At 36.3% G+C, this 230,686-nt stretch carries 220 protein-coding genes, 20 tRNA genes, 3 rRNA genes, 4 pseudogenes and 6 riboswitches (2 of these 253 cut by a window edge); of the genes and pseudogenes, 78 read left to right on the top strand and 169 right to left on the bottom strand.

All coding sequences use genetic code 11. The annotated features are described in order from the left end of the window. Positions 1–230 carry the 5' portion of a putative polysaccharide biosynthesis protein gene (locus tag MHH59_RS04500; protein ID WP_002125543.1) on the bottom strand. 1,291 nt of this gene lie to the left of the window's left edge, so only the first 230 of its 1,521 coding nucleotides appear in the window; it begins with the start codon at positions 228–230; the stop codon falls past the left edge of the window. Between the two features lie 269 nt (positions 231–499). Here MHH59_RS04500 and secA2 point away from each other — a divergent pair, with 269 nt between their 5' ends. Together secA2 and MHH59_RS04490 are read left to right on the top strand one after the other, a co-directional pair. After that, positions 500–2,869, top strand: a complete 2,370-nt coding sequence (gene secA2 / locus MHH59_RS04495) for an accessory Sec system translocase SecA2 (RefSeq protein WP_002125541.1) — start codon at positions 500–502, stop codon at positions 2,867–2,869. Between the two features lie 11 nt (positions 2,870–2,880). Continuing rightward, the gene (locus tag MHH59_RS04490) at positions 2,881–3,762 is read left to right on the top strand and encodes an accessory Sec system S-layer assembly protein (RefSeq protein WP_002030040.1); all 882 of its coding nucleotides are present in this window, start codon (positions 2,881–2,883) and stop codon (positions 3,760–3,762) included. A gap of 70 nt (positions 3,763–3,832) precedes the next feature. On the opposite strand, the gene MHH59_RS04485 is transcribed toward MHH59_RS04490, so the two are convergent. Continuing rightward, positions 3,833–4,204: a hypothetical protein gene (locus tag MHH59_RS04485; protein WP_002125538.1), complete on the bottom strand. Its 372-nt coding sequence runs from the start codon at positions 4,202–4,204 to the stop codon at positions 3,833–3,835. A gap of 234 nt (positions 4,205–4,438) precedes the next feature. Beyond that, positions 4,439–5,917, bottom strand: coding sequence for a SulP family inorganic anion transporter (locus MHH59_RS04480; RefSeq protein WP_002125536.1), 1,479 nt, complete (start codon positions 5,915–5,917; stop codon positions 4,439–4,441). Positions 5,918–6,150: 233 nt separating this feature from the next. Here MHH59_RS04480 and MHH59_RS04475 point away from each other — a divergent pair, with 233 nt between their 5' ends. Continuing rightward, positions 6,151–6,621: a hypothetical protein gene (locus MHH59_RS04475; RefSeq protein ID WP_002010927.1), complete on the top strand. Its 471-nt coding sequence runs from the start codon at positions 6,151–6,153 to the stop codon at positions 6,619–6,621. Between the two features lie 38 nt (positions 6,622–6,659). On the opposite strand, the gene MHH59_RS04470 is transcribed toward MHH59_RS04475, so the two are convergent. From MHH59_RS04470 to MHH59_RS04445, 4 genes and pseudogenes are all read right to left on the bottom strand, one after another. After that, complete coding sequence (locus tag MHH59_RS04470) at positions 6,660–8,216, bottom strand: fatty acid--CoA ligase (RefSeq protein ID WP_033730860.1); 1,557 nt, start codon at positions 8,214–8,216, stop codon at positions 6,660–6,662. 271 nt (positions 8,217–8,487) lie between these two features. Beyond that, complete coding sequence (locus tag MHH59_RS04465) at positions 8,488–9,978, bottom strand: coproporphyrinogen III oxidase (protein WP_002010930.1); 1,491 nt, start codon at positions 9,976–9,978, stop codon at positions 8,488–8,490. Positions 9,979–10,119: 141 nt separating this feature from the next. Next, positions 10,120–14,080: pseudogene (locus MHH59_RS04450) on the bottom strand (SpaA isopeptide-forming pilin-related protein). A gap of 421 nt (positions 14,081–14,501) precedes the next feature. Beyond that, positions 14,502–15,374, bottom strand: a complete 873-nt coding sequence (locus MHH59_RS04445) for a Cof-type HAD-IIB family hydrolase (RefSeq protein WP_000640394.1) — start codon at positions 15,372–15,374, stop codon at positions 14,502–14,504. A gap of 134 nt (positions 15,375–15,508) precedes the next feature. On the opposite strand from MHH59_RS04445, the gene MHH59_RS04440 reads away from it, so the two are divergent. Then, positions 15,509–16,123: a DNA-3-methyladenine glycosylase gene (locus tag MHH59_RS04440; protein WP_033729802.1), complete on the top strand. Its 615-nt coding sequence runs from the start codon at positions 15,509–15,511 to the stop codon at positions 16,121–16,123. Between the two features lie 179 nt (positions 16,124–16,302). Here the strand turns inward: MHH59_RS04440 and MHH59_RS04435 are convergent, their stop codons facing one another. The 4 genes from MHH59_RS04435 to alsS all read right to left on the bottom strand — a co-directional run bounded on the left by MHH59_RS04435 (position 16,303) and on the right by alsS (position 21,224). Beyond that, entirely contained in the window at positions 16,303–17,412 is a 1,110-nt protein-coding gene (locus MHH59_RS04435) for a glycosyltransferase (RefSeq protein ID WP_087996581.1), read from the bottom strand. 50 nt (positions 17,413–17,462) lie between these two features. Beyond that, positions 17,463–18,542, bottom strand: coding sequence for a glycosyltransferase (locus MHH59_RS04430; protein ID WP_002125520.1), 1,080 nt, complete (start codon positions 18,540–18,542; stop codon positions 17,463–17,465). A 218-nt stretch (positions 18,543–18,760) separates the two neighbouring features. Continuing rightward, positions 18,761–19,519 carry an alpha-acetolactate decarboxylase gene (gene alsD / locus MHH59_RS04425; RefSeq protein WP_002125519.1) on the bottom strand — a complete coding sequence of 253 codons (759 nt, stop codon included), beginning with the start codon at positions 19,517–19,519 and terminating at the stop codon, positions 18,761–18,763. A gap of 16 nt (positions 19,520–19,535) precedes the next feature. Further along, positions 19,536–21,224: an acetolactate synthase AlsS gene (gene alsS / locus MHH59_RS04420; protein WP_002166310.1), complete on the bottom strand. Its 1,689-nt coding sequence runs from the start codon at positions 21,222–21,224 to the stop codon at positions 19,536–19,538. 399 nt (positions 21,225–21,623) lie between these two features. Between alsS and MHH59_RS04415 the strand changes: the two genes are divergently transcribed. Together MHH59_RS04415 and MHH59_RS04410 are read left to right on the top strand one after the other, a co-directional pair. Beyond that, positions 21,624–22,184, top strand: a complete 561-nt coding sequence (locus MHH59_RS04415; RefSeq protein WP_050000859.1) for an HAAS signaling domain-containing protein — start codon at positions 21,624–21,626, stop codon at positions 22,182–22,184. A gap of 21 nt (positions 22,185–22,205) precedes the next feature. After that, a complete protein-coding gene (locus MHH59_RS04410) occupies positions 22,206–22,802 on the top strand; it encodes an NDxxF motif lipoprotein (protein ID WP_340850868.1) in 597 nt (198 codons plus the stop codon). Between the two features lie 153 nt (positions 22,803–22,955). On the opposite strand, the gene MHH59_RS04405 is transcribed toward MHH59_RS04410, so the two are convergent. After that, positions 22,956–23,309, bottom strand: coding sequence for a YlbF/YmcA family competence regulator (locus MHH59_RS04405; protein ID WP_002125511.1), 354 nt, complete (start codon positions 23,307–23,309; stop codon positions 22,956–22,958). A 143-nt stretch (positions 23,310–23,452) separates the two neighbouring features. Further along, positions 23,453–24,598, bottom strand: a complete 1,146-nt coding sequence (locus MHH59_RS04400) for a DUF445 domain-containing protein (protein WP_002125510.1) — start codon at positions 24,596–24,598, stop codon at positions 23,453–23,455. A gap of 125 nt (positions 24,599–24,723) precedes the next feature. Here MHH59_RS04400 and MHH59_RS04395 point away from each other — a divergent pair, with 125 nt between their 5' ends. Next, positions 24,724–25,776: a YheC/YheD family protein gene (locus MHH59_RS04395; RefSeq protein ID WP_002010850.1), complete on the top strand. Its 1,053-nt coding sequence runs from the start codon at positions 24,724–24,726 to the stop codon at positions 25,774–25,776. A gap of 19 nt (positions 25,777–25,795) precedes the next feature. Then, a complete protein-coding gene (locus MHH59_RS04390; RefSeq protein WP_340850867.1) occupies positions 25,796–27,256 on the top strand; it encodes a YheC/YheD family endospore coat-associated protein in 1,461 nt (486 codons plus the stop codon). A 16-nt stretch (positions 27,257–27,272) separates the two neighbouring features. On the opposite strand, the gene MHH59_RS04385 is transcribed toward MHH59_RS04390, so the two are convergent. Beyond that, positions 27,273–27,518 (bottom strand): hypothetical protein, encoded by a 246-nt coding sequence (locus tag MHH59_RS04385; RefSeq protein ID WP_002186650.1) that lies wholly within the window; start codon positions 27,516–27,518, stop codon positions 27,273–27,275. 653 nt (positions 27,519–28,171) lie between these two features. On the opposite strand from MHH59_RS04385, the gene sasP reads away from it, so the two are divergent. Beyond that, positions 28,172–28,375 (top strand): small acid-soluble spore protein, SasP family, encoded by a 204-nt coding sequence (gene sasP / locus MHH59_RS04380; RefSeq protein ID WP_000013349.1) that lies wholly within the window; start codon positions 28,172–28,174, stop codon positions 28,373–28,375. Between the two features lie 51 nt (positions 28,376–28,426). Here sasP and MHH59_RS04375 read toward each other — a convergent pair whose 3' ends face one another. The 5 genes from MHH59_RS04375 to MHH59_RS04355 form a co-directional block, all read right to left on the bottom strand. Then, positions 28,427–29,161, bottom strand: coding sequence for an amino acid ABC transporter ATP-binding protein (locus MHH59_RS04375; RefSeq protein ID WP_002010843.1), 735 nt, complete (start codon positions 29,159–29,161; stop codon positions 28,427–28,429). A gap of 28 nt (positions 29,162–29,189) precedes the next feature. Next, positions 29,190–29,888 (bottom strand): amino acid ABC transporter permease, encoded by a 699-nt coding sequence (locus tag MHH59_RS04370; protein WP_033706449.1) that lies wholly within the window; start codon positions 29,886–29,888, stop codon positions 29,190–29,192. Further along, positions 29,875–30,672, bottom strand: a complete 798-nt coding sequence (locus tag MHH59_RS04365; protein WP_002010840.1) for an amino acid ABC transporter substrate-binding protein — start codon at positions 30,670–30,672, stop codon at positions 29,875–29,877. Before MHH59_RS04365 ends, MHH59_RS04370 begins: the two co-directional genes overlap by 14 nt. 303 nt (positions 30,673–30,975) lie before the next feature. Further along, positions 30,976–32,976: an ABC transporter ATP-binding protein gene (locus MHH59_RS04360; RefSeq protein WP_002140515.1), complete on the bottom strand. Its 2,001-nt coding sequence runs from the start codon at positions 32,974–32,976 to the stop codon at positions 30,976–30,978. After that, a complete protein-coding gene (locus tag MHH59_RS04355; RefSeq protein WP_002169080.1) occupies positions 32,973–34,733 on the bottom strand; it encodes an ABC transporter ATP-binding protein in 1,761 nt (586 codons plus the stop codon). The genes MHH59_RS04360 and MHH59_RS04355 overlap by 4 nt, the downstream gene beginning before the upstream one ends. 628 nt (positions 34,734–35,361) lie before the next feature. Between MHH59_RS04355 and gapN the strand changes: the two genes are divergently transcribed. From gapN to MHH59_RS04330, 5 genes are all read left to right on the top strand, one after another. Then, positions 35,362–36,801: an NADP-dependent glyceraldehyde-3-phosphate dehydrogenase gene (gapN, locus tag MHH59_RS04350; protein ID WP_002125495.1), complete on the top strand. Its 1,440-nt coding sequence runs from the start codon at positions 35,362–35,364 to the stop codon at positions 36,799–36,801. A gap of 177 nt (positions 36,802–36,978) precedes the next feature. Then, a riboswitch (Lysine riboswitch) is annotated at positions 36,979–37,160 on the top strand. Between the two features lie 146 nt (positions 37,161–37,306). Beyond that, complete coding sequence (locus MHH59_RS04345) at positions 37,307–38,731, top strand: amino acid permease (protein WP_002125494.1); 1,425 nt, start codon at positions 37,307–37,309, stop codon at positions 38,729–38,731. Positions 38,732–38,791: 60 nt separating this feature from the next. Then, positions 38,792–39,991: an ABC transporter permease gene (locus tag MHH59_RS04340; protein ID WP_063226087.1), complete on the top strand. Its 1,200-nt coding sequence runs from the start codon at positions 38,792–38,794 to the stop codon at positions 39,989–39,991. 282 nt (positions 39,992–40,273) lie between these two features. Then, a complete protein-coding gene (locus tag MHH59_RS04335; protein ID WP_002169082.1) occupies positions 40,274–40,789 on the top strand; it encodes a type 1 glutamine amidotransferase domain-containing protein in 516 nt (171 codons plus the stop codon). Between the two features lie 221 nt (positions 40,790–41,010). Then, the gene (locus tag MHH59_RS04330; RefSeq protein ID WP_002010828.1) at positions 41,011–41,214 is read left to right on the top strand and encodes a hypothetical protein; all 204 of its coding nucleotides are present in this window, start codon (positions 41,011–41,013) and stop codon (positions 41,212–41,214) included. 51 nt (positions 41,215–41,265) lie between these two features. Here the strand turns inward: MHH59_RS04330 and MHH59_RS04325 are convergent, their stop codons facing one another. Further along, complete coding sequence (locus tag MHH59_RS04325; protein ID WP_016119656.1) at positions 41,266–42,528, bottom strand: MDR family MFS transporter; 1,263 nt, start codon at positions 42,526–42,528, stop codon at positions 41,266–41,268. 154 nt (positions 42,529–42,682) lie between these two features. On the opposite strand from MHH59_RS04325, the gene MHH59_RS04320 reads away from it, so the two are divergent. Beyond that, entirely contained in the window at positions 42,683–44,422 is a 1,740-nt protein-coding gene (locus tag MHH59_RS04320) for an SgrR family transcriptional regulator (protein ID WP_340850866.1), read from the top strand. Between the two features lie 30 nt (positions 44,423–44,452). After that, a complete protein-coding gene (locus tag MHH59_RS04315; RefSeq protein WP_002186656.1) occupies positions 44,453–44,971 on the top strand; it encodes a hypothetical protein in 519 nt (172 codons plus the stop codon). 54 nt (positions 44,972–45,025) lie between these two features. Here MHH59_RS04315 and MHH59_RS04310 read toward each other — a convergent pair whose 3' ends face one another. Continuing rightward, a complete protein-coding gene (locus tag MHH59_RS04310) occupies positions 45,026–45,574 on the bottom strand; it encodes an NAD(P)H-dependent oxidoreductase (RefSeq protein WP_088038590.1) in 549 nt (182 codons plus the stop codon). Positions 45,575–45,593: 19 nt separating this feature from the next. Next, positions 45,594–46,133, bottom strand: coding sequence for an ester cyclase (locus MHH59_RS04305; protein ID WP_340850865.1), 540 nt, complete (start codon positions 46,131–46,133; stop codon positions 45,594–45,596). Between the two features lie 169 nt (positions 46,134–46,302). On the opposite strand from MHH59_RS04305, the gene MHH59_RS04300 reads away from it, so the two are divergent. Next, complete coding sequence (locus tag MHH59_RS04300; RefSeq protein ID WP_002087382.1) at positions 46,303–46,641, top strand: winged helix-turn-helix transcriptional regulator; 339 nt, start codon at positions 46,303–46,305, stop codon at positions 46,639–46,641. 53 nt (positions 46,642–46,694) lie between these two features. Here MHH59_RS04300 and MHH59_RS04295 read toward each other — a convergent pair whose 3' ends face one another. The 5 genes from MHH59_RS04295 to MHH59_RS04275 all read right to left on the bottom strand — a co-directional run bounded on the left by MHH59_RS04295 (position 46,695) and on the right by MHH59_RS04275 (position 50,351). Then, on the bottom strand, positions 46,695–47,897 hold the full coding sequence (locus MHH59_RS04295; protein WP_002125479.1) for an MFS transporter: 1,203 nt from the start codon (positions 47,895–47,897) through the stop codon (positions 46,695–46,697). A gap of 210 nt (positions 47,898–48,107) precedes the next feature. Beyond that, complete coding sequence (locus tag MHH59_RS04290; protein WP_002063960.1) at positions 48,108–48,686, bottom strand: TetR family transcriptional regulator; 579 nt, start codon at positions 48,684–48,686, stop codon at positions 48,108–48,110. A 138-nt stretch (positions 48,687–48,824) separates the two neighbouring features. Further along, positions 48,825–49,139: a DMT family transporter gene (locus MHH59_RS04285; protein ID WP_002063959.1), complete on the bottom strand. Its 315-nt coding sequence runs from the start codon at positions 49,137–49,139 to the stop codon at positions 48,825–48,827. Positions 49,140–49,141: 2 nt separating this feature from the next. Beyond that, positions 49,142–49,498: a DMT family transporter gene (locus MHH59_RS04280; protein ID WP_002125474.1), complete on the bottom strand. Its 357-nt coding sequence runs from the start codon at positions 49,496–49,498 to the stop codon at positions 49,142–49,144. A gap of 493 nt (positions 49,499–49,991) precedes the next feature. Beyond that, positions 49,992–50,351 carry a MerR family transcriptional regulator gene (locus tag MHH59_RS04275; RefSeq protein ID WP_002169085.1) on the bottom strand — a complete coding sequence of 120 codons (360 nt, stop codon included), beginning with the start codon at positions 50,349–50,351 and terminating at the stop codon, positions 49,992–49,994. Between the two features lie 140 nt (positions 50,352–50,491). Here MHH59_RS04275 and MHH59_RS04270 point away from each other — a divergent pair, with 140 nt between their 5' ends. Beyond that, on the top strand, positions 50,492–51,262 hold the full coding sequence (locus MHH59_RS04270; protein ID WP_002186662.1) for an SDR family NAD(P)-dependent oxidoreductase: 771 nt from the start codon (positions 50,492–50,494) through the stop codon (positions 51,260–51,262). Positions 51,263–51,340: 78 nt separating this feature from the next. Here the strand turns inward: MHH59_RS04270 and MHH59_RS04265 are convergent, their stop codons facing one another. Next, complete coding sequence (locus tag MHH59_RS04265) at positions 51,341–51,796, bottom strand: N-acetyltransferase (RefSeq protein WP_002166324.1); 456 nt, start codon at positions 51,794–51,796, stop codon at positions 51,341–51,343. Positions 51,797–51,934: 138 nt separating this feature from the next. After that, on the bottom strand, positions 51,935–52,429 hold the full coding sequence (locus MHH59_RS04260; RefSeq protein WP_012260375.1) for an Lrp/AsnC family transcriptional regulator: 495 nt from the start codon (positions 52,427–52,429) through the stop codon (positions 51,935–51,937). A gap of 205 nt (positions 52,430–52,634) precedes the next feature. Here MHH59_RS04260 and MHH59_RS04255 point away from each other — a divergent pair, with 205 nt between their 5' ends. Next, positions 52,635–53,546, top strand: coding sequence for a DMT family transporter (locus MHH59_RS04255; RefSeq protein WP_002186665.1), 912 nt, complete (start codon positions 52,635–52,637; stop codon positions 53,544–53,546). Positions 53,547–53,578: 32 nt separating this feature from the next. On the opposite strand, the gene MHH59_RS04250 is transcribed toward MHH59_RS04255, so the two are convergent. From MHH59_RS04250 to MHH59_RS04205, 10 genes are all read right to left on the bottom strand, one after another. Beyond that, positions 53,579–54,061 carry a PRK06770 family protein gene (locus tag MHH59_RS04250; protein WP_061674983.1) on the bottom strand — a complete coding sequence of 161 codons (483 nt, stop codon included), beginning with the start codon at positions 54,059–54,061 and terminating at the stop codon, positions 53,579–53,581. A gap of 87 nt (positions 54,062–54,148) precedes the next feature. After that, positions 54,149–54,553, bottom strand: coding sequence for a nuclear transport factor 2 family protein (locus MHH59_RS04245; protein WP_340850860.1), 405 nt, complete (start codon positions 54,551–54,553; stop codon positions 54,149–54,151). Beyond that, positions 54,553–55,353, bottom strand: coding sequence for an MBL fold metallo-hydrolase (locus MHH59_RS04240; RefSeq protein WP_002125460.1), 801 nt, complete (start codon positions 55,351–55,353; stop codon positions 54,553–54,555). Before MHH59_RS04240 ends, MHH59_RS04245 begins: the two co-directional genes overlap by 1 nt. 182 nt (positions 55,354–55,535) lie before the next feature. Next, complete coding sequence (locus MHH59_RS04235) at positions 55,536–55,940, bottom strand: DoxX family protein (protein ID WP_001077751.1); 405 nt, start codon at positions 55,938–55,940, stop codon at positions 55,536–55,538. A 168-nt stretch (positions 55,941–56,108) separates the two neighbouring features. Continuing rightward, complete coding sequence (locus MHH59_RS04230) at positions 56,109–57,167, bottom strand: DUF871 domain-containing protein (RefSeq protein ID WP_078178212.1); 1,059 nt, start codon at positions 57,165–57,167, stop codon at positions 56,109–56,111. A 51-nt stretch (positions 57,168–57,218) separates the two neighbouring features. Beyond that, positions 57,219–58,583, bottom strand: coding sequence for a PTS transporter subunit EIIC (locus MHH59_RS04225; RefSeq protein WP_002125455.1), 1,365 nt, complete (start codon positions 58,581–58,583; stop codon positions 57,219–57,221). Between the two features lie 23 nt (positions 58,584–58,606). Beyond that, positions 58,607–59,491 (bottom strand): N-acetylmuramic acid 6-phosphate etherase, encoded by an 885-nt coding sequence (murQ, locus tag MHH59_RS04220; RefSeq protein WP_340850859.1) that lies wholly within the window; start codon positions 59,489–59,491, stop codon positions 58,607–58,609. A 155-nt stretch (positions 59,492–59,646) separates the two neighbouring features. Then, positions 59,647–60,510 (bottom strand): MurR/RpiR family transcriptional regulator, encoded by an 864-nt coding sequence (locus MHH59_RS04215; RefSeq protein ID WP_340850857.1) that lies wholly within the window; start codon positions 60,508–60,510, stop codon positions 59,647–59,649. A 17-nt stretch (positions 60,511–60,527) separates the two neighbouring features. Beyond that, positions 60,528–60,857, bottom strand: coding sequence for an outer surface protein (locus MHH59_RS04210; protein WP_078178214.1), 330 nt, complete (start codon positions 60,855–60,857; stop codon positions 60,528–60,530). A 124-nt stretch (positions 60,858–60,981) separates the two neighbouring features. Next, positions 60,982–62,109 (bottom strand): cation:proton antiporter, encoded by a 1,128-nt coding sequence (locus MHH59_RS04205; RefSeq protein WP_000899801.1) that lies wholly within the window; start codon positions 62,107–62,109, stop codon positions 60,982–60,984. Between the two features lie 289 nt (positions 62,110–62,398). Between MHH59_RS04205 and MHH59_RS04200 the strand changes: the two genes are divergently transcribed. Beyond that, positions 62,399–63,802: an amino acid permease gene (locus tag MHH59_RS04200; protein WP_002029953.1), complete on the top strand. Its 1,404-nt coding sequence runs from the start codon at positions 62,399–62,401 to the stop codon at positions 63,800–63,802. Positions 63,803–63,946: 144 nt separating this feature from the next. Here the strand turns inward: MHH59_RS04200 and MHH59_RS04195 are convergent, their stop codons facing one another. Together MHH59_RS04195 and MHH59_RS04190 are read right to left on the bottom strand one after the other, a co-directional pair. Continuing rightward, entirely contained in the window at positions 63,947–64,150 is a 204-nt protein-coding gene (locus MHH59_RS04195) for a hypothetical protein (protein WP_000391506.1), read from the bottom strand. Positions 64,151–64,230: 80 nt separating this feature from the next. Beyond that, positions 64,231–66,693 carry an FN3 and LamG domain-containing metallophosphoesterase family protein gene (locus MHH59_RS04190; RefSeq protein ID WP_340850855.1) on the bottom strand — a complete coding sequence of 821 codons (2,463 nt, stop codon included), beginning with the start codon at positions 66,691–66,693 and terminating at the stop codon, positions 64,231–64,233. Between the two features lie 353 nt (positions 66,694–67,046). Here MHH59_RS04190 and MHH59_RS04185 point away from each other — a divergent pair, with 353 nt between their 5' ends. Further along, positions 67,047–67,472, top strand: a complete 426-nt coding sequence (locus MHH59_RS04185; protein ID WP_340850854.1) for an S-Ena type endospore appendage — start codon at positions 67,047–67,049, stop codon at positions 67,470–67,472. Between the two features lie 59 nt (positions 67,473–67,531). Here the strand turns inward: MHH59_RS04185 and MHH59_RS04180 are convergent, their stop codons facing one another. From MHH59_RS04180 to MHH59_RS04155, 6 genes are all read right to left on the bottom strand, one after another. Further along, a complete protein-coding gene (locus MHH59_RS04180; RefSeq protein WP_002125443.1) occupies positions 67,532–67,876 on the bottom strand; it encodes a DUF3992 domain-containing protein in 345 nt (114 codons plus the stop codon). A 20-nt stretch (positions 67,877–67,896) separates the two neighbouring features. Next, positions 67,897–68,265 carry a DUF3992 domain-containing protein gene (locus MHH59_RS04175; protein ID WP_078178217.1) on the bottom strand — a complete coding sequence of 123 codons (369 nt, stop codon included), beginning with the start codon at positions 68,263–68,265 and terminating at the stop codon, positions 67,897–67,899. A gap of 185 nt (positions 68,266–68,450) precedes the next feature. Further along, positions 68,451–69,056, bottom strand: coding sequence for a DedA family protein (locus MHH59_RS04170; RefSeq protein ID WP_000435001.1), 606 nt, complete (start codon positions 69,054–69,056; stop codon positions 68,451–68,453). A gap of 11 nt (positions 69,057–69,067) precedes the next feature. Further along, positions 69,068–69,349, bottom strand: coding sequence for a YkvA family protein (locus MHH59_RS04165; RefSeq protein ID WP_340850853.1), 282 nt, complete (start codon positions 69,347–69,349; stop codon positions 69,068–69,070). Between the two features lie 313 nt (positions 69,350–69,662). Beyond that, positions 69,663–70,442, bottom strand: a complete 780-nt coding sequence (locus MHH59_RS04160; protein WP_340850852.1) for a DUF2935 domain-containing protein — start codon at positions 70,440–70,442, stop codon at positions 69,663–69,665. A gap of 20 nt (positions 70,443–70,462) precedes the next feature. Continuing rightward, on the bottom strand, positions 70,463–70,828 hold the full coding sequence (locus tag MHH59_RS04155) for a VOC family protein (protein ID WP_000398543.1): 366 nt from the start codon (positions 70,826–70,828) through the stop codon (positions 70,463–70,465). A 109-nt stretch (positions 70,829–70,937) separates the two neighbouring features. Here MHH59_RS04155 and MHH59_RS04150 point away from each other — a divergent pair, with 109 nt between their 5' ends. From MHH59_RS04150 to brnQ2, 4 genes are all read left to right on the top strand, one after another. After that, complete coding sequence (locus MHH59_RS04150; protein ID WP_000357172.1) at positions 70,938–71,153, top strand: spore coat associated protein CotJA; 216 nt, start codon at positions 70,938–70,940, stop codon at positions 71,151–71,153. An 8-nt stretch (positions 71,154–71,161) separates the two neighbouring features. Further along, positions 71,162–71,425: a spore coat protein CotJB gene (locus tag MHH59_RS04145; protein ID WP_000194952.1), complete on the top strand. Its 264-nt coding sequence runs from the start codon at positions 71,162–71,164 to the stop codon at positions 71,423–71,425. 12 nt (positions 71,426–71,437) lie between these two features. After that, complete coding sequence (cotJC, locus tag MHH59_RS04140) at positions 71,438–72,007, top strand: spore coat protein CotJC (protein ID WP_002010774.1); 570 nt, start codon at positions 71,438–71,440, stop codon at positions 72,005–72,007. Positions 72,008–72,227: 220 nt separating this feature from the next. After that, on the top strand, positions 72,228–73,544 hold the full coding sequence (gene brnQ2 / locus MHH59_RS04135) for a branched-chain amino acid transport system II carrier protein BrnQ2 (protein WP_340850851.1): 1,317 nt from the start codon (positions 72,228–72,230) through the stop codon (positions 73,542–73,544). Positions 73,545–73,587: 43 nt separating this feature from the next. Here the strand turns inward: brnQ2 and MHH59_RS04130 are convergent, their stop codons facing one another. From MHH59_RS04130 to MHH59_RS04120, 3 genes are all read right to left on the bottom strand, one after another. After that, on the bottom strand, positions 73,588–74,592 hold the full coding sequence (locus MHH59_RS04130; protein ID WP_050000849.1) for an ABC transporter permease: 1,005 nt from the start codon (positions 74,590–74,592) through the stop codon (positions 73,588–73,590). 1 nt (position 74,593) lies between these two features. Beyond that, on the bottom strand, positions 74,594–75,460 hold the full coding sequence (locus tag MHH59_RS04125; RefSeq protein WP_340850849.1) for an ABC transporter permease subunit: 867 nt from the start codon (positions 75,458–75,460) through the stop codon (positions 74,594–74,596). 91 nt (positions 75,461–75,551) lie between these two features. Then, positions 75,552–76,286 carry a YwaF family protein gene (locus MHH59_RS04120; RefSeq protein WP_002186681.1) on the bottom strand — a complete coding sequence of 245 codons (735 nt, stop codon included), beginning with the start codon at positions 76,284–76,286 and terminating at the stop codon, positions 75,552–75,554. A gap of 211 nt (positions 76,287–76,497) precedes the next feature. Between MHH59_RS04120 and MHH59_RS04115 the strand changes: the two genes are divergently transcribed. From MHH59_RS04115 to entC, 4 genes are all read left to right on the top strand, one after another. Then, positions 76,498–77,601, top strand: coding sequence for an efflux RND transporter periplasmic adaptor subunit (locus tag MHH59_RS04115; RefSeq protein ID WP_002186682.1), 1,104 nt, complete (start codon positions 76,498–76,500; stop codon positions 77,599–77,601). After that, on the top strand, positions 77,598–78,272 hold the full coding sequence (locus MHH59_RS04110) for an ABC transporter ATP-binding protein (protein WP_002087431.1): 675 nt from the start codon (positions 77,598–77,600) through the stop codon (positions 78,270–78,272). The genes MHH59_RS04115 and MHH59_RS04110 overlap by 4 nt, the downstream gene beginning before the upstream one ends. Before the next feature lie 26 nt (positions 78,273–78,298). Beyond that, entirely contained in the window at positions 78,299–79,450 is a 1,152-nt protein-coding gene (locus MHH59_RS04105; protein ID WP_002029935.1) for an ABC transporter permease, read from the top strand. Between the two features lie 718 nt (positions 79,451–80,168). Then, positions 80,169–81,617, top strand: coding sequence for a cell wall-binding protein EntC (entC, locus tag MHH59_RS04100; RefSeq protein WP_340850847.1), 1,449 nt, complete (start codon positions 80,169–80,171; stop codon positions 81,615–81,617). 54 nt (positions 81,618–81,671) lie between these two features. On the opposite strand, the gene MHH59_RS04095 is transcribed toward entC, so the two are convergent. From MHH59_RS04095 to MHH59_RS04060, 8 genes are all read right to left on the bottom strand, one after another. Further along, complete coding sequence (locus MHH59_RS04095; protein ID WP_215560906.1) at positions 81,672–82,595, bottom strand: HEAT repeat domain-containing protein; 924 nt, start codon at positions 82,593–82,595, stop codon at positions 81,672–81,674. A 107-nt stretch (positions 82,596–82,702) separates the two neighbouring features. Next, on the bottom strand, positions 82,703–83,788 hold the full coding sequence (locus MHH59_RS04090) for a DUF871 domain-containing protein (protein ID WP_050001263.1): 1,086 nt from the start codon (positions 83,786–83,788) through the stop codon (positions 82,703–82,705). Further along, positions 83,778–84,056, bottom strand: a complete 279-nt coding sequence (locus tag MHH59_RS04085; protein WP_002087437.1) for a hypothetical protein — start codon at positions 84,054–84,056, stop codon at positions 83,778–83,780. The genes MHH59_RS04090 and MHH59_RS04085 overlap by 11 nt, the downstream gene beginning before the upstream one ends. Continuing rightward, positions 84,032–85,342 carry a PTS sugar transporter subunit IIC gene (locus MHH59_RS04080; RefSeq protein WP_001013048.1) on the bottom strand — a complete coding sequence of 437 codons (1,311 nt, stop codon included), beginning with the start codon at positions 85,340–85,342 and terminating at the stop codon, positions 84,032–84,034. The genes MHH59_RS04085 and MHH59_RS04080 overlap by 25 nt, the downstream gene beginning before the upstream one ends. A 76-nt stretch (positions 85,343–85,418) precedes the next feature. Next, on the bottom strand, positions 85,419–85,724 hold the full coding sequence (locus tag MHH59_RS04075; protein ID WP_002087440.1) for a PTS sugar transporter subunit IIB: 306 nt from the start codon (positions 85,722–85,724) through the stop codon (positions 85,419–85,421). A gap of 1 nt (position 85,725) precedes the next feature. After that, complete coding sequence (locus MHH59_RS04070; protein ID WP_002125414.1) at positions 85,726–86,046, bottom strand: PTS lactose/cellobiose transporter subunit IIA; 321 nt, start codon at positions 86,044–86,046, stop codon at positions 85,726–85,728. Between the two features lie 110 nt (positions 86,047–86,156). Beyond that, positions 86,157–88,097: a BglG family transcription antiterminator gene (locus MHH59_RS04065; protein ID WP_002125412.1), complete on the bottom strand. Its 1,941-nt coding sequence runs from the start codon at positions 88,095–88,097 to the stop codon at positions 86,157–86,159. A 78-nt stretch (positions 88,098–88,175) separates the two neighbouring features. After that, positions 88,176–89,264 carry a DUF871 domain-containing protein gene (locus MHH59_RS04060; RefSeq protein ID WP_002169106.1) on the bottom strand — a complete coding sequence of 363 codons (1,089 nt, stop codon included), beginning with the start codon at positions 89,262–89,264 and terminating at the stop codon, positions 88,176–88,178. Positions 89,265–89,740: 476 nt separating this feature from the next. Here MHH59_RS04060 and MHH59_RS04055 point away from each other — a divergent pair, with 476 nt between their 5' ends. The 3 genes from MHH59_RS04055 (at position 89,741) to MHH59_RS04045 (ending at position 94,283) form a co-directional block, all read left to right on the top strand. Beyond that, positions 89,741–90,943 carry an MFS transporter gene (locus MHH59_RS04055; RefSeq protein ID WP_002169107.1) on the top strand — a complete coding sequence of 401 codons (1,203 nt, stop codon included), beginning with the start codon at positions 89,741–89,743 and terminating at the stop codon, positions 90,941–90,943. A 185-nt stretch (positions 90,944–91,128) separates the two neighbouring features. Further along, complete coding sequence (locus MHH59_RS04050) at positions 91,129–92,118, top strand: NAD(P)-dependent alcohol dehydrogenase (protein WP_098632414.1); 990 nt, start codon at positions 91,129–91,131, stop codon at positions 92,116–92,118. A gap of 509 nt (positions 92,119–92,627) precedes the next feature. Beyond that, positions 92,628–94,283, top strand: coding sequence for a Na/Pi cotransporter family protein (locus MHH59_RS04045; protein WP_098632415.1), 1,656 nt, complete (start codon positions 92,628–92,630; stop codon positions 94,281–94,283). A 34-nt stretch (positions 94,284–94,317) separates the two neighbouring features. On the opposite strand, the gene MHH59_RS04040 is transcribed toward MHH59_RS04045, so the two are convergent. Beyond that, complete coding sequence (locus MHH59_RS04040) at positions 94,318–95,316, bottom strand: YhdH/YhfP family quinone oxidoreductase (protein ID WP_098632416.1); 999 nt, start codon at positions 95,314–95,316, stop codon at positions 94,318–94,320. Between the two features lie 278 nt (positions 95,317–95,594). On the opposite strand from MHH59_RS04040, the gene MHH59_RS04035 reads away from it, so the two are divergent. Continuing rightward, a complete protein-coding gene (locus MHH59_RS04035) occupies positions 95,595–96,839 on the top strand; it encodes an LCP family protein (RefSeq protein WP_098632417.1) in 1,245 nt (414 codons plus the stop codon). Positions 96,840–96,988: 149 nt separating this feature from the next. Then, complete coding sequence (locus tag MHH59_RS04030) at positions 96,989–97,429, top strand: hypothetical protein (RefSeq protein WP_002029912.1); 441 nt, start codon at positions 96,989–96,991, stop codon at positions 97,427–97,429. 33 nt (positions 97,430–97,462) lie between these two features. On the opposite strand, the gene MHH59_RS04025 is transcribed toward MHH59_RS04030, so the two are convergent. The 9 genes from MHH59_RS04025 to MHH59_RS03985 all read right to left on the bottom strand — a co-directional run bounded on the left by MHH59_RS04025 (position 97,463) and on the right by MHH59_RS03985 (position 103,122). Next, on the bottom strand, positions 97,463–98,236 hold the full coding sequence (locus MHH59_RS04025) for a sulfite exporter TauE/SafE family protein (RefSeq protein WP_002169110.1): 774 nt from the start codon (positions 98,234–98,236) through the stop codon (positions 97,463–97,465). Positions 98,237–98,269: 33 nt separating this feature from the next. Then, the gene (locus tag MHH59_RS04020; protein WP_002029908.1) at positions 98,270–98,749 is read right to left on the bottom strand and encodes a DsrE/DsrF/DrsH-like family protein; all 480 of its coding nucleotides are present in this window, start codon (positions 98,747–98,749) and stop codon (positions 98,270–98,272) included. Positions 98,750–98,837: 88 nt separating this feature from the next. Then, positions 98,838–99,197 (bottom strand): rhodanese-like domain-containing protein, encoded by a 360-nt coding sequence (locus MHH59_RS04015; RefSeq protein WP_002169111.1) that lies wholly within the window; start codon positions 99,195–99,197, stop codon positions 98,838–98,840. Positions 99,198–99,235: 38 nt separating this feature from the next. After that, positions 99,236–99,466: a sulfurtransferase TusA family protein gene (locus MHH59_RS04010; protein WP_002125390.1), complete on the bottom strand. Its 231-nt coding sequence runs from the start codon at positions 99,464–99,466 to the stop codon at positions 99,236–99,238. A gap of 21 nt (positions 99,467–99,487) precedes the next feature. Next, the gene (locus tag MHH59_RS04005) at positions 99,488–100,624 is read right to left on the bottom strand and encodes an MBL fold metallo-hydrolase (RefSeq protein WP_002188384.1); all 1,137 of its coding nucleotides are present in this window, start codon (positions 100,622–100,624) and stop codon (positions 99,488–99,490) included. A gap of 38 nt (positions 100,625–100,662) precedes the next feature. After that, a complete protein-coding gene (locus tag MHH59_RS04000; RefSeq protein WP_340850844.1) occupies positions 100,663–101,223 on the bottom strand; it encodes a sulfurtransferase TusA family protein in 561 nt (186 codons plus the stop codon). Between the two features lie 88 nt (positions 101,224–101,311). Beyond that, positions 101,312–101,575 carry a metal-sensitive transcriptional regulator gene (locus tag MHH59_RS03995; protein WP_000456201.1) on the bottom strand — a complete coding sequence of 88 codons (264 nt, stop codon included), beginning with the start codon at positions 101,573–101,575 and terminating at the stop codon, positions 101,312–101,314. A 241-nt stretch (positions 101,576–101,816) separates the two neighbouring features. Continuing rightward, positions 101,817–102,401 carry a DUF3238 domain-containing protein gene (locus MHH59_RS03990; protein WP_002169114.1) on the bottom strand — a complete coding sequence of 195 codons (585 nt, stop codon included), beginning with the start codon at positions 102,399–102,401 and terminating at the stop codon, positions 101,817–101,819. 136 nt (positions 102,402–102,537) lie between these two features. Next, complete coding sequence (locus MHH59_RS03985; protein ID WP_002186729.1) at positions 102,538–103,122, bottom strand: DUF3238 domain-containing protein; 585 nt, start codon at positions 103,120–103,122, stop codon at positions 102,538–102,540. Positions 103,123–103,274: 152 nt separating this feature from the next. Between MHH59_RS03985 and MHH59_RS03980 the strand changes: the two genes are divergently transcribed. Beyond that, complete coding sequence (locus tag MHH59_RS03980; RefSeq protein WP_002186730.1) at positions 103,275–103,748, top strand: MarR family winged helix-turn-helix transcriptional regulator; 474 nt, start codon at positions 103,275–103,277, stop codon at positions 103,746–103,748. Between the two features lie 126 nt (positions 103,749–103,874). On the opposite strand, the gene MHH59_RS03975 is transcribed toward MHH59_RS03980, so the two are convergent. The 3 genes from MHH59_RS03975 to MHH59_RS03965 all read right to left on the bottom strand — a co-directional run bounded on the left by MHH59_RS03975 (position 103,875) and on the right by MHH59_RS03965 (position 107,337). After that, the gene (locus MHH59_RS03975) at positions 103,875–105,137 is read right to left on the bottom strand and encodes a neutral/alkaline non-lysosomal ceramidase N-terminal domain-containing protein (RefSeq protein ID WP_002169116.1); all 1,263 of its coding nucleotides are present in this window, start codon (positions 105,135–105,137) and stop codon (positions 103,875–103,877) included. 106 nt (positions 105,138–105,243) lie between these two features. Next, positions 105,244–106,659, bottom strand: a complete 1,416-nt coding sequence (spoVR, locus tag MHH59_RS03970; RefSeq protein ID WP_016101765.1) for a stage V sporulation protein SpoVR — start codon at positions 106,657–106,659, stop codon at positions 105,244–105,246. A 117-nt stretch (positions 106,660–106,776) separates the two neighbouring features. Continuing rightward, complete coding sequence (locus tag MHH59_RS03965; RefSeq protein ID WP_002125380.1) at positions 106,777–107,337, bottom strand: nitroreductase family protein; 561 nt, start codon at positions 107,335–107,337, stop codon at positions 106,777–106,779. Positions 107,338–107,568: 231 nt separating this feature from the next. On the opposite strand from MHH59_RS03965, the gene MHH59_RS03960 reads away from it, so the two are divergent. The 13 genes from MHH59_RS03960 to MHH59_RS03900 all read left to right on the top strand — a co-directional run bounded on the left by MHH59_RS03960 (position 107,569) and on the right by MHH59_RS03900 (position 119,418). After that, positions 107,569–108,153, top strand: a complete 585-nt coding sequence (locus tag MHH59_RS03960) for a hypothetical protein (RefSeq protein WP_078178476.1) — start codon at positions 107,569–107,571, stop codon at positions 108,151–108,153. Positions 108,154–108,399: 246 nt separating this feature from the next. Beyond that, on the top strand, positions 108,400–109,905 hold the full coding sequence (locus tag MHH59_RS03955) for a spore germination protein (RefSeq protein WP_078178475.1): 1,506 nt from the start codon (positions 108,400–108,402) through the stop codon (positions 109,903–109,905). Then, a complete protein-coding gene (gene gerYC / locus MHH59_RS03950) occupies positions 109,902–110,984 on the top strand; it encodes a spore germination protein GerYC (RefSeq protein ID WP_000799216.1) in 1,083 nt (360 codons plus the stop codon). Before MHH59_RS03955 ends, gerYC begins: the two co-directional genes overlap by 4 nt. A gap of 12 nt (positions 110,985–110,996) precedes the next feature. Beyond that, the gene (locus MHH59_RS03945) at positions 110,997–112,106 is read left to right on the top strand and encodes a GerAB/ArcD/ProY family transporter (protein WP_000840531.1); all 1,110 of its coding nucleotides are present in this window, start codon (positions 110,997–110,999) and stop codon (positions 112,104–112,106) included. 45 nt (positions 112,107–112,151) lie between these two features. Next, positions 112,152–112,661: a PCYCGC motif-containing (lipo)protein gene (locus MHH59_RS03940; RefSeq protein WP_002203372.1), complete on the top strand. Its 510-nt coding sequence runs from the start codon at positions 112,152–112,154 to the stop codon at positions 112,659–112,661. 121 nt (positions 112,662–112,782) lie between these two features. Then, positions 112,783–113,031: a YhdB family protein gene (locus MHH59_RS03935; protein WP_001195459.1), complete on the top strand. Its 249-nt coding sequence runs from the start codon at positions 112,783–112,785 to the stop codon at positions 113,029–113,031. A gap of 166 nt (positions 113,032–113,197) precedes the next feature. Further along, the gene (locus MHH59_RS03930) at positions 113,198–113,617 is read left to right on the top strand and encodes a disulfide formation protein C (protein WP_098632422.1); all 420 of its coding nucleotides are present in this window, start codon (positions 113,198–113,200) and stop codon (positions 113,615–113,617) included. A gap of 12 nt (positions 113,618–113,629) precedes the next feature. Further along, a complete protein-coding gene (locus MHH59_RS03925; protein WP_098632423.1) occupies positions 113,630–114,082 on the top strand; it encodes a thioredoxin family protein in 453 nt (150 codons plus the stop codon). A gap of 72 nt (positions 114,083–114,154) precedes the next feature. Next, positions 114,155–114,370 (top strand): DUF1540 domain-containing protein, encoded by a 216-nt coding sequence (locus tag MHH59_RS03920; RefSeq protein ID WP_340850842.1) that lies wholly within the window; start codon positions 114,155–114,157, stop codon positions 114,368–114,370. Positions 114,371–114,488: 118 nt separating this feature from the next. Continuing rightward, on the top strand, positions 114,489–115,475 hold the full coding sequence (locus MHH59_RS03915) for a LacI family DNA-binding transcriptional regulator (RefSeq protein ID WP_098632425.1): 987 nt from the start codon (positions 114,489–114,491) through the stop codon (positions 115,473–115,475). 135 nt (positions 115,476–115,610) lie between these two features. Beyond that, a complete protein-coding gene (locus tag MHH59_RS03910; RefSeq protein ID WP_340850841.1) occupies positions 115,611–116,987 on the top strand; it encodes a sucrose-specific PTS transporter subunit IIBC in 1,377 nt (458 codons plus the stop codon). A gap of 17 nt (positions 116,988–117,004) precedes the next feature. Further along, complete coding sequence (locus MHH59_RS03905; protein ID WP_063226061.1) at positions 117,005–118,480, top strand: glycoside hydrolase family 32 protein; 1,476 nt, start codon at positions 117,005–117,007, stop codon at positions 118,478–118,480. Beyond that, on the top strand, positions 118,477–119,418 hold the full coding sequence (locus MHH59_RS03900) for a carbohydrate kinase family protein (protein ID WP_340850840.1): 942 nt from the start codon (positions 118,477–118,479) through the stop codon (positions 119,416–119,418). The genes MHH59_RS03905 and MHH59_RS03900 overlap by 4 nt, the downstream gene beginning before the upstream one ends. 12 nt (positions 119,419–119,430) lie before the next feature. Here the strand turns inward: MHH59_RS03900 and MHH59_RS03895 are convergent, their stop codons facing one another. The 3 genes from MHH59_RS03895 to MHH59_RS03885 form a co-directional block, all read right to left on the bottom strand. Then, entirely contained in the window at positions 119,431–119,682 is a 252-nt protein-coding gene (locus tag MHH59_RS03895; protein WP_002029881.1) for a hypothetical protein, read from the bottom strand. Between the two features lie 163 nt (positions 119,683–119,845). Next, on the bottom strand, positions 119,846–120,607 hold the full coding sequence (locus MHH59_RS03890; protein WP_002029880.1) for a L,D-transpeptidase: 762 nt from the start codon (positions 120,605–120,607) through the stop codon (positions 119,846–119,848). Positions 120,608–120,828: 221 nt separating this feature from the next. Further along, a complete protein-coding gene (locus MHH59_RS03885) occupies positions 120,829–121,695 on the bottom strand; it encodes an SDR family oxidoreductase (protein WP_002087502.1) in 867 nt (288 codons plus the stop codon). A 224-nt stretch (positions 121,696–121,919) separates the two neighbouring features. On the opposite strand from MHH59_RS03885, the gene MHH59_RS03880 reads away from it, so the two are divergent. The 4 genes from MHH59_RS03880 to MHH59_RS03865 all read left to right on the top strand — a co-directional run bounded on the left by MHH59_RS03880 (position 121,920) and on the right by MHH59_RS03865 (position 127,082). Further along, the gene (locus tag MHH59_RS03880; RefSeq protein WP_002029878.1) at positions 121,920–123,221 is read left to right on the top strand and encodes an NCS2 family permease; all 1,302 of its coding nucleotides are present in this window, start codon (positions 121,920–121,922) and stop codon (positions 123,219–123,221) included. 92 nt (positions 123,222–123,313) lie between these two features. Further along, positions 123,314–123,419: riboswitch (SAM riboswitch) on the top strand. A gap of 87 nt (positions 123,420–123,506) precedes the next feature. Next, positions 123,507–124,619 carry a sugar ABC transporter substrate-binding protein gene (locus MHH59_RS03875; protein ID WP_340850839.1) on the top strand — a complete coding sequence of 371 codons (1,113 nt, stop codon included), beginning with the start codon at positions 123,507–123,509 and terminating at the stop codon, positions 124,617–124,619. Next, positions 124,616–126,103, top strand: a complete 1,488-nt coding sequence (locus MHH59_RS03870; protein WP_340850838.1) for a sugar ABC transporter ATP-binding protein — start codon at positions 124,616–124,618, stop codon at positions 126,101–126,103. Before MHH59_RS03875 ends, MHH59_RS03870 begins: the two co-directional genes overlap by 4 nt. Continuing rightward, on the top strand, positions 126,087–127,082 hold the full coding sequence (locus MHH59_RS03865; protein WP_001054974.1) for an ABC transporter permease: 996 nt from the start codon (positions 126,087–126,089) through the stop codon (positions 127,080–127,082). The genes MHH59_RS03870 and MHH59_RS03865 overlap by 17 nt, the downstream gene beginning before the upstream one ends. 27 nt (positions 127,083–127,109) lie before the next feature. Here MHH59_RS03865 and MHH59_RS03860 read toward each other — a convergent pair whose 3' ends face one another. The 4 genes from MHH59_RS03860 to MHH59_RS03845 all read right to left on the bottom strand — a co-directional run bounded on the left by MHH59_RS03860 (position 127,110) and on the right by MHH59_RS03845 (position 129,208). Continuing rightward, the gene (locus tag MHH59_RS03860; RefSeq protein ID WP_000143386.1) at positions 127,110–127,382 is read right to left on the bottom strand and encodes a hypothetical protein; all 273 of its coding nucleotides are present in this window, start codon (positions 127,380–127,382) and stop codon (positions 127,110–127,112) included. Between the two features lie 48 nt (positions 127,383–127,430). Continuing rightward, positions 127,431–127,634, bottom strand: coding sequence for a hypothetical protein (locus MHH59_RS03855; RefSeq protein WP_000432819.1), 204 nt, complete (start codon positions 127,632–127,634; stop codon positions 127,431–127,433). 127 nt (positions 127,635–127,761) lie between these two features. Then, positions 127,762–128,616 carry a patatin-like phospholipase family protein gene (locus tag MHH59_RS03850; protein WP_002140445.1) on the bottom strand — a complete coding sequence of 285 codons (855 nt, stop codon included), beginning with the start codon at positions 128,614–128,616 and terminating at the stop codon, positions 127,762–127,764. 130 nt (positions 128,617–128,746) lie between these two features. Further along, positions 128,747–129,208, bottom strand: coding sequence for a MarR family transcriptional regulator (locus MHH59_RS03845; RefSeq protein WP_078178472.1), 462 nt, complete (start codon positions 129,206–129,208; stop codon positions 128,747–128,749). Between the two features lie 140 nt (positions 129,209–129,348). On the opposite strand from MHH59_RS03845, the gene MHH59_RS03840 reads away from it, so the two are divergent. Continuing rightward, positions 129,349–130,527, top strand: coding sequence for an MFS transporter (locus MHH59_RS03840; protein WP_201055553.1), 1,179 nt, complete (start codon positions 129,349–129,351; stop codon positions 130,525–130,527). A gap of 19 nt (positions 130,528–130,546) precedes the next feature. Here MHH59_RS03840 and kdpDN read toward each other — a convergent pair whose 3' ends face one another. The 18 genes from kdpDN to tenA form a co-directional block, all read right to left on the bottom strand. After that, positions 130,547–131,701 carry a KdpD-like non-kinase potassium sensor gene (gene kdpDN, locus MHH59_RS03835; RefSeq protein WP_087946251.1) on the bottom strand — a complete coding sequence of 385 codons (1,155 nt, stop codon included), beginning with the start codon at positions 131,699–131,701 and terminating at the stop codon, positions 130,547–130,549. Positions 131,702–131,757: 56 nt separating this feature from the next. Continuing rightward, entirely contained in the window at positions 131,758–132,339 is a 582-nt protein-coding gene (gene kdpC, locus MHH59_RS03830) for a K(+)-transporting ATPase subunit C (RefSeq protein WP_340850837.1), read from the bottom strand. A gap of 17 nt (positions 132,340–132,356) precedes the next feature. Continuing rightward, complete coding sequence (kdpB, locus tag MHH59_RS03825) at positions 132,357–134,447, bottom strand: potassium-transporting ATPase subunit KdpB (RefSeq protein WP_002125344.1); 2,091 nt, start codon at positions 134,445–134,447, stop codon at positions 132,357–132,359. Between the two features lie 13 nt (positions 134,448–134,460). Continuing rightward, positions 134,461–136,128 (bottom strand): potassium-transporting ATPase subunit KdpA, encoded by a 1,668-nt coding sequence (kdpA, locus tag MHH59_RS03820; RefSeq protein ID WP_002125340.1) that lies wholly within the window; start codon positions 136,126–136,128, stop codon positions 134,461–134,463. A gap of 19 nt (positions 136,129–136,147) precedes the next feature. Beyond that, positions 136,148–136,228 (bottom strand): K(+)-transporting ATPase subunit F, encoded by an 81-nt coding sequence (gene kdpF, locus MHH59_RS03815; RefSeq protein WP_000972378.1) that lies wholly within the window; start codon positions 136,226–136,228, stop codon positions 136,148–136,150. Next, entirely contained in the window at positions 136,225–136,329 is a 105-nt protein-coding gene (locus MHH59_RS03810) for a SipW-dependent-type signal peptide-containing protein (protein WP_000887888.1), read from the bottom strand. Before MHH59_RS03810 ends, kdpF begins: the two co-directional genes overlap by 4 nt. 94 nt (positions 136,330–136,423) lie before the next feature. Then, a riboswitch (cyclic di-AMP (ydaO/yuaA leader) is annotated at positions 136,424–136,569 on the bottom strand. Between the two features lie 262 nt (positions 136,570–136,831). Continuing rightward, positions 136,832–137,062 carry a hypothetical protein gene (locus tag MHH59_RS03805; protein ID WP_016101779.1) on the bottom strand — a complete coding sequence of 77 codons (231 nt, stop codon included), beginning with the start codon at positions 137,060–137,062 and terminating at the stop codon, positions 136,832–136,834. Positions 137,063–137,078: 16 nt separating this feature from the next. After that, the gene (locus MHH59_RS03800) at positions 137,079–137,465 is read right to left on the bottom strand and encodes a hypothetical protein (protein ID WP_002010661.1); all 387 of its coding nucleotides are present in this window, start codon (positions 137,463–137,465) and stop codon (positions 137,079–137,081) included. A 93-nt stretch (positions 137,466–137,558) separates the two neighbouring features. Beyond that, positions 137,559–137,706, bottom strand: a riboswitch (cyclic di-AMP (ydaO/yuaA leader). 85 nt (positions 137,707–137,791) lie between these two features. Next, positions 137,792–138,604, bottom strand: coding sequence for a bifunctional hydroxymethylpyrimidine kinase/phosphomethylpyrimidine kinase (gene thiD / locus MHH59_RS03795; RefSeq protein ID WP_002125335.1), 813 nt, complete (start codon positions 138,602–138,604; stop codon positions 137,792–137,794). 15 nt (positions 138,605–138,619) lie between these two features. Beyond that, positions 138,620–139,639 carry a thiazole biosynthesis adenylyltransferase ThiF gene (locus MHH59_RS03790; RefSeq protein ID WP_002125334.1) on the bottom strand — a complete coding sequence of 340 codons (1,020 nt, stop codon included), beginning with the start codon at positions 139,637–139,639 and terminating at the stop codon, positions 138,620–138,622. Then, complete coding sequence (gene thiG / locus MHH59_RS03785) at positions 139,632–140,402, bottom strand: thiazole synthase (RefSeq protein WP_002125333.1); 771 nt, start codon at positions 140,400–140,402, stop codon at positions 139,632–139,634. Before thiG ends, MHH59_RS03790 begins: the two co-directional genes overlap by 8 nt. A gap of 2 nt (positions 140,403–140,404) precedes the next feature. Next, positions 140,405–140,608, bottom strand: coding sequence for a sulfur carrier protein ThiS (thiS, locus tag MHH59_RS03780; RefSeq protein ID WP_001049509.1), 204 nt, complete (start codon positions 140,606–140,608; stop codon positions 140,405–140,407). A gap of 15 nt (positions 140,609–140,623) precedes the next feature. Continuing rightward, entirely contained in the window at positions 140,624–141,733 is a 1,110-nt protein-coding gene (thiO, locus tag MHH59_RS03775) for a glycine oxidase ThiO (protein WP_002186756.1), read from the bottom strand. Next, on the bottom strand, positions 141,726–142,346 hold the full coding sequence (gene tenI, locus MHH59_RS03770) for a thiazole tautomerase TenI (protein WP_016101785.1): 621 nt from the start codon (positions 142,344–142,346) through the stop codon (positions 141,726–141,728). The genes thiO and tenI overlap by 8 nt, the downstream gene beginning before the upstream one ends. A gap of 10 nt (positions 142,347–142,356) precedes the next feature. Beyond that, positions 142,357–143,358: an ABC transporter substrate-binding protein gene (locus MHH59_RS03765; RefSeq protein ID WP_002125329.1), complete on the bottom strand. Its 1,002-nt coding sequence runs from the start codon at positions 143,356–143,358 to the stop codon at positions 142,357–142,359. Continuing rightward, positions 143,355–144,107: an ABC transporter permease gene (locus MHH59_RS03760; protein WP_340852900.1), complete on the bottom strand. Its 753-nt coding sequence runs from the start codon at positions 144,105–144,107 to the stop codon at positions 143,355–143,357. The genes MHH59_RS03765 and MHH59_RS03760 overlap by 4 nt, the downstream gene beginning before the upstream one ends. Beyond that, positions 144,107–144,856 carry an ABC transporter ATP-binding protein gene (locus MHH59_RS03755; RefSeq protein ID WP_078178468.1) on the bottom strand — a complete coding sequence of 250 codons (750 nt, stop codon included), beginning with the start codon at positions 144,854–144,856 and terminating at the stop codon, positions 144,107–144,109. The genes MHH59_RS03760 and MHH59_RS03755 overlap by 1 nt, the downstream gene beginning before the upstream one ends. Then, on the bottom strand, positions 144,825–145,520 hold the full coding sequence (tenA, locus tag MHH59_RS03750; protein WP_002125324.1) for a thiaminase II: 696 nt from the start codon (positions 145,518–145,520) through the stop codon (positions 144,825–144,827). The genes MHH59_RS03755 and tenA overlap by 32 nt, the downstream gene beginning before the upstream one ends. A gap of 89 nt (positions 145,521–145,609) precedes the next feature. Next, positions 145,610–145,713: riboswitch (TPP riboswitch) on the bottom strand. Between the two features lie 60 nt (positions 145,714–145,773). After that, positions 145,774–145,886: riboswitch (TPP riboswitch) on the bottom strand. 259 nt (positions 145,887–146,145) lie between these two features. Between tenA and MHH59_RS03745 the strand changes: the two genes are divergently transcribed. Continuing rightward, positions 146,146–147,300: an SH3 domain-containing protein gene (locus tag MHH59_RS03745; protein WP_078178467.1), complete on the top strand. Its 1,155-nt coding sequence runs from the start codon at positions 146,146–146,148 to the stop codon at positions 147,298–147,300. A 5-nt stretch (positions 147,301–147,305) separates the two neighbouring features. Continuing rightward, positions 147,306–147,638, top strand: coding sequence for a hypothetical protein (locus tag MHH59_RS03740; protein ID WP_078178466.1), 333 nt, complete (start codon positions 147,306–147,308; stop codon positions 147,636–147,638). A gap of 241 nt (positions 147,639–147,879) precedes the next feature. Here MHH59_RS03740 and MHH59_RS03735 read toward each other — a convergent pair whose 3' ends face one another. The 25 genes from MHH59_RS03735 to MHH59_RS03615 all read right to left on the bottom strand — a co-directional run bounded on the left by MHH59_RS03735 (position 147,880) and on the right by MHH59_RS03615 (position 156,674). Continuing rightward, positions 147,880–149,031: a DUF3965 domain-containing protein gene (locus MHH59_RS03735; RefSeq protein WP_002125318.1), complete on the bottom strand. Its 1,152-nt coding sequence runs from the start codon at positions 149,029–149,031 to the stop codon at positions 147,880–147,882. Between the two features lie 423 nt (positions 149,032–149,454). Beyond that, positions 149,455–149,874 (bottom strand): CBS domain-containing protein, encoded by a 420-nt coding sequence (locus tag MHH59_RS03730; protein ID WP_002125317.1) that lies wholly within the window; start codon positions 149,872–149,874, stop codon positions 149,455–149,457. Between the two features lie 131 nt (positions 149,875–150,005). Further along, positions 150,006–150,077 (bottom strand) — tRNA-Glu (locus MHH59_RS03725). 1 nt (position 150,078) lies between these two features. Next, positions 150,079–150,153: transfer RNA gene (locus tag MHH59_RS03720), tRNA-Asn, on the bottom strand. A gap of 7 nt (positions 150,154–150,160) precedes the next feature. Next, a tRNA-Ile gene (locus tag MHH59_RS03715) sits at positions 150,161–150,237 on the bottom strand. An 8-nt stretch (positions 150,238–150,245) separates the two neighbouring features. Continuing rightward, a tRNA-Trp gene (locus tag MHH59_RS03710) sits at positions 150,246–150,316 on the bottom strand. 6 nt (positions 150,317–150,322) lie between these two features. Next, positions 150,323–150,395, bottom strand: a tRNA-Thr gene (locus tag MHH59_RS03705). A 19-nt stretch (positions 150,396–150,414) separates the two neighbouring features. Then, a tRNA-Phe gene (locus MHH59_RS03700) sits at positions 150,415–150,490 on the bottom strand. A 9-nt stretch (positions 150,491–150,499) separates the two neighbouring features. Continuing rightward, positions 150,500–150,575, bottom strand: a tRNA-Asp gene (locus MHH59_RS03695). 2 nt (positions 150,576–150,577) lie between these two features. Then, positions 150,578–150,654 (bottom strand) — tRNA-Met (locus MHH59_RS03690). 24 nt (positions 150,655–150,678) lie between these two features. Next, a tRNA-Ser gene (locus MHH59_RS03685) sits at positions 150,679–150,771 on the bottom strand. A 61-nt stretch (positions 150,772–150,832) separates the two neighbouring features. Further along, positions 150,833–150,925, bottom strand: a tRNA-Ser gene (locus tag MHH59_RS03680). 18 nt (positions 150,926–150,943) lie between these two features. Then, positions 150,944–151,016 (bottom strand) — tRNA-Ala (locus MHH59_RS03675). A 15-nt stretch (positions 151,017–151,031) separates the two neighbouring features. Beyond that, positions 151,032–151,105 (bottom strand) — tRNA-Pro (locus MHH59_RS03670). 10 nt (positions 151,106–151,115) lie between these two features. Continuing rightward, positions 151,116–151,189: transfer RNA gene (locus MHH59_RS03665), tRNA-Arg, on the bottom strand. A gap of 3 nt (positions 151,190–151,192) precedes the next feature. Next, positions 151,193–151,281: transfer RNA gene (locus MHH59_RS03660), tRNA-Leu, on the bottom strand. A 16-nt stretch (positions 151,282–151,297) separates the two neighbouring features. After that, positions 151,298–151,372: transfer RNA gene (locus tag MHH59_RS03655), tRNA-Gly, on the bottom strand. Between the two features lie 29 nt (positions 151,373–151,401). Next, positions 151,402–151,482, bottom strand: a tRNA-Leu gene (locus MHH59_RS03650). A 16-nt stretch (positions 151,483–151,498) separates the two neighbouring features. Beyond that, positions 151,499–151,574: transfer RNA gene (locus MHH59_RS03645), tRNA-Lys, on the bottom strand. A gap of 4 nt (positions 151,575–151,578) precedes the next feature. Continuing rightward, positions 151,579–151,653: transfer RNA gene (locus MHH59_RS03640), tRNA-Gln, on the bottom strand. A gap of 12 nt (positions 151,654–151,665) precedes the next feature. Next, positions 151,666–151,749, bottom strand: a tRNA-Tyr gene (locus MHH59_RS03635). An 8-nt stretch (positions 151,750–151,757) separates the two neighbouring features. Next, positions 151,758–151,833: transfer RNA gene (locus MHH59_RS03630), tRNA-Val, on the bottom strand. Between the two features lie 5 nt (positions 151,834–151,838). After that, positions 151,839–151,954: ribosomal RNA gene (rrf, locus tag MHH59_RS03625) — 5S ribosomal RNA — on the bottom strand. Positions 151,955–152,054: 100 nt separating this feature from the next. Continuing rightward, positions 152,055–154,976 (bottom strand): 23S ribosomal RNA (locus tag MHH59_RS03620). Between the two features lie 146 nt (positions 154,977–155,122). Further along, positions 155,123–156,674 (bottom strand): 16S ribosomal RNA (locus MHH59_RS03615). Together the 16S, 23S and 5S rRNA genes with 20 tRNA genes alongside form the textbook arrangement of a ribosomal RNA operon. Positions 156,675–157,345: 671 nt before the next feature. Here MHH59_RS03615 and MHH59_RS03610 point away from each other — a divergent pair. Next, positions 157,346–160,390: an efflux RND transporter permease subunit gene (locus MHH59_RS03610; RefSeq protein WP_340850836.1), complete on the top strand. Its 3,045-nt coding sequence runs from the start codon at positions 157,346–157,348 to the stop codon at positions 160,388–160,390. 49 nt (positions 160,391–160,439) lie between these two features. On the opposite strand, the pseudogene MHH59_RS03605 reads toward MHH59_RS03610, so the two are convergent. The 4 genes and pseudogenes from MHH59_RS03605 to MHH59_RS03590 all read right to left on the bottom strand — a co-directional run. Beyond that, positions 160,440–160,856 (bottom strand): annotated as a pseudogene (locus tag MHH59_RS03605) (AAA family ATPase); the annotation flags it as partial. Positions 160,857–160,905: 49 nt separating this feature from the next. Then, the gene (pstA, locus tag MHH59_RS03600) at positions 160,906–161,826 is read right to left on the bottom strand and encodes a phosphate ABC transporter permease PstA (RefSeq protein WP_002010630.1); all 921 of its coding nucleotides are present in this window, start codon (positions 161,824–161,826) and stop codon (positions 160,906–160,908) included. Between the two features lie 2 nt (positions 161,827–161,828). Continuing rightward, positions 161,829–162,719, bottom strand: coding sequence for a phosphate ABC transporter permease subunit PstC (pstC, locus tag MHH59_RS03595; protein ID WP_002090872.1), 891 nt, complete (start codon positions 162,717–162,719; stop codon positions 161,829–161,831). Positions 162,720–162,790: 71 nt separating this feature from the next. Further along, positions 162,791–163,690: a phosphate ABC transporter substrate-binding protein PstS family protein gene (locus MHH59_RS03590; protein ID WP_003187410.1), complete on the bottom strand. Its 900-nt coding sequence runs from the start codon at positions 163,688–163,690 to the stop codon at positions 162,791–162,793. A gap of 509 nt (positions 163,691–164,199) precedes the next feature. Between MHH59_RS03590 and MHH59_RS03585 the strand changes: the two genes are divergently transcribed. From MHH59_RS03585 to MHH59_RS03575, 3 genes are read left to right on the top strand one after another with little or no spacing between them, the layout of a single operon-like run. Continuing rightward, positions 164,200–164,457, top strand: a complete 258-nt coding sequence (locus MHH59_RS03585; RefSeq protein WP_002090873.1) for a FeoA family protein — start codon at positions 164,200–164,202, stop codon at positions 164,455–164,457. Then, positions 164,454–165,176, top strand: coding sequence for a FeoB small GTPase domain-containing protein (locus MHH59_RS03580; protein WP_002010621.1), 723 nt, complete (start codon positions 164,454–164,456; stop codon positions 165,174–165,176). Before MHH59_RS03585 ends, MHH59_RS03580 begins: the two co-directional genes overlap by 4 nt. Next, positions 165,154–166,554 (top strand): nucleoside recognition domain-containing protein, encoded by a 1,401-nt coding sequence (locus MHH59_RS03575; RefSeq protein WP_002125307.1) that lies wholly within the window; start codon positions 165,154–165,156, stop codon positions 166,552–166,554. The genes MHH59_RS03580 and MHH59_RS03575 overlap by 23 nt, the downstream gene beginning before the upstream one ends. 63 nt (positions 166,555–166,617) lie before the next feature. On the opposite strand, the gene MHH59_RS03570 is transcribed toward MHH59_RS03575, so the two are convergent. From MHH59_RS03570 to MHH59_RS03535, 8 genes are all read right to left on the bottom strand, one after another. Then, positions 166,618–166,746: a hypothetical protein gene (locus tag MHH59_RS03570; protein WP_002029830.1), complete on the bottom strand. Its 129-nt coding sequence runs from the start codon at positions 166,744–166,746 to the stop codon at positions 166,618–166,620. Positions 166,747–166,757: 11 nt separating this feature from the next. Then, positions 166,758–167,924 (bottom strand): Ger(x)C family spore germination protein, encoded by a 1,167-nt coding sequence (locus MHH59_RS03565; RefSeq protein WP_340850835.1) that lies wholly within the window; start codon positions 167,922–167,924, stop codon positions 166,758–166,760. Then, positions 167,908–169,032 (bottom strand): endospore germination permease, encoded by a 1,125-nt coding sequence (locus MHH59_RS03560; RefSeq protein ID WP_002169135.1) that lies wholly within the window; start codon positions 169,030–169,032, stop codon positions 167,908–167,910. The genes MHH59_RS03565 and MHH59_RS03560 overlap by 17 nt, the downstream gene beginning before the upstream one ends. Then, positions 169,033–170,511 (bottom strand): spore germination protein GerLA, encoded by a 1,479-nt coding sequence (gerLA, locus tag MHH59_RS03555; protein ID WP_147740384.1) that lies wholly within the window; start codon positions 170,509–170,511, stop codon positions 169,033–169,035. Between the two features lie 101 nt (positions 170,512–170,612). After that, a complete protein-coding gene (locus MHH59_RS03550) occupies positions 170,613–172,085 on the bottom strand; it encodes a sodium:solute symporter family protein (protein ID WP_002125303.1) in 1,473 nt (490 codons plus the stop codon). Continuing rightward, positions 172,082–172,279 carry a DUF3311 domain-containing protein gene (locus tag MHH59_RS03545; RefSeq protein WP_002029838.1) on the bottom strand — a complete coding sequence of 66 codons (198 nt, stop codon included), beginning with the start codon at positions 172,277–172,279 and terminating at the stop codon, positions 172,082–172,084. Before MHH59_RS03545 ends, MHH59_RS03550 begins: the two co-directional genes overlap by 4 nt. Position 172,280: 1 nt before the next feature. Further along, positions 172,281–173,456, bottom strand: coding sequence for an amidohydrolase (locus tag MHH59_RS03540; protein ID WP_002125300.1), 1,176 nt, complete (start codon positions 173,454–173,456; stop codon positions 172,281–172,283). A gap of 129 nt (positions 173,457–173,585) precedes the next feature. Beyond that, positions 173,586–174,296, bottom strand: a complete 711-nt coding sequence (locus tag MHH59_RS03535; RefSeq protein ID WP_033708232.1) for a C39 family peptidase — start codon at positions 174,294–174,296, stop codon at positions 173,586–173,588. 409 nt (positions 174,297–174,705) lie between these two features. Between MHH59_RS03535 and MHH59_RS03530 the strand changes: the two are divergent. From MHH59_RS03530 to MHH59_RS03495, 8 genes and pseudogenes are all read left to right on the top strand, one after another. Next, a pseudogene (locus tag MHH59_RS03530) lies at positions 174,706–174,913 on the top strand (amino acid permease); the annotation flags it as partial. 294 nt (positions 174,914–175,207) lie between these two features. Further along, positions 175,208–176,083 (top strand): cytochrome aa3 quinol oxidase subunit II, encoded by an 876-nt coding sequence (locus MHH59_RS03525; protein ID WP_002010605.1) that lies wholly within the window; start codon positions 175,208–175,210, stop codon positions 176,081–176,083. A 33-nt stretch (positions 176,084–176,116) separates the two neighbouring features. Continuing rightward, positions 176,117–178,051 carry a cytochrome aa3 quinol oxidase subunit I gene (gene qoxB / locus MHH59_RS03520; RefSeq protein WP_002063826.1) on the top strand — a complete coding sequence of 645 codons (1,935 nt, stop codon included), beginning with the start codon at positions 176,117–176,119 and terminating at the stop codon, positions 178,049–178,051. Between the two features lie 13 nt (positions 178,052–178,064). Continuing rightward, positions 178,065–178,667: a cytochrome aa3 quinol oxidase subunit III gene (gene qoxC / locus MHH59_RS03515; RefSeq protein WP_002029841.1), complete on the top strand. Its 603-nt coding sequence runs from the start codon at positions 178,065–178,067 to the stop codon at positions 178,665–178,667. Beyond that, entirely contained in the window at positions 178,668–178,979 is a 312-nt protein-coding gene (gene qoxD / locus MHH59_RS03510) for a cytochrome aa3 quinol oxidase subunit IV (RefSeq protein WP_002029843.1), read from the top strand. A gap of 269 nt (positions 178,980–179,248) precedes the next feature. Continuing rightward, entirely contained in the window at positions 179,249–181,078 is a 1,830-nt protein-coding gene (locus MHH59_RS03505; RefSeq protein WP_002169140.1) for a monovalent cation:proton antiporter family protein, read from the top strand. Between the two features lie 18 nt (positions 181,079–181,096). Continuing rightward, a complete protein-coding gene (locus MHH59_RS03500) occupies positions 181,097–181,387 on the top strand; it encodes a DUF4022 family protein (protein ID WP_002090894.1) in 291 nt (96 codons plus the stop codon). Between the two features lie 14 nt (positions 181,388–181,401). Then, a complete protein-coding gene (locus tag MHH59_RS03495; protein ID WP_002125295.1) occupies positions 181,402–181,839 on the top strand; it encodes a GNAT family N-acetyltransferase in 438 nt (145 codons plus the stop codon). A gap of 33 nt (positions 181,840–181,872) precedes the next feature. Here MHH59_RS03495 and MHH59_RS03490 read toward each other — a convergent pair whose 3' ends face one another. The 3 genes from MHH59_RS03490 to MHH59_RS03480 all read right to left on the bottom strand — a co-directional run bounded on the left by MHH59_RS03490 (position 181,873) and on the right by MHH59_RS03480 (position 183,943). Continuing rightward, entirely contained in the window at positions 181,873–182,307 is a 435-nt protein-coding gene (locus MHH59_RS03490; protein ID WP_002125294.1) for a hypothetical protein, read from the bottom strand. A gap of 4 nt (positions 182,308–182,311) precedes the next feature. Next, complete coding sequence (locus tag MHH59_RS03485; protein WP_000301182.1) at positions 182,312–182,512, bottom strand: helix-turn-helix transcriptional regulator; 201 nt, start codon at positions 182,510–182,512, stop codon at positions 182,312–182,314. A gap of 138 nt (positions 182,513–182,650) precedes the next feature. Further along, complete coding sequence (locus MHH59_RS03480) at positions 182,651–183,943, bottom strand: NCS2 family permease (RefSeq protein ID WP_078178014.1); 1,293 nt, start codon at positions 183,941–183,943, stop codon at positions 182,651–182,653. A gap of 265 nt (positions 183,944–184,208) precedes the next feature. On the opposite strand from MHH59_RS03480, the gene MHH59_RS03475 reads away from it, so the two are divergent. Both MHH59_RS03475 and MHH59_RS03470 read left to right on the top strand, forming a co-directional pair. Next, positions 184,209–185,600, top strand: coding sequence for an amino acid permease (locus tag MHH59_RS03475; protein WP_002125290.1), 1,392 nt, complete (start codon positions 184,209–184,211; stop codon positions 185,598–185,600). 181 nt (positions 185,601–185,781) lie between these two features. Continuing rightward, positions 185,782–187,329 (top strand): DNA-binding protein, encoded by a 1,548-nt coding sequence (locus MHH59_RS03470; protein WP_033731021.1) that lies wholly within the window; start codon positions 185,782–185,784, stop codon positions 187,327–187,329. A gap of 35 nt (positions 187,330–187,364) precedes the next feature. Here the strand turns inward: MHH59_RS03470 and MHH59_RS03465 are convergent, their stop codons facing one another. Further along, on the bottom strand, positions 187,365–189,086 hold the full coding sequence (locus tag MHH59_RS03465; RefSeq protein WP_340850834.1) for a DUF2339 domain-containing protein: 1,722 nt from the start codon (positions 189,084–189,086) through the stop codon (positions 187,365–187,367). A gap of 134 nt (positions 189,087–189,220) precedes the next feature. Then, entirely contained in the window at positions 189,221–190,522 is a 1,302-nt protein-coding gene (gene brnQ1 / locus MHH59_RS03460) for a branched-chain amino acid transport system II carrier protein BrnQ1 (protein ID WP_445290616.1), read from the bottom strand. Between the two features lie 253 nt (positions 190,523–190,775). Here brnQ1 and MHH59_RS03455 point away from each other — a divergent pair, with 253 nt between their 5' ends. Continuing rightward, on the top strand, positions 190,776–192,161 hold the full coding sequence (locus MHH59_RS03455) for a peptide MFS transporter (RefSeq protein WP_340850831.1): 1,386 nt from the start codon (positions 190,776–190,778) through the stop codon (positions 192,159–192,161). 30 nt (positions 192,162–192,191) lie between these two features. On the opposite strand, the gene MHH59_RS03450 is transcribed toward MHH59_RS03455, so the two are convergent. From MHH59_RS03450 to MHH59_RS03430, 5 genes are all read right to left on the bottom strand, one after another. Beyond that, positions 192,192–193,313, bottom strand: a complete 1,122-nt coding sequence (locus tag MHH59_RS03450; RefSeq protein WP_098632037.1) for a YHYH domain-containing protein — start codon at positions 193,311–193,313, stop codon at positions 192,192–192,194. Between the two features lie 145 nt (positions 193,314–193,458). After that, positions 193,459–194,091: a class A sortase gene (locus MHH59_RS03445; RefSeq protein WP_002186970.1), complete on the bottom strand. Its 633-nt coding sequence runs from the start codon at positions 194,089–194,091 to the stop codon at positions 193,459–193,461. 115 nt (positions 194,092–194,206) lie between these two features. After that, on the bottom strand, positions 194,207–194,680 hold the full coding sequence (locus MHH59_RS03440; protein WP_340850830.1) for a DUF2178 domain-containing protein: 474 nt from the start codon (positions 194,678–194,680) through the stop codon (positions 194,207–194,209). Next, positions 194,673–194,891 carry a helix-turn-helix transcriptional regulator gene (locus MHH59_RS03435; protein ID WP_002167109.1) on the bottom strand — a complete coding sequence of 73 codons (219 nt, stop codon included), beginning with the start codon at positions 194,889–194,891 and terminating at the stop codon, positions 194,673–194,675. The genes MHH59_RS03440 and MHH59_RS03435 overlap by 8 nt, the downstream gene beginning before the upstream one ends. 112 nt (positions 194,892–195,003) lie before the next feature. After that, positions 195,004–196,275 carry a 3D domain-containing protein gene (locus MHH59_RS03430; protein ID WP_033731016.1) on the bottom strand — a complete coding sequence of 424 codons (1,272 nt, stop codon included), beginning with the start codon at positions 196,273–196,275 and terminating at the stop codon, positions 195,004–195,006. 645 nt (positions 196,276–196,920) lie between these two features. On the opposite strand from MHH59_RS03430, the pseudogene MHH59_RS30795 reads away from it, so the two are divergent. Together MHH59_RS30795 and MHH59_RS03420 are read left to right on the top strand one after the other, a co-directional pair. Then, positions 196,921–197,439: pseudogene (locus MHH59_RS30795) on the top strand (methyl-accepting chemotaxis protein); the annotation flags it as partial. Positions 197,440–197,571: 132 nt separating this feature from the next. Further along, positions 197,572–198,384 carry an undecaprenyl-diphosphate phosphatase gene (locus MHH59_RS03420; protein WP_002010553.1) on the top strand — a complete coding sequence of 271 codons (813 nt, stop codon included), beginning with the start codon at positions 197,572–197,574 and terminating at the stop codon, positions 198,382–198,384. 192 nt (positions 198,385–198,576) lie between these two features. On the opposite strand, the gene MHH59_RS03415 is transcribed toward MHH59_RS03420, so the two are convergent. Then, the gene (locus tag MHH59_RS03415) at positions 198,577–198,780 is read right to left on the bottom strand and encodes a hypothetical protein (protein ID WP_002125270.1); all 204 of its coding nucleotides are present in this window, start codon (positions 198,778–198,780) and stop codon (positions 198,577–198,579) included. Between the two features lie 171 nt (positions 198,781–198,951). On the opposite strand from MHH59_RS03415, the gene MHH59_RS03410 reads away from it, so the two are divergent. Beyond that, positions 198,952–200,106, top strand: a complete 1,155-nt coding sequence (locus MHH59_RS03410) for a VanZ family protein (protein WP_002125268.1) — start codon at positions 198,952–198,954, stop codon at positions 200,104–200,106. Between the two features lie 4 nt (positions 200,107–200,110). Here the strand turns inward: MHH59_RS03410 and MHH59_RS03405 are convergent, their stop codons facing one another. The 6 genes from MHH59_RS03405 to bdhA form a co-directional block, all read right to left on the bottom strand. Continuing rightward, the gene (locus MHH59_RS03405) at positions 200,111–201,424 is read right to left on the bottom strand and encodes a D-arabinono-1,4-lactone oxidase (protein WP_340850827.1); all 1,314 of its coding nucleotides are present in this window, start codon (positions 201,422–201,424) and stop codon (positions 200,111–200,113) included. Beyond that, positions 201,412–202,584, bottom strand: a complete 1,173-nt coding sequence (locus MHH59_RS03400; RefSeq protein WP_033731013.1) for an amino acid deaminase/aldolase — start codon at positions 202,582–202,584, stop codon at positions 201,412–201,414. Before MHH59_RS03400 ends, MHH59_RS03405 begins: the two co-directional genes overlap by 13 nt. Positions 202,585–202,697: 113 nt before the next feature. Further along, positions 202,698–203,699 carry a sphingomyelinase C gene (gene sph / locus MHH59_RS03395; RefSeq protein ID WP_340850826.1) on the bottom strand — a complete coding sequence of 334 codons (1,002 nt, stop codon included), beginning with the start codon at positions 203,697–203,699 and terminating at the stop codon, positions 202,698–202,700. 76 nt (positions 203,700–203,775) lie between these two features. Beyond that, the gene (cerA, locus tag MHH59_RS03390; protein WP_002029789.1) at positions 203,776–204,627 is read right to left on the bottom strand and encodes a phospholipase CerA; all 852 of its coding nucleotides are present in this window, start codon (positions 204,625–204,627) and stop codon (positions 203,776–203,778) included. Positions 204,628–204,891: 264 nt separating this feature from the next. Beyond that, positions 204,892–205,236 carry a potassium channel family protein gene (locus tag MHH59_RS03385; RefSeq protein ID WP_000948238.1) on the bottom strand — a complete coding sequence of 115 codons (345 nt, stop codon included), beginning with the start codon at positions 205,234–205,236 and terminating at the stop codon, positions 204,892–204,894. A 118-nt stretch (positions 205,237–205,354) separates the two neighbouring features. Further along, positions 205,355–206,407, bottom strand: coding sequence for a (R,R)-butanediol dehydrogenase (gene bdhA / locus MHH59_RS03380; protein ID WP_000645834.1), 1,053 nt, complete (start codon positions 206,405–206,407; stop codon positions 205,355–205,357). 226 nt (positions 206,408–206,633) lie between these two features. Here bdhA and MHH59_RS03375 point away from each other — a divergent pair, with 226 nt between their 5' ends. Beyond that, positions 206,634–207,788, top strand: a complete 1,155-nt coding sequence (locus MHH59_RS03375; RefSeq protein WP_002125260.1) for an MFS transporter — start codon at positions 206,634–206,636, stop codon at positions 207,786–207,788. An 18-nt stretch (positions 207,789–207,806) separates the two neighbouring features. Here the strand turns inward: MHH59_RS03375 and MHH59_RS03370 are convergent, their stop codons facing one another. The 12 genes from MHH59_RS03370 to MHH59_RS03315 all read right to left on the bottom strand — a co-directional run bounded on the left by MHH59_RS03370 (position 207,807) and on the right by MHH59_RS03315 (position 220,075). Further along, on the bottom strand, positions 207,807–208,136 hold the full coding sequence (locus MHH59_RS03370; protein ID WP_002125259.1) for a hypothetical protein: 330 nt from the start codon (positions 208,134–208,136) through the stop codon (positions 207,807–207,809). Between the two features lie 16 nt (positions 208,137–208,152). Next, positions 208,153–208,494, bottom strand: coding sequence for a hypothetical protein (locus MHH59_RS03365; RefSeq protein WP_002125258.1), 342 nt, complete (start codon positions 208,492–208,494; stop codon positions 208,153–208,155). Between the two features lie 318 nt (positions 208,495–208,812). Next, positions 208,813–211,206, bottom strand: a complete 2,394-nt coding sequence (gene inhA2 / locus MHH59_RS03360; RefSeq protein ID WP_002125257.1) for a M6 family metalloprotease immune inhibitor InhA2 — start codon at positions 211,204–211,206, stop codon at positions 208,813–208,815. Between the two features lie 299 nt (positions 211,207–211,505). Then, positions 211,506–212,153, bottom strand: coding sequence for a fructose-6-phosphate aldolase (gene fsa, locus MHH59_RS03355; RefSeq protein WP_000667669.1), 648 nt, complete (start codon positions 212,151–212,153; stop codon positions 211,506–211,508). Positions 212,154–212,191: 38 nt separating this feature from the next. After that, complete coding sequence (rbsB, locus tag MHH59_RS03350) at positions 212,192–213,115, bottom strand: ribose ABC transporter substrate-binding protein RbsB (protein WP_002125255.1); 924 nt, start codon at positions 213,113–213,115, stop codon at positions 212,192–212,194. A 14-nt stretch (positions 213,116–213,129) separates the two neighbouring features. Continuing rightward, entirely contained in the window at positions 213,130–214,065 is a 936-nt protein-coding gene (locus MHH59_RS03345) for an ABC transporter permease subunit (RefSeq protein ID WP_002029798.1), read from the bottom strand. A 3-nt stretch (positions 214,066–214,068) separates the two neighbouring features. Beyond that, complete coding sequence (gene rbsA, locus MHH59_RS03340; protein ID WP_002125250.1) at positions 214,069–215,553, bottom strand: ribose ABC transporter ATP-binding protein RbsA; 1,485 nt, start codon at positions 215,551–215,553, stop codon at positions 214,069–214,071. 18 nt (positions 215,554–215,571) lie between these two features. After that, positions 215,572–215,967 carry a D-ribose pyranase gene (gene rbsD, locus MHH59_RS03335; RefSeq protein ID WP_016126564.1) on the bottom strand — a complete coding sequence of 132 codons (396 nt, stop codon included), beginning with the start codon at positions 215,965–215,967 and terminating at the stop codon, positions 215,572–215,574. After that, positions 215,964–216,860, bottom strand: coding sequence for a ribokinase (gene rbsK / locus MHH59_RS03330; protein WP_002010585.1), 897 nt, complete (start codon positions 216,858–216,860; stop codon positions 215,964–215,966). The genes rbsD and rbsK overlap by 4 nt, the downstream gene beginning before the upstream one ends. 13 nt (positions 216,861–216,873) lie before the next feature. Beyond that, positions 216,874–217,845 (bottom strand): ribose operon transcriptional repressor RbsR, encoded by a 972-nt coding sequence (gene rbsR, locus MHH59_RS03325; RefSeq protein WP_002114118.1) that lies wholly within the window; start codon positions 217,843–217,845, stop codon positions 216,874–216,876. A 138-nt stretch (positions 217,846–217,983) separates the two neighbouring features. After that, positions 217,984–219,597 (bottom strand): MDR family MFS transporter, encoded by a 1,614-nt coding sequence (locus MHH59_RS03320; RefSeq protein WP_002125243.1) that lies wholly within the window; start codon positions 219,595–219,597, stop codon positions 217,984–217,986. 19 nt (positions 219,598–219,616) lie between these two features. After that, positions 219,617–220,075, bottom strand: a complete 459-nt coding sequence (locus tag MHH59_RS03315; protein WP_002125240.1) for a MarR family winged helix-turn-helix transcriptional regulator — start codon at positions 220,073–220,075, stop codon at positions 219,617–219,619. A gap of 271 nt (positions 220,076–220,346) precedes the next feature. Here MHH59_RS03315 and glpT point away from each other — a divergent pair, with 271 nt between their 5' ends. Beyond that, positions 220,347–221,696, top strand: a complete 1,350-nt coding sequence (glpT, locus tag MHH59_RS03310) for a glycerol-3-phosphate transporter (RefSeq protein ID WP_002125238.1) — start codon at positions 220,347–220,349, stop codon at positions 221,694–221,696. A gap of 130 nt (positions 221,697–221,826) precedes the next feature. Here glpT and MHH59_RS03305 read toward each other — a convergent pair whose 3' ends face one another. The 4 genes from MHH59_RS03305 to MHH59_RS03290 form a co-directional block, all read right to left on the bottom strand. Next, positions 221,827–221,943, bottom strand: a complete 117-nt coding sequence (locus tag MHH59_RS03305; protein WP_002125236.1) for a DUF4027 family protein — start codon at positions 221,941–221,943, stop codon at positions 221,827–221,829. 211 nt (positions 221,944–222,154) lie between these two features. Continuing rightward, positions 222,155–222,577, bottom strand: a complete 423-nt coding sequence (locus tag MHH59_RS03300; protein ID WP_002010593.1) for a universal stress protein — start codon at positions 222,575–222,577, stop codon at positions 222,155–222,157. A gap of 65 nt (positions 222,578–222,642) precedes the next feature. Further along, on the bottom strand, positions 222,643–224,094 hold the full coding sequence (locus MHH59_RS03295) for a SulP family inorganic anion transporter (RefSeq protein WP_002125233.1): 1,452 nt from the start codon (positions 224,092–224,094) through the stop codon (positions 222,643–222,645). 156 nt (positions 224,095–224,250) lie between these two features. Then, positions 224,251–225,498 carry a cell wall-binding repeat-containing protein gene (locus MHH59_RS03290; protein WP_340850825.1) on the bottom strand — a complete coding sequence of 416 codons (1,248 nt, stop codon included), beginning with the start codon at positions 225,496–225,498 and terminating at the stop codon, positions 224,251–224,253. 174 nt (positions 225,499–225,672) lie between these two features. Here MHH59_RS03290 and MHH59_RS03285 point away from each other — a divergent pair, with 174 nt between their 5' ends. Continuing rightward, complete coding sequence (locus MHH59_RS03285; RefSeq protein ID WP_340850824.1) at positions 225,673–226,350, top strand: response regulator transcription factor; 678 nt, start codon at positions 225,673–225,675, stop codon at positions 226,348–226,350. Positions 226,351–226,361: 11 nt separating this feature from the next. Beyond that, on the top strand, positions 226,362–227,732 hold the full coding sequence (locus MHH59_RS03280) for a sensor histidine kinase (RefSeq protein ID WP_340850823.1): 1,371 nt from the start codon (positions 226,362–226,364) through the stop codon (positions 227,730–227,732). A gap of 38 nt (positions 227,733–227,770) precedes the next feature. On the opposite strand, the gene MHH59_RS03275 is transcribed toward MHH59_RS03280, so the two are convergent. Beyond that, positions 227,771–228,295, bottom strand: a complete 525-nt coding sequence (locus MHH59_RS03275; protein ID WP_002125224.1) for a dihydrofolate reductase family protein — start codon at positions 228,293–228,295, stop codon at positions 227,771–227,773. A gap of 65 nt (positions 228,296–228,360) precedes the next feature. Here MHH59_RS03275 and MHH59_RS03270 point away from each other — a divergent pair, with 65 nt between their 5' ends. Beyond that, positions 228,361–229,344: a helix-turn-helix transcriptional regulator gene (locus MHH59_RS03270; RefSeq protein WP_340850822.1), complete on the top strand. Its 984-nt coding sequence runs from the start codon at positions 228,361–228,363 to the stop codon at positions 229,342–229,344. A gap of 58 nt (positions 229,345–229,402) precedes the next feature. On the opposite strand, the gene MHH59_RS03265 is transcribed toward MHH59_RS03270, so the two are convergent. Together MHH59_RS03265 and MHH59_RS03260 are read right to left on the bottom strand one after the other, a co-directional pair. Then, positions 229,403–229,780, bottom strand: a complete 378-nt coding sequence (locus MHH59_RS03265; protein WP_059037709.1) for an OsmC family protein — start codon at positions 229,778–229,780, stop codon at positions 229,403–229,405. Beyond that, positions 229,755–230,686: the 3' portion of an amino acid permease gene (locus tag MHH59_RS03260; protein ID WP_059037711.1), read on the bottom strand. It continues 496 nt past the right edge of the window; 932 of the gene's 1,428 nt are visible here — the last part of the coding sequence; its start codon lies off the right edge, out of view; its stop codon occupies positions 229,755–229,757. The genes MHH59_RS03265 and MHH59_RS03260 overlap by 26 nt, the downstream gene beginning before the upstream one ends.

Raw genomic sequence — 230,686 nt, 5'->3', positions numbered from 1 at the left:
CGATCATTCTTTTCATGAAGATCAGCTATTAACTGGGATATTGCTAGCGGGACTCCCGCTACTGATAAAGTTAAGGCTATCATATATACAGGAAAAACAAGGCGAAAAATTCCAAGTACTTCATCCCCTGCTATATTTTGCAATGGAATTTGAAAAAAACTCCCCACTACTTTCGATATAAACGTTGTAACGGTTAAAATCGCAGCGCCTTTTACAAACTTTTTATTCATCTTCTATCTCTTTTCTTTCAATATATAATCTACATAAAATATTAAATCCATATTATTCATTCAACTTGAGAATCATCACTTTATCTCATTTAGTTATCATACCAAATTTCTTATATATTGAATACTCTCTTTCTTTTTATGTTTTAAATATAATATGTGCCATATATATGTTTTTTTATCCAGTATTTTCTTCAATTTACTACTTCTACTTGTTCAGGATAAACATGTGCTATAATGTAGCTATTGTCAGTAAGAGGAGTGTTTACAACATGCTGAATTCGGTAAAGAAATTGTTAGGAGATTCTCAAAAAAGAAAGCTAAAAAAATATGAACAACTCGTTCAAGATATTAATGATTTGGAAAAACAAATGGCTGATTTACCTGACGAAGAATTACGTCACAAAACTGTCACATTCAAAAGTATGCTTAAGGATGGTAAAACAGTTGATGACATAAAAGTAGAAGCATTCGCTGTTGTACGCGAAGCCGCAAAACGTGTGCTTGGATTACGCCATTACGATGTGCAGTTAATCGGAGGACTTGTATTACTAGAAGGTAATATTGCAGAGATGCCAACTGGTGAAGGAAAAACATTAGTTTCCTCTCTCCCAACATATGTACGTGCCCTTGAAGGAAAAGGCGTTCATGTTATTACTGTAAACGATTACTTAGCGAAGCGTGATAAAGAATTAATTGGCCAAGTCCATGAATTTCTAGGCTTACAAGTTGGATTAAATATTCCTCAAATCGATCCTTCTGAAAAGAAACTTGCGTACAAAGCTGATATTACATACGGTATTGGAACAGAGTTTGGCTTTGACTATCTTCGCGATAATATGGCTGCTTCACAAAATGATCAAGTTCAGCGCCCCTATCACTTTGCTATTATCGATGAGATTGATAGCGTTTTAATTGATGAGGCGAAAACGCCACTTATCATTGCTGGGAAGAAATCAGGTAGCTCTGATTTGCATTATTTATGTGCAAAAGTTATCAAATCATTCCAAGATACCCTTCACTATACATACGATGCAGAATCGAAATCAGCTAGTTTTACAGAAGACGGTATTACAAAAATAGAAGATTTATTTGACATCGATAACTTATATGATTTAGAGCATCAAACTCTATACCATTATATGATTCAATCATTACGTGCCAATGTCGCTTTCCAGCTTGACGTTGACTATATTGTGCATGATGAAAAAATACTACTTGTAGATATTTTCACAGGACGTGTTATGGATGGTCGCTCTTTAAGTGACGGCTTACATCAAGCACTAGAAGCAAAAGAAGGTTTAGAAATTACAGAAGAAAACCAAACACAAGCTTCTATTACAATTCAAAACTTCTTCCGTATGTATCCGGCATTATCAGGTATGACAGGTACCGCAAAAACGGAAGAAAAAGAATTCAACCGTGTATATAATATGGAAGTTATTCCAATTCCAACGAACCGTCCTATTCTTCGTGAAGATAAAAATGACGTAGTATATGTAACAGCTGATGATAAATATAAAGCTGTGCGTGAAGAAGTTCTAAAACAGCATAAGCAAGGGCGCCCTATTTTAATTGGGACGATGTCTATCTTGCAATCTGAAACTGTTGCTCGTTATTTAGATGAAGCAAACATAAAGTATCAATTATTAAACGCTAAAAGTGCAGAGCAAGAAGCAGACTTAATTGCAACTGCTGGGCAAAAAGGTCAAATTACAATCGCTACAAATATGGCAGGCCGAGGTACTGATATTTTACTAGGTGAAGGTGTCCACACCCTTGGTGGATTACATGTAATTGGAACAGAACGTCATGAATCTCGCCGCGTTGATAACCAGCTTAAAGGACGAGCTGGTCGCCAAGGTGATCCGGGAAGCTCTCAATTTTTCCTATCTTTAGAAGATGAGATGCTAAAGCGCTTTGCTCATGAAGAAGTAGAAAAGCTGGAGAAATCACTGAAACCTGACAAAACGGGGCTTATTAATACATCTAAAGTTCATGATTTCATTAACCGTACACAATTAATTTGTGAAGGTGGTCATTTCTCAATGCGTGAATATAATTTAAAATTAGATGACGTAATTAATGATCAACGTAATGTTATATACACACTACGTAACAACCTTCTAAAAGAAGAAACAAATATGATAGAACTTGTTATTCCAATGATTGAACACTCTGTGGATGCAATTGCTAAGCAGCACCTTTTCGAAGGAATGCTTCCTGAAGAATGGGATTTCACTAGTTTAACAGCATCTATTAAAGAAGTTTTAGCGGTTGAAACTTTGCCGCCATTATCTGCGAACGACGTACATTCGCCTGAGGATTTACAAATCGTTTTAAAAGATACAATTTCTAGCTATATCGAACGTGTACAAGAATTAAATGACCATGCGGATTTACAACAATCACTGCGCTACGTTGGTTTACACTTCCTAGATCAAAACTGGGTAAATCACTTAGATGCAATGACTCACTTGAAAGAAGGTATTGGCTTAAGACAATATCAACAAGAAGATCCAACTCGCCTTTACCAAAAAGAAGGTTTGGATATTTTCTTATACACTTACGGTAATTTTGAAAAAGAAATGTGCCGATATATCGCGAGACATTTAGCAGTTCCAGAAAACGTACAATCATGAGGTGAAAATTTATGTTATCATTCCTGAAAAAGGCAAAGAAAAAAGGAAAAGATACTACTGTTTCTAGTAATCAATTATTTGGACAAGAAGAAACTACTTCTCAAAACAAAACGGTAAAGCCAGTTCTTTACTTCCATCCTAGCTGGGGTGACGTAGCACAAGAACAAAAATACATTTATCAATTTTTGCATAAAGAATTACCACGTTTACAAGAATATCAAATTTCCTTATCAGGAATTGAAATTGAAAAACGTGATGGCGCATACGATGTAGCTGCTTTCATTCGCAGCAGTGTCCCAAAACCAATTTCTTTCGAAGAAGTTACATTACTTCTATTAAACAAAGATAAAAAGCTGTGCGCACGTAAAACATTTAACCTATCTGCACTTGGCGATATTCCTGAAAACGTGAATATGCCTTTCGTATTTACATTTGAGCAAGAAACAATAACGGAAGCTGAACTATCTCAATCAGATTGGGAATTAGCTTTCGAACTTGAAAGTAAGCATCAACTAGATTTAGATCCATCTTGGGAATCTCAGTTACCTGAAGCAAGCAAAGATGCTTTACGTAATTTTGTAGACAATTTAACACCTCCAAATGAAGGTGAAATTAACTTCCTAGGTTTACAAGCCGCACTGAAAGAGAACGGCGATTTACATACAACACTTCTAATTCGTAACGGCTGTAAAGATAACATTCAACTAGAGCAACTTCCTCTTCATATTGAAGATGCTTCTGGAGAAGTCGTTGTTAAAGGTGCTTTCACGTTACCGAATCTTGAAATTAAAGCGAATACTACAAAACCGTGGTCATTTGTTTTCCCTGCTTCATCCATCTTGAAACAAAATATGGATTTATCTAGCTGGAAAGCATTTGTACCACAAGACTAATATACAAAAAAGCCTATCCTAAAAGATGGTCATCACACCTTTAGGATAGGCTCTATTTTTTATGTAAAATCTACTTCGTTACTAATAAACGTTCAATATGATACTCAGCTTCTAGTTTACACATTTCATCTACATGCTTTACTTCGCTCTTGTTTAACAGCTCTAATTGTTCTTCGCTCGGCTGCTCACTAATAAGCTCATTAATTTTTTCATTTACTTTCATCGCTAATGCTTGATGGAAATCTGGATGTCCTTTCAACTCGTCATCTACTTTATTAATCCAAGTTGATTTTGTGTATAAATATTGTTTCCACTGTTCAACAAATTGCTGCATATCAAATTTTTCTTCATTCCATTCAATTTCTTTCATATATCTCTCAAAAGAAACAACAATTGATCGTGTAATCCCGATCTTCACTCCATGTGGTAACTGTTTGTACATCAAATATTCCCTCCAGCTTAAAGCTATTCCTTCTGAATATAAAGGAATCTCAAAATTCATATACTTTCTTATAATAGCACATTGCTAATCTAAGATGTTACTATACTGTGTAGAAAATCAATTGTCAACAGACGTATAACATTTAGATATAATGATTTTATACATAGTAAGCACATATACAAATAATAAGAACCTTCACACTCTATAACGCAATTCATGTGAAGGTTCTTATTGTTATATTGCCTTAACTTTTAAAAACTGCAGTTTCTCTTTTTGCTCATCATTCGCCATCATTACTATCGTCTTTTCAACATGCGGATGTACATGTTCAAGTGTCACACGCACTCCTGCTTTATCCGATTGCTCAACAAAGTTTAATAACGCCATAGCTCCTGATACATCCATATAACGTACATCTTTCATACGCAAACTAACTGGTGACTTCACATCTTGTAAAGAAGCAAAAATACGATCTACTGATAGAAATGAAAGTGGTCCCTGAATCGTATACGTCGCTTCTTTTTCTTTTATAATAGAAGCTTTACGTTCTTTACACTTCACCATGTATATAATGAAGGAAAGAATAATGCCAAACGCAACAGCAACCATTAAATCGAATTTCACTGTCACAACCATCGTCACGAACATAACAATCACATCACCTCTTGGTGCTACATGTGCTTTCTTCATGCTTTCCCAATCAAACATCCCTATGCCAGTTAAAATTAAAATACCTGATAATACAGCAAGCGGAATATATTGTACCACTGAACCGAGTCCCATAATGAAAATAAATAATATGACACTATGCATACAAGCCGACAGTGCCGTCTTCCCCCCGCTTCTTATATTGACGATAGATCTAACAGTTGCACCTGCTCCTGCTAATCCACCGAACAAACCACTCGCAATATTGCCAATACCTTGTCCGATTAACTCTTTATTACTTTTATGACGTGTCCCCGTCACATTATCCATTACGACAGACGTTAATAACGAGTCAATTGATCCTAGTAAAGCAATACTAAGTGCTGGTAATACAAGTGCTAACATGCCATTTGCGTCTAAATTCGGTACGTGAAGAGATGGCATCGCCTCTGGAATTGCACCTATTTTTTCAATCATCTTATTTAAAGAAAGAGTTCCTACAACTGGTAAGTTGACCGTAATTCCTTGTAGCATAGAAGAAAATAACGGCAACGTTACTGTAACACCTACTAATGCTACTAAACTTGATGGAATGGCCTTAATCCATTTTCCAGAAACAATCATTACAATGATCGTTAATAACACAAGCAGAAAGCTATTTTGTACGTGCTTCATTTCACCTAAAATAATAATCAGTGCAATCCCATTCATAAACCCTGAAACAACAGGATACGGAATGTAACGAACGTAAGAGCCGAGCTTACATACACCAAATAAAATTTGAAATAACCCCGCCATCATAAATGCAATAAAACTTGCTTCTAATCCGTGAGTTGCAATAACGCCCGTTGCAATTACTGTAATCGGCCCAGTAGGACCCGTTACTTGCCCCGGTGTACCGCCAAATAACGCCGCAAACAAACCTGCAAAAATTGCACCATACAATCCGACCAGTGCTCCCTCAGACGTTCCCGTTGCAGCAATACCAAATGCAATCGCTAGCGGCAAGGCAACAATCGCAACAGTAAACCCTGCTAAACATTCCTTTGCTATTTTTTGAAACATATAAATAACCACCTTCTTATAAAGTCCATGTTCCATTGTACATCTAAAACAAATCATTCGTTAGCGTATTTATAAAAAACTCTTTACAGTCTCGTGAAGTAAACGTCTACATTTACAAATAGCCTTCCCAAGTCAAACTAAAAAACAGCAATATGACGAATCTACCTTTGGAAACAAACTTGACTATGCTATAATGAACAAATTAAATCTTTTACTATATACTTGGAGGCACTATGCTAACTTTTGAAGAAAAATTATCAATTATTGAATCTTTCCCGGAATTAGAAAGAAAGAACGTATCATTAAAACGCGTAAACTTTCACTTTGAAGAAAGTCGTTTAGATAAAAAGAACGTTGTATATCATTTACACCCAAATGGAAACGGATTTGTATATGCAAACTTTATTAAAGGTTATAGAACAGATGATAAAGGCATGATTAACATCCGCGAGTTTTCAGAAGAAGAACTGCGTTCATTAATTGAAAAAGTAATTGAACGTCTATCACAGGAGCAAGAGGAAATTGTAGCACCAATGGAACCTGCTGCGGAAGAAGAATGGCGTAACGAAGACGGACATATCCTAACTCTTATTCAAGAGGATGACATGTGGAACGTTTACGCTGGCGTAAACTTAGACGGTACATTCAACTCTTATCCAGAAGCTGCGGAATACCTTGATGAAGAAGGTTTCTCACGCAAGTAATAAAAATGCCTTTCCAAATTTGGAAAGGCATTTTTTCATTATTTTTTCATACCTTTTAACGACTCTCTCAGCACAAATTTTTGCAACTTCCCACTCGCATTACGAGGAAGTTCATCTGCAAATAAGTAATGACGCGGACGTTTATAGTCTGCTAATTCATCACTTTCTTTGCAATACGTTTCTAAATCAGCTTCTGTAATATTTTCATCTTTCTTTACAACAACCGCAACGACACGCTCTCCCCATAGTTCATCGGGCTCACCAAGTACCGCAACATCTAATACACCAGGGTGACTATGAAGAAAATCTTCAATTTCACGTGGATAAATATTAACGCCTCCGCTAATTACCATATCATCCACACGATCTGCGACGAATAAATAGCCATCTTTATCGAAATAACCTAAATCACCCGAGTGATACCATCCTTTATACATCGATTTTGCATTTGCTTCTTCTCGATTATGATAACCAGCCATCATAGTTGGACCGCGCAAAATAATTTCCCCTACTTCATAAGGAGGCAACGTATCATCTGGCTCTGCTGGTCCATCTTCGTTCGGTTTCACAATTCGAATTTCATGGCTAAAGCACGGCGTTCCTGCTGAACCAGCTTTCGTAATTTGATCCTCTTCTACGAGAAACGCAACAACTGGTCCCATTTCTGTCATTCCGTAAATTTGGACAAGATCAATATAAAGACGCTCTTTACATTCCTTCACTAACGCCGGAGCCATCGCAGCCCCGCCATATACACCGATTTTCATCGAAGTTAAATCATACTTAGTTAGATCTTTTTGCAGTAACATATTCCACATCGTCGGTGCTGCAAAAAACGTCGTAATCTTCTCTTCTTGAATGGTATGTAATACTCTATCCGTATCAAAATGATGTAAAATAACATTCTTTCCACCAACTTGAATGCGCGGTATAATTCCAGCATTTAACTCGCCGCAATGATATAAAGGTGCTACCACAAGCCCGGCGCTATCCCTATTATATTTTATGAAATACGTACAAATCATACTATGCTCAGCCATATCACGATGGCGATGTAGTACGCCTTTCGGATGACCCGTCGTTCCGCTCGTATAAAGCATAGAACAAAAGTCCATTTCATCGACTACAATATCTACTTTTTCAGCTGATGCTTCATTTACTTTTTCATGGTAAGAACTAGCATAGGAAGGTGCATCGTCTTCCACGTACCAAAAAGACGAATTTGGAAAATCTCGTTCAATCATAGTAACTGTTGATTCGACTGCTTTTTCAAAGACAACTACTTTCGAGGCTGCATCTTGGAGGATATACGATAATTCTTTTGCTTTTAAGCGGAAATTAATTGGATTGAAGATCGCGCCAATTTTCGCACAGGCTAAGTAAACGTTTACAAATTCACGACAGTTATATAGGTAAACAGATACACAATCTCCCTTTCTTACTCCTTCTTTCAATAGAGCTTGCGCCGTTTTATTTATTTGCTCATCCCACTGTTTATATGTCCAACGAATATTTTTTTCTGGTTCTACTAACGCCTCTTTATTCGGATACTTGCCAACTGTCAAATCAAAAATTCTCCCTATCGTCATGTACATGCCAACAATTTCCCCCTTTTCTCTTTCATAAATCTATCATTTCGTCTATAAGTAGACATTGTCCTCTAATAATCTGACTAATTTTTCTGATTATTATCGACATAGTTTTACATATGGACCGTTTGATGGTAAATGAAATTATATCGGCGATTTTTTGAATATATCGAACGCAACTCAATTTATATAAACTATTTTTCGAATATATCGACTTACCGACAAAAACTGACAATATAAAAAGAGGCTGTTCCAAATCGGAACAACCCCCTTCTTCTTACACGAATAGCTCTTCTAAAATTTTCAGTTTATCTTCTGTATATTTCACGAAGCCATCGTTATATGATTTTGGATCTTTCGGATTCGCAAAGTGTGTAATTGCTCCTGTTTGTGGGTGAACAAATTTACTTGATGCCCCGCAACCAAGTCCGATAATCGATTGTACTTCTTCCATAATAACAATATTGTAGATACTTTCTTGCGTCGGTATTGCATACCCAACGTTTTCTAAGTTACCTAAAATATTTTTTTGACGATATAAATAGTATGGCACGTAATTATGGTTCTTCGTCCACTCTTCCGCCTCATGCATCATCGCAGTAATTTCTTCGCGACCTGCTACTTTATATTTACGTTTGTTTTGCGTCATTTCAGAAGCACGTTTAAATGATAACGTATGAACTGTTAACGATTCTGGCATTAACTTTTCTGTTTCATCTAACGTATGCTTAAAGATGTCTAATCCTTCACCAGGAAGACCAATAATTAAATCCATATTAATATTGTTCATTCCCATTTCACGTGCTAAATGATACTTCTCAATCGTTTCTTCTACAGTGTGATGACGTCCAATTGCTTTTAGTGTTTCTTGGTGGTATGACTGCGGATTAATACTAATACGGTCAATGTTCCATTTATTTAACACTTCTAGCTTTGCTGGTGTGATCGTATCTGGGCGACCTGCCTCAACTGTTACTTCACGTACATCTTTCACATCAGGGAAAGCTTGGTACATTTCTTCATACAACATATCCATCTCTTCTGCTGTAATACTCGTCGGTGTACCGCCGCCGTAATAAATCGTCGTAACTGTAACACCTTTTTCTTTTAAAAACTTACCAATTTCACGAACTTCATAATGTAACCCGCCTAAGAACGAATCAACTGATCCTTGGCGTCCGTTAATTGCATAAGCCGGGAACGTACAGTACGCACATTTTGTAGGACAAAACGGAATACCGATGTAAATACTTACTTCTTCTTTCAAGCGGTATAAATCTGGAACAACCGCTAATTGGCAATCAACAATACGCTGAAGAAGTTCAATTTTCTCTTCATGAATTAAATAACTTTCACGAAGTTCTTTATGCGCTTCTTCTTTTGACATACCATTTTGAAGTAGTTTGTGAAGAAGTTTCGTTGGGCGTACCCCAGTTAATATTCCCCAGCTCTGTTCAAGTCCAGTTAGCTGTTGAAGTACAGAAAGATATACGTAAGAAACAACATGTTTCACTTGCTTCATACGTTCTTTTTCTTCTGTGAAAGCAGATAAATCTTTTGCGAATGTTTCTTCATATACATTTCCGGTTGCAACATCTGTTAAACGAGCCGATGCTGTCACATTACCTTCTATCTGTATATCAACGATAAGATTTGCTTCTTCTTTCTCAAACCCTATCGTGCTCTCTTCAAAAAATAAACCGCCAATATTTTGTAGCGGACGTAAAAAACGATCATCTTGTAACGTTTTAATTGAAATTAACAACATTATCACCTTTTCATTTGCAAACTCTCTTTAGTTTACTTGAAGGGCGTTTGAAGGTCAATACAGAAGGTTTTACCTTATTTCTTCTATTAAAAACTTAAAGGCATAAGAGATAACATTTCTCTTATGCCTTTTATAAACCTATTAGCTATTTTTAATCATAAATCTTAAACGTATTCCTAATAACACCAGAATTACACCTATAAATGGAAGGTAATCCGTATTATGCCCTGTAGCTGGAAGTTTTTGATTATTAGAACTGCCTTGTTCTTTTTCTGGTAAGTTAGGCTTTTCTACTTCTTCGCCTGGGCTTTCTGTTCCTTCACCTGGCTTTTCTATTCCTTCACCTGGCTTTTCTGTTCCTTCACCTGGTTTTTCTGTCTCTCCACCTGGTTTTTCTGTCTCTCCACCTGGTTTTTCTGTCTCTCCACCTGGTTTTTCTGTCTCTCCACCTGGTTTTTCTGTCTCTCCACCTGGTTTTTCTGTCTCTCCACCTGGTTTTTCCGTCTCTCCACCTGGTTTTTCTGTCTCTCCACCTGGTTTTTCTGTCTCTCCACCTGGTGTTTCTGTCTCTCCACCTGGTTTCTCTGGACCTTTTCCTGTTTCTTTTTCGTAATTTGAAGCTTTATAACTTCTACTTTCTCATTAGAAATCGTAAATTCAATTCCCTTATCAGATAAATTATATCCTTCTGGAGCCTGGACTTCTTTTAAAACGTAATCTCCTGGTTCCAGTTTCTTCGAAGTTGCTTTACCATTTTTATCTGATGTTAATGTGTCTATTTTTATTCCGTCTTTCAGAATTTCAAACACTGCACCTTCTAATTTTTTATCTGTATCATTAGCATCTATCTTTGTAATTTCTACTCGACCTGTGATTTTTTCTTTCACTTTTTCATTCAATACTTCTTGTTTTGCTACTTCATTTGCTACAACATTTACTTTTACTGTAACTTCTACCGCTTTGTAGCCTTCTGGCGCTTTCGTTTCTTCTAACGTATACTTACCTGGCACTAAGTTTTCGAATGTCACAACACCATCTTTATTCGTTGTTTTCGCTTCTCCAACTACTTGACCATTTTCGTTTTTTAGTCTGAATTCTGCGCCTTCTAGAACTTTTCCACTCTCTGCATCTTTTTGATTACTTGTAAGCTTCCTAGTTCTTTCGCATTTTCTACTTGTACTTGTACTACTTTGTTTGCTTCCACAACGACTTCAATTTCTTCTTTTAGTAATTTATATCCTTTTGGTGCTTTCGTTTCTTTTAACGTGTATTTTCCTGGTTCTAATTTTCCAGAGATGACTTTACCTGTTTTATCTGTTTGTAACATCTCTACTTTCTTACCATCTTTATACACTTCAAATTCTGCGTCTGATAATAGCTTCGTTTTATCGTTTGCATCTACTTTTACGATTTCAAATTGACCAAGGCTCTTACTATTCGTTACTTTTACATCAACAACTTTTTCACCGTTGACTGTTACATGAATTACTTGTTTTGTTAACTCATAACCTTCTGGTGCTTTTGTTTCTTCTAACGTATACTCACCTGGTACTAGTCCTTCTACTTTAACCGTTCCAGACTTATCTGTTGTAATTTTTTCTTTTACAACATTTCCTTTAGCATCTTTCAATGTAAATACTGCGCCTGCTAAACGTTCCGCTTGATCTTTATCATCTGTTTTAATAATTTGTAGAGAGCCCAAGAGTTTTTCATTTTCTGCCTCTACTTTTACTACTTCTTTCTCATTTTGAATTGTTACTTTCCATTCTTTATTTGAAATCTTGTAACCTGCTGGTGCTTTCGTTTCTTTCACTGTGTATTCACCTAATGGTAATTTCGGTAACATCGCTTTTCCACTCTCATCAGTTTTCAACTCTGCTACCTTTTTACCATCTTTATACACAGTAAATTCTGCATCTGATAATAGCTTCGTTTTATCATTCGCATCTACTTTTACGATTTCAAATTGACCCAGAACTTTTTCGTTCATTACTTCCTGTTTTACTACTTCATTTGCTACAACATTTACTTCCACTTTTAATTCTACCGCTTTGTAGCCTTCTGGCGCTTTCGTTTCTTCTAGCGTATACTTACCTGGTACTAAGTTTTCGAATGTCACAACACCATCTTTATTTGTTGTTTTCGCTTCTCCAACTACTTGACCATTTTCGTTTTTCAGTCTGAATTCTGCGCCTTCTAGAACTTTTCCACTCTCTGCATCCTTTTTGATTACTTGTAAGCTTCCTAGTTCTTTCGCATTTTCTACTTGTACTTGTACTACTTTGTTTGCTTCCACAACGACTTCAATTTCTTCTTTTAGTAATTTATATCCTTTTGGTGCTTTCGTTTCTTTTAACGTGTATTTTCCTGGTTCTAATTTCTTAGAGATTACTTTACCTGTTTTATCTGTTCGTAATGTATCTATTTTTTCACCATCTTTATACACTTCAAACTCTGCGTCCGATAATAGCTTCGTTTTATCATTCGCATCTACTTTTACGATTTCAAATTGGCCTGTAGCTTTTTCAGCGATTTTTTTATTCAACACATCTACAGTCACTGTTTTATTAGCAGCTACATCAACACGAACTGAGCTAGATGATAGTTCATAACCTTTTGGTGCTTCAACTTCTTTTAATGTATATGTTCCAACTGGAAGTTGTTTTGATAAAGCTGCACCTTTACCATCTGTAATAATTGTTTCAACAACATTTCCATCTTTATCTATAACATCAAATTTTGCACCTGGTAGAAGTTGACCAGATTCACTATCTTTTTTCAACAATTTAAATTGACCATTCTCTACTTTTTTCGTATTCTTCATAACAATTTCAATTACGTTTGTACCATTAATTGTTACTTTTACTGGTGTATCAACTTTTATATATCCTTCTGGTGCACTTATTTCTTTTACAAAATAGTCACCAAGTGGTAAATCCTTGACTTCAGCAATACCCTTTTCATTCGTTGTAACAGTAGCTACAACATTATTGTCTTTGTCTATAACATCAAATTTTGCATCTTTTAAAACAATGTTTTCATCGTTTGCATCAACTTTTTTAATTTGTAAATTTCCTTTTTCAACTGATGGATTTTTCCATTTCGGCCAGTTAAATTTAAAATTGTGAACCTCAAACCCATCTCTTTGGTGTAATCCCCCAACATAGGCTTGTCCATTAATAGAACCACCCTTTGTCTCTACAACAGCATTTGGAGCAAATACACTTCCTACTACGCCATATCCTTTTGTTGATATTTTTGTAGCATTCGGAAACGCCCAAATTACTTTACTAGCTAACTCAGTAAAAGGTGAATTAGGATCATATGCTTGTGATGTATTAATTAAGTCTGTTGCCATCCCAGTATTTTTCGTATCGTACAAAATTGCACCGCTACCAAAATTCACTTCTTCTGCGTCTGAATAAATAACAATAAAGTCTTTGTTATTTACATTCGGAAGATAAACATCTTTTACATCAAATGTTTTCTTTCCTGTTAAGCCTGAAGAAACATAAATATTAGGATTGTTTACATCCTCTCCGATGCCAAAACTCATATTAGGTTTTGGTTTATCAGTATGTAATTGACTCGCATTTCCAATTACACCATCAACGTCTTTTCTAAATTCTTTGAACTTGGCATCAATCTCTGCTTGCTCTTTATAAGAGATACGGTCATAAGATGACTTCATTGCACCTTCTGGGTCACCATCTTTTGTCATCGCCACTGTTCCATCTTGAATGATTACTTGTCCTGCTCCCGCTTTCGTAAATTGACCACCTAGTAATAATGATGGATATCCTTCATCTTTCCATGTTGCTCCAGCTAAGTTGTTTGCTCCAGTTGCAGCCGCTACGACTGTATAACTTGATGCGTTCATGTTCTTTTGAACAGCCATCGCACCCTCAATATCCGCACTCGTTGCACTATGATCACCAAAAATGATTGCGTTATAATAAGATGTATCGCCTAAACCTTTTAATTCTGTTGTAGCTGCCTCCGCTTTATACGGTAAATGGATTAAAAAATTCATACATACTAACAATATAATTATAAAACTACTGCATATCTTTTTTACTTTTTGACTTAATGATTTCCTCAAGAAATTCATTCCCCCTTTTCAAATTTCAAAAACTTATAACAAGAAGTACATTTCAGATGTACTTAAAACCTATTCATACTAATTTACAAATAATCCATTTAAATAAAACAAAGAAGCTCTACAACTAATTGGCGAAACTACTACAATTCATTTTTGAGATAATACGTGAACTAAACTAACATGCCGAAGTGTTTTTACGTACGGGAGCTCAATAAAATTAACTCGAAGAATATTTCATGTGGTGTAACTATTTTGGCAACATCATCCACTCTACAACAGTTTTCTAAAGTATTCAAGTGAATTGTATGGATTACAGACACAATTCCTCGCCTGAAACGCTTTCATTTCTTATTGGAATATTGATTTAAACTTTTCAAATAAAGTCGACAAAAAAACGTAGCCAAAAAGCTACGTTTTTCTTTCATCGTTTCGGTGTATGTTTATGATTCTTTAAAAAAGGAAGCGGGAATTGCTTACGAAAATGCTCTTTAATCATGTACTCTACGCCGTTCTCAGTATTAGAACGTGTAATCCAGTCCGCCGCTTGCTTTAATTCTACAGGAGCGTTCCCCATCGCTACCCCAAGCCCAACATTTTCAATTACCTCTAAGTCTTCTACGCTATCTCCAATCGCAACCATTTCACTAAGGTTAATATTTAAATGCTCCCCAAGTAATTGTAAACCACGTAGTTTTGATACATTTTGAGGGAGAATTTCTATATGTCTTTCATCACACTCGACGTACTCTACATCTTGAAATGCCTTTTTTAACGTATTCATCCCTCTTTCTTTTTCACCTTTCGTATGGAAAACAATATCAATTTTTGGCGCAGCTACTGGATGATCACGCAGTGCATCCCCTAGCGAATCTACAAATTGAACTGGATAAAATAACGGATCTGCGCTTGATAATACAGTACGCGCAATTAAGTTTGGTGTATTTCTCTCACGATTCCCAATTGAATATCGTTCATGAGAAATGCGAACATTACAATCAAAATGCTCTAACACTTGCACAATATTAAAGGTTTTCTCTTCAGATAATCTCCTTTGAGCGAACGGCTTATCTAACGATGCTGAAACGAAAGCACCGCCATGCGTAACTAATATAGAATCTAATTTTAACGCCTTCGCTATTTTATGAGCAGATTGAAAATTACGATTCGTAAATAATGTAACGTATACATCTTTTCTTTTCACAAAGTCAATTGTTTCTCGTATCCCTTTTGCGATTTTTCCGTTGTTGTATAGTAGTGTCCCATCTATATTAAGAGCTAGTAAGCGATAAATCATGTCGCACTCCCCCTCTTCGCTGTTGTACTCTATCCATAATTTATGAAATAAATGTAGTAAATAGAACGAGTTAGAATTACTACTGAAAATTTGGTTTACTATATACATATACAACTGGCAAAGGAGATAGTACAATGCAGGCACCACCTTCTTTTTATGAAGGCGATACATTAGTGGTCGCAAAGAAGTTACTCGGACATAAACTCGTTCATATTGTAGACGGCATAAAGCGGAGCGGAATTATTGTAGAAGTAGAAGCATACAAAGGTCCAGATGATAAGGCCGCTCATAGTTACGGAGGCAGACGGACTGATCGAACAGAAGTAATGTTCGGCGCACCAGGACATGCTTACGTATATTTAATTTACGGCATGTATCATTGCTTTAACGTAATTACAGCACCAATCGGCACCCCGCAAGGAGTTCTCATTCGTGCTCTTGAACCTGTAGATGGAATCGAAGACATGAAACTAGCGCGCTACAACAAAACTGACATTACGAAAGCTCAGTATAAAAACTTAACAAATGGCCCCGGAAAACTATGCCGCGCGCTCGGAATCACTTTAGAAGAGCGCGGCGTATCACTTCAAAGTGATACGTTACATATTGAATTAGTTCCTGAAGAAGACCATTTATCATCCACACATAACATAATAGCTGGCCCTCGTATTAATATTGATTATGCAGAAGAAGCCGTTCACTATCCATGGCGGTTTTATTATGAAAAGCATCCGTTTGTTTCAAAATAAAGAAGCTATCCTATAAGTAAGTGAAACCAACTTATAGGATAGCTCTTTTTTCGTAATTCATCACACGCCGAAAAGCCGAAATCCGGGCTCGGATTTCGGTTTTGTTTCTATAAAAGAAACCGTTGTTCCTCCAACATTGCCAAATACAGCTCATCTCCAAAGAGAAAATCTTAAAAGCATTATTTTTTTAATGCATAATAATTATCCAAATTGAATTTCGACATAATGAAAGTTCCTGTTGGCGTTAAAAGTTGTGACATAGATTGTATGACCTGCGGTAATTTCGCTGGCTCAATAGGATGTGATAACAAAATGTACTGGAATTTTTCATCTGTAAATACCTCATGTAACTTGTCATACTCAGCAGAAGTTGTAGGAGCTACCCTATTTGCAAGAGCTGCTGCTTTTTCATTAATTTCTGCTCCAAATATGGAAACTGCCGGGTAACGCCTTTTCATTTCTAATAAAGTTGCACCACATCCAGCTCCTATATGAAGAATATTCACTTTATCAGGCGCAAATCGATCTACAATTGCTAGTAAATCATAATGAATGTATAAACTTTCACCATAAAACCCCCATTTTTCATACAATTTTATATTATTTTCATGTAAAACTACAGAAAATTTCATACTATCTTCTTTCCATGAGACACTTCCGTAGTGATGAATAAATGTATCTTTACATAAATACAGTTTATATCCTTTTTCAAACATTCTTAGTGACAAATCATCATCTTCATAATTCCCCGGTGTAAATCGTTCATCTAATAATCCAACTTCATCTAACACTGATTTTTTTATAAGCATACAGAATCCGATTAATTTCATACGTTCTTCCCATTTATTTTTATCACTTTGATTATATAAAGTTGCAAACTTCTGCATTCCTTCAATATCTTTATAAAAGGTTGGTATAGCAGTATAGTAAGCGGCATTATTAGTTATGGGCCCTACCGCTCCAGTATCCTTACTTTCATATAAACACCGAATTAAATTGCTTAGCCAATTTTCAGTTACGACCACATCATTATTCAATAATAGAATATTGTCACCTTTTGCCTCTTTAATTCCCTGATTGCATCCCTTTGGAAAACCCATATTCTCCGCATTTTCCACTAGCATAATATCCGATTGTTTTTGTAACCATTCTACAGTACCATCTGTTGACGCGTTGTCCACAACTATTAACTCATACTCTTGTTCCACTGTATAAGTTCTAATACTTTGGATGCATTCTTTTGTATACTGTAATTGATTATGAGTCAATATAATTATACTTGTGAGCATGAATCAAACTCCTCTCAGCAGCCAAAATGATTATCTAGTATTATTAAATATTATTTTTCCGATAAACTATCAAAATATTTTCTATTATATTCAATGCTCGGATTATTAGGTATGAACAGTGCAGCTTGTTCGTTATGATAAATTGCCTTTTCATATTCTTTTATTCGATCATAACAAATACATAGTTGAATATGCGGCAACCATGTATGACACTCTTCTCGGACAAACGGCGAATCCTTTGGTCGTGGCCCGTCAATTGCTGCATGGTACCAATATATCGCTTTAGAATATTCCCCTTGTTGCAAAAATACACGTCCTAAGTGGCAACAAAGTTCTCCTCTAGGCGTGTCATACGTAAATGATTGCAAACAAGACTGTATAGATTTTTTTAAGTCCCCCAATTCTAAATAACATTCGGCTCTTTTTAAACATGCTTGAATGTTATCTTCAACCCAACCCTTTTCTTCATCTAAAAACCTAGAATACCCCTTAACAGCCTTATCAAATAATCTGTGATCCTTACATTCATTTGCATAATAGTACACATCGCGGGGGCTAAACTCTTTTCCACTCTCAAGATGTTTTTCATATATTTTCAAATTACGATTAGTATATGCTTTTTCCTTTTTATGACTTACCCCTACGTCACTATTTATAAGATTTCCATACACCTCTAAATATTCATGAACAAATCCATACCATTGAAAATTTTTACTTCTGTTGACTAATCGATATCTCCTTAAAGAATGTGTTGGATTTCCTTCTATATCAAAAGTTAAATAATATTTCATAGATACTGCATCCGTACTACGATCTAACGTATGTTTTAACTGCAACAATTTCTTTATATCTTCCGTATCTATTATGTCATCTGCGTCTAGCCAAAGAATATATTCTTTTGTAGCTTTAGAAAACGCAAAGTTTCGTGCCGCTGAAAAATCTTCAATCCATTGAAAATCATAAACTTTCGCGTCGTACTTCTTCACAATTTCTTTTGTAGCATCTGTGGAACCTGTATCTACAATAATAATTTCATCCACAACACTTTTAACCGATTCTAAGCATTTTGATATAGTTTGTTCTTCATCTTTTACAATCATGCATAAACTAATAGTAATGGAGTTTTCCATCATATCCCCCCTATCCTTTTGATGTATATGTTTGGAGAGAAATTTATATTTCTTTTGCTTCAAAATTGAGTTTTCATTTTACAAAAGAAACATAATGAGGCGGTGCAGTGAAATTGGATAGGGGAATTTCACTCGAAGATTGCAAATCAATGAAAAAAACCGAAGCCTGAACAAGACTTCGGTTCTTTATATAGAGAATACATAATTTCGATTCCTTTTTACTCCGCACCTTCCGCGGTCGCAATATCATTCTCTAAGTTTTCTCTTGATAATTCCGCCGCCATAAAATCAGCTGTTTCAGGAAGTGCTAAATGCATATGAGCTTTTTGACAAATTTGGATCGTACAGTTTTCTACAACATAGTCGAAAACATGTCCTCCTCCGCTTCTTTCATCATCAATATAATGTAAGTGGAAACCAGCTACACCAATACCTTGCGCATAATCTGGTGTCCAAAATCCAGCTAGCGTACCTTCTGTATCTTTAAACGAAAAAATCGGTTGTGATTTCGTCACTTCAACGAGCGGCGTATACGGTTTTTCTTGTCTTGGAACAGTTCTCGTTCTAACTTCACGGAACGTTCCATCCATTCGAATACCATAAAATAAGTTTTTACTTGGCATTAACTCATGTAATAATGCTTCCACTTCTTCACGATTCATCGGATGCTCTACCGTATAACTCATTTCTTTTTCAAAAAACGTTACAGTCGCAAAAGGTGTTGTTTCTTCCGGTTCTACTTTTTCCGCTGAACCGTCTGAACGTAAATGGTAAAACTCATTATCAAACGCAATCATTTCACCATCTAATTGATCAAATGTACCGATGCCAAAATCGCCACGTTCTTTCAGTTCCTCAAAGTTAATAACACCATCGTATATACCATCTAATAGCGCAAGCATTGTAGATGTTTGATATACTTCATTACTCATTTTCGTTCTTTTTGCATCAATATCAATTAATTGCGCAACAGTCATCTCACTCATGCCCCCATCAGTTTAATTGGTTTGGTAATAATTTTTCGCTTAATTTAATGTTGTCACGGTAGTCAATTGGAATATCAATAATGACAGGACCTTCTGCTTCTAACGCTTCTCTCAATACACCTTCTAATTCGTCTGGTGTATTGACACGAAGACCTATTGCTCCAAAACTTTCTGCATATTTCACAAGATCAACATCGCCAAACTCTGTAGCTGATGTTCTACCGTATTTCATCATTTGTTGGAACGCAACCATATCATATGTACCGTCTCTCCAAACGAGATGTACAACCGGTGCATTTAAACGTACCGCTGTTTCTAACTCCATCGAAGAGAATAAGAAACCACCATCACCTGACACTGAAACAACTTTTTTACCCGGCTCAACTAAAGTAGCAGCAATTGCCCAAGGAAGTGCAACACCTAACGTTTGCATACCGTTACTAAATAATAGTCTACGTGGTTCATAAGAACGGAAACATCTCGCCATCCAAATAGAATGGGAACCGATGTCACATGTAACGGTTGTATCGTCACTAATTAAAGAACGAAGTGTACGAATGACTTGAAGTGGATGCGTAACACCTTCTGAAGCACGATTTGGAACTTCTGCTTGCTCTGATAATTTCGAGCGTAATCGTTCTAAAACTGCTTCAGATTTCGTATTTAATACAAGCTTCGGTAATTTCTCCGCAATGCTATTTACAGTTAAAGCGATATCGCCAATTAATTCACGCTCTGGTTGGTAATCATGGTCGATATCTGCTTGGTGATCATCAAGGTGAATAATTGTTCTATCGCCAAGTTTATTCCAGAATTTCGGATCATACTCAATTGGGTCATAGCCGATAGATAAAACAAAATCCGCTTCTTCTAGTAAAATATCACCTGGTTGGTTACGGAATAATCCAACGCGGCCGAAGAAATGATCTTCTAACTCACGTGAAATTGCACCAGCTGCTTGATACGTTTCAACAACAGGAAGTTCTGTACCAGCAATTAACTCACGAACTGCTTTCGTTACTTCATTGGTGCTTGCTCTCATACCGAGTAAAATAACTGGTAATTTTGCTGATTTTATTTTTTCTACTACGTATTCAATATGATTTGTGGGAGCGATTCCAAGCTGTGGCTTAGAAAGCGCACCGATAGATTCTACTGTCGTTTCCGCAGTCATAACGTCTTGCGGAAGACTTACAAGTGTTGCTCCTGGATTTGTAGAAGTAGCACTTCGAAATGCATTAGTAAGTGCTTCTGGTACATTATCAGGATGCTCGACTTCTACGCTATATTTAGTGATTGGTTCGAATAATGCAGCATTATCCATAGATTGATGCGTACGTTTTAATCGATCTGTACGCGGAACTGCACCAGCTAAAGCAACAACGGGATCACTCTCCGCATTCGCAGTAACAAGACCTGTCGCTAAATTTGATGTCCCTGGTCCTGAAGTTACAAGGCATACGCCCGGTTTCCCTGTTAATCTACCAATGGCAGCTGCCATAAATGCTGCATTTTGTTCATGACGACAAACAATTAACTCTGGTCCTCTTTCTTGCAGTACATCAAATACAGAATCAATCTTCGCTCCTGGAATACCGAAAACATGTGTAACACCTTGTTTAATTAAACAATCAACAACAAGATCTGCTCCTCTTGTTTTTGTTTTCACGTCGTTTGCTTTTACACCTGTACTCAAACTAATCATCCCTTTATTTCATAATGTGTGTAATAAAGATTTTAATTTCACCTGATTAATTAATATGGTGAAGTATTGTTTATCATTATATTACAAATGCATTATTTTTCCAACGATATGAATTTGACAGTTTTTTGACAACCTCTAAGGAATACGCTTACAACCCTTTGTTTATCCTAAAATAATATTTTTATATCTCCTCTAAAAATGCACGAAAAAATTCCATCTAATCACAGTATTAATAAGATTATAGTACCTTGCAAAGAACACTACTAAATGATATATTTGTAAATATTGGAATACCCAGTAATTGGAACGCACCTTATAATTCGTATCCCCCTTTTCAAAAGATAGGATTCTCAGCTGTAATTCATCATTTTATAAAGGAAAGTGATTGTTATGAACAAAAGTGAATTTTTGGAACAACTTAGTTCTTCCCTGCGGAATATGCCTAGTTTAGAAAAGAAAGATATTATTTCAGAGTATGAAACTCATTTTATCAGTGCTAAACAGGATGGGAAATCTGAAGAAGAAATTTCTAGGAAACTAGGAGACCCTAAAACTATTGCTAAAGAACTTAATGTTTCCTATGCAATACAAAACGCGGACAATAAACGAAGCTTCAAAAATATGATAACCGCACTATTTTCTGTTATGAGCTTAAGTTTTTTAAACTTTATATTTATCATTATCGCCTTTTTCTTATTACTCTTTCTATTACCGATTCTTCTAGCACTTATAATTGCCACTCCATTCTTAATCATTTCACCTATTTTATTAATAGGGTTAGGATTTTTTAACGGGTTTCATCAAATCAGTTATTCCAATGTCTATAATGTATTCATAGCTTTTTGCATCGGCTTACTCATATTCGTAATATCTTACCAAATGATAAAACATGTATACTCACTTTTAGTAAAGTATTTAAAATGGAATTTAGCCGTTTTACAAAGATACTAATGAATGAAAAAGGAGATTAAAATGAAGAAATATACTTTATATTCACTCATGTTACTTACAATTTTATTTCTATCAGCTTGTTCAAACAGTGCACAACCTAAGGAAGAAAACGATGTGCAATCTATTAAAGATGTAACGATAAAAATTCCAGAAACTATATTCACTTCCTCAAAAAAGAATGAAACGATTAACGAAAACGAAATGAAACAAAATATAAAAACTTATTTAGATTATAGCGGAGAGTTAGACGAAAACATCGTTCCACTTTCATCATCTATGTCTGACGAGAATGTCACGGAATCCGACCGAGAGAAATTAAAGCAACTAGTAGATTTAGCGCAACAAAATGATGCGAATTTCCATGATTTTATTAGTAACAATACGATCCCTGATGATTACAAAAAACCTTCGAAAGAAATGTATGAATTCATTTCAGCATCTACGGCACTTTCAGTAGAACTAGAGCACGAATTAGACAAACTCGCGCAAGATGGTAACTTATTCAAAACTGATTTTTCTTTTACAAAACGCTTTGAGAAAGTTAATGGTAGGAAGCAAAAAGAAATTGAAAAGTTTTTGAAAGAAAAAAATATTAGAACTGAGTATTTCAACAAGTAATTATATATGTAAAAGAGAAATTGAAAGATACATCATATATCCCCTTCAAAACAGTCACTAACACATGGCTATTTTGAAGGGGATTTTTTTGTGGAAGGACTATCAAATTTCCTACACAAAAAAACGCCCCCATACTAGGAGCGTCTTCTATCATTACGCTTGTTGCGCGCTATATAATTCTTCAAGTGGCTTCATGATAATTTTGTTAACGTCAGTGATAACGATGTTTAAACGTTGCTCAGTTTCCATTAACTTTGTGATTTTTGCATCTTGTTGAATGCGAGCTACAACTTCTTGTGCTTTTTGGTTGTCTTCTTCAGTGATTTCTTGGCCTTGCATCATTTTTTGTTGTAAGCCAAGTTGCATCGCGCGGAACTCTTCGAATAAGTTCTTTGACTCTGCATCTCCTTGTACTGCTGCGTAGCTTGCTTTTAATGTTTGGAAATCTTCGTTTTCAGCGATTGTTTTTTGTAATTCATATGCAACATCATGAATGTTTTTAGTCATTTTATTTTTCCTCCTTTAGAAGGCTAGCGCTTTTCGCTCGCACTGCCTTTTAAGTGCATTTACATACGCACCTCTTCCTACCATATCAAACTATGCAAGAGATGGGAAGAAATTTCACTTTTATTTCTATGCACCCATCTTTATTACTTAAGGAACAAGAGTAACAACCCTTGAATAAATCCAATTGTTCCTCCTAATAACGCCCCTAAATATGTAATCATTTTTAACTCATTTTTTGTAATGGACAATACGAGATCTTCTAGTCTCTCTGTTGAAAATGTAGATACTTCTTGCTGGACAATTTCCGCAAGCTGTAGATTTCCCAATATACTTCCCACATTTTCTGTCCCCCACTTCAAGCCTTTCTCTACTGCGCTAGGGACCACTTTTCCAACGATTGTTTCTCGCACTGGCTCACATACTTGCTGAACAGACTGATTTAAAAATCTACTCACTGTTTCCTCTACTTTAACCGCTGACAATATGGAGTTCACAATCATTTCTTTCTCTACGAACGTTTCTAATTCTTTTACGTCTCTTCCTTTTAACTTTTCCCACTCTTTTTGCAGTACATCAGTTAACAGACGCTCTGTTCCATCTTGTCCTAAAAACTTAATGACTTCCGGCTGCACGCGATCAACTAAACTTACATTCCCTAAAAACATACCAACTAAGTTAAGCAGCGTTCCCCTGGAAGCGAAAAAGTCATCAATCATTTTTGAAAGGCGTTCCTTTCCTTCTTCACTTTCCAAAAAGCTAATTCCTCTTTTTAAAATAAAAGATGCTACATTCGGAATCGCATTCTCTACTTTTTCATGAACAGAATGAGGTAACGCCTGTTCCCATGTATATGTATAGTACTCTGCTAAAAATGCATGAATTTTTTCTGTAATAACATGTTCGATTTTCCCGATCGCCTCTTCTTCTACATGTTCTAAATTCCATTTTTCTAACATATCTCGTAACGACTGTTCATTTGTAATTACTTTATCAACTTCCACTTGTGTCCAGCGAATTAAACTGGTTTGAAAATCTTTATTTGTTAGTTTTTTTCCGATTCCTTCTGGTGTTAACAAATGGTCTACAACCATTTTACCTAATTGAACAGCAAGCTCATCGCGGCGCTTCGGAATTAACCCTGGCGTAAATGGAACCTGAAACTTCCCAATATAAATCGGACGATGAGGACGAAATAACATTTTTATCGCTAAATGATTTGTGTATCCTCCAATAATTGCCCCGAGCCCTGTCGTCATTAACATATTTAACCATATATTCATCACAATCAACCTTTCACTTCTCCAAAACTATAGCATATCATCATACGGACAAAAGTATAATGGTATAAAAACGTATTTGCAATATATAGCTTCGCCTATAATGCAAACATCTTATTACTAAAGGAGTGATTTCGTTGGTTCTTGGTCTTTTAACTTCCGGGCTCCATCACGAGCAAACGTATTACACCGAAATCGCTAAGCGAGCTCGTCTTTATCATAACGTCGTTGCCCAATTCACACCGTTTAGCATTGATTCAAAGACAGATCTTGTTTCTGGTCTTATTTACGATACAGATACAGGAAATTGGATAGATCAAACCTTTCCCATTCCTTCATATATATATGATCGTTGTCATTTCAAAGAGGATGAGGAATTCCAACAAGCAAATGCGATTATTCATTCATTACACAAACGTTCTTCCACTACCTTTTTAAACAACACACTTATTAACCCAAGCGATTTACACAATCTTTTTCTTACTAATAAACGTCTTTCCCCTTACGTACCAAAAATAATAAAAGGAACAGTACAAGGAATTTTTAAATTACTACTAGAAACAAGAGATATTATTATAAGACCAATCAATATACACTCCAATGAAAATTTATATCGGGCCACTTACAAAAATAAAACATTTCATATCGATACAATAAATGAACAACATCATACTTCTACTCAATTCAAACGAACAGATAAATTTATATCATGGTGCAAATCGAACATACACTCATTCCGTTATATGATTCATCCAATGTTACAACCTCCAAATCAACTATCATATCCGATTCATATTCGAACCATTATGCAAAAAAATAAAGAACAGAATTGGAAAGTGCTCGGTCAATTTATACAAAAATCTTCATTCCCAGCACAATTTTTACTTTCAGCAACAGAACGTTCTATGTTACATCCATTTTCTAAAATTAAATATTTACTTTCTCCAACTGGCGTTCAATTATTAAAAGATGCTTTACATGATGTTGTAAATGAAGTGTTTAAAACACTCGATCAGTCCTATTCTTCATTATTTGAACTAGAGCTTTCTACCATTATGGATCAAAAAGGTGCCATTTGGCTTATGTACGTCAATACGATGCCATCTTACGATGTTTATACTAGGTACAACGACGAACTGGCTGAACAAATTTTTCATGGTCCATTAAAGTTTAGCCGATTTACACCATAACGAAAGGAGGAAATCCCCGTTGAAAGAGCACATATATACATTAAGTATTTCAGATGAGCATCCAAATAGTATTACTTTACCTTACGTTTTTTCTATTACACCACCAATTACATCCTTTTTCTTTGGCTTACGTTATATTACATGTGAGAATATTAAAATTCATTATTCATTCACGCGAGAAATTATTATTGGCGAACAGATTGCAGTCGATCTTTTACTACCGCATTCAGCAACAATCCATGCCTTCTTACACAATCAAACCATTGTTTTCGGCCCATTAATCGGGATTTTCACAACTGGCTTTAACGATGATTTTAATTCTCCTTTAGGAAGTCGTTCCATCTCTCTCAGTGAGTTATTAACACCACCATTCACATTGCAGCCATTTGTATTTGTCTTTGGCATTCAACATATAAACTGGGAAGAGGAAACAATTGAAGGGTACTTCTTTCAAGAAGGAAAATGGGTAAAAAACAAAGTCCCTTTACCAAATGTCATTTACGACCGATTACCAAATCGGCAAGCAGAAAATTACAAACCTATCGTAAGAGCAAAAAAACGTTTAGAAAGCGACTATGGGATTCCGTGGTTTAATCCGGGATTTTTCAATAAATGGGAAGTGCATCAACTTTTAATGAAAGAAGATTCAATTAAACCATTCTTACCAAATACAGAAGTATTTCAACATTTTGAACAAGTAGAACGACTTCTCGGTACGTATAAGTACATTTATATGAAACCAATACACGGTAGCTTCGGAAGAAATATTCATCAAATACTCTATTCTCAAACTGATAATTGCTACTATTGTCGTTATCGTGAAAATGAACAAAACAAACTAAGAAAGTATCAATCATTAGAAGCCCTTCTTAACCATGTGTTAAAAGGACATGATTTAAAAAAGTTTATCGTACAACAAGGTATCTCACTGCTCCGCTTCGAAGGGCAACCCGTCGATTTTCGCATTCATACAAATAAAAACCATTTTGGTAATTGGGTAGTCAGTGCAATCGTCGCAAAAATCGCCGGCAAAGGTAGCTTAACAACTCATGTAAATAGCGGCGGTGATACGAAATTACTTCAGGAACTATTTCCTGATTCAACAAAGCAAGTTCAAATTGAAAATAAACTAAAACAAACAGCCTTACAAATCAGTTATGCACTTGATGGGCAAGTAACCGGGAACATTGGAGAAATTGGTTTTGACATTGGTTTAGACACCACGGAAAACCCGTGGCTATTTGAAGCAAATTCTAAACCGGGGCGAACTGTATTCCAAGATGAAAAGTTAAAAGAACAAAGTGAACTTACGCGCCAATTATTTTATGAATATGCCATCTATTTAACTGAACACTCTTTGCGCGACACGAAAGAAAAAATGTCACAAATAAAATCAGTTCCTTCGTCACATACCGAAAACATCCCTTCCCCTATGATTAACTCACAAATACAAAAACAAAAACTTCCACCTCCTTCATAAGGTGGAAGTTTTTTATTTAAACGAGCTTCACTACAACTTCTGTTTCCACATTACATACTCCGCAATAAAAAACATGATTGCAATACTCCTGTGAATTATTATGTGTTAAACCGTCTACTGCACTTAATAATTCTTGATCCATATATGCACTGTAATCGTCTATGTAATCTACAGTTTTCCCATAATCTTGGAGTATACCTTGGCAATTTTGACAAGAATATGTTTGTAATTCTAGCGCGTTGCAAAGCGGGCAAATTCCCATCATGATTCCTCCATACGTTATCGTTTAAAAACAATTAAAAAGCCCTTTTTTTAGATTGAAGAGAGCATCTAGCCGTGCATAGACGCGGTCAGTTCCTTTTTCTGCCCCATCCTGGGTTAAAACAGAACTATGTAGTTGCTCCCGATTTAATTTTCATTTTACTAAGCTTTAATTTTTCTCACTTTAATTACATTTTCGTTTAAAAGCCTCTTTTTTAGATTAAAGAGAGCATCTAGCCGTGCATAGACGCGGTCAGTTCCTTTTTCTGCCCACCCTGGGTTAAAACAGAACTATGCAGTTGCTCCCGATTTAATTTTCATTTTACTAAACTGGAATTTGTCTCACTTTAACAAATCATAAGTTAAGTAAGCCAAGCTGGTTATACAAAGAAAAAAACGCATATGATTTCGCTCTTAGTTTAGCCTTCTTTCTTAAAAATACAACGATTACTCTTATTTCATAATTTACGAAATGATGAAATATTTTTTACAAAATTTACAAATTATTTTTTTGTATATCTTTCTAGGTAACATCCATACTATGAGTACAAACTTAATTACCGATGGATTAGCGCCAAACGGGGCGATAATCTGGTTCAAATCCAGCTAGTCCAACCAAAAAAATTTTTATAACTCTAAGGAGGATATATTCCTATGGCAAACCAAAGTTCTTACAATCAATTAGTAGTACCAGGTGCAACAGCAGCAATCGATCAAATGAAGTACGAAATCGCTCAAGAATTTGGTGTACAATTAGGAGCAGATTCTACGGCTCGCGCTAACGGTTCTGTTGGTGGAGAAATTACAAAACGTCTAGTTGCAATGGCTGAGCAAAGCCTTGGCGGATTCCAAAAATAAATATATATGGCAAAAAGGTCTCAAGGCATATGCCTTGAGACCTTCCTTAATTTATTGCAACATTTGTAAAAACTTCTTCGTTCGTTCTTCTTTTGGATTTGTAAATACATCTTCCGGTGTACCTTGTTCGACAACGACACCGCCATCCATGAAAATAACACGGTTCGCAATTTGATGAGCAAAGCGCATTTCATGCGTTACAATGACCATCGTCATTCCTTCTTTAGCAAGTTCTTTCATAACCTTTAAAACTTCTTGAACTAGCTCAGGATCAAGTGCTGACGTTGGCTCATCAAATAGTAAAACTTCCGGCTCCATCGCAAGCGCACGAGCGATTCCAACGCGCTGTTGTTGTCCACCTGATAATTGGAACGGATATAAGTCTACTTTATCCGCAAGACCAACTTTTTCAAGGAAATAGTTTGCTTTTTTCTTCGCTTCTTCTTTCCCCATCTTTTTCACTGTAACGAGCCCTTCCATTACATTGTGAATTGCTGTTAAATGCGGGAATAGATTATGGTGCTGGAATACCATACCTGTTTGCGTACGAAGATTTACAATATCTTTCTTCGATACTTTTTGAGAGAAATCGAGCTCTTTATTGCCGATGCGAATGTTACCAGCGTTCGGCGTTTCTAACACGTTGAGACAACGTAAGAATGTCGTCTTACCAGATCCAGATGGCCCGATAATAACAACCACTTCGCCCTTCTCAACTGATAAGTCTATATGTTTTAATACGGTATTATCTCCGAAACTTTTTTGTAAATGTTGAATTGAAATCATAAAAACAAAAACTCCTTTTATGAAAGGGTTATTTTAGAGTATAACGTTCTGAACGTTTTTCTAATATTTGTTGCACGATAGATAATAAGAAGCAAATTACCCAATAAATTAGACCTGCTTCAAAATAAACAATTAAAAACTCATAGTTCATTGCCGCAATTTCCTGCGCTTTTCGGAACATTTCTGTTACTAAAATTAACGACGCTAATGAAGTATCCTTCACTAAACTAATAAATGTATTCGAAAGCGGCGGAATTGATACGCGTGTTGCTTGTGGTAAAATAACACGTTTTAATGCTTGCGGGTATGTCATCCCAATTGTGTAAGCCGCTTCCCACTGTCCTTTCGGGATTGAAAGGATAGAAGCACGAATAATTTCAGATGCATATGCACCTACATTTAATGAAAATCCAATAACTGCTGCTGTATATGGCTCAACTTCAATATTAAGAGTTGGAAGACCATAGAAAATAATAAATAACTGTACAAGAAGTGGCGTTCCGCGAATGATAGATACATAGATACGAGCAATCCATTGTAAAATACGACTACCTGAAATACGTGCGAGCGCTGTTAACGTCGCAAGTATAATACCGATAATAAATGTAATAAGCGTTAACGGAATTGTCGTAAAGACAGCTTCCTTCAGCATAGGCGCGAAGGAAGTCTGCATAATATCTATCCAAGTAGACAATCGATCTGACATCAATGCGCTACTTAGATACATTTTCACCGAACCATTTTTTCGTTATTTTATCGTACGTACCATCTTTTTTCATATCTTCTAACGCTTTATTTACTTCTTGTACAAGTTTGTCGCTACCTTTACGGAATAAGAATCCACTTTGTGACGCTTCTTTTTCTGTATCTACAATTTTAATTTTTGCATCTTTTTTCGTTTCTAAATAGTTTAACACTGATAATTTATCATTGATTGTAAAATCAACGCGGCCAGAACTTAATAATTCTGCTGCTTGGCTAAATCCTTCTACACCTGTGATTTCCGCACCATTTTTCTTAGCAATATCTGCGTAGTTACTCGTTAAAGATTGCGCTGCTTTTAATCCTTTTACGTCAGCAAATGTAGCAGGTTTATCTTTATCTTTCGCAACAACTAATGCTGCTGAAGAAGAAATGTATGGACTAGAGAAGTCATATTTCTTTTGGCGATCTTCACGAATACCAACTTCGTTCGCAACCATGTCGAAACGTTTTGCATCTATTCCTGCAAGTAAGCTATCCCATTGTGTTTCTTTAAATACAGGCTTTACACCTAAACGTTTTGCAACTTCTTCTGCTAATTCAACGTCAAACCCAGTTAATTTATCGTTTGTATCGTGGAACGTAAATGGTGGATATGTACCTTCTGTACCAATTACAAGCTCACCGCTTTGTTTTATCTTCTGTAATGCATCTTGATTAGCTGTATCTTTTTTCTCTTCTTTACCGCAGCCCGCTACAATCCCAATCGCTAATGTAGTTACTGCAAGCACTGAAAATAATTTTTTCATGATAGTAGTCCTCCAAGTATTCTGATAGGAATTTAAAAACTATATTGATTGTATGCAATTTCGAACAATTTTTCAATGAAAATGTTCTTATTTAGTTTAACCTTTTTCTTCATAATCAAACAAAATGGAAAAATAGCGCTACATACAAAAAATAAGTAACATTTTTTAATATAGCATTTATAAAGAAAAAGGTAAAACAATACCTACTTATTTATAAGTTTTTCAGCCGGTGAAATATATTAACTTCTAAGCGGACAATCCGATCAAAAAAGAACTTGCGAAAATCGCAAGTTCTTCTAAAAATTAAGCACTCTGGTTTCCTTCCATTTGCGTTTTATACATATCGTAATAACGCCCGCGCTTTTTCATTAATTCATCATGGGAACCTTTTTCCAAAATCGTTCCTCTATCAAGCACAATAATTTGATCAGCGCTCTTAATTGTTGAAAGACGATGAGCGATAATAAACGTCGTTCGTCCTTTCTTCACAACTTCTAGCGCTTGTTGAATCATCGCTTCTGTTTCTGTATCAATACTGGAAGTCGCTTCATCTAAAATTAAAATAGCAGGATCAAAAGCAAGTGCCCTAGCAAACGATATAAGCTGACGTTCTCCGGTTGAAAGTGTACTTCCTTTCTCCGTAATTTTTTCATCTATATTGTTCGCAAACCTTTCCGCACCAACATCACGTAACGCCTTCACGATGCGATCTTTTGAAATTTTTTCATTTTCTAAGCTTACATTGGATGCCACTGTCCCGCTAAATAAAAACGGATCTTGCAATACAATTCCCATATGTTCACGTGTTGCTTGTTTCGGCATCTCTGTTACATCATGACCATCAATCGTAAGCTTCCCTTTTTGAAATTCATAAAACTGAAAGAGCACATTCATAATGGAACTTTTTCCTGATCCAGTATGACCGACAAGTGCCACTGTCTCCCCTTGTTTCGCTTCAAAAGAAATATTTTTTAATACTTCATCTTTTCCATTGTAAGAAAACGAAACATTATCGAATTTCACATTTCCGGTTAAGCGAGGCATACGTTCTTCTTCTACTGCCTCTCCCTTTTCCTCTAGCAATTCAAAGACGCGCTCTGATGCAACACGCGATTGCTCTAAGTTAGCAAGTTGGTTCACCATGTTCGTAATTGGCGAGAACAATCTCGTTAAATAATCGACGAAAGCATACAGTATCCCTAGAGAAAGGAGGCCAGAAGCACTTAATGAAGCACCACCGAAATACCAAATTACACCTGTAAAAGCGATGTTTCTTAATACAGACACTAAATTATGCGAAGTTGCTGCATTTAAATTTAAAATTTTATTTTGATATTTAAAATAATCACCATTTAACTCTTCAAATTCCTTCTTCGTTTCATGTTCTTGACGAAATGCTTGAATAATTGGCATCCCTTGAATTGATTCATTCACTGTTCCGTTAATATCCGATAAACGCGAACGCATTTTATGATTGTATACAGACGCATACTTTCTATACATAATCGCCCAAACAATTAAAATTGGGATGATGAGTAAGCATAGTGCCGCCAGTTTTACATCAAGTAAAAATAGCGCAGCGAAAATCCCGATAATATAGATGATACTAGAGACGAATGTCGCAAGCACTGTTACATATAAATCACGAATCGCTTCTGTATCATTCGTTACACGCGAAACAATTTTCCCTGCTGGTAAATGGTCAAAATAACGAATTGGCAACGTTTGAATATGAGAAAAGACGTCTTCCCTCATAATTTGAATAATCTTGTTTGCCGCCTTCTGTAAGAAGAACTGCTTTCCGTATGCAAATAATGATACGACTACTAATAAAGCGAAATATCCACCGCCAAGTAGTAATAACCTATTTATTTCTGGTTTATAAAACGCAAATACTTCTTCTTTCGTTAAGGCTTTCGATTTATACACTTGCACTGCCTTACCACTTTGTACTGTAAGCACATCACCCTTAACAGAACGAGTTCCTTCAAGCGTTATTTTATTCGGTACAAAATAGTACTGAAAACCAACTTGAATCACTCGGACTTCTTTCCCTTTTTGCTCACCTTGTTCAAAGCGATCACTTCGCTTATAAAAGGCGCCATTATATGAAACAGCATCCTCACTCTTTTCTGTTTCATACCAGGGTCTCTCTATTCCAACGATATGCTCATCGATCATCGTTTTTGCGACGAAAGGACCCGCGAGTTCTGCAATAACGAAAACAAATAGCATCGCCATCGCTGCAAAAATCGGCCCTTTTACTTTCATCGCGTATTGAAACAATCGTTTTGAAACACTCATATTTTCACCCCACTATCCGTACTTTCACTTTCACCTTGTTGTCTTTCGAACTGCTCTGCATACCAGCCCCCATTTCGAACGAGCGCTTCATGCGAACCTTCTTCAATAACCTCACCGTTATCCATAACGAGAATCCAATCAGCATGCTGCACTGCTGACAAACGATGCGTTGTTATAATCGTCGTCTTCCCGCTTCTTTCTGTTCGTATGTTTTCAATAATTGCCGCTTCAGTACGAGCATCAACAGCTGATAAAGAATCGTCCAAAATTAAAATTTCCGGATTTTGAATAACAGCCCTCGCAATCGAAATCCTTTGCTTTTGCCCACCTGATAAAGAAACACCTTTCTCTCCAACGAGCGTTTCTAAACCTTCCGGTAAAAACTCTAAATCCTTTTTAAACGCAGCTATTTCAATCGCTTTTTCAAGTTCTTCTTCAGTCGCTTCTCTATTTCCGAATAAAATATTTTCCTTCGCTGTTTTTGAGAACAAAATGTGTTCCTGAGGTACATACCCAATCCAGCCAAGTACGTTATCATTCGTAATTTTATCTAGCTTCACATCAGAAACCGCAATATCCCCTTCCCCAAGTGGATATTGACGAAGAAGCTGACGAACGAGCGTCGTTTTCCCGCTTCCTGTTTTCCCAACAACTCCAAGTGTCTCTCCTTGTTTTAATGAGAATGAAACATTTTTTAAATTTGTTTCAATTGATGAAGGATATGAAAAAGTAACATTATCAAATTGAATGTAATCTGGCTCTTGTACAACCTTTGGATCTTTCGGATTCTTTACATCCGGTTCATAAGCTAACGTTTCATTTACACGGTCGAGCGACGCATTTCCTCTTTGCATAACATTAATCAATTCACCAATTGCAAACATCGGCCAAATCATCATCCCTAAATAGACGTTAAAAGAAACGAGCTCACCAAGTGTCACCTTTGATTGGAATACGAGATATGCACCGTACACTAAACCAATTAAATAACTAAGACCGACGAGCATTTTTACAGTTGGCTGGAATAATGCATCGATTCTTGCTACTCTCATATTTTTCTCGTATACGTCATCTCCTAAATGATGAAACCTTTCTTGATCAGCGTTCTCCTGTACATACGCACGAATAACGCGTACACCCGCAATTGATTCAAGTACTTTATCGTTCATATCCCCGAACGCATCTTGCGCGACTGTAAATCTTTCATGCAACTTCTTTCCGTATCTATTCATCGCATATGCCATAATCGGAAGCGGTATAAGCGCAGCAAATGTTAACTGCCAACTAATTGAGAAGCCCATCATACAAACGATTGTAAGCATATATAGACTAGAATCAACGAGCGTTAATATACCAAAACCAGCTGTCATGGAGATTGCTTTTAAATCATTTGTCGCTCTCGCCATTAAATCGCCAGTACGATTTTTTTGATAAAACGTCGGTGTCATCTTAAGTAAATGCCCCATAAATTTTGAACGCATCGTTTTCTCAAGTACGAACGCACCGCCAAATAGTTGGTGCTGCCAAATGAAAGTAAGTACATACCCACCAATCGTTACCCCAAGTAAAATAAGAATATATTGCATAATCGCCTCATTCGTTAAGGCTCCCGTTTTAATATTATCAATTGTAATCCCTAACACTTTCGGTGGAATTACCTCTATCACGTTTACAATTAAAAGTACCCCAATTGCAATACTATACCTTTTCCAATGCTCTCTAAAAAACCAGCTTAACTTTAGTAATACTGAAAACAATATAACCTCTCCTTTCTCTTTCTCGTTTGATTCACATTTCTTTATCCGCTATCCAAACCCATCACATTTACATTTCGTAAGCCATACAATTTCATCACATTTTTCCACCTTCCAAATTCTGATTTTTTATAGTAACGAGGAAAATAAACAAAAAAAAGCATACCGCCGCTTGACGATATGCAAAAGAATGCATAAAAGCGTACGTTACGATATACGCAACGTACGCTTCTCATAAGACAAAAAGGTCCTATATATCCGCACGGGTTGCGTAATGATATGAATGTTTTCCGCCATTTAACAGAGCTAAGCCCATTACATTTACGATTACAATCATTACGCACACCCCCTTCATTTATTTTCCATTTATAATCTTACAACTTTATTGAGTATTCTGTCAATTGTTTTTTTCGCTTTAGAATAAAATCATCTTTTATCACAAAAAATGAAAGTGATGCATTCTACTTATAATTCAGTTTGAAATAAGAGAATCTTCTGTAAGAAAGGGCATACAAAATAAAAAAATAATAAGAAATCGTTTTCACAAACATTTCATTTGAAAAATATTATCAAACCACCTACAATCACCTTATACTCACTCTTACAAGTTGCTATTTTAGGAGGACTAATCATGACAACTAGCAATACGTACAAATTTTATTTAAACGGAGAATGGAGAGAAAGCTCTTCAGGTCAAACAATCGACATTCCATCTCCATACTTACACGAAGTAATTGGGCAAGTACAAGCAATTACTCAAGGAGAAGTGGATGAAGCAATTGCATCTGCAAAAGAAGCTCAAAAATCATGGGCTGAAGCTTCTCTACAAGATCGCGCAAAATATTTATATAAATGGGCTGATGAGCTCGTAAATATGCAAGATGAAATTGCCGATATCATTATGAAAGAAGTCGGTAAAGGATATAAAGATGCGAAAAAAGAAGTTGTTCGTACAGCTGACTTCATTCGTTACACTATTGAAGAAGCTCTTCATATGCACGGAGAAAGCATGATGGGCGATAGCTTCCCTGGCGGAACGAAATCTAAACTTGCGATTATCCAACGCGCACCACTTGGTGTTGTATTAGCAATCGCACCATTTAACTACCCAGTAAACTTATCTGCTGCAAAACTTGCACCAGCACTTATTATGGGTAACGCTGTTATCTTCAAACCAGCAACACAAGGTGCAATTAGCGGTGTTAAAATGGTTGAAGCACTTCATAAAGCTGGCCTTCCAAAAGGTCTTGTAAACGTAGCTACAGGACGCGGTTCTGTAATTGGTGACTACTTAGTAGAACATCCTGGCATCAATATGGTATCGTTCACAGGTGGTACAAACACAGGTAAGCACTTAGCGAAAAAAGCTGCAATGATTCCACTTGTATTAGAACTTGGTGGTAAAGACCCTGGTATCGTTCGTGAAGATGCTGACTTACAAGATGCTGCAAATCATATCGTAAGCGGTGCATTCTCTTACTCTGGTCAACGTTGTACAGCTATTAAACGTGTACTTGTACACGAAAATGTAGCAGACGAGCTTGTTGACTTATTAAAAGAGCAAGTAGCTAAATTATCAGTTGGATCTCCAGAACAAGACAGCACAATCGTCCCATTAATCGACGACAAATCTGCTGACTTCGTTCAAGGCTTAGTTGATGATGCTGTAGAAAAAGGTGCAACAATCGTTATCGGTAACAAACGTGAGCGCAACTTAATTTACCCAACATTAATTGACAACGTAACAGAAGAAATGAAAGTTGCTTGGGAAGAGCCATTCGGCCCAATCCTTCCAATCATCCGTGTTTCTTCTGATGAACAAGCGATTGAAATTGCTAACAAATCAGAGTTCGGTCTGCAAGCAAGTGTCTTCACAAAAGACATTAACAAAGCGTTTGCAATTGCTAACAAAATCGACACTGGTTCTGTTCAAATTAACGGACGCACAGAGCGCGGTCCTGACCACTTCCCATTCATCGGTATAAAAGGTTCAGGTATGGGCGCACAAGGTATTCATAAGAGCCTTGAGTCTATGACACGTGAAAAAGTAACTGTATTAAACTTAGTTTAATCTTATATGTAGCAGCTGATCTAATATTTAGGTCAGCTGCTTTTTAGTTAAAACCCTCCAGGACCTAATAACGAATTCTTCTCTATAATCTGATTATTACTATATCCATTGACGTATAAAAATACATTTGTTACTCTTAAACATGTTAATTTAATACATAAATCCTCATTCGTATCTCGGTGAGGTAGAGGTTGCAGTCATTAAGAGTATCATTTCAGGAGATGTAGTGGCATTGATGAAGAAATGAGAAAGGAATGATTGCCGAAGTAAGTCGTGTCCACCATACACGCTTGCTGGGTCTGCATTTAATAAGTGCAGAACTGTCACAAACGTTTCGTTTGTGGAGAGCTATCGAGAGGTATGTCGTGGGTTTCTTATAAGATAGAAAGCATGTAGCGGCAGATTACGTGCTTTTTTTGTTTTGTTTGGACCTTCTCTTCCTTATCAGGAAGACATACATATCTCCTCGCTTGACTTGGTTATACTAACTTTGGAGGTATTTTCTATGCAACAAAAAAAATGGGGCTTTTGGGTACTAACAGCTTTCGTTGTCGGTAACATGGTTGGCGCTGGTATTTTCATGGTGCCAAGTACGTTAGCACAAACAGCAAGCCCACTCGGTGTCACTTTAGCTTGGTTAACAACAGGGTTTGGTGTTTTAATGCTAGCTCTTGTTTTCGGTAATTTAGCAATTCGTCGTCCTGATTTAACGACAGGACCACAAAGTCATGCATATGCTTTATTCTCAACACCAAAAAGAAAGAAAATGGCTGGTTTCAGCATGGTATGGGGATATTGGGTTGCAAACTGGGCAAGTAATGTTGCCATTATTACATCTTTCGCGGGATATTTATCGCTCTTCTTCCCAATTATGAAAGATACACGACTACTATTTTCAATTGGCTCTTTCAATATAGAAGTTGGAAAACTAATTACATTTACTATTTGTTCTGTCTTACTTTGGGGAACACATTTAATTTTAACAAACGGTGTAAGCGGAGCTGGGAAGCTAAACTTCTTAGCAACAACAACGAAAGTGACTGGATTCCTTCTATTCATCGTCGTTACGTTATTTGCGTTCGAAGCTTCAAAGTTTGGACAATGGTACACACCAATGATCGATAAAGAAGGCGTATCACACGGTCTACTTTCACAAGTAAACTTAGCTGCTCTTACAACACTTTGGGCATTTATCGGGATTGAATCAGCCGTTCTTTTATCAAACCGAGCTACCTCTCCAAAAACGGTAAAACGCGCAACTGTTGCAGGATTACTTATCACAGTTGCAATTTACTTAGGAATTACAATTTTAACAATGGGTGTACTTCACGTTGATAAATTACAAGCTTCTGAACGTCCATTAGCAGATGCATTAAACGCTGCAATGGGTCATGGCGGCGGGAAACTTATGGCATTACTTGCTCTTACTTCCCTATTCGGTTCAATATTAGGCTGGATTTTATTAAGCTCAGAAGTACCTTATCAAGCAGCAAAAGAAGGTTTCTTCCCTTCCTTCTTCGCAAAAACGAATAAAAAAGGAAGTCCAATTCATTCACTACGATTAACAAACATTATGTCGCAAGTGTTCTTATTCTCAACATTATCAGGAACAATTGCGGAAGCTTATACATTCGTTATTACCGTATCAACACTGGCCTACCTCATTCCATATCTCGTTTCACCAATCTTCCAGTTAAAACTAGTCGCAACTGGTGAAACATATAAGAATGAAATGGGTTCAAGAATTATGGATGGTGTAGTTGCAGTTATCGCACTTTGCTATGCACTATGGGTTATTAAAACCGGCGCATCCGATATAAAAACATTTCTTCTCGGAATTGGTTTATTCGGAATTGGCTTTGCCTTCTATCCATTAATGAATCGTGATCAGAAAAAAAATAAAGAAAAGAAAAACGAGCAAGTTGCGTAACGCAATTTGCTCGTTTTTTACTTTATAAAACATATATAATAGAAAAAAGAGGTGAAAAACATGTCAATCGAATCACTATGGAGCTCTCGCTTTCAACAACATATTCAAAATGCCATCACATACTTTGCACGTATGATTAACGGTTTACTATATAGCTTCATCTTCGTCTCATGTGTAGGTGCATATTATTACGCTAAGTTTCTTAAAACGGATCCTTCTAAAGGAATATCTTTATTACTCATCACGATCGTACTTACACTCATTATAACGAGATGCCAAGTTCGCACATTTATTCAAAAACCGGACGCTGTCTATTTACTTGCATTAGAAGAGAAATTAACATCTTATTTTAAAAAATCTCTTCTATATAATTACATCATTCAGCTTTTCCCGCTTATATTTACGTTCCTTGTTATCGTACCGCTTGCCATGCAATCATTACAACTAACCGTACCTTTCTTATGTACAATCTTTATAATTTTAATGATTCTAAAGGGCTGGAACATATACATACATTGGATGTGGCGTGATAGTTATGAAAAAAGCATATGGTTTATCATTCGCATTGCTTGTAACGCCCTGATCATTTACATGCTGTTTTATACTGCAAATGTGATCGTGTTAAGCGGACTACTCTTACTTCTTGCTTTCCTGCTTCTATACACGAAGAAACAACCTACAAAACGAATACCGTGGGATTACATAATCGAACAAGAAGAAAAAATGGACGTTCGTTTCTATCAATTTGCTAGCATTTTCACCGATGTTCCGCAACTGAATAAGCAAGTAAATAAAAGAAAATGGCTTACAAATTGGATTGAACCTTTATTACATAAAAAACGAGCAACTTTCTTCTATTTACATACACTAGCATTTTTACGCGGTAATGATTATTTCGGTATATATATTCGCTTAGGGTTGATCGGTGCTTTCGCTCTATATTTTATTCCGAATATATATGTAAAAGGTGCTATCGCTTATATCGTCCTATATATGATTTCTATGCAGCTCCGTTCCCTGTGGAAATATTTTTCGGGAAATATTATTGTAGCATTATATCCAATTGATACTGAAGAACGAATGAGTCAATTTCTTAGCTTAATTTTCATATTGCTAAGTATTCAACTCATTGTATTTTCAAGTGTTATACTCATTGCCACAGGGCAATTTTCACATAGTCTTATCATTATGATTATCGGGTTAATCTGGATCAAATTTATTATTGTACCAAAAACGAAGCAACGCGTTTCTTCGTTTTAACGAAAAGAATTATCTTAAAAGCCAAGGAGAAAATAAATTATCTCCTTGGCTTTTTTATTTTTCTTCCTCAAACAAGAATCATTGAAACAACCGATATTTTATGATTTTTACATACAAAAACGATAATACATGTTTACGTCCTAATAAAAAGGGTAGTTATTAAATTAACAGGGCAAAGGAACTGGAGGGAATGAAAAAATATGAATTAAAGTTTCACTTTATAAAAGGCGTTGCTCAAGGACGATTCTGGAACCGATTATATAATATAAGGAGATGATTGCAATGAGTAAAAAAATTGCTATTTTAATAACGGATTATTTCGAGGACACAGAATACACAGAGCCAGTAGAAGCTTTTAATCAAAAGGGATACGAATTAACAACTATTGAAATGGAAAAAGGTAAAACGGTACACGGTAAACAAGGAAAAAGTGAAGTCGTAATTGATAAAAGTATTGATGATGTTTCTCCAGAGAACTTTGATGCCCTCTTTATACCAGGCGGATTTTCCCCAGATATACTTCGTGCAGATGAACGTTTTGTTCGCTTTAGCAAAGCATTTATGGATGCGAAAAAACCTGTTTTTGCTATTTGTCACGGCCCCCAATTACTCATCACTGCACAAGCACTTGAAGGACGCGATGTGACTGGATATAAATCCATTGAGGTCGATTTGAAAAATGCCGGTGGAAATTTTCATGATAAAGAAGTGGTTGTATGCCAACATCAGCTAGTAACAAGTAGACAACCGGAGGACATCCCAGTGTTTATTGAAGAATCATTGCGTATATTAGGGTAGTTATTAGAGGTTAACCTTTTTATTTGTAAAAAACAAAATTAACACCATATGAAACATTTCTTCATCTTTAATGATTTTTTGAGACAGCCTCTTTTCTCGTCCCAAAATTTCTAATCACTTTTCATAGGCAGTTCTCATATAGTGAAAATGACTATACAATTCCTATCCATAAGTTAAATAATGATTTTACACATATAAATAAAAAAGATAGGAGCTCTATTATGAACAACAATCCGCCTGCAACGCCCCAAAACAACTCAGAGGAAAATAGCCGTGACATTAAATTGCAAACATTACGGGTCATCGGACTCATCGTCCTTATTAGTGGTTATATTCTCGTCGCTCTCTCAGAAGTAGGTGAGCTGAAAACCTTATTAACAAACCCTAACGCCAATCCTGATTTAGCTGAAGTTGATCCGTTTTAAAAATTATATAAAAAGCGAGTCCCAGTATAACTGGTTCGCTTTTATATAGTTTCATCCAATCTGAGAAACATTTCCTTCATTCTGATACTTCTCTTTCCCTATCGCCTTCATAAATAATAAAATACTGCTCATACCAACGATGAAATATAGAGCGCTCATGCCCCAAGATGCAATAAACGAGCCTAGCATAACACCTAATGCCCCATTCATTTTTGCCACTTGAAAGACCATTCCGTTAATCGCCATATATGAACCTCTTGCCTCATCCGGCACCATGTCCGCCATTATAGATTGACGAACCGGCACATACATCATCTCTCCTACAGTTTGGAAAAGCCCTGCAATTAATAAGATCCATAAACTATTGCTCGTTCCGAGTATTGTAAATCCAATTGTGTAAATGAATAAACCTACATATAAAATTTTCAAATCGTTGAAGCTTTTCAGCATTTTAATAAGAAGCGCTGAACATAACACAACTAAAATTGTATTCTCTGCCGATATCCAGCTGAGCATTCGAATACCTGTTAAATCGAATGTAAAACCATTCCCGAAGAAAAAGTGCACCGTTTCAAATTCCTTCTGTAAACGTATCCCTAAATAATTATTAATTTGAAACTCTAACGATAGTGTACATATACTTGCTGCACAAAAAATTAAAAACGCTCTATCTTTCATCACGACTTTATAACTATCTGCCATATCTTTTAATACATTTTTCTTCTCCACCGTTTTTCGTGCCACATACACTTCTTCCATATATACAGCCATCACATATAAAGTAATAACTGCAATAACTGTTAATCCGATAAACAATTGCAATCTATAGTTCTCAAATAGTAATCCGCCAAATATTGCTCCAATCGCAATTGATAAGTTAATAGCCCAGTAGTTAATGCTGTACATCACTTTTCGATTTTCAGGTGTACTCACATCTATTAACATCGCTTCCGTCGCTGGATTCATAAGTCCAGATCCTAAACTATTCACTAACATAAACACAAATGTTAGCCACGGTGAATCTACATAATCTGAGTTCGCAACTCCCATACAAGCTATGGAAACGACTTGTATACTTTGGCCGATAATCATTACTTTTTTACGACCGAGCCGATCTCCAACATACCCACCATATAAACCGATAATTAATGCAGCTAGCACATTGATGAGTAATAAAGCACCAGCAATCGCACTACCTAACTTTATTGAAAAGTAAATTGCCATAAATGGAAAAATCATTGTGGATACAGTGCGTGTTAAAAACGAAGTTATAATTCTGATTTTTATATTTCGGTGCATACTCCAAAATCCCATTGTTTCCCCCTCCTTATGCTTATTCATTTTACTTTGAAAAAGAGGAAGAAAAAGGTTAGAATATTCTAAAGAGTTTCCCCTTTTATCCCGCATTAACGGGCAGTAAGACCCCCACTGATTAAAGTTTCACTTTATTATAGAAGGAAGTGTATATATGAAAATTATGGACTATTACATTCGTTTAAGATTACATGCACAAGACCAACAACATATACGAAATAGCTTACAAGAATTAGCGGATGTTTTATATTGCAGTACGAAAAACGTAAAGATTTTATTAAAGAAAATGAACGAGGAGCAATTCATTAAGTGGACACCAGGGCGTGGTCGTGGAAATAAAACAGAAATTATATTTGCACATACTTTAGCAGAAGCGATTGAATCCTATACAGATGAACTGTTAACCCAAGAAAAATTAAAAGATGTCTTTCTTCTTTTAAAAGAGCCCCTTCCTCTTGCAATTCAAAAAAAGATAGAAAATAAACTACATCATCATTTTGGATACGAACCTTCAAATGATATGTATGACATATTGAAGATCCCTATATCAAGAAAGATATTACCATTAGATCCCGCTTTTACGGCTGTAACAACAGAGGGTCATCTTATTAACCAAATTTTTGATACATTAGTCATTTATAACGATATTACAGAAAAAATGGAACCACACATTGCACATACGTGGGAATTAAGCGAAGACGGGCTTACGTGGACGTTTCATTTAAGAAAAGATATATATTTTCATAACGAAACTGTTCTAACTTCTAAAGATGTACAATTTTCATTTGAAAGATTGCAGCAAGCTCAATCTCCTTACGCATGGTTAACACAGGAAATTGTTCAAATTGAAACACCATCACCACTGCAAATACGATTTCATTTAGCAAAACCTAACGTTTTTTTCTTACGTTATGTGAGTTCCATGCAACTCGCAATTTTACCGCATGATGCAGTTATTCAAAATCATCACTACATAGGTACTGGACCTTTTAAACTTACTCATTACTCTGAAGACAATATCGTACTCGAAGCGTTCACCCATTATTTTAAAGAGCGTGCGTTATTAGACCGTATTGAATTTTGGGGTATTCCTGATCATTTGCAAATAGATGCTGATTATGAACTACCAAATGAAGAGGAAAATGAAAGGCATGATATACAAATAGAAGAAATAGGTTGTATTTATGCTAGCTTCAACTTTACAAAACCTGGTCCTCATCACGACATTCACTTTCGAAAGGCTTGGAGAGAACTATATGACGTTGAAACGATACTTCATAGCATAGAGGGTAGACGAACAATTGCTGCATCAAGCTTTTTTCCTGAAAGAAGCCGTCAAGTTCCTAACAGGTCCTACTCTTTAGAAAAAGCGAAAGACTATTTAAAAAAGAGCACCTATAATGGAGAAACGATACATATTTATTTCTTCGCATTTAAAGATAGTGCAAATGATGCACATTTCCTAAAAGAACGCTGCGAACAATTAGGAGTACACGTAGAACTTCACCCATTTCTCGTTTCAGATTATATGGATCGTTCTATTGATAAACATGCGGATATTATTTTCATGGGGGAAGTATTTGCTACCGATCATGAAATTGCATTTTTAAATGTATTTAAAAATAAAAGTTGCTTCGTAAATCGATTCATGGACCCACACTATGCAAAACAAATTAATTGTTTACTTGATACCTTTTTATTAGAAGACAATAAAGAAAAACGGTATAAGCTCATGTATGAGATTGAAGAGTTTTTACAAGCTGAAAAAATCATTTTATTTAACTATCACGTTTTAAAAAGAAAAACATATCCTTCTTCTTTAAAAAACGTAACAATTGATTCATTCGGTTGGGCAAATTTTGCAAAGTTATGGATACAGCCATCCATGTATTAAAATATGAGTTTTTATAAAAGGAGAAGAACCATGAAACGCAACCTAGAAAAAAGACTTTCCTATCTATACACAGGTGAGTTATTTTCAGTCATTACTTTTATTTTCACAAGTTACTTACTTAATTATGCTTATCCTACGTTACATTTATATTCCCTATTTTCTTTTTGGATCTCATTTCTTCTTTTAGAGTTTATCTTATTACAAGGAGCAATTTACTGGTACGTAAAGCGGAAACGACTAAAAAAAGAGAAAACATCTATTACACCTATTAGGATGATTCAATATTTAAAAGTACTTAAAAAGATAAATATAGCATTGATTGTCACGGGATTTATTACGTTTACTATTGATTTTGTAATTTGGTATCCCCACTTACCTTTAGGCGGGGTATCATTCACTCTATTTATTTATATTTTTGCATTACTTGAGTACATTAACTATTATCATACTCAGCTTTCATACGATAACATCTCTGATATTAAACATTTAATCAAATCAAAAAAACTAAAACCGTCCTGTATAAGTAAAGATTTTCAACGTATTTCATGAAAGAGAAGGTACTACATCCTTAGTAGTACCTTCTTCACATACAGATACAAACTATTATTTAATTACTCTATCTAAGTGATCTTTCAAGTTCAATAAATATTGCTCAATATCCGGATTTTTCACCACATCATAACAAGCAAAACTCTTTAACGGACTCATACCAAGAAACTTCTGCACACGATGTAAATGACTAAGTGCTGATTCTAAACTTTCTCCTTCAAAGAACTTCGTCTTATCTCCGAATGCTTTTTCAGGTGCATTCCAAGTTGTAGAAAACATATACTGCTTCTCTTTTAATAAACCACCTGTTCCATATTCATCTGCACCTTTAAAGAACAAACCGTATTCATACACTTCATCCATATATGTTTTAAATAATCCCGGTACACTAAACCAGTAAATAGGTGTTTGATAAATTACAACATCAGCCCATAGAAATTTATCTTGTTCTTCTTTCATACTATATCCATCTTGAATCGTCGTTGTTTTCACATAATGATTCTCACTTAATACAGTTATCATATAATCAACTAACGTTCTATTTAATCGACCTTCTTTCGTACCGTATTTTTCATGTCCATTTATAATAAATATATTTTTCATCACTTTTCTCTCCCTTATTTTATTCCTCAGCTATTAACCCAAGTTGTTGTTTCAGCATAAGATTATCTTCTAAATGCCAATCTTCCGTTATCTTGCCATCCTTCACATGCAAAATATCAATTGCAAAAAAATTGATTTTCTTATCATTATGAGTTCCTGTAAAAGAAAGACGAGCTGTTACTTTATCACCAACGACTAATAAATCTTCAATCTCGCAATGTATATCAGGAACTACTTTACGAAAGTTTTGCGCCGCAAGCTTTAATCCTTCAGTGCCTTGTGGTCGACCTTTCGGCAGTGTGTTATCGAAAAAATTTTCAGTAACCGTCTGCGGAATAAGCTCCTCTTTACCTGTATCCCAAAATGCATAAAAACGCTGAGCTGCATGCACGATTTCTGTCGCTTCCTTTTTACTTAATGAAGAATCAATTGTCATTGCTTTTGGCTTCGGCATTTCTTTTAATAACTGAATTTCAGTTTTTTGCTCACCACTACATGCTACAAGCACAATACAAATGACAAAAAAACTAAGAAACATAAACAACTTTTTCATACCCATGGAAATCACCTCCTCTTCATACAAACCCTTTGTATTTCGTATTGCTATTGTATATGCACTAACTTCCTTTATGGAAGTAGTGATATTTTTTTCATATAGTTACCAAAAAGATAGTTTTGTGATACGATAAGGCAAATTCATTCAAAAAATTTTTATGGAGGCTATTTCCATGAGCAATATAGATCCAGTTGTATTAACGAAAGGTTTACCTGGTATACCTTGTCCTATCGCTAAAACGCTTGACGTAATTAGTACAAAATGGACGTTTTTAATCATTCGTGACCTTCTTATCGAAGGAACTTTACGCTTTAGTAATTTACAAAAATCAATGGATGGGATTAGTCCGAAAACTTTATCGCTTCGCCTAAAAGAATTGGAAACGCAAGGGATTATAACGCGAAAAGTATATCCAGAGGTTCCACCTCGCGTAGAGTACACGTTAACGGATAAAGGAAAGCAATTAGAGGGGATATTTATTGAATTAAAGCGGTTTGGATTAAGTTTATAAACGAAAAGCCCCTTACCATAAAAATAGTAAGAGGCTTTTCGTTATTCACTACATTACTTCGCAAAACTTTGAGCTAGTTGTTTCTCTCTCCACATAAATGTAATGCCGAGACCAACGATTAAAACAACACCTGAAAATGCATATGGATAATTAATGTTTATATCAAATAATATTCCGCCCATCGCTGGTCCTGCGATATTTCCTAAACTCGTATACGTTGAGTTCATACCAGCAACGAATCCTTGCTCTTTTCCAGCTGCTTTTGATAAAAACGTCGTTAAAGCTGGACGAAGCAAATCAAATGCTAGGAAAATAAAGCAAGTAACGAGAAGTACAATCCAATAATTAAAGACTACAGTTGAGACGAATGCTAATACTGCACCTACAATTAAACATATTTGAATTAATACTTTCTCACCGAACATGTCAACCAATTTGCCAAACATAAATACTTGCACAACTACCCCAAAGATGGAGCTAATCGTAATAATTGCAGCAATATCTTTCGGTGTGAAACCAAACTTATGATCAGAGAACAGGCTAAACACAGTTTCATATGCTGATAATCCAAATGCGAGTACAAATACAATAATAAATGCGATTGCATACATTGGATTTAATGATTTCTTTAAATCTCCGATAAAGCTGGATTCTTTCGTATTAGCAGAAATCTCTGCAAGTTCTTCTTTCGTTAACGGCTCTTTCAAAATAAATATAGAAATCACGCATGCAACAAAGGCAATCACTGCTGCCACAAAGAACGGCACACGTATACCGTATTCTGCAATAAACCCGCCGATTCCAGGCCCTATAATAAATCCGGTACTAATAGCCGCTGAAAGATATCCCATCGCCTTTGGACGTTCTTGAATAGAAGTAATATCAGCAACATATGCCGTAACACCCGGCATAATAAACGCGGCACTAATTCCGCCTAACACCCTCGCTGCATAAAGCATCCACACATCTGTACCTAATCCAAAAAGAAGCTCTGAAACACCAAAAATAAATAATCCAATGATTATCATTTTCTTCCTACCGTAAATGTCGACCCAACGACCCGTAATAGGTGAAGTAATAAGCTGCGCCATTGCAAACACTGCAACGAGATAACCCATCGTCTTTCCTGTTAAATTCATATCATTCATAAAGGATGGCATAACCGGAATGATTAATCCAATCCCTAAAAAAGCGATAAATATATTACTCAAAAGAATGATCAATACCATCTTTTGTTCTTTTATCGGTTTCTTCAATTTTTAACACCTCTTCCCGCAGTTCCTCTCAAAAATAATGCCCAAGAAGCTTTTTCTTTATCCTGCTATTTGTGGGCTCACACTGAGTAAAGATGTCCCCACTCATTAGAATTTCACTCTATCCTTCCACACATACATAAACACAGGGTGAATGACTATCATTCAGTTTCCCGCAGAAATGAACCTACCTTTTCAGACAGGTTCATCTTACTACTTCTTTATATGTAGTGCATGTGTTAAAAAATCTAGTACTTCTGCCTTTTGTAGTTCGACTTGCTCATCATCTTTATGATCATATAAATAAACTTGTTCCGCTGCTGATTCAACAAGAGCGATAAATAACTTCGCTGTTCGCTCAGCGTGAACCGAATCACGAATTTCACCTGATTCTTTTGCCTCACTTAAAAAGTCACTTAGCCATATATAAAGAGGCTCATATACAGCTTCCCATTCTTTTATATGTTCAGTTGATGCAAGGCCCGCATACATTAATGCTTGTATTTCACGATATTCAGCTATAAAGGTAAATACTGCATCTATTACTTGCTCAACTTTACTTGAAAAAGGTGAATCGTTCTGTACTTTTTCTTTCACTGCAAGTATCATCTTCTCAACCATCACTTCTGCTATTGCAGGCATAACAGATAACTTAGAAGGAAAATATAAATAGAAAGTTCCTTGTGCAATGCCAGCCAATTTCACGATATCAGAAATCTTCGTTTTTTCAACGCCCTTTTCCTGAAACACTTCAATAGCTGCATAGACAATTTTTTCTTTTTTATTCATCATCTAAACCCTTTCACACGCGTATTGAATGACTGTCACTCATTTTATAAAATAACTAGCTGTACTGTCAATCATCGTGCACTTTTCATAATAAAAATCTCCCAACAAATCGTTAGGAGATTTAACTTTAATATCCTTTTCTTATGAAAGAGCCTTTAATCCCGTAACTCCACATACGATAAGAGCTACACTAATCAAACGTGCCTTACTTTTCGATTCACCAAACAGAAACATATTTAATAAAACAGCTCCTGCTGTTCCAATGCCAATCCAAACCGCATAAGCTACACTTACTTGTAAGAACAAGAAAGATGTGTATAAGAATGCAAAGGAAGTTGCAAATCCACCTATATAAATCGCTCCATTTGTTAACGTCTTATCTTTACTATACATTTTAAGGCCTATCACACCGACTATTTCACTAATTGCAGCAAAAAATACGAAAATCCAACCCATTTTTAAGCAGCTCCTTTCACAATTTCTTCCGCGGTTTCTTCTTTATTATCAGCTAATTTTAAACCGATCACGCCCGCTACGACCATTACGATAAAGAATAGCTTTCCTAAACTGAAACTGCCGCCGAAAAGGAATACATCCATTAGGAAAGTACCAACCGTACCAGCTCCGGCAAACACAGCATATACAGTCCCTGTTGCAAGATGTTCGCACGCTTTCGATAGGAAGTAAAAATCAACAGCGATAACTCCTACAATAATGACCCAATGCCACCAAGTATGAGCTGTATTAAAACCAAACACCCAAAAAATTTCAAAGATACATGTTAATATGACATATAACCAAGCTTTATTTTTCATATCTCTCACCTTCTATTATTCACTGACTGACCGTCAGTCATTTTTAATTTAAAAAATATAATCTCACTCTAACTACTATTTAAAAAACCAATATCATCCTCATTTATCCTTATATTTGTTCCGTTATTAAGCTAACTACATATAAAAGTTGCTTATCTACACCCTTTCACAGAAAAAAATGACTGAATGTCATTCATAAACATTCTACATGACCAATTGATAAAGTGTCAACACCCGGATTCTATTAACCAAAAAATATTTTTAATTTTTTAAATCCACATGTATATTTCTTAATAATCTGTCAATAATGGTAGTAACATAATATTTTCTCCATTCCCCCCTTGGAGATCCCTTTGAATCGAGCAGTTGCTTTTAGCTAACTGCTCTTTTTTAATTTATCGGCACATTATAATTAAATACTCATAGATAAATTCCAAAACAAAGACCTGTACTCCCTTTTCAACATGCAACAAAGAACGAAATATTTTGTACGCTATTTACTTTTCAACGAGTCTTTGTATGCAATAATTTTATTTTCGAGCATCTTCTCTGTAATTTCTAAGTTTTCTCTTTGAGTTCGAATAGATTTTTTATGATTTTCTAACAGTTGTAAACGAGCTTCGGTTGTATGCTCTCCTTCTAAATATAATCTAGCGTATTCTCTTATTTTCGCTATCGGCATTTGCGTTTGTTTTAATTTCATTACAAACTGCAACCACTTTATATGCGATTCTTCATACAGTCGATTTCCATTTGTATCGCGGTTTGCAATTAATATGTTCTCCTTTTCATAATAACGTAATGTATGTGTGCTCACTCCTAATAATTTAGCTACCTCGCTAATTGTGTACATAACCATACTCCCTCCGCACGCCATTTACTCTCATATATTTTACTGCCTTATCCAAATTATAAAAAACATTTGACTTAGAGTATACTCTAACAAATACAATCTAACCATGATAAATTAATTTGAATTTAGGAGGCTTTTATATGAAATATACTGTTATTACTGGTGCTAGTTCAGGAATTGGCTATGAATCCGCTTTAGCCTTTGCATCTCGCGGAAAAAACTTAATACTTGTAGCTCGAAGACAAGCAGAATTAGAAGAATTAAAATTGAAAATTAACGAAATGCATCCGGAATTGGATGTTGTCATTCGAAGAACTGATTTATCAGTCACTGAAGAAGTTTATAAATTTTATGAAAGTCTACAAAGTTTTCAAATTGAAACGTGGATTAACAACGCAGGTTTTGGTAATTTCGCCTCAATTGCTGAACAAAATTTAAACAAGATAGAAACGATGTTGCATGTAAATATAGAAGCACTAACAATACTATCTTCCCTTTTCGTTCGAGATTATTCAATGACCGAAGGAACACAGCTTATTAACGTTTCATCAGGCGGTGGATATACGATTGTTGCCAATGCTGTTACGTATTGCGCTACGAAATTTTATGTAAGTGCATTTACTGAAGGACTATCTCACGAACTGAAAGAACAAGGTGCAAAACTACAAGCAAAAGTTTTAGCTCCTGGTGCAACTGAAACAGAATTCGCAAAACGTTCATTTAATATTGATGAGTTCCAATACGATAATGTTGTACCGAAATTCCACACTGCAAAACAAATGGCACAATTTATGCTCGACCTTTATGATAGCGATAAAGTTGTAGGACTTGTCGATGGTTCTACTTATAACTATGAGCTTAAAAATCCCATTTTTAATTTTGCAGTAAGACAAACGAATTCAAATTCTTAACAACATCTCATTTCTGATTAAAATATAGATACCCACTATTTCTTAAATAATAGTGGGCCTTTTTTCTCTCTAAAAATTTCATCCAACATACCGTATCATCGCCACCTCATCACAATAATTGACTTTTGGACAATGTCTACAATCAACCCATACTTTCTCTGGCAGCAATTCTTTATTTACAAAATCAAATCCACACTTTTGAAAAAATACTGTTTCATACGTTAAAGAAATCACTCTTTTTACATTTATTTTCGTCGCTTCCTCCATCACATGACTCACGAGCATACGCCCTATCCCTTTTCCTGCATATGTATGCGAAACTACTAACGATCGTACTTCTGCAAGATCCTCTCCTAACACATGTAAACCAGCAACTCCAACGACTTCCTCTCCTTCTTTCATAACATATAAACATTGTAAATATTGATAGAGAGACAAAAGAGAACGCGGCAAAACAACTCCTTCTTTTGCATACATTTCAATGAGATTATAAATTTCTTTCACATCACTTGTAACCGCATTAAAGATTTTCATATTATATCCCCTTGCCCCCAGCATTAATATTTATAACAACGAATGAATTTTAATTCATAATTTCATATAATAATACATCTCTCTTTTCTCTCCGTCAATCACTTTTCTGAATTTTACACAAACAAAAAACCAAGCAACTTAATCGATGCTTGATTCCTCATTTCGTATCGGCAATACCGTCGAATATTTAATTTCACGAAGTGCTAAACTCGTCTGTATCCGTGTAATACCAAGCTTGTTCAACTTTCTAATAAACTGCTCCAGTTCTTTACGATCACGATTTGCAACTTTTAATAAATAATCATACTCTCCTGTTAAACAGTGACATTCTAACACTTCAGGCATAGATTCTAATTCTCGTTCTAACACTTCCAGCTTTTCATACTGATGAATATTCGTACTCATAAAAATGAAACATAATAAATCAAATCCAAGCTTTTCTTGATTTAAAATTGCTACTTGCTTATCAATAAAACCTTCGCCATCTAACCTTTTTATTCGTGCATGCATCGCAGCTGGAGATAAATTAACACGGCGTGCAAGCTCTGCATTACTTACTTGTGATTCTTTCTGCAATATATCTAAAATTTTCACATCCAAATCATCAAGCACTTTAATAACAGATGACTCCATCAAAATTCCCCCTTTTTTCTTACCGACGATTATTCGAAGAAACATCTCATAACTTATATAAAACTGAATGTTTTTCTGTAAATAATATTTCTAACGAAACATTTTATCGAGTTTTTACCATTATACAAAAGAATATATTAGATAATAAAGAAAAATGCTAAAATTATTTACAGTTCATTCTTATTTCAACAAAGGGGTTTTTAGTATGCCTTATTTTTACGTCTTTTTACTATTATTAACAAGCTTATTATGGGGAGGAAATTTTGTCGTTGGGAAATCACTTGTCGATCATGCGTCTCCGATGACACTGACAAGTTTAAGATGGATGATTGCGATTGTTTGTTTATTACCACTCGTATGGTTTAAAGAGAAGAAAATTATTCCACCGCGTGCTGCTATAATCCCGTTAGTAATTATGGGAATTACAGGCGTCGCTCTTTTCAACATTTTTCAATTTTTAGCATTAGAAAAAACATCCGCAACGAATGTAGGTCTTATTTCTACATTGAACGCTATTTCAATTGCATTATTTTCTGTGCTGTTTCTAAAAGAAAAAGTAAATACGCTTCAAATTCTTTCTATGATTCTTTCATTTTTTGGGGTCATCCTCGTTCTTTTAAAGGGAAACTTTGCTCTTTTATTTTCACTACATTTTAATAGCGGGGATTTATGGATGATTGCAGCAGTTTGTATTTGGGGCATTTATTCTGTTTGTAGTAAATGGGCGACAAAAACAGTTACACCGCTAATGGCTACATTATATTCTGGTATTTTCGGCGTTATTTTATTGCTTCCATTTAACATAGGTAGCTTCACTGTTTCCAATATCAACTCTTCCTTCATAACATCACTTTTATATACAGGACTCATTTCAACAGTACTTTGTATGGTGTTTTGGAATATTGGTGTACAGAAATTAGGCGCTACTACATCGGGGATTTTTCTAAATTTCAATCCAATTTTCACAGCTATTTTAGCATTCCTTTTCCTTGGAGAAGAATTAACATGGATTCAAATTTTCGGTACAATCATCGTCGTGACAGGGTGTTATTTATTTTCTCATTTCAAAACCGTTGCTGTTCAGCCAACTAGAGCTTTAATGCGAAAACATTCTTAATCAAAAACATCGCCACCAAAGTGGCGATGTTTTTATTTACCTTTCATTTCTTTCACATACTGCTTTTCTTCTTCTGGCGATAAACGTTCTGTTGCCTTTCCGGTATCACCACCTTGAATTTCCCACAAAAAGTTATGATCCTCAACCGTTTGTGAAAAGTCTCCTTTCTCCCAACGCTCCAAAGTAGAAAGTAGCTTTGCTTTATATTTAAAATTTGTACTGCTTTCTACTGCGTTCTTCGCACTACGAATTTCCTTATTTGTCATTTCGATAAATCCCCATTTATCAGATGATTTCACTTTTTGATGTACCATCCTATGCATTGTAGAAATAATTTCATCCTCACTAAATTGTGGCTTCTCTTCCGCAACTTTCTTGTCCCGTTGGCTCATCACTTTTTGTGTTTTAAGACTCTTCTCCTCTTCCTCTATATAATTAAGAAGTTTAGTAACACCGAATACAGCTCCTATCGCAATTACAATCATTGTAATTGCCCCTATTATCCATTTTTTCATATTATGTACTCCCCATTCCCCTAATAATTACATAAACAAATGGAATCGCCTGCGCACAGCCGATTCCATTTGTTTCCTTATTTCATTTTAAACCTTCATCGCTTCTCGTACAATGTAACTGTCCACATATTGTTTAAATTTCACGATTTTTCCATTTACAAGCTGCCATACATGAACAAATTCCGCCTCAAATGATTTTCCCGTCTCTTTATAAACCCCTGAGTAAACACCTTCAGCAATAATCACATCTTTTCCGTTTACTTCATGGTACGTATTTACACTCGCTTTATAATCATCCCATTCTAATCCTAAACGACTAAATACATTTTCCATTATAGCTTCTGTACCTATATACGTTCCGCCGTACGGAAAACCTGCTGCCTCTGTCCACTTTACTTTTTCAGAGAAAGCTTCCGCTAAATGTTTTGCATTTGAAGAAGATGGTCCTTCATATGTGCTTCGAACAATTTCTAAATTTGTTTTTTTCTTCATTATTTTTTCACCCCAAACGCGTTTGCCGCTAAAACAAGTCCAATTTCTAACGCTTTAACGTGCGGGAACCGCTCCTTTATTGCCGTTTGAATTTCTTCACTTGAAGGATTTCCTGCAAGAACTTCATCAAATGCAACTAAATATTTACGAGTATGTTTAATCGCGTCTGCTGTATTTGGTACGTCATAATCACGATGACCCGCTACAACAATTTCAGGATGAAGATTTTCAAGTTCACTTAATGTTTCTAACCATTTATGACGAGCTTCAGCATCTGTTTCTAACGTCCATACGAAAGTATTGTTATAAACGATATCGCCTGTAACAACGGCTTTTAATGATGGAATCCATACATAACTATTATTCGGTGTATCACCTTGCAAACCACCTTTAATGATTAAATCATTTCCCTCTAAAATCAATTTCTCTTCTGTTAATTCCTCTGGAACAATTGGTTGATGAGGAACATTATGCCCAATAGATGGTTTCCACTGTTCCACTTTCTTCTCAAATGTGTTACGAATATCTTCAACAGTATTCCGTAATGCAACAATCTTCGCTTCTGGAAATGCTTCATGTAATACATTTAATCCAAAATAGTGATCTGGATGGAAATGAGTCACATAAATATGAGTTAAATTCTTTCCTGTTTCAATAATTTGAGCTGCTAAACGGTGCGCATCACTTAATAAAAATTGTGCATCGATAAGAATTGCATCTTTTTCTCCGTATACAATTGTGGATGTAACTTGAAATGCTTGCTCAGATCCTGTAAAAACCTCTAAATGTAATTTTGACATGTTATTTCCTCCACTTTTTATTTACTCTTTTATATTCCTTTATTCTTTAAGCTTTATTCCAGTTGTAACTAAGTTGGTTACAACTGGAATAAAAAAATATACGAATCATTTTATTACTAATCGACTTGATGTAATCATTATAGTTACACCAAGTCGTCAAGTCAACACTAAAAAAATAAAATTTACTTCGTTTTCATTACTTTCTCTTTTAAGAAGCGATCTACATATCCTTCTGCTTTTACAACGAATAAATACGCACCCATTGATAATAATGCAAGATCTAATTCATATCCCGGATTCTTTCCATCTCCTAATAAGCCTGCTGCTCCATTTACCTTTACGATAGCTCCAGCCAAAATAAGAGCGAATAACAATCCTACATACCTCACGCCTAAACCGATAATTAATAATATACCACCAACTAATTCAACTGTTGCTACGCCATATGCAAGACCACCTGGTAAACCGATGCTTGTAAACCATCCTGCTACGTTATCTATACCTGATTGAAACTTTGCTAAACCGTGTGCAAAAAAAGTAACTCCTAATACGATACGAATAATTAAATTACCAATATATTGATTCATTCTGAACTCTCCTTTTTCGTTTTGTTATGGTGAACATTTATTCACAAGACAAAACAATACGGTATTTCTTTTCATTCGTCAAATGCTTTTTTAAAGAAACCAAAAAACATTATCCTTTTTGCAGATAATGTTTTTTATAAAATAGTGCTAATTCAAGCTTTCGCTCTATTACTTAGAAAAAAGTTGAAAATTTTTCCCAGCACCTATATAAGACAATAAAGACACATCTTCTTCCATCACCATTCCAACAACATTCACTTTCCTATCTTCAGGTAAATCATTTATAACTATTTGCATTTCACCAGCATATCTACCGTACAATTCATTATCAATTGTAATACTGCCTCGTTTTCTTGAAATTGTATTTATCGGTTGTAATGCAACTTTATTTTCTTCTCTTGATTCTACAGAGCGAATTACGTCACGAGCCGGATCTAACCTATTTGTATGCACTTGCTCTACCACTTTTAATACTTCACTTGCATTTATAAATGACTCATATCGCACTGGAATAATCCCACCACTCGCACTCGAGATTTCTTGTACACTTTCTAGGCTCCCACTTATGTCTCCAATTAACACTTTATCAATGTCACACTCTTGAACAAGTTCTAAATATGCTTGAAGCGGGCGCATACTGCGATGTTTTTCTAAAGTTGGTAAACCCTCATATAACGGACCGCGTTTTTCACCATCTCCCGGAATAAATGCCATCGTTTTTATTCCGCACTCATGTAAATATTTATTTTGTTTTTGCAAAAACGACTTCGCTAGTCCTGTTTCTGGACGTGGATAAAAATTATGCCACGCTTCTACTCGATCTACTCGTATATTTTCCACAAGTAACTCTTTCCAAAATGATTCTGTAATCGTACTCGCATTTAAAGCTACCTTCATCTTATGAGATACACGTGCGATTTCTTTTGGCGTAATACCGTAATCCATTCGTAAACCAGTAATGCCAAAGTCTAATAACTCTTCCACATTTTCATACGTCATCCCTAAATGGTTTAACGATTTTGGAGAGACATCAACCATTAATTCCATTTCATTTTCGAGAGCTTGTTTCCCAAGTATTTGAATTAACTCCTTATACGTATTCGGATCATCTTCTGGAATGTGAAGAGATGTAAAAACAGATGAAAATCCGTTTTCTTTCGCTAGTTTTAACCATGCTTCTTGTTTCTCTACTCGCTCTTTTGAAAGATAAATTGAAACTCCTATCATATAAATCTCTCCTTCTATTAATATAAAAAAAAGAGAAAGGAATCCCTTTCTCTATATGTTTTCTGCCATTTCTTCTTTAAAGCCGAAGAAGTACGTAAAGATGAATCCGAAAATATATGCAACTACTAATCCAAGGAAATATAATAAATATTTATTATCAGCAATTAACGGAATTAATGATAATCCTGATACACCTATTCCGAGTGAAGCCGTTTTCATAACAGCTTGGAATGCACCACCGACAGCCGCTCCTAAACAAGCAGTAATAAACGGTTTCCCAAGTGGCAATGTAACCCCGTATAATAGCGGTTCGCCAATTCCTAAAAATCCTACTGGTAATCCACCTTTAATCACATTACGAAGGCGTTTATTTTTTGTTTTCACATAAATCGCAATCGCTGCTCCTACTTGCCCAGCGCCAGCCATTGCTAATACTGGTAATAAAGGCGTTACGTGCGTTTGATTAATAAATTCCATATGAATCGGTGTTAAACCGTGATGTAATCCGACCATTACGAGAGGTAAAAATGTTCCGGCAAGCACAGCTCCAGCAAATGCTCCGCCAACATTTAAAATTGCATTAATACCGCTTGTAATACCATCAGATAAGAAGCCTGCTACTGGCTGAATCGCTAACATCGTTACTATACTTACAGCTAATACAGTAATGAGTGGTGTCACAATAATATCAACTGCATTTGGCACAGCTTTTCGCACTCGTCTCTCAACTACAACCATAAGCCATGCTGCAAAAATAACTGCAAATAATCCGCCCCGTCCGGGTACGAGCGCTTCACCGAATAATTTTACATTCGCCATCGCTGGGTTGAAAATTAAAATACCTGCAATTGCCCCAAGAACTGGTGTCCCGCCAAATTCTTTCGCTGTATTCCAACCGACTAAAATTCCTAAGAATGTAAAGATACCGCCGCCAATAAGTAGTAGCATTTGTAGCCACGTTGCATTCGGGTCAGCACCTGCGTTTTTCGCAAAGTTAGCAACCCCATTTATAATTCCTGACGCAACAAGTCCCGGAATTAGCGGAATGAAAATACTTCCTATTTTTCTTAAAAAGTTTTTCACTGGTGTATTATTTTTCTTCTTAATCTCTGACTTCATCTCTTGCCCAAGATCTTCAAGGTGGTGATCTGCCACCTCACCAATTCGCAGTCCCGTTAAATCTTCCATCTCAGCTGCTACTTTATTTACTGTCCCTGGCCCAACAACAACTTGAAGCGTTTCATCTTCAATCACTCCCATAACACCTTCAACCTTTTTTAAAAGGTCCATGTTCACTTTACTTTCATCATGAAGCGTTAATCGTAACCTCGTCATACAATGAGCAATGCCACGAATATTTTTTACTCCCCCAAGCTGCTCTGAAATTTCTTTGGCCATTCTCTCTTCTTTCTTCATAATAGAATCCCCCTCCCCAAAGTTTAAAGTGCTTTCTTCACAAATCCTTTCGCACCTTTTAATTTTTCTAGTGCTTCCCCATATTCACACTGTAGTAATATCATAACGATTGCAGCTTTCACATTTCGATCTGCTTTCTCATAACACTCTGTAGCTACTTCATAACTAGCGCCTGTCGCTTCAACAATAATTCGTTTTGAGCGTTCTACCAATTTTTCATTTGTAGATTGAACATCTACCATTAAGTTTTTATATACTTTCCCTACACCAATCATAGACGCTGTAGAAATCATATTGAGTACTAACTTTTGCGCTGTGCCAGCCTTCAACCGTGTTGAGCCTGTTAATATTTCTGCGCCTGTTTCCACTTCCACATTTAGTTTTGCATATTTACTTATTTCAGCATTTTTATTACAGGAAATACTAGCTGTACTTGCTCCCATGCTACTTGCATATTCCAATCCGCCAATTACATAGGGTGTTCTACCACTTGCTGCAATTCCAATAACCGTATCTTTCTCGTTTAATCCAATACTTTTTAAATCTTCTTTTGCTAACTCTTCACGATCTTCGGCACCTTCCACCGCCTTAGTAAACGCTTTCAATCCACCTGCTATAAATCCTTGAACCATGTTATCATCTGTTCCAAATGTCGGGGGACATTCTACTGCGTCTAAAATGCCTAAACGGCCACTCGTACCAGCCCCAATATAAATTAAACGGCCTTCTTCTTCAAAAGACTTAGTAACAATTTGTACAACCTTTTCAATTTCTTCTATTTCATTTTCAACTGCTAACGCAACAGTTCGATCTTCTTCATTCATACTTTGTAAAACTTCTTTTATACTCATCTCATCTAGATTCATCGTTTTCTCATTACGGTGTTCTGTCGATAAATTCTCTAACATATTGCCACCCTCTTCGAAATTATATTTCACACTTTTATTATAACTTTAAGAAACTAAAAATCAATAACTCTTTCTTATTTTATGAAATAAAATTTCACAACATGACATATTTGTGTCAAAGATAATAAAAAAGATGAGTCTCCCCATCTTTTCTTCTACTTCAATTTCCGTAACCGTAATGCTTCTTCTCTCGTCTCCATAAATTGATCTAATACTTTATTACCAATTCGATTGAAAGTAATCACATATAAAGCATCAATCATATTCAGTTGCGTCATTCTCGAAGCAATACTCGCAATGCGATGGTCTTGCTCTACATCTGGCATACAAAGGCGAATGTCTGCCGCTTTATATAACGGAGATGATTGGTCTAGCTTCGTAATCGCAATAACTGTAGCCCCTCGCTTCTTCGCATATTGCGCCATTTCGAGCACATCTTTCGTCCGCCCAGAAGTTGAAATCGCCACAAATATATCTCCCTCTTTTAAATTCGTGACGAGTGGCAACATCATATGAAAATCAGATAGCATCATCGCTGTAAATCCGAGCCTTGTAAATTTATAAGCCCCGTCCATCGCCGGAGTAGCCGATCCGCCTACTCCGTAAAATATAATTTTATCCGCATTTACAATACGATCTGCAGCTTTCTCAAGTTCCTTTTTATCTATCGCAGTAACGCTCGCCTCAATTGCAGCTTTATTCACATATGTAACTTTATTAAACAAGTCGTACGGTCCATCTTCCGTATTCATCACTGAAAAATCATTAATATTATAATCAGCAATCGTTAATTCACGAACGAGCGCGATTTTAAATGATTTAAAGCTCCCAATCCCAATCGACTTACAAAAGCGAATAACACTTGCCTCACTTGCGCCTGCATTCGTTGACACTTCTTTCGTCGTTAAGTTCGGAACAATTTCTGCATTCTCCATTATGTACATGGCAACCTTCTTTTCGGCTGGTGAAAATTGATCCATATTACTTTCAATTTTAAATAGTAATGTTGAAGCTTTCACTATTTAACCTCCACTTCTTATGGTTGCGTATATTCTCTAATATCATTTGTATCATATAGATAAAAACCATCATTGCCAGGTGGATGGTGAACAATTACAGTTCGATCCCCTTTTTTATATGACGTTATTTCACCTTCAGATCGCTGTTTTTCCCATCCATGTATCCAAATTGCAAAGTCAGGTACAAAAGCAGTGTACTTATAGTCTTTCGGATTTTCATCTTCTACATAGGAAGAAAAAATAGAAATTGGAAAATTTTTCACTTTTGACTCTTTCCATGCAGTAAATGGTATACATAGTGCAATAAGTATGATTACACCTATAACTTTCCCCTTTGTAATCTTCACACTTCCCTCTCCTTGTCATATCACATACATAGATTTTATCATAATTACAATCCATTCATGCTACATGACCACTGCATTTTGCAATAAAAAAAGAGCTTACCTACATCAGATAAGCCCTTCCTCTCTATACAAAATACTTCTTCAAAAGCGGCGGCGTAATAATTGTCGTCAATATAACAACAATGACAATCGCTGTGAAATTTTCTTTCGCTAACAAATTCGCCGCAAGTCCATTTGCTGCGATAATAAGCGCCACTTCTCCGCGCGAAACCATTCCCGCACCGATACTAATAGAAGATTGAAGGTTGAATCCTGTCAGTCTTGCGCCTAAACCTGATCCGATTAACTTTGTGAATATCGCAATAAGAGTCATGATGATAATGAACCAAAGCTGGCTTCCTATACCTTGAAATGTAATTTCCATTCCGATACTTACGAAGAACACTGGAACAAATATTGCATAAGCAATTGGTTCAATTTTATGTTCCACTTCATGCTTATACTCTGTTTGAGAAATGGCAATTCCAGCTGCGAATGCTCCAATAATACCTGCAATCCCCATCATTTCACTGTAATACGAAAAAGAGAAACAAATAATAAGAGCTGCACTAATTAATGCTTCTGTTACGCGAAGTGGTACGAGCATTTTCATAATCCATGGAACAACTTTCCAAGAGATGAAAACAATACTTACAAAAAAGATAATTTTCTTTGCAATGACTAGCGTTACATTTACATCTTGTGTACCTAAAAAACTCATCACAAATGCTAATAAAATAACGACAATTACATCATCAAATACAGCTGCACCTAAAATCGTCGTACTTTCTCTCGTATTCATTTTCCCTAAATCTCTTAGTGTTTGAACAGAAATACTAACCGAAGTGGCACAAAGTAATAACCCTAAAAAGATCGCATGCGACTGTAACATTCCAAACGCAAGTCCTGCTAAATACCCACCAAGGAATGGGAAAATAATTCCTCCCATCGCTACTGCGAATGCAGATTTTAAATTACGATTTAACTCTTCTAAATCAGTTTCGAGTCCTGCCATAAACATAAGTAGCAAAACACCAATTTCGCTAAGCTCATCAATAAGTTCTGAACTATTAATAATACCTAGCAAAGCCGGACCGATAATAATACCAACGATTAATTTACCGAGTACAGAAGGCTGGCCAAGTCTAACGCTAATATCACCAGCTAATTTCGTACAAAGTAAAATGACGACAAGTTCAAAATAAAATAACATAACATCTTCTCCTACTATAATAAAGTAAAACTTTAATCAGTGGATTATTCTTCATCTCTACTGATTGTTAACCTGCATCTATTTCTGCACATAGTTTCTCCTTACAACCGGCTTTTTATTTGTTAAAATTTTATTTGACAAAATATTCTGAATTATAATAAGATTAACCCAGAAATTTTAAAAAACTACATACCATAACTGTATTTTCATTCACTTACATACTCTTTTCCAATGGGCTCGTACTATATTCGCAGTTATGGAAATGAAAACTAAAGGAGGAGAGTTCAAAGTGAAGTCATTATTACGAAAAAAAGCGCTTAGTACTGAATCACCACGACAGCTAGATCGAACATTAACGGCACTTGATTTAACGTTTTTAGGAATCGGCGCCGTAATTGGGACAGGGATTTTTGTATTAACAGGTATCGTAGCGGCAAAACATTCTGGCCCTGGTATTATGCTATCATTCCTTATTGCTGCATTTACTTGTGCTTGTGTAGCCTTTTGTTATGCCGAATTTGCTTCTTCTATTCCTGTCTCAGGAAGTGTGTATACTTACGCATACATGACAGTCGGGGAAGTCGTCGCCTTTATCGTTGGTTGGTGTTTAATGCTCGAATATTTACTCGCTGTTGCAGCGGTAGCTGTTGGCTGGTCTGGATACTTACAATCATTGCTTCAAGGGTTCAATATACACCTTCCCACCATTATTTCCTCGGCCCCTGGTACAGGAAAAGGTGGTCTCATTGATTTACCAGCTGTTTGTATTTTACTTCTCATTACTGGGCTTTTAAGCTTTGGTATACGCGAAAGCGCACGCATTAATAATGTTATGGTCCTTATCAAATTAGCAGTTATTATCGCCTTTATCGTAGCAGGCGCAAAATATGTAAAGCCTGAAAATTGGACACCGTTCATTCCATTCGGGTACGACGGTATTATTACCGGAGCTGCGACTGTCTTCTTCGCCTTTTTAGGTTTTGATGCAATCGCAACCGCGGCAGAAGAAACGAAAAAACCGCAGCGTGATTTACCAATTGGCATTATAGGTTCCCTTCTTATTTGTACAGTTTTATACATGATCGTATCTTTCGTTTTAACAGGCATGGTTCCTTATACGCAATTAGACGTTTCTGATCCAGTTGCATTTGCACTACATTTCGTTGGTGAAGATACTATTGCGGGGCTACTTGCAGTTGGTGCGATGACAGGAATGACAACCGTTCTTTTAGTCGTTATGTATGGACAAGTTCGTGTTTCTTATGCAATGAGCCGAGACGGCTTACTCCCAAAAGCTTTATCACGCGTAAATAAAAAAGTAAAAATCCCTTTATTAAACACATGGATTACTGGAGTATTTGCAGCTTTATTAGCAGGACTTTTAGACCTACATTTACTAGCGAATTTAGTAAACATCGGTACGTTAACAGCCTTCACATTCGTTTGCTTTGCTGTACTTATTTTACGGAAAACTCATCCTGATTTAAAACGAGGCTTCCGCACACCACTCGTACCTGCACTACCGGTTGTCGCTATTCTTTGTTGTTTATATTTAATGACTAATTTGTCCAAAACGACATGGATCAGCTTTTCATTTTGGCTTATAGTCGGTTTATGCGTATACTTCTTCTACTCTAGAAAACATAGTCATTTAGCTACTAAAAAAACAAATGATGAGAAAAAAGAAGTATAAAAAAATAGCTCGCCTATAATAAAGGCGAGCTATTTTCATTAACGATTGTAAAACGAAAAATATACCGATCAACTTTTGTATACTTATCCCGCTATTTGCCGGGCAGTAAGACTCCCACTGATTAAAGTTTCACTTTATTCTCCCTTACTTCGTCTCTTTCTTTTTCTTTCTCCACGCGTTTACACTATCAAAGAAAAAGTTAATAAATAGCGTTCCTAATCCCGCTAATAAAAATGTCATTAAAAATAGAATCCATATACTTTTATCTTTTAATAAATAATATCCTACAAGGAGCACAACGGCGATCCATACATATTCAAGAATTCTTTTTAGCTTTTTCTCTTCCAAATTATTCGCTCCCTTTTTCTATACTACTTTTAGTATAACAAAAAAAAAGCCTATCATGATAAGCTTCTTTTTCTTATACCTTATTTGTTGATGCTTTTTTCAACAAGTGAAATAGCGTGCTTTAGCGTACGATTCATTGATTCCACATACTCATCTTTTACATTTTTATCTTTTAACACAGCTTCCGCAACTGTGATTTTTTGACTTAATGATTTAACAGAACCGTCTGTTACATTTCCATCTTGCGCTTTCTTTACTAAAGCTTTTGCAGATTCAATATTCACTTGTAATTTTTCTTTCGGTGTTTTTGGCTGTTCTTCTGCTACCTTTGATTGGACAAATGTTTGGTTTGCTGTTTTTAATTCACTATACGTTTGAACAATTTGTTCTCCTGTACTCGCTATATTCTCAAACACTTTCTTTGCATTGTCATAGCTTCTTTGTAATTCGTTAAAAGCTGCTTGTGAATACTGACCTGGCTTTTCACCAAATTCATAAGTACCTGCCAATACTTCTTTCACTTTTCCGATTTCTTCATATAACGTATTTACTTGCTCTAATTTTGTACGAGTAGAAAACTCGTTATATGCCGCTACTACTTCTGAAGAACTTAATGCTTTACTATATAATTTTGCTAATGCAATTTGTCCATTTAACGGAATACCGCCATTTCCGTTGCTATCAGGATCTGCACCAAGTGCGAATGGTACGTTCGGGTGATATACTTTCCCTTGAGCCGGCTGACTATTTACTTTTTTACCATCTACATAAATTGCTACTTCACTGCCGTTATATGTTCCTGTTAAATGATACGTTTTGTTTGCTTCTAATTGAACACCCACACGTTTATAGCTTCCACCAATATGAGCCCATAATTCTACATAGCCACTTCCTGTAGACTCAAAACCAATTCCACCGCTCTCTGTATTTTGCAAAATACCTTGTCCACGAATTTCATTCATTGAAAATACAGTTTCTAACGTAAATGAATTTGCTACTTTTTCTTTTTGTGCTGCTGAAAATGGAAGGTATCCAAATGTATTTGCTTTTCCGTTTAACTTCATAACATTCTTTTTCAATGCTTTATCATATTCAATAGTCACATTGCCCTTAACATCACCTTTTGTACCAAATGATGAACTGTCTTTAAATGTACCATCTGCAAAGTTTACATCAAAAACATCTGCCTTTGGTACTTTCACATTCGGGTCAATATTATCTTTTTTCGTAGTAATTTCTGCCGTTAATGGTTGTACACTTTCATTGCCAAATGAATCAATCGCAACAACTTCAAGTGTATATGTTTTCCCGCCATCTAGTCCTGCAAGTGTAAATGTCAGTTCTTTCGGCACTGGATCTCGATAAAACTCTGAGAATGCTAATAGCTTATTTTTAATCTCACCTGTTTGTTTATCCTTTGCTTGCAAGCGATAAGAATGAACAAGAAGGTTGTCCAATGCTTGCGGGAATGTTACTGTTGCCGCATTTTCCGTTACATTTGATACAGCAAGCTTTGCATCCTTCGCAAAGTATGGCTTTTCTTTATCACGATCTTCTCCATAGTTGAATCCTTCTTTTTTCGTTGGTAATTTAATTTTCCAAGGCTCACCTGTCCAAGAGTTTGTATGGAAATCACGGCGATTAATTGTTACCTCTTTGTCATCTACCTCTACCAATAAACCTTGGCTTAATGTACTAGCTCCTGGCGGGATATTCCCTTGTACTTTACCGCCTTCAACTTCCATATAGCTTACAGAAGATGTTCCAACAGACGTAAAATCTTTTTGATGAATCGATCTTGGATCATCTAACGGATAATGTGAATGACCTGAAAACGTAATTACTTGTGGGTATTCTTTTAATACCGCATTAATTTTCGCACTATCTTTCGTTCCCCATTCTTGGCTACCGTACACTGTATCTTTAATATGTTGATGTAAAAACACAAAAATCGGTTTTTCTGGATCATCTTTTTGTGCCTTTGCCATTTCTTCTTTTAACCAATTAATTTGCTTGTCCGAATAATAGCCATGTGTTGTCCCATCCTCTGGAGACATAACAAGGAAATGATACCCTTTTACCACCTTATGATAATAAACCGATTCCATTCCTGTCTTTTCTAAGAAACGCTTCTGTGCTCCCTCTACAGATAAGCCGTTCCAATAATCATGATTACCTAGAGAATTCATTCGTACCGCATCTTTATTTGCATTTTCGTTATACACTTGCATGAAACGATCATATTGCTTTACTGAACCCGAATCAGTAAAATCACCTACAATGACAAACGCATCTTGCTTTGGTGCAAGCGTATTAAATTGCTCAATCGCTCTTTTCCAGCGGAACGTATCATCTGTTCCACTATCTTTAATATGCACATCACTTACAACTGGGAAAACGATTTTCTTCTCACTTGGTGCCTTTTCTTGCTTTTTCTCTTCCGCTTTAACCGACGTACTCCACGGTAATGATACAAATGCCAATACAAACACCATTAATAATCCAATAAGACCTTTTACTTTTCGTAAAGCAGTTCTTTCCACGTGAATCCTCCTCATAATAATTGATTCATTACAAGGGCTATTTTATCTTAAACATATTAATATCGTTTAAATAACAAATGAATTTTATTAGATTTTTGTAAATATACAGTTAATTAAGTGTTAAGTCCAACATTACTCGTACTATTGTATACAACCACCTTTTGTCTAAAAGAGTCTGATCATTCTTTTCCCATGTCTATTCACATATAATCTTTTCTATAACATTAATGATAAGTTAAGCTGTAAGCCTATTAGACAATCTTAATTTTAAAAATTTTCTTCTTTTCTTAACACATCGGCCATGCTTCTACATTTAATAGTAGTAAAAGACAACTTAAAAAGGAGGGGTTGTATTGAAGAACAAAAAAAATATTGGCTGTTTCGCTCCTTTATCTATCATTTGTCCAGACCCTTGTCCACCGCCCCCTCCTCCAAATTCAAGTTGTGAGCGAGTAACAAATGAATTTGCAGGGAATTTCCTCATAACTAACAACACCATTCCCTCTACCAAAGATGCACTACAATCAATGATACTGTGGCAAAGTGATGGGATACTGCTTATATCAGGTACTGTCTCGGTTTACAATAGTACTAGCAGCACTGAAGCAATTACAATTCAAATCATTGGAGCAGTAACCAATATTTTCACTGTATTTCCTGGTAATACAATATCTTACACAGGTAAAGATTTAAAATCCGTTAGTATTATTAATATACAAAATAATCCTTCACTATATTTAGAAGGCAAGTACTGTTGCCAATTTACATGTTGCTTATAGAATACCAATTTTATTACTTCCTCAATTTAAAAAAGCATACCATTTACGGTATGCTTTTTTTATGAAATTGGATAACGTACTGTAATACAAAACTCGCCTTGATTAACAGTTGTTCCTGTCGTTGTAATTCGAACAGTAGTAAAGTGCCTCACTGTGAAAGTACCACTACTTTGCGGTTGTACAGTAATCGTATCGACTACTGTAGCACCTACTAAAAAATCCACTGTAATCGGATTTGCACCTGTATCATATTTTACATAACCTGAACCGTATATTTCTTGTGTAAGATTATTCGTATAGACAATTTGAGTACCCGCACCTGTAATTGACCAGTCTGCACATACTTGATCTTGCACAAGCGTTTTATTAGAACAACAAGACAAACTGGAACTTCTCATTCCCATTTCAACCCTCTCCTATTCTTCTACGAAAGTGAATAGCGTGTCGTAATACAAAATTCTCCCTGATACGTTCCAGCAGGTGTTGCAGGTAACACAACTTGTATACTATCAAAGCGGCGATACGTAAAAGCAATACTCGTTCCTGGGTTTAATGTTTGTGTATCAATTGTAGCCCCAGCAGAATCAAGCGCTTCTACAGTAATTGGACCTGGACCAACATCATATTTAACAAAACCAGTACCAACTACATTTTGGTTAATATTATTTGTATAAAGAACATTATCAATTGCTGTTGCAACTACAGTAGCAGACCACGGACTACACACTTTATCTTGTACATAATTTTTATCTGGACAGCAAGTTAATGCTGACCCTGAGCACTCACAAGACATAGTTGTTTCCCCTCTCTCTTTTATATTCTCTATATGTGTATGTCCTTCAGAGTCTTTTGCCTGTACTATTCATCTATTTCCAAAAATAAGCACATCATAATTTAAAGTAAAACTCCCACCTCAATACTTTGCTTTACAGCTAAGTTTTGAGGTGGGAATCTTACTGCCCGTTAATGCGAAATAAACTAAATAGATTCAGTTTTGTTTCGTTTTTTCATAAATTTATAGATAAAGATACTAGCCACGATAAGAAGAACGCCTCCTAATATCGGTAACATATATTGTCCAACAACGCCCGCCGCTTTTTCCCAATGCGGACCTAATTTCATTCCAAAATAAATATACAAAGTCGTTAACGGGAACATTGCTACAAATGTATATATGCTAAATTTCCATATGTTCATTTTTGCCATACCACACGGTACAGAAATAAGTGTTCGAACTCCTGGTACGAAGCGTCCAACAAATGCCACAACTGGACCATACTTCGCAAAGAAATCATCTGCTTTTTGAATTTGTTCTTCTTTAATAAAGAAGTATTTCCCGTATTTTATTAATAGAGGGCGACCACCGTAATAACCGAGTGCATATAACGTTAACGGTCCTGTAGTTCCGCCAAGTGTCCCTGCTAATACAGCTAGCCAAAAATTCATATCTCCCTCATATACCCAATACCCAACCATGGGCAAAACTACTTCTGCTGGAATAAATTCAAACGTTAATGCTAACACAACTCCAAAATAAGAAAACTGCTTTAAAAACTCGATTATATCTAAAATAATTTGCTCCATATTTTCAACTCCTATCCTACGTTTACGTTATGCTTTTCTTGTAATTGCACTGGCGCCATCTTTACAATTCGATTCAAAATAAATAACACAATTCCAACATCATCTAAAATACCAATAAACGGTAGGAAGTCTGGAATTAAATCGAGCGGCATCGCTACATAACCAACTAAAAAAGCAATAGATAAAATTTTCTTCTTTATTGAAACCTCTTTTGAAGTAAAAAAGTCAAATAGGAATGGAACAAAACGGCGGACATGGAATACAACTCTTAATCTACTAAAAAGTTTTTTCATTTTCTAGCTCCTCTCTTTGTATACAAAAAGGACCCTACCAAATATGGTAAGGGTCCTAAAAAAGACAATAAGGGGCCTTTACCATTGCTGGTAAAGGTCTCACTAACAACGAAACGTTGCCAATAAAGCCGAGGGTTTCTCCCTGTAATGACGACTTTACTGTAATAAGTTACTCCCCTTTAGATACACAATTTTATACAATCACATTAAGATATTTGGAGGGGCTTGTCAATATTTTTTTCATAATGAAACCTGTTCACATACTTCTATCACTGTTAAAATTTGTCTGCTTGATCTTCCCTACAATCTATTTTTAAAGCGGATTACATTTCGGTATCTCTAACCCTGAGGATTGTGCTAACTTCAATAAATAGTAACACTCCTCCCTCGCCATATGATCCGCCATCCTGGCTGATAATGAACTTAATATTTGCTCAGACAACTCTAATTCTTCTACTTCTCGAAGGAAATGCGAGAATAACTTTAGCTCTAGTGAAACGTCTTTTGTAAACTTCTTCAAAGCTGGAAAATGTTTCAGTTCTGCCCGTAAATAACCTGTCATTTCAACTGCTTTTAAATAAAATTGTTCAAAATGTTTAGCAAACAAATCACTTTTCTCCTTCAATCCTTTTTCCACAACATCTAATCCGCCTGAAATAGAACCAGCATGCCCTGCTGCATCCGTTAACCACGCGAGATGATAGTGTAGTTCATGAAAAACGGGCGGGACTTCTCCCCTCCCTAAGTATTCTAATACTGTTATATATTCCTCCACTTCATTTACCATATGATTAATAAAAGTCGGAGTAAAATGAATCACAATTTTACCTTCCAATTGCTTTTGTATAATATTTAATTTAAATGCTCGAATCTCCTCTGCAGCTTGTTCTGCATCTTTTGAAAATGCAATAAAATTTACAGAATGAATTTCATTTAAAAAGTTCGTGAATTTTTCTACAAAATAGGTGGCTTTCTGTATATCTTCTTTCTCCTGTGGAGCTAAAGCATCTAGTAAAAACTGAGCATGATCCCCGAGAACTTTGAGCCAAAATTTATGTTCAAACAGTGCGCTTTCTTCATACATTCTATCCACGCTATCCCCCCTATGGTTACTCATGCCTCTGATGAAATTTGAAGCTTATAGCAATCTGGATCATAAAGAGTAATTACCACCCCATCCGCATGCTGTTCTTCCGCAAAAGATATTTTGTAAAACTGTAATTTTCTCTTTACTTTTTCCATATCAGAAATTGAAAAGGTTATTAATTCACACGAAGAATTAGCAACCTTCTCTCGCCCTCGTAAATTCCGATTTACTACAAAACAAATTCTCGTTAAACCAACGTCATACCAAACACCTGTTACATGTAGTTGAGGTCTCTCCTTGCTTGGTTTAAAGCCTAAAATCCCTTCATAAAAATACAATGTTTCCTTTAAATTTTTTGATTCTAATACGATACATGTTGTAATGCCTTCCATCCTCAACTCCCCCTGTCTCTATTAGTTTTTTATATGAGTCATAAATGACAATTATGTACGAATACAATACATAATAATGGATATTTCATTTATAAAGGAGGGTTGTAACATGGATAAATTCATGAAATCCTACATACCTTATCATGGTCCAAACGATCCTTGTCCTCCAATTGGAAAGAAATATTACTCAACTCCCCCGCACTTATATATGGGTTTTCAACCAACTAATTTACCCCAATTCACACCAAAAGAAGCTTTAAGAAAAGGGACTTTATGGCCTGCTTTTTATGATTATTATGAAAATCCTTACAAAAAAGGAAGGTGAATAAAAACGTGACACAAACATTGCCTGATGAATATTACAAATGGATTGAAGAACTGCAAGAATTAGACTTTGTATTAGTTGAACTTACTCTCTATTTAGATACGCATCCCGACGATACTGCAGCTATAAATCAATTCAACGATTTTTCTTATAAACGAAGAGTATTAAAACAAAAAATTGAAGAAAGATACGGACCACTTCAGCAGTTTGGAAACAGTTATTCTAACGCCCCATGGGAATGGAGCAAAGGACCGTGGCCATGGCAAATATAAAGGAGAGAAACTATGTGGATTTATGAAAAAAAATTACAATATCCTGTTAAAGTGAGTACTTGTAATCCAGCACTCGCAAAATTATTAGTTGAACAGTACGGTGGTGCGGACGGTGAATTAGCCGCTGCTCTTCGCTACTTAAATCAACGTTATACAATTCCTGATAAAGTCGTTGGCTTACTAACCGATATTGGTACAGAAGAGTTCGCACATTTAGAAATGATTGCTACAATGATTTATAAATTAACAAAAGATGCAACACCTGAACAAATGAAAGCTGCCGGATTAGACGCGCATTATGCGAATCATGATAGCGCCTTGTTTTACCATAATGCAGGTGGTGTTCCTTTTACTGCCACTTACATTCAAGCGAAAGGAGATCCTATCGCAGATTTATACGAGGATATTGCAGCTGAAGAAAAAGCACGAGCGACTTATCAATGGCTAATTGATTTATCAGACGATCCCGATATAAATGATAGCTTACGCTTTTTACGCGAACGAGAAATTGTCCATTCTCAACGTTTCCGAGAGGCTGTAGAAATTTTAAAAGAAGAACGTGATAGGCAAATTTATTTTTAATACACATATCCTAGCGATATGTGTTTTTTTACGTTATAAGTGAAATTCTTCCTGCATTAACATATAAATAGTATATTTATTCAATTTTACGCATTATTTTAAAATATTTTTAAAATTCCCTCTTGCTTTCTAGTCATCAGACCTTTAAAATAATAACAGTCAATCGACAAATTATTTGAATTTTCGACAAAAAAACGCTCATTAGGAGGCTTTTCTTTATATGCGTACAACTTTAAAACCAGCGCAAATACTTTCGATTAGTTTATTACTATTCGCAGTTTTCTTCGGTGCTGGTAATATGATTTTCCCGCCTCTTCTCGGTCTTTCTTCCGGAGAAAATATGTGGGTTTCCATTACAGGATTTATTATTACAGATGTCGGTTTATCTTTACTAGCTATCGTCGCTGTTGCCCTTGCTGGTGGTAGTTTTAATACTTTAGCGAGCCGTGTTCACCCAAAATTCGCAGCAGTATTCGCTATCATTATTTATCTTTCCATCGGCCCACTATTTGTTATTCCACGAACTGGAACTGTATCTTATGAAATTGGGATTGCACCACTTTTCCCAGATCAATGGTACTCTATGTTAGTTTTTAGTGCGATTTTCTTTATAGTCGTCTACTTCTTATCGTTAAATCCATCCAAATTAGTAGATCATATCGGAAAAATATTAACGCCAATTTTGCTTGGAATTATTGCAATTATGGCAACAAAAGCGATTCTTTCACCAGGATCATTTGCAGAACCTGTTGGTGACTATAAAGAAATTCCATTTTTCAAAGGATTTCTTGAAGGCTTTTTAACATTAGATGCAATCGGAGCACTCGTATTATCAACGATTGTTGTAAATGCAATTCGTCAAAACGGGATACAAGATAAGAAATCCATTGCGAAATATACAATTATTTGCGGAAGCATTGCGGCTCTTTTCTTAACAATTGTTTACTTCTTACTCGGTTATATTGGCGCTTCAAACGGAAATTTAGGACAATTCGAAAATGGCGGTCAGCTATTAGCAACTGTTATGTATCAATTCTTTGGGACAAGCGGTAATGTTTTATTAAGTATCGCAATTATCTTTGCTTGTTTAACGACTGCAATCGGTGTTGTAAGTGCATTCGCCAACTATTTCACAACAGTACTAACAAATGTTTCATATAAGAAGCTTGTACTATACGTTTGTATCTTTAGCTTCGTTATTTCAAACTTAGGATTAAGTTTATTAATCAAAATTACATTACCCGTATTAATCATTTTGTACCCAATTACAATCATTTTAATTTTCGTATCATTTATCGATAAATATACGAAACGTAAACCTTCTGTCTATATCGGAGCGATGATTGCAGCATTCATTATTAGCTGTATTCATGCACTTGATAATGTGGGAATGATTCCAAACTTTATCGCGAATATCGTACACACCATTCCTTTTTATAACTTAGGAATCGGCTGGATTGTTCCGGCAATAATTGGTGTTATAATCGGATACTTTATTCCGCAAACAGAAGCTGAAGGTGAAGTTTCTACAAAATAAAGAAAAGAAGCAAGCATTGATTATGCTTGCTTCTTCTTTATTTTCAAATCGTATGCTTAAACGTAAACAGCTCTTCTTTTGACTGCACAGCAGGTTGTTCCTTTTCTACATCTGTCTTCTTTCTCACTCCGCCTAACCTTACTTTCATCATCGCCTCTTCTATACTTTTTACAATCATATTTCCTGAAAAGATAGTAAGTCCGAAAAATGTAATTGGAACGAGAGGAATCCACGGATTAACTGTTAATGATCTAAAATAAACTCCAATTAAACCTGACCATTCATGTGTGTAAGAGTCTATTTCTTCTACCGGTCCTAAAAACTTAACAGTTCCGCCAAAGAATACTTCCAGTAACCCTAAGTGGAGTAAAATAGTAAGAGTCTGCGTAAATTGCTGAAGAAATACAAGTATAAACGTCATATAGAGATGCGGAAAAAGATGCTTTATAACAATGTGTCTTTTTGATCCACCTAATATACACGCAGCCTCAATGAATTCTTCGGTTCTCAATTTACGAACTTCCTTCGCAACATACAGTGCAATAACTGGCATCACAAGCATTACAAGTAATACAACTTGAAACGAAGCCCTTTCAAAAAAAGTTATTGTTTCCTCTCCACTTCCAAAGGTATTCACAGATTGGAGAAAGAAATACGCAATCATAACTGTTGGAATAACTGTAAAACTATCAAAAAATGCTTCGATTTTTGAAAACCCTCTTTTTATGTACGTTCCGAGTACAACACCAAAAAATACACCTATTACCATTCTAAGTGCCGCAATTAAAATAGATATACCAATCGTCCACTTCGCGCCTTCAATGACTAAATGTAACAGGTCATATCCTTTCCGGTCTGTCCCGAGTAAAAATTGTAATGAAGGTGAAAACGGTGGTACTTCTGGATTTCCAGCCGCGTCATATTGCAGTGTAACTTGTCTAATGTGCCCACCATTCCATATCGTATTTCCGATGCTCAAAAGAACTAATATGAGAAGAAACCCTATGCTTATCCAAAATCTTTTATCGCGTTTTATATACGTCCACATATTATAATCTCTCCTTCATCGCAGCTGGAATGAGATAATGAAACAATTTGAATAAAATAAAAATCGGAATATAAATAAGCAGTACACTAACGATGAAAACCTCAACCCTAATACCCTCATAAGATTTCAAAAACATAAAAATACCACCCGTATTAAAAATCCATTCTATAATATATAAATTGGATAACATAAAAAAGATATTCGTTTTCGCAAAGAAAAGTGTACTAAGTAACACATTTCGTAAAATATGACGATTTAAAATATGAAAGCGATTCAGCCCTTTCGCCTTAGCAAATAGTACATAATCTTTTTCTAGCTCATTTTCAAAACGAAGCACTAACATTTTTACAAACATAATCGTAGTCGGTATAGTCAAACAAAATATTGGCAATCCTCTAATCGACTCGCCTCCGATTGACGCGATTTGAAAAGGTAAAAAACCTGTTTGTTTAAAAAACCATATAACTAAAATTTGTGAGCCTAAAATAAGAAGAATGTCTGGGATGGATTCTAGGAAGATGAGAAATGATTTAATTCGATGTTGTATACGCGGTGAACTACTCATAATCACATAAACAATACAAAATGCTACAAATAATGAAATAAAAAAAGCAGCTAAAAAAATAACAATCGTTTCTTTATAATGGATGAACAACTGTGGGAATAAAAATTTATCTCTCACATATTGCAAATTGGAGATATCCATTAAGTTCACAAACACTTCTTTTAAACTCTTTATGTACTTTGATGCATTCAGCTCAAACCCATAAAATAATTTCGGCAGTGCCCCTAAACAAATAATACCCAAAATCGAAATAATAAATTGAATCGTCACTTCCATCCCATTCAGAAAAACTTTTTTGACCACGTTTTCCCTTCTCTCTATATATAATTTACCCTCTAATTTTATTCTTAATTTTCTGAATTGTAAATATTTATAAAACGAAAAAATCACTAGGTTATGATCCTAGTGATTCTTTATGCGCATGCCCTTCTCTTTTCGCAAACGGCATATACAAAATAAAACATCCCATAAGCGCTGCAATTTCTAATGAAATAATATAGTAAGGATGCGGCCCTAACATATCGAGTAATGAAGCAGTTTCTGGCTTACGAGCTAAAAACATATAATTACCGCCTGTTTTGTAATTCACAAACGAAACAATTGGAATCAATATATTTAAAAATACCATCGTACGCTTAATAGATTGTAATGTCGGACGATATCCTTCCACCCATGTCATAAAGAGTGGTGCCCAAATGAGCAATATATGTGCGATAAAGAATTCTATAAAGCGAAAATGCGGAAAAGCATATTGCACGTTCGGTGTTAAAATGGCTTGCGATGCACCGATAATCCCTGTAAAAAACACAATCTCATATATTCGATAACTTTTCGTTACAATCATAATCGACGCTAACAACAAACTTATCGTACATAACTCAAATGGTAATGAAGTGCCTAGCTCAAAAATACCCACTTCCCATTCCCACATATGAAGTCCAATCTCACTTCCTATAAATAGAAATGCAATCGCATATCGAACCGTTATATTCCACTCACTTTGACGCAATAAATCTTGGTATTGATACAGAAAAAATATCCCCACCAACATAATAAATAATATAATGACATGTTGCCTCGAGTACGGAATAAATGGTTTTAATGGATGCGCACTAAAATAAGCTTCCATCTTCCTTCCTCCTCTCCTTCATACAATATTATTGTTAGAAAGAAACAACGAGTCAATTCATTTGCTTAAACTAGGACAACCTCTACCTTACATTTAGATATTCATACCTTACAAAACTGTAAGGTTATTGTAAGCTAAAACGATTTGTCAGATTCTTCACCTCTTTTATACTTAATTTAGATACTAAAACGAACGAAAAGGTGATAAATAGATGAAGAAGAAAAATAAAGTGTTAATTACTAGTGTAGTAGCGATCGGAATTGCAGCTGGATCATATTTTGCATTTGCTGGCGGTAGTTCAGAAGTAGCAATGGCATATAGCGGTTATAAAATTACGGAAAAACAAATTGAAAATGCACAAAAATTTGGCGGCGAAGTTATTCCAAATGGTATTGAAACAATTTCATTCGATCCAACAAAAGGTACGTATGAATTAGCTGTTAAAAAAGGTGATGAAGTGAAAAAAGGTCAGCTTCTATTCAAATATAATGACCCTACTGCTAAACAAGGTGTAACAGAAGCAGAAATGCAAAAGAAAATCGCACAAAAAGAAGTAACATTGTTCCAAAAACAAATTGATGCAGCGAAACAAAAATTACAAAAAGATAAAAATGCAGGCCTTCCCGCTGAAGCATTAAAAGCATCAGAAATTGAAGTTGGGCAATTAGAATCACAACTTGAAATGAAGAAGTTTGAAGTAGAAAAAGCTGATGAAATGATTAAAGTAGCAAAAGAGAAAGTAAACACACTTTCTGTAACAAGTCCAGCCGACGGTGTAATTGATGATATCGTAAAAACTGCTGATGAAAAAACAGGTATGAGTGGCATTACACTTCGTCACGCTGGTCAATTTAAAGTAAAAGGTCAACTTTCTGAATATGAACTTGCTAGTATGAAAGTTGGGCAAGAAGTAACTGTTTCATCAAAAACTGTCGCTGGTAAGACTTGGACAGGAAAAGTAACAGAAATCGGTTCTACACCATTAAAGAGCATGGACGAAAATAAAACTGTTTCTAATTATCAATTCACTGTCACATTAGATAATAGTGAAGAATTACAAAACGGCTTCCATGTTTACGTAACAAGTAAATCTGGCGAAGCAACTGGTACGATTGTTCCGAAAAGCAGCATTGTGAAAAAAGGTGACAAAAATGTTGTCTTCGTTGTAAAAGACGGTAAAGCGAAAGAACAAGCAGTTACTGTTGAATTTGAGACAGATAGCGAAGCAAAAGTTTCTGGAGTGAAAAAAGGAGAGGAAATTATCTCTAAACCTGAAAAAGACTTAAAAGACGGTATGGAGGTTGTCACTCAATGATTAACTTAAAAGGCATCACGAAATCTTTCCAAAATGGTGCAGAGTCCGTTCAAATATTACACGGAATTGATGTAACACTAAACCAAGGAGAATTCACTTCTATTATGGGACCATCTGGTTCTGGTAAATCAACATTAATGAACATTATCGGTTGCTTAGATAAACCAACGACAGGTGCGTACGAACTAGCTGGTCAAAACATTTCAAACATGTCTGAAACAGAACTTGCACATGTTCGTAATAAAGAGATCGGATTCATATTCCAAAACTTTATGTTATTACCGAGACTTACAGCACTTCAAAATGTAGAACTACCTCTTATTTACGCTGGAGTCGATAAAAAAGAAAGACGTGAGCGCTCATTAGCAGCTTTAACAAAAGTCAGTTTAGCTGATCGTGCTACTCACTTACCAAATGAATTGTCAGGTGGACAAAAGCAGCGTGTCGCAGTCGCACGTGCAATCGTAAATAACCCGAAATTTCTCTTAGCAGATGAACCGACGGGTGCACTTGATACGAAAACAAGTACACAAATTATGGATCTCTTTTACGAATTAAACAAACAAGGCTCAACAATCATTATGATTACCCACGATCGTGAAATTGGGGAAGCGGCAGCACGTCAAATTGTAATTCGTGACGGAAATATCGTCCAAGATTGGAGAGGTTAATTTTGAACACGAGTGAAAATATACGCATGGCCCTTTCCTCTATCTTTGCTCATAAAATGCGTTCTATATTAACAATGCTAGGTATTATTATCGGTATTAGCGCCATTATTACTATCATTTCAATGGGTGATGGTACAAATGCAAAGTTTAAAAAAGAGTTAGGCCAAGGAAAAGATACGGAAGTAACGATTTACTACAACAACCCTGATTATGGAACTGATAGTGCCAAAATCACACCTGATATGCTAAAACGTCTTCAAACTGTACCAGGCGTTAAAGATGTTTATCCAGATGTAAGTATGAAAGTAAAAGCATCTTCTGGTTCAAAAGATGTCTCTCTTGATTTAAAAGGTGGAACAGGCGCCTTTATGACAGATTCGAAAATAAAATTAGTTCACGGTCGTGAATTAAACGACAGCGAATTAAACCAAGCAATTCCTGCTGTTATATTAAATGAAGAAGCTTTCAACAAATTATTTAGTGGTTGGGAATCAAATTTATACACAGATGTAAAAGGAAAGCCGTATAAAATAGTCGGTGTATACGAAACGAAAAACGAATTTGGAATGGCTATGCCTGAAGGTTATACATCTCTTGAAAACGCGCCTGTCATTTCAGGAGTAAATGAGTATGACTCTGTAAAATTAACAATGACCTCTCCAACAGAACGTAAAAGTGTAGAAAAACAAGCTGTTTCTGTTTTAAACGACATGAAAGCTCCTAAATTCGAGCACAAATTCGAAGCACAGGACTTAGGTGAATTTACGAAGCAATTAGACGAATCCATCGGTATGATGAAAATGGTATTCGGTGGCATTGCCGCTATCTCCTTACTTGTTGGTGGTATCGGTGTAATGAACATCATGCTTGTATCTGTAACAGAACGTACACGTGAGATCGGTATTCGTAAAGCACTTGGTGCAACGCGCGGTAAAGTATTAACACAATTCTTAATTGAATCTTGTATTTTAACAGGACTCGGTGGTTTCATCGGATTCATGCTTGGTATTTTCTTCGCTTGGATCGTCTCAATCTTTGCCGGATGGCCACTCGTTATCTCAAAAGAACTTGGACTTCTTTCAGTAGGTATCTCAATGCTAATCGGTATTGCATTCGGTTTACTACCAGCAAACAAAGCTGCTAAACTTGATCCAATTGAATGTTTACGATATGAGTAAATAAAAAAACGTAGGAGTTTACACTCCTACGTTTTTTATTTTGTTGAAGGCAAATGTAATTTCATCGACGTTTTGACAAAAATAAGAACCTCTAACTTCTATTATATAAAGTGAAACTATAATCAGTGGGGGTTTTGTTCACCCCCCACTGATTATTAGCCTTCACCAATCGGGCTTTTACGGGCAGTTAATCTCCCACCTAACTTCTTTGCTTCAGCCGAATTTTGAGGTGAGGGTTTTACTGCCCGCCAATAGCGGGATAATTCTACTGCAACTCGCGAACCAACTCATAACGATATCATCCCTTTAAATCATGTTTCTTCTATTATATATGTTTCATGTTGCGATTATCTTTTTATCCTTGCAACTTTCATTTCGCATTACCACTATCCTACAATCCTATTATTGCAAAAATAATATGTAAAAGAACAAATTCAAGGCGTAATTTTTTCCATACTACAACTTATTTTGTAACAATTATATCTCTATTTCATTAAAATCCCCCCTATATATACGACTTCACACACAAGAAGATTATATTTTCATAACTACATTACGATTCAAATAGTTAAATACCCCTTTTTTGTAACGTTACAGAAACATTCAAGCAACACTACTGATACATTATTAATCTATTAGTAATTAAAAAAGTGTTGATTTTATGAATCGTATGTTCTAATCCCCTCAAAAACGCAAAGGAAACGCTATCAGGATATTAATGGAATTATTACAGAATATTAATGCCTCGTTACGAATGCTTTGTAGTTTTGTGTTTTCCGCAAATAAGAAAATAATGGTTGCTATAATGAGGTCAACGAAAACAAATGCAATGGAGGCTATTATGAAAAAATTTATGGGTATAGCAACAGCAGCGGTTTTTGGTCTTGGGATTTTCACAACATCTGCTAAAGCAGAAACAATCGTAACGACTGATGTACTAAATGTACGAGAAAACCCAACTACTGAATCACAAGTTGTCGGAAAGTTATTAGATGGATATAAAGTTAACGTTTTACATACAGAAAACGGATGGTCAAAAGTTAAATTAAATAGTGGTAAAGAGGCTTTCATAAGCGCTGACTACACAAAAGATACTTACTACGTAACAGCAAACGTATTAAACGTACGTGCTGGAGCAAATACAGATTCAGCGATTCTTGGTAAATTGAAAAAAGATGATGTAATCGAAACAACACACCAAGTACAAAATGATTGGATCCAATTTGAATATAACGGCCAAACAGCTTATGTACACATTCCTTACTTAACAGGAAAAGCACCAGTTAAAGTTCAGCCAGTAGTTAAAGCTGAAAAAGTAACTAACGTTCAAGATACAGCTAAAGTTCGTGAAGCAGTTAAAGCCGGGGAAGTAGCTGAAACTCAAGCAAAAGCTAAGGCTCAAGAAGCAACTAAAGCTCGTGAAGCAGCTGAAACTCAAGCAGAAGCTAAGGCTCAAGAAGCGGCTAAAGCTCGTGAAGCAGCTAAAGCTCAAGAAGCAACTGAAGCAGCTAAAGCTCAAGCAGAAGCTCAAGCAGAAGCTAAAGCTCAAGAAGCAGCTAAAGCTCGTGAAGCAGCTAAAGCTCAGGCAGAAGCTGAAGCTCAAGCAGAAGCTAAGGCTCAAGAGGCAGCTAAAGCTCGTGAAGCGGCTAAAGCTCAAGAAGCAGCTAAGGCTCGTGAAGCGGCTAAAGCCGAGGAAGCAGCTGAAGCTCGTGAAGCGGCTAAAGCCGGGGAGGCAGCTGAAGCTCGTGAAGCAGCTAAGGCTCAAGAGGCAGCTAAAGCTCGTGAAGCGGCTAAAGCTCAAAAACCAGCTACACAACAACCTGTTGCAAAAGAAACTGAAACAAGTGCACCATCTTCTTCTCGTGAATTAAGAGTTCAAGCAACAGCTTACACAGCGGATCCACTTGAAAATGGTTACAAAGCAGGAGACCAAGTAAAATCAGCTATGGGTCATAACTTAACAGCTAATCCAAACATGAAACTAATTGCAGTTGATCCAAGTGTCATTCCATTAGGTTCAAAAGTATGGGTTGAAGGTTACGGAGTAGCAATCGCTGGTGATACTGGTGGAGCTATTAAAGGAAATAAAATCGATGTTTTAATGCCAGATAAAGGTACATCAAGTAACTGGGGACGTAAAACAGTTACAGTGAAAATTTTAAACTAATTATTAAAAAAAGAGTTAGTCTCATTATTGAGGCTAACTCTTTTTTTATGATTCTTACACTCTTTCTTTCTCTTGAAGGTAACTAATATTATCCCGAATCCATTTTCTCTCTGACAAAAACAAGTTTCCTCGTTTTTTATATACTTTATCAAACGTCTTTAAAACTTCTTCATGAGTAGCAAACTTATGTAAGAAACGAAGAGCAATGACGATCTCTGATTCATCAGTAGGCTCTACTTCATTTTTACGTCTTCTAGAAACAACTTTAGTTACACGTTCGCTAATTGGTTGAATCGCCATTTCATCTCCATATGCATAAATAGCTCGAACAGCTTCGTATTTCACCATAACATTTCTATCCTTTAAAGCTTCAATATAAACTATTTGTAAGTCCGCTCCCCCTATTTTCGCTAAAACCTCAATAACAGTTGAACGAACATAAGCACTATCGCAATGTAAAAGCTTTGTTAAAGGTAAGATTGATCGCTTTGTTCCAATCTCATATAAAGTGGCACATATATTTACAATATCATCTCGATTCTCTTCCACTGTAAGTAACTTCAATAAAGCATCTTCTGCTTCCAACGATTTACACAACTTTAAAGCGATGACAGCAGAATAACGAACTCCACTATTTTTATGATATATGTAAGGAATAATTTTATGTGCATTGCTTGCTTCAGATAATTTACTTAAATCTATGAGCATGCTATCTAACACCATCCTGCTTTCTTCACTTTCTAACCGATCTATCAAATAATCTGCAATATACATCTCTTTAGTATTTATTGCAAGTCGTGTAATTAAAAAATAAAGATTTGTTTTTATATATACTTTTCGTGCTTCCATTACTTTCTCTTGGAAACAAGAAAAAAGCGATACATCATTTAACTGCCTCGCTTCTTCATACGCACATTGTCGAATACCTGCTTCTTCATCCGCCATCCGCCTTAATAAATCATCTATATACTCTTCCATCTCCTTCTCCCCCGTCCAAGTTAAATCTATCCCTTTGAATTCTATATACGATAGACTACTATTTCAACAGAAAAAAGAGGATGCTATAGCATCCTCTCTTACCTTCCCTATTCCACACAAGTAAACTGTGTCCAAGCTCCTACATAATCTAGTAAGAATAACTCTTCTTCTGCAATTGTACCGACAATATTTTTCCGTTCATCTATTGGCATTTCTTTCAGAATGATTTGTAGTTCACCTTTATACTTTCCAAATAGGTTATTACCAATTACAACTTGCCCTCTTTCCTGTCGTACACTTTCGCGCACTGGGAAGTCATAGTCTTTGTACTTTTTACGTACTTCTGTAGAACGTACCATATACTCTGTTATGTCACCGCGTCTTACGTGTAATTCTTGCAGTGTCGCTCTCTTCTCTACTTCAGTCGCTTCGTCTACAAATTGTACCTTTAGCTGTAACATGTAACGATTTAAGTTTCCTAGTTTCTCTAACTCTTCTTCACTCGCATAAGCATTTCCGATAATAACATCATCAATAAACCCTGTTGCCCATAAATGTTTCGCTTGTACTTCAATTGGTAAGTTACGATGTTGTTCTAACGTACATAATCCATCATTAATATCCCATGGACCGATGTCAGCTGCATGCGATGTAATAAAGGCTGCACTGCGAATACCATGCTTTTTGAAGCGTTCACTACAGCGAATGAAATAATCATACGGAAGACCAGTGAATTTTTGCGGATAAAAATTGTGACAACCAATTAAAGCTGATTTATTCGCTTGATGCGAAAGGATATTTTCTAAATAGGCAATATCATTACTTACATTCAGCTCAATTTTTAAGCCATATGGATTATTCGTCATTTTCGCTTCTGTTAACCCGTCAAACCCTACATCTAAACGAATTCCATCTGCACCTAACTCTGCAAAGAATGATAGATCACTATAACTAATACCAAGTTGATCGAATACAGCCGGAGCTACATCTAAAATAACTTCCATATTATACTCTTTTGCATGCCCAATAATTTCTTTAAATTCAGCTACAATTTCCTCTTTTGGACGATTAACAGACAGTAAACAAGTGAATATTCTTGAAAAACCGTGGCGTGCCGCTGTCGAAATGTATGCCATATCTTGTTCTTTCGTTGAATGCTCTGGATAAAGTGAAATTCCTAATTTACGCTCCATGCTTTTGCATCTCCTTCACACGTTGTATTAATGCCATGCTCGTAAATCTATATTTTGCAGATAAACATGTTGCACATAAAATCGTTGGTACGATGATAAAGTACGGTGATTCTAAACTAAATGCCACATAAGCCCCCATTGAACATCCAATAAATAATATCGACACAAGTAGTAAAACTAATAGCGATTTACTTTGTACCCACTTTGAATAATGTGCAATACACTGCCCCGCCACGAATGTAATTAAGATGATAATTGCTCCGAGCATTCTGTTTTCTCCTCTCCTGCTAATTGTTGCTTCTCATACATTTTGAAGAATGGATAGTAAATAACGAATGAGATAACAAAGTTAACAAGTACAAGTACACCAGCCATAATTGTCCAGTCCGTACTAATAATCGCTGCAATTGGCGCTAACATCGTAAATGGCAGCTTCGCCATCATGAGCGGAATCATACCTGAAACAACTGCGAAATATGATACCGTCGTTGTAACTAACGGTGTAATAACGAACGGAATAATTAAGATTGGATTCATTACAATTGGTGCCCCGAAAATAATTGGCTCGTTAATATTGAATAAACCTGGTACGAATGATAATCTACCTAACTCTTTTAAGAACTTAGATTTAGAGAACATAAACATAATTACTAAAGCTAACGTTGAGCCTGATCCACCAATCCATACGAACCATTGAATAAATTGCTCTGTAAATAAGTTTGGTAACTGATGTGCATTTCCTGTAGCCGTGAATACTTCCATATTTTCAAGAATTGCTGAATCCCACATCGGACGGATGATTGGTCCTAAAATCGCTGGGCCATGTATACCGAACGACCAGAAGAACACGATTAAGAATACTGTTAATAAACCGCCGAATAAATTATTTCCTACTAATACTGATTTTAATGGTGCGATTAAATATGTGATTGTTGTGTTTACATCAAATTTCAAACCGTAACGAATACCCCAGAATAAAAGAATAACTACTAAAGTTGGAATTAATGCTGCAAACGAGTTTGCAACTGCTGGTGGTACACTATCTGGTAATTTAATCGAAATATTATGCTTAATCATAAAGTGATAAATTTCTACTGCAATTAATGCTGTCACAATAGCTCCAAATAAAGACGTAGCACTTAATGTCCCTACTGAAATATATCTTCCTGCATCAATAACACCTGGTACAGCTTTTGTTATTTGAATTGGTTCAACTGATGCTAGTAAAAAGGCGAGTACAGATAATAATCCTGCACTTAATTGATTGAGCTGATAAAAGTTCGCGAGTGAGGCCCCTACCCCAAATGCTGCGTATAAAGCCATTAAGCCTACTGTAAATCGGAATGGAATATCTAAAATATGACGAAACGGTGCAATCCACTCCATATATGCATCAATTGGTAAGTTTAAAAAGATAACGAAAAATGACCCGACAATCGTTAACGGTAATGTAGAAATAACTCCATTTCGAATTGCTAATAAATGTCGTTGCCCCGCAATCTTTTGCGTTGTTGGCATAATCTTCTGTTCCATAAAACTCATAAAACCATTCATCGATAACCCTCCCTATGTTCAATCTGACAAAAGTAAAAGTTATAACATTATAATGTTTATATTTAAAAAAATATAATTACGCTAAAACTAATTGTTCAGCTTGCTTAAGTACTTTCAAACCATCACACATACCATAATCTCGCTGCTCTATAATTGCAACTGGTATATCGTATGACTTTGCAAGAAACTCTACCGCTGGAAACAAATACTTCACCTGTGGTCCAATTAAAACAACATCAGCATTTTTTATTTCCAGTTTCACAAGTTCCGAATCAACTGCTTTAATTTTATAATCCTTCCCTTGTTTCTTTGCCTCTTCTTGCATTTTTCTTACAACCATACTCGTTGACATGCCTGCTGCACAACATAATAAAATGTACATATTATACTGTCACTTTCTCTTCCACTCGTTTATGAAGAGTAATAAATTCCTCAGCAAGTTCTTTCACTGTAATCGCATTCATTAAATGATCTTGTGCATGCACTAATAATAAACTTATTTCTGCATGATTGCCTCTTGCTTCCTCTTGAATTAAATCGGTTTGAATACGATGAGCGGATGATATTTCCTCACTAGCAAGTTCCATCTTTTCACTCGCATTCTGGAAATCTCCTTGTCTTGCAAAAGCAATTGCTTCAAGTGCCGCGCTTCTCGCGTTACCACCATGTAAAATTAACGCAAATGGAGTTTGCATATCAGTCATTTTAAATTCCTCCAAGCTATGTTTTTTCTATATTTTCATCTTATTATGAAAACGCATACAATTAAACATAAAAAACTTCCGTTATGTAACGGAAGTTTTAATATACTTTTTCATAATGATAGTAAGATTTCTTGAAAATCATCAACAGCTTGAGCCTGATGCAATTTTTCTATTATAGTTTGATTAGACATAATATCATATAAAAAATCATAAAGCTTTTGTAAATCTTCATTATTATTGCGCTTCACACTAAATAAAATAATAACTTGTACTTTTTTATCTCCCCAGTCAATCGCCTTATCGAGTGTACAAAACATCAAAAATGTCGTATCGCTTAATAATTGCATCGGATGCGGAATTGCCACTAAGTTTCCAACCGCTGTAGGAGATGTGTTCTCTCTCTCCATAACAGAAGCATAAAAGTTTGCGGGTACATAGTTTTTCTCAGCAGCTTTCTCACATAAAAACTGAATAACCTCTTCTTTCGTAGAAGCACTACGATTTAAGAAGATCAAATCTTCCTTAATATATTGCTGCATACTATCATTCACATGTGTAAATAACTGCTTACCAATTGATTTAATCTCTTTATCATCAAATATTGAGTTTACCTTTATAACCGGAACAGGCAAACCACTCGGTATATGAATCGTACTAATAATACAATCTATTTTATCTTTATAAAGATCTTCCACTTTCAATTGATAGTACCCTGTAATACCTACAATCTCTAGTTTATCTCGGAAATGTGATAGAATTTTATATTTCAGTAGTTGTGCACTCCCTTGACCAGTTGCACAAACTAATAAACATCTTTTCTTTTGATTATTTTCCTGCAAGCGGCTCATCGCTCCACCAAAGTGAATGGCAATATAACCAATCTCACTCTCTGGAATGGATTCACCCGTATATTCACCAATTATATCTCCAACGAGAACTGCAATTTCAAAAGCATATGGATAATTTTTTTTCACTTCTGCCAAAAGAGGATTCCTCGTATTTAACTTATATCTCAAACGATTTAATAACGTTTTTAAATGAACACCAAAACCAAATAATAATTCTTCATCGTAATAAAAAGTAAGATTCCGTTCTTCCGCTACTTTGAAAAGAATATGCTGCATGAATGCATATACGTCTTTCCCTAATAGCTCTTCTACATTTTCATAGCGATCTCTCGCTGTAACAGCAGTACTTAATAAATGCATCGTCACATATAAAATTTCTTCTTCTGGAAATTGAAGCTTTAGCTCTGCCCCTAAATTCCCTAAAATCTGTTTCGCAATTTTATATTCTTTCTTTATTATAAGTTCAGATTCCTCTACATGCAGTGCTTGAATGTAATGATCATCCCTGCATCTCTTTAAAGCAATCGCAATATGAATTGATAAATTATCAATTTCTATATCTGATAAATATATCGTTCCTCCCTCGATATACTTTAGTATAACTGAGCGGATGAGAGAAATATGGGGTAACGATAAATATGTGTCCGTCTGCTCATAGTTCTCATGAAACGGAGTATGTTCATACCGCGGTAAACCATATTGTGATAAACAAGAACGAATATTAAATTCTTCTCCTACAATACGTATACCATAATATGGTCTTTTTTCAATTTGTAACTCATAGCGACTACAAATATCCGTAACATCTTTCATAATTAAGTTTACAGTAGATTTACTCACATAAATCTCTTCCGCTAGCTGTGAAAGCTTCACATACCCATCTGTCGTTAAAATACGGTGTAAAATATAAGCTACTCTTTCTTCATAAGAAGTTGGAATCTTTTCTGTCTGTTTTTGAAATACATTTACGCAAAAATCTTCAAACTTCTTAGTTTGTATAATTTCTAGTTCGTACCCATTCCCTCTTTGTGATTCAATTTTCGCTCCGTGTTCTTCCAATATATCATTTAATAATTTTATATCCTTTTGAATCGTCTTCGTTGATACGTGTAAACGGCTCGCTAAAAAAGCTCGATTTAACATCGATTTCTCTTCTAAAAACTCCTCTAAAATGGAAATTAATCGCTGATGCACTTTTGTCATAGCTCTTCCTCTCGCTCTTTATATAAAAGGGAAAAAGCCACTGAAATCAGTAGTTTTTTCCCTTTTATCCCACGTTCATTATTTCTTTAGCGTAAATCCAAACTTATCCCAAGCTTGTAAATAATCTAATAAGAAAATTTCTTCCTCTATAATTCGGCCAACTACATTTGTTTTTCCTGTATTCACCATATCTTTTAAAGCAATTTGCAATTCACCTTTATATTGGCCATATTGCTCATTATCAATTAAAAGATCGCCACGCTTAATTTCACGCGTATTATGCGGTTTAAACTCTTCTTTTTTATATTTCACACGACTTTGTGTAGAACGAATCATATATTCAGATACATCCCCGCGATAAAAATGAGGTTCTTCTAATACGATAATTCTTTCTAAATCTGTTGTTGTATCGTATAGTTCTATATCAAATGTTTGTTTCTCTTTATTTAACGCACCTAGTGCTTGTAATTCTTCTTCTGAAGCATAAGCATTCGCAATAATAACATCATCAATTAATTCTGTTGCAAACAAATGCTTCGCCTGTGTTGTCATCGGTAATTCGCGATGCTGCTCTAACGTACATAACCCTTCTGTTACTGGCCAAGGTCCATATGTTGCATCGAATGATGAAATAAAAGCAGCTGTTCTCATACCGTAATCTTTAAATTGTTTCGAGCATTTAATAAAATGATCGTATGATAATCCTGAATAACGATGCGGATAGAAATTATGACAGCCAATTAAATTTTCACGATTTGGTCTATGACTCATAATGTTATCTACATACTTCGTACCGTTACTCATATTAATCTCAATTTTTAAACCGTATGGATTGTACGTCATAATCGATTCTTCTAATCCTGAGAAACCAACATCTAAACGAATACCGTAAGCACCTAGTTCATGGAAAAACGATAAATCATTATAAGAAATACCTAGTTGCTCAAAAACAGACGGACTAATATCAACCAATACTTGGAATCCTAATGCATTCGCATGAGAAATTATTTCTTTAAACTCTTCTACAATTTTCTCTTTTTCGCCATCTACAGATAATAAACATGTGAATACACGTGTAAATCCGTATTTACTTGCCAATGTTAAATACTCCTTATCTTCCTCTACTGTCGAATGTTCTGGATAAATAGAAATACCTAATCGTCTCATATGTACACGCCTCTTTCTTCATCATATTGTAAACCCTTTCAAATATTTGTAGTGAAAAAAGTATGTATCCCCTTCTCGTCCACTACCATTTGAATTCGCTTTCTTTAAAGAAAAAATAATTTCTATCATTCATAACAACTACTAGTCTATACATCTATACTTTACATCTTTTTTTCATAGTTGTGTAGTCTTTCCACAAATTTGTCAGTTTTTTTGCCTCGAAAATTGTTATACGTTTTCAAGGCACCTTCCTTGACTGTTACGTTGACCAATACATATACTCGAAAGAACAGAGATAAAGTGAAACTTTAATCAGTGTGGGGTTTTGTTCATCCCCCACTGATTATTAGCCTTCACCAATCAGGCGTTTACGGGCAGCACGACTCCCACCTAACTTCTTTGCTCCAGCCGGATTTTGAGGTGGGATTTTTACTGCCCGCAAATAGCGGGAAAACTTTTATATAGGGGATGAATATATGGGAGAGGCAGTACTCGTAAAACGAGAACCGTTATGGACAAAAGAGTTTATTGCGCTAATTCTAGCAAACTTATGTATGTTTTTAGGATTTCAAATGTTAATTCCAACTTTACCTGTTTATGTGAAAGAAATTGGGGGCACAAGTTCAAATATCGGATTCGTTGTCGGCATGTTTACCGTTGCAGCACTTTTTATTAGGCCGCTAACTGGAAATGCCTTGCAGAAATTCAACAAAAAAATCATTTTAATGATCGGTACCGCTATTTGTTTACTCGCTATGGGCAGTTATCTTTTCGCTTCAACCGTTTTCCTATTGCTTGCCGTTCGAATTTTACACGGAGCTGGTTTTGGTATTACAACGACTACATACGGAACTGTCGTTTCAGATTTAATTCCGCAAGCTCGCCGCGGTGAAGGCATGGGATATTTCGGTCTTTCTGGAACTATCGCCATGGCGCTCGGTCCGCTTATCGGACTTTGGCTTATGCAAGCATATAACTTCACGATTCTTTTTTTATGTGCACTTTCATGCACAATAGTTTCATTAATATTAACGAAACTACTTCAAATCAAAAAATCGCCGCAACCACCACAGCAAACATCTGGTACCTTTCTCGATGGATTTATTGAGCGTAAAGCTTTACTTCCTTCATTATTAATATTATGTATTACATTAATGTACGGGGGAATTGGGAGCTTTATCACATTATTTGCTACGGAAGTCGGGATTGCTGATATCAGTCTCTTCTTTTTATTTAACGCACTTGCAATCGCTGTAACTCGCCCGTTTTCTGGAAGATTATATGATACGAAAGGCCATACATTCGTCATCATTCCAGGAGTTATTATTACGTTTACAGGTATTATTTTGCTGTCATATACAACTACAATTCCGAGCTTAATTATTGCCGCAGCGTGCTACGGAAGTGGTTTCGGAGCAATTCAACCGGCACTACAAGCATGGATGATTGACCGAGTAGCACCGCACCGGAGAGGAGTAGCAACAGCAACATTCTTCTCAGCATTTGATCTTGGAATTGGTGCTGGAGCGATTATTTTTGGATTCATTGCACACTTTACCAACTATGCAACTGTATATCGATATTCCTCTCTATTACTTATCGCTTTTCTTTTCATTTACATCACAAACTTACGGAAACAAAAACAGGGAGATAAAACAAACGAAAAAGCTGTTGGGTAATGCTAATTGATTCTTTTTTGAGATACTTGGACTAAGAAAATCATATATACACAAATACAAAAAGCAGTGGATTCCTAAGAAAAATCACACTGCTTTTTGCATTGTATTGAAGAGTGAACCGCTGTTCTATTTATTCATGTTGTTCGTATGATATTAATATATAGAACGAATTGGAGGAAATATTAATGAAAGCAATAGTGTACACAAAATACGGTCCCCCCGACGTTCTTCAACTGAAAGAGATAGAAAAACCTGCTCCTAAGGACAATGAAATACTAGTAAAAATAAAAGCGACAACCGTAACAGCAGGAGATATTCGCTCACGAAGTTTTACGGTTCCCTCTTCTGTTTGGCTACCCGCTCGAATCGCACTTGGCTTTAAGCAACCGAAAAAACAAATACTCGGAATGGAATTGGCTGGTGAAGTTGAATCGGTAGGAAAAGACGTCACACGATTTAAAAAAGGAGACCAAGTTTTTGCAGCTACCCAAGTAAATTTTGGTTCTTATGCTGAGTATATTTGTCTACCTGAAGGTGGAGCAGTGTACATAAAGCCCTCCAACATATCCTATGAAGAAGCCGCAGCCATCCCAATTGGAGCACGTACAGCTTTATTTTTCCTTAGGAAAGCTAACGTTCAAAGCGGTCAAAACATTCTTATTTACGGAGCTTCTGGAAGTGTCGGAAGTTATGCAGTACAAATTTCCAAGTATTTCGGCGCAACAGTTACAGGTGTGTGCAGTAGCTCCAATTTAGAATTGGTCAAATCTCTAGGAGCTGACGAAGTAATTGATTACACCACAAAAAATTTTTCTACTACAGACGAAACTTATGATGTTATCTTTGAAGCGGTAAACAGGAGCTCCTTTTCAGAGTGTATTAAAATGTTAAAGGAAGATGGTACCTATATAAATATCGTTGAACCGTTACCAAGTGCTCAAATGCTCTGGACTAAATTGACAAGTCGCATGAAACTCATATTAAGTCAAAACGCACCTGAAACTTCCGAAGCATTAAACTTCCTTAAAGAACTTGTTGAGAACGATAAAATAAAAGTGGTCATTGATAGGCAATACACTTTTGAAGAAATTATTGAAGCTCACATATATGTTGAAAAAGGACATAAGAAGGGAAATGTCGTCATAACTATGGAGCATAATGACGATTCTAAATAAAGAAAAAACACTTTGCATAATTGTTAAAATGCAAAGCACCGAAAGTTTTTAACATAAAAAAGCAGAGCAAATTCATATGCGAATTGCTCTTTTTTATTGTTGCGAGCATCTCAAAAGAAAACAGTTTAAAATAATTTAATCGTTTTTTACTTTCATTAAATAAATCCATTTCAAACCTCCCCCGTTTCCCTACATATTTTTCTAACTTTAATCAAAAAATATGCAAAGAACCATCATCATAACAAAATAAAATTCCAATCCGCATACCCAGTTGGGTAGTTTCCCTTCACCTATTTTTACTATCAATAAATAGTGTGATAAATGTGACTTCTTCACAAAATAGTCATATACCATGCATGAAAACCAATTAAATCCAGGTGTTTCTTTAAAGAATTGTAAACTTTTTATCACTTTGTAAATTTAGTGTAAATTTTACAGACAAACCGTTTACAGTGCCTCAAGGTTTAGTTAATAATTACATCGTACATGAAATTTAAGGAGTGGAATGCGTGGAATACAATATTCAAGATATGATCTTCCAGTTCATTGGTGGATTAGGTATTTTCTTATTCGGGATTAAATACATGGGCGATGGACTGCAACAAGCAGCTGGAGATCGTCTTCGCGATATTCTAGATCGTTTTACAACAAATCCTCTTATGGGTGTACTAGCAGGTATGTTAGTTACTGTATTAATTCAATCAAGTTCAGGAACAACCGCTTTAACAGTCGGACTTGTAAGTGCCGGATTTATGACATTAAGACAAGCAATTGGTGTTATTATGGGTGCGAACATCGGAACGACAGTTACTGCATTTATTATCGGAATTAAAATCGGAGAATACGCTCTCCCAATTATGGCAGTTGGAGCAATCTTACTATTCTTCTTTAAAAATAAAAAAGTACATTCTGTAGGTCAAGTTGTATTCGGTTTTGGTATGTTATTCTTCGGTTTAGAATTAATGAGCGCAGGTATGAAACCTCTTCGTTCTTTAGAGTCATTCCAAGAGTTAATGGTTAGCATGAGTGATAATCCAATTTTAGGAATTGTTGTTGGTACAGTCTTCACTTTAATTGTACAAAGTTCAAGTGCGACAATCGGTATTTTGCAAGAACTATTCGGTCAAGGTGCAATCGATTTACAAGCTGCTCTTCCTGTATTGTTCGGTGATAACATCGGTACGACAATTACAGCCGTATTAGCAGCAATCGGTACTTCAATTGCAGCAAGACGTGCAGCATTAGTTCACGTTATCTTTAATATTATCGGTACCATTATCTTTACGATTATATTAATACCATTTACAAGTTTAATTCAATATTTCCAAACGTCATTAAACTTAAATCCAGAAATGACGATTGCATTTGCACACGGGACGTTTAACGTAACGAATACAATCATTCAGTTCCCATTCATTGCAGTATTAGCCTGGATTGTAACAAAAATTATTCGTGGTGAAGATGCATCTATTAACTTCAAACCGCAACATTTAAATCCAATCTTTATTGAGCAATCTCCAGCTATCGCTTTAACAGAAGCTCAAAAAGAAATCATTCGTATGGCTGAGTTTTCATTACATGGATTAAAAGAAGCAAACCAATTTTTAAATACACAAGATAAAAAACATGCTGACATGGCTACTCAATTAGAAGGAGCTATTAACAATTTAGATAAAAAAATTACCGAGTATTTAGTTTTACTATCAGAAAAACCACTTTCACCTACAGACTCTGAAAAACATTCAGTTTTAGCAGGTGTTGTTGGAGATATTGAACGTGTCGGTGATCATGTAGAAAACCTTGTAGAACTTGTAGATTTCCAAATTTCAAACCGCGTTTCACTATCAGATGAAGCACTAGCTGAATTAAATGAAATGCTTGAATTAACAATTTCAACATTACAAGATGCAATCAATGCTTTAACAAACTTCGATACTGAACTAGCACAAACGGTTATTGCAAAAGAACGTAAAATTGACCAAATGGAACGTGTTCTACGTAAACGTCACGTATTACGTCTGAACGAACGTAGCTGTTCAGGTGATGCAAGCATCATCTACGTTGATATGGTAAGTAACTTAGAGCGTATCGGTGATCACGCTGTAAATATCGCTGATGGTGTTTTAGGTGAACAAGGAAAAGTAAATTTAAAACAATCATTATAATAGGAAAGAGACGCTAATTTAAGCGTCTCTTTTTTCATTTCATCTTTACAACCGTTCTTCCTTTTAACTTTCCTTGCAGTATAAGTGCAAACTTCTCATCTAATTCTTTTAATGTACATTCTTCTGTATAAGATAATAGCTCTGAATTTTTCCACTCACCTGCTAGCAATGCCCACACGTCTCTTCTCACATCTACTGGACATTGAACTGAATCTATTCCTAAAAGGCTAATCCCTCGTAATATGAATGGGTATACACTTGTATTTAATTCATGCCCTGCTACGTTACCACACGTTGTTACACAGCCTCCATACTTAACTACCTTTAAAGAACTTTCTAACATGCTTCCGCCTACAGTATCGACAACCCCAGCATATATTCCTTTAAGCATCGGTCTCCCTGATTCATCACTCAACTCCGTGCGATGAATCATCTTTTTTGCACCTAAACGTAGCAGCATCTCTTTCTCTTCCATTTTCCCTGTTGCCCCTACTACGCTATATCCTAGCTTTCCTAAAATACTAACTGCTACACTGCCTACTCCGCCCGTAGCACCCGTTACTAAAACATCTCCCATACTAGGCGTAATTCCCGCTCTAATAAGCTTATATACCGATAGGGCAGCTGTAAAACCTGCTGTCCCGTACATCATACTTTCCTTCAAAGTCATTTCTTTTGGTAAAGGAACAACCCAAGATGATGGCACGCGAATATATTCCCCGAAACCACCAGAAGTATTCATACCTAAATCATATCCAGTTACAATAACTTGATCGCCTTCCTGAAAGGCGTTATTTCCACTACTAACAACCTCTCCTGCTGCATCTATGCCAGGTGTATGAGGATATGTTCTCGTTACACCTTTATTACCAGTAGCTGAAAGGGCATCTTTATAATTTAATGAAGAATAATGAACACGTATTAATACGTCTCCTTCAGGTAAACTATTTACTTCTCTCTCAACAAGCTTTCTTTCAAATTGATTATTTTCCTTTTCTTTCACGACAATTGCTCGGAATGGTGTATGATTCATTACGCTCTCTCCTTCATCCGTAAAATCCTTCTTTATTATATAAGAAGTACATATACAGCTAATCACATCTTCTTGGCTATATTTCAACAAATCTTACTTCTCTATCACTTTCTCACATTACATATTTTCATTTCTACTAAAACAACTTATACTTATTCTACATCTCAAAAATAAAATATAGAAAATCTAACTTTTTATAAATAAATTGAATTTTTACGAAATGTAAATGATTTGTAATGTTTTTTTTCGCTAAATTTCATTATAATAAGTGGATATGAGTGTCGTATTTCAATCCAAATGAAGGAGTACAAGAAATGGAGCAAAACCCATCTTTACAAGAAAATACACGAACTAAACCGAAAAATAGTAAGAAAAAAACAAAAATTATTATAAGCGTTATTCTATTAGTTTTAATAATAGGTGGCGGTTATACATGGTTTTTAGTAAATAAAGCATCTTCTGCTGTTCGAAATGCCGCTCACGATTTAGCGCGCGGTGATAAATCTGATTTACGTGATAAAGCTGTAAAACCTATTACAAATAACGTCTCTGTCTTAATAATGGGTGTTGATGAAAGCGATGTCCGTGGGAAAGAATATGGTGAAGCTATACGAACGGATGCACTATTACTTGCAACCTTTAATAAAGATAGCAAAACTGTAAAACTATTAAGTATTCCACGAGACACATATACTTATATTCCAGTAGAAAAGAAAAAAGATAAAATTACACACGCTCATGCATTTGGTTCTACTAAAAACGGAAAAGATGGTGGACCACAAGCTAGTATTGATGCAGTTGAAAAATTAATGAATGTTCCCGTCGATTACTTTGTAAAATTCAACTTTAAATCATTCATGAAAATCGTTGATGATTTAGGCGGCATTGAAGTTGACGTACCAGTTGAGTTTACTGAACAAGATAGTAATGATAACGCCGAAGCAATTCACCTGAAAAAAGGTGTTCAAAAGTTAAATAGTGAAGAAGCTCTTGCTCTTGCTAGAACAAGGCACATTGATAGTGATGCGATGCGTGGTCAACGTCAGCAACTCGTTATTGAAGCAATTTTAAAGAAACTAACAAGCGTCGGATCCGTAACAAAAGTTGGTAACATCATTGATGATATTAACGGACAATTCGTTACAAACTTAACATTCGACGATATGCTTTCATTCTATAAATATGGAGCAGATTCTTCAATTGAGAAATTACAAATTGAAGGTGAAGATTGTTACATGGCAAAAGGTGATGATACATGTAGTAAGTCAGCTGGTGGTGGCCGAACTTACTACTACAATCCAGATAAAAAAGAATTAGCTAATGTTACAAACGAACTTCGTAGTCACCTTGGACTACCTGCATATACAAAATCTGATTCTGATTCTGATTCGAAAAAAACAAACTCAGAGAAAACAAAAGAATCTAAGTCTGCAAATACGAGTGAACGCGAATCAAGTAACAATGAAACGAATAATAAGAATCACAGTGAAGATACAGAAACATCGTCTAATGACAATGAATAAAGTGAAGCAGTGCTCTATGGAGGTAGAGCACTGCTTCTTTTTAATGCTTTCAAAACAAAAAAATCAGAACTTTCCAACTATCTTTTTTAATATTTTTAAATTATAATAAATAATAGTAATCTATTCCAATTATCAGGGGGCTCACACATATGAAAGCTGCAGTAAAACATAACATTTCAGATTTTAAAGAGTACTTAAAATCAAACGATATATATATGGAAGAAAATATAGATGAAAATGATGGTTCTGTACATTTCTCAGTAGGACTAGAAACAGAAGCTGGCGCAAAAATTCAACTTATCGCTGCTTTCCAAAGCGAACATCCTGCTGTGGATATATACTGCTTCAATGTTGCTCTTGTACCTGATTCAACATCAACAAATGATATTTTACATGTCATCAATGAATTAAACACATCTTATCGATTTGCAAAATTCACGCTAAACAAACAAAATGCAATTGATATTTCAACATCTCTTGCATTCTCAGAACCAAACTTTAATCCCGCACTTGTCTTTGAACATACGAGAATGCTATATAAACTGGCAAACGATGAGTATAAGAACTTAATGAAAGTTATTTGGGCGTAAATAAAAAGATGGTGCTACAAGAGCACCATCTTTTTATTTCGATATCATATCAACCCACATCTTTATCGCAGTTCCTACAATTAAAGTAGACAATACGTATTGCAAAACTTTTTGATTCACTCTCTTCCCTACTCTCACTCCAAGAGGAGCGGCAAATAAACTTGCTATCGCAACGATAAGAGCCGGAATAACAACTATTTGTCCAGTAATCACTTTCCCAGTAGTAATTCCTATCGAGGAAATAAAAGTAATAGCGATAGATGTTGCTATTGTTGTACGTATCGGTAGTTTTAAAACAACTAGCATAATCGGTACTAAAAGAAATGCACCACCAGCCCCAATAATGCCGGAAACACTTCCTACAATAAACGCTAGCAAACTAGCGAGCCACTTATTGTACGTAATTCCTTCTGTCCCCTTACGATTGCTTCGCTTCGGTATAAACATCATAATAGACGCAATAGTAGCTAGTAATGTGTAAACAACGTTTACAGCATGCTCATTTAATAGATTCGCACTAAAGCTACCTACAAAGCTTCCTATTAATATACTAGCTCCCATATACACAACTAAAGTTTTATCCATATCGTTACTTTTCCTATACGCCCACGCGCCTGCAAAAGTTGCAAAGAATACTTGAATCGCTGTAATACCACTCACTTCATGTGATGTATATCCAGCAAATCCTAGCAATACTGGAATGTATAAGATCATCGGATAATTAATAATTGCACCGCCAATCCCAACCATTCCTGAAATAAATGACCCTATAAACCCAATAATAAAAAGCAGTACTGTTAAACTCATATTGTATCCCCCGCCTTCTAAAAAGAAGGTGATTTAAATAAATAAATTCACATTCCCATCCGAAGCATCTGCTAAATATGCACCTACTCCTGCAAACTCTACCCCTTCCATAATCTCTTCCTCTTTTAACCCTAATAAATCTACTGTCATTTGACAAGCTACAAGTTTAACTCCCTGTTCTTTCGCCAAATCAATTAAATCTGGTAAAGGCATCGCATTATGTTTTTTCATAATACCTTTAATCATTTTTGGCCCCATACCAGCAAAATTCATTTTTGATAATCCCATCTTATCAGCGCCGCGCGGCATCATTTTTCCAAATACTTTTTCTATGAACGTTTTCTTTACTTTCACATGCTCATCTTTCCTAAGGGCATTTAAGCCCCAGAAAGTATGAAAAATAGTCACCTCTTGATCATACGCCGCTGCACCATTTGCAATAATATAAGCTGCCATCGCCTTATCATAATCTCCACTAAATAAAACAATCGTCGTTTTCTTCTGTTGTTCCATGTTGTTCTCCTCCTAATTACCTATGGGGGTATTTAAAAAATTATGAAATGGCTCAAATTATCTAGCTACACCCGATACTAATTTCCCCTTACAAAGCGTTCATACCGCCTGAAACATTTATAATGCGCTGAAATCCTAATTTCTTTAATACTTTTGCTGCTTGCTTACTTCTCATCCCGCTCTGACAAATAACAATCACTTCCTTATTTTTATCTAATTGATTTGCTCTACTAGCTAACTCATTTAGTGGGATATTCTGAAATCCCTTCATATGATTTCCTCTATATTCACCTACTGTACGAACATCGACAAATTGTTTTCCCTGTTTTCCCACTATACTCTTTAATTCTTTTCCATTTATATTTTGAACACCTTTCACCGGTAAAAAACGCGAAATAACAAACCATGCAGCAAGTACAATGAAAAGCGTACTTAATATTGTATTCATATAACCAACCTCTCCGCCTTTACAAAACTAGTTCTTCACTACGCCTTCTTAATCCAAAACTTCAGTACATCGTCCTCTATATTATGCTTTACTATTTCATGACCGCCTGTTTTTGACCATGCTGGAATATCTTTTACTGATCCTTTATCTGTTACATGTACTTCTAACACTTCTCCAGTTTGTAAAGCATCCATCGCTCTCTTCGTTCTTACAATCGGCATTGGACATGCTAAACCTTTCGCATCTAATACTTGTTTTACATTCATCATCTATTCCTCCAGTTTGTTATTTTATAATGAATCATGAACTGCACAACGATTTGGGCCAATCTCCATTTCACGCTCTTCTTCCACACTCGGATAAATCTTACCCATATTCGTTTGACGAATTTCTTCATAAGCATTCGGCTGAGACGGTAAGTTCTCTGTCACATTTTTACGAAACTCTCCCTCATCAACAATATTTAACCCTACATTCTCCTTAAATAAATCTTGTAAATGCGCACTCACAATGCCTCTGTCGTCCATTTCACTTATTTTTGAATAATGAGCCGGTAAAACAATTAAATCTTGAGACAGTTCCTTATAAAGTTTATATAACGTATTTCGTAAATCACTCACCCAATCTTCAGCCTTCCCAGCAAGATCTGGACGGCCAATTGAATCTACAAATAAAATATCACCTGATAATAAATAGGAATCATCTACAATAAATGATGTACTTCCAATCGTATGCCCCGGTGAGTATAATGCGTCAATTTCAATTTTGGTACCCCCCACCGTAATAACAGATCCTTCAACAAGCGGTTTATATGAGAAAACGACTTCCTCCGCATCTTTTGGAGGTAACCAATACGTACCACCTACTTTTTCAGCTAACCTACGTCCTCCAGAAATATGGTCTGCATGTAAATGTGTATCCATGACATTCGTAATAGTAACACCATGCTCTTCCGCAAAATCTTCATATGCTTCAACCGTTCTGACTGCATCAATAACTGCTGCTTCACCGTTTGAGACGATCATATAAGATAAACAGCCTTTTCCAAGACGGTTAAATTGATATACACTTCCTCCGCCCTGTACATCTCCTACTTTTAACGGCTTTACATATTCACTCCAAGCTTTCATACCACCAGCTAAATAATAAACATCATTGAATCCGGCATGTAACAATTGCTCTGCGACAAACTGCGAAGAACCTTCTTTCGCACATACGACTAAAATTTCTTTCTCCCTCGGCAATTCATCTACAATATGATCTACACCATCTAATAAGTCAAAATACGGTTTATTTATAGAAGAAACTTGTTTCCCTTCAATTTTCCAATCTTCATAGTCCGTTTCATTACGAACATCTAAAATAAACAATTCTCCGAATAAAACTTTCTCTACGACATCTTTTGCTTGTAACAGTTTAACACTCATTCAATTACCCCCTGAGGTATATTTATATTTAAAAAATTTTATTTTTCTATATTTCCTTGCCACTCTAACATACCTGGAATGACATTTTTCACGTTTGAAAAACCTCTCTCTTTCAACACTTGGCAAGCTACATCACTACGGTTACCAGTTCGGCAAACGACATAAATTGGTTTCGCACTGTCTAACATAGCACTATCTAATTCACCTAACGGCACCGAAATTGCGGATGGAATATGACCAAAGACGAATTCCGCTTCTTCACGAACATCTAATACAGTGCACTCTTCACCACTTAATAATATATTTTGCAATTCCCCATTCGTAATTGTATGAGGATACTTCACAACTTCATTTACTTCATGTTCATGGGATTTTCGTACATAATGCTTTAATATATCTCCCTCTTGTTTCGTTCCAATATATTGATGCCCTACTTTATTTGACCAACTTTGTATATCTAACGTCGATCCTTTATCCGTCGCCTCTATTTCAATAACTTGTCCTGATGCCAATCCTTCCATCGCCTTTTTTGTCTTCACAATTGGCATCGGACAAGCCAAGCCTTTACAGTCTAAATTCATATCAACTTTTATTCTCATAATCATTTCCTCCCTAACCATTACACGTATACCCGTATGGGTATAATAAAATGTTTTTGAAAATCTGTCAACACATATGTTTGACAGATTATCGGCTTTTTACAAGTAATTGAACAGCTTCTTTAATTAACTCTTCATTTGAACCATTACCTGTTTCAAACTGCTCGCGCAAACATTGCTCTAAATTTGTTCCAACAACGAGTCCAATTGTACGATCAAGTGCAGAACGGGATGCAGTTAACTGTGTAATAACATCTCGGCAATCTTTTCCCTCTTCCATCATGCGAAGCACACCACGAACTTGACCTTCAATACGTTTCAATCTATTTTTCATATCTTGATTATATTCCACTGTAGATCACCTCCGTAATTATAACTATATTATACATTACTTTGTAACTTTGTATAATATCGTATACCCTTAAGGGTATATTGTAAAGTGGTTTATTTTTTTGAAATCTCCTAGAGTATAGTAAAAATGCAAAAGCCACTGATTTTATTGGCTTTTGCATTTCTCAACTACACTTCTTGGTAGTCCAACTAATTCATTTCATTTACGAATCAAGGAATCAACCGTTTTATTATCCTACTTCTTATAACCTCTTTGTAAAACTATAATCCATTTCTCCACCTAACGCTTCAGGTGTATCACCAGTTTCTCTAAAATCATGTGTATAAATTTGTTCAAATGAACCGAAATCTACTTGCTTATAAAATTCGAAACAAGGGAATCCATCATGTTCTCCTTGAATATCGATACTACCATCCTTGTTCACACATACAGTTAATAAATAGTCCACAGGAGGGGCATACACATTTAACGGATTACTAGCGCTTGCACTCATTTTGAATTGCACACCATCAGAATTCCATGAAATATCCGTACACACAATATTTTCAGTACTCGCTTTTCCTGTTCTTTTATTCACAGAACCATCTGGATTTGTGACCTTCTCTGTCGTAATACCCGTGTTTGCATATGAAAACACTTCTTCTTTATAAAAGTCCACTACTACCTCTTGCTCAACTCTAGAGCGCATAGTATTTACCGCATGTGGTGTAAACTCACGTGAATCACCTTCGAATTGGATTACTTTCCCTGTTTGTACATCCTTCCGCGGTTCTGTCCAAGACACTGGAATAAATACACTGGCTCTAATTTTAACGATATTCGTCATAAGAAACACCCCTGTAATTCTAATTTTATATACTGCATACTATTGAATAAAATAGACCACAATTTCAATCCTAGAACCAATAGCTTTCTCTTTTACGTTTGCTACTTCCTTCTAAAAAATAGCGCTATATTTATATCTAGATTTTCGTTTTAAAGCTATATTCCATTTCTCCAGCTAGTGCTGCTGGGGTATCATCCGTTTCCCTGAAATCATGTGTATATATTAATTCAAATGAACCAAAGTCTATTTGTTTATAAAATTCATAGCAAGGGAAACCATCATGTACACCTTCAACATGCACAGTACCACTTTCATTAACTCGTATAGTCAAAAAATAATCAGCTGCAGGTGCTGCCGCGTTTAACGGATTACTTGCACTTGCTCTCATTTCAAATGAAACTTCTTCTTCACTCCATACAATATTTGTACATGCAATGTTTTCTGTACTTGTTTCTCCTTTTTGATACTCAATTGAGCCATCTGGATTTGTAATTTTCACAGTAACGATACAAGCATCTGCATATGTGAAAATTTCTCTTTTATAAAAATCAACAACCACTTCTTGTTCTAATCTTGAACGCTTTGTGTTCACAGCGTATGGTGTAAATTCACGTGCATCTCCGGCATATTCAAACACTCTTCCCGTCGCAGGATCCTGAATAGGTTTCAGCAAAGCATACGGTGCAAATACACTCCCTCTAATTTTAACGATATTAACCATGTGAAACCTCCATAATTCATTGATTTTATTTAGATAAATCATTATTTGTTCTATTACCATTATATAGTCAATTTGATTGACTATATCCTGTATAGTACAATAGATTCTACTTATAGTCAATTTAATTGACTATAAGCAAGGAGGTTATATACATGGCTCATCAAACACTTAACGAACTAGATCTTACTTCACTTTTATCACTATCCTTCAGTACATTAATTACTGAACTACACGACAAATTAAGTGAATTGGGATTTGAAGATATTAGGCCCGCACACGGTTTTATGTTCAAACGTATCCTTCCTAATGGAGCAACCGGTATAGAACTAGCTGAATATTTAGGGGTTTCAAAACAAGCCATAAGTAAAATGGTAGATTCTCTTGAGAACAGTGGTTATGTCACGCGCCAAACGCATCCTACTGATAAAAGAGGTAAAATTATTGTTTTAACCGAGCGTGGTTTAGCAGTAATGAAAGCAAAAGAAGAAATAGTAGCTGAAATAGAACAACGATGGATTGCAAACATAGGTGCAGAACGAATGCAAATGCTTAAAGAGGATTTAACAACATTCGTTACTAAAGAAAATACAGGAAAATTATCATCGAGCATACGACCTGTTTGGTAAACAAAAACTCCATATAAAAACGAATCCATTTTGAGTAGTCTTTTTCAAAATGGATTCGTTTTTTACAATTTTATTAAAACCTTTGATCCCTTCAAATTTCATTCTAAATATAAAAGATACTATATTTTATGCATTATATAATTTCATAACTCTCTTCACAATCAGCTCCGCCGTATTCTCCTCCGGTGGCATCAACAAGTTTGTAACTGGCCCATACACAACCGGATTTAATTCAACTTCATATCCACCATATGCAAACTCTTCCCTCGTCGATAAATACCCAATATATCCATTCATATATCCACCAAAGAAAGCTAGTTCATTTTGAAGACTCTCTTTTATTTCTAACGCAGTTTCCGAAAAAGGTTCCATCGGTATACCAGAGAACATACCATCATTAACTCGAAACAGTTGAACTTCTAAATCAATACTTAACTGCCGTATATTTTGCTTATATTTCTCTAAAACGATAGTTAACCATTCATCAGTATTCACACCCCACTGCTTCTCAGCTAGTTGAGCCATTTTTTGTATCTCATCAATTTCAGGAATATCCTTCAACTTCATTTGCATGGTACTTGAAACTGTCCTTAAATTTACAATTGGGCTATATGTAACTGTTGGCAACATCGTTAATACATGTCCACTAAGCATGTAAGCCATTTGGTTTAATGCTTCCCTTGAGCCGCGATACTTCGCATTCACATTTCCAGCAGCACCTTGAACGATAATAACTGGGCAGTTTACTATTTTCTCAAGAAGCTCTCTCGTCATCCCGGGATAATCCGCTGACAATACATCACTATCACCTTTTAAAACATTCGGATGAGCCGTACAAAACACTAAAACCCCAGATAACTCCTTCGTTTCAACATCTCTTATTGCTAAAACACCAATTCGTTTATCTACAATACCCTCTATATTTATGCCCATCTTTGCTTTTCCATCAGGTGTCCTCTCTCTTCGGTTTACTCCAATATCACCTGTCGTAACATCCCACCCAACTTCACATGACCGCATATTATTATTCGCAGTAATAGCACCGTGCACTACGTTATTTAATAAAATCGTTTTATACGACTTTATTAAAGGATGATTACCGACCGTTTCCGGACCAGAGTGAGTATGCGTATAAACAACTGTTATTTGCTCAAATGGTACATGAAGCCTACTTGCTACTCGTTCACGAATAATATTCGTATCTTCTACTAACATTCCAATGTTATCAATACTTATAAACACAGTTTTCATTTCATCTTTTTCAAATACAAAAATTGTCCCATAAATGTGCTCTTCAATATTATTAATCCCTGTATCTCTATGATATCCGATAAAATCAATACCTATAGGCGGCGTAATATCCACCTTGCATACCCCTACTTTGCTCATTTGAATCGCTCCATTTCTCTATGTAACTCCCTCTCTTCAAGAATAGCATATTTACCATTTTCAAAATAAAAAGAACGGACAAGAAATTCTATGTCCGTTCTTTCCATCACACATACTTCCGATGCACCATCTTCCCATCATAAGAAAACACAACGCCCTTACTCTCCACAATCGATTCCATATGCACTGTTCTTCCCCATAGCTGATGAAGATACGGTAATACTTTTTCTAAGTATTTTAAATCTAGTTCAATTCCTTCATAGCTATGTTTAATGTACAATTCCCCATTCTTTAAGTAGTCTCCATCTTCTACTACTAAGTACGGGAAACCTCCATTTGTGCGCATATTTACGAGTTGATCGCGTACATGCTCCCATTCTTTATCAATTACTTTATATTCTTTTCCTTGGCGCTGGAATAAGTACATATCTTCTCTCATTACAAGTTTTTTATTTAAATAGTTTCTTAGGAACGATACATCCCATTCAATTTCCCGTACTTCAAAGATTTTGTCACGACCAGAACCAGGTTTCACACCGCGTCGTTTCATTTCTTCTGTCGGGTTGTTATAGCGCTCTTCAATATCTTCGAACATTTTAATACCGAGGTAGTATGGATTAATACTTGTTTTTGATGGCTGTACGACACCTGCGTTAAGCTTCGCGAATTCGATTGCTTCAGAAGATGTTAAGTCCATTTCACGAAGTATGCGTTGATGCCAGAAGGAAGCCCAACCTTCATTCATAATCTTCGTTTCAAGCTGTGGCCAGAAGTATAACATTTCTTCACGCATCATCGTTAATATGTCGCGCTGCCACTCTTCTAGCTCACGGCTATATTCTTCAATAAAGAGGAGTAAATCTTTTTCTGGCTGCGGTGGGATTTTCTTCTTTTTATGCATATTAGGTCGTTCTCTCTTTTTGTTTCGATCATCTAAATTCCATAAATCATCGTACTGTGATATCTTTTTCTTTTCTACATCCTCTTCTAAATCTTCAATACTCCATGCAAGTTTCGGACGCATAAGCGATGGATCAATATGTTCTTGAATGGCAAGTACGGCATCTAAAAATGTTTCTACCTCTTCTCTTCCATACTTATGTTCATACGCCTTCACACGATCTGCTGTCGCTGCCATACTCTCAACCATATCGCGTTTCGTATTAGAAAAACGAATATTATTTTTGAAGAAATCACAATGTGCTAAAACGTGCGCCACGATTAATTTATTTTGAATTAAAGAATTCGTATCTAATAAAAAGGCGTAACATGGATTAGAGTTAATAACGAGTTCATAAATTTTACTAAGTCCTAAATCGTATTGTAATTTCATTCTGAAAAATTGCTTTCCAAAACTCCAATGCGAAAACCTCGTCGGCATCCCATATGCACCAAATGTATAGATAATTTCCGCTGGACATACTTCATAGCGCATCGGATAAAAATCAAGACCAAATCCAGTCGCAATTTCCGTAATTTCAGCAATCGCATATTGCAGCGCTTTATCTTCACTTGCTCTCATTATTTTCCCTCCTTACACTTTCCCTTAAGAAAGTGTATGATAAGGAACAAGCTTTCATGAGGATTGATTGCATAATAAAAAGGCACCCTCTAAAAAAACGAGAATGCCTCTTTCTAATTAACCTTCAATGATCTCCATCTTCTCCGTAATCGGTGTACGAGCTTTTCCTTCTGGTGCTTTATCGAAATAGCCGATATGAAGAATTCCAATGATGCGTTGACCTCTTGTTAAACCAATTCCTTCTATAAATAGTGGATTGTAGTTTAATCCACCTGATTTCCAAACGCACCCTAAGCCGCGTTCCCAAGCAAGTAATTGAAAGTTTTGCATAAATGCACATGTTGCAGCGTAATCTTCGTCACGTTGAATTTGACGCGGATCTTCATTAATGTAAACAACGATTTGAGCAGGTGTGCTTAAGAAACGATCAGATAAAGTTTTGCCGCGTTTTGCTCTTTCTTCTTCTGTGAAAGAGTTTAGTACTGCGTCTACTAATTTCTGACGGCCTTCTCCAATGTATAATTTACAATTCCATGGTTCACGGTGTTTATGATTCGGTGCCCATGTTGCGTCGTTCAATAGTTCAATTAATAGCTCTTTTTCTACTGCTTTATTTGTAAATGTACGAACAGAACGTCTTTCTTTAATAACGTTTGCGATGGAAGTATATGTAGTCATATTTTTCTCTCCCTTATTTTTATCTATATGTATAAATCCGTCATTGATATTGATTTTCAATTTCGATTATAACCTAGTTTTTCACTATTAATCAATGTTTTATGTTGGAAAACCATGAAAAACTTCTTTTTATACTGTGAATAAAAAAACTTAACTTGTTCACAAGTTTTTCACATTTTATGGAAATGATATGTGTAAGTTTTCCACATTACCCATCTAGGAGGAGTTTATATGTACAAGAAAATCGCAGTAAGTATGACTATGGCAGCATTATTGTGCGGGATATCTGTCTTTCCTGCTTCCGCTGCCACGCCAAAAGAAGTAACAATGCACCATCATAAGCCTATTTCAGAAGAAGAAATGCAGTCGCTCGAAAAACTCGGCTATAATAAACATGAAATTTGGAAAGCTGCCCACATTGCAAGAATAAGTAAAAAAGAAATTAAGGACGTTTTAGCTTACTATAAGCAAAATAAATCTTGGGAGAAAACAGCCGAGCATTTCGGTGTAGACCCAAGTAAATTGAAAAAGCATCATATGAATAAAGAAACGAAAAAAGCACTACTGCAAAAATTAGCAAATATGCAAAAGTCCACACCAGATGGACTGAAACAAAAAATGAAAGAATATAACATCGGCTTACGCCAACTTACCGTGTTAACAATCATCTCTCAAAAAAGTAATACCCCTCTTGACGATGTACTAAAAATGAAAAAAGATGGGATGGATATTAAACAAATTGCGGAAAAATTAAATGTTAAAAAAGAAGATATACGGGCAGAAATGATTAAATTAGTGAAGTCTATTAAAGAATAGAAAACAAATTAGCCTGTCAAAAAGGAAGAGATATTCAATACTCTTCCTTTTCTTTATCCCGCTATTTCTGGGTAGTAAAACTCCCACCTCAAAATTCGGCTGGAGCAAAGAAGTTAGGTGGGAGTCGTGCTGCCCGTAAAATCCCGATTATTAGCCTTCACCTTATGAACTTTCAATTTTCAAGTATAAATTCCCGTCTTTCCCAAAAACTAACACAAGTAAATGATGTGTGTAAGGGGTGAGGAAATGTTCCGTGTATCATCTAAAAAGAAGAAAAAAGCACTCTGTTCTATTCCGGAGTTTATCCACACTATGAAAGAATCCAGTGATTTCGTGTCTTATAACGTAGTAGACGATGGAACATTGTGTTTGTTTTATTATAAATCTACAGCTGAATCACTCCTCATTAATCGATTCATTTTAACACCTATTAAAAGAGAATTAGATCACATTGAAAATATAAGTGATATAGCAAATATCGTCACACTTGAGGAGATTATCACTGGCCCTACTATTGATGATATTCGTGAAAAATTATTAAGTGGGTATGTACTTATTCAGCTAAAAAATGATTCTCACTCAGCAGAATATGCACTTATTCGTGCTGAAAGTTCAGTTTTAGGTACAAGGTTATATAACGATACAGAGAATGAATATAGTGTCATCGGTCCAAAAGTCGGCTTCGTTGAGAATATCGATACAAATATACACTTACTTCGGCGAAATATCGTAACAGAACAATTAGTTTTCAAAGAAGTTATAGTTGGTTCTATATCAAAAACAAAGGTCGTAGTTGCTTACATCGAAGGCATTACAAATGATCAGCACGTCAATACTGCAATGCAGCGCCTACAAGGCATTGACTTTGATGTTCCTTTCGATGCGACTATGATCGAACAATTTATTAGCGATAATAGTAACTCTCCCTTCCCTGTTTTACTACCTACAGAGCGCTTAGATCGTTCTGTTTATGCACTCATTAATGGTGGTGTTGTCATTTTAACAGATGGTTCACCATACGCATTAGCTGGACCGGCGACATTACTCGATTTCTTCGTATCTCCAGAAGATTATTATTTACCATGGATAGCAGGCTCATTTCTTAGATTGGTTCGTTTTTTCGGAGCAGCATTCTCTCTATTTTCATCAGCTATTTATACAGCTGTATTAACGTATCACTATCAAATGATTCCTGCGGATTTACTAGGTCCGATTATTTTTTCAAGAGCTAATGTACCCTTTCCGCCCATTTTAGAAGCACTTTTTTTAGAAATCACAATCGAATTGCTCCGTGAAGCTGGAGCACGATTACCTACAAAAGTTGGACAAACAATCGGCATCGTTGGCGGGATTGTAATTGGCCAAGCATCTGTTCAGGCTGCTTTAACGAGTACCATTTTATTAATTGCAGTTGCTTTATCAGCACTCGCTTCTTTTACAACACCAACTGTAAAAATGTCTTCTACTATCCGGATACTACGATTTCCACTTATTCTTTTAGCTGGTGCATTTGGGGGCTTAGGTCTCATTGTAGGATTCGTATTCATATTAGCTCATTTAATTCGCTTAAAATCACTTGGATCACCTTATTTATTACCTTTATATCCATTTCGCGGTTTAGGGACAGCAGAGGGGCTCCTTCGCCTGCCATTTAGTCAAACTGCTGGACGTTCCTCTTTTCTAAGACCAAAAAAGAAATGGCGCTATGATCCAAACAAAGCGAAAGAAAAACATGATGGTGAAGAGAAATGAAAAATACTTTATTATGCTTTTCCATTATCACTTTAATTTTCCAATCCGGCTGTACACAACCGAATATAGTAGACACACAGCGAATGATTCATGTAGGTGGATTTGATATAACGAAAGACAAACAATTTCGCGGGACGATTTTATATCCCGATTACACAAAAGGCGTTCAATCAAAACCAGAAACTCAGTCAACTACTGCTGGCACGATTGAAACAATATCTTCACGACTAAATGCAAAATCGCCTCATACTATCGCTGTCGGTCAAATGCGTGTTGTGCTTTTTGGAAAATCCATTGGCGAACATGGAATTGGCGATATTATAAATAATTTGCAACGTGATCCTAATATTGGTCGAGATGTTCAACTAGCACTGGTAGACGGTTCTACAGAAAAACTGCTCAAACATATTAAAACAAATGGATCACTCTATCTGTCTGACTTACTGGAGCAAAACATAGAAGCCGAAACGATTCCACGGACTGCTTTAAATATTTTTTTATATAACTTTTATTCATCAGGATGCGATCCATTTCTTCCTTATATTGAAATTGATGAAGACAAGTCTGCTTCCATTAAAGGACTCGCTTTTTTAAAAAAGGATAAAGTGGTTATGTACACAGATAAAAAAGGATCTTTTTTATTGAAATTACTCCTTAATCCAACTACAAATGGTCGTTATGAAGTTCCAATACAGCAAGGTAACCATAAAGGATTAATTGCCACTCAAAACTTATCTGGAAAGAGCGTTTGTTACCTTTCCGATACTGGTGACATTCCGAAAGTTAACATCCACTTAAAATTAAATGGACTCATAAAAAGCGCTCCAAACTGGCTTGATTTAGCGAAAAACGAAAACATAACTTACATAAAAAAACATGTAGAAAAAACAGTTGAGAAACATTTAAACGAATTAATAAAACAATTCCAAGAAAAAGAGGTCGATCCGATAGGGATACGGGAAGAAATTCGTAGTCATTCAAGAAAATGGACTATAAAACAAATTCAAGAAATGTACCCTAATGTAGATGTTGCTGTTCACGTACAAATCAATGTTGTGCAATCTGGTATCGGAGAATAGTGAGGTGTTACAATGGCTGAGCAAAATAAAACAATGACTGTTTCCCCTTATTTCACATTTCTTTTATTACACTCTCTTCAAATTGGAGTAGGCGTGTTAGGATACCAACGAGTTATTGCACAATATGCTGGTTATGATTCTTGGATTTCCCTTATTGTTGCGGGTGTCTTAACTCATATCGTACTGTTTTGTATGTTAAAAATGTTAGATAAAGACAATGATTTGATGACCATTCATACGACATGTTTCGGAAAATGGATTGGAACCTTTTTGTCTATGTGCTTTGCTGCATATCTTCTGTTATTTTGCCTTACTGTGCTTCGTACATATATCGAAGTCATTCAAGTATGGGTCTTTCCTACAATTAAACCATGGAAATTAACATTATTATTTTTACTCGTGACGTATTACGTAATAAAAGGTGGCTTCCGCTCTGTAACAGGAATGTGTTTTTGGGGAGTCGTAATACCGATTTTCGTACTATTCTTCTTAGTTTTCCCTATGAAATACGCACATGTCCGTAATATTTTACCTATTTTCACCCATTCACCTGCAGACATTCTATATTCAGCGAAAGCATCTGCATTAGAGTTTCTTGGATTTGAAGCAATCCTTATCTTTTACCCACTTATTAAAAAGGGAAAATCGCTACATAAATGGGCACATGGCGGGATTGCTTTCACAACTATTTTATATGTAGTACTAGCAATCGTTTCCCTTATGTACTATAGTCAGGGCCAACTGCATCATACAATTTGGCCTACTTTAACAATGCTAAAAATTATTAAAGTCCCATTCATTCAGCGATTTGAATACATTATTATTTTCATCTGGTTTCTTATTATTTTACCTAATCTTTGTTTAACCATTTGGTCTTCTTGTCGTATTAGTAAATACTCTTTTCACATACCATTTAACATTACATTGCCATTGTTTATCGCGACTATATTTGTTTCATCTTTGTTTTTCACAAACAGGGAAAGCATCAATACATTAAATACCGTACTATCTCAGGCTGGATTGTATATTGTATACGCTTATATCCCAATCTTATTTCTATTCCATTCACTACGATGGCGCTTCAAAAATCAGTCGAAAAAATCTTCACCCGACACACCATAATCTCTGATACAATTTTATTAATACATTTGTAAAGGGGACAAGCGAATGAAAAAGTATGTATTTTCTTTACTTGTAGTACTGAGCTTAATTCTTACTGGATGCGGGAGTACTGGTACAAATGAAAAAAAATCTTCTGAATCAAAAGAAGAGCATGACCACGCATCACATACTCAGCAAGCTGATATTCAAGAAAAGACAAAAGGAGTCGACACACTCCCTACCTTCCTAGACAAGCTTGATCCGCAAATGAAAGATATCTACACTGTCGCTGGACAAAATGCAGAGCTATTAGATTGGATTCCATGTTACTGCGGTTGCGGTGAGAGTGTAGGACATAAAAACAATAAAAACTGCTTTATTCGTGAAATTAAAAAGAATGGTGAAGTTGTTTGGGATTCCCACGCAACAACTTGTGTCAACTGCCTAGAAATCGCGGTTGAATCGGCTTCCATGAAACAAAAAGGAAAATCAACGCTCGAAATTCGTAACTATATCGACAATAAATACAAAGAAGGGTATGGCAAGCCAACACCTACGCCAATGCCAAAAGCATAAAAACGAGGAAATCCCTCGTTTTTCTCTTTTCATTCACCTTTTTTCTTAACAAATTCTTTCAAGTGTATTTCTCCTTACTTGTCACACACTATATATAACTCCTCGGTAAGGAGGGTACACAGTGCAAACATATAACGACTATGATAAAGCTCTCTATTACACGTATTGCTGTAATTGGGATAAATTACTCGTTCTCATGGTTCAAACGAACGATCAATTATTTTCTAAGCGTATTGAGCATTTTTTACACGCTTATCAATACAGTAAAGAACTACCAGAAGTTGATAAACAATTGCAGCTCCTATTTCAATATATTGACCACGCATCCCAAAAGTCACATGTAGAAGAAGTAGAGCAAATTCAAATGTAAAATATAGCGCTATTCTCTCTTAGAGAATGGCGCTTTTTTGAACATTTTTATATCAATAAAAGTTTCCTTTTACAAAACTTTTATTGATAAACATATTTTCTCTTTCTTTTCTGTACTACTTCATACTATAATTTAGTATGTAACTATTATAAGTGAGGTATAAAATATGGGACGAGAAAAAAAGCAAGAGTATGCTTTATTTACTGCATGGGGAGCTTCTTTTATTGCTACGCTAGGTAGCCTATACTTTTCCGAAATCATGAAATTTGAGCCTTGTGTCCTTTGCTGGTATCAACGTATCTTTATGTATCCATTCGTTTTATGGCTCGGCATTGCTATAATAAAAAAAGATTATCGCATTGCAAGTTATTCCTTACCAATTGCAAGTATTGGTGCTTGTATTTCTTTATATCATTATGCAATTCAAAAACTTTCAGCACTATCAGCTGCAGGAGCAGCTTGCGGACGCGTACCTTGTACGGGAGAATACATAAACTGGTTCGGCTTTGTGACAATCCCGTTTTTAGCTCTTATTGGCTTTATCACAATCGCTATTTGCAGCTTTATTGTAATTAAAAACAAATAAGGAGATGAAAGAATGAAAAAAATGCTTATATTTGGCGGTATTATTATCGCCTTGTTTGCAGCAATTTTCGCTGTAACACAAATGGAAGAAAAAAATGCTTCAACGAGCCAGAAAATTGATAATGCTACTAGTCAATCAGATGGTCCTGACTACTACACAAACAAAATTTCTCTTTCAGATCTCCAAAAGAATTTAAAAGAGAAAAAAGAAGAAACAGTATACTTTTATCAAACATCTTGTGTTCATTGCCAAAAATTATCTCCTATTGTAGTACCAATGGCTAAAGACTTAAATGTTGATATGAAAGTGATGGATATTGAAAAATTAGATGCTCCTTGGGATGAATATAAAATTAAAGGAACTCCAACAATCATTCATTTTAAAGATGGTAAAGAAGTGAGCCGTATTAGCGGTGAACAACCGAAAGATAAATTAAAAGAATGGCTTGAGCAAACGAAGCAGTAATGAGAAAAGGAAACTCCTTCTACACATGAAATGGGCGTAAAATCCCACACTAATGTATAAGGAGGGGGTTTTATGCCAGAAGTGAAATGCTCTGTTTCCAATTGCTCATTTTGGGGACAAGGTAATTTTTGTAAAGCAAGTGCAATCGTTGTTCAACCTGATGCACAAGAAGCAGGTCAAATTGAAAACAGTTCGTATACAAGCGCTACTTTAACAAACGAGACGCTTGAAAGTTCTGTAACAACGAGTGTAAAAACGTGTTGTCATACATTTAAACCGAAATATTAACACTTATTCCACCTCATATACGTGAGGTGGTTTTTCTTCTTCTCTTCTTGTTTACGTAACCTTTAATTCTCCCTATAATAAAATTAAAAGTTTTTTATGAATATGAAGGTGGAATACTATGGCTAAAACAATTGTAGATATCGCCAAATTAGCTGGGGTTGCAAAAAGTACTGTCTCTCGTTACTTAAATGGTGGCTATGTAAGTAATAAAACAAAAAAGAAAATTGAAGGTATTATTCAAGAAACGAATTTCTCTCCAAATACATTTGCGCAAAGTTTAAAAGCGAAAACAACAAATTTAATTGGCGTTATTATCCCCCGATTAGACTCCTTTGCTACAACAAAAACACTTATTGGTATTGATAATGCTTTACAGGAAAATAACTATCAGATGCTTGTTGCAAATGCGAATCAAAAAATTGAAACAGAAATTCAAGCAATGGAAAACTTTATAAAGCAAAAAGTAGCTGGTATAATTTTATTAACAAAAACTTTAACAAACGAGCATAAACACATCATCGCTAATTCTACTACCCCTATTTTATTTGTTGGTCAAGAATATGAGAATCAATATTGCCTCGTTCACGATGATTTTGACGCTGCTTATGAGCTAGGAGCATACGTATTATCACAAGGACACCGCCATATCGCTTATTTAGGAGTAGAAAAAGATGATATTTCTGTTGGTGTAAATCGAAAAAATGGTTTTCAAAAAGCCATTGAAAATTTAGAACCTACTTGCATCGCTTCTTACTACGAAACAACTTTCAAAATAGAAGATGCGATGAAACAAGTACAACATATTTTAGATAACAACCGTCCTACTATTATCGTATGTGCTACAGATAATATCGCTCTTGGAGCCATGAAAGTAATTCATTCTAACCACCTTTCCATACCAAATCATATATCTGTAGTAGGATTCGGTGGATATGATATTTCTGAAATGGTACACCCTAGCTTAACGACAATCGCATTTGACTATGAGCATGCTGGTAAGCTTGCTGCTACTTCCCTTTCGCAGCTTGTTGAAAATAAAACAATCCCTAAAATATTACATTCTCGCTATACATTAAAAATTCAAGAAAGCGTTGACAAAATTTAAAGGCGCTTTATAATAAAATTAAAACCGGTTCCATATTTAAAAAACAGGATTTTCACATCACGTCCCTGTTTTTTATTTTAACCAAAAACGGAACCGGTTCCACAAACTCGAAGTATATAGTAAGGGGGAATTTTTATGGATATGAAACAAATTGCAGCTCAAGTCTTACAGAACATCGGAGGAACAGAAAACATTATTCGTGCTACTCATTGCGCTACTCGCCTTCGTCTTGTACTAAAAGATGAAACAAAAATAAACACGTCAGAAATCGAAACCATTGATGGGGTTAAAGGTGCTTTCGCAACGAATGAGCAATACCAAATTATTTTTGGCACTGGCGTAGTAAACAAAGTGTATGATGAGTTTTCAAAACTAATCGGAATAACTGAACTTGATTCTACGGCATCAAACGATCTTCCTAAGAAAAAAATGAATCCGATTACTCGCCTAGCAAAAACGTTATCCAATATTTTCGTTCCAATTATTCCAGCCATCGTTGCAAGTGGTTTACTTATGGGACTACTCGGAATGTTTAAAGCGTTTAAATTAGTTCCTAGCGATCACCCACTTATCCAATTACTTGATATGTTCTCAAGTGCAGCTTTCGTTATTTTACCTATTTTAATCGGTGTTAGTGCAGCCAAGGAATTTGGAGGAAATATTTTCTTAGGTGCCGTTATTGGTGGTATATTAACTCACCCAAACTTAACGAATCCTTGGACTCTTGCAAACGCAAAACCAACTGTTTTACATTTCCTCGGTATGGATATTGATATGATTGGCTATCAAGGCACTGTTTTACCTATTTTATTATGCGTATACGTTATGAGTACAATTGAAAAAGAACTCCGCAAACGAGTTCCGAACTCTTTAGATTTATTAGTTACACCGTTCTTAACAATTATTATAACTGGCTTTTTATCACTTATTATTATCGGACCAATTGGATATAAAATCGGTGACGGTATTACGTACCTTTTAAATACTATTTATCAATTTGCAGGACCAGTGGCTGGTCTTATATTCGGTGGTCTATATTCAACAATCGTTCTTACTGGCTTACACCATAGCTTCCACGCTATTGAAGCTGGCTTACTTGCTAATAAAGATATCGGTGTCAATTTCTTACTCCCTATTTGGTCAATGGCTAACGTCGCCCAAGGCGGAGCTACTTTAGCAGTTTATTTCAAAACAAAAAACAAAAAAACGAAAGAAATCGCAATTCCAGCAGCAGCGTCAGCATTTTTAGGAATTACAGAACCAGCTATTTTTGGTGTCAATTTAAAACTTGGTAAACCATTTATTGCAGCTGCTATTGGTGGCGCAATTGGAGGCGCTTACGTTGTTTGGATGCAAGTCGCAGCCAATGCATACGGTTTAACAGGTATTCCAATGCTTACAATTGTTGCACCGCTTGGCATGATGAATGTGATTCATTATGTAATCGGCTTCGCTATTGCAGTTATTACTGCTTTTGTTGCCACTCTCATTTTATATAAAGAAAGTAAATAACAACGAGGTAAAAACCTATGTCGAAATATAAAACAATACTGCAATCCAATAAAGAAGAATTACATTCTTTATATACAATTGCAAATCAAGATTCATGGAAACCGATTTATCATATTCATCCGCCATATGGATTAATGAATGATCCTAACGGTGTATCATACTACAATGATGAATATCATGTTTTTTATCAGTGGTATCCATTTGGCCCGATTCACGGAATGAAACATTGGGGGCATGTAAAATCAAAAGATCTTATTAACTGGGAACGAATGCCTGTAGCCATTATCCCTACCGAAAGCTATGAGTCACATGGCGCATATTCTGGTAGCTCTATTATAAAAGATGGGCTTCTTCACTTATTGTATACAGGGAATATAAAGAAACCTAATGATTCTCGGGATGCTAAACAATGTATGGTAACGATGGATTCTCAATATACGATGACTAAGTATAGTAATAATCCTGTTATTGATATGATTCCTGACGGATATACGAAGCATGTACGTGACCCCAAAGTATGGAAAAATAACGATACGTACTATATGTTACTCGGAGCACAACGTGAAAATAAAACGGGTACTCTATTATTATATAAGTCACTAGACCTATACAGTTGGAATTTCCAAGGCGAGGTTAAAACAAATTTAAAAGAGTTCGGATTTATGTGGGAGTGCCCCGACTATTTCCAATTATTAGGGAAAGATATGTTACTCTTTTCGCCACAAGGAATCGAAAAAGACGAGGGGAATTTTCAAAATGTATATAATGTCATATATGCAATCGGAAATTTCGATATTGAAAATTTATATTTCCATATTGATTCGTATTACGAAGTTGATAAAGGTTTCGACTTTTATGCCCCTCAAACTTTAGAAGATCAATCTGGACGCCGCCTTTTATTTGCTTGGGCGGGCTCAAGCGAAATAACATACCCTTCTGATGATTATATGTGGGCTCATTGTTTAACACTTCCACGAGAACTAACGTTAGAAAATAATATATTAAAACAAAAACCAGTTTCAGAACTAAAAAAACTAAGAACAACAAAAAAAGAGATTTCAGGTGACATATCAACTGGATTAAACGTACTGGCGACCCTTGGCCATGAATGCTCATATGAATTAATTGTAACTCTTAAAACAGATGATGCGAATAACTTTGGCCTTTCTCTCTTCCATAATGAAGAAGATTCTTTCCCGATTATATTTAACCGTGAAAAAGGAACTGTTTCCATAGACCGAAGCAACTTCCATCACCAATTTGGCGGAGAATATGGATATGAACGCTGTGAAAAAATTGATATTCAAGATACGATAGACCTCAGAATATTTGTAGATAATAGCATCGTAGAAATCTTCTTATATGATGGTTCCACTGTCTTTACGTCTAGAGTATTTCCGCGAAAAGACATTACACATCATATCGCAATCTTTTCAGATGCAAAACTAAACTTTACAATTACACAATATAAACTTAAAAGAGGGATTATATGAGAAATGTTTTTTGTATAGGTGAATTATTAATTGATTTCGTTTGCCGAAACTCCAATGTTTCTTTAGTAGATGGTACTGATTTCGAAAAGAAAGCTGGTGGAGCTCCCGCTAACGTTGCCGCTGCTATTACAAAATTAGGTGGACATGCTACATTTATGGGGCAAGTAGGAAATGATCCATTTGGTGATTTTCTAGAACAAACTTTACAACGTGCTCATGTTGACACTTCAATGCTCATAAAAGATAAACAAACAACGCTTGCTTTCGTATCTATCGATAAAGATGGTGAACGTGATTTTATTTTTATGCGTGGGGCTGATGGTCAATACACCTTTAATAAAATTAATTTAGCAAAAATAAAAAGTAATGATCTAATACATTTCGGTTCGGCAACTGCCTTATTATCAAGTCCATTAAAAGAAACATACTTTCAACTATTACAATATGCAAAAGACAATAATCACTTTATTTCTTTTGATCCAAATTATCGAGATGCACTTATTACAGATATAGAACAATTTTCTCAAGATTGCCTATCCTTTATAAAACACGCACATTTCGTAAAAGTAAGCCAAGAAGAAGCAACGATGCTTTCTAAAGAAACTAATCTACAACAATCAGCACTAAAATTATTAAATTACGGGGCTAAAGTTGTAGCTATCACACTTGGAAAAGACGGTACTCTTCTCGCGACAAAAGAAGCTCAAATCATTGTACCTTCTATTTCAATTAAACAAGTAGATACAACTGGTGCTGGTGATGCTTTCGTCGGAGCGATGTTGTATCAAATTTCTAAAAATGAACAAACGCTTCCTCAAAAATTCACAGATTTAGCCGAGTTTGTCTCTTTTGCAAATAAAGTAGGTGCCATAACATGTACAAACTACGGAGCAATCGCTTCACTTCCATCATTGGCAGAGGTAAAAGCATACGATTAGTCGTATGCTTTTTTACATTCCTCTCCAAACATCATGCATCATAAAAAAGTACAAAATAACGAGAAGGACCGTCCCGCATAAAGTAATGCGCCGATATACACTCTTCTCCCCTTCCCTCGCTTTAACAAATGCCCAAATAAATCCAACGAACAATATTAAATCAATATATGGAACATAAAAGGAGAAGACGAGTAACGCATATAAATACACGATAAATAAACAAGTCGTGATTAAGAAAATTTTAAATGCAAATTCACTTTTCATAATGTGACCGCCCCCCAGTCTGTACTGTATTATATTCAGCAAAACATAATAGTTGCTGTTTCAATTTTTTTATCTCACTATTTACAGGCGCGCGATTGGTATGAAATCATTAAAACCAACTAAACTTCATCACAAATAAGCTACCGCCTATACACGGTAGCTATTATGGAACATTATATTTCCTTTTATATATGTTACTTAAAATCGAATAAGGTAATTGCTCATAACGAATTTTTTCTCCCGTTACATCTACAATATACAAATTGTTTCCTATATAATAAGTTCCATCTTTTCGTTTGGAATACACTGTATATTTTTCATTTGGCAATACCGTTTTTACTTTCGTCAATTGTCCATTTGGTTCTTGCCAATATATATTTACACGATCTACTAACGTAAGCATTCCAATTTGTTCTTCTTCTACTTTACGACCATTCCAACTCACAACCCGATAACCAAGCTTATACGCTTCATATTCGGGACTCGTATGAAAACGAGAAATAATTACTTTCGTCTGTAATTGTACCCGGTCGTATAACCATTGTATGTCCCGATCGTGCATGCGAATACAACCATTCGACTCCCTGCTTCCAATCGTCCATTCCCGATTTGTTCCATGAATTGCATATTCCTTTTTATCTAGACCTAACCACCTCGTACCGAGAGGGTTATTCGGAGCACCCCCAGCTATTTTTTTACGATGGTATTCTTTATTTTTATATTTAGTTATAATACAAAAATTACCCTCAGGCGTCGGGGTCCTGTCTTTTCCTGTCGTTATCGGAAATGTCTTAGTATAGTTTCCATCTTCAAAAAAAGACAGCTGATTCGTCGTAAGGTTAACTAATATTAAATGATCTGTATTAGCAAAAACGCTAGCTGGCAGGCAGAAAAATAGGATTACGATAAACCATACTTTCTTCATCTAAATCCTCCCTAGCACTAACATCATAATAAAGTGAAACTTTACTCGTTGGGGGATTTTGTCCATCCCCACTGAGGATTAGCCTTCACCAATCGAGCATTTACGGACATTTATCTCCCACCTAACTTCCTTGTATTCACCGAATTGTTAGGTAGGAGTCTTACTGCCCGCAAATAGCGGGATAAATACAATTAACTTTACTTTGCTCTTATAAATGAAAACTATCCATTCACAATTACTCCACCATTTACATGCATCATCTGTCCCGTTACATATGCCGAATCACTAGACGCTAAATATACATATGCAGGCGCTAATTCATACGGCTGACCAGGCCTTTGCATAGGAACATTACTCCCAAACTGTGATACTTTTTTCTCATCAAAACTGGATGGAATAAGCGGTGTCCAAATTGGGCCTGGTGCAACACCATTTACACGAATTCCCTTTTGTACTAACGACTGAGATAGCGATCTTGTAAAAGCGACAATCGCTCCTTTCGTTGCAGAATAATCAATCAACGTTTCATTTCCTTCATACGCAACGATAGATGCCGTGTTTATAATTACATCCCCTTGCTTTAAATGAGAGAGGGCTGCTTTTGTAACATGAAAATAAGAAAAAATATTAATACGGAACGTTTTTTCTAGCTGTTCCGCTGTAATATACTCTAGTCCTTGCTGCGGATATTGCTGTGCGACGTTATTCACAAGAACATTTAGCCCCCCTAGCTGCTGGGCGGTCTCTTCTACAATCTCTTTACAATGTTGTTCATTACTCAAATCTCCCGGCAATAATACACAATTCACGCCTTCTTTTTCCACAAGTTGTTTCGTCTCAGTTGCATCTTCGTCCTCATCTAAATAAGCAATCGCAATATTTGCTCCCTCTTTTGCAAAAGCGATAGAAACAGCTCTTCCAATCCCGCTATCTCCTCCTGTAATTAATACATTCTTTCCTTTTAACTTTTCACTTCCTTTATAATTTGGATCTTCAAACTTTGGAAGAGGATTCATTAACGATTCAATACCAGGTTGTTTATTTTGATGTTGTGCTGGCATTGTTAAAAAGTTTTTTTGCTGCGGCATAACTTCCTTCAACTCCTTTCCCCTTATAATGCGCACAATAAAAAAAACTACTTACACATTAAAGAACCGCAATGCACACACAGTTTTACGATTAATATTCGAATTTACGACATAAAATATGAGTTGTTCTAAAGTTTTTATGCAAAACTATTGCAAAATAGTTAAAAAACGAATATTATATATAACTGTTGTGAAAATTATTCGTAAAAAGAAAGGATGTTTATATGTTTAACCTTTCAAAACATAAAACTTCTATTAAAACTGAAATTATGGCAGGTATTATTACCTTTTTAACAATGGCATATATCATTGTCGTAAACCCTGTCATCCTTGGGGATGCAGGTGTTCCGTTTGAACAAGCATTTACAGCTACAATTATCGCTGCTGTTGTCGGAACATTATTTATGGCGATCTTTACTAATTTACCAATCGCAATTGCACCAGGTATGGGATTAAATGCTTACTTCTCTTATTCTGTTGTAAAAGCCCATGAAGGCATGACTTTCGCAATTGCATTCTCTGCTGTATTCGTAGCAGGTATGATTTTAATTTTGTTATCATTCACATCTTTCCGTACGAAATTAATGGAAGTAATTCCTGAGAACTTAAAACATGCACTTACTGCTGGTATCGGTCTTTTTATTGCTTTTATCGGTTTGCGCTTAACGGGAATTGTTACAAAAAATGATGCAAACTTAGTTGGGCTTGGCGACCTTCACTCTGCTCCAGTTCTACTAGCATTAGCTGGCCTTGGAATTACAATTATCCTTATGTCTTTAAATATAAACGGGGCACTATTTATCGGAATGTTATTAACTGGTATTATTGCTTACTTCACAGGTCAATTAACATTCTCAAGCGGCGTTACATCAATGCCTGGATTACCAGAAGGAATTATCGTTTCAAATCCAATTACTGCTGTATCTGATGTAATTAACTACGGATTATACGGCGTTGTGTTCTCATTCTTCCTTGTTACACTATTTGATACAACTGGAACACTACTTGGCGTTGCACAACAAGGTGGATTTATGAAAGATGGAAAGCTTCCAAAAGCAGGACGAGCTCTTCTATCTGACTCATTCTCAGCAACAATTGGAGCTATGTTCGGAACAACACCATCAACAGCTTACATTGAATCATCTGCTGGTGTTGCAGCTGGTGGTCGTACTGGTTTAACAACTGTTACAGTAGCTGTTCTATTTGCATTAGCAGCATTCTTCGGACCGTTAGTGAGCGCTGTTTCTGGCGTTTCAGCTATTACAGCACCATCACTAATTATCGTTGGTAGTCTTATGATGGGCTCAGTTCGCCACATCGATTGGGATACATTCGATGAAGCATTCCCAGCATTTTTAGTAATCTTAAGCATGCCACTTACATCAAGTATCTCAACAGGTATTGCACTTGGATTTATTTCATACCCACTTATGAAAGTGGCAAAAGGACAATTCCGTGCTGTTCACCCACTTGTGTATTTATTCGGGATCTTGTTCGCTTATCAATTAGTTTTCTTACCACATTAAAATCCCTCGTTGTGAGGGATTTTTTATTTACAAAAAAACATTTGACAACAGCATACACTTATGGAATAATTCGAAATAGTTAAATATTCGATGTCTTATCAAGAGCAGGTGGAGGGATGAGCCCTACGAAGCCCGGCAACCGACCCATTTATGGGCACGGTGCTAATTCTTACAACACATTGTGTTGAAAGATAAGAGTAATATGATAAGACGTCTTTTCTATATGAAAAGACGTTTTTATTTTCACTCCCTCCTCTCTTTTCTTAATTTAGGAGGGATTTTTTTATGAAAAAATTATGTTCCACCGTACTCATTATTCTCTTACTCGCATTAACAGCTTGCACAAGTGAACAAGATGCTATCTCTTCACAAAAGCAACAAACGGTGAAGAAAGAAACTACTACAGCAACAAATCATTTACAAACAGAAATTCCAAGCCAAGTAAAAAAGCCATTAAAAATCGCATTAATTATGCAAATGTCCATCGGAACTTTTTCCTCTCAATATATTGAGGGTGTCAAAAAACAAGTCGAGCTATTCGGCGGCAGTGTGCAAGTCTACAATTCTGATAATGATTTAGCAAAAATGGCAGCAAATCTAGATACTGCTATTAATTCAAAAGTTGATGGTATTTTAATTGATCACGGTCGCTCTGAAGCACTAAAACCCGGAGTAGAAAAAGCATTACAAGCGAATATTCCTGTAGTTGCATTTGATAACGACCTACGCTTACCAGGCGTAACGATTATTGATCAAGATGACTATAGTCTTGCATGGAAATCATTAAAAACGTTAGCGGAAGATCTGAATGGACAAGGGAATATCGCCGTCGTATGGGTTGGCGGATTTGCTCCAATGGAACGTCGCAATGTTATCATTGATGCTTTTTATAAACGTTATCCAAATATAAAAGAAGTTGCACGCTTTGGTACCGCTAGTAATAACACACCACTTGATACGCAAACACAAGTAGAGGCTTTACTAAAAAAATATCCGAAAAAAGGTGATTTACAAGCTATTTTCGCTTCGTGGGATGAGTTTGCTAAGGGGGCCGTCAAAGCACTCGAACAAGCTGGTCGTACAGATATAAAAGTATACAGCATTGACTTAAGTAATGAAGATTTACAACTCATGCAAAAAGAAAATTCACCTTGGACTGCTACGGCTGCAACCGATCCAGCTGAAGTCGGTAAAGTTCAAGTGCGTTTCTTATACAAGAAAATCGCTGGTGAACAAACGCCAGATATTTATTCACTAGAACCTTATTTAGTAAAGAAAAATAGTTTGCCACAAGAAAATATAACGATGGATCAATTATCAAAACATATAAACGGTTGGGGAGACTCGAAAGATGCATATTCACCTTGGATGAAAAAATTAGAGAAGGAGAAAAAATGATGACATTCTCTCTTCAAAACATTACACATTCTTATCACATCTCTACCCCTGTACTAGAAAATGTTTCTATTAACATACAAAAAGGAAAAGTTCACGCTTTACTAGGAATGAATGGTGCAGGAAAAAGTACTTTACTAAAAATAGCAACTGGTGAAATTCAACCAGTTGCTGGGAATATAAAAATTGATAATCAGTCTATTTCCTTTACTTCACCACGCGATGCAAAAAAACATGGTATTTCTTTCGTAACACAAGAAGTGGATCACGGACTTATTCCTGGATTATCTGTATTAGAAAATGTACTAATCGATCATTTAGCAATGCAAAATAAAGTACTATTTTCAAAGTCAAAATTAGTCTCACTCGCTAAACAACATTTGCAAACTGTACAGGCTGATTTAAATGTTTCGGAAGATGTTTCAAACTGCTCATTACATGAAAAACAATTACTTCTTATCGCAAGAGCTTTATCCAACAATACAAATTATCTTTTATTAGATGAGCCTACTTCTTCTCTTGGACCGAAAGAAGTTGAAACCTTCGGGCAACTATTAAAAGATTTAACATTGAAAGGAATTGGCATCATCTTAATTTCTCATCGTTTATCAGAGATTCGAAATTTCGCGGATGATGTAACCGTATTACATAACGGTAAAGTTGCACTTTCTGAAGCGATCACAAAGGTTACAGATCAACAAATTGTGGAAGCGATGACTGGAAAACAACTTACACTTCCTATTAATACAGCGCCAAAACGAGGGAGCGAAGAATTATTTAAAGTACAAGAACTTCCATTACACAAAGACCATTCTCCCCTTTCTCTCACCGTACGGAAAGGTGAAACTGTTGTGATATACGGATTAATTGGCAGTGGCAAAACAACACTTGCTGAAACGTTATTTGGTACTCGTCATACTTATCACGCAGAAATAGATGGTCAAACAATAACAATTAAAACACCGCGAGATGCGATTAAAGCAAAGATCGCACTTGTACCAGAGGAAAGAAGAAAACAAGGTGTATTTCTTTCGGAAGATATTATAAGCCACACTAATTTACACCAATCAGGTTGGAGACGAAAGCAAACCGAAGTAAATAATGCTACTACAGCAATTTCTTCTTTCAGCATTTCACCCAATGACCCAAAAGCATTTATTCATTCACTTAGCGGTGGAAACCAGCAAAAAGTCTCCATTGCAAAGTGGCATGGATTCAAACCGAATCTATTTCTTTTGGACGAGCCAACTAAAGGTGTAGACATAGCTGCAAAACAAGACATTTTTCAATTCATTCGTAACATTACTGGAAACGGAAGTTCCGTAATTTACTTCACAGGAGAACAAGATGAAGCACTACATATCGCTGATCGCATTCTTATACTCGCAAACGGAGAATTTGTAGGTGAATACTTACCAGACGGACTATCTCCTGAACAGCTTTTACATTTATCTGAAGGGAGTTATTCCATTGAATCTCGTTCATAAAACAAAAACTAAGAAACTATATTTACCTACTCATCTTTTTTATCAATTTAGTACGATTGCTATCATTATAGGTGTTACAATTTTCTTCTCTATCGTCAACGATTCTTTTTTAACATACAACAATATTAGTGATATTTTACGTTCCATTTCTATCGTAACGTTACTTGCAATTGGTGTTACCTTTACATTAATTGTAGATGGATTTGATTTATCAGTCGGCTCTACCGCTAGTTTAGCAACCATTGCCGCTGCTTCCTGTCTCATTTTATATCGACAAGAACTATTAGTCACACTCCTTGTTCCTATTCTTTGTGGGCTATTAGTTGGATTATTAAATGCACTACTCGTTATCCGAATTAAACTACCAGATTTACTAGCTACATTAAGTATCATGTATATCGTGAATGGACTACACTTAACATTTTCAAAAGGATCTTCTATTTATGAAGGAATGTCTGGTGCCAAAGGACATTTTATTCCATCCTTTTTATTTATCGGTCAAGGTTCTGTGTTAGGAATTCCAGTCCCTGTCATTATCATGCTTATCGTCGTTTTAATTGCATATGTATTTTTAGAAAAAACAACGTACGGTCGTTTCTTTTATATGACAGGTGGGAATCGAGAAGCTGCTAGACTAGCTGGTATTCCTACTGATCGTTACCGTGTATATGCTTATATGATTAGCGGTTTACTTGCCTCTATTGGCGGTATTATTCTATGTAGCCGAGTTGGAACAGGACAAGTTTCAGCTGGCGCCCCATTATTAATGGATGCAGTTGCAGCTGCCTATATCGGTTATGCAATGTTCGGTGCTAAGAAACCAAATGTCATCGGAACATTTCTTGGTTCCGTATTAATTGGAATCATATTAAACGGCCTTACAATGATGAACGTTCCTTATTATGCGCAAGATATCATTAAAGGCAGTATTTTAATTGCAGCTTTAGCCTTTTCATTTATTAAAAAGAAGCGTAAATAAAAAAGTAGCGCATCGAATTCCGATGCGCTACTTTCCTTTTGCAACAATCACACGAACTACTTTCAACGCAAAAAGCAAAAGACCGTTCGCTATTGCTGTAACACCTAAGAAGATTGCTATCATAAGCTCTCCCATTCCGTTATTAAATATAAAAATAATAGAAGAAATGAAAGCCAAAATAAACAATATGAACGCTGGTATATATTTAATAAAAGGCTTCTCAAATGATCTTTTAGAAAGAAGAAATGTAATTAACAATGTCATAATAAAAACAAAATATACCGCAAATAAAAAAGTCATATGAAAGCCTCCTCTACGACCAAACTACTTAAAAGAGGTTAGAAACCTTTAATATTTCTCATTTACCTGCAATTCTTTACTATACTTTTGAATGAACACTGATGAAATAACCATTACCATTCCTATACTAAAACCAATAAGCTGATCTAATAACATTTCATCATGAATGAACCAGCGCAGTAGAAATACGCCACCAAAAATAAGCAACATTGTAAATCCAGTATGTCTAAGCCCTTTATATACATTTTCCATATGTATCACCTCTCTACATAATTTTATCCATATTATACCATAATCCCAAAGTGTATATAACCAACATTCGGTATTGAAACCAATAATAAAAAAGGCTGCAGAGAACTCCTTCTCCACAGCCTAATTATTATTTTTGCAAAAACGCCTGTAAATCTGCAAATTGTCTCTTTGCATCTTCATAGCCTTGCTCATATAAACTTTGTAATTTAGCCGTATCCTTTTCCATACGATCTACTTGAAGCGGCACTTCTGGGCGAATAACAAATAAATTACCAGCTTGCTCTTCTTTTTCAATGTAGTGAAGTGTTTCATTATACACTTCATAACGATTCAGCATCGTATTTACAAGGTTTGGATACTTCTTATAAGCCTTTGCTGCAATCCAACCAAATTTTGATTTTTTCTTCGCGTAACCATGATTTCTCGTCAAAATAACGACTGATTTTTTAAATCCATCTTCCTGTGCTTTACGAACTGGAATCGGATCTGAAATCCCGCCATCTAACAATTGCTTACCTCGGTAGTTTACTGCCGGTGCAATGAAAGGTAATGAACTAGATGCTTGCAATAAATTTAGTGCATCATCATTCGTTCCCTCTTTTTCAAAATAAACAGACTGTCCTGTTTCACAATCAGTTGTTCCTACAAGGAAACGCTCTGGACTATTAAAGTATGTTTCAAAATCAAACGGTACATGCTTTTCTGGAATTTCATGAAAAATGAATTCCATATCAAATAGCTGACGTTTTTTCCACAAGTTTTTATACGATAAATACTGCGGATGTGATGCATAATCAATATTTACTGTTTTATTTCTATTTCTTTGTCTGGAAAGATACGACGCTGCATGACAAGCACCAGCTGATACACCAATTACATATGGAAAATATAAATCTTGTTCCATAAAATATTCTAATATCCCGCCCGTATATACACCACGCATACCGCCGCCTTCTAATACTAACCCCGTATTTTCAAGCATGTTATTCTCTCCTCTTTATATATATTGACTCCTTAATTATTCACTATGTTAAGTATCTTTTTCTATTATATATGAGTTCTTTCAGAAATTATATTGAAAAGGCTTGAAATGGAGGGTTTTTTTCTTCCAATTATATTTCCAAATGACCAGAGACATCCTTTATAAACCTTTGAATAAAATCTTGCTCTTCTTTCGTATATCCATCTAAAAGTAACAGCCACTTTTCTTCAGCTTGTTTATGCAATTTTTCATGAGCTTTATATATTTCATCTCCTCTTTCCGTTAAGCGGAAGAAAATTTCTTTTTGATTATCTAACATTTGCATTTTCTCAACGAATTGCTTTTGAAACAACTTTGTACAAATTTTAGAGATTGCGCCTTTCGTCATTCCCATTTCTGTTGCAATAGCAGTTACATTCATCAGACCATTTTTTCCGATACACTCGATAACATGTAACTCAGATAAAGACATACCACTTACACCTGTCTCACGAAGAAACTTCTCATTATTTTCTTTCAAATGCTCTTCTTTTTTATGAAAAAGTGTACGAATATCCGAAAGTATTTCCATTTGTTTCGCTGTACGTTCCAATCCATTCGCCTCCTAAGTTTCCAAAGAAACAATTTAACTATATACCATTTTAAAATCATTTTTTCATCTTTACAAGTGAGAAAATCATGTTAAAATTAATTTAGTTTCCAAGGAAACTAAATGACAAGGAGGTTAACATTATGGAAAAAACCAAACTGAATTTCATTTTATATGTTGTCTGTATGAGTGCCTTACTCGGTTCCTTCGCTCAAAATATTTATACACCTATCTTGCCGATGATTCAAAATTCGTTTCATACTTCTCTTTATCTTGTAAATTTAACCGTTTCACTTTTCACATTCGTTCTTGCGGTTATGCAGCTCATATACGGACCTTTAATTGATACAAAGGGAAGAAAATCTGTCCTTATCCCTAGTTTAATCATTAGTACAATCGGCTCAATTGGTTGTGCTTTCTCACCAAACATTTACTTATTTCTATTTTTTAGAGCTGTTCAAGCTATAGGAATAGCGGCTATACCTGTAGTTGCAGCAACGATTATCGGTGATTTATTTGAAGGAAAAGAACGCGGAGAAGCGATGAGCCTTTATCAAATGTTACTTGCTCTCGCACCTGCAATCGGTCCTCTCATAGGTGGCTATCTCGGCAGTATAAATGGCCACTTATCTATATTTCTTTTTTTATCTACAATTGGCATCATCTTATTAATTATAAACATTTCACTACTTCCAGAAACAAAACCAAATGTAATTGAGAAACCTAAAGCAAAAAAGAATTACTGGCTTATCTTAAAAAATAAAACTGGATTTTCCATTACACTTATTGGCTTTATTCAATTTTGTATATATTTCTGTTTCCTCGTTTTTTTACCTAGCATATTAACAAATATATTTCATCTAAGCGCAAGCGAAATTGGTCTTATGTTTGTACCGATGTCCCTTTCTCTTATGTTAGGAAGCTATTGCTACAAATTTTTGCAAAAACATTTCACAACAAAGCAGGCTTTATTCATCACTAGTTTCTTCAACATTATATGTGTCACTTTATTCTCTTTCACATATAGCATCAATATCCCATCCGTAATTATCGTTACCTCTTTATACGGTTTTAGTATGGGACTTTCTATGCCGACTCACACTACTTTATTAACGGAAGAATTCGTACAAGAACGCGCAACTGCCATCGGTATGTACAACTTCATTCGCTATCTTGGTATGGGTACAGGGCCTATTGTAGGTGGGTTTCTTTTATTTAATCAAAATTACTTTTGGATTTTCTTCCTAGGGGCAATTATATTTCTACTTATAGTTTTACACGCAATGAAAATGCTACATTCCCATGCTGCACAAAGAGCTTAAGAGACCTATAGATGGTCTCTTAAGCTCTTTGATCAGCAACGATATGAATATCAATATACTTCGTTTGTCTCATAATTTCATTTACAATAGAACCTTTTCGTATTTCTTCCCACCGTGTTCTCGCCGATTGCCCAAGTAAAACTTGTGTCACCTGTAGTCTTTTTGCAACTTCAATAATAACATCAGCGGGCTTTCTTCCCTTTGCTTCTTCTAATACAAAGCTCGCATCAAATTGATTCGTTAGCGATTTCCATTCTTCAATCGTTTGCTTTTTGCCTGCTGAAATAGAATCTATATTTTCTCTTTCAACGTTTAACACATACAATTCAGCATTTAGCCGATCAGCCATGCGCCAACCTCTCCGTATTAATTTCTCTGCTGTTGAACTGTATTGTACACAAACGAGAATTTTTTCTTTCACACCGATCGGTTCTATTACTGTTTGGCTAATTTTCTCATCCATATCATCTGCAACTTCTCGAAGTGATAACTCTCTTAATGCCCCTAAATTATTTATCGTAAAGAAGTTTTGTAAGCTTTGTTGAATTTTTTCTTCCTTATATATCTTTCCATCTATTAATCTCTTCCGGAGTACCTCAGGTGTTGCATCAACAAGCTGAATTTCATTTGCTTTTTGTAAAATAAAGTCTGGAATACGCTCTCGTACTTTGACATTCGTAATTTGAGCTACAATATCATGAACGCTTTCTAAATGTTGAATATTAAACGCTGATAATACAGATATACCGGCATCTAACAATTCCTGCACATCCATGTAACGTTTCTTATTTTTCGATCCGGGAATATTACTATGCGCAAGTTCATCCACAACAACAATTTGTGGTGCCCGCTTTATAATTTCTTCTACATCAAGTTCATAAAATACTTTCCCTTTATAATCTATTTCTTTTAAAGGAACTTTTTCTAAATCAGCAATTGCTTCTTCCGTCTCTTTTCTACCGTGTGTTTCAATTAAACCAACTACAATATCAATACCGTCTTTTTTCATCTCTCTTGCATCAAATAGCATTTTATAACTTTTCCCAACTCCAGGTGCAGCCCCTACGTATAGCTTTAACTTTCCGCGATTTTGCTGCCGAATATATTCTAAATACTCTTCTGGCGTTCGCCTTTGAAACGTCGGTTTATAGTCATCCGCATACAAAACACTCACAACCTTTCTTTCGAAACAGTGCTACCTCAATCCGTTAGATTGAGGTAGCACTGTTACTATTTCATTAGTTTCTGTAATTCTAAATTTAACTTTAAGACGTTCACGCGATCTTCTCCAAACAAGCCAAGCGCTGCACCTTCCGTTTGATCCTTAATCAATTGATCTAGCTTTTCTTTCGAAATATTCGTTAATTTCGAGATGCGATCTACCTGTACAGAAGCCGCCTTCGGACTAATGTCAGGATCAAGCCCTGAACCTGAATTCGTCACTAAATCTATTGGTACTTCTGTAACTGGAATGGCCCGGTTTTGTTTCTTCCAGTCATCAATACTTTTCTCAACTCGTTTTGCTAAATCTGGATTAGACGGTGCATAGTTATTTGAACCAGATGCTTCTGCTTTATATTCTATACTAGAGACACGTCCATGAAAATAACGTGGATCCGTGAAATTTTGACCGATTAATTTTGAACCAACTACTTCATCTTTATCATTATATATAAGACTTCCATCCGCATTATCCTTCATTACCGCTTGCGCAATACCAGTTACAATAAGTGGGTATACGAGGCCGCACAAAACTAGAAATGTAAAAGTAATACGAATAATTGGTGAAAGTATACTTTGTTTTTTCGCCATCTTTTTTCCCCTCTTCCTTATATGAACAAGCCGACAATCATATCAATTACTTTAATTCCAATGAATGGAACGATAACTCCACCAAGCCCATAAATGAGTAAGTTTCGGCTAAGCAATGCATTAGAACTCATCGGTTTATACGCAATACCTTTCATCGCTAACGGAATTAGTAGTGGAATAATAACTGCATTAAATATTAATGCTGATAAAATCGCTGAAAGTGGCGATGTTAATTTCATAATGTTCAATGCTTCCATTTGCGGAATTGCTAATGTAAACATCGCTGGAATGATTGCAAAGTATTTTGCTATATCGTTTGCAATACTAAACGTTGTTAACGCACCACGCGTCATTAACAATTGCTTACCAATTCCTACAACCTCAATGATTTTTGTTGGATTCGAATCTAGATCAATCATATTCGCTGCTTCTTTCGCAGCTGTCGTACCACTATTCATCGCTAATCCAACATCCGCCTGCGCTAATGCCGGGGCATCATTTGTACCATCACCTGTCATCGCTACAAGTTTCCCTTTGTCTTGCTCTGCTTTAATAACCGCAATTTTATCTTCTGGTTTACACTCAGCAACGAATTCATCTACTCCTGCTTCCTTTGCAATTGTTGCTGCTGTTAACGGATTATCACCTGTACACATAACCGTTTTAATCCCCATTTGGCGCAATTGTTCAAAACGTTCACGCATACCAGGTTTCACTGTATCCTTTAAATATATTAAACCGTAAATACGATTGTCTACTGCAACTACAAGTGGTGTTCCGCCTTCTTTTGAAATCAAATCTGCTTTTTGATTCACATCTTTTGGAATCATCCCGCCTTGCGATTGAACCCATTCAATCACGGCACCAACAGCACCTTTTCTCACTTTCGTTCCATCCTGTAAATCAACACCGCTCATTCTTGTTTCTGCTTTAAATGGAACAAATTCACCTTGTTCTGCAATTTCTCTATTATATGATATAGATTTCGTTTGTACATATTCTATAACAGATCGACCTTCTGGTGTTTCATCTAAAACTGAGCTAATCGCAGCCCATTTTCCTACTTGTTCAATCGTTTCATTTCCCACAGGGAGTAGTGTATGTGCCATACGGTTCCCGAAAGTAATCGTACCCGTTTTGTCTAAAATAATTGTATTAATATCACCCGCAGCTTCTACTGCTTTCCCTGACATTGCTAGCACATTAAACTTTGTCACGCGGTCCATCCCGGCAATACCAATCGCTGATAATAACCCACCAATTGTCGTTGGAATTAAACAAACTAACAACGCTACAAGTACAGCAGTATCAATTTGAAACCCTAGATAATTTGTGAAAATCGGCAACGTCACAACAACGATTAAGAAAATAAGCGTTAAACTCGTTAATACTGTATTTAAAGCAATCTCATTCGGCGTTTTTTGACGTGCAGCCCCTTCTACTAACGAAATCATTTTATCAATAAATGATTCGCCAGGATTACTCGTAATTACAATCGTAATCTCATCACTTACGACCATCGTACCGCCTGTTACGGAACAAAAATCACCACCCGCTTCTTTTATAACAGGAGCTGATTCTCCTGTTATTGCAGATTCATCTACAGACGCTAATCCTTTAATTACTTCACCATCATTCGGAATCATTTCTCCTTGTTTTACAATAACAACGTCACCTTTTCTCAGATCAGTTGCTGAAACTTGAACAATGTCTCCATTTTCTTTTACAACGTTTGCAAACACATCTTTCTTCGATTGTTTTAAAGAATCGGCTTGCGCTTTACCACGACCTTCAGCCAACGCTTCTGCAAAGTTAGCAAATAAAACTGTAAATAATAGAATAAGAGAAACTGTTATATTAAACCATCCTGGTACACTACTAGAAATACTTGGAAGAAAGGATAAAATTAACGTAATAATAAATCCAATTTCCACAACAAACATAATCGGATTCTTTATCATTACTTTCGGGTTCAATTTCGCAAAGGATTGTTTCATCGCATGTGTCACGATATCACGATCCATCGTTTTCGCTTGTCTAACTTCATCTTCTACAGCATGTATTTGTGACTGATTTACTTGTTTTTCTTTTACTACTACCGGTCTCATCATTTACCCTCCATTACTTCAATGTAAGAAATTCTGCAATTGGGCCGAGTACTAACATCGGGAAAAATGTTAACGCACCAACAATTACAATCGTTCCAATAAAGATTCCTCCAAATAAACCATTATCCGTACGGAACGTTCCGACTGTTTCTGGTACTACCGTCTTCTCTTTCAATGAAGCTGCCACAGCTAGCATCGTAATTAAACTGAAATAACGTCCTAAAAACATAACTAAACCAGTCGTAATATTCCAAAACGGTGTATTATCTGCTAATCCTTCAAATCCAGATCCGTTATTCGCAGCTGACGATGTGTATTCATATACAACTTGCGTTAAACCGTGAAAACCGGAGTGAGAAATCGCATCCGTTCCTAAACTTGTTGAAAGAGCTAATGCTGAAAATCCTAAAATAAGTAATGGATGAAATAGAATCGTTACTGCAATTAATTTCATTTCCTTACCTTCAATCTTTTTACCTAAAAACTCTGGTGTCCTTCCGACCATTAATCCAGATATAAAGACTGCAATAATTGCATACATAATAATATTAATAAAGCCCGCTCCAACACCACCGTATACTGTATTCAACATCATATTTACGAGTGGTACTAATCCGCCAATTGGTGTTAACGTATCATGCATCGTATTAACGGCCCCTGTTTCAGCAGCTGTCGTTACTGTTGCGTATAGTGAAGAAAATACTGTTCCAAATCGCACTTCTTTTCCTTCTGTACTTCCTTGTACATGTTCGATACCCATTCCATTTAATGCCGGATTACCATTTAATTCAGATGTAGTAATCGTTATAAATCCGAGTAAAAACACCATAAATAGTGAAACGAAAAGGATACGTCCTTGTTTTTTATTTCCTACCATTCTTCCGTACGTAAATGGAAGTGCTGTTGGCAATAACATCATAAGCATCATTTGCAAAATATTACTCATTTGCCCTGGATTTTCGAAAGGATGTGTAGAGTTTGCTCCGAAAAATCCTCCGCCGTTATTTCCAAGTTCCTTAATGGAAACGAATGATGCAACTGGACCACGTAAAATACTTTGCTTCGCACCATCAATTGTTTGTGCTGTAACCGCCCCATCTAACGTTTGTGGTACACCAAGTGCGACAAAGACTAACGCCGCAATAAATGCGATAGGAAGAAAAACTCTCGTTAACGCTCTCGTAAAATCAACGAAAAAATTACCAAGTTCTTTTCCAGCGAGCCCTCTTATAAATGCCATAACGATGGCTAACGTCGTTGCTGGTGCCGCAAACATTAAAAATGTAATCCCGATTAATTGTGATAAATAAGATAAACCATTTTCACCGCTGTAATGTTGTAAGTTTGTATCAGCCATAAAACTAATCGCTGTATTAAAAGCGAGCGTAGGCTCCATCCCTTCAATATGCGCTGGATTTAATGGCAATACACCTTGTAATCTGAAAATGAAATATACGACGACAATCATAAATCCATTGAGTAGAACTAATGATAATGCATACTGTTTCCACGTTTGATTGTATCCTTTTACACCTGTAATTTTAAAAATAAGTTTCTCAAAAGGCCCGAATACTTTATCTAGCTTCTTGCTACCTTGAAAGGCTTTCTCTAAATAAATCCCCGTTGGCTTTGCTACTAAAATAAACAAGAGCATTGTAATAACGACTGCAACCCAAATCATAATGAATGATTCCCCCTAATTAAAACTTTTCTGGATTTAATAATGCGTATACTAAGTACACCGTAATCGCTGCAACAATAACCGATAAGGCAATCATCATGATTGCTTCCCTTCTTTCACAACTTTATCTGACCAACTTGCAAGACTTGCCATCGATGCGACTAACCCAACAAAAATACCGATCATTACAACATCTAACATAACTACCCCTCACTTTTGTTAATTTTTACCATCTGGTTATCAAAAAAAGAACACTAAGCTCTACTTAGTGTTCGAAACGAACAACACAAAGTAAACCTCCTCTCTAAACGCTTACGAGGTTAGCTGTCGGATTCGGGCCTAAAGAGTAGCCCTACTTTCAAAATTGAAAGATTCACCCCAAGTGACAATGCACAAAATTGGTTCCCCCGCTCCATTTCTGGAACTCAGCGATTTTAGGTTTTTTTTGGAAATTTTACGAATGATTTATGAGAGTAAATATACTCCTCTAAATTTAACTTGTAAAGGGGTAAATTACTGAAAATAAGAAAATATCCATCTATTTAAGCGTTTACATTAGTTGTTATTAATATTTTTTCATCTGTTTTCTCGTCTTTCCTTTCTTTTTCACAGAAATGATCTTTTAAATACGAAATAAAAAGAGCGAATTACATGAAGTGCATAGCTTGTTGCACTCAGCATTCGCTCTTTTTTCATTCAACCTTTATTCTCCACGCAAAAAAGCACGCAAATTTCTCCCTCGAATATAAACTTGTGATAATTCCGCATGTAACTGCTCATATTCGGTAATATCCGCCTCTAAATACAAAACATCTTTTGATGGTAATATAATATATGGACCTGGAAAAAGAGGATCGAGCACTACCAATTCGTGAACTCTCTCTACCGATATCGCCCAACGATTCGCTATATCTCCTAGTAACAACACTTTCATCTTCATTTCCCCCACCTTATTCAAAAAATAAAAAAGAAATATTATCACAGTTCGTAAACACTACAAATTTAGCTCCAATTGTTTCATAGAGCCTGGCCGGATAGCGTTTATTCTTTGTAACAACAGTAATAGGCGCTTGAAAAGAAAAACGAATGTGTTCTGTGAAGAAACTAACTATCGGAAGCTCATCCCCTAGTAAAATCACCTTCTTAATACGTGTGCAAATACTAGTAAAATCCTTCTCCTTATTACAGCTATAAGCTGATTCAAACCCATACTCTCTAACTTCAGCCGCTATCTCTTCATTGGCTGTAAAAATAATTAACTCATGCTGAAATGCTACTAGCTCTCTTAAACTCTTTACCTTGTTTTTTTCTCCAACACAAATAAGTGTTAGTTCCATGTACCTCATCCTCCTTAGCATAAAAGAACTCAAACATAGATTGATATTCTCCTATACTAATCAGACCGATGAAGTGATGTATCCATCATGGCACCGTCCTCTCTCAAGACGCTTACGAAGTTAGCTGTCGGATTCGGACTTTGAGAGTAGCCCTACTTTCAACATTGAAAGATTCACCCCTAGTGACGACGCACAAATTGGTTCCTCCGCTCCATACATTTGGACTCAGCGTATTACAAAAAATGTATTCTGGCTGATATATTACTCCTGTATTTGGAAAAAGTAAACACAAAAAAAGCCAGTTAACAAACTGGCTTCTCGTATCTTTATACATGCGTCTTATTCAATTTATATGCAAAATGATTCGTCGGCCCATGACCACTTCCAATATTCAATGGCTCTTCAATTGCTATACTAATAAATCGTTTTGCTTCTTGAACTGCCTCTTCCATCAAGTAGCCTTTCGCAAGTCCTGCTGTAACCGCTGAAGCAAATGTACACCCACTTCCGTGCGTTTGCTTCGAAGGAATTCGTTCACTTCTAAATTCAATAAACTGCTCACCATCAAAGAGTAAATCAATTACTTCATTACCTTGATATTCTGCATGTCCGCCCTTCATAAGCACATATTTAGCCCCTAATTCATGCAATACTTTTGCAGCTTCCTTACTATCTTCTACATTATGAATCTCCATTCCAGTTAACACTTCTGCTTCAGGAACATTCGGTGTGACAACAGTTGCTACTGGCAATAAATATTCTTTTAATGCTTGTACTGCTTCTTGTTGTAATAATGACGCACCGCCTTTAGCAATCATAACAGGATCTAGCACAATATTATTCCAGCCAAATTTCTTAATATGCTCTGCCACAATTTGAATAATTTCACTACTAAATAACATTCCCAGTTTCACAGCATCTGGCGTTAAATCCGTACCAATTGAATTCAGCTGCTCCGTAATCCCTTCTAAAGAAACAGGATATACCCCTTGAACGCCAAGCGTATTTTGAGCAGTAATTGCTGTAATAGCCGTCATTCCATACACACCAAGCTCTTGGAATGTTTTTAAATCCGCCTGAATCCCAGCGCCGCCTCCGCTATCAGACCCTGCAATTGTTAAAGCTTTATTCACTTTCATCCCACTCATCCTTTTCTACCCAAAATAGCGATGATAAATTGTTTTCGCTTCGCTTATATCTTTCGTGCCATGTACAAGTACACGGCCATCTTTAAAAGCAACTAATCTCTTTTCTTCAACCGAAAATGATAATAAATATGGATTTACATTCAAATCATTCACGCGATCATTCAGCAATTTTTTATATTGTTCAAAATCCATTTCCTCTTTATGAGGTGGTCTAATTTGAACTGTATTTCTCCCGCATAACACTGCTGTTTTTGAAGTGTTTTCCTTATTTAAATATGGATATACTGCCTGTTCACCACACGATAGACAATTATGTTTACGAAGCTTTCGCACATTCATACATGAATATTCATTTTTCCATACATCAAATGATACAAGCCCATCTCGAAGCGAGTCATAATCTTCTACTAACAGTTTAAGTGTTTCCGTTACTTGATGAGAAACGACAAGAGACACAGCAGGCGATATAATCCCCGCTGTATCACATGTCGCTCCGCCAAGCGGAATCGATTGTAATAAACAAGATAAACATGGCGTTTTTCCTGGAAGAATAGTATAAGAAAGACCGTAACTCCCTACACATGCCCCATAAACCCATGGAATAGAATATTTTTGCGATATATCATTCACAATGAAACGTGTTTCAAAATTGTCAGTCGCATCGATGATTACATCAACATTTGTAACGAGTTCTTCCAACTCTTCAGCCGTTACATCCTGAACGAGAGCTTCTACTCTTACTTCACTATTAACCTCTTCTAGACGTTTTTTTGCCGCTACAGCCTTCGGAAGATTATTCTCTACATCACTCTCTGCATACAATTGTTGTCTTTGCAAATTACTCCAATCGACATAATCACGGTCAACAATTGTTACTTGACCGACGCCTGCTCTTACAAACATCTCTGCGTTTGCACTACCTAATGCGCCTGCACCGATAATAAGTACATGCTTTGTCCTTATCTTTTGTTGCCCTTCTTCCCCAATTGGAGAAAATAGCTCTTGGCGAGAATATCGATTATTCAACTACGCTCATTCCTTCTAAAGGACTACTTGCTGTTGCACAACGTTTACGTGCAATACGACCTGCTTCAAACCCTAATCGTCCTGCCTCAATACCTAATTTCATTGCATATGCCATTTTAATAGGATCGTTCGATCCAGATACTGCAGTATTTAATAACACACCATCTGCTCCTAATTCCATTGCAAATGCTGCATCAGCTGGACTACCAATACCAGCGTCAACGATAACTGGTACTGTCGCTTGTTCAATAATGAAACTTAAATTTAATGGATTTACAATACCAAGCCCTGAACCAATCGGTGATGCTCCTGGCATAATCGCGTGTACACCAAGTTCTTGTAATTTACGAGCTAATACAACATCATCAGATGTGTATGGTAGAACGATAAATCCTTCTTCTAGTAACATTTCAGATGCCTTTAACGTTTCTACTGGATCAGGTAATAACGTTCTATCATCACCAATAACTTCTACTTTTATCATGTCACAAAGTCCAGAAGCTTTTGCTAATTTTGCAATACGAACAGCTTCTTCAGCATTTTTTGCTCCTGCTGTATTCGGTAATAACGTATATTTTTTCACATCAAGTTTCTCTAATAAATTAGGCTGCTTCGCATCGAATATATCCATACGACGTACTGCGAATGTTAAAATCTCAGCCTCAGAAACATCAATTGCCTTTTGCTGCACATCAAAATCAGGGAATTTCCCTGTTCCTAATAAAAGTCTAGAATGAAATGAAAATTGTCCAATGTTTAACATAATCAACCGCCTCCTACGAAAGTTACAATCTCAATTTGGTCCCCATCAAAAACAGATGTATCGTTATGATCATCTTTTTGTAAAATATCTTTATTACGTTCTACTACAACAATTCTGTTATCTAACTCTAAATGTGTAAGTAGCCCAGCTACTGTTTTCACACTCTCTGGTACTTCAATTTGGTTACCATTAATTTTTAAATTCAAACTTCCATCCCCTTTCTAAACCGTTTTAGAAAGCAATGAATCTAGCAAGTGATTCTCCTGCTTTCCTTCTATTAAATCAGCCATATACTGACCAGAAACAGGACTTAATAAAATGCCGTTTCGATAATGTCCAGTACAAGCATATAAACCTTTTATTTCTTCATGCTCTCCCATATAAGGAGCTTCATGATTAGACTGCGGTCTTAACCCAGCCCACGTACTTTCCCATTCTGCTTCTTTTAAAGCAGGCAATATTGTATACGCACGCTCTAATATGGAAGTAATACTTTCTGGTTGTACAGATTTATTAAATGTATGAGGCTTCATCGTTGCCCCAATCACATAACGGCCACCGCGCTTCGGCGTAATATAAAACCTCTCCTGGAAAATAGGAGCTTTCAACAGAGGTTTCCTGCTTCTTACTGCAACAACCTCCCCCTTAACAGGATATGTACCCCAATCACTCTGAAAATAATGTAGCAATTTCGTACTCCATGATCCTCCGGCGATAACGACTTTTTCACATGTGATTACACCTTCGCTTGTCACAATTCCAGTCACTTTATTATTTTCAATACGAATATCAAACACTTCTGTTTGTTCATATATATCAGCTCCGGAAATTGCTGCAGAATGTGCGAATGCTTTCGTAAGCTCTGGTGCAATAACTTGACCATCTTTTGGATAATACACCGCCCCTATAATTGACTCGGAAAGAAACGGCTCTTTTTCCCGTAAATGGTCCCCCGTTAGAAATCGGGAATCTTCACCTGTTTTCTGCTGCCAATCCATAATATGAAGAATTCTTTTCTTCTCATCTTCATTTTGAGCGATGCGATAAATACCCTTTTCTTCATACCCAATATCGATGCCTGTTTTTTCACGTAAAACTGCTGCAAGTTGTGGAAATATAGCACGGCTTTCTCTAGCAAGCTCAAACAACGGATCATATGCATCCCATTCTGCCTGAACACCGAGCAAACCAGCAGCTGCTTTCGAAGCTTCAGATGCGATTCTTTGCTTCTCTACAATCGCTACTTTATGCCCTCTTTCTGCTAGAAAGTGTGCAACTGAACTACCAATTACACCTCCGCCAATAATCGCTACATCATACTTCTTACACATGTTTTTCCGCCCACTTTCTTATTGATTCCTTATAAGATTTCGCCTTGCTATACGGATTACTACTGCTTATAATCCCGGACATAACAGCAATGCCACTTACACCATTTGCAAGAACATCACCTGTATTTTCAGGGGTAATCCCACCAATTGCAGTTATTGGTATGGATAAACAACTTGCCATATGAGCAATTTCTTCTAATCCTCTCGCTGGCACACCTTTTTTACAATCTGTCGGAAATACATGACCATAAACGAGTGAATCTGCTCCATTTTTAAATGCTACTATCGCTTCATCTAGCGAATGTACTGAATAACCGACATGCAAATAAGAAAACTTTTCTTTTACTAACCTTACATCTGCGCTTCGATATCCTAGCTGAACACGCGGAATATTTAATAGAATAGCAATATCAATTCGATCATTTATCACTATCTTCGATGCTGGAAAGCCTTTCCCCAAAAGACTTTCCACACCTTCATACAATTCCTTCGTACTTTTCTCACGCTCACGAATATGCAAATAATCGATCTCACTCTCAATTTGCATCGCTACATTCACTAACTCTTCGAATGGCATATGGCCATTTGAGATTACATGGAGCTCATTTTTCATATTCATTCGCCTACTTTAAAATGTTTTCAAATAATTCATCGGCTGGAACGATTTCTTTCGTCATTCCTTTGTCTTTCAACCATTTGTTTTGTTTCTCCCATGACTCTTTTGAATCCGATAAGAATGGCTCATCTTTCGTTTCCATCTTCTCTAATAAAATTTTCATACTTTCTTTTTCAACTTCTGGTACAAGCGGGAAGTTTTCTTTTTCTTGATGATTTAATAAAATATTTAATGCTTCATCGGGTTTTTTCTTCATAAAGTCATACCCTTTTTGTGCCCCACGTAAAAAGGCTTGCAATGCTTCTTTATCTTTTTTCAACGTTTTATCACCCGTTACAAACACAAGCTCATGATAGTTCGGTACACCATAATCTGCTGGATTAAAGTATGCTGGTTCATGACCTTCATGACGCATAACAGGTACTTCATGGTTAATGTATGCCCCTGTTACCGCATCCACTTTTTTCGTAATTAATGCTGGTACTAAATCAAAGCCAACATCGACTACTTTCACTGTATCTGGATTACCACCAGCTTCTTTTACCATCGTTTTTAAATACATCTCACTTAAAGGTGTTCCAGAATATCCAACTGTTTTCCCCTCTAAATCTTTTGGCGATTGAATGCCTGCTGATTTCAGTGATACAACATGATTTAACGGTGAACGTACGACAGCTCCAATTGATTTCACTGGAATTTGTTCATTTGCTTTTGCCATGACAACATCTGGTTGATAATACAAACCAACTGTCACTTTCCCTGCTGCCGCTAGCGTTAATGGATCAGTCGGATTAGAAGGGAATTTAATATTCACCTTGACTCCTTCTTCTTTAAAGTATCCTTTTTCAATTGCCGTATAAATAAAGCTATGTACCGCATTCGGGTACCAATCAAGCATTACTGTTATTTCTTTTTCTGATTTATTCTTATCTGATGCCGAGTTACTCGAACATCCTGCAATCATTGCAACTAATAATGTAAACACAAAGATGCGTTTTAATAATTTCATGAATGTTTCCTCCAACTAATAAATTTCTTTTCCAATATGGAAATAAGTATGACGAAGAAAATAGCTAATAATGATAACAATACAATTGGTGCAAATACACCAGCTCCGTCTAACTGCGTCATCATTCTTTTACTGAAATATCCAAGCCCAGCTTGTGCACCGAGCCATTCACCAATCGCTGCCCCAATAACGCTAAGTGGTACCGCAATTTTTAACGCTGAAAAAAAGTAAGGAAGAGCAGATGGCAACTTTAGCTTTAGAAAAACATCTTTTTTCGTTGCACCATATGTAACTAATAGCTCCTCCCATTCTTTTTTCGTACTGCGCAGTCCATCATACGTATTGACCGCAATTGGGAAAAACGTAATTAAAACGGTAACAACAACCTTACTCCAGATGGTATATCCAAACCATAAAACGAAGAGCGGCGCAAGCGCAGTAATCGGGATGGTTTGTGAAGCAACTAATAACGGATAAAATGCTCTTTCCATCCACGTACTCGCATTCATTAACATTGCTAGCCCTACGCCCAGTACGATAGAAATAACAACGCCTATTAAAACGACGTACAACGTTGCAGGTAAATGAACCGTAAATAATATATCTTTCAGCGCCCATATCTTCATTACAATTGCAGAAGGTGATGGCAAAATGTACATCTCATCTACAATTCTTGCTCCTACTTCCCACAGAGCAAGTAAAATTCCACTTAATATTAGGGCAGGTAATAACTTCTTCAAGCGATTCATCATACGAGTACCTGCCTTTGTAACATACTAAGGAGCTCTTCTTTAAGCGCTAACACTTCAGGCTTATATAAATCTTTTCTTGTTCGGTTACGATCAAGCGGCACAATTCGCTCAGTTAAAGTTGCTATCGGTTGATTTTCTACAACCAAAATTCGATTAGAAAGAAACAATGCTTCTTCAACATCATGAGTGATAAATAAAATTGTTTTTTCCCACTCTTTCCATTGTTCAAACAACCATTCTTGCAAAGATGCCTTCGTTAAAGCGTCCAATGCGCTAAACGGTTCATCTAACAATAATATCTCCCCGCCTGTTAATAAAGTTCGGATAAAAGATACGCGTTGCCTCATACCACCAGATAAATCTTTCGGATATTTTTTCTCGTACCCTTGTAAACCAAATTTATGTAACAGTTGTTTCGCTTTTACTTGCGCTTCTTTCTTCTGCACACCTTGGCACTCTAGCGGCAGGGCAGCATTCTCAATAATCGTCCTCCACGGCAAGAGCATATCTTTTTGGGGCATATACCCTACAGGATGACTCTTTGTTTTTGTCAGCTCTATCTGTCCAGTACTTGCCTCTTCTAAGCCTGTAATAAGGCGAAATAAAGTACTTTTCCCGCATCCACTTGGCCCGATAATACTTACAAACTCTTTATCTTGTATAGAAGCATTTAATTCATTGATGATTGGTTTCTCATCATAATGAAAGGAAACATTATGAAACTGTAGTATGTTCTTGCTCCTCAAAACCCCACATCTCCTTACGATAAGCCATATCCCAGAATAAATATTCAAATCGGCTGGAATATAAGAAAATCTCCTCTAATCGGTCTAGCTCTTTCTCTGACTTTCCAACTGCCATTTCATTTAATAAATCTATTAACCAAATACAAAGGTTACCGTATTCTTCAGAACAATATCCTTGAATCCACTCTCCAAAGAACTCATGATCGCTTGCTCCAGGAATATCATTTAAACGCTTTCCGATCTCCCAATAGCTCCACATACATGGAAGTAAAGCTGATATTAATTCTGCAAGTGTGCCATTTTGAGATACAGACATCATGTAATTTGTATAGGCTAAATTTTTAGCAGATGGTTTCGCAGATTCTATCTCCTCTACAGTAATGCCAAGTTTATTTGCATACTGTTTATGGATCGTCATTTCTCCATTTAAAATCCCATCAATTTGCTCTGCAAATTTTGCCATAACTTGTGGATTCGTTGCCTTTACAACCCCAATTGCATATAGCTTTGCATAATCTAACAAATATAAATAATCTTGAATAATATAATACTGGAATTTGTCTTTTTCCAACGTACCATCCCCCATACCTACTACAAACGGATGATTATGACTTTTCTCCCAAACAGGCTGCACCGTATCAAATAATCTTTCACAAAATTTCATTAATAATTCCCCTTCCTATATATCTATTTATCTCAATAAAAAAACCACTTCTGTATATAAGAAGTGGTTACAGCAAATAAAATTATAATTTATTCGTTGTTCCACTTCCCTTCGCTAGTATTATCTAGATCAGGTGTTGTAAGGGTTAAGGATTATTCCTCTCTCAGCACGAAAAGCACCCCTAGTGGTGTTAATATGAAATTTTCAAATAAAAAAGCCCCGTTTCTATACGCAAAGAAACGGGGACTCATTGTTAATGTCCGAATTGCTTCCCTACGCTAGCATAATCTAGATCAGGTAATAAAAAGGATCAAAGGCTTATGGCCCTACTCTCAGCTGGCAACACCAGCCCTCCTAGCAAACTATAAAATTATCACTGTCAGTATAACATCGCCATAAGACATCATCAACTGTTTTAATTTTCTTAATTAAGAATTAATTCTTAACGTGTTAAACAAATATAAATGCGACCTCACAAATGATATATACAATATTTATATACGAATCTCTCTTCTGACATTATTTTTATTGATTTCATATTACATTTATGTGAATACGACCAATATATTATATCTTTATACTATAATAAAATTACAACTATACAACTAGAGGAGGTCTTTATTACATGAATATGAAAGCCACAGCTTTAACAGCAACTACTATCGCAATTGCTTCTTTACTTCCTTCTATGGGAGAATCCGATATACAAACAGCGGCTGCTAAGCAACCATCTACAGTAAAAACTGGATATGTAAAAATTGACAACGTTGCACTACATCAAAATAGCCATACAGACAGTGCAATAGTTGATACCATTCGATTTAATAGCCCGGTTACTATTCTTGAAACAGTTCAAGATTGGTATAAAGTATCTGTTAACAACAAAACAGGCTATATGAAAAAAGATGCAATTCTATTCAAAAAAAATGTTCAACCAAAGTCTCAATATATCGTAACTGCAAACGCATTAAACGTTCGTTCTGAACCTAATACAGAGTCTTCTATTCTAGATATATTACCAAATGGTCAATTCATTACCATTCAAGGTGAACAAGGAGATTGGTACAAAATATTACATAACGGTCAAATTGGTTACGTACAAAAAACATTTGTATCTAATGGATCCACACCTCTAGTAAAAGGTGTAACAGTACAAGGTTCTCCTTCGTATACTGTTGCAACACCAAAATTAAATGTACGTAGCAATGCTAGCACAAGTGGCACTCTACTTGGCTCATTACAAAATGGTACACAAGTACAAGTAGTAGAAACGGTAGGTACTTGGTATAAAATTCGTTTTGGCACAGGATACGGATATGTAGCAAAACACTATGTAGTGCAAAATCAACCACAAGCTAAAACAGCTCAACCTGCATCAATTCCAGCAGTTTTCAAATTCCCTACTCAAGGGAAAATCAGCTCCACTTTTGATATGCGCTGGGAGCAAATGCATTATGGTATAGATATAGCAGCACAAGGAAATGTCTCTATTCAAGCTGCTGCTGCAGGTAAGGTTGTGAAATCTTATTATTCGGCTAGCTACGGCAATGTCGTATTCATCGCCCATCAAATAAATGGGAAATTATATACAACAGTTTATGCTCATATGAAGGATCGCACTGTACAAGCTGGTGATCAAGTACAAACTGGACAATTAGTAGGTCATATGGGAAACACAGGTCATTCATACGGGCAACATCTCCATTTTGAATTACATAATGGGGAATGGAATTTTGAAAAAACAAATGCAGTAAACCCACTGCCATATTTAGTTAGGTAAATTATATGCCACGCAATATACCTCTCTTTATTGAATACCTGGCCTTTTTAGGTTTAATCTGTTGTTTAATCATTTATAATACGAACACTGTATTTTTATCTATTATTATTGCTTTTGTTGCTTTAGAAATCATTATGGAAGCATTACAAATGCGGCTAAAACAAAAAATTGCCCATATTTATAATGTAATTTTTCTTTTAAGTGCTCTTGTAACAAATATAATTAGTAATGGTTTTTATTTATCTACCGTACTTCCTGTATTCTTTATAGGTGTTTTATTATTCATAGCTAGATACGTTCATGTTCCTAATAACCAAAAACATGAACAAGAAGCTTAGAAAGAGGAGACACTGTGTACCAATCTTTCAAAGATAATCCAATGAAATATATATTGAATTTATATGAAAAAATGAATACTTTTTTTGGTATACAAGGAAGTTATACTGCACAATTTCTCCTTTATGGAATGTTATTTCTTATCTTAGGTACTTTCTCCTTGCTTTACTAACAAAAAAAGGATCTCACATAAACTTGAGATCCTTTTTAATTTATATTAATTTTTAATATGAAAAATATGGTTTATCCACAAGCATATTTTTCATAAATGAAACTAAGATTATATTTTTTCTCTAAGCTCATTCTTTGTTCATCGTCGCACCAATAGAAAAGAATATCATGAATCGTTGCATAACGCTTATTTTTAAGAAATAGTTTAAAGAATGATGGTAAACAATCATGTAATTGTATAAATATATAATTGCGTAGTATTTCTTCTTTGTATTCAATTCCCTTACAAATATACAGTAATTCTTCACAGTAATATGCATGCTGTGGAACTTGGATCATTTCGAAAAATGGTACATATGATAGTAGCTTTCCAATAAAATGACCATACCGATCCATTACCCCTATCGTCATATGCTCCATCATTTCTTTCATCACATATAAATAATCATCTACATGAGTTGTCTTTAAAGGGTCTAATCGATCGGAAATTTGTGAAAGTACAGCTCTTTGACAAGCTAAAACCGCTTGACTAGGTCCATAATATGATAGGAAGTCTGTACACTTACGATACTTCCGTAATAAGTCATGTGTATATAAATCATACACAAAAGTATTACAATACATTGCCAGACTCATCATATCACTATTTAATTGCTCTTTTGACAGTAGCTTAGCTCGCTTACACATATAAAAGAATGTAAATTCCAATACTTCTTTATGAGATAATAGATGTTTGCAATCTGTTATACATTTCTCATTAAATTTAACTCGATCCCAAATTTCTACATCCTCAGCTGTTAATTCACCAATACGATATTTAATAATTAAATAGTTTAAAGCAACTGCTTTCGTCAAAAGATCCCATGTTTCATACTCCAATGAAGTTCGGACAAATTCATCTAGCCCTTGGGTTATCATAAAAGCATTTGCCTCTTCATACCAACCAATCTCTTGACATAAACGAAGAATACGTACTAGAGTTGGAATTTCATCTTTATGAAACTGCGGTAAATTCTTTACTTTATTCATGCCATATACGATAAATGGCGCTAAATTTTCTTCTTTATAAAATTCTTTTTCTTTCCATACTAATATAGTTCGCTCTTTCCCTTCACCTTTTGGATGACAAGGTACAAGCAAAGAAAATAACTCAGCGAAATCATTTGGTTCTATATATGTATCTGTAACCAAATTCCAATTTGGATCGCCCTGTACAGCCCTCATATAATTCCCCTTCCCTTTTTATCCCGCTATTTGCGGGCAGTAAGACTCCCACCTCAAAATTCTGCGAATGCGAGGAAGTTAGGTAGGAGATAAAACTGCCCATAAAAGCCCGATTGGTTCAACTAATAATTATTTTGGGATGGACACCCCCCAATAATTAAAGTTTCACTTTATCTATGTAGGAAATATTAATTCATTATTACATCATTAACGATGAATATTGTTATATTCAAAATCTATCATAATACTTATATCTCTCAGTATATCATTTTTTCTCTTATTAAAAATCAGGAATGACAAATTTAAAAAAACTGTCAAAAATATTGACGCTATACTTATTATATAATGTCTCAGATACATCACGCTAACATATTAGTTTAATCCGTATATACTAGAATAATGTATCTGATCTTTATAAATAGTTTATTCCGTATGCTCTGAGATTTCACTTAAAGCAAACCCTGCTTGATCATCTGCTGATTTTCTTATAGCTAAATCACCTAGTGCTAGCATCCCAACAAGTTGACCGCTCTCAACAACCGGTAACCGTCTAATTTGATATTGTGCCATTAATTCTGTAGCTTTTTCAATAGAATCATCTGGAGAAACTGAAACAATGTTTGTTGTCATTACATTTGTAATTTGATTAGATCCAGGATGTTTTTCAGCAATCCCACGAACAACTAAGTCTCGATCAGTAACAAGCCCAACAACTTGTTTATTTTCAATAACAGGAATCAATCCAACCGATTCTTCTTTCATTTTTACAGCTGCCTCATATACATTGTCTAATGGTGTACAATGTACGATATGAGTACTCATAAGTTCTCTAACTTGCGTCATTTTTCATCTCCTCCTTTTAATACATACCATAGCTTTTCCTAAATCCCTTTATTTATTTCAGAAAAATAAGGTGATAAAAAGAGGCTTATACATAATAAAAAAGAGTCAGCAATATGCTGACTCTTTTTTTATGACCCGTACGGGATTCGAACCCGTGTTACCGCCGTGAAAGGGCGGTGTCTTAACCACTTGACCAACGGGCCATGGCTCCGCAGGTAGGACTCGAACCTACGACCGATCGGTTAACAGCCGATAGCTCTACCACTGAGCTACTGCGGAATATATATGGTGGGCCTAAATGGACTCGAACCATCGACCTCACGCTTATCAGGCGTGCGCTCTAACCAGCTGAGCTATAGGCCCATACTTTACAGGGGCAGTAGGAATTGAACCCACACTGGAGGTTTTGGAGACCTCAGTTCTACCTTTAAACTATGCCCCTAAATGATGCCGGCTAGAGGACTTGAACCCCCAACCTACTGATTACAAGTCAGTTGCTCTACCAATTGAGCTAAGCCGGCATAAAAAAAAACAAAAAAATGGTGGCTCGGGACGGAATCGAACCGCCGACACGAGGATTTTCAGTCCTCTGCTCTACCGACTGAGCTACCGAGCCAACATAAAATGGCGGTCCCGACCGGGGTCGAACCGGCGATCTCCTGCGTGACAGGCAGGCATGTTAACCACTACACCACGGGACCATTGGTTGCGGGGACAGGATTTGAACCTGCGACCTTCGGATTATGAGCCCGACGAGCTACCGTACTGCTCCACCCCGCGACGATATTATGTTTTAAAAATAAATGGAGGAGGTAGAGGGATTCGAACCCCCGCGCGACTCTCGCCGCCTGTCGGTTTTCAAGACCGATCCCTTCAGCCGAACTTGGGTATACCTCCATGAAGGAAAAATTAATATCTTATTCATTTTTATATGTAACTAAACCACTTTTAAAAAAAATGGAGGAGGTAGAGGGATTCGAACCCCCGCGCGACTCTCGCCGCCTGTCGGTTTTCAAGACCGATCCCTTCAGCCGAACTTGGGTATACCTCCGACATATAAAAAATAAAGTGGAGCCTAGCGGGATCGAACCGCTGACCTCCTGCGTGCAAGGCAGGCGCTCTCCCAGCTGAGCTAAGGCCCCATGTTTTTGGGAAAATCGGGAAGACAGGATTTGAACCTGCGACCCCCTGGTCCCAAACCAGGTGCTCTACCAAGCTGAGCCACTTCCCGTTAATAAAAGCGCGCCCGAGAGGAGTCGAACCCCTAACCTCTTGATCCGTAGTCAAACGCTCTATCCAATTGAGCTACGGGCGCATATGGTGCCGAGGGCGGGGGTCGAACCCGCACGGTGGTCACCCACCGCAGGATTTTAAGTCCTGTGCGTCTGCCTGTTCCGCCACCCCGGCATGTCATACTGAAAATTGGAGCGGAAGACGGGATTCGAACCCGCGACCCCAACCTTGGCAAGGTTGTATTCTACCACTGAACTACTTCCGCAAGACATGTTTGAGTTATTTTATTAAAAGTGCGGGTGAAGGGAGTCGAACCCCCACGCCAAAGGCGCTAGATCCTAAGTCTAGTGCGTCTGCCAATTCCGCCACACCCGCATATTTTTTAAGAAAATGGTGAGCCATGAAGGATTCGAACCTTCGACCCTCTGATTAAAAGTCAGATGCTCTACCAACTGAGCTAATGGCTCTTAATGGCTGGGCTAGCTGGATTCGAACCAGCGCATGACGGAGTCAAAGTCCGTTGCCTTACCGCTTGGCTATAGCCCAATAATTAAGAAATGGTGGAGGGGGGCAGATTCGAACTGCCGAACCCGAAGGAGCGGATTTACAGTCCGCCGCGTTTAGCCACTTCGCTACCCCTCCGACATATATGGTGGAGGATGACGGGATCGAACCGCCGACCCCCTGCTTGTAAGGCAGGTGCTCTCCCAGCTGAGCTAATCCTCCATTTTGCCTGGCAACGTCCTACTCTCGCAGGGACAAGGTCCCAACTACCATTGGCGCTAGAGAGCTTAACTTCCGTGTTCGGTATGGGAACGGGTGTGACCTCTCTGCCATCATTACCAGACTATATTCGATTGAGACAAACATTATTATACTTGATTCACTTAGAAAGTCAATAAGTTTTTTATATTCTCTCAAAACTAGATAACGTTGCTTCATATTATATGGTTAAGTCCTCGATCTATTAGTATTCGTCAGCTCCACATGTCACCATGCTTCCACCTCGAACCTATCAACCTGATCATCTTTCAGGGATCTTACTAGCTTACGCTATGGGAAATCTCATCTTGAGGGGGGCTTCATGCTTAGATGCTTTCAGCACTTATCCCTTCCGCACATAGCTACCCAGCTATGCCCTTGGCAGAACAACTGGTACACCAGCGGTGCGTCCATCCCGGTCCTCTCGTACTAAGGACAGCTCCTCTCAAATTTCCTGCGCCCACGACGGATAGGGACCGAACTGTCTCACGACGTTCTGAACCCAGCTCGCGTACCGCTTTAATGGGCGAACAGCCCAACCCTTGGGACCGACTACAGCCCCAGGATGCGATGAGCCGACATCGAGGTGCCAAACCTCCCCGTCGATGTGGACTCTTGGGGGAGATAAGCCTGTTATCCCCGGGGTAGCTTTTATCCGTTGAGCGATGGCCCTTCCATGCGGAACCACCGGATCACTAAGCCCGACTTTCGTCCCTGCTCGACTTGTAGGTCTCGCAGTCAAGCTCCCTTATGCCTTTGCACTCTACGAATGATTTCCAACCATTCTGAGGGAACCTTTGGGCGCCTCCGTTACACTTTAGGAGGCGACCGCCCCAGTCAAACTGCCCACCTGACACTGTCTCCCGGGTCGATAAGACCCGTAGGTTAGAATTTCAATACAGTCAGGGCGGTATCCCACCAGCGCCTCCACCGAAGCTAGCGCTCCGGTTTCAATGGCTCCCGCCTATCCTGTACAAACTGTACCAAAATTCAATATCAGGCTACAGTAAAGCTCCACGGGGTCTTTCCGTCCTGTCGCGGGTAACCTGCATCTTCACAGGTACTATAATTTCACCGAGTCTCTGGTTGAGACAGTGCCCAAATCGTTACACCTTTCGTGCGGGTCGGAACTTACCCGACAAGGAATTTCGCTACCTTAGGACCGTTATAGTTACGGCCGCCGTTTACTGGGGCTTCAGTTCAGAGCTTCGCTTACGCTAACCCCTCTCCTTAACCTTCCAGCACCGGGCAGGTGTCAGCCCCTATACTTCGCCTTACGGCTTCGCAGAGACCTGTGTTTTTGCTAAACAGTCGCTTGGGCCTATTCACTGCGGCTTTCCGTTAAGAAAGCACCCCTTCTCCCGAAGTTACGGGGTCATTTTGCCGAGTTCCTTAACCAGAGTTCTCTCGCACACCTTAGGATTCTCTCCTCGCCTACCTGTGTCGGTTTGCGGTACAGGCACCTTTTATCTCGCTAGAAGCTTTTCTTGGCAGCGGGGAATCAAAGACTTCGCTCCATAAGGAGCTTCCCCATCACAGCTCAGCCTTCACGATAAGCGGATTTGCCTACTTATCAGCCTAACTGCTTGGACGTGCACAACCAATCGCACGCTTCTTCTATCCTTCTGCGTCCCTCCATTGCTCAAACGATAAAGAGGTGGTACAGGAATATCAACCTGTTGTCCATCGCCTACGCCTGTCGGCCTCGGCTTAGGTCCTGACTAACCCTGAGCGGACGAGCCTTCCTCAGGAAACCTTAGGCATTCGGTGGACGGGATTCTCACCCGTCTTTCGCTACTCATACCGGCATTCTCACTTCTAAGCGCTCCACCAGTCCTTCCGGTCTGACTTCACTGCACTTAGAACGCTCCCCTACCACTGATACCATTGGTATCAATTCGCAGCTTCGGTGGTGTATTTAGCCCCGGTACATTTTCGGCGCAGAGTCACTCGACTAGTGAGCTATTACGCACTCTTTAAATGGTGGCTGCTTCTGAGCCAACATCCTAGTTGTCTAAGCAACTCCACATCCTTTTCCACTTAATACACACTTTGGGACCTTAGCTGGCGATCTGGGCTGTTTCCCTCTTGACTACGGATCTTATCACTCGCAGTCTGACTCCTAAGGATAAGTCATTGGCATTCGGAGTTTGACTGAATTCGGTAATCCGATGAGGACCCCTAGTTCAATCAGTGCTCTACCTCCAAGACTCTTACACTTAAGGCTAGCCCTAAAGCTATTTCGGGGAGAACCAGCTATCTCCAGGTTCGATTGGAATTTCTCCGCTACCCACACCTCATCCCCGCACTTTTCAACGTGCGTGGGTTCGGGCCTCCATTCAGTGTTACCTGAACTTCACCCTGGACATGGGTAGATCACCTGGTTTCGGGTCTACGACCACGTACTAAACGCCCTATTCAGACTCGCTTTCGCTGCGGCTCCGCCTCTTCAGCTTAACCTCGCACGGGATCGTAACTCGCCGGTTCATTCTACAAAAGGCACGCCATCACCCATTAACGGGCTCTGACTATTTGTAGGCACACGGTTTCAGGATCTCTTTCACTCCCCTTCCGGGGTGCTTTTCACCTTTCCCTCACGGTACTGGTTCACTATCGATCACTAGGGAGTATTTAGCCTTGGGAGATGGTCCTCCCAGATTCCGACGGAATTTCACGTGTTCCGCCGTACTCAGGATACATTCAAGAGAGAACGAAGTTTCGACTACGGGGTTATTACCCTCTGTGACGGACCTTTCCAGGTCGCTTCGTCTACCTCGTTCCTTTGTAACTCCGTATAGAATGTCCTACAACCCCAAGAGGCAAGCCTCTTGGTTTGGGCTAGATTCCGTTTCGCTCGCCGCTACTCAGGAAATCGCATTTGCTTTCTCTTCCTCCAGGTACTTAGATGTTTCAGTTCCCTGGGTCTGTCTTCCATACCCTATGTATTCAGGTAAGGATACCATACCATTACGTATAGTGGGTTTCCCCATTCGGAAATCTTCGGATCAAAGCTTACTTACAGCTCCCCGAAGCATATCGGCGTTAGTCCCGTCCTTCATCGACTCCTAGTGTCAAGGCATCCACCGTGCGCCCTTTCTAACTTAACCAAACTAAAATTAAAAAAATATGAGCTACACTGTTATCTAGTTTTCAAAGAACATACATTTAAACTTGAGAGATAGTTCTCTCAAAACTGAACGAAACAAAACAAGTCAACGTTTATTGATGAACTGCGTTCATCAATTCTCCATAGAAAGGAGGTGATCCAGCCGCACCTTCCGATACGGCTACCTTGTTACGACTTCACCCCAATCATCTGTCCCACCTTAGGCGGCTGGCTCCATAAAGGTTACCCCACCGACTTCGGGTGTTACAAACTCTCGTGGTGTGACGGGCGGTGTGTACAAGGCCCGGGAACGTATTCACCGCGGCATGCTGATCCGCGATTACTAGCGATTCCAGCTTCATGTAGGCGAGTTGCAGCCTACAATCCGAACTGAGAACGGTTTTATGAGATTAGCTCCACCTCGCGGTCTTGCAGCTCTTTGTACCGTCCATTGTAGCACGTGTGTAGCCCAGGTCATAAGGGGCATGATGATTTGACGTCATCCCCACCTTCCTCCGGTTTGTCACCGGCAGTCACCTTAGAGTGCCCAACTTAATGATGGCAACTAAGATCAAGGGTTGCGCTCGTTGCGGGACTTAACCCAACATCTCACGACACGAGCTGACGACAACCATGCACCACCTGTCACTCTGCTCCCGAAGGAGAAGCTCTATCTCTAGAGTTTTCAGAGGATGTCAAGACCTGGTAAGGTTCTTCGCGTTGCTTCGAATTAAACCACATGCTCCACCGCTTGTGCGGGCCCCCGTCAATTCCTTTGAGTTTCAGCCTTGCGGCCGTACTCCCCAGGCGGAGTGCTTAATGCGTTAACTTCAGCACTAAAGGGCGGAAACCCTCTAACACTTAGCACTCATCGTTTACGGCGTGGACTACCAGGGTATCTAATCCTGTTTGCTCCCCACGCTTTCGCGCCTCAGTGTCAGTTACAGACCAGAAAGTCGCCTTCGCCACTGGTGTTCCTCCATATCTCTACGCATTTCACCGCTACACATGGAATTCCACTTTCCTCTTCTGCACTCAAGTCTCCCAGTTTCCAATGACCCTCCACGGTTGAGCCGTGGGCTTTCACATCAGACTTAAGAAACCACCTGCGCGCGCTTTACGCCCAATAATTCCGGATAACGCTTGCCACCTACGTATTACCGCGGCTGCTGGCACGTAGTTAGCCGTGGCTTTCTGGTTAGGTACCGTCAAGGTGCCAGCTTATTCAACTAGCACTTGTTCTTCCCTAACAACAGAGTTTTACGACCCGAAAGCCTTCATCACTCACGCGGCGTTGCTCCGTCAGACTTTCGTCCATTGCGGAAGATTCCCTACTGCTGCCTCCCGTAGGAGTCTGGGCCGTGTCTCAGTCCCAGTGTGGCCGATCACCCTCTCAGGTCGGCTACGCATCGTCGCCTTGGTGAGCCGTTACCTCACCAACTAGCTAATGCGACGCGGGTCCATCCATAAGTGACAGCCGAAGCCGCCTTTCAATTTCGAACTATGCAGTTCAAAATATTATCCGGTATTAGCCCCGGTTTCCCGGAGTTATCCCAGTCTTATGGGTAGGTTACCCACGTGTTACTCACCCGTCCGCCGCTAACTTCATAAGAGCAAGCTCTTAATCCATTCGCTCGACTTGCATGTATTAGGCACGCCGCCAGCGTTCATCCTGAGCCAGGATCAAACTCTCCAATAAAGTTAGTTTGTCTAGCATCTAAAAATAAAAATTGACGTTCACGTTGTTTGTTTCGTTCAGTTTTCAAAGAACTTGTCTGCCGCTTCAAAAGCGACTTCATCATATTAACATCTTCATTTTCCGATGTCAACTATGTTTTGAATTTCTTTTTTGTCGTTTTCTGCGTTTCCGCATCAGCGACGTTTATTAATATACCATCATGGTTTTTAAATAACAAGTATTTTTTATAAAAAAATACAAAAAGTTATCTATCCTACTTTCTTCTATAGAAAGAACCCTTATCCTTTCTACTAAAAACATTCATTTTGATTGTATACAAGTTACTATACACTATCATCAACCAGGCAGTATTTCACAATAACTTCCTAACCTTTAGTCTTCTTCTTTTTTAATTTTATAATTACCATAGTTCTGCTTAAGAAGGACAAATAATCATTTAAATGTAGAGTAACAAAAAACGTGGCCACTATACTAGAGCAAAACTTTAATTCCTGATTTTTCTCTCCAATCAGGAATTTTGCTTCCACAAATAACAAACTTCCCCTCGAAATATTAAATTAAGATTATTGTTAGAATTTTTTTACATTTAATTAATGAAAGATATCCAATTTTTGTTATATAGTAAGAAAGTGCCCACAAAACTATAAATAAACTAATGGAGGAATTATTTTATGGATAGGTTAACAAAATTTTCATTAAAAAACCGAGCCGCTATTATTATCATGGTTTTTCTCATTTCCATACTCGGTGTTTATTCCGGCTCTAAATTACCTATGGAATTTTTACCAAGCATCGATAACCCTGCAATAACTGTTACGACATTATCTCAAGGGCTCGATGCTGAAACGATGACCAAGGACGTAACTGATCCCCTTGAAAAACAATTTCGTAATTTAGAACATATCGATGGCATCACTTCTTCCACACATGAGGGATTATCACGCATCGACATTGCATATACATCCAAGGCAAATATGAAAGACGCGGCACGCGAAGTCGAAAAAACAATTAATACGATTAAATTACCTAAAGATGTAACTAAACCTGTTGTTAGTCAATTAAACACTTCTATGATTCCACTCGCTCAAATTACCATCCAGAAGCAAAACGCATTTTCAAAAGCTGACGAAAAACAAATTGAGAAAGAAATCGTACCACAACTCGAAAGCATTGATGGTGTTGCCAATGTTATGTTTTTCGGAAAATCAACTTCCGAATTATCCATCGTACTTGATCCTAACCAACTAAAAGATAAAAACGTAACATCACAGCAAGTATTAACAGTTTTACAAGGAAAAGAAACGTCCACCCCAGCCGGAGCAATTACCGTTAATAAGGAAGAATACAATCTTCGTGTCATCGGAGATATAAAAAATGTAAATGACATTAAAAATATTACCGTTACACCTCAAGTAAAGTTACAAGATGTCGCTCAAATTGAATTAAAACAACATTACGATACAATCTCGCACATAAACGGGGAAGAAGGAACAGGATTAATCATCATGAAAGAGCCGAGTAAAAATGCGGTTGCAATCGGAAAAGAGATTGATAAAAAGATTAAAGATATAAGCAAGCAATATAAAGATCAATTCTCTATTAAACTTTTAGCTTCAACTCATGAGCAAGTTGAAAATGCTGTTACTAGTATGGGAAAAGAAGTAATCCTTGGGGCAATTGCTGCAACTCTCATTATCTTAATCTTTTTACGCAGCTTTCGAACAACGCTCATCGCTGTCGTTAGTATTCCATTATCTATTTTATTAACACTATTTTTACTCCACCAATCTAACATCACACTTAACATTTTAACTCTAGGTGGCTTAGCCGTTGCAGTTGGACGTCTCGTCGATGATAGTATCGTTGTCATCGAGAATATTTTCCGTCGTTTACAAAAAGAATCTTTCTCTAAAGATATTATTCTCGATGCAACAAAAGAGGTCGCCGTCGCAATTACCTCTTCTACTTTAACAACAGTCGCCGTTTTTTTACCTATCGGTCTCGTATCGGGAGTAATCGGAAAACTAATGTTACCTATGGTGTTAGCAGTTGTATATTCTATACTTTCTTCCTTAATTGTGGCATTAACAGTCGTTCCACTTATGGCTTTTTTACTGCTCAAAAAAACAAAACGTCGCAATTCACATTCTTCACCGCGATATGTCGCTACATTAAAGTGGGCTCTTTCTCATAAGTTTATCATTCTACTCACTTCTTTTTTATTATTTGCAGGATCAATCGCAGCCTACATACTACTTCCGAAAGCGAACATAAAGTCTGAGGATGATACAATGCTTTCCATTAACATGACATTTCCAGCTGGTTATGATTCTGAAGCTAAAAAACAAAAAGCCTTTGATTTCGAAAAGAAACTACTCTCTAATTCTGATGTAACAGATGTTATTTTGCGAATGGGATCTAGCGCAGAGGATGCACAATGGGGACAGACAACTCAAAACAACCTTGCAACTATATTTGTAGTCTTTAAAAAAGGTTCTGACATCGACCAATATATTAAAGAATTAAAAAAGGATCATACAGCTTTCGAACCAGCTGAACTTGATTATATAAAAACGAGTTACTCTGAATCCGGAGGCGGAAACAACTTACAATTTAATGTAACAGCTACTAACGAAACAAATTTACAAAAGGCCGCTAACATCGTCGAAACAAAACTAAAAAGCATGGATTCTCTTTCCAAAGTAAAAACAAATATAGAAGAATCTAAAAAAGAATGGCAAATTCATATCGATCAAACAAAGGCTGAGCAACTAGGTTTAACACCAGAAGTAGCAGCACAACAAGTATCATTCCTTATGAAGAAATCTCCTATTGGGGAAATCTCAATCAATAATGAAAAAACAACTATTATGATAGAACATAAAAAGGCATCCATTAACAAACAAGAAGATATTTTAAACACAAACATACTATCACCTATTAACGGACCAATTCCTTTAAAAGACATTGCAACTATTTCAGAAAAACAACTTCAAACGGAAATCTTCCATAAAGATGGGAAAGAAACGATTCAAATTACTGCAGAAGCTTCAAGTGAAGATTTAAGTAAAGTAAGCGCTGAAGTAAACAAAGCGATAGCTGACTTAGATTTACCTAACGGGGCAAAAGTAAATATCGCAGGTGCTACTGAATCTATGCAAGAGAACTTCACTGATTTATTTAAAATTATGGGGATTGCAATCGGGATTGTATATTTAATTATGGTTATCACATTCGGGCAAGCACGTGCTCCTTTCGCGATTTTATTCTCTTTACCATTAGCTGCTGTCGGCGGTATTTTAGGATTAATCATTTCAAGAACACCTGTTGACGTAAATTCATTAATCGGCGCATTAATGTTAATCGGGATTGTCGTTACAAATGCTATTGTATTAATAGAAAGAGTGCAACAAAATCGGGAAAACGGTATGGAAACAAGAGAAGCCTTACTAGAAGCAGGATCTACTAGATTACGCCCAATTATTATGACAGCTATAACAACAATCGTCGCTATGCTACCGCTCCTATTCGGTCAATCTCAAGCAGGAAGTATGGTATCCAAAAGTCTGGCCGTCGTTGTAATCGGTGGTTTGGCAGTCTCAACCGTTCTTACATTAGTAGTCGTTCCCGTTATGTATGAACTATTAGATAAAATCGGGAGAAAAAGACGCTCTCGCAGAAAAATAAGCACTTCTACAGAAACACCTGATATTTAAACCAAAAGGCGTTATCTTCAATTATGAAGATAACGCCTTTTTTATCCCTCTATCTATCCATAATATAATCCATCACTTTTTTACCATACTTCTCTAGCGGCTCTCCAGAATCCACAATAAGATATTCACCATGTAAAGGCCTTTTACTGCCAGCCAGACATTTTTTAAATGCTACCTCTGATTCTACTTTTGTAATTTGACTTATCTTACGTTCACGCGTTTGTAACCTACGATTAATTTCTTCTATATTATTAAGATAACATTCAATATATTTATATGTAGCACCATGTTTCTGACATAAATCTATTCCTTTTTTAACCATCCCTTCATAGAGACATGGACTATCTAATATCACACTGTGCTCTTGTTCCAACAAAAAACCTATCAGTTTCCACTCAATATCATAGGAAACTTCCCCAACAACTGTCGATTCACTCCCTCTTACCGTTAATGATTTTAATAAATGTCCGTAAAAAAACTCCCTGTTTATAAACAGAGAGTTCTTTTACGGACATTCATGCCGCTTTTACCTTCTTCGTCGTTTTACGACTTTTTTTCGCTCCTGTAAAACGCTTGTGTAATACAGATGCTACGAAACGAGAAATGATATTAAAGAGTAATACCATAATAATTAATACCGCTGCAGATTTTGTTGCAATTAACTTCGCATCCGGGATAATCCCTTCAGAGTTTAATTTCCAAATGTGAACAGCTAACGTTTCAGCTGGTCTAAATGGATTTAAAGGATGCGAGGGGCTCGAGAAGTCCGCTGCTGAATTTAAAATAGGTGATGTTAAACCCGCTGTATAAATTAACGCCGCAGCTTCACCAAATATACGGCCTGCCGCTAAAATAATACCTGTAATGATTTGTGGTAACGAAGACGGGATAATGATGCGGGCAATTGTTTGCCATTTCGTTGCACCCAGTCCAAGACTCGCCTCTTTTACATTATGAGGAACTTCAGAAATCGCATTTTCACAAACACGTGTTAAACCAGGCAAATTCAAAATAGTTAAAGCAAGAGCTCCACCCATTACTGTATATCCCCAGCCCGTCATGGTAACAAATACCAATAAGCCAAATAGTCCAACAACAATAGAAGGTAAAGACGCCATTGTTTCAATACATAAACGAACAAAACTTAAAAAACGACCTTGTTTTGCATACTCCGCTAAATATATTCCAGCCCCTAGTCCAAGAGGAATAGATATAATAAGTGTTATAACAAGCATGTAGAAAGAATTGAATAACTGTGGACCAATTCCCCCACCAGCTCTTGTATTGCTTGGTTCTCCGAATAAGAAACTAGGATCCCAAAATCCCCATCCCTTTTGCAGAATTTCGTACATTAAAAAAGCCAGCAAAGCTACAACTAAAGCTGCAACCCCATAAAAGATACCTGTCCAAACTTTATTTACCGTTCTTGCATTCATTATTATCGCTCACCTCTTTGACCAATCGCTCGAATTACTAAAATAAACAGGAATGAAATAACAAGTAAAATCATCGCTAACGTCCATAGCGCGTTGTTCCAAGCTGTTCCGTTCAATGTATTCGTCATATCCATTGTCAGAATACCTGTTAACGTTGCTGTTGGACTATATATTCCTTCCGGTAATTTAATCGTGTTCCCGATTACCATTTGAACCGCTAACGCTTCACCAAAAGCACGCGCTAACCCTAAAACTATACCTGTTAAAATTCCTTGTTTTGCAGCAGGAACAATAACTCGGCTAATCGCTTGCCATTTCGTCGATCCTAGACCGTAAGAAGCTTCCAAGTAATCAAACGGAACAGAGCGTATTGCATCAGAGGCAATACTAGCAATAGTAGGTAAAATCATAATACTCAGGACAATAATACCCGCAATTAAACTAAATCCCACTCCACCGAACGAATCCCGTAATAGAGGAACCAAGATCGTAACCCCTAATAATCCGTATACAACTGATGGAATACCAACTAATAATTCTAAAACAGGCTTTAATACTTTATTCCCAAACTTCGGCGAAATTAAATTCATGAATATAGCAAGAGCTATAGCAATTGGTGCACTAATGACAACAGCACCTAACGACACAAGCGTCGAACCGACAATAAAGATGACAGCACCATACGTACCTTGATCAGCATTTGGATTCCATTTTGTCGAAGTTAACACCTCAGAAAACGAGATACCACTTTGCGTGAAAGATTGAATTCCTTTGCCGCAAATAAACGCAATAATAGCTAATGTAATAAAAACAATAAAGATACCGCAAAACGTAACAAGTGATCTACCTATATATTCACTCTTTACGTAATTAATTTGTTTTTTCCCCTTCATCACAGGACAGACCCCACTTCATAGATTGCATTGAACAGGACTGGCCTTGCAGCCAGCCCCATAAAATTTTATTACTTATTTAATTTAGACATTGGGATGTAACCCATATCTTCTACTTGTTTTTCGAAATCTTTACCTTTTACATAGTCAATGTAAGCTTTTGTCGCTTCTTTCGCCTCACCTTTAGTTACCATGTACTCATAAGACCAGAATGGATATTTACCAGCAGAGATGTTTTCAACTTTCGGTTCAGCACCATCAATTTTCACAGTTTGCAATGCACCTTTTTTATCGCCAACCATGTAAGACATTGCTAAATAGCTGATTGAACCTGGAGTAGAGTTAATCGCTTGCTCTACTGCACCGTTAGAATCTTGTGTTGTACCAGTTCCATCATTAATTTTAGCTTCTTTCATAACTGTTTTTTCAAATGTAGCACGTGTACCAGATGAAGCTGGACGATTAATTACATTGATTTTTTCATCTTTTCCGCCTAACTCTTTCCAGTTTGTCACTTTTCCAGTGAAGATATCTTGTACTTGTTTTGCTGTTAAGTTATCAACTTTTACATCTTTATTTACGACAAGTGCGAATGCGATACCCGCTACCTTGTTATCTACTAATTCTTTCGCTTTTTCAGCATCTTTTATTTTATCTGAAGCCGGAACATCCGAATTACCAATTTGTACTGCACCAGATGCTACTTGGTTAATCCCAGTTCCACTACCGCCACCTTGAACTTGAATAGAAACTTTTGAATTTTCCTCCATGAATTTCTTTCCAGCTTCCTCCGCAAGAGGTTGAAGAGCTGTAGAGCCAGCCGCTGCAATCGTACCTGATAATTCTTGTTTTGCATCGCTACCTTTAGCAGCTTCCTTATTATCCGTACTTTCTGTTTTTCCACATCCAACTAATGCACCTGCAACAACTAAAGCCGCTAAAGAAAATTTAATACCCTTTTTCATAATCATGTCTTGTACCCCCATTTGGATTATCACTTTTCGAATTCATCTTCTTTCGAACACAAATTCATTGTAGGACAACAATATTATGTGAGTGTTAAGCAATTTTTAAGTTTAAGTAAATGGAGGTAACATCCCATAAAAGCTAGACATTCCAACATTTACAGTTAAAAAAGCCAACAAAACCCACACTAAACACGCAGTATTGTAAATTTAATCTTAACAATGTAAATTCAATGTAAATATTTTTCTTTATTTTGCCCTTTAGATTAAAACTATATTTACAATTCCTTTATATTTTTTAACTTTCACACTCTTACTTCATTTACATTAAGAAGAATTCCAGTAATATTTTTCGGTACAACTAAATAAATTGGAACAATTCTAAAAATATTTGAATATTTTTAAAGTACTAATTGACAGCATCATTAAATGTAGTCTACTATATTAGTATCAAAAAGTTTACCTAAGGAAACTTTTTAAACTAAAACTAAAAATATAGAGATGAGGTAACTTTTATGGTATCGGCTAATACTAAACCCCTTTCCGAATTCAGAACAGGGGAATTTGTACAAATTGAGAAGATACAATTAGAAGGAACTATGAAACGACGTTTATTAGATTTAGGCTTTTTTCCTGGAGCGACAATTAAAGTATTACAACGCAGCCCACTTGGAGACCCAGTCGCTTATCAAGTAAGCAACACAACTATTGCACTGCGTAGTGAAGAAAGCTCCCTTATTTTCGGGGTATTAATAGGAGATGATTTCAGATGAGTAACCATCGCATTGCGTTAGCTGGTAACCCGAATACCGGGAAAAGTACATTATTTAATACTTTAACAGGCTTAAAACAACATACTGGAAACTGGACGGGGAAAACTGTTTTAAAGGCTGAAGGGGAATATAAGCATGGCGGAAATATATATACAATAATAGATTTACCTGGAACTTACTCACTGTATTCAAATTCGGCAGATGAAGAAGTAGCACGAGATTATATTATATTTGAAAAACCAGAAGTAACTGTAGTTGTTATAGATGCAACTGCAATGGAGAGAAATTTAAATTTAGCACTCCAAGTGATGGAAATGACAAACGATGTGGTCATTTGTATTAACTTAATTGATGAAGCGGAGAAAAAAGGAATCATTATTGACGAAAAGAAATTAGCAAAATCACTCGGTGTACCTGTAGTGAAGATTTCTGCTCGCAACCGAGTAGGCATTGGTCATTTGCTAAATGTCATCGCTAAAGTAGCAAATAAAAAACTAATTCCAACACCAATTAAAATTACTTATAACGATAAAATCGAAAATATGATTCAGGAATTAGAACCACAAATTTATAAAGTATTCGGTGATACGTATCCAGCACGTTGGATTGCATTACGTATATTAGATGGAGATAAGAATTTCTTAACTACACTTCAAAAACACCATAACGAACCACTTGTAAGGGAGGTTATAATCAATGGAATCTCACTCAGCCAGTAAAGCTCTTCCACTGGACTATATTGTTCAACATGCACAAACACTTTCAAAAGAAGATATACGAGATGATATTGTCGGAGATATTTATCGAACCTCCGCAAGTATATGTAAAGAAGCTGTTCAATATACAAATACCGATAAATTGTATCGTTCTGAAAAACTAGATAAAATTTTCACATCTCCAATCTGGGGATTCCCAATTATGCTCGGTATTTTATCTATTATTTTTTATCTTACAATTGCAGGCGCTAACGTACCTTCTGATATGATCGCTAAGTTCTTTGGCTGGGTAGAAGGATATTTAACATCTTGGTTCCAAGCAATGCATGCACCAGAATGGCTACATGGCATTTTAATACTTGGTTTATTCCGCGGTATCGGTGCTGTTATTAGCGTTATGTTACCACCTATGGCAATCTTTTTCCCTATGTTCGCGCTATTAGAAAACTACGGATATTTACCACGTGTCGCATTTAACATGGACCGCTTATTCAAACGATCTGGTGCACATGGCAAGCAATCTTTAACAATGGCAATGGGATTCGGTTGTAATGCAGCTGCCATCATGTCAACACGTATTATTGAATCACCACGTGAACGTATGCTTGCAATCTTAACAAACAACTTCGTTCCTTGTAACGGTCGCTGGCCTATGTTAATTTTAATGGCTTCATTATTTATGGCTGCTGGTTATACAGGTAGTATGCAAACACTTGTTACTGCTGGCGTTGTAGTTGGAATGGTTGTAATTGGTGTCATTATGACATTAACCGTTTCTTGGGTACTATCAAAAACAGCTTTAAAAGGTGTTCCGACTCACTACACACTTGAGTTACCACCGTACCGTAAGCCAAAAGTTTGGAATACAATTGTACGCGCAACACTCGATAAATCAATATATGTTTTAAAACGAGCTGTAGTTGTAGCTGCCCCTGCAGCTGCATTAACTTGGTTACTTGCTAATATTTTCATCGGTGACACAAGCTTACTTATGTATTTTGTAAACTTCCTAGATCCATTTGCTAAAATGTTAGGACTTGACGGATTTATTCTAGCAGCGTTTATTCTTGGACTACCAGCTAATGAAATTGTTATTCCGATTTTATTAATGTCTTACTTATCAACTGGTGCTTTAACTGAAATAGATGATTTTAATCAAATTAAAAATCTATTCTTAGAACACGGTTGGACTTGGTTAACCGCGTTAAACACAATGTTGTTCTCTCTTCTTCATTTCCCATGTGGAACAACACTAGTTAACATATATAAAGAAACAAAAAGTGCAAAATGGACATTCTTATCGTTCGCAATCCCTACTGTTATTGCCATTGTTGTTACATTCCTCTCTACACAATTGGTACATTGGTTAGGACTTGTATAAAAAACAAAGCATACATAGAAGGTATCCCCCTTCACATATGCTTTGCGCAAAAGAAACCTGAAATTATTCAGGTTTCTTTTTTTCTTTCCACGGCTGCGCTCCATACGTTGTAATTTTTTTATGAATGAAGTATATGGCTCCCGGAAGAACCGCCATTAATATCGTGCAACTAATTCCCAATCCAGTAAACAACTTACATCACCTTATTTCACTCTCTTCGGTAAAGCTGAACCTGAATGTGCAATCGTTGGATGAACATGAACAGTAATTTCAGCATTACTAAAGTATTTTTCACCTTGATCCCAATTCTTATCTATCTTCTTCCACTCTTTATAATTATGTCGCTTATATACTTCCCCTAATGCTAATACATCTACCTTATATTTTTTTTGAACAAGCTTAATCGATTTTTGGATGCGTTTCTCCATTTCCTCCGAAATATCCTTCTCTAAACGCTTTTCATTCAAAACCTTTTTATGATCACTAAAGTGCAACTCGGCCAATGTACCTTCCAGAGATAAGTGAATATTAAACTTTGGTTTTGTAGCATCCGTTGTAGATACTTTAATTTTTCGATGCAGCTTATGAATTTCATATGTAATAAGTTGATTCTTTTTACGGATAGTAAAAAAACCTCCAATTTTTTTACCTATTATATAATTCATTCCTAACGTTTCTTCCCCATTCAAAATGCCTACACACTTATTATCCTTCCCGCGAAACAACGCCGCTCCGTTCATTTGTACCCCTTGTTTTGTTAGTTCGAGAATAGGTAATACGAAACTCTGGTTAGAAATCATCTTTTCCTGTACTTCACCAATTCTTGCAGCCTCAATCATTTGGGCATTTTTCGGAGGATGTTCAGCTAACATATCGATATACTGCGCTGGCAAATTTTCAGGCTTGGCACTCTGCTTTAAAATAGCTTCTGCATTTTTCTTAGAAACGAACAAACGAATATTTCTTCTCATTTCATGATCGCGAATATATACATCTAACGTATTTTGTAAAACATATGGATTCGCTAGTAAATCTTTAGAAAAAATTATCACTTGTATATGCGGAAAGAATAATGAGCGACTAATTTTTTTAGCGATAATTCGTATTTGCTCAAAGACACTATCTGCTTTCGCACTAACATTAATATAATTTTCGCTATCTCCAGCCCCTTGTCCACCTTGTTGCGACAATTTACTTGGGAGCACCATCTGATACGTCCCTTTCATAATTGGATTCGATTGTTTTTCCTTCACGATATCGTAAGCCGCCCCTACTACAAATCCCCTTTCTTCTATCTCCTCCAGCTCAGAGCACCCACTAATAGATCCAGCTAAAAACATAATTATTATAATTTTAAGAAGGTGTTTCATTTCCACCATTCCTTCTTTTTATTTTATATACAATAAAAACTAGCAAAGGTGCTGACACAACAAACCCCATATCTATCCAAGCTAAATAAGTCCCATAACTTGATAAATCATTCGAATTGCCAGGTATCATATTCACCATAAAAATAATAGGAGCACTCACAAAAATAAATACGTGTTTCTTCACTTTTGGAAACATAGCACAAAACAATAAAGATGCGACGTCATAATACATTGCTGTAGTGTTATAAATAGTAATAATCCAAGTGGTAAAAAAAATCGCATCAAATCTCTCTAAAAATCCTCCACCAATTTCAATTTCTTTCCCTAGTTCAATTGTTGGAAATGTCAATCCACGTGTTGTCATATACGAAAAAACACTAATACAAGTTACATAAATTAAAATGTATGACAAAACGTTTACTATCACCGCTTTTGCAACTGCCATTGGCGCTTTTTTCGCTGTCTTATCGTTCAACATCACGGCATAAAACAGAGCTACCTCAAATCCGATAAATGTGAAAATAGAATTTTTAACTCCTACAGCATATTGACTGACGTCCGTTTGAAAAGCCGGTAGTAAATTATCTATTTCCATTAAGTTCACATTCAATAAAGAAAGCAGTACGATTGCAATTAAAACGATAGGTAAGAATAAAACGTTTAACCTTAATAGAGCCGCTCTCGACCCCGCTATTCCATAAATAACAACTAATAGGAAAAAGAACGACAATAGTTGTACTGGTGTATCACTAAACAAATACGTTTGTGAAATAATTGCAATCATTCGCGATTCATATGCTGTCAAAGCAGCAAACGTTAATACTAAAATGCTACTAATTGTGTATGCAACAGGCTTCGTCAAATGTGCACTCGTATATTGAACAAAGTTTTGTTTTGGGAATAAAATAGCTACCCTCGTTACAAACCAACCTAAAATTGCACATATCAATCCACCCAAAAGCAAAATAATCCAACCGTCCGAAAATAAAGTTTGCGTAGCAATATCTCGCGGCATAGATAATGCACCTATACCGATAATTGTTGACGATACCGCAAAACCAAGTTCCCGAGATCCAATTTCTTCATCCCCATATTCAAATGGCTTCAATTACTCTCGCTCCTTTGGACGTATTGTAGAATCTTTCGTTTGTAAGTACTCTGGTCTTTCTTTCAACATTGATTTTGGCAAGCGGATCATTTCTTCTTCCCAATCTTTATAAAATGCAGGAGCAATAGGCGTTGTATATGGCACCCCAACACTCTTTAAATTCGTAATATGAATCGCAAGTGCAATAAGAGCTAAAATGATTCCGTACAATCCAAAAGCAGTCGCCGCTAACACAAAGACAAAAAGTAAAATCCGGAACGTAATTGTAATGCTATATACAGGCAGTGAAAATGTAGCAATTGCGGTAACCGCAATAATAATTACTAAAAACGGATTTACAATCCCCGCATTTACTGCCGCTTCTCCAATTACAAGACCGCCTACGATGCCAATTGTTTGTCCCATCGGTTTCGGAAGCCTAATCCCGGCTTCTCGTATTAATTCCATCGTTAATGCCATCATTAACGTTTCTATATAAGCAGGAAACGGTACTCCTTCTCTCGCTCCCGCAATGGAATAAGCTAGTTTAGATGGAATAAGCCCTTGATGATACGATACAAGCGCTACGTACATGGCAGGTAATAAAACAGCAGCGATACCTGATCCCATACGTAACATTCTTAATAACGTTCCAATTATCCAACGCTCATAATGATCTTCTACAGATTGAAAAATATCAACAAACACTAGTGGAGCTATAAGAGCAAATGGTGACCCATCTACTAAAATGGCCGCTTTCCCTTTCGCCAATGCAGCCACTATATTATCTGGTCTTTCTGTATTTAAAAACTGCGGAAACGGCGATAAATTATTATCTTGAATTAATTGCTCAATCGTTCCTGTCTCAAAAATGACATCTGTCACTATTGATTGAAGACGCCGATCTAGCTCGTTTACGATGTAAGGGTTAATAATATCCTCTATATATACTAGGGTTACTTCTTTCTGCGATCGTTTCCCCATAATATAAGATTGAAACCGTAACTTCGGATCACGTAAACCACGGCGAATTAGCATTTTGTTCACATTAATATCTTCATTTAATCCAACTCTCGGTCCACGTATTAAATCTTCTGTCACTGGAGGCTCTAGACTTCTTTTCTCCCAAGCTCTACTATTAACAACAATAGCCGTTTGAATATTATCAATTAATATGACTGTATCTCCTGCTAAAACCGCATTTATAATATCTGGAAAAGTCGTCTTCATACCGACTTCTGCAATAGAAATAAAACGATCCAATAATGTCTGAACCACAGCTGCTTCATTTGGTATTTCTTCATATTGAAGTGTACGAACTACATATTTATAAACATTATCCTTATCTGTTAACCCACATAAAAAAATAACAGCACAGCGGGTTAAACTACCAGCAAGAGCAACTTCTCTAATTGTTAAATCATTAGGTGAACCTAACTCATCTCTAATTTCCTTCATAACTTCAAACAAGTTACCTTTTAGCTCTAACAATTTCCCCACCTAACTTCCTTTTCAACAAGTTTTTAGTTAGATTCCGCTAATAGAAGAAAATATATACAAAAAAGAGCTATCTCTTTTCGAAGATAGCTCTAACATACGAATTACTTTTCTACTATTATATTGTCGGTCTTTACAGATACATTTCTTGTGAATCCACTAACGATAAACATCACAATCATATTCATTAACAATGCGACTATACCTACATTTAAATCTTTTATATATTGCGGAAAACTCGGAAACATCGTAGCTATAGTTGAACCAGATAAGGTAATATATGCGACAATTAACAACCCAATCCCCATTCCTGCAATCGCTCCTTGCTTCGTAATAATTTGACGTGGAAACAAACTACATACAAGTGCAGGAAAAAGTTGCGTAACTATACTGTACCCCATTAAAAGAAGAGCCCCTATCGTTTCTCCCCCTTTAAATGTAAACAATACTGCAACAAGCGTTACAACAGGTACAAATAACTTAGCTACTTTTGCAACTTGTCTATCTGAAGCAGATGGCACCATTGTTCGGTAAATATTTTTTGCTAACAACGTAGATGCCGCCATAACAAGCATGGAACCTGGAACTAATGCCGTTAACACTCCTGCACTACCAATAATACCAATAAACCATGGATCAAACGTTTGAAGAGCCAGACGGAATAATGAAAGATCTACATCCGCTCCCTTTAACCCTGGAACTTGCAAGATAGCAGCAAAACCTGCAAAGAACACAAAAAGCAAAACTAAAGAATAGAGAGGCATAATTGCTGCATTTTTCCTAAATACTTTTTCACTTTTCGCTGAGAAAGCTGAGGCAAATGTATGAGGCCACATATAAAAACCGAGAGCCGTTAATATAATAGTAGAAACAAACCAAGAAATACTCATTCCCTTTTCAGGTAAAGATAAAAAACCTGGTTTTGCAGCTTCTACAGCTTCAAACATCGGTTGAAATCCTCCGTAATAGTGATACGGTAAATATATACCTAAAAACATAACGATAAATAGTATCATAATGTCCTTCAAAGCAGCTGTCCAAGCCGATCCATGTATACCTGAAACCATTACATAAATAGTTATAACAATAGCACCAATCCATACCGCAATAACAGGTGTCACTCTTCCATAGGAAGCTTCCGAAACGATAATTCCTAATCCCTTTAATTGCAAAACAAGATACGGGATAATCGAAATAACACCAATAATTGAAACAATTACCCCAAGCGTCTTACTCCTGTATTTCTTCGCAAAGAAATCTGATTGTGAAATGAGGTTATGTTCTTTTGCATACTTCCAAATTGGAGGCAATAAGAAATACGATAAAATATAAGCTAATGCACCATACCCTAAAATATAAAATGTAGGAGCTCCTTTACTATAAGCCCAGCCACTTCCTCCTAAAAATGTGAACGTCGTATAAATTTCCCCTGCCATAAGGAGAAAAACGAAAATAGTTCCAAATCCTCTTCCTCCAACTGACCATTGTTCTAAATTCATATCTTTTCCATGTTGTGCCCGAATTCCTAAAAATAGTGCGAGAAACAAAAATATAATAATGATAAATAATGCAGTCATTTTACGTCCCCCTTATTAGCAGGATCGAATACGTACACAAGACCCATACAAAGAGACGTAATGAGCACTGATAATAGTACCCAAAATAATAAAAATGGCATCCCCCATACGTAAGGAGTGACCGAATTTGCAAATACTGGTCCAACTACTAAACAAAGAACTGGAATAAGTGCTAGCACGTGTATTTTTTTCATCTCATTCTCCTTTACTTATAAAATTCATAATGGATGATACAAAGACTTCCACTCCAATTGGTAATGCGTCTTCGTCAATTGTAAAACGAGGGTGATGATGCGGATATATAATTCCCTTCTCTTCATTTCCTGCCCCTATAAAAAAGAACGTCCCTGGTGCCTTTTGTAAAAATGCTGAAAAATCTTCCCCTGCCATCGTTGGCTGTAAACGAACAACTCTTTCTCTTCCATACAGCTGTAATGCTGTATGTTCAATAAGCTCTGTAACTTCATAATCGTTCACAACTGGGCGATATCCATATTCATAAGAAAATGTATACTTAGCACCGTAGGATTCTGTAATATGTTTTACAATCCTTTCAAGCTTCTTCTTTGTTTCTTCTCTTAATTCATGCCTTAAACTTCTCACTGTCCCTTCAACCTCCGCTTGTTCCGGGATAACATTATGAGTTGTCCCAGAATGAAATTGCGTAACAGATACTACCAGAGAATCTAACGGATTCGTGAGGCGAGATACAATTTGCTGAATTTGCGAAACTACTTGCGCACCAATGGCGATACTATCAACTGTTTCATGTGGAATTCCAGCATGCCCACCTTTTCCCTCTATCGTAATTTTAAAAACGTCCGGCGCCGCCATCGCAGGACCATAAATTACACCTACTTTTCCAACCTCTAATGACGCCCAAAGATGAGCACCAATAATGTAATCCACACCTGTCATCACTCCCGCTGCGACCATTTCCTCTGCACCGCCTGGAAAGTTTTCTTCTGCATGTTGAAATAAAAAGCGAATCTCTCCTTTAACTTTCTCTCTTTCCTCTACCAACTTATGTACTACACCAAGCAATATTGCCATGTGACCATCGTGACCACACGCATGCATCACACCTGGATATATAGAAATAAAATCAAACTTATTTTCTTCATGAATAGGAAGAGCATCCATATCAGCACGAACCGCGATAGTTTTACCAGGCTGCCTACCAATTAACCTTGCCATTACACTATATTTAGTAGGCCTTGAGACTTCTAAATACGGGATTTCCCGAAGTATGTCGAATACAAATTGAGATGTTTTTTCCTCTTGAAAAGATAACTCTGGATACTTATGAAAATGCCTTCTCCACTCAATCAACTGATTCTTTGATAAAACAAGTTCCTTTGCGACATCCATTTCTCTTCTCCCCTTCTTTACCAAGTTAAATGTTATTATAGCGTGAATCGTTAACTTCTGAAAGAATTTTCAGAATTTTCTATAATGAATATTCAAAAAGAAAAAGCCATCTCAAGATGACTTTTCATTTTATAAAATAGTAATTGCTTGTTTCCCCATTTGCTCCCATGCCTTTTCAAATTCAGCACGAGGAACAGCTTTTCGTGGATTGTTTGCAAGAGGATCATTTACGTATACAAAGTTTTGATCATATCCAATTACTACAACACTATGCTCATAATATGTAATTTTCACTTTACCTGAACTCGTATTCCATGTTTCAAAACTACTTTCGGCTAATGGTTTAAACGTTGTATTAATAATTACCCATACTGGAGAACCAGAACTAATTACTTTATATAGATCTTGCACGTCTCTACCCGTTAAATTAATTACTTTTTCAGGAACATACTTTTCTGCTAAATTAAAAATCGGTTGATTATATACACCGTATCCCGGCTCAGCTTTCGTGTAAATATTTCCAACGAATCCCTCATACGGATTTCCATGCAAACCATCTTGTTTAAATGGAACGCGATGAATTTCACTAGCAAGTTGCATCTTATCTACTTGTACACCTTTATGTTGTAGTAGCATAGTTAAACTTGTCACTTCACAACCTCTAGGTAATTCAGGTAACTGTCTAATAAACGGAACCTCTGTAATCATTGCACTTTCTTTCATCTCAGAGAAAAGGTCTAACCGAAATTCTTGTGCCTTTTTCATAATTTTATCTTTCTCGAAAAAGAACACGACAGCAAATATAATACCGAAAATAAAAATATATTTTAACTTTTTCATCATAAACCAAACTCCATTATATCAATTATTTTAAAGGCACAACTCCTATCATTGTACCTTTCTTCTTACTAGTTTGCTAGAAAGATTCTGTGAATTATTATTCACAAATATCTTTTTTAAAATTCCGATTGTTTGAAATAGAAAGAAAAAATTATAATTTTTCAGAATTTTTTACTAAAAAAAAAAATTATTAACCTAGTGAAAGAATCACGTTTCCTTCACTAGGTTAATAAACATTCTAAGGTATTTAGTCATAGTTAGTTTTTCCTTTACATACTCAGTTCACAACAAAATAAACCAAGTATGTTTTTCACCCCCACTAATGATTAAAAGCACCGAATAAAATCTAGTTAAAACATACAAAAAAATATGGGGGGAGGGACATATGAATCAACAAGTAGAACAAGCAGAATTAAAATACCGCACACCACTTTATCCAATAGTTCCAATCGTAGCTTTCTCACTCAATTTCCTTACATTTGTTAGTTTAGCTTTCATTCCAGATCAGAGAATTGCTCTTTATTGCTGGGTTCCATTTATGATCATTTGTTACATTTTATACCGAGTTAAAGTTTCGGAAAGTTGTCACATTTGAGCAAAAAAGAAATATAACTTAGGTAACAAACTGAATATATTAAAAATTTAGTATTTTTCCTTATGATAAGATAATTTTTTTCTATTTATTGGGTATGTTGGTATAACTTTATTTATCTTAAAATTCCCACAATCACGTTTTTATCTGGAAAATAGTTTACAATGTTATCAAGTTACAAATGATATTCACCTTAAAAAGCGTGCATTTGTGTCTATTTTTTAACAATATAACAAAAACTATTGCCATCTATAAATTAATAGGTTTATATTGTTTTATTGGCATAGTTTCAATCCAAGGAGAAAGGAGATTTTCAATCGTGCAACTAAAGAAAGCATTTTGGAAGTTGGCTTCGCTTCTTCCGTTATCATTACTTCTGTTCCTCGGTGGCTGTGATAAAAAACTCGCAGTATTAAATCCGCAAGGACCTGTTGCAAAAGCACAGTATGATTTAATTGTTTGGTCATTCTTGCTTATGTCATTAATTATCGCAATTGTATTCATCTTGTTTACAGTCATCTTGATTCGTTATCGTGAAAAACCAGAGAATATGGACTATGAGCCACCTGATCAACATGGTAACACATTATTAGAAATCATTTGGACAATTATTCCTGTTATTATCGTTATCGCATTATCGATTCCAACAGTTAAAGCAACTTATGCTTCGGAAGAGGTTCCGCAAGAGTCCAAACATATTAAACCAGTTGAAATTTATGTTACATCTGCAAACTGGAAATGGTTATTTAGTTACCCGGAGGAAAAAATTGAAACCGTTAACTATTTAAACATCCCAGCTGGTGTACCAATTCAATTTAAACTGACTTCTGTAGGTCCAATGAATGCTTTCTGGGTACCAGAACTTGGTGGTATGAAGTATACAATGGATGGCATGATCATGGACTTATATTTACAAGCTGACAAACCAGGTTCTTACCTAGGTCGTAGCTCGAACTTCTCTGGTGAAGGATTTACTCACATGGAATTCGAAGTTGAAGCAAAAACTAAAGAGAAATATGATAAGTGGGTAAAAGAAGTACAAGAAACTGCCCCTAAATTATCAGAAAAGAAATATAACGAAATTATTAAACCTGGTGTAGTGGGGCGTATGACGTTCTCTAGTCACCACTTAAGTTATGTAGATCCAAAATCACTTGAATATTGTGATTACAACTACTACAAAAACAAAAAATAATAGCTATTATTCCAACAGATTGGAGTGAACACAGTGAAGCTTGATGAATTTTTTGTCACAGGTGACCCGATTATTTACGGAGCTGACGCTTCTATCGTTCTTGTGACATTAGCGATTCTTTTCGTACTAACAAAGTACAAAAAATGGAGATGGCTTTGGGATGAGTGGTTGACAACTGTTGACCATAAAAAAATAGGGACCATGTATATTATCTCTGCCGTTATAATGTTATTCCGTGGTGGTATGGATGGTTTAATGATTCGTGCCCAGTTAACATTCCCGGAAACAACTTATTTAAACGCTGAACACTATAACGGAATCTTTACAACACATGGTACGGTAATGATTCTTTTCATGGCAATGCCATTCGTTATGGGATTAATGAACCTTGTAGTACCATTACAAATTGGTGCTCGTGACGTTGCATATCCGTTCTTAAATGCTTTAAGTTTCTGGTTATTCTTTGTCGGAGCAATGTTATTCAACATCGCTTTCGTAATCGGTGGTTCTCCAGACGCTGGGTGGACTTCTTACTTCCCAATGGCAGGTACAGAGTTTACTTCTGGTGTAGGAAATAACTACTACGCAATTGCATTACAGATTTCAGGTCTCGGTACGCTGATGACGGGTATTAACTTCCTTGTTACTATCTTAAAAATGCGTACACCTGGTATGAAATTAATGAGAATGCCAATGTTTACTTGGTCAATCTTAATTACAACAATTATCATTATTTTCGCTTTCCCAGTATTAACAGTTGCTCTTGCATTAATGACATTTGACCGTCTATTCGATGCTCACTTCTTTACGATGGCGAGCGGCGGTATGCCAATGTTATGGGCCAACCTATTCTGGGTATGGGGTCACCCTGAAGTATATATTGTTATTTTACCAGCATTCGGTATTTTCTCTGAAATCATTAGTACATTCTCACGTAAACGTCTATTCGGTTACAGTGCGATGGTGTACTCGATGGTTGCAATTTCTTTACTAAGTTTCGTCGTATGGCTTCACCATTTCTTCACTATGGGTGCAGGTCCAGCGGTTAACTCATTCTTCTCGATTTCGACAATGGCGATTTCGATTCCAACCGGTGTTAAGATCTTTAACTGGTTGTTTACACTGTATAAAGGACGTATTCGTTTTACAGTTCCAATGCTTTGGTCATTGGCATTTATTCCAAACTTCGTAGTTGGTGGAGTTACAGGGGTTATGCTTGGAATGGCAGCAGCTGATTATCAATACCATAACAGCTACTTCCTAATTGCTCACTTCCACTACGTATTAATCGCAGGTACAGTATTCGCTATGCTTGCTGGATTCACATACTGGTATCCAAAAATGACAGGTCATATGTTAAATGAACGCCTAGGTAAATGGACATTCTGGATCTTTATGAGCGGATTTAACATCTGTTTCTTCCCAATGTACTTCTTAGGTTTAGACGGTATGACTCGTCGTATGTACACTTACTCTGAAAGTCTTGGATGGGGCTGGCTAAACCAAATCGCATCTGTTGGTGCTGTAATGATGGCTATTGGCTTCCTAATCCTTTGCTATAACGTAATTTGGAGTGCACGTCACGGTGAGCGTGACACAACTGGAGATCCATGGGACGGCCGTACACTTGAATGGGCAACTCAATCTCCTGTACAACATTACAACTTCGCGAAACTTCCTGAAATTAAAGAAGCTGATGCTTTCTGGTTCATGAAAAAACGTGGAGAAACAATTACACCAACAGCAGATGAATTAAAACCAATTCACATGCCAAGTAATTCTGGTGTGCCTATTATTGCGTCTTTATTCTTCGGTCTTGCAGGTTTTGCATTAGTATTTAGCTGGTTCTGGATTGCAGCAATCGGTGGTATTGGTATTTTAGGTTGCTTAATCTATCGTTCATTCGATTATGATGATGGCTACTACGTAAGCGTTGATGAAATTAAAGAAACAGAACATATAGCATGAGAGGTGAAATGACATGGCGGCTTTAGATAAAAGCTTACCTTTGGAATATCAATCCGAGCAAAGCAGATTGAATATCCTAGGATTCTGGATTTTTCTTGGGGCTGAAATTATGCTGTTCGCAACACTTTTCGCCTCTTATCTAGTCCTTGCTGGTCGTACGGCTGATGGCCCAACACCAGCGCAATTGTTTGAAGTTAAAACACTTTTAATTCAAACATTGTTACTTTTAACAAGTAGCTTTACATGTGGGATCGCAATTCACGAAATGCGTAAACACAATCAAAAAGGAATGTTAGCTTGGTTTATCCTGACTTTACTTTTAGGTGCAGGCTTCCTATTCTTTGAAATTGAAGAATTCATTTTGTACGTTGGTGAAGGTGCAACGATTCAAACAAGTGCTTTCTTATCGGCATTCTTCGTTCTTCTTGGAACGCATGGTGCCCACGTAACAGGTGGTATCATCTGGGCAACTTGTGTTATTATCCAAATTTTAAAACGAGGTTTAACACCAGTTACAGCTCGTAAAGTATTTATTATCAGCTTATACTGGCATTTCCTTGATCTTGTTTGGGTCTTTATTTACACACTAGTTTACTTGAACGGGATGGTGGCGTAAATGGGTCAAAATAACAACCAAGCAAACGGGCATGGGCATAGCGGATTCCCATGGTCACACGTTTTCGGATTTATTTTATCGCTTGCACTAACGTTTCTAGCGTTATACGTGGCACTTTACACAAACCTGCCACTTTCAACGATATTAACAACTATCATCATAATGGCAGTTGCGCAAGCGTTATTACAATTAATTATGTTCATGCACTTAAAAGAAGGAGAAGGAAGAATTCAAGTTCTTACAATGATATACAGTTTCTTCGTTGCAACTGCAACAGTTGGACTTACTGTATGGATCTTCTTCTCAATGTAATTTGCATGAAAAGACTGCTGGGATTCCTCAGCAGTCTTTTTTTATCCCCTATTAACGAGCAGTAAGACCCCCACTGATTAAAGTTTCACTTTATCCCCTCCCCCTATTACATCCACATTACGGAATTAACAACAAAATCATGAAAAATATACTTATTATGACAAATGTTAAGAAAACTCTTTCTTTATGAAATCGAAACCATATCCGTTGCTTTTCTTCCTATTATATGGCTAAATAGTTACTATATTTATTTGAAGGGAGAGAACGCAATGGAACATCATTCTTCTGTTCTATCACTTATGGTTGTCGTCGCAATCGCGTTTTTCGTTCCCCTTTTGTTACAGCGCTTTAAATTAAAAGCACTTCCTGTCGTTGTTGCAGAAATTATCGCAGGAATCTTTGTAGGTAAAAGTGGATTTAACATCATTGAGCCCGATATGTGGCTTCAAGTCTTATCAACACTAGGGTTTATCTTCCTAATGTTTTTAAGTGGTTTAGAAATTGACTTTTCGATCTTTAAACAAAAAGGGAAAAAGAATACGACAAACGAACCGAACACATTCCAAGCAGCAAGCATTATCTTCTTGTTTATTTTCATTTTATCTTATGCCCTATCATTAATATTCGTATGGCTAGGATTCGTAGACAATGCAATGTTCATGACTTTAATTATTTCAACTATTTCTTTAGGTGTTGTCGTACCAACATTGAAAGAAAATAACTTAGGAAAAACCGCAATCGGGCAAATCATTTTATTAGTCGCTGTTATTGCAGACTTAGTTACAATGATTTTACTCGCTATATTCGTCGGATTAAATTCCGAAAGTGGCCAAAGCATGTGGCTTCTACTTCTTCTATTCGGTGCTGGTATTGTAATTTACTTTGTCGCAAGACGGTTTAAAAATATTCCATACCTAGAAAGCTTAAAAGCCGGTAGTGTACAAATTGATACACGAGCTGTTTTTGCACTCATCTTAATATTAGTTGGATTATCTGAATCTGTTGGGGCAGAAAATATTTTGGGAGCCTTTTTAGCAGGTGTACTCGTATCTTTATTATCACCAAATGAAGATATGGTTGAAAAACTTGATTCCATCGGATATGGCTTCTTCATTCCTATTTTCTTCGTAATGGTTGGTGTAAATCTAGAAGTATGGTCTATTTTTAACGAGCCTTCTAGTATGCTAATGATCCCAATTCTAATTGTGGGACTCTTTATTTCAAAACTGTTGCCATCACTCGTCTTACGAAAATGGTACCCACGCAATATCGTACTCGGAAGTGCTATTTTGTTAACATCAACACTTTCTTTAGTTATTGCGGCTGCACAAATCGGTGAAAAGCTAGGCATCATTAGCCCAAGTTTATCAGCATCTCTTATTTTAAGTGCAGTTATTACTTGTATTTTTGCACCTATATTATTTAAAAAGATGTTTCCAAAAGTGGAAACACCAAAACCGAAAGTATCTATTATTGGTGCAAGCAGAATTACCCTTCCGTTATCACTTGATTTAAAACGTGAAGATTATGACGTAACACTATATATGATACGTCAAAATAAAATAAATGATGAGGAAGCGAAATCTCATGACTTCCCTATTGTAAAATTAGATGAGATTACTATTCAATCTTTAATGGAGCAACAAGCTTTCGAAGCAGACCGTGTTGTTGTTGCGACAAGTGATGATGAACAAAACTTATTATTAGCAGAACACGCAAAAGAATTAGGTGTTGAACACGTCATCGCAAGTGTAGAAGATCCCCTTCTACAAGAAAAAGCGACTCAAGAACATATCGCTGTATTCTCGACTATTAACTCTACACGTATTTTATTACGTGCACTTATTGATAAACCGAGTCTCGTTCGCTTGATTACAACAGCAAATGAAACGGTGCGTGAGGTTGAACTACGAAGTAATAAATATAATGGCTTAGCACTTCGTCGCCTTCCGTTTCTAGGTGATGTACTTGTCATTCAAATTTACCGTGGTAATAAAGCATTAATACCACATGGTGATACGAAGTTACAGCATGGCGATACTTTACTTGTAACGGGTTCAAAAGAACATATTGATACAATGAAAAACATATTAGAATAGAAAATGCCCCTCACATAAATGAGGGGCATTTTTTCAATTTCATATGGTAAAATGTTACTATCACATATTATGGGGATGAATCACATTATGTCTATTTCAACTTTAGCTCTCTTATTATTAGCAGAAGTACTCGTCGCCATTATTCTCATCGGTATTAGCATTGAAATTTGTAGTTATGGATGGAAAAAATCGAATGGAATTAAGTACTTTTGTCTCTTAATTTCACTCCTTCTCGGAACAGCTAGCATACTAGGACTTCTCGTTGCACCCGCATATTTCTTCTTACAACTTATAGAAAAAGGCTTATAAGAAAGGATGATATTATGATTACAGTGAAACATATTGATGCATCTGAAACATACTTATTACGTCAAAAGGTTTTGCGTCCCAATCAATCATTAGAAGATTGTAAATACGATTCAGATTACGAAACAGACGCCTTTCATTTAGGTGCATTTTTATATGATGAACTTGTTAGTATCGCCTCTTTCTCTAAAGAAATACATCCTGATTTACAAGCTGGTACCCACTATCGTCTACGAGAAATGGCAACATTACCTAATTTCCGAAACCAGCATGCTGGCAGCTCCTTAATCCGTAAAGCTGAACAAGTCCTCCAAGAACGCGAAGCAAATATTCTATGGTGTAATGCGCGAATTACCGTAGCGGATTATTACAAACGATTAGGTTTCCATGAGCATGGTGAAATCTTCGAGATTGATCCAATAGGACTACATAAAGTAATGTATAAAGAAATATAAGAAAAGCTTTCTGCAATATGCAGAAAGCTTTTCTTATATTTCATTTTCACTTTTTATTTTTTTCATATATATGTATATAAACAAACTAGGAATTAAAAAGCAAACAAAGATAATAAGTCCTGTTATACTAATTTCCTTTATCGAAATACCTGGTGTTACAATGATACAAATAGCTAACAGTCCAATAACAATCCCTACTGGAATTAATAATAGTTTCATGAAATAACTACGCGATACTCCACCTGTATGCTCATACACTTCCACCGAATTTTTTAAGTTTAAAAAGTTAATAACTATTATCCCGCCCATAAATACCATTAATAAATCCGAAACACTTTCATACCCTGCCCCTTGCAAGACGTAACGGTAAAAAACAATGCCTAGTATGACGACATTTTGTAAGATGAAAGCCAATCTAATATGTTTTAATCCCTCAATCATTAAACGTTCATCTTTCACGATTTTCACCCTATCACTCCTTTTCCTCCCAAAACAAATCATTCAATGTTTTATCTACCGCATAACAAATTTTCAAACATAAATCTAAAGACGGGTTGTATTTCCCCTTCTCAATTAAACTAATCGTTTGCCTTGTAACGCCTACTTTTTCTGCTAATTGTTGTTGTGTTAAATCTAACTGAACACGTGCGACTTTTATTTTACTTACAGCCATTCATGTTCCTCCTCTGCCTTTATTGTAACATATATATTCCATTAAGTAATTTATATTTTACGTAATTGATTTGTTTTTTCACTTTATTATACACAAAAAAGGAGCCTCTCATAAGAAGCCCCCTTTCCTATCTCTATACTATAAGAATAAATGACATCCAAATAAAATTGTAAATAAATATAGTAACGGATGTACTTCCATCCCTTTCCCCTTCACAATTTTTAATACTGGATACACTAAAAATCCAATTGCAATTCCATTTGCAATACTAGACGTTAACGGAATACCAACGAAAATTAAAAATGCTGGTAATGCATCTTCAAATTCATTCCAATTAATATCACGAATGCTTTGTGCCATTAAACTACCTACAATAATTAATGAAGGAGCTGTAATAGCAGCTACACTTGATAAAGACGCGATAACAGGGCTGAAAAATGCCGTTATAATCGTTAGACCAACAACTACAATACCTGTTAATCCAGTTTTACCACCTGCAGCAATACCAGCTGACGATTCAATCGTTGCTGCTGTTGGGCTTGTTCCGAAGATAGAACCTGTCGTTCCGCCAATCGCATCTGCAATAAACGCTTTGCCAAAACGTTTCTCTGTATTATCTGTAATTAAACCAGCTTGTTTAATTAAACCGAGTAATGCACCTGTCGTATCAAATAAAAGTACAAGTAAAAATGAAAATACAACACCATATAATCCATACTGAATTACATCTGAAAAAGCATTGATTGGATTTGAAACGATAATACCCTCTGGTAAATGAGGCATCGCTACAATTTTATCCTCAAACTTCAGTTGCCCCGTAAAGAAGGCGATAATTCCTGTCACAATCATACTAATAAATAATGCACCACTCACACGTAATACCATTAATACTGCCGCTAAAATTAAACCAATTAAAGTTAAAATAACGGCTGGAGAATGAAAATCACCAATCGTAACTAAGTTAGATGAATGATCCACGATAATTCCAGATAGACGTAATCCAATAAAAGCAATAAATAGTCCAATTCCACCTGCAATTGCATGTTTTAAACTGTCAGGAATTGCGATAATTAGCTTTTGCCTAAATGAAGTGAAAGATAATAAAAGAAAAATGATACCTGTTACAAATACTGCCGAAAACGCAATGACATACGTAATCCCCTCTGCCTGTTGAACGACAGAATAAGCAAAATATGCATTCATCCCCATAGCTGGAGCAATAACAATTGGATAATTAGCTAAACACGCCATACATAGCGTCCCAATAACTGTCGCAATAATAGTTGCCGTAAACGCTTGATCAAATGGTACACCTGCATCAGATAATATTTTCGGATTGATGACAAGAATATACGCAAATGTAAAAAAAGTTGTGATGCCCGCTAAAAGCTCTTGCTTCACAGAAGTGTTATATTTTTGTAATTGAAACATGGCTATGTACCCTTCCTACACCTGAATTATTATCACACATTCTTTTCTTACTAGTATGTGAGAAAATATAATACTTAATCTTAACAATCAATAAAAAGAAGAGTCAATATATTCTCTAATAGTGAGAATTTTAAGTTTAAGTCTGACAAGTTCAGATGTAGTACAGTTCATTTTGATTATTTTTGTAGCATAACAGATATAAATGTTTTATAATTTGAAGTAGTTAAATATTTAGGCGACTCATTCTACAAGGGGGATTCTTCTTATGCAGCACACAAACAAATCTGGAACTTTAAATCGAGGTTTAAAAGAACGACATATTACTTTAATGTCACTCGGTTCGGCTATTGGCGTTGGGCTATTTTTAGGATCTGCTTCTGCTATTAAACTAGCTGGTCCTTCCATCTTACTAGGTTATATGATCGCTGGACTCGTTATTTTTTTCATTATGCGAGCGCTCGGAGAAATGGCAATTGAACAACCGGTTGCCGGCTCTTTTAGTAAATATGCTAATGATTATATCGGCCCACTTGCTGGCTATATTACTGGTTGGAACTACTGGTTCTTATGGGTTGTTACTTGTATGGCTGAAATTACGGCGGCTGGAATTTACATGCAGTACTGGTTCCCAGATATCCCGCGCTGGACTTGGGCACTACTCGCTCTATTATTAATGAGCGCTTTCAACTTCTTATCAGTAAAAGTATTTGGAGAACTTGAGTTTTGGTTTGCTCTCATTAAAATTGTCACAATTATCTGTATGATAGTGATTGGCTTTGGTATTATTCTATTCGGATTTGGAAATGGCGGCGTTGCAACTGGTATTTCAAATCTTTGGGAACATGGGGGCTGGTTCCCAAATGGCTTCTCTGGATTATTGCTTTCCTTACAAATGGTATTATTCGCTTATCTAGGCGTTGAACTAATTGGTGTTACAGCTGGTGAAGCTCAAAACCCGAAGAAAACACTCGCAAAAGCTATCGATAACGTATTTTGGAGAATCCTAATCTTTTACGTCGGGGCATTATTCGTTATGATGGCAATTTATCCATGGAACGAACTTGGCGAGAAAGGAAGTCCATTCGTATTAACATTCCAACAAATCGGCATTGCAAAAGCAGCAGGTATTATTAACTTTGTTGTATTAACAGCTGCACTTTCTTCTTGTAACGGTGGTTTATTTAGTACAGGGCGTATGCTATTTACACTAGCACAACAAAAGAAAGCACCTGAACGATTTGGACGTTTAAATAAAAATGGCATTCCAAGTCAAGGTATTATAGCAACTGCGATTGTTTTACTCGTTGGCGTTATATTAAACTATCTCGTTCCTGCAAAAGTGTTTACATGGCTAACTAGTATTTCAACTTTCGGGGCAATTTGGACTTGGGGTATAATATTAGTCGCTCAAATTAAATTCCGTAAAGGATTACCAACTGAGAAAAAAGACAAGCTAACGTATAAAATGCCTTTACATCCATTAAGCTCTTACTTCTCACTTGGCTTCCTCGCACTTGTACTAGGTATTATGGCGTATTCAGAAGATACACGAATTGCATTAATCATTGGCCCAATTTGGCTTATCGGCTTAGCTATCGTGTATTACATGAAAGGGTTTCATAAGATCGATGAAACACCTAATTCAAAAATTAGTTAAACAAGCTATCCCTTCCTTATTAATTGGAAGGGATTTTTTATTGCCTATATAAATATTTCTCAACAAAATTCACGGTATTTTTACAATTTTTTAATATTTTTTACGTTTTCTGTCTTTATTTTTTCAGAAAAATAAATTACATTATTAAAGCACATATATTTATTATTAGGGGGATTCTTCTATGAAGAATAAAAAATGGATTACATTTTCTTTAGCAACAGCAATTACACTTAGTATGGGGAGTTCGTTCATACCGTCTACTTATGCCGAAAGCTCTGTAGACCCAGCTCCTGAAATTGCTGCAAAGGTTGTAAATCAAAACAATGGGAAGAAAGTATTATTTGATAATACGCACGGTCAAACTGCCGGGACAGCTGACTGGGTTATTGATGGCGGCTTTTCTGATTTCGGAAACGGCATTGCCCAAAACGGATATCATGTAAAAGAACTTCGTAAATCAACACCTATTACATACGACGACTTAAAAAATTACAACGTGTTTATCGTTCCAGAGGCAAATATTCCTTACAAAAAATCTGAACAAGACGCAATGTTACAATACGTGAAAAATGGCGGCAGTATTTTCTTCATTGCCGATCATTATAATGCAGATCGTAATAAAAACCGCTGGGACTCCTCAGAAGTGTTCAATGGATATAGACGCGGGGCATGGGATAATCCAGCAAAGGGAATGTCTAATGAAGAAACAACTTCACAAGCTATGCAAGGAGTAGAAAGCTCTGATTGGCTATCCAATAATTTCGGTATTCGCTTCCGTTACAATGCACTTGGTGATGTTTCAGCTAAAAATATTGTCTCACCTGCGCAATCATTCGGAATTACAACTGGCGTTTCATCTGTAGCAATGCATGCCGGCTCTACTCTTGCGATTACAAATCCAAAACTAGCGAAAGGCCTTGTATATCTTCCAGAAAATCCATCAAAATGGAATAACGCTGTTGATAGCGGCGTTTATAACGGTGGTGGCGTTGCAGAGGGGCCTTATGCTGCTATTTCGAAAGTTGGCCTTGGAAAAGCAGCCTTTATTGGTGATTCTTCTCCTGTTGAAGATGCTACGCCAAAATATGTTCGCGAAGATTCAGGTCAATCAAAGAAAACTTATGATGGTTATAAAGAAGAAAACGATGCTGTTCTATTAGAAAACATCGTGAATTGGTTAGCGAAGCAAGAAACATTTACAAGCTTAGATCAAGTGAGTGGTTTACAGCTTGATGCACCTACAGCTCTACAAACATTTGAACAACCAAGCTTATCAACAGAACCACAACCAGAACCTTGGAGCGCACCAAGTCAAGGTTACCAGTGGTTCAATACCAATACTTTCAAACCAGGTTCATACGGCTATAACGGCGCAGTGACAACGAGTGATTACGTAATTACTCACCCTAGCATTCTACCAAACAATGAAGTGTTCCAAATGAAGATTCAAGTAAATAACTTATTACCAAATACAACATACAATAATTATTCTTTAGGTATCTTCACAACTGGCGGAACACAGGTGGCAAAAGTTCAAAATACAAATGGCACTTGGCCGTCTTCTTTCGGATATAGCAGTACATTCTCTTTCATAACAAATAACCAAGGATCTGCTGAAAAAATTGTGAACGTACAACTTGATCCAAATACAACTGGACAGGCAACACTTCGTCTACGTCAAAACACAACAGCGAAATATAATGAAACTGTAACGATTAATAAAAAATAATGAAAAAGGCAATCCACATATGGATTGCCTTCTTCTCACTTCTCTTCTTTTGAGAAAAACATTCTTGAAATAACGATACCTATACTACCAACGATTAAGAATAACACCGCCCTAATCATCATCGACACCTCTGGTAAGTCGAGAAGGAATAACTTCCCTACTGTTACTACTAATACGACTAAGCCAGCATATAATATTTCGTTCATCTGTCTATAACGGCCAAACCAAACTGCAAATAACGCATATACCATCCATAATAACGATACAGATACGCTAATTATACTTCCATCTGTAGAAAGAACTTCACCGATTCTAGTAATTGTAATAAATACAATTACCATTAACGAGTAGAGCGCTATAGAGTACACATATTTACCAAAACTCGCTAACACTTCTTTCGCTTGTCTCATGCAATAATAGAACGTTCCTATTAAAATAATATGAGCGACAAACCCTGCTGAAATGAACTCATCAAACGGGCTAAAAATCGTCTGTACCATTCCAATCGCATAAATCGTTGCACCTACATACAACTTAATATTTTGCTTTACTTTAATAGCAGTAACCATACCGAGGAAACCTTGTAACAATAATACGATCGCTGCATTCACCAAACTATACTCGTATAAAATCGCTAAACTAAATGATCCCATTGCAAAGCCAAATATTAGATTTGAAAATACCGAATGTTTATTCTTCCTATATTCAAGTACAAACATAACAGCATGCACAAATGCACTTATAACTAATCCCCACGTTGTAAATTCAGGAATTTGAGAAATGGCTAAAATAAAGAAAACTGCATTCGCACTAAATACCGCCAATCGTGCTTCTTGTATAAACCTTCTCTCCGAAAACATATGCCAAAATAATAGTAAATGAATTGCACCGTATACAACTGTTAACTGTACTTGCACATTCTCTACTAATATTGACATAACAACAAAGAAGACAAATAGGACAATTGCCGCAACAACATAAGAAATCATATACAAGTACTTATAACGGTTTCTCAATGCATACCATAATAGACTAATTGTTAATATCGTCTCATAACTAAAGAAAATATACGTATTAGGAGTCGTACTATTTAACAAGAAAGGAACAAAAAATGCTCCCACCGCCACGAAAATAGCGAGATATTCCGATCTATATCTTTTCGCTAAATAAATCCCTAAAACAACCCATATAATGTTGCAAACAAACGCAATACTTGCAGGAATAAACTCATATAAATAATGTGCCGCAAACGTTGTTAAAACAATTCCCGTAATACTTCCTCCAGCTAATACTAACCCTAACGCTTGCCGCTCTCTTTTAATTTGTATATCTCCTACGTAATACAAACCGGCAGATAGTACTATACCAAACACAACTCGTATCGCTGGTGTTAATAAGCCAGCATCTACCCCTGCTTTAAATAACCAAATAACGCCAAGTAGCATAATACCGACAAATATGCGTGGTAACCACGTTTGACAAAACTTTATAATATTAAATGGTTCTGGTTTAAATGCAGATATATCTACTTGTTTCACCTCTGGCTCTTGCATGGACTTCCTCGTCTTAACTACATCTTCTTGTAACTTTTCATTACTTACCGCTTCAATATATTCTTTCTTTTCCTTATTAACATTTTGTTGAACTTTATCTACTTCTATTTTTCTTTGTTTCGCTTTCAATTCATAAAGTGCCTCTTGCATCGTTTCAATTGCCGTTTCGAGTGCTTCTATTTTCTTATTCAAATCCTCCTTCATATGCTCCCCCCTCATCATTCATGTAAAACCTATATATTACCAATTATCTTTATCATACTCTTAGTCTATTCATTTTCAATACTATTTTTCCAAAAAAAGAAAGGTGTTTTCCGAAATAGGAAAACACCTCTTACTTATTTATTCTTATTTATAGCAATACTAACAATTACACCGAGGCAGACACCTACAAATGCCGGAACAATCCAACCTACACCTTCTGAATAAAACGGAAGCATTTTTAGTAGTGGTGTCCATTTATTCATCAATACACTTTTGTTTAAAATATCAATCGTACTAAATACCGCTACGAGTCCAATCGTTACCGAATATACGTATACATACTTTCCAATATACTTATGGAATAACCCTAAAATAATAAGCGTTAGTGCAACTGGATAAATAAATCCAAGAATCGGTACCGATACTTTTAAAATTTGCGTTAATCCTAAATTAGCTAAAACCATACTAACAAAACTTAATATAAATGCCCAAACTTTATAAGATACTTTCGGAAATACACTTGTGAAAAATTGACTACAAGACGTAACAAGTCCGATGGAAACGCATAGACAAGCGACAGTAAAAATAAGACCTAATAAAACTAACCCACCTTGTCCAAATAATGTAATCATAACTTGTGCTAACACTTTCGCACCGTTATCAAATGTACCCAATGAACCACTAATTGAACCAACATATCCAAGAATGACATAAATAATAGATAATAAAAGCCCTGCTCCAATACCAGCAATACTCATATATTTTGCTAAACCTTTATCATCCGCTACACCTTTTGCACGCAGAGCATTTGCAATAACAATCCCAAATATTAAAGCTGCTAACGCATCCATCGTTAAATATCCATCTAAAAATCCTTGGAACATAGGAGCTTGTCCATAATTTCCTGAAGGCTCTTTCACACCGCCTACTGATGTAAACATACTTTTTATAAATATAATAGCAATCATACATAATAATAAAGGCGTTAACACCTTTCCAAACAAGCCCATTAATTTAGACGGTGATAAACTTAACCAGTAAACAATACTAAAGAAAATAGCCGTGTACAATAACAAAACTACGCTACCCGCTTCTGGGAACAACTGGCCTGGCCCCATTTCAAAAGCTAAACTTCCTGCACGTGGTATACCAAGACCTGGTCCAATAAATAAGTACACAATACACGGAAAAATAATTGCAAATGAAGAATGAACCCTGCCCGCTAACGTTTGAAAACTCCCTGCTTTCGCAATAGCGATAACACCTAATATAGGAAGCCCTGTTGCTGATATAATAAAACCTAACAATGCAATCCATACATGTTCTCCTGCTTCATATCCAAGGAAAGGTGGAAATATAAGATTTCCGGCCCCAAAGAACATAGAGAATAACATAAGACTAATAAGCAAAATTTCTTTTTTCTGTAACAATTTCATTTCTTTCTCCTTCTTCAATTTCACCTTACATGAAATCAATTCCACAAATAAAAAAATGCGGTAATCCGCTTCCTTACAAAGAAAACATAGTCCATAGTCTATCACAAAAGAAACACCCATTCTATAGCTATTTCCCTTTTCAAATTTCTTCTGAAAAATCAACCTTTATTGACTTATAATAGTTAATAAAGTAAAATATTAATCATACAATACTATTAACTTTGTTTTTTGCTTGTGTCAGGAGGAAAATATTATGGAATCAGCGATACAACTAGAAAGAGAACAACAAAGAAAAAAGAAACATCCTCCAGGTTTATACTTACTCTTCTTTACAGAAATGTGGGAAAGATTTAGTTACTATGGATTACGAGGATTATTAACATTATATTTAACAACAGCTTTAGTAAGTGGTGGTCTTGGGTTTAGTCCCGCTTGGGCACTCTCTATTTACGGATTTTATACTGGTGCTTGTTATTTCACACCATTGATCGGTGGATACTTAACGGACCGTTTTCTAGGCAAACGAAAAGCCATCACAATTGGTGGTATAACAATGGCAATCGGTAACCTTACACTATTTGCCTTGCAAAACCAAGTCGGTCTATACCTCGGATTAGCGCTTATTATTATCGGTAATGGATTCTTCAAACCGAATATCTCTACACTTGTTGGAGAATTATACGAAGAGCACGATCCAAAACGTGATAGTGCATTTACAATTTTCTATATGGGTATTAACGTCGGTTCATTTTTAGCTCCACTCGTTTGCGGGTTTTTATCAGAAAATTTATTTAAAACAACAGTGGACGGTGTTGTTCATTTCGGATTCCGTTACGGTTTCTTAGCCGCTTCAATCGGAATGATCATTGGACAAATTTTATTTACAACACTATCAAATCGCTTCCTTGGTGATATCGGTAAAAAACCAACTCGCGATTTGCAAACGGATGCTGGACAACAAACAATAGGAAATACACCGTTAACAAAAAAAGAAAAACAACGTACAACAGTTATCGTCATTTTAACATGCTTTGTTGTCTTCTTCTGGGCTGGATTTGAACAAGCTGGTAGTTCGTTAACATTATATACAAACAAATTTGTAGACCGCTCTGTGTTCGGATGGGAAGTTCCAACATCTTGGTTCCAATCGGTCAATCCGTTATTTATTATTTTACTTGCACCAGCTATTTCAGCATTATGGGCGAAACTGGCAACTAGAAAAAATAGTGACATGAAAATCCCAACAAAAATGGGACTTGGTATGATCTTACTCGGTATCGGTTATATTGTTCTTGTTATCGCTACATTAAAAACAGGCAGTGACGAACATAACATTACAGAAAAAGCAAACTTACTATTTATCGTCTTTACGTATCTTTTCCATACGTTAGGTGAGCTATTCTTATCACCTGTCGGGCTATCAATGGTTAGTGCTCTCGCTCCAGTAAAACTAGCCTCTTTATTAATGGGCGTATGGTTAGCAAGCTCAGGTATTGCTAATATTTTAGGCGGACAGCTTGCAAGCTTCACAACTTCACTTGGATATGCTGAAGTATTCACAGTTATTGGCGCTGTGGCGATCGTTTTAGGTTGTGTTTTATTATCAATTTCTAAGAAATTAGTGAAATGGATGGATTAAAAAAAGATGAGGAAAATTCCTCATCTTTTTTTACGCTTTCTTTCCCTTTTCTATTGCTTGTTCATACAAGCCTTTATGTTCTTTATATTCACTTGGCACGAAACTCTTATAGAAGAACGAAAGCCAGCTGTCTCCTTTTTTATATCCTTCTTCTCGAATTTCCGCTGCCTTTTTATTTGATTTAAATCCTTCAGTAAACCATTTCTTTAATGTTTCATTCTTTTCATACTTAGCAGGAACTTTTAAGTCGTAGTTTTCAAATGCATATGTATATCCAGCTTTTTCCGCTGCCTTTTTAGCAGACTTATATCCCTTTTCATACGCGGTTTCATATACTTTCACATATGTATCCTTTTCAGTATTTCCAGGTTTCTTTTCAGCTAATTCTTTACCAGCCTTTTCACCAAGTTCCGCTTGTTCTTTTTCAATCTTTTCGGTTCTCTCTTTATTCCCTACTTGGAAACCTTCTGCAAAGTTCCCCTTAAACTCAGGAGTAATTTGACTATCGTCCATTGCTTCTTGTGTTAACCCTTGCTCTTTACCTTTTTCAAAATGTGCTTTTTTCTGTTCTTCTAAAGACCATGCCGCAGCATACGCAGTTGTAAATGCTTGTTTATATGCGTCTGACTTTCCAGCTACATGTCCTTCTGCATTATTCTTTCCTGCTTTAAAATCTGTCTCTCCACTTTTTTGACCTTCAGCTTGTCCCTTTTCAGCCTCAGCTTTACGCTGCGCTTCCTCTGCCTTACGTGCTTCTTCTGCTTTACGTTGTTCTTCTGCAGCACGCTGTCTCTCTTCCTCTACTTTGCGCTGTTCTTCTGCAGCACGTTGTCTCTCTTCTTCTGCTTTACGTTGTTCTTCTGCAGCTCTTTGTTTCTCTGCCTCAGCCTTACGCTGTGCTTCTGCTTGTTTCTCTGCTTCTACAGCACCATTATTATTTTGGCTAGGAGCTGGACTCGTTGTACCACTATTAGAAGCTGGTTTATTGTGATAATGATATTCCCCGTACTGCAATCCCCATTTTTCACAATTTGTACGACACGTATGTCCACCATTAGCATCTGTACGTCCTGGATGTGCATAAGCAGAAATTGGCGCTACCAATAACGCTACACTTGTTGTTAAAAGAAGTTTTTTTACTTGCTGTTTCACTTTTGTTCCTCCCAAAATCTAGAATCATTACTTTATTATATAAAAATAAAAAAATGTTTAAATACCAACTGAAATATTCTTTTATTTCTCAACATTGGATAAAAAAAGAAGGTTCACTCTTTAAAGAGTGAACCTTCTTTTTTCTTTATTTCTTAGCCTTTGTTCCTACTAAATCACCCGTAATAACAAAACGCTTAGAATTATCCTTAACAGATACACATGTAATAAGTGTTATCTCATCTTTCCCATGATCCTCTACAACTTCCCATTTATCAGGAGTCACTTCAGATACACCGGTAACAGTATACTCATACTCATTTGCATTGTCATACAAATAAATTTTATCGTTCTTCTTTAAAGTTGATACATCACTAAATAAAACACCTTTTTTTGACATATTATGCCCTGCAAGTGCATAATTCCCTTGTCCCATTACTTGATTTTCTCTTACAGTTGCCGCACCTGATAATAAATTCTTTTCAGTCGACGCTTTTAAAACAGGAAGTTCTAATGAGATGCTCGGAATTGAAATACGACCGATTACTTGTTTTTTATCTAACGATGCACTCGCTACTTCTGCCAAGTCTGGTTGATTAATTTTTGAAGCATCTACAAATTCTGTATCATGCTTTTCATATTCCATCTTTTGAACAGCTTGTACATTCGCTGTCTGCTTCTTCTCTGCATTATATCCATCATAAAATGGCTTTCCGATTAATACACCACCTACAACAAATAGAAGGATTGCTACTATACTATAAATTCTTTGCTTATTCATATACAATTCCTTTCCGTTACAAAATCTTACTCTATATAAAATGATAAGATAATATTGCTGTATGTACAAGTGTAAGCTGAAAAGAAACCTTCTTGCTTATGCAAGAAGGTTTCTTTTAAACTAACTTATTTCTGTATAGGGATACGTGAAAGACCGTCATTTGAATAAAGAAAATAGAGAATATAATATACGGTGGGTACCCAGGAAGATAGTCATTAATAATAGGCGAAAAAGTTAAAAACCCGACTGCACAAGGTAACACATACCATAACGAAACAAAAGTTGTTCGACAGGCTTTATCCGTAATCGCTTTTTCACGTTCATCTTCTAGTGGAAATAATAATGGATACATCCAAAAAGATAAATTCTTGTATTTTTTCTTTTGAATTCTATAAAAAATTGTAACTATAATAGCTCCAATAAATAATAAAATGAATGGTGCTCCATTAAACCATACTTCAAATGGGAACTTCTCGTTTTTAATTATATCTGCTAACTCTGTAATAACACTATAAAATTCAACAAATGTCCAGCAGGCTAGCGCAGTATAAAGCACGTTTACGATATAAGAAACCCCAATTCTATTCATCCTCTTCCCCCTCCTTATTTAAAACAAATACATCTTCCATCTTTAACTCGAATACATCACAAATCGTCAATGCTAGTAATAATGAAGGAACGTAATCCCCTTTTTCAATTGCTGCAATTGTTTGTCTCGTCACTCCGACTTTTTCCGCTAATACACTTTGTGTAAAATTAAAACGAGCTCTTAATTCCTTCACTCTATTTAAAATGGTCAAATTTACCACCTCTCACTATTATTGTATGATATCCTTAACAAAATGTAAACTCAACTTAACATTATTTTTATAAAAAAATCCAACTTTACGTTTTGTAAAGTTGGATTACGTTTTAGTTTAAAATTGTAACTTTAACATTTTTTCTGCCCCAATTACTAGACGAAGCTTTATCCGGCATTAAAACATCGATTTTGTGACCTTTAATCGCGCCACCAGTATCTGCTGCAATTGCAATTCCATAGCCTTCAACATTTACAGTAGATCCTAATGGAATAACAGATGGATCCACCGCAATTAATTTCATTCCTGGGTTTGCAGTTAAGTTATAAGGCTTATCACCCGGTCCCCATGCAGAATATACTTGTTGACCTGCTGCATAACCATTTTCAGATGGATCTGCTGTATAAGCTGTTGCGTGTACATACATTTCTTTTCCGCCAGCAGTTACTTTAGGCTGTTCAGGCTCTACTTTCGAACTATTATTAGCAACTGGTTCAGCTGGTTTATTAGCTTTTTCTTGCTTTTGCTTTTCAGCAACTTCCGCTTGCGCTTTCGCTAAAGCTTCTTGCTCAGCCTTTGCAGCTGCTTCCGCTTTTGCACGCTCTTCCGCTGCAATTCTTGCTGCTTCTTGTTCACGAGCGATTGTTTCTTGTACTGCCTTCATATTTGATTCAATTTTAGCCTTTTCTTCTGCTGCTAAATTAAGTTGGCTTGCAACCTGATTATATTTAGCTTGAACTGTTTGTAAGTTATCTTGACGTTTTTTCAAGTTATCTTGCAAATCAGCTTGTGCTTTTGCTAATTTTTGTTTATCTACTACTAAAGATGCTTCTTTTTCATCAATCTCTTTTTTATCTTCTTCAATTTGACGAAGATCTTGTTCTTGTAGACGTAAAATTTCTTTATCTGCTTCTAGAATAGTCGTAACTGCGTTCATACGTTGTATGAAATCTGCAAAGTTTTTTGATTCTACAACAACTTCTACTACTAAACTCGTATTTGAGCTATTTTGAACAGAAACCATACGTTTTTTCATAATATCCTTACGAGCAAGGACTTTATCTTCTAAAACGACAATTTCGTTCTTTTTTTGTTCAATCTGCTTATGTGTTTCATCGATTTTACGTTGAATAGCAGCTTGATCCTCTTTATTTTTTGCAATTGTATTATTTAAATTATGTAGTTCATTTTCGATACCTTGAATTTCTTTACTAACAGCTTGCTTCTCTTGCTCTTTCTTCTGCATATCTGCATCGTTTTGCTGCAATTGCTGTTGCATGTTGTTAAGTTTCTCGTCGTTTGACTCTGCTTTTACAGCGACTGTACTAGAAAGAACGATAATTCCTGCTAATACTAGACTACTGATTCGCTTAAAATAGTTCATAATCCGACTCCCTTCTTATACAGTTATACATGATTTATTTTACAGTTTGTTTACAGAACCATTAAATACAGTTTATTTTTCATGACAAAAAAAGAGAATTGTGAACAAAATGTAATAGATTCTTAAATATTTAACAATTCCTATATTTAAAAATTATAAAAGATGCTAAAATCCAAATATAGAGAAAATATAACTTCTAAAGGCGGTTGAGATAAATACATGTTTACTCAAAAGAAAGCACTCCAACATAAAATTGATCAATTAGAAAATCGTATACAAGAGCTAGAAACAGAATTAAAACAAAAAGATATTGAAAGCCAAGAGACTATTTCTTCTATCCACGACCGTGTACAAAGCGTTGTTCAAGAGCATCAACTTGTAAATAACCAGCACCATACACTCCAAAATTTAATTCAACATTTAAACTCATGTTTTGAAAATGTTTCAACACGTACGACACATTCCAATGAATTAAATAGTGAAATGTTACAAAAAGAACAAAGCTTAATTCAGTCTATTGAAGAAATTATCGATTGCTCTAATGAAGGAAAAGAATCTGTTCACCGTTTACTTATTGTAATTAATAAATTAGGTGAACAATCTCAGCGCACGTCTAATAGTATGAATCATTTAAGTGAACGCTCAAAAGAAATCGAGCAAATCGTAGAAGTAATTCAAAACATTGCTGCGCAAACAAATTTATTAGCGTTAAATGCAAGTATTGAAGCTGCACGTGCTGGAGAGCATGGAAAAGGATTCGCTGTTGTTGCCAATGAAGTAAGAAAACTAGCAGAAAGCACAGCGGAGAGTACAAAAAACATTGGCAATTTAACGAAAAAAATCCAAGAGGAAATTGAAAAAGCGTACGAAAATACAAAAGATAATTTACATTTAGTTGATGAAGGTGTAGAAATGAGCGCCGATACTAACGCTAGAATTGAAAATATTTTAATAATGATTCAAACATTACAAAGTGGCGCTACAAATGTTATTAAAGCTATCGAAAACCAAAAATCTTGTAATGATGATATATTACGAGAATTTGCAAATACACAGCAAATGTTCCAAAAATTAAATACTACTATTATGAATCATATTCATGATGCTGAAAAAGTCGATGTTCAATTATCAAAAAGTCTTCAAGAAACAGTAGCTTCTCATTAATAATAAAAATCCCTTATACCGGTATAAGGGATTTTTATTATATTTCGAATATTTATTTCTTCTCAATATTCATCCTCTCTTTTGCTATAATGGAAAAGTTGTTTCTTTCGACTAATAAACAAGGAGGTTATTATGGAACAATTTTACTACATTTTAAAATATTTAATTCTTGGTCTGTTCCAAGGGCTAACAGAGCCAATTCCGATTTCTTCAAGCGGTCACCTCGTTTTAGCACAGCATTTGCTAGGACTAAAAATAGAAGGGTTTAGCTTTGAGCTACTTGTTAATTCAGCTTCATTATTAGCTGTATTACTTATTTATAGAAATGATTTAATTCGTCTAACAAAGAATGGTCTATCTTATATATTCACAAGAGCAGAAGATGCAAAATCAGATTTCTTCTTTATTATTTACCTTGTTATTGCAACCATTCCAGCAGGTGTAATTGGAGTTTTATTTAAAGATTATATCGACCACTATTTAAAAGGTGTTAAAATGGTTGGGATTTCCCTTCTTATTACTGCTATCGGCCTTTGGATTATTCGAAACTTGCGTGGACGTAAAAATGATGGTGACCTTTCTATGAAAGATGCAATCATTATTGGTCTAGCACAAGCTTGCGCACTAATTCCTGGTATAAGCAGATCAGGTGCTACAATCGTGGCAGCAATGTTACTTGGTATGAAGCAAGAAACAGCTCTTCGCTTCTCATTCTTACTATACATTCCTGTTAGCTTAGGTGGTTTATTGTTAAGTATTACAGACATTGCAAACGATCCAAATTTAGATACATTATTTGTACCTTATATTGTTGCTTTCATCGCAACATTTGTCATGACATATATTTCATTAAAATGGTTTATGAACATTATGGCAAAAGGAAATTTAAAATACTTCTCTTTCTACTGTATTATCGTAGGTGTGCTAACTATCATTTTCTTATAAAATGAAACTTTAATCAGTGGGGGTTTTGTTCATCCCTCCTGATTATTAGCCCTCACCAATCGGGCTTTTACCGGCAGCAGGGCTCCCACCTAACTTCTTTGCTCCACCTGAATTTTGAGGTGGGAGTTTTACTGCCCACAAATAGCGGGATAAAAAACCACTTACTGCCCTCATACAGTAAGTGGTTTTTCCTTATGCATAAACTTTCTTTTCCTGACAATACAAGCGAATAGCATGTGAATTTTTTTGAAATAAATCATGTGTTAAGCGAATAATAATAAAATTTCGTTTTGTATTATCATCATGAACAAAAATCTGTTCCCCCTCTTGAAAACGCCATGTGCTTTCAAAAGTTGTAATATGATCCCCGCTTACCGAAAAAAGCTCATATTGCATATCTAGTACCCTCTCTCAACTTATATAATCACAATATCCTTATATTAGATTTAGTATAACTTAATTCCGATAAAATTTGTAATTCTTTCTATTTCGAAATATTTTAACTTTGTTTTAAACTCCTTTTAGCGCTATAATGATAAACGAATTTTCATTGAAAGGAGCTTCATTTTGACTGCATATTTATTTCCAGTAAAAACAGCATTTATTTTATTTCCTATTTTAGCAATGTTTCTCTTAATTCCTTTTTTAATATTTAATTATCGAAAATACGGTTATTTAAATAAATGGCGCTCATTTATTTTATACTCATTATTACTCTACTTATTAAATGCCTATTTTCTTGTTATTTTGCCATTACCACAAACGTATGATACTTGTAGCCTACAACCGGCTAATACACAGCACATGCAACTCTCACCATTTTATTTCATACAAGAGATTGGTAATCATACATCAGCAATTTTAACGAAACCAGCTACTTATTTCTACTTATTAAAAGAATCTGCATTTTTACAAGTTGCATTTAACGTTCTATTAACCGTTCCATTTGGTATTTACTTACGTTATTATTTCCGACGTAGTTTCTTACAGACTATTTGTATTTCTTTTTGTCTTTCACTATTTTTCGAGCTAACACAAGTGACTGGACTATATGGTATTTATAATTGTGCATATCGCTTATTTGATATCGATGATTTGTTTTTAAATACACTAGGTGGCGTAATTGGTTTTATCATTGCACCAATATTTACGTACTTCCTTCCGAAAGCAAACGAGTTAGATAGTCGTATTGATTTGGAAACGAAACCAGTCGGATTCGTTCGTCGCCTTATCGCGATGCAAATTGATTGGATTTTCTTATCTATCGTTGTACCTGTCATTAAAAACAAAGGAAATTCTTTCTTCATTTCTAATATCCAATCTTACACAAATGTATACGAACTCCTTTTCATTACATGTTCAATCTTAATTTACTTTATTATCATCCCATATTTTACAAATGGAAGAACAATAGGGAAAGCGTTGCTTCGTATTTACATTAAAGGACAAGCAGAGCGTATTACACTAAAAGAATTATTCATTCGTTATGGTATATTCTATTTCATTTTAGGTGGAATCAATTACATTCTTTCTAGTAGCTCTATTTTAAATCATACAGAGCCTTTAGTATTACTAGTTATACTGTTATTCCAATTTGTAATTAACGGGCTATTTATTATTCATGTTTTATTACATGTATTTAGCAGTGATAAATTACTATTTTACGAGCGTATTAGTCATACAAGAAATGCAATTACACTTAAAAAAGCTGACAAATACTAATTTGTCAGCTTTTTTTCATAATCGTAAATAACTTTTCTGTATAAGGGCTTAAAAATATTCCTGTTTCATCTAGTGACTTCCTCACTTTTAGAAACGAATGCAATTCTGGATATATATTTTGCAATTTTTCGTACGTTAACGTATGCATTTTCCCCCAATGTGGGCGCCCTTCATACTTTAAAAAAATTTTCTCCACTTCACCAAAATAAGCGGCATACTTCATACCTTTATACATATGAACAGCTATATACGCTGAATCTCTTCCATATGCTGGACTGAGCCATATATCATCACCTCTCACGTAGCGGCATTCAATCGGGAAGTGCACCTTATACTTTTTCTTTTCAATAAGATTTGAAATTTCTTCTACAACAGCCCTCATATACTTTGAAGGGACACTGTACTCCATTTCATAAAATGGAACTGTACGTGATGTAGCGAACACTTCATAGCTTGGTCCAATTATTTTCGTGTTCGGTACAGCCTTAGCTGATAATCGGCTTACTCCTTTACTTATAGAAGGAAACCATTTACACCCTTTAGATAATAAAGAGAACATCCTATTTTCAAGTAACTCCACCTTTAGTTTATGCCATATCAAATCACTTTCTTTACTCGTTGTTTCGTTTGTAAATTTCACTTGTACTTCATCTGAATAAGGAAAAACGAAAAATTCAAAATGACGATTCTTCTTATATTCTTCTAGTTTGTTCATTACAGTAGACAATGATTGTTTTTCACTTTCATAAACAAGCGAATACGCTGGGATAACCTTCAATTTTATCTTTACAATGATACCTAGCATTCCAAGCGACAACTGAAATGCTTTCCAATATTCGGCGTTCTCGGTTTCTGAACAAACTATACTCTCACCTGTTGATAAAACTGCCGTGATCTCTATAACTTGTGTTGATAAACTCCCAAATGTAACACCCGTCCCATGAGTTCCCGTACTAATCGCTCCTGCAATAGATTGTGAATCAATATCTCCTAAATTTTCTTGCGCATAACCTTTTTCCTGAAGTAACTTCCCTAAATCATGTAGCTTTGTTCCCGCCCATACTTCGGCAACCTTCTTCTCTGCATCAATATTTGCAATGCCCTTCAATTCATCTAAAGAAACTAAAATTTCTTCCGTTTGCACAAGAGGTGTAAAAGAATGCCCTGAACCGACAACACGAATTTTCTTTCCTTTTTTTCGTGCAAGCCCCACAACTTCTACTACATCTTGTATACTTTTTGGATACATCGTATAATGCGGTGTTCCTTCTACATTCCCTGTCCAATTTCTCCATTTTTGTCCCTTTATAGAAAGCATTGTCCATCCCCCCGATATGTTGAATACTCTCCAACGATTTCCCCTTGTTTAATGCGATACAAAACAGGAAAACGCTCACATAACTCTCCAGCTTTACTATGACGAAACAAGATAGAATCTCCTATCGCTACTCGTTCCTCACCGTCATAAAAAATTGGCGTTTGCACTTCACCAGCACCTTCTAAAGCTAATAGTTTTGCACCACCCGGTCGCCAAACCTCAGGCTCTTTATCTTTACCAACTGCACCTGAGGCAATATATCCGCCACCTAGGCAAGTATAAATAAAAGGAGCCGGTTTGCGTACAACTGGTAAAGCAAATCCGGCAGCTGGCTGAAATTTTACTTCTTTATAATAGTCAAACAGTTTAGGAGAGTAAAAGGCGGATCCTACAGTAATCTCTGAAACTGAGTTATCTTGCTCAGTTGTTTTTATACTTCCTGTTCCTCCCCCATTTACAAATCTTAGTTCAATACCAAGGTTTTGTATTTCTTTTACGATACGTTCTCTTCTTTCTTTAACCTCTAACACTGATTTCTTCTTTAAATACGAAACAGCTTTACTTTTCATCCATTGATTCGGTATATGATCCCCCACCCCGGCAATTTGAGCTTCATATCCCATTACACCATCTAGTATTAAATATGATGAGCCCTTCACCTTTTCTACTATTTTCAAAGCGCTCTGCACATCTTTTACCGGGGATCTTTTTACACCAAAATGAAATTTCAAAAAATGACTACTCATATCAATATCCAAACAAACGCGAAAACACCCTTTAGACTTCTCAGCAATTTTTTCTAAATAAGTAATATGGTCTTCACAATCCACCATACAAGTTATAATGTGCCCTTGCTTTGTCAGCAAACTAATTTCATGTAAAGCTCTTTCATCATAAACAGGATATCCGAGCAATAAATCATTAAATCCTTGTTCAATTAAAAACAAAGCTTCTCTAGGAGAAAAACACATAATACCTTGAAAGCGATTATTTGCAGCCAAAATCTTTTTCATAATTGGAACAGAGCGTAATGATTTACTCGCTATACGAATCTTCTTATCTCCACTTAACTCTATAATCGATTGAATGTTCCTCTCTAAAGCCACTTCATCTAAAAATGCACACGGTAATGGAACTTCCTTAAAAATTCCTCTATCCACAGTTTTCTCTCCTCTTCTATATATGTCTTATACATATTGGAAAGAAAGAATGATTTTCCTGTTTTCAAATAAAAAAAGTTTCTTCTTTACGAAGAAACTTTTTCAAGGCTACTCTACTTCATAGAAATAGTCGCCTCTACTGGATAATGATCCGAGTAATCATTATATGTATATTCTTTGAGCCATGACGTAACAGTCCATTGTGGCGATTTCGACTGTAACACCTTATTCTCTATATACGATGGGTTAGCATGGTCCTTACTTGTAATAATATAATCTAAATACTCGGCAGGGCTATCGGGGAAGTTATATTTCGCAATACTGTTTGTCGTCGCATCCCAAGTTGCAGTATGTCCAGTATAAGATGGAATAGAAGCGTGCAATGTTTTGAACATGGATGCGTACTCTGAGTCACTATTATTCTCAGCATTTATTTTATTCACATTCATATCACCACCAATTAACACATACTCGTTATTTGGTATATTTTTATTTTTAATAAACTCTTGAATTTCTTGTAGCTGTTTTGTACGTACAGATGCTGGCGAAGTTTGTCCACACATATTATCTTCAGCTTGTAAATGTGTCCCAATTACATGAACGAAACGATCATTTTTCTTAATTTTTGTGTATACAAATCCTTTATTTGATAAGTTATCTGGCCCACATCCTTTTTCAAATACATATTGAATCTTTTCAATGATTGGCCATTTACTTACAATAGCTACACCGCCATCTTCAGGGGTCGAAGATGAATAGTTACCTAATGTTTTATCCCATTCGTTTCCGTTACTACGACCTAATACTGCCGTTTGATTTGGATATTCTTTCTTCAAATTTCCTAATAAGCGATTTGAAGCGTTATTATCAAATACTTCATTTAATATAACAACATCTTGATTTTTCATATAATCCGCTGCCCCAATTAAATCAGCACGCTCATTTTGTCCCCAGTTCGGATATAAGTTCGTTGATAGCATGTACACATTATGCGTCATCACTTTTAATGTATTATTTTGATTTATAGACATTTCTGCTTGAGCTGAAGATCCACTATATAAAGCTCCTAAACCAATGCCAAAGCTAAGTACACCTTTTAGCAATTTACCTTTCACGTTTCATACCTCCATGTACTGTGTAGTGATAAAAAGGCCAAATACTCTATTCTGAGATTTGACCTTTTTCAAATATTTAACGATTTCCGTACGTATCAAACCAAAGCTGGATGTATCCAGCAGTAACACGTTGTGCATCCATTAATCGCGTACCTGTCATTGGTGTAACTTCAGCGCGCCATTTATCTGCATATTCTTGTGATACAGCTGCTTTCACGAACCAATCTTTCGTATTATCATTTACAATGCCAGAGTAATCTTGTTTCGCAGCTACTGCCGCTCCATGAATCCAATCTTCTGGATTTGTACCTTTCCAGTTCCAATATCCATTTCCATCCGTTACTTTATAATTATCTTTTATCGTATCTACAAAGTTTTCATATTTAGAATGGAACCCTTGTGGATACGAAAGATTTGTAAAGTTTGCCGCATGCATCGGTTGATTTACATCCCCTAAGTAATGAAGAGATAACCCCAAATAGAAGAATGCTTGTTTCATATCTTTATTTTTGTATGACTCACCTGCTAATTTGAAATATTTAGCTCCAGTTTCCTTTGCCTGCTTTGCAAATGGAATATAAGTTTTTCCATTGTCAGGGTCATAGAAGTGTGAAGCAAATGTGCTATTATCATAATAAGGATTTTCATAGTCAGCAGCATAAATACCGTTCTCTAACTCCGTACGCCATTCATTTAATAGTGCAACTTGATCTTGTTTTACAAGTGTTGTATTACGAGACATAATATCCATTGCACGGTTTACAATCCATAAATGAGAGTTTACGCCTTCTTTATGCTTATCTTCAGCAGACCAGCGGTGAACTATGTTTATTCTACTTCCCCCATCATTTTCATGAGCAAATGCAACACTTTGTAACGGAGCTACTAATGTAATAGCTGCTGCTAAAGCAAGAACTTTCTTTTTCATCTGAAATCCTCCATTTTATAATTGAATTATTTTTCATATTTTGTTAGGATCCTACGATGTCTTCCGGTTAACCTATGACTAGAATATCCCACCTTTCACAAAATTTCTATCAATAAATTAAAATATGCAAATGTTCATATCATTATAACTTTATACATAGTGAATATAATGAATGAATACACTTACATTGTAATAAAATATTGTTAAGCTACTGCAAATACTTGTCTAAACTAATGTAAAAAAAGAGTAAAGCGATTAACCGCTTTACTCTTTTTTTCTTTTCGATAATATACTTGGCAGTTGCACATTAACTGCCAATTTATGAATAAATCCAAACACTAATCCAATCCCGATAAATATGTATAAAATCGTAAATACCTTTCCGAAATCAGTTTGCGGACTAAAGTTCCCATCACCGACAGTCGTCAACGTAACCACACTAAAATATAGAGCGTCAAGAGGACGTAATCCTTCAACTGTACTATAAAAAATCGTACCAGATGTTAATGTTAAAAATGTTAATACGAATAATACTTGAAATTCTTTATCTTTCCACGCTCGTAAACAAGCTTTTAGCATCCGTTTCAATGTCAACATAAATGAAAGCATTAGACTTCCCCTTCCAAACAAAATACCTGTAGTTAAAGGAAAGTCTATCACCTTTCTGTATAGAAAAAAAGTAGCCCTCTTCTATTTCTAGAAAAGGGCTACTTTTTACTATTCTCTATTATTTAGGTGAAACAAGAATTTTCACTTGTGTTTTATCTTTTACAAGTGCTTCAAATCCTTCTTCAACAACTTGATCTACTGTGATTTTTTTCGTAATTAATTTCTCTGCTTGAATTTGGCCAGAGCTAATTAATTTAATAACAGCTGGGAAGATATGACGGTATCCAAGAATACCGATAACTTCTTTTTCTTTTAGTACAAGATTGTTTGGCGTAATTGTCGCATCTTTTTCCCACACACTAACAATTACAGTTTGTCCTTCAAAGCTTGTACTTTCAATCGCTTGACGAAGTACTACTTCGACACCTGTTACTTCAAAGCTCACATTTACACCTAAACCATTTGTTAAGTTACGAATTTCTGCTAGTACATCTTGAGTAGCTGGATTTAATACATAATCCGCACCTGCTAATTTTGCTAACTCTTGACGTTCTTTAGAAAGTTCTACTGCAATAACAGGAGTTGCTCCTGCTGCTTTAGCTGCTTGAATGACAAGAAGTCCAATTGGACCACAACCAAATACTGCTACAGCTTCCCCTTCTTTTAATTTACTTTGACGTACTGCATGAACTGCTACCGCTGCTGGTTCTACAAGTGCACCTTGTTCATACGTCATTTCATCAGGAATATGGTGGACCATATCTTCTGGTACTACTGTATATTCAGAGAAACCGCCGCCTTCTCCGCCAAGACCGTGGAAAACAAGTTGTTCACAAACATTGTAATGTCCATGTTTACAAGCTTCACATTTACCACAAGAATAAATTGGTTCTACAACGACGCGATCTCCCACTTTATGAGAAGTAACGCCTTCACCGATTTCAACTACCTCACCACTAAACTCATGACCTAAAATAACCGGTGCTTTTACGTGTGTTAATGGGTGCTCTTCTGTTGGAATAAAAATAGGTCCTGCTAAATATTCATGCAAGTCTGTTCCGCAGATACCACACCATTTCACTTTAATCTTAACTGCTCCTGGTCTTACAGTTGGTTCTGGTACTTCTTCTACTCGTACATCGCGTTGATTATGCCAAAGTAATGCTTTCATTTTATACATCCCTCTCTACGTATATACTTAACCTGGTGAAGTTTACCAATCTATTATAATACTTCTATCCATATATTTCAAAAAAACAATCTCAATTCCACTAAATTTTAACAAATAACGTTCAATATTTTGTCACTTTGTACTTTTTTCCACATCTGTTAATGCTAATTTCATTGCGGTTGAAATTAGCATTATGCCATAATAGCATAGGAGAGGTGAATGTCGCTTGAAATATTTTATTTACTTTATTGTTATCGTAGCGTTTCTAGATACATTTTCACAATTACCTATTATGAGTACGTTCGCTCAAAGTCTTGGAGGATCTCCTCTTATTATTGGGCTAGTTGTCGGTATGTACTCATTCGCTAATATGATCGGTAATATTATTGCTGGCGCTGCTGTCGATAAATTTGGTGCAAAAAAAATACTTTATATAAGCATGGGACTTACGAGTTTCATAGTCTTGTTATACACCGTTGTTCAAAGTGGTGAACAACTATTAGTTGTGCGCTTTATGCACGGCTTTAGTGACGGATTTTTAATTCCTGCTGCCTTTACGTTTTTATCAAAACAAACAAATTCAGCAAGACAAGGTAAGGCAATGGCTCTATCTGGTGCTGCTGTTGGAACAGCGGCAATTGTAGGACCGGCTTTCAGTGGAATTATGAAAGCAACTGCTGGTATAGAGTGGGTGTTCATCACCATTTCTATTTTAATGGTCCTTGGTACAATCGTATCTCTATTCTTCTTACCAAATAACGTATCAAGAAAAGATACCTCAAGAACACAAATGATGAACAAAGAAGATATGATTGAACTATTGAAATCAGAACCGTTATTGCAAGCATATATTGGTGCTTTCACACTAATGTTCTCACAAGGAATTGTCACTTATATGCTACCAGTGAAAGTTGAGGCATTAGCGCTTAAAGCATCTACAACAGGCATGATGTTAAGTGTATTCGGAATTACCGCTATCCTCTTCTTCTTGCTACCAACAAACCGTATTTACGATCGATTTAATCGTTCAAAACTCATGCTAATTGGGATTGCAGTAATGGCATTCGCGTTATCTTTACTTGGATTATTCGCAACAAAAGGTATGCTCTTTATCGTTATGATGATTTATGGCATTGGATTCGCTATCCTTTTCCCATCGATAAATGCATTACTTGTTGAAAATACGACAGATGATAAGCGCGGAAAAGCATTCGGATTGTTTTATGCTTTCTTCTCATTAGGAGTTGTTGCTGGCTCCTTTACAGTCGGAGCAATCGGGGCATCGCCTAGCGTCAGCTTCGTTATCGGAACTGCATTCTTGTTAACATTTGCTGGAATGATTTTTGTAAGAAGCAAAGTAAAAAAGACAATGATGGGTTAATTCCATCATTGTCTTTTTTTAAAATGCATATTGATATAATCCGTAATATAATGGCAGCGTTGGGATAATACCAATTAATTTGAATATAAAAGGTAGCGGGTCATCCTTCTCTTCATATAAACGTAAAACAAAAACGGCACTCAAAGTCCAAATAACACTAAACAGGAAGATGCATTTCCAAACGAGTGGGGTTACTATCTCTACATCAAAGACAAAACCAAATAGCCCAATCCACGTGATTATAGTCACCACAAAATCAAACTTTTGAATTAGTGTTTGGAACATGCCTCTTACTAGCGAAGTTATAGTTAATATCGCTATAATTACTAAATAAACTTTCCACAACATAATGATAAGCTCCTATTCAACTTTTGACTTTCAACAAGCCGTATTTAATAAACAATATGGCATTATATTTTTCATAAAGATAATACAACGGATAACAAAATAAGAAGAAAATAAGTACAGTTGGTACATCATCTATAATAGAAAAATATTTTACTAGTAATTCCTTAATACTCTCTCCAATCATAATAAACAGTGGAATTATACAAATTGCCGCTAATATTAAACATGGTGTGATCCTCATTTCTTTTAATTTCACCTTACAGTGTGGACACCTGAATGAAAAAGGATGCGGGAGATCAATAATATGTTGTGCAGTAATATTCCCTTCACACTGTGGACATTCAATTATTTCTTTCATTTAGTTCACTCCTTTCTATCCATAAAAAAGAGCCCTATCGAATAGAGCTCTTTGATTGCCGAATATATCACTTTTGTGTATAGCCAAATAACAATGTAAATAAATTAAACTGTAAAGGCAATACTACATTTCTTCTTCTACAAAGAAAGTGTATAAATACCGACGATACTTCGACAATTTCCTCGGAAATATTTCCTTTACCCACATAATTTGATACACTACATATGAACAGACAATTGTATTACATAAGCTAAAATAATAACTTAATGTACAAATTAAAAAGCACACTCTTCATATGAAGAATGTGCTTTTATGTTATTAACGTTTAATCCAAACAGCGCCTGCCGATTTATCCTCTGCCTGTCCAACAACTTGGAATTTAAGTCCAAGGTTTGGAACTTTTCTTCCCGCGTCTGCAATTTGTTTGTTACTATATACTTTTGAATCATCAAAAGTTGTAACACCTTGTAATCCAGAATAGTTAAACTGTCCACGTGTTAATGAATTTGCACTCCATGCGGGTGTTTGATCAAATGAAAAGGCAGCGTCTGCAATTTGCATGCCTGTATTACCATACGCTGGTTTCCCGTTTAAATTACCAACAAACGCTTCTGGATGAGAGTCTACAACACCAAGGAAGCCTTCACCTGGATGTACCCCAACCCAGTTATCTTTGAAACTATCATCTGCATACCAAACGACAAGACCAGTATTATACACCGGACCTTTTCCTGCTTTTAATCCATTATCTGATCCAGCATAGTTTCTCCACTCTAAATAATAATAATGTTGTTTCTTCTCTGTCCCATCAGAAACAACGAATCCATTTAACTGCATTTTAGATGTTCCTTCTGCATCATCAGAAAATACTACTTGTCCATCAACTGTTACATTTACATTATCCATCGCGAAACCTTTATATGTTAAAGCTGGATCTGTAATATAGTCGAATTGTAGTTTCACTTTCTTCCCTTTAAATTGACTTAAATCGTATGATTTATCAATCCATTTTCCATCTGTCGTGTCTTTATCTCCTTGTACTACTTTTTCTCCAACTCTATCAATTAACGTCTTCGTTCCATCTTCTGTTACAGCATGTACTTCGATGAAATCACACTCTGCTTCTAACTCATAATTTGCTTTATAATCGAATTTTGCATTTGTTCCTTTTGTTAAATCAAAGAATGGTGTTTCTAATGTTGTATGCATATCATCTCCTCTTGTACTATAATATGCATGCTTTCCAAACTCCGGTTTAATTGTTTCAACACTTTTACCTGGTAAGTTAACACGTACAACGCCTGGACGATTGGATTTCGTAACACTTTGATCAATATATGTAGGAACTCCTACACCACGCTTAATTTTATCGTAATCTACTTCTAAAATTTTTGCCCAGTTACCACCCATATTTTTTTGTAAGAAATCTTTATTTTGTGGTGAGAAACTAGTTGGCTCTGTTCCTGCGATTTTTCCTGTCCAGCTACCTCCACTCATTAATGACCACGCTTCAACAGGTGAACCAGTTCCAGTATATTTCGTGTCATATTCATCCGGTAAACCAAGGTCATGTCCAAATTCATGCGCAAATACACCTACTGCTCCATCTTCTGGTTCAATTGTGTAATCATGCGCTGCTACTTTTCCACCAAAGTAATCTACATTTGATTTTGTACCTTCAATCGCTACTGGATCTATTGCTAATTTTGAACGATGTGACCAAATTGCATCATCACCTAATTTACCGCCACCAGCTTCTTGACCAACACCAGCATGGATTACCATTAAATGATCAATTACACCATCAGGTTCATTTGGATTTCCATCACCATTTGTATCATATCTATCAAATTGATCAAATTGAGATAAATCTAACCCTTTCTCAGCAGCTGCATGTAAAGCTTCTTTCACTAAATCACGTGCGCCTTTTGGTCCTTTATTATCGTGACCACTACTACCATCAGCACCGTAGTCAGACGCTTTCCCTGGCACAGTTAGCCATTCGGTTACATATCCATCCGTCGTATAACTACCGCCAGACTGCTCTTCATAATATTGTTTAAACGTTTTTACTTTCGAACCATCAAATAGCTTGTACGGCTCATTACCAAATAACATTTTTTGATAATGCTCTCTACTAAAGTCTTTCGAATACATATACCCTGGCGTTTGATCAATATTATTATGTTTATAATCACTAAATTCAACGAGTAATACTAATACTTTATCATTTCGAACCGGTCCATTATATGGCGCTTGCTTTGCTTTAGAAGTTGGAACTTGCCCATTCAATTGATTTTTATTTGGTTCCGGTTTTTGCTCAGGGCTAACATTTTTTTCAGGTTTCTTTACTTTCTCCTTTTCTTCCATTTTTTTCTCTTTTACTTTTTTCACAAAATCAGATGCCTCTTTAGCAGTATCCGCTGGAAGAATTTCTTTATTTGCCTGATCCCCTTGTTTCTTTTCAATATATTTCTCTACAGCCTTTTTCGTCTCTTCTTTAGAAGATGCTGGATTAATTGTTCCTCTTTCCTTCAGTGCTTCCGCTAAACGATCTTCTTGAATTAAATTGTAATCAATTGGTGTTGTAGACACACTTTCTTTTGCTGGCGTTTCTGCGTATGCTAACGGAGCACTCATTACAGCTGAGCATCCGATGATTGTCGCGATCGTTAACGATGACAACACTTTAAATGGCGCTTTTTTTCTCATTTTACTCATCCCCTTGTATCAATCTTAAACTTCAGATAAAAATACGTAATCTATCCTCCCTTGTATAATAAAAGACATGATTCTATAAGCAATAAGCTTTCTGTTATAGAATCATGTCCTCCAGTTTTCTGGTCAGACCCTCTATCTTTTTATGTCGAAATGTGAAAAATAAAGAGTGATTTGTATATATTAAATAGCTTATATTAAAAATTTAAAAGACAATATGCACAATTGCATGAAAATTCTTTCAAACAAAAAAAAGAACCCAAATTAATTAAACTTGGGTTCTCCATTTCGTATTATTTCTCTTGTGTTTTTTCCCAATCAGCTAAGAATTTCTCAATTCCTTGATCTGTTAATGGGTGCTTCACTAATGAAGCGATTACGTTTGCTGGGATTGTTGCAATATGTGAACCGTTTAATGCTGCTTCTGTTACATGAACACTGTGACGGACAGATGCTGCAATGATTTCTGTTTCAATGCCGTGAATTGCAAAGATTTCTGCGATTTGGCGAATTAAGTCCATACCGTTATGACCGATATCATCTAGGCGACCTAAGAACGGTGAAACGTATGTCGCACCAGCGCGAGCTGCAAGTAATGCCTGCACCGCTGAGAATACTAATGTAACGTTCGTACGAATTCCTAAATCTGAGAATGCTTTTACTGCTTTTAAGCCTTCTGTTGTCATTGGAACTTTTACAACAACGTTTGGAGCGATTTTTGCTAACTCTTTCCCTTCTTCAATCATTTTATCAGCTTCTAAGCTAATTACTTCTGCGCTTACAGGTCCTTCAATAAAGCTGCAAATTTCACGAATACGCTCATGGAAATCTACGCCTTCTTTTGCTACAAGTGATGGATTTGTCGTTACTCCAGCTACTACACCTAATGCATTTGCCTCTTTAATTTCGTTAATGTTTGCTGTATCAATAAAAAATTTCATTTGTTATTCTTCCTTCCTAATTTTCATTTTATATTTATTTATTTTTTCTTAATAAGCTCTAATTCAATCGGAATAAATTTGTCCACTTTTTTACCTTGTGTTATCTCTTTCGCTGTTTCCATCGCCTTCTCTCCGATTAATTCTGGTTTTTGAGCGACTGTTGCTGCCATACGCCCATCTTTAACCGCTTTTACAGCATCATCTGTTGCATCAAATCCAACAACAACCACATCTGTTTTACCAGCAGATTTCAATGCCTCAATTGCGCCTAATGCCATTTCATCGTTATGAGCAAACACTGCTTTTATATCGCTATTTGCTTGCAAAATATTTTCCATAACGGATAATCCTTTTGCACGATCGAAATCAGCTGCTTGTTTTGCTACTACTTTTAAAGACTTATCAGCTACGTTATGGAATCCTTTCCCACGCTCACGAGCAGCAGACGATCCAGGGATTCCTTCTAACTCAGCAACATTTGTTCCTTCACCAACTAACTCCCGAATGTAATCACTAGCCATTTGACCACCTTCTATATTATTGGAAGCAATATGAGAAACAACTTTACCTGAATTCGCAACCCGGTCTACTGTAATAACAGGAACATTGGCTGCATTAGCTGCACTTACCGCTGAAGCAACAGCATCTGAATCGGTTGGATTAATAACAATTACATCGACACCTTTTTGAATTAAATCTTCAACATCATTTGTTTGCTTCGCCGCATCATTTTGTGCATCAACAGCAATTAATTCAATGCCGCTATCTTTTGCCTTCTTTTCTGCACCTTTTTTCAACGTGACGAAAAATGGATTATTTAAAGTTGAAACAGAAAATCCAACTTTAATAGTTTTATTTCGACCTTTATCGCTAGAATCCTTTGCCCATTCTGGTGGTTCCATTGAACAACCAGCAGTAACTACCATGATGCATGCAACGAGTATCAGTAACCATTTTTTCATGAATTGCGCCTCCATTACGCTTCTTTTCGACGATCAATTAGTACAGCTAGTAAGATTACAAGTCCTTTTACAACTTGTTGGAAGAAAGAAGATACACCTAATAAATTTAAACCGTTATTTAGTACACCAATAATAAGCACACCGATGAATGTACCAACAATCCATCCTCTTCCACCTGAAAGACTCGTTCCTCCTAACACAACTGCAGCAATTGCATCCAATTCGTAAGAAGTACCAGCAGTCGGCTGTGCAGAATCTAACCTTGATGTTAAGACAATACCTGCAAGCGCTGCCAAAATTCCGGAAAGACCGTAAATCATTACTTTAATTCTCGTAACATTAATACCTGATAAAGCTGCCGCTTCTTCATTTCCACCAATCGCAAACGTACGGCGACCAAACGTTGTTTTCTTTAAAATAAAGTACAATACTGCAAAAGCAATCATCATTGTAACGGCTGGCACAGGAATACCAAGGAAATAACCACGGCCAAACATTTGGAACATTAAATGATCACCAAGACCAGTGATCGGACGTCCGTCCATATAAACAAGCGTCAACCCGCGAAAAATAGTCATTGTTGCTAAAGTTGCAATAAACGGAGCTACTTTTCCCTTCGCAATAATGATACCGTTTACAATCCCCATTGCAAGACCTGCTAACAATCCAACTACCATTGCAAGGAACGGATCCATGCCACTTGCCATCATTCCGGCAACAAGTGCACTTGATAATGCTAAAATAGAACCTACCGATAAGTCAATACCCCCTGTTAAAATAACGAAGGTCATTCCAAATGCAATGAGTGCATTAATCGATACTTGGCGCAGTATATTAAATAAATTTGGAATTTCAATAAATGCTGGATTTAAAGCTGTAATTACTACGATAATTAATACTAATCCAATTAAAGAACCAAGTTGTTGTAATACATTCCCCTTCTTAGCCATATCTTACTCTCCCCCTGTAGCTAGTGCCATAATAGACTCTTGCGATGCCTGATCTTTCTCTAAAATACCACCGATTTTCCCTTCATGAATGACGAGAACTCGATCACTCATTCCTAAAACTTCTGGAAGCTCAGACGATACCATAATAACGGCATCTCCTTGCTCGGTAAGCTTATTCATAATAGAGTAAATTTCTTTTTTAGCCCCAACATCTACACCTCTCGTTGGTTCATCTAAAATGAGTAACTGCGGATGAATACCTAACCATTTTGCAATTACAATCTTTTGCTGATTTCCACCAGAAAGAGATTTGACAGCTTGCTCTCCGTTTGCTGCTTTCACATTAAGAAGCTTCATCATATCCTCTGTAAATTGCCGTTCTAAACCTTTATTAACCACGCTTCCCTTTGAAAGACTTTCTAAATTTGGTAAAGCTAAATTTTCACGAATCGAAAAATCTAACACAAGCCCTTCAGATTTTCTATCCTCTGTAATAAAGGCAATTCGTTGTCTAATCGCATCAATTGGACTATCAATTTTTACTTCTTGTCCATTCATGAAAATTTTTCCTGAATCGAGCGGTTCATATCCAAATATTGCTTTCATAATATCCGTGCGACCAGCTCCCATCAAGCCCGCAACACCAAGGATTTCACCTTTTCTAACTTGAAACGAAACATTTTCAAATTTTCCTTTTTTCGTTCCGTTTCGCATTTCAAAAATCACTTCGCCAATTTGACTATTTCGTTCTGGATAACGTTCACCAATACTGCGGCCCACCATCATGCTAACTACTTCATCAAATGACGTTTCTGGAATTAATCTTTTCCCTACATATTCTCCATCACGCAAAATCGTAATAGCATCACATATTGAAAAAATTTCTTCCATCCGGTGTGAAATATAAACGAATGAAACGCCCTCTTTACGCAATTTATTAATAACAATAAACAGAGTTTCAATTTCGCGATCTGTTAATGCTGCTGTAGGTTCATCCATAATAATAACGCTCGCCTTTGTCATTAATGCTTTAGCAATTTCAATAATTTGCTGTTGTCCAACTGATAATTCACCTGCTAGCATAGCACCTCTCACATGTAGACCAAGATCTGCTAATTGTTGCTGGGCAATCGCATTCATTTGACGCGTACGTAAAATGCCCGTTTTCCCATACATTAACTCTTTTCCAAGAAACATATTTTCAGCTACCGTTAAATTCGGTAATATGTTCAACTCTTGATGGATAAATGCAATACCATACTCTTCAGCTTCTTTCGCACTTTTAAAAGTTCGTTCTTTCCCATCAATCATGACTGTTCCACTGTCTTTTTTATATACACCTGTTAAAATCTTCATGAGCGTCGATTTCCCCGCTCCATTTTCCCCCATCAATGCATGGACTTCTCCTGTTTCAATCATAAACTGTGCGTTTTTTAGAACAGGATTACCACTGAACGCTTTTGAAATGTTCTTCATTTCAATATGCATTCTCATCACATCCCTTTATTAAAAAATCACGCCTGCATGTAAAATAACATTCGCATAAGGCGTTGCTTCTCCTGTACGAATAATCGCCTTCGCTCTCTTTGTATGCTCTTTAAATTCCTTATGAGACACATATTCAAATGCTGGCTCTATTAATCGCATCTCAACTTCTTTATTTACCTCTGCATTATTTATAATAACTTCTTCTGCTAACATCACTTTTTCAATTGCCATATCATCAGCAACTACTTGTAATACGTCTATAAAGCTAGGCTTTCCGATTTCAACTGCTAAATCAATTCGTTTTACTCCATCAGGAATAGGTAACCCGCAATCAGCAATTACAATCGTATCTGTATGTCCAAGTGAAGCAAGGACTGCCGCAATTTCGCTATTTAATACACCGTGCTTTTTCATCCGACAATCACCTGCACTTCACGTACTCTATCTCTCGTTGGCATACCGCCCTGTGCCCCAAGTTTCGTTACAGAAAGACCACCAGCAATATTTGCAAAACGAATTGCCTTTTGAAGTGTTGCTCCTTCAGAAAGCGCAACTGCTAACGCACCGTTAAATGTATCACCTGCTCCAGTCGTATCTACTACGTCTACAGCAATACTTGGAACTTGAACAACTTCCGTTCCGTTATGGAAACGAACACCATTAGACCCTTCCGTCATCAATAGCTTATTTGGATATTTCGCAAGTAACTCTTCAATTGGTGATGTGAAATCATTTAATACGATGCGACATTCATGTTCATTCGGCGTAATATAAGTCGCTTTTTCTAAAATATCTTCTGATAAAAATTGTGCTGGAGCCGGATTCAACATAACTGGAATTTTATGCTCCTCACAAATAGACAGAACGTATTTTACTGTTTCAAGCGGAATCTCTAGTTGAAGAACAACCATATCAGCTTTTACAAGAAGGTCTTTTGAACGATCTACAATCGACTCATTTACAAGAGCATTTGCTCCTTGTACGACAACAATACTGTTATCCTCTTCTGCTAAAACGATATGAGCGATTCCTGTCGTCCTATCTGTAACCGGTACCACATAGTCGATAAAAATGCGTTCGTTCTCCAAATTTTTTCTAACTACTGTTCCGTAATCATCATTTCCTACTGCACCAACCATCGCTACATTTGCTCCTAATCTAGCTGCAGCAACTGCTTGGTTGGCCCCTTTTCCTCCTGGTATCGTATGAAACGCTTCACCAATTACTGTTTCTCCTGCTTTCGGCCGTATTTTTGAAACAGCCACTAAGTCCATTGAAATGCTACCTACTACTGCAATATTTGGCATCTGTCTCATCTCCTTACTTCGTTGTATTTCGTTCTATAATTTCAATCGGTAAACGATAGTGTTTCTCTTCTAATGGATTCCCTTCCATCTGCTCTAACAACAATTCTGTTGCAATTTTCCCCATTTCATAAATTGGCTGTGCAACAGTCGTAATAGATGGATACATCATTTCAGTTAAAGAAATTCCATCGAATCCAATAATTTGTAAATCGTCTGGAATAGAAATTCCCTTTTGAAGTGCAGCCTTTACAACGCCGATTGCAATTAAATCATTCCCAGCAACAATTCCATCAATATGCGGATATTCTTCTAATAATTCCACCGCTACCCGTTCACTATTAGCTGGATCGAATGTACTCTCTGCAATCATATAAGAAAGATTATTTTGCGTAATAACGTCTACAAAACCTTCAAAACGTTCATTAGCTGTGCTCACATCACGCGGTCCACGAATATGTGCAATATGTTTACACCCTTTGTCTATTAATAACTTTGTCGCCGCCTGGCTCCCTGCATAGTTATCTGCATATACAGTAGGAATGCGCTCATTAAACATACGGTCAATCGCAACAACTGGAATAGACAAATTCATGTAATTAACACTATTTTGTGGATTCGTTGCTACAATAAATCCGTCCACATTATTTTGTCTAAGCACATCAATGTATTGCTTCTCTTTTTCTAAATTTTCATCAGAGTTACAAAGTACAACTGTGTAACCTTGCTTATGTGCTACATCTTCTACAGCACGTGCAACTTCCGGAAAGAATGGATTCACGATATTTGGAACAACTAAGCCAATTAAACGAGACTTTTTATTATATAAAGAACGCGCTACTGTACTAGGCTTATAATCTAGCATTTCAATTGCTCGCTCTACTTTCTTTAATGTATCCTCATGGACATATCCATTTTTATTTAACACTCTGGAAACGGTCGCAACAGATACCCCTGCTAATTTTGCAACGTCTTTAATCGTACTCATTCTCTTTTCTCCTCATTTCATGTAACCGTTTACAGAAAATAATATAACGCATTTATAAAAATACGTCAATCATTTCTAACTAAAAAGCTTTTAAGGTTATACTCAAAAAAAGCATCGCCATAAGGCGATGCTTTTTTATTACGAATATGATACAGTTTTTTCCTTTTCTTCTACAGCAGGCTCTTCAGCATCTTTTTTACGATCAGACAGTTTAATTTTCTGTAAGAAAATCGTAAAGATAGCACCTACTACGATAAATACCAATCCTGTTAAGAATACAGTATGAAGTGAGTCCACTAAAGAGCTTTTCAAAATTGGTACGATGCTATTAGAAAATGCTTCTGGCATTTGTTTTAATGCCTCTGGACTAAATAGCATAGAATATAAACTTTGTGGATCTGTATGAATCATATCTTTAAATTTTGTTACCATTTGTCCCGCTTCTTTTGGGAATGTGTCTAATACAGGTACTAATTTATTTGTTAACGTTGTGCCTGAAGTATTATTCATAATTGATCCTAAAATTGTAATCCCAAACGTTCCACCGATTTGACGGAAGAATTGACTTGATGATGTTACAACGCCAAGATCTTTTTTCGGGAAGCTTTCTTGTAATGCTAATGTTAATATCGGCATAACAAGACCCATTCCTAAACCGATAACCATCATATAAGAAGTAGCGGTAAGCTTAGTTGTGTGCATATCCATCGTTGTTAATAACCAGAAACCACTAGCCATAATAAGCATCCCTGTAATAATTTGTGGTTTCACACCAATTTTTAATACAAGCTGACCACCAATAATACTCATAACGATCATTGTAATCATCATCGGTGTCATAATCGTTCCTGATTCAGCAGCACTTACGCCTACAATTCCTTGCATAAAGAACGGTACGAACATAATTGCTCCAAACATTCCGATACTCATAAAGAAACCGATCGCATTCAGTAGTGTAAATGTGCGGTTTTTAAAGAAGTGCATCGGTAAAATTGGTTCTTCAGCCTTCGTTTCAACGATAATAAAGCTAACAATACCAATGGCAGCTAGTGCAAATAACCCGATAATTTGCCAAGAACCCCATGCATAATCTTTTCCGCCAAACGTTAACGCAAGTAATAAACTTACAACACCGAGAATCATCGTGAAGATTCCAGCGATATCAATTTTAATTGGTCCTGTTTGTTTATGTGCTTTTAATCCCATTGCAATGAAGATTGTCGCTAAAATACCAACTGGTAAGTTAATATAGAATACCCATCTCCAGTTCACTGCGTCTACAATCCAACCACCAACTTGTGGTCCAATTACAGAGGCAAGACCGTATAGAGCTCCAAAAATACCTTGCCATTTAGCACGTTCTTTTCCCGTGAACATATCTCCGATAATAATCATAGCCATTGGCATCATAATACCGCCACCAAGACCTTGAATACCACGGAAAATAATTAATTCTGTCATACCGTTTGCCATACCACATAACGCTGAACCAACCATAAAGATAATTAATCCTGCTATATATACGTTACGACGCCCAAGTAAATCCGCTAATTTACCTGCAATCGGTACAACCGTTGTTGATGTTAACATGTAAGCTGTTGTTAACCATGTCATTAAACTTAATCCACCTAGTTCACCGACGATACGCGGCATTGCTGTACCAACGATTGTTCCGTCCAATGCAGCAAATAGCATTGCGATTACTAAACCGATTAACAACAACTTTCTATTCTGATTTTCTTGTTGCTCCATGTAATCTCCTCAATTCCTCTTAGTTTTTCTCTTTTTTCTCTGGTTTCCCGCAAATAATTGTTTCTAGCTTTTCAAAGAGGCGCAACAAATCTTCCCTCTCTTGTAATTCTAAGTGTGAGAAGTACTTTGCAATATGCTCATTACGAGCCGCCATCGCTTCTTCTACTGTAGCTTTCCCCTTCTTCGTTAGCTCAATGACAACAACGCGGCGATCATTATCGTCGTGATAGCGCTCTACTAACCCATGATCAATTAAACGATCAGTCATTACTGTAATCGCGCTCGGTTTCACGTACATTTTCTCCGCCAATTGTGTCGCTCTTGAAGCTCCGTAATGATCTAAAATCTTTAAAATATAAAACTGCGGTGGTGTAAGTCCTGATGCTTGCATTTGTTCTAATAGCTCTGTTTGCATTTTCTTTCCTATAGCGAATGTAAGAGCTTGAATCTTATCAATATGAGTCATATCATTTGGCATGTTATCCACCTCTTATTTAAGCAATAAAATATTTAACGTATTTAAATATTAATCCCACAAACAAAATACGTCAACAACTTTCTTTATAAAAACGTTTACATTCTTGTCACAAAGTTGTATAATTTTCGTCGAAGTTAATATTGACAGTCACGGAGAATCGGAGTATATGGCTATGAATCATAAAGAAGGGAACTTTTTTATATTTCATAGCCTTTTTGTATTCTCTCTGTCTTAAAACGCTTCCAATTAATTAGGGGAGGATTTTTATTTTATGTTTTTCACACAATTATTTAAACCTGCGCCCCACGCAGAACGCTTACCAGCTGATCGCACTGATAGCGAATACCGCAAATTGCGTTTGCAAGTATTCTTAGGCATCTTCATCGGTTATGCGGGTTACTACTTTGTTCGAAAAAACTTTTCACTCGCAATGCCATACTTAATCGAACAAGGCTTTAGTAAAGGGGAACTTGGGGTTATCCTTTCAGCAGTATCTATCGCTTACGGATTAAGTAAATTTCTTATGGGTATCGTATCCGATCGTTGTAATCCTCGCTACTTTTTAGCAGCTGGGCTATTTTTATCCGGTATCATTAATATTATTTTCGGCTCATTTTCTTTCATTACAACGAGCATTATACTTATGTTTGTACTTCAGTTTTTAAATGGATGGGTACAAGGTATGGGATGGCCTCCTTGTGGTCGTACGATGGTTCACTGGTTCTCCATTAGTGAACGTGGTACAAAAATGTCTATTTGGAACGTCGCTCATAATGTCGGCGGCGCGCTTATGCCTTCTCTCGTTACATTAGGCTTATATTTCTTTGCAAATGACTGGAAAAGTATATTTTACTTCCCAGGTATTCTTTCAATTTTGGTGGGGATTTATGTATTAATTACGATGAGAGATACACCTCAATCTTGCGGATTACCTTCTATTGAAGAACATACTGGGGAATATCCATCAGATGAAAAAGTAGCGGACCGTGAACGCGAACTTTCGGTAAAGGAAATTTTATTTACATACATATTAAACAATAAGTTTTTATGGTACATCGCTATCGCTAATGTCTTTGTTTATTTCGTTCGTTACGGCGTTGTGGACTGGGCTCCTACTTATTTAGTAGAAGAAAAAAGCTTTACTCACAGTAGCTCACGTACAGCTTATGCTCTATACGAATGGGCTGGTATTCCAGGTACACTTCTTTGCGGATGGATGAGTGATAAACTATTTAAAGGGCGCCGCGCACCTGCTGGCATTCTATTTATGGTCGGTGTATTCATTGCCGTTCTTGTTTACTGGCTAAATCCTGCTGGGCATCCAATCATTGATAGTATCGCACTTGTTTCCATTGGATTTTTAATTTACGGACCTGTTATGCTAATTGGTCTTCACGCGCTTGACTTAGCACCCAAAAAAGCTGCTGGAACTGCCGCTGGGTTAACTGGGTTCTTCGGTTACCTAGGGGGAGCTACTTTTGCTAGCGCAGCTATGGGCTTTATTGTAGATGGATTCGGATGGGACGGCGGATTCATTTTGCTCCTTGCTTCTTGTGTGCTTGCAATGTTCTTCCTTGCTCTTACTTTAAATACAGGATCTGCTAAATCAAAAGAAGTTTAAACAAAATATAATGTGTAGAAAAATAAACATAAAAATAGCTCTCAGCATTTACTTACATGCTAAGAGCTATTTTTTATTTATCGTTCTTCTCTTGCTATTTATATTAATCATTTCCCTTCTATTCATACGATTAAAACATTTGCTGAAACATCTTTATTAAAACAGCTAACATAACAGATCCAGCAAATCCACCTAAACAAATTAAACTTACCCCTTGGCTATAAGACAAATTTTGAAATGATTTCATACCTTCCATCCTCCCTATATCCCCTTTGATATTCTTATTGTATCAATGGGAAAAATTTCATAACATCGATTTCGCTGACAGCTAACTTACAAATTTGTAAGTTAACATTTTTTTAAACTTATATATATTCTGTCCACATTCTCCCTCTTAATACATCAAAAAAGACCTCGAATTATATCAAGGTCCTGCTTACACTACAGAATATCTCACTTTATTTTATAATCATAACCGGGCATTTCACACGCTTTGCTATTTTATGACTTACACTACCAAGCACCATCTCTTGCAGTGTATTTAGCCCTCTACTCCCAGCAATAATAAGATCTATATCTCCTGTATTTACATATTGAACAATCGTATCTCCTGGATCGCCATGTAGAATCGTAATTTTGTAGGAAATGTTCTCTTTCTTTAATAAACCCTCAATCTCTTTTAATTTATCTTTTCGACTAGCTGATATTGTTTCTAAATCCGTTTGTCCTTGTATAATATCTGACTTTGCCGTTCTATTATCTACTACGTACACAACTTCAACATGTGTTTCTTCGTTAAATTTCGCAATATATGTTGCATGCTCGGCTGCTCGAAGTGCATGTTCAGAACCATCGCATGCTAATAAAATTTGTTTGTACATATGCTGAATCCCCTTTTCGTTATCCTACCCGTATTATATAATAAAGCCCCCTAAAAAGGAGGCTTCTAACTAGCAATTCTCTTATTATAAGTAGCTAAATTCGCAACGAGCTTCGAGCTACGTTCATTTAACCCTGTGATCCTTACTTTCACACCGTTCTGTTCATACTTCATTATAACTTTATCAATTGCCGCTACTGCTGAATCATCCCATACGTGTGCGTTAGTAAAGTTCATCTCAATTTCTTTCACATCTTCATTGTATGAAAAAGCATTTATATACTCTGCCGTAGATGCGAAGAATAGTTGGCCGTGAATTTCGTATATCTTCTTATTTTCAATATACAAATGTTTCACGTGAATCTTTGCCATATTGAATGCAAATAAAACTGCACTAATTATCGTTCCGATAATTACACCTAATCCTAAATTATGTGTAATTAGGACAATCACAACTGTTACGATCATAACAAATGCGTTTCCTTTTGGTACTTTATGAATCGTCGCTACAGAGTTCCAATCAAACGTCCCAATCGAAACCATAATCATAACTGCAACTAAAGCTGCCATCGGAATATGAACAACGTAATCACCTAAAACAAATAGCAATACGATTAAAAAACCACCGGCTACAAACGTCGATAATCTCCCGCGACCACCTGATTTAATGTTAATAACAGATTGTCCAATCATTGCACATCCTGCCATTCCTCCGAAGAAACCAGCAACAACGTTCGCAATCCCTTGTCCACGTGCCTCTTTATGCTTATTACTTTCCGTATGTGTCATATCGTCTAAAACCGACGCCGTTAATAATGACTCTAGTAAACCTATAACCGCTAGCATAACTGAATACGGTAAAATAATTGCTAATGTCTCAAGTGTAAATGGAACATCAGGAATACTAAAGAACGGTAATTCTTTCGGTAAGCTTCCCATATCCCCTACTGTTTTTAACTGTAATCCGCTCATAAGTGCAATGCTTGTCACAATAATAATTGAAATAAGTGTAGACGGAACAGCCGTCGTAATACGTGGAAATAAATATATAATTGCAAGTCCTAATGCGACAAGTGCATACATTTGCCAAGTTGCATTTTTAAAATGCGGCAATTGCGCTGTAAAAACTAAAATTCCAAGTGAATTTAAAAAACCACTCATAACGGATTTAGGAACAAACTTCATAAATGAGCTCAGCTTGAACACTCCAAAAATAATTTGAACAATACCTGTTACTATTGTCACAGCAAATAAATATTGCAAACCGTGATCCTTCACAAGAGTGACCATTAATAATGCCATCGCACCCGTTGCCGCCGAGATCATCCCTGGTCTTCCGCCGACAAACGAAATTGTAACCGCAATACAAAAGGCCGCGTACAATCCAACCGTCGGATCTACACCTGCAATAACAGAAAAAGCTATCGCTTCAGGAATTAATGCTAAAGCAACAACAACCCCTGATAGCACGTCCCCTCTCATATTTGAGAACCATTCATTTTTTATAGTTTGAAACAAAGTAACACTCCTCCACTCTTTTATCATTTGATTTTCTCCATAAGAAAATCAAGGCCGACTGCACGAAGGCTATTATATAACGAGCAAAGGATGTTGTGCTATGTAAAAGTTTCCTAAAGAAAAGACGCTACCTTAGCAGCGTCTTTTCTCATTTCATTAATGTCCACCGTAACCTTGACCACTTTCCTGAACAATTTCTAACCTCTCATCCAATATACCTTGTGTTTCAAATGAAACATCACTACTACTTCCTAATAGGAAACCATGGTTATATGGTCCAAGTGTTGGATCATCTTTAAACTTCGGCTGAATAGTAGCAAGGAAGTCATAAACTGGTTGTGAAGCTTTTCCTTCCTCAAGCAAAACAACAGGGGCATGTTTACCCATATGTGAAAACGGTGCTCCCGCAATTGCTAAGTCTGGTGTTTTGCTTGAAACAAATGACAAACCGTGACCTGGTTTTGTGAATCCCCAGCCAAATTTCGTTTTTTCATCTTTAAATTTCGCAAATGCAACCGAATTTTCTGTTGGAGTCTCCCCACTAATACGCGTTACTTTCCCATATTTACTTAACTCTTTTTCTACTTCTTTCGAAACGATTTTTTCTGGTCCTAACACATATATATTCGCTTTATCTTTTCTCGTCTTTAATGCCTCTATTGTCGCTTCTGGCACTTTATTTTTTTCAGTATATAGAAGAGGTTCTGGCATATGAGAAATCCAATTTACAGCTGGTGTTGTATATAAACGTCCTTCTTCTTCAGACGAACCGATAATAACGCTATTTGGATAATTTCCTGTTATATCGGCATATTCTTTATCAACATCTTTAGCAAATTTAGCTGGGTCCGTTTCTTTTATTTGCTTTACTTTATATTCTTTTAATTGCTCTAGGCTAGATGCCCCTATATCCCCCATCACCATAATTTGCGTTCCATCTTTCGTTCCGAGCGGATTTAATCGTTTTATTTCTTTTAACGTCATTTCGGGTACCTTTTCTTTTTCTATAAATAAAATCGGTCCGTTATTCGGGTGATGAATAAGATCCGCACTTGCAATACCTAATTGCCACTCGTTCACTGGCACTAAAATAATAGCGCCTGGCTGATTCTCTTTATGCGTTGCTGGCCATATCGTTTGCGAAGTTAATACTGCCATTTGCAGAGGATCATTTGTATTTAATCTCGTTACATTTTTTAAACTTGTCGTTAATAAATCATTCGATGCACCTTGATTCATTTCTTTCGGCGCAGTTACCTCCTGATTCATTTTCATTTCCTTTTGCTCTGTTTTCTTCTCTTCTGTAGATTCATGATTTTTATGATCTGTACTCGTTTGTCCGCATGCCGCAAGACCGACTGCTGCAATTATTGTTATCCCCAAAATTCGGATCATCTTTTTCACTATATCGCCTCCGTATTATTCGTTTTCGAGCCAATATTATTACCTAAAATGGAATTTCAACTTTACAATAACAAGCAATTCTGAAGAAATTATGCAGATGCATTATAATCTGCACCATTTCTTCATGATTTTGACTTACAATTTAAGTAATAACTACAAATGCGGAGGTACTCTATGATCGATATACTACTCGTAGATGATGAACCGAGAATGCTTGAATTATTAACGCTTTATCTTACTCCAATCGGATATAACTGCGTATGTGCAGTATCCGGAGAAGAAGCTATTTCACATATAGAAAATCGAAACTTCAAATTTATTTTACTCGATATTATGATGCCAAAGATGGATGGGTGGGAAACTTGCAAAAGAATTCGATCATTTAGTAACGTTCCTATCATTATGGTAACTGCTCGTGATCAAACGGTAGATGTCGTTCAAGGGTTCAAACTTGGAGCAGATGATTACGTGACGAAACCATTCCACGAAGAGGAGCTCTTCGCAAGAATTGAAGCTGTTTTACGCCGAACCAATCAACATGCACAAATCCAATATCACGGCATTTTATGGGATGAGGCCAAGCATTTCATTTCTGTCCATAATGAAGAACTTCTTCTCACCCCAATCGAATTCTCTTTACTCGGATTATTTTTACGTCATGTGAACTACGTATTAAGCCGTGATCAGCTCATTGAACGAATTTGGGGATTAAATACAAATACAGAAGATAGAACAGTCGATTCACATATTCGTAATTTACGTGATAAATTACGAAAAGTAAATTTCCCCATTGATCACCATTTAAAAACTGTTTACGGAGTAGGATATCGATGGATTGATATTGAAAACTAAGGAGCAAAACGATGAAGCGAATTTCTATTCAACTCGGATTTTATTTTCTAATTGTTACACTTTTAATCGAAAGTGTTCTATTTGTCTTGCTCTATTATAGCCTTGTAAACAATAGAGTGAATGAAGAAATGACTGCTTTATTAAAGCGTGGAAATAGTCACCGAGATGTCCTTGAAAAATATTTTGACAGGCAAACAATCTCCCATGTTGCTTTAATGGAATCCGAAGCTGAAACAACTGTTATTATTACAAATGCAAATAAGGAAATACTAGCTAAATCCAATGAAATAAATACTACTATAAAAAAACATATTGAAGGAATGCAAACACGAACAGATCATGATGGAGCAATTATAGAGAATCATTGGAAAACATCTAATTATATATGTACAGTTAGCCCAATTGTAGTGGCAGGAAAAACGGAAGGCTATGTATATATGTTTCTCGGGACGGAATCAATCGAAGAAATGGTTAACGGGCTCACACGGCAATTCATTATCGCTGGAGTCATTACTTTCCTATTAACAGCCATCACCATTTTTCTATTATCACGTTTGTTAACAAAACCATTGTTACACATGAAACAAGCGACTGAAAAAATGAGTAAGGGCGATTTATCCGTTTCATTAACAACTACTCGAAATGACGAAATTGGTGACCTAGCACAATCTATCCAAACTCTCGCAAATGATTTACATTATATGAAAACGGAGCGAAGTGAATTTCTAGCAAGTGTTGCTCACGAATTACGAACACCATTAACGTACGTAAGAGGTTATGCTGACATTGCATCAAAAGAAAACACACCCCCAGAGCAACGTTTACGATACTTATCCATTATAAAAGACGAGTCTGATTATATTACAAGCTTAGTCCAAGATTTATTTTCACTCGCTCAAATGGAAAAGCATAACTTTTTCATTCAAGTACAGGAAGTGCATTTACACATCTTCCTTACTCGCATCACTGAAAAAATAAATGTGATGTACGGAGAAAAACAAATTAAAGTTGTTTTCACATGTCCTTCCTCACTCTTAGTAAAGCTAGATGAGCAACGCTTTGAACAAGTTATGGCTAACATTTTAAATAACGCGTATAGACATTCAAAAGAACATTCTCATATAAATATTTCTGTTACAGAAGAACATAAACGTATTTCCATTACAATTGAAGATGAAGGCGAAGGTATTCCGCCTGAAGACCTCCCTCACATTTTCGATCGCTTTTACCGTGTTGATAAAGCGCGCTCTAGAGCTACAGGAGGCACTGGTTTAGGGCTCTCCATCGTAAAAGAAATCGTAGAACTACACGGCGGGAATATTACTGTCACAAGTGAAATTGATCACGGATCTTGCTTTACAATTTCATTGCCATCTATATAGAAACACGACTATCATCAATAGTCGTGTTTTCTTATCCTTTAGGACTTTACTTTATAATATAAATTTACGAATTGGCCAAAACGTTTCGTATCCGTTAAAGTTAAATTAATTTCTGGATTCTTTTCTTTAAATAACGGAACTCCAGAACCTAATATGTGAGGTGTAATCGTAACAACATATTCATCAATTAAATTATTCTTAAAGAACTCTCTCAGTAGACTCCCTCCACCGACCATCCATATTTTAGATCCTTCCTGCTCTTTCAACCTTTTTGTAAACTCTAATACATCTTCATTTACAAACTCTACATGTTCGTTTGAACCTTTTTCTGAATTAGAAAAAACATAACATTTTTTATCTAGGTACGGGAATGTTTCCGTATGCTCTATCACATAATCGTACGTTCTCTTTCCCATAATTATCGTATCAATTGTTTCGTACATTTCTGTATAACCGTTGTCTCCCTCACCTTCTGTTTCCATTAACCACTCTAAATCATCATCTTCTTTCGCGATAAATCCATCTAAGCTCGCTGCAATAAATAAAACAATTTCACGTGACATATCTTTTCCTCCTTACAGCTTCTATTGATAAAATCATCTTATAAGCACTATACTAACCATAAAACATGACAACTTATGTCATGTTAAAAAAGAAAAAGGTGATATCCTTGTCAAAAGCAAAACGTTTACTAGACATTCTTATATTTGCTTCTACGAAAAAAACATTTACAGCTCAAGAAATAGCTGATGAATTTAATATTTCCGTTCGTACGGTCCATAGATATATTTTAGATTTAAGTGATATGGGATTACCCATTTACGCTGAACAAGGTCGTAACGGAGGATATAAAGTATTAACAAGCAGCATGCTTCCCCCCATTTTATTTACCGAAGAAGAAGCGGTCTCCATCTTTTTTGCTTTTCAGTCTTTAAGCTACTACAGAGACTTGCCTTTTAACACAGGAATCAATTCCGTTACGCATAAACTGTATAGCTCCCTACAACATGATGCGAAAGCGAAAGTTGATAAAATACGATCTTATATCTCTTTTTGGAATCCGAAGAGAACAATTGATACACCTCTTTTAAACGAAGTATTAACCGCGGCTATTGAAAATAAAAATTTACACTTTCAATACGAATCTAAATCAGGGATTAAAACAAAACATGTTCATCCTATCGGTGTATATGCTCACGATGGTTTATGGTATTTGCCATCCTATGAATTTAGTAGAAAAAAAGTATTACTTTATCGTGTTGATCGCATTCTTTCTATATTATCAACGGAAGAAAATGAAGATACATTCATGAATTTAGAAGAGTGGTTTGCCTCTAACTCTAACGTAGTACACAGTCCTACTCAGTTACATGTTTTACTGACAACAGAAGGCGTACGTCAATGTAAAAGCGTTCCTTACCTTGAAGAGTTCGTTGTAGTAACGGAAGACGGGACAGGACATATACATTCAACAATTGATAAAGGAGAAATCCATTTTATTACGCCTTTATTTTATAGACTTGGAAAAGATGCAAAAGTTTTAGAACCGAAAGAATTAATAGATGGTTTACGCATACGTGCGAAAGAAGTTTTACATTTGTATGAAGACTAAAAAATCCCTCTTTTAAAAACATAAAAACGTGAGCGCCCTATTCTCACGTTTTTATGTTTCACTTTACTAATTCAATTGTTTCTGTAACTTTTATACTATCCTTTACAGATTGAACGATCGTACAGTTTTTCACCGCAAGTTGCAGCGCCTTGTCTAATTGCTCTTCTGTAATGTTTTGCGCTTTAATTTTATAGTGCAAATGAACACTTTCAACTGGTTTTGATAAAGCTTCACTTCTCCCAATTTCAGTTTCAATTGTAAACGTATCGTATGTAATACGTTTCTTTTCTAAAATCGTTCGAAAAACAATTGCACTACATCCTGCAATAGAAGAAACGAGTAATTGTAACGGTGAATACCCGTTTTCTTTTCCAATCGCTAAATGACCATACGATAAATCTGCTTCTATATCATCGTGTTTGATTGTTAGTTTCATTTGTTTTTTCCATCTCCACTTTCATCGGTTTCTTCCGTTTCTTACTCATATAATAATATATGTAGCAGAAAATGATAAATGGAATACCACAGTATAACGCCATTCGTTGTTCAGGAATAAACGCTAAACTAATAACAACGACGCTATTTGTAATTAAAGCTAAAATTGGAACAAGCGGGTATAGTGGTGTTCTATACTTTAAGTCCTCTAATTTTCCGCCGCCTTTTAAATACTGACTTCTAAAGCGAAGTTGTGATAAAGCAATAATGATCCAACTTGAAACAGCCGATAAACCAGCTATAGATAATAAGTACATATATACTGTATCTTCTGCAAGGAAGCTTGTTAATAAAGAAAGGCCCGCTACTGCAATTGTTACGACTAACGCTGTAATCGGAATACCACGTTTATTTACTTTCTTGAAAGAAGTTGGTGCCATTCCTTCATTTGCAAGTGACCATAGTATACGCGTTGCTGCATATAACCCTGAGTTCGCTACAGATAGAAGAGCTGTAATAATAACGAAGTTCATAATATCAGCTGCATATGGAATACCGATTTTATCAAATACAACTACGAATGGGCTTTCAATTATCCCTGCTTCTTTCCAAGAAATTAACCCTACTAAAATTGTCATTGTTAAAATGAAGAATAACATAATGCGCCATACTGTATTACGAATCGCACGTGGAATTGTTTTTTCAGGATTCTGACTCTCTCCTGCTGCAATCCCGATTAACTCTGTTCCTTGGAAGGAAAAGTTAACTGTAATCATCGTAAGAAGCACTGCAGCTAGTCCATTTGGGAATAGCCCACCATCACTTACAAAGTTAGAGAAAAGAGGCGCTGCTTCTTTTCCATCGTATGGTAAGAATCCTAGTAATGCGCTACCACCAAGTAGAATGA

The organism is Bacillus sp. FSL E2-0195 (genome assembly GCF_038003645.1).
In the GTDB taxonomy this organism is placed as follows: domain Bacteria; phylum Bacillota; class Bacilli; order Bacillales; family Bacillaceae_G; genus Bacillus_A; species Bacillus_A mycoides.
Note: the sequence above shows the minus strand (reverse complement) of the source record. Positions and strands in the feature narration are given on the sequence as shown.

Excerpts from the sequence above, each read along its gene's own strand:
- secA2 (WP_002125541.1), top strand. The coding sequence starts at position 500 with ATGCTGAATTCGGTAAAGAAATTGTTAGGAGATTCTCAAAAAAGAAAG.
- MHH59_RS04490 (WP_002030040.1), top strand. The coding sequence starts at position 2,881 with ATGTTATCATTCCTGAAAAAGGCAAAGAAAAAAGGAAAAGATACTACT.
- MHH59_RS04485 (WP_002125538.1), bottom strand. The coding sequence starts at position 4,204 with ATGTACAAACAGTTACCACATGGAGTGAAGATCGGGATTACACGATCA.
- MHH59_RS04480 (WP_002125536.1), bottom strand. The coding sequence starts at position 5,917 with ATGTTTCAAAAAATAGCAAAGGAATGTTTAGCAGGGTTTACTGTTGCG.
- MHH59_RS04475 (WP_002010927.1), top strand. The coding sequence starts at position 6,151 with ATGCTAACTTTTGAAGAAAAATTATCAATTATTGAATCTTTCCCGGAA.
- MHH59_RS04470 (WP_033730860.1), bottom strand. The coding sequence starts at position 8,216 with ATGTACATGACGATAGGGAGAATTTTTGATTTGACAGTTGGCAAGTAT.
- MHH59_RS04465 (WP_002010930.1), bottom strand. The coding sequence starts at position 9,978 with ATGTTGTTAATTTCAATTAAAACGTTACAAGATGATCGTTTTTTACGT.
- MHH59_RS04445 (WP_000640394.1), bottom strand. The coding sequence starts at position 15,374 with ATGATTTATCGCTTACTAGCTCTTAATATAGATGGGACACTACTATAC.
- MHH59_RS04440 (WP_033729802.1), top strand. The coding sequence starts at position 15,509 with ATGCAGGCACCACCTTCTTTTTATGAAGGCGATACATTAGTGGTCGCA.
- MHH59_RS04435 (WP_087996581.1), bottom strand. The coding sequence starts at position 17,412 with ATGCTCACAAGTATAATTATATTGACTCATAATCAATTACAGTATACA.
- MHH59_RS04430 (WP_002125520.1), bottom strand. The coding sequence starts at position 18,542 with ATGGAAAACTCCATTACTATTAGTTTATGCATGATTGTAAAAGATGAA.
- alsD (WP_002125519.1), bottom strand. The coding sequence starts at position 19,519 with ATGACTGTTGCGCAATTAATTGATATTGATGCAAAAAGAACGAAAATG.
- MHH59_RS04415 (WP_050000859.1), top strand. The coding sequence starts at position 21,624 with ATGAACAAAAGTGAATTTTTGGAACAACTTAGTTCTTCCCTGCGGAAT.
- MHH59_RS04410 (WP_340850868.1), top strand. The coding sequence starts at position 22,206 with ATGAAGAAATATACTTTATATTCACTCATGTTACTTACAATTTTATTT.
- MHH59_RS04405 (WP_002125511.1), bottom strand. The coding sequence starts at position 23,309 with ATGACTAAAAACATTCATGATGTTGCATATGAATTACAAAAAACAATC.
- MHH59_RS04385 (WP_002186650.1), bottom strand. The coding sequence starts at position 27,518 with ATGGGAATTTGCCCGCTTTGCAACGCGCTAGAATTACAAACATATTCT.
- sasP (WP_000013349.1), top strand. The coding sequence starts at position 28,172 with ATGGCAAACCAAAGTTCTTACAATCAATTAGTAGTACCAGGTGCAACA.
- MHH59_RS04375 (WP_002010843.1), bottom strand. The coding sequence starts at position 29,161 with ATGATTTCAATTCAACATTTACAAAAAAGTTTCGGAGATAATACCGTA.
- MHH59_RS04370 (WP_033706449.1), bottom strand. The coding sequence starts at position 29,888 with ATGTATCTAAGTAGCGCATTGATGTCAGATCGATTGTCTACTTGGATA.
- MHH59_RS04365 (WP_002010840.1), bottom strand. The coding sequence starts at position 30,672 with ATGAAAAAATTATTTTCAGTGCTTGCAGTAACTACATTAGCGATTGGG.
- MHH59_RS04360 (WP_002140515.1), bottom strand. The coding sequence starts at position 32,976 with ATGAGTGTTTCAAAACGATTGTTTCAATACGCGATGAAAGTAAAAGGG.
- gapN (WP_002125495.1), top strand. The coding sequence starts at position 35,362 with ATGACAACTAGCAATACGTACAAATTTTATTTAAACGGAGAATGGAGA.
- MHH59_RS04345 (WP_002125494.1), top strand. The coding sequence starts at position 37,307 with ATGCAACAAAAAAAATGGGGCTTTTGGGTACTAACAGCTTTCGTTGTC.
- MHH59_RS04340 (WP_063226087.1), top strand. The coding sequence starts at position 38,792 with ATGTCAATCGAATCACTATGGAGCTCTCGCTTTCAACAACATATTCAA.
- MHH59_RS04335 (WP_002169082.1), top strand. The coding sequence starts at position 40,274 with ATGAGTAAAAAAATTGCTATTTTAATAACGGATTATTTCGAGGACACA.
- MHH59_RS04330 (WP_002010828.1), top strand. The coding sequence starts at position 41,011 with ATGAACAACAATCCGCCTGCAACGCCCCAAAACAACTCAGAGGAAAAT.
- MHH59_RS04325 (WP_016119656.1), bottom strand. The coding sequence starts at position 42,528 with ATGGGATTTTGGAGTATGCACCGAAATATAAAAATCAGAATTATAACT.
- MHH59_RS04320 (WP_340850866.1), top strand. The coding sequence starts at position 42,683 with ATGAAAATTATGGACTATTACATTCGTTTAAGATTACATGCACAAGAC.
- MHH59_RS04315 (WP_002186656.1), top strand. The coding sequence starts at position 44,453 with ATGAAACGCAACCTAGAAAAAAGACTTTCCTATCTATACACAGGTGAG.
- MHH59_RS04310 (WP_088038590.1), bottom strand. The coding sequence starts at position 45,574 with ATGAAAAATATATTTATTATAAATGGACATGAAAAATACGGTACGAAA.
- MHH59_RS04305 (WP_340850865.1), bottom strand. The coding sequence starts at position 46,133 with ATGGGTATGAAAAAGTTGTTTATGTTTCTTAGTTTTTTTGTCATTTGT.
- MHH59_RS04300 (WP_002087382.1), top strand. The coding sequence starts at position 46,303 with ATGAGCAATATAGATCCAGTTGTATTAACGAAAGGTTTACCTGGTATA.
- MHH59_RS04290 (WP_002063960.1), bottom strand. The coding sequence starts at position 48,686 with ATGATGAATAAAAAAGAAAAAATTGTCTATGCAGCTATTGAAGTGTTT.
- MHH59_RS04285 (WP_002063959.1), bottom strand. The coding sequence starts at position 49,139 with ATGGGTTGGATTTTCGTATTTTTTGCTGCAATTAGTGAAATAGTCGGT.
- MHH59_RS04280 (WP_002125474.1), bottom strand. The coding sequence starts at position 49,498 with ATGAAAAATAAAGCTTGGTTATATGTCATATTAACATGTATCTTTGAA.
- MHH59_RS04275 (WP_002169085.1), bottom strand. The coding sequence starts at position 50,351 with ATGTACACAATTAGCGAGGTAGCTAAATTATTAGGAGTGAGCACACAT.
- MHH59_RS04270 (WP_002186662.1), top strand. The coding sequence starts at position 50,492 with ATGAAATATACTGTTATTACTGGTGCTAGTTCAGGAATTGGCTATGAA.
- MHH59_RS04265 (WP_002166324.1), bottom strand. The coding sequence starts at position 51,796 with ATGAAAATCTTTAATGCGGTTACAAGTGATGTGAAAGAAATTTATAAT.
- MHH59_RS04260 (WP_012260375.1), bottom strand. The coding sequence starts at position 52,429 with ATGGAGTCATCTGTTATTAAAGTGCTTGATGATTTGGATGTGAAAATT.
- MHH59_RS04255 (WP_002186665.1), top strand. The coding sequence starts at position 52,635 with ATGCCTTATTTTTACGTCTTTTTACTATTATTAACAAGCTTATTATGG.
- MHH59_RS04250 (WP_061674983.1), bottom strand. The coding sequence starts at position 54,061 with ATGAAAAAATGGATAATAGGGGCAATTACAATGATTGTAATTGCGATA.
- MHH59_RS04245 (WP_340850860.1), bottom strand. The coding sequence starts at position 54,553 with ATGAAGAAAAAAACAAATTTAGAAATTGTTCGAAGCACATATGAAGGA.
- MHH59_RS04240 (WP_002125460.1), bottom strand. The coding sequence starts at position 55,353 with ATGTCAAAATTACATTTAGAGGTTTTTACAGGATCTGAGCAAGCATTT.
- MHH59_RS04235 (WP_001077751.1), bottom strand. The coding sequence starts at position 55,940 with ATGAATCAATATATTGGTAATTTAATTATTCGTATCGTATTAGGAGTT.
- MHH59_RS04230 (WP_078178212.1), bottom strand. The coding sequence starts at position 57,167 with ATGATAGGAGTTTCAATTTATCTTTCAAAAGAGCGAGTAGAGAAACAA.
- MHH59_RS04225 (WP_002125455.1), bottom strand. The coding sequence starts at position 58,583 with ATGAAGAAAGAAGAGAGAATGGCCAAAGAAATTTCAGAGCAGCTTGGG.
- murQ (WP_340850859.1), bottom strand. The coding sequence starts at position 59,491 with ATGTTAGAGAATTTATCGACAGAACACCGTAATGAGAAAACGATGAAT.
- MHH59_RS04205 (WP_000899801.1), bottom strand. The coding sequence starts at position 62,109 with ATGTTATTTTATTTTGAACTTGTCGTCATTTTACTTTGTACGAAATTA.
- MHH59_RS04180 (WP_002125443.1), bottom strand. The coding sequence starts at position 67,876 with ATGGGAATGAGAAGTTCCAGTTTGTCTTGTTGTTCTAATAAAACGCTT.
- MHH59_RS04175 (WP_078178217.1), bottom strand. The coding sequence starts at position 68,265 with ATGTCTTGTGAGTGCTCAGGGTCAGCATTAACTTGCTGTCCAGATAAA.
- MHH59_RS04170 (WP_000435001.1), bottom strand. The coding sequence starts at position 69,056 with ATGGAGCAAATTATTTTAGATATAATCGAGTTTTTAAAGCAGTTTTCT.
- MHH59_RS04165 (WP_340850853.1), bottom strand. The coding sequence starts at position 69,349 with ATGAAAAAACTTTTTAGTAGATTAAGAGTTGTATTCCATGTCCGCCGT.
- MHH59_RS04155 (WP_000398543.1), bottom strand. The coding sequence starts at position 70,828 with ATGGAAGGCATTACAACATGTATCGTATTAGAATCAAAAAATTTAAAG.
- MHH59_RS04150 (WP_000357172.1), top strand. The coding sequence starts at position 70,938 with ATGGATAAATTCATGAAATCCTACATACCTTATCATGGTCCAAACGAT.
- cotJC (WP_002010774.1), top strand. The coding sequence starts at position 71,438 with ATGTGGATTTATGAAAAAAAATTACAATATCCTGTTAAAGTGAGTACT.
- brnQ2 (WP_340850851.1), top strand. The coding sequence starts at position 72,228 with ATGCGTACAACTTTAAAACCAGCGCAAATACTTTCGATTAGTTTATTA.
- MHH59_RS04130 (WP_050000849.1), bottom strand. The coding sequence starts at position 74,592 with ATGTGGACGTATATAAAACGCGATAAAAGATTTTGGATAAGCATAGGG.
- MHH59_RS04120 (WP_002186681.1), bottom strand. The coding sequence starts at position 76,286 with ATGGAAGCTTATTTTAGTGCGCATCCATTAAAACCATTTATTCCGTAC.
- MHH59_RS04115 (WP_002186682.1), top strand. The coding sequence starts at position 76,498 with ATGAAGAAGAAAAATAAAGTGTTAATTACTAGTGTAGTAGCGATCGGA.
- MHH59_RS04110 (WP_002087431.1), top strand. The coding sequence starts at position 77,598 with ATGATTAACTTAAAAGGCATCACGAAATCTTTCCAAAATGGTGCAGAG.
- MHH59_RS04105 (WP_002029935.1), top strand. The coding sequence starts at position 78,299 with ATGGCCCTTTCCTCTATCTTTGCTCATAAAATGCGTTCTATATTAACA.
- entC (WP_340850847.1), top strand. The coding sequence starts at position 80,169 with ATGGAATTATTACAGAATATTAATGCCTCGTTACGAATGCTTTGTAGT.
- MHH59_RS04095 (WP_215560906.1), bottom strand. The coding sequence starts at position 82,595 with ATGGAAGAGTATATAGATGATTTATTAAGGCGGATGGCGGATGAAGAA.
- MHH59_RS04090 (WP_050001263.1), bottom strand. The coding sequence starts at position 83,788 with ATGGAGCGTAAATTAGGAATTTCACTTTATCCAGAGCATTCAACGAAA.
- MHH59_RS04085 (WP_002087437.1), bottom strand. The coding sequence starts at position 84,056 with ATGCTCGGAGCAATTATCATCTTAATTACATTCGTGGCGGGGCAGTGT.
- MHH59_RS04080 (WP_001013048.1), bottom strand. The coding sequence starts at position 85,342 with ATGAATGGTTTTATGAGTTTTATGGAACAGAAGATTATGCCAACAACG.
- MHH59_RS04075 (WP_002087440.1), bottom strand. The coding sequence starts at position 85,724 with ATGTACATTTTATTATGTTGTGCAGCAGGCATGTCAACGAGTATGGTT.
- MHH59_RS04070 (WP_002125414.1), bottom strand. The coding sequence starts at position 86,046 with ATGACTGATATGCAAACTCCATTTGCGTTAATTTTACATGGTGGTAAC.
- MHH59_RS04065 (WP_002125412.1), bottom strand. The coding sequence starts at position 88,097 with ATGACAAAAGTGCATCAGCGATTAATTTCCATTTTAGAGGAGTTTTTA.
- MHH59_RS04060 (WP_002169106.1), bottom strand. The coding sequence starts at position 89,264 with ATGAGACGATTAGGTATTTCTATTTATCCAGAACATTCGACAGTAGAG.
- MHH59_RS04055 (WP_002169107.1), top strand. The coding sequence starts at position 89,741 with ATGGGAGAGGCAGTACTCGTAAAACGAGAACCGTTATGGACAAAAGAG.
- MHH59_RS04050 (WP_098632414.1), top strand. The coding sequence starts at position 91,129 with ATGAAAGCAATAGTGTACACAAAATACGGTCCCCCCGACGTTCTTCAA.
- MHH59_RS04040 (WP_098632416.1), bottom strand. The coding sequence starts at position 95,316 with ATGAATCATACACCATTCCGAGCAATTGTCGTGAAAGAAAAGGAAAAT.
- MHH59_RS04030 (WP_002029912.1), top strand. The coding sequence starts at position 96,989 with ATGAAAGCTGCAGTAAAACATAACATTTCAGATTTTAAAGAGTACTTA.
- MHH59_RS04025 (WP_002169110.1), bottom strand. The coding sequence starts at position 98,236 with ATGAGTTTAACAGTACTGCTTTTTATTATTGGGTTTATAGGGTCATTT.
- MHH59_RS04020 (WP_002029908.1), bottom strand. The coding sequence starts at position 98,749 with ATGGAACAACAGAAGAAAACGACGATTGTTTTATTTAGTGGAGATTAT.
- MHH59_RS04015 (WP_002169111.1), bottom strand. The coding sequence starts at position 99,197 with ATGAATACAATATTAAGTACGCTTTTCATTGTACTTGCTGCATGGTTT.
- MHH59_RS04010 (WP_002125390.1), bottom strand. The coding sequence starts at position 99,466 with ATGATGAATGTAAAACAAGTATTAGATGCGAAAGGTTTAGCATGTCCA.
- MHH59_RS04005 (WP_002188384.1), bottom strand. The coding sequence starts at position 100,624 with ATGAGTGTTAAACTGTTACAAGCAAAAGATGTCGTAGAGAAAGTTTTA.
- MHH59_RS04000 (WP_340850844.1), bottom strand. The coding sequence starts at position 101,223 with ATGAGAATAAAAGTTGATATGAATTTAGACTGTAAAGGCTTGGCTTGT.
- MHH59_RS03990 (WP_002169114.1), bottom strand. The coding sequence starts at position 102,401 with ATGACGAATATCGTTAAAATTAGAGCCAGTGTATTTATTCCAGTGTCT.
- MHH59_RS03985 (WP_002186729.1), bottom strand. The coding sequence starts at position 103,122 with ATGGTTAATATCGTTAAAATTAGAGGGAGTGTATTTGCACCGTATGCT.
- MHH59_RS03980 (WP_002186730.1), top strand. The coding sequence starts at position 103,275 with ATGGCTCATCAAACACTTAACGAACTAGATCTTACTTCACTTTTATCA.
- MHH59_RS03975 (WP_002169116.1), bottom strand. The coding sequence starts at position 105,137 with ATGAGCAAAGTAGGGGTATGCAAGGTGGATATTACGCCGCCTATAGGT.
- spoVR (WP_016101765.1), bottom strand. The coding sequence starts at position 106,659 with ATGAGAGCAAGTGAAGATAAAGCGCTGCAATATGCGATTGCTGAAATT.
- MHH59_RS03965 (WP_002125380.1), bottom strand. The coding sequence starts at position 107,337 with ATGACTACATATACTTCCATCGCAAACGTTATTAAAGAAAGACGTTCT.
- MHH59_RS03960 (WP_078178476.1), top strand. The coding sequence starts at position 107,569 with ATGTACAAGAAAATCGCAGTAAGTATGACTATGGCAGCATTATTGTGC.
- MHH59_RS03955 (WP_078178475.1), top strand. The coding sequence starts at position 108,400 with ATGTTCCGTGTATCATCTAAAAAGAAGAAAAAAGCACTCTGTTCTATT.
- gerYC (WP_000799216.1), top strand. The coding sequence starts at position 109,902 with ATGAAAAATACTTTATTATGCTTTTCCATTATCACTTTAATTTTCCAA.
- MHH59_RS03945 (WP_000840531.1), top strand. The coding sequence starts at position 110,997 with ATGGCTGAGCAAAATAAAACAATGACTGTTTCCCCTTATTTCACATTT.
- MHH59_RS03940 (WP_002203372.1), top strand. The coding sequence starts at position 112,152 with ATGAAAAAGTATGTATTTTCTTTACTTGTAGTACTGAGCTTAATTCTT.
- MHH59_RS03930 (WP_098632422.1), top strand. The coding sequence starts at position 113,198 with ATGGGACGAGAAAAAAAGCAAGAGTATGCTTTATTTACTGCATGGGGA.
- MHH59_RS03925 (WP_098632423.1), top strand. The coding sequence starts at position 113,630 with ATGAAAAAAATGCTTATATTTGGCGGTATTATTATCGCCTTGTTTGCA.
- MHH59_RS03920 (WP_340850842.1), top strand. The coding sequence starts at position 114,155 with ATGCCAGAAGTGAAATGCTCTGTTTCCAATTGCTCATTTTGGGGACAA.
- MHH59_RS03915 (WP_098632425.1), top strand. The coding sequence starts at position 114,489 with ATGGCTAAAACAATTGTAGATATCGCCAAATTAGCTGGGGTTGCAAAA.
- MHH59_RS03910 (WP_340850841.1), top strand. The coding sequence starts at position 115,611 with ATGGATATGAAACAAATTGCAGCTCAAGTCTTACAGAACATCGGAGGA.
- MHH59_RS03905 (WP_063226061.1), top strand. The coding sequence starts at position 117,005 with ATGTCGAAATATAAAACAATACTGCAATCCAATAAAGAAGAATTACAT.
- MHH59_RS03900 (WP_340850840.1), top strand. The coding sequence starts at position 118,477 with ATGAGAAATGTTTTTTGTATAGGTGAATTATTAATTGATTTCGTTTGC.
- MHH59_RS03895 (WP_002029881.1), bottom strand. The coding sequence starts at position 119,682 with ATGAAAAGTGAATTTGCATTTAAAATTTTCTTAATCACGACTTGTTTA.
- MHH59_RS03890 (WP_002029880.1), bottom strand. The coding sequence starts at position 120,607 with ATGAAGAAAGTATGGTTTATCGTAATCCTATTTTTCTGCCTGCCAGCT.
- MHH59_RS03885 (WP_002087502.1), bottom strand. The coding sequence starts at position 121,695 with ATGCCGCAGCAAAAAAACTTTTTAACAATGCCAGCACAACATCAAAAT.
- MHH59_RS03880 (WP_002029878.1), top strand. The coding sequence starts at position 121,920 with ATGTTTAACCTTTCAAAACATAAAACTTCTATTAAAACTGAAATTATG.
- MHH59_RS03875 (WP_340850839.1), top strand. The coding sequence starts at position 123,507 with ATGAAAAAATTATGTTCCACCGTACTCATTATTCTCTTACTCGCATTA.
- MHH59_RS03870 (WP_340850838.1), top strand. The coding sequence starts at position 124,616 with ATGATGACATTCTCTCTTCAAAACATTACACATTCTTATCACATCTCT.
- MHH59_RS03860 (WP_000143386.1), bottom strand. The coding sequence starts at position 127,382 with ATGACTTTTTTATTTGCGGTATATTTTGTTTTTATTATGACATTGTTA.
- MHH59_RS03855 (WP_000432819.1), bottom strand. The coding sequence starts at position 127,634 with ATGGAAAATGTATATAAAGGGCTTAGACATACTGGATTTACAATGTTG.
- MHH59_RS03850 (WP_002140445.1), bottom strand. The coding sequence starts at position 128,616 with ATGCTTGAAAATACGGGGTTAGTATTAGAAGGCGGCGGTATGCGTGGT.
- MHH59_RS03840 (WP_201055553.1), top strand. The coding sequence starts at position 129,349 with ATGGAAAAAACCAAACTGAATTTCATTTTATATGTTGTCTGTATGAGT.
- kdpC (WP_340850837.1), bottom strand. The coding sequence starts at position 132,339 with ATGGCGAAAAAACAAAGTATACTTTCACCAATTATTCGTATTACTTTT.
- kdpB (WP_002125344.1), bottom strand. The coding sequence starts at position 134,447 with ATGAGACCGGTAGTAGTAAAAGAAAAACAAGTAAATCAGTCACAAATA.
- kdpA (WP_002125340.1), bottom strand. The coding sequence starts at position 136,128 with ATGATTTGGGTTGCAGTCGTTATTACAATGCTCTTGTTTATTTTAGTA.
- kdpF (WP_000972378.1), bottom strand. The coding sequence starts at position 136,228 with ATGATGATTGCCTTATCGGTTATTGTTGCAGCGATTACGGTGTACTTA.
- MHH59_RS03810 (WP_000887888.1), bottom strand. The coding sequence starts at position 136,329 with ATGTTAGATGTTGTAATGATCGGTATTTTTGTTGGGTTAGTCGCATCG.
- MHH59_RS03805 (WP_016101779.1), bottom strand. The coding sequence starts at position 137,062 with ATGAAAGTGTTGTTACTAGGAGATATAGCGAATCGTTGGGCGATATCG.
- MHH59_RS03800 (WP_002010661.1), bottom strand. The coding sequence starts at position 137,465 with ATGGAACTAACACTTATTTGTGTTGGAGAAAAAAACAAGGTAAAGAGT.
- thiD (WP_002125335.1), bottom strand. The coding sequence starts at position 138,604 with ATGAAAGTGAATAAAGCTTTAACAATTGCAGGGTCTGATAGCGGAGGC.
- thiG (WP_002125333.1), bottom strand. The coding sequence starts at position 140,402 with ATGTTAAACATTGGACAATTTTCATTTCATTCTAGACTTTTATTAGGA.
- thiO (WP_002186756.1), bottom strand. The coding sequence starts at position 141,733 with ATGTGTAAGAAGTATGATGTAGCGATTATTGGCGGAGGTGTAATTGGT.
- tenI (WP_016101785.1), bottom strand. The coding sequence starts at position 142,346 with ATGAAAAATGAGCTCCATGTAATCTCAAATGGCCATATGCCATTCGAA.
- MHH59_RS03765 (WP_002125329.1), bottom strand. The coding sequence starts at position 143,358 with ATGAAATTATTAAAACGCATCTTTGTGTTTACATTATTAGTTGCAATG.
- MHH59_RS03760 (WP_340852900.1), bottom strand. The coding sequence starts at position 144,107 with ATGAATCGCTTGAAGAAGTTATTACCTGCCCTAATATTAAGTGGAATT.
- tenA (WP_002125324.1), bottom strand. The coding sequence starts at position 145,520 with ATGAAATTTTGTGAAAGATTATTTGATACGGTGCAGCCTGTTTGGGAG.
- MHH59_RS03745 (WP_078178467.1), top strand. The coding sequence starts at position 146,146 with ATGAATATGAAAGCCACAGCTTTAACAGCAACTACTATCGCAATTGCT.
- MHH59_RS03740 (WP_078178466.1), top strand. The coding sequence starts at position 147,306 with ATGCCACGCAATATACCTCTCTTTATTGAATACCTGGCCTTTTTAGGT.
- MHH59_RS03735 (WP_002125318.1), bottom strand. The coding sequence starts at position 149,031 with ATGAGGGCTGTACAGGGCGATCCAAATTGGAATTTGGTTACAGATACA.
- MHH59_RS03730 (WP_002125317.1), bottom strand. The coding sequence starts at position 149,874 with ATGACGCAAGTTAGAGAACTTATGAGTACTCATATCGTACATTGTACA.
- MHH59_RS03610 (WP_340850836.1), top strand. The coding sequence starts at position 157,346 with ATGGATAGGTTAACAAAATTTTCATTAAAAAACCGAGCCGCTATTATT.
- pstA (WP_002010630.1), bottom strand. The coding sequence starts at position 161,826 with ATGAATGCAAGAACGGTAAATAAAGTTTGGACAGGTATCTTTTATGGG.
- pstC (WP_002090872.1), bottom strand. The coding sequence starts at position 162,719 with ATGAAGGGGAAAAAACAAATTAATTACGTAAAGAGTGAATATATAGGT.
- MHH59_RS03590 (WP_003187410.1), bottom strand. The coding sequence starts at position 163,690 with ATGATTATGAAAAAGGGTATTAAATTTTCTTTAGCGGCTTTAGTTGTT.
- MHH59_RS03585 (WP_002090873.1), top strand. The coding sequence starts at position 164,200 with ATGGTATCGGCTAATACTAAACCCCTTTCCGAATTCAGAACAGGGGAA.
- MHH59_RS03580 (WP_002010621.1), top strand. The coding sequence starts at position 164,454 with ATGAGTAACCATCGCATTGCGTTAGCTGGTAACCCGAATACCGGGAAA.
- MHH59_RS03575 (WP_002125307.1), top strand. The coding sequence starts at position 165,154 with ATGGAATCTCACTCAGCCAGTAAAGCTCTTCCACTGGACTATATTGTT.
- MHH59_RS03565 (WP_340850835.1), bottom strand. The coding sequence starts at position 167,924 with ATGAAACACCTTCTTAAAATTATAATAATTATGTTTTTAGCTGGATCT.
- MHH59_RS03550 (WP_002125303.1), bottom strand. The coding sequence starts at position 172,085 with ATGACTGCATTATTTATCATTATTATATTTTTGTTTCTCGCACTATTT.
- MHH59_RS03545 (WP_002029838.1), bottom strand. The coding sequence starts at position 172,279 with ATGAAAAAAATACACGTGCTAGCACTTATTCCAGTTCTTTGTTTAGTA.
- MHH59_RS03540 (WP_002125300.1), bottom strand. The coding sequence starts at position 173,456 with ATGGATGTCGCAAAGGAACTTGTTTTATCAAAGAATCAGTTGATTGAG.
- MHH59_RS03535 (WP_033708232.1), bottom strand. The coding sequence starts at position 174,296 with ATGAAAAAGTTAAAATATATTTTTATTTTCGGTATTATATTTGCTGTC.
- qoxC (WP_002029841.1), top strand. The coding sequence starts at position 178,065 with ATGGCGGCTTTAGATAAAAGCTTACCTTTGGAATATCAATCCGAGCAA.
- qoxD (WP_002029843.1), top strand. The coding sequence starts at position 178,668 with ATGGGTCAAAATAACAACCAAGCAAACGGGCATGGGCATAGCGGATTC.
- MHH59_RS03505 (WP_002169140.1), top strand. The coding sequence starts at position 179,249 with ATGGAACATCATTCTTCTGTTCTATCACTTATGGTTGTCGTCGCAATC.
- MHH59_RS03500 (WP_002090894.1), top strand. The coding sequence starts at position 181,097 with ATGAGGGGCATTTTTTCAATTTCATATGGTAAAATGTTACTATCACAT.
- MHH59_RS03495 (WP_002125295.1), top strand. The coding sequence starts at position 181,402 with ATGATTACAGTGAAACATATTGATGCATCTGAAACATACTTATTACGT.
- MHH59_RS03485 (WP_000301182.1), bottom strand. The coding sequence starts at position 182,512 with ATGGCTGTAAGTAAAATAAAAGTCGCACGTGTTCAGTTAGATTTAACA.
- MHH59_RS03480 (WP_078178014.1), bottom strand. The coding sequence starts at position 183,943 with ATGTTTCAATTACAAAAATATAACACTTCTGTGAAGCAAGAGCTTTTA.
- MHH59_RS03475 (WP_002125290.1), top strand. The coding sequence starts at position 184,209 with ATGCAGCACACAAACAAATCTGGAACTTTAAATCGAGGTTTAAAAGAA.
- MHH59_RS03470 (WP_033731021.1), top strand. The coding sequence starts at position 185,782 with ATGAAGAATAAAAAATGGATTACATTTTCTTTAGCAACAGCAATTACA.
- MHH59_RS03465 (WP_340850834.1), bottom strand. The coding sequence starts at position 189,086 with ATGAAGGAGGATTTGAATAAGAAAATAGAAGCACTCGAAACGGCAATT.
- brnQ1 (WP_445290616.1), bottom strand. The coding sequence starts at position 190,522 with ATGAAATTGTTACAGAAAAAAGAAATTTTGCTTATTAGTCTTATGTTA.
- MHH59_RS03455 (WP_340850831.1), top strand. The coding sequence starts at position 190,776 with ATGGAATCAGCGATACAACTAGAAAGAGAACAACAAAGAAAAAAGAAA.
- MHH59_RS03445 (WP_002186970.1), bottom strand. The coding sequence starts at position 194,091 with ATGAATAAGCAAAGAATTTATAGTATAGTAGCAATCCTTCTATTTGTT.
- MHH59_RS03440 (WP_340850830.1), bottom strand. The coding sequence starts at position 194,680 with ATGAATAGAATTGGGGTTTCTTATATCGTAAACGTGCTTTATACTGCG.
- MHH59_RS03430 (WP_033731016.1), bottom strand. The coding sequence starts at position 196,275 with ATGAACTATTTTAAGCGAATCAGTAGTCTAGTATTAGCAGGAATTATC.
- MHH59_RS03420 (WP_002010553.1), top strand. The coding sequence starts at position 197,572 with ATGGAACAATTTTACTACATTTTAAAATATTTAATTCTTGGTCTGTTC.
- MHH59_RS03415 (WP_002125270.1), bottom strand. The coding sequence starts at position 198,780 with ATGCAATATGAGCTTTTTTCGGTAAGCGGGGATCATATTACAACTTTT.
- MHH59_RS03405 (WP_340850827.1), bottom strand. The coding sequence starts at position 201,424 with ATGCTTTCTATAAAGGGACAAAAATGGAGAAATTGGACAGGGAATGTA.
- cerA (WP_002029789.1), bottom strand. The coding sequence starts at position 204,627 with ATGAAAAAGAAAGTTCTTGCTTTAGCAGCAGCTATTACATTAGTAGCT.
- MHH59_RS03385 (WP_000948238.1), bottom strand. The coding sequence starts at position 205,236 with ATGCTTTCATTTATGTTGACATTGAAACGGATGCTAAAAGCTTGTTTA.
- bdhA (WP_000645834.1), bottom strand. The coding sequence starts at position 206,407 with ATGAAAGCATTACTTTGGCATAATCAACGCGATGTACGAGTAGAAGAA.
- MHH59_RS03370 (WP_002125259.1), bottom strand. The coding sequence starts at position 208,136 with ATGTTGTGGAAAGTTTATTTAGTAATTATAGCGATATTAACTATAACT.
- MHH59_RS03365 (WP_002125258.1), bottom strand. The coding sequence starts at position 208,494 with ATGAAAGAAATAATTGAATGTCCACAGTGTGAAGGGAATATTACTGCA.
- inhA2 (WP_002125257.1), bottom strand. The coding sequence starts at position 211,206 with ATGAGAAAAAAAGCGCCATTTAAAGTGTTGTCATCGTTAACGATCGCG.
- fsa (WP_000667669.1), bottom strand. The coding sequence starts at position 212,153 with ATGAAATTTTTTATTGATACAGCAAACATTAACGAAATTAAAGAGGCA.
- rbsB (WP_002125255.1), bottom strand. The coding sequence starts at position 213,115 with ATGAAAAAATGGTTACTGATACTCGTTGCATGCATCATGGTAGTTACT.
- MHH59_RS03345 (WP_002029798.1), bottom strand. The coding sequence starts at position 214,065 with ATGGCTAAGAAGGGGAATGTATTACAACAACTTGGTTCTTTAATTGGA.
- rbsA (WP_002125250.1), bottom strand. The coding sequence starts at position 215,553 with ATGCATATTGAAATGAAGAACATTTCAAAAGCGTTCAGTGGTAATCCT.
- rbsD (WP_016126564.1), bottom strand. The coding sequence starts at position 215,967 with ATGAAAAAGCACGGTGTATTAAATAGCGAAATTGCGGCAGTCCTTGCT.
- rbsK (WP_002010585.1), bottom strand. The coding sequence starts at position 216,860 with ATGCCAAATATTGCAGTAGTAGGTAGCATTTCAATGGACTTAGTGGCT.
- rbsR (WP_002114118.1), bottom strand. The coding sequence starts at position 217,845 with ATGAGTACGATTAAAGACGTTGCAAAATTAGCAGGGGTATCTGTTGCG.
- MHH59_RS03320 (WP_002125243.1), bottom strand. The coding sequence starts at position 219,597 with ATGGAGCAACAAGAAAATCAGAATAGAAAGTTGTTGTTAATCGGTTTA.
- MHH59_RS03315 (WP_002125240.1), bottom strand. The coding sequence starts at position 220,075 with ATGCCAAATGATATGACTCATATTGATAAGATTCAAGCTCTTACATTC.
- glpT (WP_002125238.1), top strand. The coding sequence starts at position 220,347 with ATGTTTTTCACACAATTATTTAAACCTGCGCCCCACGCAGAACGCTTA.
- MHH59_RS03305 (WP_002125236.1), bottom strand. The coding sequence starts at position 221,943 with ATGAAATCATTTCAAAATTTGTCTTATAGCCAAGGGGTAAGTTTAATT.
- MHH59_RS03300 (WP_002010593.1), bottom strand. The coding sequence starts at position 222,577 with ATGTACAAACAAATTTTATTAGCATGCGATGGTTCTGAACATGCACTT.
- MHH59_RS03285 (WP_340850824.1), top strand. The coding sequence starts at position 225,673 with ATGATCGATATACTACTCGTAGATGATGAACCGAGAATGCTTGAATTA.
- MHH59_RS03280 (WP_340850823.1), top strand. The coding sequence starts at position 226,362 with ATGAAGCGAATTTCTATTCAACTCGGATTTTATTTTCTAATTGTTACA.
- MHH59_RS03275 (WP_002125224.1), bottom strand. The coding sequence starts at position 228,295 with ATGTCACGTGAAATTGTTTTATTTATTGCAGCGAGCTTAGATGGATTT.
- MHH59_RS03270 (WP_340850822.1), top strand. The coding sequence starts at position 228,361 with ATGACAACTTATGTCATGTTAAAAAAGAAAAAGGTGATATCCTTGTCA.
- MHH59_RS03265 (WP_059037709.1), bottom strand. The coding sequence starts at position 229,780 with ATGAAACTAACAATCAAACACGATGATATAGAAGCAGATTTATCGTAT.